The following is a 165,479-nucleotide window of genomic DNA, read 5'->3' as shown; positions in this document are numbered from 1 at the left end:
ACGCCTGCAAAATTGATGCAGGATCACTTGGCGGCTAAAGCCGCCTAAACGTTATGCACTTCAGATTTGAATCCGCGACCTTAAAATGTATAGATAAATCTAGATTAGCCTTGTATTCATGCTACTTCGGTGCGATAGCGAACAGATTGAATGAGAATATTGCTGCAAGCTTTTAAATATAAACTCTATTAACAAAACAATGATTTATTGTTTGCCATCTTTAACTTGGAGCAAATACGTCATGTTACATACTCTGAATGATTTAAAAAATTTAGCCATTGATGCATCGGATGGAGATATTGGGCTTACCAAAGATTTTTATTTTGATGATAAACACTGGGTGATCAGATATTTGGTGGTTGAAACTGGCACTTGGCTATTGAGCAAAAAAATATTACTTTCACCTATATCAATTAAAAAGTTGAATCAGAAACCACAGACGCTCACTGTTACAATTTCAAGAAAACAAGTTAAAAATTGCCCTGATATGGATAGCGAAAAGCCAGTTTCTAGGCAGTATGAGCTAGAATACATGCGATATTATGGTTACTCACATTATTGGGATAACACTGATATTTTGGGAGGTGATCCCGGCCCTAATATGATGTCACCTGGTAATTATAGTGTCGCACCAAAGCCTGATAACTTAGATGCACCAGATAATTTCGCAGATGTTGATGCTGCATTATCTCAAGATAATGATCATCATCTACGCAGTAGTAATGCAGTAACGGGTTACAAACTTGATGTCATAGACGGTGATCTAGGTCACTTACAAGGTATGTTGATAGATACCGACACCTGGGAAATTCGTTATTTGATTATTAACACCAGTAATTGGTGGTTGGGTCATCTGGTTTTGATTGCTCCCAAATGGATTAAAGAGGTGAGTTGGCCTACTTCTAAAATTTATGTTGATATGACGCAGCAGCAAGTGAAAGATGCCCCCACTTTTGACCCCTCAGTGCCTTTTAATCTAGAACATGAACAAAATTTGCAAACTCATTATGGTTGTAATGTTGAATAACAATATTACCTTTAAATGAGGTCTTTGATTGGTTTGTTTACGTCATTAAATAAGTATTCTTGTAGTAAGTCGTTTAATTCAACTATTTAATTCGAGAGTGTTGGTTCAAATCCCGACCTCTCGATCCATTAACAAAAAAGTCTAGTGCTTGTCTTTATTAAATTACCTAGCTTATATATTGTATGTTTTATCATCATAAGTTACGACCATAGTCTCTATTTCTAAGCTTTAGATCTTGGTGCATGCTTAATGCATTAAAATTTATACTCTGTATTAAGGATTATTAGATGAAACATCAACTCGCAAAAAGCGTCGCGCTTTCATTATTGTCCCCGGTAATTATTGGCAGCTTGTTAGGATTGTATTATGCACTAACGCTACAGGGTGATTTCTTATCCGTATTTTTTCAACTGTTGATGACTGCTATCTCAAATGCACATATTGTAGGCTTAACAATGGCGGCCTTTGTTGTGCCAGGGTATTTACTAATGTTTAAGTATTCTAAAGTTAATTATTCAGGTGTATTAACGCTTGGTTTGTTAGGTGGCGCTATATTTAGTTACTTATTAAGTGCCTCAACTGGCGAGATATTTTTGATTAATAGTGTTATGTCAGCATTTGCAGCCGGACTGTTTTTATTTGGTCTTCGTAAATCGGTAAAAAATAATCGCAGCATTATTGACCAAGCACGCTGATAAACGGTGCGATTTCCTTTTTTTTACCTTCAAAAGGTTCCAATTTTTCACGACAAAGAGTACCTTTAGCTACTGTATGTTTAATAAGAAGTAGTTTGGTATGCAAAAGCACGATTTTTACCAGTCATTAGTTAAGCAAACTGAATCGCTGATAGCTGGTGAATCTAATGTAATTGCCAATTTGGCAAACATAAGCGCGCTGTTATTTACCTCTTTAGAAGATGTAAATTGGGCGGGCTTTTACTTTATGGATTCTCCTACTGAATTAGTACTTGGTCCGTTTCAGGGTAATCCTGCATGCATCCGTATTCCCGTTGGGAAAGGGGTATGTGGGACAGCTGCGGCAACCGCAGAAACACAATTAATTGAAGATGTTCACGCTTTTGACGGCCATATAGCCTGCGATGCAGCGTCTAACTCTGAAGTAGTTGTACCTATCATGAAACATGGTAAAGTATTCGCAGTACTAGACATTGATAGTCCAAGTATTGGTCGATTTGATGCTGATGATAAAGCTGGTCTTGAAGCATTAGTGAAATGCTTAGAGGCGAGCCTGTAATGAAAGATTTGCTAAATGTTCAAGACTACCTATTTGCTGTGCAAGATGTTGGCGACTGGGAAGGCGAAGAAGAACATGTAGCGGAAACGCTCAATGATTTAATTCATATTGCATGGGATCGTCTACCAGATGATTCAGAATGTGAATTTATTGATGAAACAATTAATGGTATTTGGGAACACCTTCGAGGTGATATGGCTGTAATAGAAGCCGATTTCGAAGAGTTGGTCGACTGGGTAACACACTACGTCGATTCGTCCCTTGATGAAAAGATGTGAAAAATAGGTTCTAAAATGGAAACCACAAACAAGCTAAAAGATATTAATGAAGTGTTGGAATTTTTATATCAAGAATTCCCACAATGTTTTAAACAAAAAGATGGCATCAAGCCGCTTAAAGTAGGTATTTTTAAAGATATTGCTGAGCGTATTGAAGGGTCTGAAAAAGTAAGTAAGACTCAAGTTCGTCAAGCGCTTAGAAAGTACACGTCTAACTGGCGTTATTTAGAAGCTGTGACAAAGTCAGAGTTTCGTATTGATCTTGATGGTAATCAAGGTGAAAAAGTTGAGCAAGAGCATATCGACCATGCACAAAAAGCATTGGAAGAAAGCCGCGCTAAAATGGCAAAACGCAAAAAACAACAGCGTCCTCGCCAAGATTCTGATTCTAAATCTTTCAAGAAAAAACCAGCTCATGCTAGCAAAGCAGGCGATAAAAACGCACCTGCGGCTAACAAACCTGCTAAAGCAGCGCCAGTTAAACGTTCAGGAAAAATTGAACCTTTACCAGCAACTGAGGTCAAGGTTAATAATAAGGTTAAGGTTAAACTTGGCCAAGCACTTGTAAATGCAGTAATCACTGAAGTGAACAAAGATGACGTTCATGTTGAATTAGTGACAGGTATGCAAGTTAAAACCAAAGCTGACAGCTTATACATCGTTTAAGTTGTAAATAAATTAAGGAGTTGTGTATGAGTAAAAAGTTTACGCTCATTCCGTTAGTTGCTGCCCTGTTTTCAGGTTCATTATTTGCTGCTGTAGAAGCCGTTACAATTGACGATTTACCCCAGCTTAAGCAAGAGAGTCAACATGGTACTGCTAGCAAACGAGTGGCTAGCTTATTTGCTCGTTCACACTATACACCGGTTCGATTTAACGATGAGCTTTCTAGTAAAGTGTACGATCGTTATATCGAATCCCTTGATTTTAACAAAAGCGTTTTCTTAGCCAGCGATATCGCTTCTTTTGAGCAATATCGTGATGACTTTGATAACGCTATTACTACCGGTAAATTAGACTTTACGTTTGATATTTTTAACTTAAGTCTTAAACGCCGTTTTGAACGTTACGAGTATTCACTTACTTTACTTGAAAAAGAAATGACGTTTGATAAAGAAGATGAATACTTTTTTGACCGTGAGGATTCAGCATGGCCTGTGTCACAAGCTGAGCTTGATGAAATTTGGCGTGAGCGTGTAAAGTACGACGCACTGCGTTTAAAAATGACGGGTAAAGATTGGGAAGGCATTAAAGAAGTGCTGACCAAACGCTATAAAAATGCAGAAAAACGTTTAGTACAATCTAATTCAGAAGATGCTTTTCAAATTGTTATGAATTCGCTAGCACGCAGCATTGAGGCGCATACGTCTTATTTATCGCCACGTCGAGCAGAGCAATTCAAAATGGATATGGACTTAGAGCTTGAGGGCATTGGTGCCGTACTAAGCCCTGATGAAGACTACACTGTTATTCGCAGCTTAGTGCCGGGAGGCCCTGCAGATAAAACAGATCAAATTAAAGCTGATGACCGCATTATTGGTGTTGCCCAAGATGGCGAAGAATTTGTAGACGTAATTGGCTGGCGTTTAGATGACGTAGTTGATTTAATTAAAGGTCCTAAAGGGACTAAAGTACGTCTACAGTATTTAAAAGGTGTTGACGCTCACGGCGCACCTAAAGTTGTTGAAATCACTCGTGATAAAATTCGACTTGAAGATAGAGCGGCTAAATCAGAAGTATTTGAAGCCAAATACTCTGATTTAACAAGTAAAGTTGGAGTGATTGAAATTCCAGGCTTTTACAATAATCTTTCGAAAGATGTAAAAGTTGAACTGGCTAAGCTTAAAGAAGAAAAAGTTGATGGTATTATTATCGACTTACGTCAAAATGGTGGTGGTTCTTTATATGAAGCAACACAACTGTCTGGTTTGTTTTTTGACCAAGGTCCAGTGGTTCAAATTCATACCTTAAATAACCGTATTGAAGAGCAAAAAGATCGCGATGGTATAACTTATTACGATGGTCCTTTAACTGTTTTAGTTGATCGTTACAGTGCCTCTGCTTCTGAAATATTTGCAGCAGCTATGCAAGATTACGGTCGTGCGGTTATTATTGGCGAACAAACTTTTGGTAAGGGTACTGTGCAGCAGCACAAAGGCTTAGGCCGCGCTTATGATTTATACGATAATGCGCTGGGTAGTGTGCAGTATACAATTGCTAAGTTTTATCGTATTAACGGTGGTAGTACGCAACATAAAGGTGTGATCCCTGATATTTCGTTTCCATCAGCAATCGACCCTGCAGAGTGGGGCGAAAGTAAGCAAGATAATGCACTTCCTTGGGATAGCATTGTTAAAGCGAAATACAAAAAACTAGGTAATTTAACACCTATTATTACGTACCTTGAGAAACAACACGAAGTACGAATAAAATCAGAACCAGAATTTGGTTATGTATTTAATGACATTACCTTATACAACGAAGAGAAAGACCGTAAAACTATCTCTTTAGTTGAAGCTACGCGTATTAAAGAAAAAGATGAAGGTGAAGCACGTGCACTTGTACGTACTAACGAACGTCTTAAGCGTTTAGGTAAAGATCCGGTAGAAAACTTAGACGATTTACCTGAAGTAATTGAAGAGCTTGACCCATTTTTGGAAGAAGCTGCATTAATTACTCAAGATTATATTAATTATGGTCGTATAGCTAAGAAGTAGCAACTGGTTTTACCTCTATAAAAAAGGCGCTTTAGCGCCTTTTTTACTACCTAAAATTTACTAAATTGTTATAATCCTTGATTACATAAAGTTGAGCTAGATTAATGACGCTCAATTAATGCGCTTTACGTGCTAAAAATAATAATTAAACACACAGTAAGTGTGTGTAGGAGTCTCTACTTTGAAGCTATTGGATGACAAACCAATCAAGCCCGCCTCGTTTTTTGATGCATTAATTCCTATCTCTGTATTAATTTGTTTACTTGGTGCTGCAGTTTACTTATTTGGTGATAACTCTTCATCAGGCCCTAACCAAATTGCACTTTTATTTGCTACTTTTGCAGCGGCTTTAATTGGGCTTAAAAACGGTTATACATGGAAAAAGTTAGAACAAGCCATGATTGAAGGTATAACGCTTTCGCTTGGCGCTATCCTAATTTTACTTATGGTAGGTGCGTTAATTGGCACTTGGCTACTTTCTGGAACTGTACCAACTTTAATTTATTATGGCTTGCAAGTTATAAATCCAAGTTGGTTTTATGCAGCGAGTTGTTTAATTTGTGGCATTGTAGCTATGAGTATTGGTAGTTCTTGGACTACTGCCGCTACTATAGGTGTTGCTTTATTAGGCGTTGCAACGGGTCTTGGGCTTGAGCAAACAGTTACAGCAGGCGCGGTTATATCTGGCGCGTACTTTGGAGATAAGCTAAGCCCGCTGTCAGAAACTACCAACTTAGCGCCAGCAGTTGTAGGCGCTGATTTATTTGAGCATATTCAACATATGCTGTGGACGACAGTCCCTAGTTTTGTAATTGCACTGATTATATTTATATTCATGGGCTTTAACGCAACTGCTTCAAGCGAAGCGGGGCGTATTGATGAAATAACTGCTATTTTACAGCAAAACTTTAATATTGGTTTTGAAATGCTAATCCCGCTAATTGTACTTTTAGTTTTAGCGATTAAAAAAATGCCGGCCTTTCCTGCTATCTCTATCGGTGCTGTTGTAGGCGCTGTTTGGGCCATGTTGTTTCAATCTGATTTAATTGCTAGCCAAATTGATGTTTCTCAAGGACAGCTAGTTGGCTACTTTAAGCTTGTTTGGACGACGTTTTTTGATGGTTTTAGCATAAGTACAGGCGATGACAAAATGGACTCCCTACTTAGTGGTGGCGGTATGTCCGGAATGCTTACAACCACATGGCTTATTATGACTGCACTGATGTTTGGTGCCATTATGGAAAAAACAGGCCTTTTGGATATTTTTGTTAAAAGCATACTTAAAATAGCTAAAAGTACGGGATCGTTAATTGCGGCAACAATAGCAACGTGTATTGGTACTAACGTGATAGCGGCCGATCAATATATTGCAATTGTTGTACCTGGTCGTATGTTTAAAGATGAATATGAAAAACGTGGTTTGAAGCCTGTTAACTTATCTCGTACATTGGAAGATGGCGGTACAATTACCAGCCCACTAATACCATGGAACACGTGTGGCGCATATATGCAAAGCGTTTTACTAATAAATCCTTTTGATTATGCACTCTACGCTTTCTTTAATTTAATTAACCCTGTTTTAGCGGTGGTTTATGCCTACTTGGGTATTAAAATTTTACGTATTAAGCCAAAACAATCCGCCTAATTTTAAACAGCTCCTTTTAACTTAAAAGGAGCTGTTTTGGAGTATCTATGACTGAATCAAGTAAACCTCAAGCACAATATCTTAAAGACTATAAAGCTCCTGATTTTTTAATTGACCACACAGAGCTAACCTTTGACTTACAGCCATTATCAACCAAAGTAAGCTCTTTGCTAACGCTTACGCGTGTTGGTGATAAAAAAGCACCTTTAGTGCTTGATGGTATTGATTTACGCTTACTGTCTTTATCTATTGATACGGTTGATATAACTGATTATGAAATTATTGGCGAGCAGCTAATAATTAATAACCTACCGGATAGTTGCCAATTAAGTATTGTGACCGAGATATCGCCTGAGACGAATACTTCTCTAGAGGGTTTGTATTTATCTGGCGGTGCGTATTGTACACAGTGTGAAGCGCAGGGTTTTAGAAAGATCACTTATTACATGGATCGCCCTGATGTACTTGCCACGTTTGATGTAACTATTATTGCCGATAAAAAGTATTTACAACTTCTTTCTAATGGTAATCAAGTAGACAGTGGTGAAACACAAGATGGTCGTCATTTTGTGAAATGGCAAGACCCATTTAAAAAGCCGAGCTATTTATTTGCACTTGTAGCGGGCGATTTTGATGTTTTAAAAGATACGTACACGACTAAAAGCGGCAGAGATGTAGAATTAGCATTGTTTGTTGATAAAGGTAATTTATCTAAAACGCCCCATGCTATTGCCTCACTCAAAAAGGCAATGCAGTGGGATGAAGAACGCTTTAATTTAGAGTATGACCTTGATATTTATATGATTGTAGCCGTCGACTTTTTCAACATGGGCGCGATGGAAAATAAAGGGCTAAACGTTTTTAATAGTAAATGCGTATTAGCCAATCAAGAAACAGCGACAGATAAAGACTACCATACGATTGAATCCATTGTAGGGCATGAGTACTTTCATAACTGGACAGGTAACCGAGTTACTTGTAGAGATTGGTTTCAGTTATCGCTAAAAGAAGGGTTAACTGTATTTAGAGACCAAGAGTTCAGTAGTGATTTAGGCTCTCGTGCACTTAACCGAATTGATGCGGTCAAAGTTATGCGTACGCATCAGTTTAGCGAAGATGCAGGCCCTATGGCTCACCCAATTCGCCCTGAGAAAGTTATTGAAATGAATAACTTTTATACAGTAACTGTATACGATAAAGGTGCTGAAGTTATCCGTATGATGCACACATTACTGGGTGAAACTAACTTTCAAAAAGGGATGACGCTTTACTTTGAGCGCCACGATGGGCAAGCAGTTACATGTGATGACTTTGTAAGTGCAATGAGTGATGCATCAGGTGTTAATTTAGAGCAATTTAAACAATGGTACAGCCAATCAGGTACACCGCGTTTAAATGCAATTCAAGAATTTGATAGCAGCTCAAATACATATACTTTGACAATCGAGCAAGCAGCGCCGGCTAATCAGCCAGAGAATAAACCGCTTCATATACCTTTTGCTATTGAACTACTTGATGCCAATGGGCAAAGTATTGCTCTGCAATATAAAGGTAAAAAGCTAGATCATGTACTTGATGTAACAAATACGACTCAAACATTTAGCTTTGACAATATTTTAGAAAAGCCTGTTGCGGTTTTACTCGAAGACTTTTCTGCACCTTGTATTTTAAACCAGCAAACAACAGAGCCCGAACTATTGCATATTATGCGTTTTGCGCGCAGTGATTTTTCACGTTGGGATGCACAACAGCAGCTATTCATTAAGGCGATTAAATCTCAAATCACCGATGCAACGAATAGCGTATTAAGCAGCGAAATTATAAATGCGCTACGTGTACTTATAAACACCAAAGAGGGCGATTTAGCTTTAATTGCAGAGCTGTTTAAATTGCCGAGTTTTGACACGTTAGCTGCTGAATTTGATGTAATACCTGTAGATGACATTATTGAAATAACAGAAAAGTTTGAGCAACACATTGCTGATGAACTTGCTGATGAGCTTCTTAGTTGTTACGAATCTCTTGAAGATGATGGCAGTATAAGTGCAAGCGCTGTTGCGAATCGTGCTTTAAAGCAAATATGTCTGCACTACCTTGCTAAAACACAAAGCCCAGAAGCTGTAACCTTTATTAAAGAAGCTGCAAGCTCGACTAATATGACTAATGTACTTGGTGCCCTAAGCGCTGTGGTAAAAGCTTCACACCCTGTTAGAGACGAGCTTTTGAGTCATTTTGATAGTCAGTGGCGTCATGATGTTTTAGTCATGGATAAGTGGTTTGCACTGCAAGCTATGCAATCAGGCAGTACTGCTATAGATGATATTAAGGCACTTTACGAACACCCGTGTTTTGATTTTTCAAATCCTAACCGTGTACGTGCACTTGTAGGAAGTTTTAGCCACTTTAATACAGCACAATTTCATCGAGCAGATGCTCAAGGCTATGCGTTATTAGGTGATTTATTAATAAAACTTAATGCAATTAATCCACAAAATGCATCTCGTATGTTAACACCGTTTATGTCGTGGAAGCGTTACGATGATGTACGCTCACAAGCAATGAAACTGCAATTACAACGCTTAGCCAACTTAGATGGCCTAAGTGCTGACTTGTATGAAAAGGTTGAAAAAGCGCTCGCATAAATGATTGAGTATTATTTTATCTTGAGATTGAGCTATAACGAGTGCATGGATTACTACCATGGCCGTTTTAGCTCTTTACAAGTTGTAGAGGATGGCGGTAAAACAATTCGTTTTGCTGCTACGCATTTGAGGCCCTTCATTTCGAGCTTGGGTGTACGTGGCCGTTTTAGACTCTTATTAACCCCCGAAAACAAGTTCATCCGCCTAGAGCGAGTGGCCTGACACTCGGTTTTTATGTTATATATACATAAAAATATTGTATTTTTGTTAATTTCAATTTGTCCTATTGTTAAATTACGTGTATAAATTATCTGGTACGACGTCTTACCAATACGTAAGCGTTAACCAGAATAAAAAGTATATGACAGATTAAAGCGAGTATTTGTAATTTCACTGATTCGCTTCTATCGTTATGATTACACTAAAAACAATAACTTGATCACACAAAATGACCCGCGACAGGGGGGAACCAAAATGATAAGAAGATCGCTTTTTGTTAAAAATAGAATCGCTATAGGTTTAGCAGCCGCTAGCTTAGGTTTATCTGCAGCAAGTACTCAAGCTGTAACATTTGAAGCTGGAGGTTTTGATATTACCTTCGATTCAACCTTTTCATATGGGCAAAGTGTTCGCGTAGAAGATAGAGACTTTAACCTAATTGGTAAAAGTAATAATCCAGCATTTGATTGGACAGGATACAACCCAGCGCTAAACAACACTATTTACTCATCTCAAGATGTATGGGCTCAACCTGGGTCTTATTCAAATAACGGTGACGCGGGTAATTTAAATTTTGATAGTGGTGACTCATTCTCAAAACTATTGAAGGGCACACACGACCTTTCAATAAATAAAGATAACTACGGTTTATTCACTCGCTTCATGTATTTTTATGACTTTGCGTTGATGGATGGTTATCACGCTTATTCAAATCCTACATCAGGGCAGGGTGTCGATCCATGTGACGATAAAGACACCAAAGCACAAAGTTGTGCCGACATTCGTTTATTAGACGCGTTTGTATGGGCCGATTTTGATTTAAATGATGGTAATAACCCTTTATCTGTCCGTTTAGGCCAGCAAGTAGTTAACTGGGGTGAAAGTACGCTTATATCTCATGGTATTAACGTAAACCCAGTTGATATAGATCGATTAAAAGCACCTGGCGCTGAGCTAAAAGAAGCATTTATACCAATCGGTATGCTTTGGGCATCGCTCGGAATTACTGAGAATATTACGCTTGAAGGTTTCTACCAATATCAATGGCAAGAAACACGTTTACCAGCAGCAGGTACATACTTTTCTACTAATGACTTTGCAGCAGAAAATGGTTATCAGCAGAATGTTCAATTAGGCTTTACGTCTAATCCTGATATTGATGTTGCTTTTTTAACGGATAGTTTAAATAACCTAACATCTGATTTTGCATTAGCAGCATCTGCTCAAGGTATTGATCCTTCAAGTGCTGAAGGAAGCGCTTTATTAGCCCAAATGTATCTTGCTTACCCAACTAAGGTTGCGTTAAAAGGTAAAGGAGATAATGGTAAAAATGAACCTGAAGATGGCGGACAGTACGGTTTACGTTTAGGTATATTTTTACCTGAATTTAATGATACTGAAATTGCGTTATACCACGTGAACTACCATAGTCGTCGTCCACTTATATCTGGTCGTGTATCAAACTTTTCACAGGCAGCAATTGCTCAAGATTTAGCGATGATCATGACAACAGAAATTACGTCAGATAATGTTGCTGATTTAACGGCCTTCTCAAAAGCTGAAAACGACTACCCAGAAGATATTAAACTATATGGTTTAAGTTTTAACACAACTATTGGTGAAACAGCCTTTGCGGGTGAGTTTGCGTTTCGTCAAGATGAACCACTGCAAATTGATGACGTAGAGTTACTTTACACAGCTATGCCGGAGCAGTTAGCGCTTGCAGGTCTTCGTCCTGATTTTGCAGGTATTTCGCAAATGAGTTTTGGCGATGATATTAGCTCTGTTGGTGCGGGTGAAGTTGCTCAAGGCTATATAGAACGTGATACATCACAAATTCAATTCACGGCTACTCACTTATTTGGACCTTCATTAGGTGCCGATAGTTGGGCTGTTGTTGGTGAAGTGGGTGCTGTAAAAATTCATAACATGCCAGAATATGACGAAATGCGTTTAAATGTATCGGGTACTGGCCGTAGTGGCACAATTACAGGCCCTGGTACTACTGATTACTCAACATTGCAACTTGGTTTATCAAATGGCGCTGAAGAAAAATCATTTGCTACTGCGTCTTCTTGGGGTTACCGCTTAATTGCTAAAGGTGATTATTTTAACCTTTACAAAGGTATTAACTTCTCTCCACGTTTTGTATTTTCTCATGACGTAAATGGTAATACACCAGACCCTATGTTCTTATTTATTGAAGACCGTAAATCTTTAGGTGCAACCATGAACTTTAACTACCAAAATGCGTGGTCACTTGATGTGAGCTATAACTCGTTTTGGGGCGGCGGCGATATTAATACTTTCTCAGATCGCGATTACGTTTCTTTTAACTTAAAATATTCTATTTAGGGGTAACATTATTATGATTAAAAAACCTACCCTCATCGCTACAGCTTTTTGTAGCTTGTTTGCAAGCAGCGCAGCTTTAGCTAAATTAAACGCTGATGAAGTTGCTCAATTAGGTCAAAACTTAACGCCAATGGGCGCAGAAAAAGCAGCTAATGCTGATGGCTCTATTCCAGCATGGAATAACGGAATTACAACAGCCCCTGCAGGTTATGAAGCTGGTATGCATCACCTTGACCCATTTACAGCTGATAAAGTGCTTTTCACTATTGATAAAAGTAATATTGAAAAGTACAAAGCCAATTTAAGTCCGGGTCAAATTGCTTTATTTGAAGCATACCCAGACACATTTAAAATGCCAGTGTATGAAACACGTCGTTCTGCTTCTTACCCTCAGTTTGTATATGATGCGACTAAAAAGTTTGCACCGACTGCTGAATTAATAGAAGGCGGTAACGGTATTAAAAATACAGCGATTGGTATTCCTTTCCCTATACCTAAAACGGGTTTAGAGGCAATTTGGAATCACTTATTACGTTACCGTGGCCAGTCTATTGAGCGTTTTGGTGGTCAAGCTGCACCGACTGCATCTGGTTCTTATAACTATGTTGGCTTTGATGAGCAGTTATTAGTTAAATACTCAGACCCTAGTGCAACACCAGCAGAGCTGCAAGACTCAAATATTTTGTTTAAGTTTAAACAAAGCGTTACAGAACCGGCTCGTTTAGCGGGTACTGCATTATTAGTTCATGAAACAATGGATCAAATATTAACGCCGCGCCAAGCATGGACCTACAACTCGGGACAACGTCGTGTTCGTCGTGCACCTAATGTCGCATATGATGCACCAGGCACAGCTGCAGATAGCCTGCGTACTACCGATGATTTTGATATGTTTAATGGCTCGCCAAATCGTTACAACTGGACGCTAAAAGGCAAGCAAGAGTTATATATACCTTACAACAGCTATAAACTTCATAGTGATAAGCTAGAGTACGATGATATTTTAATGCCTGGCCATATTAACCCAGAACATACACGTTACGAAAAACACCGTGTTTGGGTTGTTGAAGCTAACTTAAAAGATGATACACGTCATATCTATAAAAAACGTGTGTTTTACATCGATGAAGATAGCTGGCAAGTACAGGTTACTGATATTTATGATAACCGCGACCAACTTTACCGTGTAGCAATGGCTTATGGCCTTAACTACTACGAAGTACCTACACAGTGGAGTACGCTTGAGGTTTATCATGATTTGAATTCTCGTCGTTATTTAGCAATTGGTTTAGATAACCAAGAAAAAATGTACGATTTTTCACAGTCATTTAACGATAACGAATTTACTTCAAGCGCTTTACGTCGCGCAGGTAGATAGTATTAAACTAGGCACTTAACAATTTGTTAAGTGCCTTTTCCTTTCTCATCGCGTTTGTCTTACAGCGCGCAACGCTTTCCCCAGTAAAAAGACAAACAACTCTCTCGTACAAGGCGATTAAAATTTATGAAGTATTTGGTATATGCCAGCCTGATAATAAGCGGTGCGGGTGTTGCACAAGAAGCCCCTAACAATGCAATCAGTGCAACAAATGCAGCTAAAACCTTACTCACCGACATAACCAACACAGGCAATGGTCTAATTGCAGTAGGTAAACACGGTACTGTTATTAAAAGTATCTCGGGTGATAAATGGCAACAAGCTGAGCTAGTCCCAACTCAAGTGCTATTAACTGCCGTTGATTTTAGTAATGAAAATAATGGATGGGCGTGTGGCCACGATGCAACAATAATAAATACTACTGACGGTGGTGTTAATTGGCAACTACAACAAGCACAACCAAAATTAGACAAACCATGTTTAGATATTCTATTTGAAGATGATTTAAAAGGTTTTGCAGTGGGCGCATATGGCATGTTTTATCAAACCACCGATGGTGGTAAACATTGGCAAAAACGCTTTTTAGATTCGCTATTATTTAGTGATGATCGTGATTACTTGAACGATTTAAAAGAAAATGACCCCGAAGGATACGAAGCCGAAACTGCTTCAATTTTACCGCACTTTAATCGAATCGAAAAAACAGATAATGGTTTAATGCTGGTTGGTGAGATGGGCTTGATGGCCAGAAGCATTGATGATGGTCAAACTTGGCAAAGGATAGAAGAAATTTATCCTGGCTCATTCTTTGCGGTTGCATCAGATAGCACACAAGAAATTGTGGCAGGGCTTCGAGGTAATGTTTTTGCAAAGCAAAATGGTGAACAGCAGTGGCAGCATTTCGAAAATGTTAAAACAGCGACGATCAACAACATCATTAATTATAATAACAAACAATGGCTTATGCTTGCCAACAGTGGCGTTATTTTTCATCTTCAAGATGGGTTACTCACCCATGAGCAGCTTGCTGACGGTAAAGCGATTCTTGATGGTGTAATTTTAGATAACAAACTAATCATGGCTACAGAAGATGGCATTAAAGTGAAGGAGTTAACCCCTTAATGCATAAACTACTCGATTTTATTGAAAAGGCGATTTTTAGACATCGCTTAATTATGCTTATAAGTTTTGCACTTATAACCTGTTTACTTGTATTCAAAGCGACTCAAATTCAATTAGATGCATCGTTTAATAAAAATATCCCGTTAAACCACGATTATATGAAAGTGTATACCAAGCATGAAAAGCAGTTTGGTGGTGCAAACAGTATTTTGATTTCAGTGTGTGATGACAGTGGTGATATATTTAATCCAGAGTTCTTTACTCAATTAAAAGCGGTTCACGATCAGCTTTATTTCATTCCTGGCGTAAATCGTCCATTAGTTAACTCAATATTTTCACCCAGTGCTCGTTTTGTTGAAGTAGTGGAGGATGGCTTTGCCGGTGGCCCAATTATTCCTGCTAACTTTAAAGCAGATAAGCGTGGTTTAGGTGTAGTAAAGGAAAACATTGAAAAAGCAAAAGTTGTAGGACGTATGATTGCCAGCGATTATTCGTGTGCAATGGTAACTGCTCAACTTTTAGAAACTGATCCTCAAACACAACAAAAATTAGACACATTAGCTTTTGCACAAAAGCTAGAAAGTGATTTAAGAGAGCCTTTAAGTACGGACAAAGTAAGTATTCATATTATTGGCTTTGCAAAAATGGCTGGTGATATAGCTGAAGGGGCAAAAGGGGTGGTTGTATTTTTTGTCATTGCTATCGCTTTTACCTTTATTATGGTCTGGCTATTTTGTGGCAGTTTAAAGCTGACTATTTTGCCTATCGCATGTTCCATTATTGCTGTTATTTGGCAATTAGGCCTGCTTTCAAGTTTAGGTTTTGGCCTTGATCCTATGTCTATTTTGGTACCGTTTTTAGTATTTGCTATTGGTGTAAGCCATGGTGTGCAGATGATAAATGCGATTGGTAAAAAAGTAGGTGAAGGTAAAACAACACGTATTTGTTGTCAGTCAAGTTTTAGGGCTTTATTAGTGCCAGGCGGTATTGCACTGCTTTCAGACACCGTAGGCTTCTTAACATTACTTACCATCGATATTGGTATTATCCGTGAACTTGCCATTACAGCGAGTTTAGGTGTAGCAGTAATTATATTTACTAATTTAATCTTATTGCCAGTTTGGGCTTCGTACATGAACTTTGAAAACAGTGTACATATTCAATCTGGTGATGCAGCAAAACCAAACATGCTTGATAAAATCCGCGACTTACTTGTTAAAGCGACTGATCCTAAAGTAGCTAAAATGATTATTGGTTTTACCCTTGTTCTATTTGCTTTAGGTTACTGGCAAGCAGATAAAATGCGTATAGGTGACTTACACGCAGGCGCACCATCTCTGCATCAAGATGCCCGTTACAACCAAGACACGTTTTTAATATCAGATAAGTACACTATCTCATCTGATATTTTAAAAGTAATTGTAGAGGCGTATCCTGCAGCATGTACTGAGCATGATGTGATGGAGCGTATAAGCCGTTTTCAATACAAAGTTGAGAATGTGGCCGGTGTGCAGTCTGCTGTAAGTTTGAGCTCTGTAGCTCAATCGGTTAACGCGGGCTACAACGAAGGCAATTTAAAATGGCAGAGTTTGCCAAGAAATTCAGCAAGCTTAGTACAGTCAACGTCTCGAGTTGAAACTAGTACAGGTTTACTTAACGGTGATTGTTCTGTTATGCCAGTGATTATATTCTTAGATGATCATAAAGCACAAACTATCGATACCGTAATTAAGAGTGTTAAGCAATTTGCACAAGAAGAGGGCACTGATAAATTAGCATTTAAATTAGCGTCAGGACCTGTGGGCGTAATGGCCGCGACTAATGAGTCTGTATCAGAAGCACAAATACCAATGATGCTTTACGTTTATGGTGCCGTTATTATTTTATGTTTAATGAGCTTTAGAAGCGTAAAAGCAACGATTGCTGTGGTATTGCCGCTTTATATCGTATCAACACTTGCACAAGCACTTATGGTGCAATTAGAAATAGGCTTAACCGTTTCTACTTTGCCAGTTATTGCTCTAGGAGTAGGTATTGGGGTCGATTACGGTATTTATATACTGTCGTCGATGATGGGGCAGCTTAAGCAAAATGTACCATTAAGTGTTGCTTATCGAAATGCGCTTGTTGAACGTGGAAGTGCGGTTCTATTTACCGGTATTACACTTGCGATTGGTGTGAGTACGTGGATATTCTCAGATCTTAAATTCCAAGTTGATATGGGTATACTGTTAACCTTCATGTTTTTAGTAAATATGTTAGGTGCAGTGTTGTTATTACCCGCTATTGGTAGCCTTCTCTGGACTGACCAGAAAAAATAATGTGAATAATTTTGCTCCAAAATGGCCTGTAAAGGCCATTTATATCTACAATTTGTGAATAGATGACCAAATAGCTGAAATGCTTAAAATGTTTTCATCGAAAAGGCTGTTTATTAGCTGTAAAAGGGTTAGAATTTAATTGACTCCACGCTAATGAATAGCTGTACAAATTCCTGCTCCTGAGCAGTAATAGATTAAGGAACATACAATGACACGAAATGAAGGCCAAGCCTCGGTTATCCTAGATAATGTCTGTAAGCTGATCCAGAAAAAAGTTCGCGCTGATAATGTGTTACTCGTTGAGAAATTCGCCAAAGCCTTGTACAGCAATATGTCTAAAGAGGATTTGGCAAACCGCAACGATAGTGACCTATATGGCGCAGCATTAAGCCTTTGGAACTCGCTAGAAAAAAATACTACCGACGACGCTGTTATCCGCGTTTTCAACCCTGAAGTGGCAAAAGATGGCTGGCAGTCATCACATACAATCGTAGAGATTATTACTAAAGACATGCCGTTTTTAGTTGATTCTGTTCGTATGGCCATGACTCGTGAAAATATCGCCTCTCACTTATTACTTCACTGCCCATTAAAAATTAAGCGCGATGAAAACGCTAAAATTTCTGGATTATCAAATTTAAAAGCAGAGCAAGAATCCTCATCTACTAAAACAGTATTTTTTATTGAAATTGACCGTCAAACAGATTCTTCTGTGATTGAGTCTTTCAAGAAAGAGTTAGAGTCGGTTCTTGTTGATGTGTCAGTTGCTGTTGATGATTGGCAGCCAATTCGTAAAAAATTGATTGCAGTAACCAAAGAGTTACCTAAACGTCATCACAATAAAACGACAGAAGAAGTTTCAGAAACAACTGAGTTTTTAGATTGGTTAGCGAAAGATAACTTTACCCTAATGGGTTACCGTGAATATGAGCTAAGCCCAGTTCAAGGTGATTACCAATTAAAAGGTAAAATGGAATCAAGCCTTGGCTTGATGAAAAACTCTACTGAAGAACACACACGATTATTATCAGAATTACCAGAGGTTGCTCGCCAAGAAGCACGCAGCAGCAACCTACTGATCCTAACAAAAACTAACTCTGTTTCTCGCGTTCACCGTCCAGCTTACATTGATTACGTAGGTATTAAGCGTTTTGACGATGAAGGCAATGTAATTGGTGAAGACCGCTTTATTGGTTTGTTCTCATCAAGCTTTTACAATAACAGTGCTACTGATGTGCCTGTTTTAAAAAGTAAAATTAACCGCATTATGGAAATGTGTGATTTTGCTAAAGGTACACACGCTTACAAAGCTGTTTTAAATATTTTAGAAACCTACCCACGTGATGAGCTAGTTCAAGCGCGCGAAAGTGAGCTACTTGAAGTTGCTATGGGTGTTTTACAAGTACAAGAGCGCGATATGTGTCGCTTGTTTGTACGTAAAGATGCGTATGGTCGCTTTTTATCTTGCATGGTTTATGTTCCTCGCGAACGCTATAACACGGCTCTTCGTCGTGAAACGCAAGATATATTAGCTAATGCATTTAATTCTGACGATAAAGTCGAATTTACTACTTATTTCTCTGAGTCAACACTGGCGCGTACTCATTACACCGTTCGTGTGACCGACAACAAGATCGAATATAACGTGAAAGACATCGAAAACAATTTAGTAGAAGCTGCACGTACGTGGGAAGATAAACTTCAATCTGCACTTTTAGAGTCTGCGGGTGAAGCACGCGGTAACGATTTAAATCGTAAATACTGTAATGCGTTTGCACGCTCATACAAAGACGAAGTGCTTCCAAGTGCTGCGGTTGTTGATATCGAAAAATTAGAACTACTTAGCGATGAAAACAAGCTAGAAATGCTGTTCTACCGTCCTCAAGAAGAAGCAAACAGTAATATTGTACGATTAAGCTTATTCCATAAAGATGAGCCAATTCACTTATCTGATGTTATGCCAATGCTTGAAAACTTTGGTCTGCGCGTTGTTGGTGAAACACCATATTCAGTTAAAACTAGCGATGGTCGTATTAACTGGATCATGGACTTCTCGATGCTTATTGACAGCAAAGGGATGGCAGACTTTGATAAAATTTCAGCACGTTTTCGCGCTGCATTAACAAATGTGTGGGGCAACCGCCTTGAAAATGATGGTTTTAACCGTTTAGTGTTAATGGGTGGCCTAACTGGCCGCGAAGCCTCTATTTTACGTGCTTACGCTAAGTACATGCGTCAAATTGGTGTAACGTTCTCACAAAGTTACATTGAAAGCACATTTGCAAATTATCCAAACATTGCAGCGCAAATTGTTAATTTATTTGCTAAAAAGTTCTCAGTTAAGAGCCCAGCAAGTGCTAAAACACTTGAAAAGTTAAGTACGCAAATTTACTTAGAACTTGAAAATGTAGCAAACCTTGATGATGACCGCATTATACGTTTATACGTAGATATGATTGTTGCAACGCTTCGTACTAACTATTTCCAAAAAGATGATGCAGGTCAGTTTAAGTCTTATGTCTCGTTTAAAATACAGCCTAGCTTAATTCCTGATGTACCACTTCCACTTCCTGCGTTTGAGATCTTTGTTTATTCTCCGCGCGTTGAAGGTGTGCATTTACGTTACGGTAAAGTAGCGCGTGGTGGTCTGCGTTGGTCTGATCGTCGTGAAGATTTCCGTACTGAAGTACTTGGCTTAGTTAAAGCGCAACAAGTTAAAAATACAGTAATTGTACCTGTTGGTTCTAAAGGTGGTTTTGTATGTAAACAATTACCTAGTGAGCGCGAAGCGTTTATAAAAGAAGGCCAAGAGTGTTACAAAATCTTTATCCGTGGTCTTCTAGATATTACAGATAACATAGAGCGCGGGGAAGTAGTCCCAGCTCGCGATGTTGTTCGCCACGATGAAGATGATGCTTACTTAGTGGTTGCAGCCGATAAAGGAACCGCTACTTTCTCTGATATCGCAAACGGCATAGCTAATGAATACAATTTCTGGCTAGGTGATGCATTCGCATCAGGTGGCTCGGTTGGTTACGATCATAAGAAAATGGGTATTACAGCTAAAGGCGCATGGGAGTCAGTTAAACGACATTTCCGTGAAATGGATATCGATTGTCAAACTACCGACTTTACGGTAGTTGCAATTGGCGATATGGCTGGTGATGTATTTGGTAATGGTATGTTGTTATCTAAGCATATTCGTTTACAAGTTGCCTTTAACCATATGCACATTTTTGTTGATCCTAACCCAGATGCTGCTACTTCTTACCCAGAGCGCGAACGTTTATTTAATATGCCGCGTTCATCTTGGGAAGATTACAATAAAGAGTTAATTTCTGCCGGTGGTGGTGTTTTCTCTCGTGCTGCTAAATCAATTACGCTCAGCCCAGAAATGAAAAAAATGTTGGGTACTAAAAAAGCAAGTATGACCCCAAATGAGTTAATGAAAGCTTCATTGATGATGGAGTTCGATTTACTGTGGAATGGCGGTATTGGTACATACATTAAAAACTCTAAAGAAACTGATGCAGATGTAGGGGATCGTGCAAACGATGCACTACGTATCAATGGTAGAGATTTAGGCGCTAAAATAATTGGTGAGGGCGGTAACTTAGGTGCAACTCAATTAGGTCGTGTTGAATTTGCAGCTAAGGGTGGTCGTGTTAATACTGACTTTATTGATAACGTAGGGGGCGTTGCCTGTTCAGATAACGAAGTTAACATTAAGATTTTACTTAATGGCTTGGTTGCTGAAGGTGACTTAACACGTAAACAACGTGATGAGCTACTTTATTCAATGACAGATGAAGTATCTGAATTAGTATTAAAAGACTGTTACCGTCAAACACATACTATTTCAATTACGCAGTCTAAAGGTACTTCAACGCTTAAAGAAAAGATTCGTTTTATTCATGCACTTGAAAAAGATGGCAAGTTAAACCGTGCTATCGAGTTTATTCCAAGCGATGAAGAATTGGCAGAACGTGCAGCCGCAGGTAAAGACTTAACTCGCCCTGAGCTTTCAGTGCTTGTTTCGTACGCTAAAATGGTATTAAAAGAGTCTTTAGTAAGTGATGAAATTACTGAAAACCCTTACTATCGTCAATTGCTTGTGAAGTCATTCCCACGTCCTCTACGTGAGAAGTTTAACGATGCGATGAACAACCATCCACTTCGTAAAGAAATTATTGCAACTAAACTTGCTAACAGTATTGTTAATGATATGGGTTTAAACTTCATGGTACGTATGCATGAAGAAACCGGTGCCAACGAAGCTGAAATTGCAATGTGTTACTCAATTGCTAGCGAAATATTTGAAATGCGCGATACATGGTCTTCTATCAGCGCACTGGATAATAAAATACCAGCAGCGGTACAAACTGAAATGCTTTACCAACTTCGTCGTACTGTTCGCCGTACTACGCGTTGGTTCTTACGTCATCGTAATAAGTCACAAACGATTGAACAAGGAATTGAATTCTTTGCGCCAACATTTAAAGATTTAAGCGATAATTTAAATACGTACATGATTGAAAAAGAAAATGACCGTATTGTAATTGAAGCTAATAAGTTAATTGACGCCGGCGTTCCTGCAGATATAGCTAATCGTATTGTTTCGTTATCAAGCTTATTCTCTGTGATGGATTTAGCTGAAGTTGCTAATAATTCAGGTAAGAGTATTTCGATGGTATCGAATACTTACTTTAAACTAGGCGCAAGAATGGGTCTGCATTGGTTCTTAGAGCAAATAACTAAGCAACCAGTAGCAAATCATTGGCAAGCACTTGCTCGTTCATCTTACCGTGAAGAGCTTGATTGGCAGCAACGTACGTTATCTGAAGTGGTGCTAAATAGCTTTGAAGGTGACGAGAGCGATGTTGATAGTCAAATAGATGAGTGGATGGATAGTCAAGATTTATTACTTCAGCGTTGGAAACAAATGTTGGCTGAGTTTAAAACATCACAAAGCCACGACTTTGCTAAGTTCTCAGTTGCACTTCGTGAACTTATGTTATTAAGTCATAACTGTGATACATCAGGAAAATAATTTAGCTTTAATCAGTTATTTGTTTAGTAAATAAATAACTGATTGTTAAAATTGTTATACAATACCTCAGCCTTGTCTGAGGTATTTTTTTGTCTGAAATTTAAAAAGAGGATTATATTGATGTTTTATGATTTAGCTCGCCGTTTTATGTTTACCCGTGATGCGGAGTGGGCGCATGAGTTTGCACTTAATAATCTTCGTCGTTTTGCTAATACGCCTCTAAATATAGCTTGGTCACAAAGTGTTTCAGATAAACCCGTAAACTTTTTAGGTCTTGAATTTAAAAACCCAGTAGGGCTTGCCGCTGGCCTTGATAAAAATGCAGAATGTATTGATGCTTTTAGCCAAATGGGATTTGGTTTTATTGAAGTTGGAACGGTTACACCGCGTCCTCAAGTTGGTAATGATAAGCCACGTATTTTTAGACTTCCAGAGTCAAACGCAATTATTAACCGTATGGGCTTTAATAATAAAGGTGTTGATAATTTAGTCGAAAATGTAAAAGCAGCAAAGTACAGTGGCATACTCGGTATCAATATTGGTAAAAATAAAGATACACCTAATGAACAAGGTAAAGATGACTACATTCATTGTATGCGTAAAGTATTTGAGCATGCCTCATACATTACGGTAAATATTTCATCACCAAATACCCCAGGGCTTCGTGATTTACAATATGGTGCTGCACTTGATGATTTATTGCAAAGTCTTAAAAATGAACAGTTAGATTTAATTTCAAAGCATAATAAGCAAGTGCCTATGCTTGTAAAAATTGCACCGGATCTCGATCAAATACAAATAGAGCAAGTAAGTGAATCACTTTTAAATAATAAAATTGATGGTGTAATTGCCACAAACACAACGCTTGAGCGAGCCGCAGTTATGGGGCAGCAATATGCACAAGAGGCGGGCGGTTTATCAGGTCACCCTGTTAGAATGCGCTCTACAGAGGTAGTAAGTGAACTAAAACGCTTAACACAAGGTAAGCTACCAATCATCGGAGTCGGCGGTATTGATGATGCTACATCTGCAAAAGAAAAGTTAGATGCAGGCGCAAATTTAGTTCAGGTTTATACTGGGTTCATCTACAAAGGTCCACAATTGGTAAAGTCGATCGTTAACGGCTTATAAGGATCAGTTATCTAAGCTTTTGATCGTTAGCTAAATGTTCTAAGCAAACATTTTAAAAGTGGTCAAAAGCGGTTATACTCTGAGCAATAATTATTCAACATACCCAAGGAGGAGTAAATGTTACAAGCATCAAAGCAATGGCAGTGGATTACTTGTCCTGATAAAAATCGTTTGTTACTTGATTTAAATGACGACATGCAATTATGCACGCCTTATAAATTAAGACAGCTCACCGATTCTGTTTTTAAAAATCCACGTTTTAGTCTCGAAGATGCTGCATTTTACGAACAAGTTTATAATTATCTGGATGGATTTGAATTGTGGTCTGCGGCTCAAATTTGTCAAATATCATTAAATGCGACTGCTGTTAAGTATCACTTAAAACCCGTTTTAGCAAAAAGTTGGTTTTTTGAAGAATACACCGGGACAGAGCCAAGCGTAGAGGCAATAGTAAAATTAACATCTAAAGCGCAGTCAGGTGATTTTTTAATTGTAGAGCATTGTCCTGATGCATCTATTTGTTTGAATTTAAGTGAAACCTTTAAATTAGACGAAAACTTATCTTTGGCGCAATTTGAAGTAATCCGTATTTTGAATAATCGAGTACACCCCATCCTAAATCAGCAATATCAAAGTCAAACCGCCTAACCAAATTTAAGTCTTAAGCGTGTCTTTATGGCGTGTTTGTCGCCCAACCTATGTTATAATCCTGCGCAATTAGCTATTAAGGGTTATTACTTTGCAATTTATCGCACTTACTTCTATCGGAATCGAAAATTTATTGGTTGATGAACTAACAGAACTTGGCGCAACCGTGTCTAAGCAAACTGTTGGTTCTGTTCGTTTTGAGGCTGACTCATTACTTGCGCAAAAGGTTTGTTTATCAACTCGTTTTGCAACGCGTGTGCTTATGCTTATTGAAGAAAAAGAAGGCGTAGATGACAAAAATAGCCTGTATAATTTTGCGCGCTCGCAACCTTGGCAAGAATGGTTTGGACCTACGCAAACATTCGCTGTCGACTTCAACGGTACCAATGACTCATTAAAAAACACGCAATTTTCGGGTCTTGTAATCAAAGATGCGATTGTTGACTATTTTAATGATTTATATGAGCAACGTCCTAACGTTGATAAGCAAGATGCTAACGTGCGCGTAGTTGCACGATTAAATCGTTACGGCGTATCGATGTATATTGACTATTCAGGTCCTCGTTTGTCAGAACGTGGTTACCGCCAAGGCCAAGGTAAAGCGCCAATTAAAGAGCACTTAGCTGCTGCATTAATTAAGCGAAGTGGCTGGCTTGAAAATGTAAAACAGCCTTTATTCGATCCATGTTGTGGTGCGGGCACTATTTTGATAGAAGCTGCCGGTATGGCGCGAAACGAAGCGCCAGGATTATTCCGTGAAGGTTTTGCTTTTGAGCGTTTACCCAGTTTTAGAGCCGCTAAGTTTAAAGAGCTTAAAGAAGAGTTACTCGCTAATATTACTGATCCTAAATTATGGTTAATTGGCCACGATTACGATGAGCAAGTATTAAGTAAAGCAATTGATAATGCTAAACGTGCAGAGCTTGACGACGTGATTAAGTTTAAGCAAAGTGATGCAACTAAACTTACAGCTGTTGCAAAATTACCGGGTGTTGTAATTTCAAACTTACCTTATGGTGAGCGTATTGGCTCTATGGCTGAGCTTGTTGATTTACACCGTAATTTAGGCGTTGGCTTTAAAAAGCACTTCAATCACTGGAAACTTGCCTTATTGGGTATGGACGAGAGCTTATTTAAACTTTTAAAACTTGTGCGCCTTAAGCGTTATAAATTTAAAAATGGCCCGCTTGATGTAGAACTTAACTTATACCAATTAGATGATAAGCAAGTAAGTTTGACTACAGATGACAAAAAAGCACTCAATTTTGAAGGCTCAACGTCATTTGCAAATAGATTGAAAAAAAATAAGCAAGGCTTAAAAAACTGGCTTAAACAAAATAAAATAGATGCTTATCGCGTCTATGAAGCGGATATCCCTGAATACAATGTTGCTGTAGATATTTATGGCGACTCTGCTGTAATTTTTGAATATGCAGCGCCTAAAGAAATTGATGAAAAAACATCAGAAAAACGCCTGCAAGACGTAATAAGTTTAACGGCTCAACAGCTTGAGATTTCACCTGAAAACATTGCTGTAAAAGTACGTAAAAAGCAGAAGGGCGAAGATCAGTACACCGCTATGTCTAAACAAAACCGTACTATGGTTGTTGAAGAGTTTGGTGCTAAGTTCAAAGTTAATTTATTTGACTACTTAGACACAGGCTTGTTTTTAGACCATCGCTTAATGCGCCGTTATATTCAAGAAAATGCTAAAGATAAACGTTTCTTAAACCTTTTTGCATACACAGGTACAGCTTCTGTACATGCTGCTCTTGGTGGTGCTAAAGCCATTACTACAGTCGATTTATCAAAGACCTACTTAAAATGGGGCCAAGATAACTTTGATTTAAATGGTATTAGTAATACACGATACCGTTTTGAACAAGCAGATTGTTTAAAATGGTTAGAGCACGCAACGGCGCAATATGATTTGATATTTTTAGATCCTCCAACGTTTTCAAACTCAAAACGTATGAAAGACGCGTTTGATGTACAGAGCGATCACATTAAATTATTAACGTGGGTTAAGAAGATTTTAAGCCCATCAGGTACCTTAATTTTCTCTAATAACAAACGTGGCTTTGTGATAGATGAAGTTGGTCTGATTGGTTTAGGTTTAAAAGCCATTAATATTTCAGATAAAACGTTATCACCAGACTTTAAACGTAATAAAAAAATCCATAATAGCTGGTTAATCACACATGGCTAAATGGGTTTTATACCACACTGATGGTTGCCACTTGTGCGAGCAAGCTGAGCAACTTATCACTGAGGTACTTAGTAATACGAGTGAGTTATTACTAATCGATATTATGACTGATGAGCAGCTTATAGCTGAGTATCAAATTACTATTCCTGTATTAGAAAGTGAAAAAGGCGAGCAATTATTTTGGCCTTTTACTTTACACACTGTGCGCGAATTTTTAGCACAAGCAGAATAAGAGCAAATAAGAACTATGGATTTAATTAGAATTTTAAAAGCACAACTTGCTTTTGGTACGCATGCTTTGCTTAACAAAGCAGATGCTGTTATAGAGAGTGGCGAAAGAGTGTGTGTTGTTGGTCGAAATGGCGCGGGTAAGTCAACTCTATTAAAAGTGCTTGATGGCGAAGTTGTATTAGATGATGGTGAAATAAATCAGCTAGGTGGCATTCGAATTTCTCGTTTAGAACAAGATCCACCAAAAGGCGCAAATGGCACAGTATTTGATTATGTTGCGCAAGGTATGCCTGAGATTGCAAACTTACTAATTGATTTTCATCATGTAAGTAATGAGTTGCAAACAGTGTGTACTGATAAGTTATTAAACAAGCTTGAACGTTTATCAAATCAACTAGAAGCGGCTGATGGCTGGCGCTTTGATAGCCGAATTCAATTAGTGCTAACACAATTAGAATTAACGCCAGAAGCTAAACTTGAGTCTCTTTCTGGTGGTTGGTTACGTAAAGTAGCACTTGCACGTGCACTTGTTAGTGAGCCTGATTTATTATTACTTGATGAGCCAACAAACCATTTAGACATGGCAAGCGTCATGTGGCTTGAGCAATTTTTAAAAGAGTTTAAGGGCGGAATCGTATTTATATCGCATGACCGTGCGTTTATTCGTGCTGTTGCTACGCGTATTTTAGATTTAGACCGTGGTAAGCTTATTTCGTACCCTGGTGATTACGCCACGTACTTAGAGCAAAAAGCCCATGATTTAAAAGTAGAAGAAAGCCAAAATGCATTGTTCGATAAGCGTTTAGCCGAAGAAGAAACATGGATCCGCCAAGGTGTTAAAGCGCGTAGAACGCGTAACGAAGGACGTGTTAGAGAGTTAAAACAGCTTCGTACAGAGCGTAAGCAACGTGTTGACCAAGTTGGTAAAACTGATTTCAATATTGAAACAGCAGATCGCTCTGGTAAGTTAGTATTTGAAGCTAAGAATCTTTGTCATGCATTTAAAGACAAAGTTATTGCTGATGATTTTTCGACACTGGTAATGCGTGGCGACAGAATCGGCTTAGTAGGCCCAAATGGTATTGGTAAAACAACACTATTAAAACTAATGTTTGGTAATTTAGCACCTGATAGCGGCATAACTAAGCAAGGTGTTAATTTAGAATTTGCTTACTTTGACCAATATCGTGAAAAACTTGATGAAGAAGCAACAGTTCAAGATAACGTCGCCGAAGGTAAACAAGAAGTGATGATGGGCGGACGCTCACGTCATGTTTTAGGTTATTTACAAGACTTTTTATTCCCGCCAGCACGTGCTCGAACCCCTGTTAAAGCACTCTCTGGTGGTGAAAAAAACAGATTACTATTAGCTAAATTGTTTTTAAAACCGTCTAATATCCTTGTTCTCGATGAGCCAACAAATGACTTAGACATTGAAACGTTAGAGTTACTAGAGGACATCATTAATCAATACCAAGGTACAGTGCTGATTGTAAGCCATGATCGTGAATTTATTGATAATACATGTTCAAGTGTATGGGCGTTTGAAGGTAACGGTAAAGTTACAGATATTGTAGGTGGCTATAGCGACTATGAGGCTTACGTTAACTATTTAGCTGAACAAGAAAAAAAAACGCAGCAGCAACCAGTAAAAAAAGTTGAAAAAGTAGTCGCTCCAGTTGCTAAACCTGCAGCTAAAACAAATAAACTCTCTTACAAATTAAAACTTGAATTAGAGCAACTACCGAATAAAATGGAAAAACTAGAAGCTGAAATTGAAGCTCAACAAGCTGTAGTTAGTGACTCAGACTTTTTTAAACAAGAGAGTGATGTAACAACTAAAGCATTGAACCATTTGGCACAACTTGAGTCTGACCTTGAAGCTGCGCTTGAGCGCTGGGAAGAACTTGAAGAATTACAGAATCAGTAGTAAGGACTAAAATGAAATATAAATTACTCGCTGCCAGTATTTTAGCGACATTAAGCACTTCAGCAACAAGTGCTACGTACCAGTTAAGTGAATTAGGGACTCTTGAAGACGCTAAATATTCTTATGTAACAGATGTAAGCGAAAGCGGGCATATTATTGGTTTCGCAAATGGTTTATACAATTTACCTATTGATATCAGCTATATAGATTTTACTGAAAATATTATTGAAAATAGCTACGATAATACAGAGGCTGCATTTGATTTAAGTGATAAAGAGATTACCTTTACACTTGATGACATTGAAAATAATGATGCAGTACTTACTAATTCTGATGCACATACTTTCATGGTTAGTTTTTTATCTTCAATTTCTACAAATTTTGAATATCAAAAATTAAGCTCATTAGTTGGCATAAAGTACAATGACACACAAGTAACAGAGCAACCGTTATTTGATGTTGCATCTGTTGATTATGATGGCTTAACGCGTTCAACTATTAACCTTTTTAATGCTGTAAGTGAAGACGGCGTTACTGTTGGTTGGGGCGGTGCTCCTTACGATAAAGTGTCTTTTACACCTGATGGTGAAGATGATGCAGAAACGTGGTTCACACATGAGTTTATAGAACGTGGGATTGTAATAAGTGCTGATGGCAGTATAAGTGTTGAGTTAGAGCCTGAGTTTAATGAATACGGCGGCACAAGCCGCGCTAACGATATAGTCAAAACAAATAGTGGTTACACTGTTGTAGGTAATATCTCTACAAGTATTCCTGATGACAGACAAGATAATATTGATGATAACTGTGATAATGAAGACGAACCAACGTCAGTGTGTATCAACTTATTAAATTCTAATATTTCACGAGGCTTATTTAATAAGCGTGCTGTTAAATGGGAACTTGATGAATCGTTAAATATTATTTCTGTTGAAGAGCTTGGTATGGCACTGACACCTGATGAAGGTGAAACAGAAGATGACGCATTTACGAGTACTGCTTTAGCAGTGAACAACAACGGTACAATTGTAGGTTCATCAAATACGCGTTATTACAAAAATGATGATACGATTCTTACAATGCCAGTTTATTTTAAAGACGGTGCAGTCACTGACTTTATTAATCAAGAAGACGATTGGCAGGCTGGTAAATCAATCGCTATTAATGATAATGATGTAATTACAGGTTATGCGACAAAGCGTATTGAAGGTACTCTTCGTAATAAATTCTTCTATCATGACATCGAAACAGGTAATACAGTTTTCCCAACTGATTATTTTTCAAGCTCAAGTTCTTATGGCAACGATATAAATAATCAAGGATATATTGTAGGCGAAGGGGAAGTAGGTGTTTCTGATAGCTCACGACTTAAAGAAGCTTTTATTTACAAAATTGGTGAAGACAAAATCACTAATCTAAATGATTTACTGCCTTGTTATGACACTGATGGCGAAACTGACTACGCTTACTCAATGGTCGAAGCAACAGCTATTAATGAAAATAATGAAATATTTGGTACTGCGACTAAGACAGTTGAAAAACTTGATTCTTTAGGCGGTGTTGTAACTGATATCAATGGTGAAATTGAATACGAAAGTATTGCAGTTGCAGTTAAGTTAACGCCAATTGCAAATGGTGAAGTAGAAAACTGTGCTCCAGTAGAAGCAGAAGTGTATGAGCGTAACTCTGCTAGCTTTCCTTGGTATACATTATTGCTATTACCATTAGTTGGCTTAAGACGTATATTTCGCTTTTAAAGTTTACTAATATTGATTATAAAAAAAACCAACTTAATAAAGTTGGTTTTTTTTCGTCTATAATATTTCATAAGATTAGGATTGCCATGAATCTTATAGTTATTATTTAGCTTTAACGCTACTAATTATTTCGCGATAACCATGCCTTTTTAACAGAACGGCGCCAAATAATATCAATACCAAAATAGCCGATAATTGATGCAATAGAAGCACATACTAACGAACCTAGTAAAAATGCAGGGCCAATAGTTTCTATGCTCTCTAGAAACCAAGACCAACTAGCTTCAAATACAAAGTGTTGCTCAGGCTGATTAAGTATTAATGTACCCACTAAGTATGAGCCATAAAAAATAGGTGGCATAGTTAGAGGGTTTGTAAGCCATACTAATGCAACTGAGATAGGTAAATTAACTCTAAATAATATAGCGCCGGCTGCTGCTAAAACCATTTGAAAAGGAACAGGGATGAAAGCAAAAAATAACCCGACTGCAAATGCACCTCGAGCAGAACGTCTATTTAAATGCCAAAGATTTGCATCTTGTAAAAGGCGTCCAAATATTCTTAGTGATTTATGATGTCTAATTTTATTTGGATCAGGTAAAAATCTTTGGATCGTTTTTTTAGCCATTTAAAGCAACCATTTACATCAGTGTGGATAAGTCTTGGGTTTGTAATTGGCTGTATAGCAACCGTATTTTATTATCAAACTCTCGAATTTACAGTATTCACAATTTTCATTGTTATAGTGAGCGCTTATTTTAAGCCGTTTTTAAATGTATTGTTAGGCTTTATTTGTGCAATTTGCTTCGTTGGTCTGCATTTTTACGTTTTTTATAGTTTTGAAATACCAAAACCGGATGAAAAGTATGCACTTGATTCTACATTAATTGTTGAAGAGGTTATTTCTGACAAAAAACCTCAATATATTAAAGTTAAAATAGTGGCATTAGAAGGGAGTAATTTTTCGGATTTTAGAGCACCCAAAGCAATGCTCAGTGTTAATTCTGCACAGCCTTTAATAGTAGGTGATGAATTTTCTGCTTTAATTCATTTAAAACATTTTCGTAGTAATAAAAATTTTAATGTATTTGATAATGAACGTTATGCTTTTATAAGTAGAATATTATTTAAAGGTAAAGTGCTTAATAAAAACCTTAATATTATAAATAGTGACAAACAAAGCATAATTTTAGATTATCAACACTTCCTTAAAAACACCTATACGGATACAAAACTACAGTGGCTCTATTATGCATTGCTTAGCGGTGAAAAATCTTTGATGAGCTACGCTGACAAACAATTAATGCAATCTCTTGGGCTAAGTCATTTACTTGCTATATCGGGGTTACATATTGGTTTGATTTTTAGCTTCGGTTATCTATTTACTCGATTCATTTTTGCAAAAATTAATTCTTCGATTGGGCAATCATTCAACCTGACTCTTTATTACAGTTCATGCGGATTTTTAGTAGCCTTGGTTTATGTGTACTTAAGTGACTTTTTAGTATCGGCAACGCGAGCGCTTATCATGCTGGGTTGTTATTTATTATTGTATTTTCTTGCTAAGCAGCCGCTGCGTTGGCGGAGCATTTTATTTGCCTTGGTTATTGTTCTTATTGTTAACCCATTTAATTTACTCAATCCAGGTCTCTACTTTTCATTTTTAGCTGTTGCTATCATTTTTACAGTTATTAATAAATTACCAATATTAAACACTCGCATAAAAAACAAAGTTATTTCACTGTTTGTTATTCAAATAGCGTTATTTATTGGTTTATTGCCACTTTCACTCTATTTTTTTAATGGGGTAAGTATTGCAGGTTTGATAATAAACTTAATTGCTATACCGCTGCTTTCAATCATTATCTTACCTTTTTTAATTGTTTTTACATTACTGAGTTTTTTCTTAGATATAAGTATTTTAATAAACCTGTTTGATACAGGCTTATATGCGCTATTTAAATTGCTTAATGAAATACCAGGATCGTTAAGATGGATAACGACTGGCAGAATTGACTCAATATTTGTCGTTTTTACTTATATTATTATGTTGATGGTTTATTTTCTTCCTTATAAATGGCTCGCTTTTATTCCAGCAATAACGCTTTTATTAAATTATTGGCTAACAGAAAAGTCTAAGTGGCAACTACATGTATTTGATGTTGGGCATGGACTTATGGCATTAATTGAAAAAGATAAACAAGTGCTTATTTATGATTTTGGCCCCAGTTATTTCAATCGCTTTAGCCGTACGCGAAGTATTTTATTGCCTTATATTAAAGCAAATAATTTAACAGTGAAAACGGCGATTCTAAGTCATGAAGATAATGATCACGCTGGAGGATTACAACATTTCTTAGATGCTGGCTTTGGTGAAACATTACAACAATTTCATCCTAAAAATACACATAATGTATGTGAAGTCATAAACATTGATTTTGCTGGATTAAAAGTACAAAGCTTTAGTACAAAAGGGTTTGGAAATGAAAATGATGATTCATGCGTTGTTAGGGTATCAGATAATACTCATAGCGTGTTACTTACCGGTGATATATCAAAGGCGCGTGAAGCATCGCTATTAGCGGATAATAAATCGTTGAAAAGTACAGTAATGTTAAGCCCGCATCATGGCAGCGATACATCCTCAAGTGTTAATTTTATTAATAACGTGGCTCCTAAAGTAGTTATTCATTCAAGTGCCTATAAAGGGCAATGGGAATTCCCCAAGCCTCTTGTCGTCGAACGTTATAACCAAATAAACGCTCAGCAATTTACGACAGGCGTTGAGGGGCAAATCAGTATTAAATTTTATGCAAAGAATTTGTCTATAGAAACAGCAAGAGGGCAGGAAAGTTACTGGTTTATCAAAGATTGACGTTTAGTTTTATCTCATCGGAGGATACAATACAGATTGTTACTGTATTTAGAGAGTGTTATGGATCAAAGTACTACACAAATTTATAAACGTCTTGTCTCATATGTTGGCACCTACAAAAGCGTCGCATTTGTCGCAATTATTGGGATGATAGGCTATTCAGCAATGGATGCTTTATTTATTCAATTAATGAAGCCGTTTATTGATCAAGGTTTGAACCAGCGTAATACAGAAGTTTTAAAGTACGCTCCTTTTGTTGTTATCGCGTTAGTTCTAGGGCGTGGTGTTTTTAACTTTATGTCTTCTTACTGCTTAAGTTATGTAGGCTCCCAAGTTGTACGTTCTTTACGCCAAGAGTTATTTGAGCACATATTGCACTTACCCGTTTCTTTTCATGACAAAAACTCAACGGGAGATTTAATTTCAAAAATCACATTTGATACAGAACAAGTTCAACAAGCAATAACCAAAGCGTTGCTAATCGTGGTTCGAGAAGGTGCATTTGTTGTATTTTTACTTGCGGTAATGTTCTATACCAGTTGGCAACTATCACTGATATTTTTAGTGATCATCCCACTTGTTGCTATTATTGTCGCCGTCGTCTCTAAACGTTTTCGCCACATTTCTAAAAACATTCAATCTGCCATGGGGCAAGTTACACGTAGCTCTGAACAAATGCTTAGCGGACATAAAGTTATTCATGGATTTGGCGGACAAGACCAAGAAATAAACCATTTCTCAAAGATTAATAACCACAACCGCCAACAACGCATCAAAATGGATGCAACAAAAGCATTAAGTGTATCAATTATTCAAATACTAGCTGCCAGTGCCATGGCTGTTATTTTGTGGGTGGTATCAATGCCCTCCATGATTGATACAATAAGCTCTGGTGATTTCATGGTATTAATTGCTTCAATGATGATGCTATTACGCCCACTCAAACAACTCGCCAATGTGAATAGTGATATGCAACGTGGTATCTCTGCCGCGCAAAGTATTTTTTTAGTGTTAGATGAAGAAATGGAAAAAGACACTGGCACCGTTTCAGTCGATAAAGTTAAAGGGTTAATTGAAGTTAAAAATGTAACCTTTAAGTACCCAACAAAAGATGAAGCTGTATTAAATGATTTGTCGCTAACGATTAAAGCGGGTGAAAGTATTGCCTTAGTAGGGCGCTCAGGCTCGGGTAAATCAACAATTTCTAATTTATTACCACGCTACTATGACTTAGAGCTCCCAAGTGAAATTTTGCTTGATGGTATTGCTCTGCAAGATTACAAATTAACAGATTTGCGTCGCCAATTTGCTTTAGTGTCTCAACAAGTCGTGTTATTTAACGATACGATTGCTAACAATATTTGTTATGGCATAAAGCATGATGTGTCTGAGGAAGAATTAGAGCAAGTTGCTAAACAAGCGCATGTTTGGGAGTTTGTTAAAGACCTGCCAGAGCAATTAAACACCATGGTAGGTGAAAATGGCGTAATGCTCTCTGGTGGCCAACGCCAGCGTATAGCGATAGCACGGGCAATATTAAAAGACGCACCTATTTTGATTTTAGACGAGGCTACATCAGCACTTGATACCGAATCTGAAAAGCTTATTCAGCAAGCATTAGAAACGCTAATGAAAGATAAAACCTCAATTGTTATTGCGCATCGCTTATCTACTATCGAAAACAGTGACCGAATCTATGTTATTGATAATGGTCGTGTAATAGAAAGTGGCGATCACAATAGCTTATTAGCAAATGACGGTACTTATTCAGCCCTTTGCAAAATGCAGTTTGGTGATCAGGCGTGAGTAAAATAGAACAAAGCTGGTATAAACCATTTGGTCTAATTACTTTACTGTTATTACCATTAAGTGCTTTTTTTTGGGTTGTATCGTCATTTCGAAAATACTTATATAGCGCTAAAATACTTAAACCTTTTGAGTGCAAAACGCCTGTAATTGTAGTTGGCAATATAAGTGTTGGCGGTAATGGTAAAACGCCTTTTGTTTTGTGGCTGTATGGCCATTTAACAGAGCAAGGTTTATCAGTGGGAATTATTAGTAGAGGGTATGGTGGGCAATCAGAAAATTACCCGCTGTTAGTTACTGACCTTATAGGTGCTCAGCAGGCTGGAGATGAGCCCGTACTTTTATACCATCGTTTAAAGTGCCCAATAGCGGTTGGGCCTAATAGACAACACAATATCGATTTATTAGAAAATAATTATACACTCGATGTTATTATTTCTGATGATGGAATGCAGCATTATAAAATGCCTCGTAGCATTGAGTGTTGTATTGTTGATAGTGAGCGTCGTTTTGGTAATGGTTTTGTTATGCCCGCAGGGCCACTACGCGAAACAACTAAACGCTTACAAAGTGTTGATATAGTAATTGAAAATGGCGGTGAGGCTAATAATAGCTACGTGCTGCAAGTAAGTAACCTTCGCTTAGTTAATTCAAGTGATGATGCAAAAAGTAACGTAAGCGAGGCACATGCAATAAGTGCAATTGGGAACCCTAAACGGTTTGAAAACTCATTAGAAGCACAAAATATTAAGCTATTGTCGACTCATCATTTTAGAGATCATTATGCTTATACAGCAGATGATTTTATTCAATTTGGTGATGATTGCATTATAATGACCGAAAAAGACGCGGTTAAATGTAAGTCCTTTGCAAAACCTAATTGGTATTATTTACCTGTAGATGCAGAGCCTTCCGATAGCGTAATAAACACATTAAATTCATTATTAAAAGAAAAAGGAATACTCAATGGCCTTTGATACAAAATTACTCGAGATAATTGCCTGCCCAGTTTGTAAGGGTAAATTACGCTTTGATAGAGAAAACAACGAACTAATTAGTACTGCAGCTAAGCTTGCTTACCCCGTTCAAGATGATATTCCAGTATTGCTTGAAAACGAAGCACGTGAGTTATCTTTAGAAGAGGTTGAAAAGTGGAATTCGTAGTTGTAATTCCTGCTCGTTTTGCATCAACCCGACTACCTGGTAAGCCGCTTGCTGATATTTGCGGTAAGCCAATGGTTCAACATGTTTACGAAAAAGCATGTTTATCAGGTGCAAGTAAAGTGGTTATAGCAACCGATCATCAAAAAGTGTTTGATGCAGTAAGTTTATTTACTAGTGATGTTGTAATGACTCGCGAAGATCACCAATCGGGTACTGAGCGTTTAGCCGAAGTAGTTGATTTACTTGATCTCGACAGCAATACAATTGTGGTTAATGTACAAGGCGATGAGCCCTTACTTGCGCCAGAAAATGTATCCCAAGTTGCTGCACTATTAAGTGATTCAACAGCACCAATGGCAACGTTAAGTGTTGCTATTGAAGAGCGTGATGAAGTATTTAATCCTAATGCCGTTAAAGTGGTTAGCGATATAAATAAAAATGCGCTGTATTTTTCTCGTGCAAGTATTCCGTTTGATAGAAGCACAATGATGAATGACAGCAGTGCTCTTAATTTAGCACCATTTCAGCGCCATGTAGGTATTTATGCGTACAGAGCGGGTTTTATTAAACAATATATAGAATTGAGCGTATCGCCACTTGAGCTACTTGAATCGCTTGAGCAGTTACGTGTGTTGTATCATGGTTATAAAATCAAAATAGAGCAAGCTCAAATAGCACCCCATGCTGGAGTTGATACGGCAGATGACTTAGCGAAGGTGATAGCGCATATTAAAAGTACAAACGCGTGAGTGAACAAGTAAGTAAAATACTAAAAATCATTTTTACACATAACGATTTTTATATTTTAGAAAAGCCAGCGGGTCTTAATTTTCATTCAGAAGATGGTCCCGGCTTTGTTGTGTTAGCCGAACAACAATTAACGCAAAAGCTTTATGCCGTTCATCGTTTAGATAAAGTGACATCAGGGCTGATCATTTTAGCTAGAAACAAAGCCGCTGCGGCCAGCTTTACTGTTATGTTTACCGAGCATGCTATCGCTAAATTTTATTTAGCGATTAGTGATGCTAAACCAAAAAAGAAGCAAGGTTGGATTAAAGGCGATATGGCTAAATCTCGCCGTGGCTCGTTTAAGTTACTAACGAGTAAGCTTAACCCTGCAATCACCCGATTTTATTCGCTAAGCTATAAGCCTGGGTTTAGAGGGTATATTTTAAAACCTTACTCAGGAAAGACGCATCAATTAAGAGTGGCACTAAAAAGTGTTGGCTCACCTATTTTAGGCGATGCAATGTATGCAGGTACGTCTTCAAATCGTACCTATTTACATGCATATGCGTTGAGCTTTTTATGGCAAGGTGAACAAATACAGCTAACTTTATTACCCGATAATGGTGATGAGTATTTGGCGTTAATTAAACATCAAGATTTTCAAGCATGGCAATCGCCATGGCAACTGGATTGGTAAATGAGCGAAAAAGTTACAGATATACGTTTTGGCGGAATTAAGCGTTTGTATGGTCATCAACAATTTGATTGGCTTCAAGAAGCACACTTTTGTGTAGTAGGTATTGGTGGTGTAGGAAGCTGGGCGGCTGAAGCACTTGCACGTACTGGTGTTGGTAAAATAACATTGATTGATTTGGATGATATTTGCGCGACTAACGTCAATAGACAAATTCATGCGTTAACGGGCACTATTGGTCAAGCTAAAGTAGATGCAATGAAAGCGCGCTGCGAGCTTATTAATCCACAGTGCCAAGTTAATGTAATAGATGACTTTATTACGCTTGATAATATTCAAGAGCATATTCAAGGTTTTGATTATGTGATTGATTGTATTGATGCAGTTAAAGAAAAGGCAGCATTAATAGCGCATTGCAAACGTAATAAACTTCCTATAATTACTACCGGTGGTGCTGGCGGGCAAACAGATCCTAGCCAAATAACTTTTGGTGATGTAGCTAAAACTACGCAAGACCCATTACTTGCAAAAGTACGTTATATTTTGCGTAAGCAGTATAATTTTAGTAATAATCCTAAACGTAAGTTTAATATTGATTGTGTTTACTCAACAGAGCAATTGGTTTACCCAGGAAGCGATGGCAGCGTATGTCATGCTAAGCAAAGTGCTGATGGCTCGATGAATATGGATTGTAATAATGGTTTTGGATCTGTGACTATGATCACAGGAAGCTTCGGCTTTTTTGTTGCGGCAAAAGCGGTGCGTAAATATCTAGATAAAAAACAACGCTCGCAAGCTTAGTTTTTGCTAACTAAGCTTTTGTTGTGCCATGGTTTGTATTTTATCAACCATGGCTTTAATACCATTACCACGTGATGCGCTTAAGTGGCTTATAAGGCCGAGCTTTTCAAATTCTTCATACGCATTTTTATTCACTACTTGCTCTGGTGTGAGGCCATTGTAAAGCGCTAAAATAATGGCTAATAATCCTTTTACTATACGTGTATCTGAGTCACCAATTACAACAAGTGTATTTTCTGTTAAATCAAATTCAACAAACATCCATACTTTGCTTTCACAGCCTGGTACAAGTGCATCATCAGTCTTCAAAACATCAGCTAAAACAGGTAAATTTTTTCCTAAAAGCATTATCTCACGATATTTTTGCTGCCAAGCGGGCGCATTTTTTATAGATTCTGTGACTTTGTTAAACGTATTTGTCATGAGTTATCCTAATTAATTCTATTAAAGTGACGTTTAGTCCAGTAAAGCGATACATTTTTTAAGTGAATCAATGAATATATCTACATCTTCATAGGTATTATAAAAACAAAAGCTCGCTCTTAGCGTTCCATTAAGCCCTAAATGTGTCATTAATGGCTGTGTACAATGGTGTCCACTCCTTACTGCAACCCCGTACCCGTCAAGTAAAGTTGCCAAATCATAAGGATGTTCATCATTTAAGTTGAAGCAGAGTGTACCAATATTGTCAGATAGGTTGCTATATATTGTAATACCATCAACCTTTACCAATTTTTGAGCGGCATAACTAAACAATTTTTGCTCATATTGCTGGATTTTTGCGTGATCTAATTCATTTAAATAGTCTAATGCGGCACCAAAGCCTAAAACTCCAGAGATATTTGGTGTTCCAGTTTCAAATTTTGCAGGCGCAGGACGATAAGTACTGTGAGTTAAGTACACTTTATCGATCATTTCCCCACCTGATTGGTAAATCTCAAGGGTATTTAATTGCTCATATCGACCATAAAGCACACCTAATCCTGTTGGACCGAGCATTTTATGGCTTGAGCAGACATAAAAGTCACAGTTTAATTCACGTAAATCGGGTTTTAAATGCAGTGCACCTTGTGCACCATCGACTAAAACAAGAGAATTGACGTCTTTTGCAGCTCTAATTAGTGGTTTTAAATCGGTGATATTACCCAGTGTGTTAGATGCTTGTGTAATAGCTAATAGAGCAGGTTTTGTTTCTTTTATAAATTCACAGCATTCTTTGGTGTTCAGCGTGCCATTTTTATTTAGTGGAAGCGCTATTAATTTAGCACCCGTTTGTTGACTCACTATTTGCCAAGGCACTATGTTTGCATGATGCTCAAGCGGAGATATCATTATGGTATGACTTTCATTTAAGCGCTTTTTTAATCCGTTAGCGACCAAGTTAATGGCTTCTGTAGCGCCTTTAGTCCATACAATCTCTTTACTAAATACATTGAAATACTCTGCAGTTTTATCCCGTACTTGTTCATATGAATAAGTTGCTTGCTCGCTAAGTGTATGGCGTCCACGGTGTACATTAGCGTTTTGAAACGTATAGAATTCAGTAATTGTATCTATAACTGATTGAGGCTTTTGTGAGGTTGCTGCTGAGTCTAAATAAACAAGCGGGCAGCCGTTTATTGTTTGATTTAATGTTGGGAAGTCATTTCTAATTTTATTTATATCAAACTTTAAAGCAAGCATGGCTCATCTACATAGTGTTTTTAAGGCAGGAATTGTAATCGGTTTATGATAATTCTCAAGTGTTGTTAATAAAAAAGGCCGCAAAATGCGGCCTTTTTAAACTAACCAACGTTAATTAACGCTTGTCAGTTGATACGTAGTCACGTTGAGTGTAACCAGTATAAAGTTGACGAGGACGGCTGATCTTATGACCAGGTTGAGATAGCATCTCATCCCAGTGCGTGATCCAACCAACAGTACGTGCCATTGCAAAGATTACAGTGAACATGCTTGTTGGAATACCAATCGCTTTTAAGATAATACCAGAGTAGAAATCTACATTAGGGTATAGTTTTTTCTCTACAAAGTACGGGTCTTCAAGCGCTATTTGCTCAAGCTTCATAGCAATATCAAGAAGTGGATCTTGGATATTCAGCTCAGCTAAAACTTCGTGACACGTTTGACGCATTACTGTAGCGCGTGGGTCAAAGTTTTTGTAAACACGGTGTCCAAAGCCCATAAGGCGGAACGGGTCAGCTTTATCTTTAGCTTTAGCTACGTATTCATCAATACGGTCAACAGAGCCAATCTCTTCTAACATGTTTAAACATGCTTCATTAGCGCCGCCGTGAGCAGGTCCCCATAAAGATGCAATACCAGCTGCAATACATGCATACGGGTTAGCACCAGATGAACCAGCAAGACGAACTGTTGAAGTTGATGCATTTTGTTCATGATCTGCATGAAGCATAAAGATTTTATCCATCGCTTTTGCAGTTACTGGATTAACTTTATATTCTTCAGCAGGTACAGAGAACATCATGTGTAAGAAGTTTTCTGCGTAGCTTAAATCGTTACGTGGGTATACAAACGGTTGGCCGATATTTGTTTTATAAGCCATTGCCGCGATTGTTGGTAACTTAGCAACAAGCTTAACTGCGCTTGTTTTACGTTGTTCAGCATCAGTAATATCAAGGTCTTCATGATAGAAAGATGATAATGCACCTACTACGCCACAAAGCATTGCCATTGGGTGAGCGTCAAAGCGGAAACCTTGGAAAAAGTTAGCAATCTTCTCGTCAAGCATAGTGCTTGTAGTGATTTCATTCTTAAAAACTTCATATTGTTCTTTAGAAGGTAACTCACCATTTAAAAGTAAGTAACAAAGTTCAATGTAATTTGAGTCTTCAGCTAATTGCTCAATTGGGTAACCACGGTGAAGTAGTACACCTTTACCACCATCAATATAGGTGATTGCAGATTCACAAGAACCAGTCGACATGAAACCTGGGTCATAAGTAAAGTGACCGTGTGAACCTAACGTACGTACGTCGATTACATCTTGGCCAGCAGTGCCTTGATAAATTGGAAGTTCGATTGGATCTAGTCCATCAATTTGGACTGTGGCTTTTTTATCCGCCATCGTTATGTATCTCCTATTAAGATATCTATTCTGATTTTTAGATTTTAAAGTTCTGAAATCTGTTTTAAGCACATCTTCTCATTTTAACGTGAAAGAGGGGGTTAAAGTCAATTTTTATAAACATTATGCATATATGTATAATAAATATTCGGTATTAATTAAATATAATACTATTGGCTAATTCGCAAACATCTCTAAATAAACAAGAATTGTAAAAAGCCTTGTGGGTATATATACTAACGGTGGTTTTAAACCGTATTGTATTTGGGTAAACATATTCTTAACAGCTTAAAATTTACAGGTTTGTGAACTTTAATTGTTTTGGTACGTTTATTTTGATAGTTCCATCAGTAATATTTGGTGGGTTTTTAGAAAAACAAGTAGATGAGCTCCACTGTGAGCAAAGATGGGCAAGTAACTGTGAAAAAGCAAAGACCTGTAAATCTAGATCTAACAACTATATCTATGCCGGCAACGGCTAAAGCTTCAATTTTTCACCGCGTCACCGGTGTTGCATTATTTTTTGCTTTAACGTTTGTCATTTGGGCTTGGTCTGAGTCTCTCTCTTCAGCTGAAAGTTTTGAATTCGTCAAGGGTCTGTTTAACGGATTCATTGCCAAATTTATAGCTTGGGGCACTGTTTCTGTATTAGGTTATCACCTTATTGGTGGTATCCGTCATATGATTATGGATATGGGACATTGGGAAGAACTTGAATCAGGTAACCTCAGCGCTAAAGTTTCAATGGCTCTTGGTGTTGTGTTTGCCGTATTGGCAGGGGTGTGGATATGGTTTTAAATCAAGCAACTCTAAAACGTGATGGTGTACAAGATTTCGTATCTTTACGTACCACGGCATTAATAATCAGCGCTTACGCGATTTTTATTATCGGCTATTTTTTAGCGACGCCAGAAGTCACTTTCGAAGCCTGGACAGGCCTCTTCTCTAACCTAGCAATGAAAGGGTTTACGTTAATTACCCTTGTTTGCATTATGGTTCATACCCGCATTGGCCTTTGGCAAGTTCTTACAGACTATGTTAAGTGCGCAAAGCTTCGTGCAGTTTTAGGTTTTGTATTAAACCTAATGGCCGTTGCTTACGTAGCTATTGGTCTAATCGTATTATGGGGTGTTTAAGTGAAATATTCTGTTCGTGAATTTGACGCCGTAGTAATTGGTGCAGGTGGTGCAGGTATGCGCGCTGCTTTAGCAATTACAGAATCTGGCAAAACGTGTGCATTAATATCTAAAGTATTTCCAACGCGCTCACACACTGTATCTGCTCAAGGCGGTATTACGGTTGCGCTTGGTAATTCACACGAAGATAACTGGGAATGGCATATGTACGATACCGTTAAAGGTTCCGATTTTATCGGTGACCAAGACGCTATTGAATACATGTGTCAAACTGGCCCAGAAGCTATTACTGAATTAGAAAACATGGGTTTACCATTTTCTCGTTTTGAAAATGGCCGTGTTTACCAACGTCCTTTCGGTGGTCAATCGAAAAACTTTGGTGGTGAACAAGCCGCACGTACTGCAGCAGCTGCTGACCGTACTGGTCATGCTTTATTACACCTTCTATATCAGCAAAACGTTAAAAACAAAACAAATGTATTCTCTGAATGGTATGCACTTGATTTAGTTAAAAACGATAATGGTGATGTAGTAGGGTGTACTGCAATTGAGATTGAGACAGGTGAAGTTACCTTCTTCAAATCTAAAGCTGTTGTATTAGCTACTGGTGGTGCAGGTCGTATATTCGCATCAACCACTAATGCTCACATTAACACTGGTGACGGTGTTGGTATGGCAACACGTGCTGGTATTTCTATGCAAGACATGGAAATGTGGCAGTTCCACCCAACGGGTATCGCAGGTGCTGGTACGCTAGTAACTGAAGGTTGTCGTGGTGAAGGCGGTTATCTTTTAAATAAAGATGGCGAACGCTTCATGGAACGTTACGCACCAAACGCAAAAGACTTAGCGTCTCGCGACGTTGTTGCACGTTCAATGATGACTGAAATCCGTGAAGGTCGTGGTTGTGATGGTCCTTGGGGTCCACATCTTAAGTTAAAACTTGACCATTTGGGTGAAGAAACACTTAACTTACGTCTTCCTGGCGTATGTGACCTTGCTAAAACATTTGCTCACGTTGACCCTGCAAAAGAGCCAATTCCAGTAATTCCAACTTGTCATTATATGATGGGTGGTGTTCCTACTAATGTAAATGGACAAGCGCTACAAATCGATGCTCAAGGCAACGAAACAGTAGTTCAAGGTTTATTTGCAGTAGGTGAGATTGCATGTGTATCTGTACACGGTGCAAACCGCTTAGGTGGTAACTCATTACTTGATTTAGTTGTGTTTGGTCGTGCTGCGGGTAACTTCTTAGGTAAGTACCTAAATGACGTTGAAATATCTAAAGCTGCTTCAGAATCAGACTTAGAAGCGTCTCTTGCACGTTACAATCGTTGGGAAAATTCAACGGCTGGCCAAGGTGAAGATCCAGTTCAAATCAAAAAAGACCTACAACAATGTATGCAGCTTAACTTCTCGGTATTCCGTGAAGGTGACTCAATGGCTGCAGGTCTTCAAGAACTTAAAGAAATTCGCGAACGTCTGCAACATGCTCGTCTTGATGATAAATCATCAGACTTCAATACGCAGCGTATCGAATGTCTTGAACTAGACAACTTAATGGAAACAGCTTACTCAACTGCAGTAGCTGCAAACTTCCGTACAGAAAGCCGTGGTGCACATTCTCGCTTTGACTACCCAGATCGTGATGACGAAAACTGGTTATGTCACTCAGTATTCAATCCTGTAACGGATGAAATGAGTAAGCGTGATGTAAACTATGCGCCTAAAACGCGTGAAGCTTTCCCACCTAAAGCACGTGTTTACTAGGAGATAGACGATGGCACAAGTACAATTTTCAGTTTATCGTTATAATCCAGATGTTGACAACGCTCCTCGTATGCAAGAATACACCTTGCAAACAGAGGAAGGTCACGACATGATGGTGTTGGATGCACTTATTCTTCTAAAAGAACAAGATCCTACATTATCTTTCCGTCGTTCATGCCGTGAAGGTGTGTGTGGATCTGATGGTGTTAACATGAATGGTAAAAATGGTTTAGCATGTATTACTCCTTTATCTACGCTACAAAAAAATGGCAAAGGTAAAATTGTAGTACGTCCATTACCAGGTTTACCTGTGGTTCGTGACCTTGTTATTGACATGAGTCAGTTCTACACTCAGTACGAAAAAGTTAAACCTTATTTAATTAATGATCAGCCTGCAGCAGGCGAACGTCTTCAAACTATTGAAGAACGTGATAAATTAGATGGGCTTTATGAGTGTATTTTGTGTGCATGTTGTTCAACATCGTGTCCTTCGTTCTGGTGGAATCCAGACAAGTTCATTGGTCCAGCAGGCCTTCTTCATGCTTACCGTTTCTTGGCTGATAGCCGAGATACAGCAACTGAAGAACGTTTAGCGGATTTAGACGATGCGTTCAGTGTGTTCCGTTGTCACAGTATCATGAACTGTGTTAGCGTTTGTCCTAAGGGTCTTAATCCGACCAAAGCAATTGGACAAATCAAATCTATGTTACTAAACCGAGCGGTTTGATAGCTTAGTAAAGGTAAGATGGCTAATATTAAATTATATTAGCCATCTTGTTATAATAACTATTAATTTCTGCGCTAAAAAAAAGGGCTTATAAATGCACGAAGGTGTGATGAAGGCATGGCTAGAATCTTCACATTTAAACGGCGGCAACGTTGCTTATGTAGAAGAGCTTTATGAAGCGTATTTAGACGATGCGACTTCTGTGCCAGACGAATGGCGAGAAGTGTTTGAACAATTACCTAAAGTTGATGGTGTGGATGTTGAAGTAAAACATTCAGAGGTTCGAGCACAGTTTGCACAGCTTGCAAAAAACAAGCATAGAGAAGTAGTGGTAGCAGAGGGTAGTGGCGGTGACCTTAAACAGGTTAAAGTTCTACAACTTATTAATGCTTTCCGTTTTCGTGGGCACCAAAATGCAAACCTAGATCCATTAGGTATTTGGCAACGAGAGCGTGTACGAGATTTAGAGCTAGAGTACCACGACCTATCTTCAAGTGATTTTGACCGCGAGTTTAACGTAGGATCGTTTGCCGTAGGGCGCGATACTATGCCTTTAGGTGAACTATACCAAGCACTAAAAACTACATATTGTGGTTCAATTGGCGCTGAGTATATGCACATCACATCAACAGAGGAAAAACGTTGGTTACAACAACGTCTAGAATCTGTCCAGTCTAGGCCTAAATTCTCAAAAGATGAAAAGCTACGTATCCTTAAAGGGCTTACTGCAGCAGATGGTCTAGAAAAATATTTAGGGTCTAAGTTCCCTGGTGCTAAGCGCTTTTCACTTGAAGGTGGCGATGCGTTAGTTCCAATGCTTAAAGAGCTTATTCACCGCGCTGGTGAAAGCGGCCAACAAGAAGCTGTTATTGGTATGGCTCACCGTGGTCGTTTAAACGTTTTAGTTAATGTACTTGGTAAAAACCCATCAGAATTATTTGATGAATTTGCTGGTATACATAAAGAAACGTTAGGTTCTGGTGATGTTAAATATCACATGGGTTATTCGTCTGACTTTGCTACCAAAGGTGGCAATGTACACATGGCGCTTGCGTTTAACCCATCTCACCTAGAAATCGTAAACCCTGTTGTAATGGGCTCTGTGCGTGGTCGTCTCGACCGTTTAGGTGATAAGTCAGGCATTAAAGCACTACCTATTACCATCCATGGTGATTCTGCTATTGCTGGACAAGGTGTTGTTCAAGAAACGTTTAACATGTCACAAACTAATGCGTTTAGTTGTGGTGGTAGTATTCGTATTGTTGTCAACAACCAAGTAGGTTTCACAACCTCTAAGCAAGATGACGTTCGCTCAACGCCATACTGTACTGACATTGCTAAAATGGTTCAGTCTCCAATATTCCATGTTAATTCTGATGATCCTGAAGCCGTTGCATTTGTTACTCAACTTGCTCTTGATTTTAGAAATCAGTTTAAGCGTGACGTAGTAATTGATTTAGTTTGTTACCGTCGCCATGGTCACAATGAAGCTGATGAGCCTAATGCAACTCAGCCTGTCATGTACCAAAAAATTAAAAAGCATCCAGTGCCGCGTTTAATCTATGCAGACCAACTGATTGCTGAAGGCTCTTTTTCTGAACAAGAAGTTAAAGCCTTAGCTGATGAGTACCGTGATGCACTAGATGAAGGCAGCTGTGTTGTTTCAGAAATACAGCCAGAGACGTCGCATTCTTCTGAGTGGGCCAAATATATTGGTCATGAATGGAATGTTGACTACGATGCTAGCGTATCTGTAGAGAAGCTAAAAGCTCTTGGTGAGAAAGTAGCTTCTTACCCAGAACAACATAAAGCTCAATCTCGCGTTAAAAAGATTTATGACGATCGTAAGCTAATGGCCACAGGTGAAAAACCACTTGATTGGGGTATGGCAGAGACTCTTGCCTATGCAACAATTGCGTCTGAAGGTACTGACATTCGTTTAACAGGACAAGACACAGGTCGAGGAACATTCTTTCATCGTCATGCTGTTGTTCATGGTCAATCCGATGGTACAACTTACACTCCTTTAGAGCATTTAAGTGAAGACCAAGGCACATTTGAAGTCTTTGATTCTGTTTTATCTGAGGAAGCTGTCGTTGCGTTCGAATATGGATATGCTACCGCTGAACCTAAGTCTCTCGTAATATGGGAAGCGCAATTTGGTGACTTCGCCAATGGTGCACAAGTTGTATTTGACCAGTTCTTAAGTTCTGGTGAGCAAAAGTGGGGCCGTTTATGTGGGCTTACAATTTTGTTACCTCATGGCTACGAAGGTCAAGGGCCAGAGCATAGTTCAGCGCGCTTAGAGCGTTTCTTGCAACTATGTGCTGATCACAACATGCAAGTATGTGTTCCTTCAACGCCGGCGCAAGTTTACGCTATGCTTCGTCGTCAATCAGTTCGACCACTTCGTCGTCCTCTGATTGTTATGACGCCTAAGTCGCTACTTCGTCACCCGCTTGCAACTTCATCACTTGAAGAGCTTTCACACGGTGTTTACCATAATATGATCGACGAAGTTGATGATATTAACCCTGAGAAAGTAGAGCGCGTTGTATTTTGTAGCGGTAAAGTTTACTACGAGTTACTACAAGAGCGTCGTAAGCTTGAGCAAGATAATATTGCAATTGTACGTGTTGAACAGTTATACCCGTTCCCACACGATGAAATGCAAACAATTATAGAGCGCTACCAACACGTAACTGATTTTGTATGGTGTCAAGAAGAGCCACAAAACCAAGGTGCATGGTACTGTTCACAACATCACTTTATTGATGCAATCCCACAAGGTGCTAAATTAAAATATGCAGGACGTAAAGCGTCTGCATCACCAGCGTGTGGTTACATGTCAGTACATACTAAAGAACAACAAGCGCTCGTTGCCGACGCGCTTACTATAGAAAATAAAGGATAAGCAATGAGCACAGAAATTAAAGTTCCTGTTCTTCCTGAGTCGGTTGCAGATGCTACCGTTGCTACATGGCATGTAAGTGTTGGCGACAAAGTAACTCGCGATCAAAACTTAGTAGACATTGAAACAGATAAAGTGGTTTTAGAAGTTGTTGCACAGCATGACGGTGTAATAACAGAAATATCACAAGAAGAAGGTGCAACCGTACTTGGCGACCAAGTTATGGGTTTACTTGGTGATGCTGATGCAGCGCCAGCAAGTGAAGGTTCAACTAAAGAAGAATCAGCACCAGCTAAATCAGAAGACGCGCCAGTGGCGCAATCAGCACCAGCATCAGAAGGTAAAGAAGTGGATATTAAAGTACCTGTACTTCCAGAATCAGTTGCAGACGCAACAATTGCTACATGGCATGTACAACCAGGTGACGCGGTAACACGCGACCAAAACTTGGTAGATATTGAAACAGATAAAGTTGTTCTTGAAGTAGTAGCTCAAGAAGATGGCATCATGGGTGATATCATTCATGGCGAAGGCGATACTGTATTAGGCGAGCAAGTAATTGGTTCGGTTAAAGCAGGCGGTGCACCAGCGGCTCCAGCTGCAAAAGCAGACGCAGCGCCAGCAGCAGATTCAAGCGAAAGTTCAGATGTGTTAACACCATCAGTTCGTCGTTTAATTGCTGAGAAAGGCCTAGACGCTTCTAAAATTAAAGGCACGGGTAAAAATGGTCGTGTAACTAAAGAAGACGTTGATACTTTCTTAAAAGCACCAGCGCCAGCGGCTAAAAAAGCAGAAGCTTCTGCTCCAGCTGCACCGATGGGCGATCGTACTCAAAAACGTGTACCTATGACTCGTTTACGTAAAACGATTGCGACACGCCTTCTTGAAGCTAAAAACTCAACTGCAATGTTAACAACATTCAACGAAGTGAACATGGGACCAATCATGAGCCTTCGTAAGCAGTATCAAGAAACGTTTGAAAAGCGTCACGGCATTCGTTTAGGTTTCATGTCTTTCTATGTGAAAGCGGTAACTGAAGCTCTTAAGCGTTTTCCAGATGTAAATGCTTCAATTGATGGTGACGATATTGTTTACCATAACTATTTCGATATCAGCATTGCAGTATCTACTCCACGTGGCTTAGTTACTCCAGTACTTAAAGATTGTGACAAACTATCTGTTGCTGAAATCGAAAAAGGTATTCGTGAGTTAGCACTTAAAGGTCGTGATGGTAAGCTAACGCTTGCTGATATGACGGGTGGTAATTTCACTATTACTAATGGTGGCGTATTTGGTTCATTGCTATCTACACCTATCATTAACTTGCCACAGTCTTCAATCTTGGGTATGCATAAAATTCAAGACCGTCCGATGGCTGTAAATGGTAAAGTTGAAATACTACCTATGATGTATTTAGCACTTTCTTATGACCACCGTATCATTGATGGTAAAGAATCTGTTGGTTTCTTAGTAACTATTAAAGAGTTACTTGAAGATCCAACTCGCTTATTGCTAGATGTTTAATCTAGTTGTATGAAATGTAAGCTGTGAATGAACATTCACAGCTTTTTTTTTGCGCCTTTGGTCGTACTGGGGTTTTCATGTTAAGCCTTGGGATCTATACTAGGTGCGCAATTTGGGATAGTTGTTTATTTGAAAAAATATTCAGCTCTTTTAGTATAAAAAATTGGATAAAGCATCATGAATTTGCATGAGTATCAGGCAAAACAACTTTTTGCCGAATATGGTTTACCCGTTTCTACAGGTTACGCTTGCGATACACCTGAAGAAGCTGCTGCAGCTGCTGAAAAAATTGGCGGCGATATGTGGGTTGTTAAAACTCAGGTTCACGCAGGTGGACGTGGTAAAGCTGGCGGTGTAAAGCTAGTTAAAACTATCGAAGAAGTAAAAGCGTTTGCAGCTAACTGGTTAGGTAAAAACCTAGTTACTTACCAAACAGACGAGAAAGGCCAGCCAGTAGCTAAAATTTTAGTAGAAAGCTGTACTGACATTGCTAACGAATTGTACCTAGGTGCAGTAGTTGACCGTGCATCTCGTAAAGTAGTTTTCATGGCGTCTACTGAAGGCGGCGTTGAAATTGAAACTGTTGCTGAAGAAACACCAGAGCTTATCCACAAAGCAGAGATCGACCCGTTAGTAGGTCCTCAAGCTTACCAAGCACGTGAACTAGGTTTCAAATTGGGTCTTAACCCAGTACAAATGAAACAGTTTGTTAAGATCTTTATGGGTCTTGGTAAAATGTTCACTGATTTTGATTTCGCATTACTTGAAATCAACCCGTTAGTAATTACAGACGAAGGCAACCTTCACTGTCTTGACGGCAAAATCGGTATTGATGGTAATGCACTTTACCGTCAACCTAAAATCCGTGAATTCCACGATCCATCTCAAGAAGATGCTCGTGAAGCACACGCAGCAAGCTTCGAGCTTAACTACGTTGCTCTAGACGGTAATGTTGGTTGTATGGTTAACGGTGCAGGCCTAGCAATGGGTACTATGGACATCGTAAACCTACACGGCGGCAAGCCGGCTAACTTCTTGGATGTTGGTGGCGGTGCTACTAAAGAACGTGTTTCTGAAGCATTCAAAATCATTCTTTCTGACGACAATGTTAAAGCTGTTTTAGTAAACATCTTTGGCGGCATCGTTCGTTGTGACATGATTGCTGAAGGCATCATTGGCGCAGTTAAAGAAGTTGGCGTAACCGTACCAGTAGTTGTACGTTTAGAAGGTACTAATGCTGAATTAGGTCGTGAAGTTCTTAAGAACTCTGGTCTAGATATCATTGCTGCTGAATCACTAACAGACGCTGCTGAAAAAGTTGTTGCTGCTGCGGAGGGCAAATAATGTCTGTATTAATCAATAAAGATACAAAAGTTATCTGTCAAGGTTTCACTGGTGGCCAAGGTACTTTCCACTCAGAGCAAGCGCTTGAGTATGGTACACAAATGGTTGGTGGTGTTAGCCCAGGTAAAGGCGGTCAAACGCACCTTGGTCTTCCTGTATTCAACACAGTTCGTGATGCTGTAAAAGAAACTGGCGCAACTGCTTCAGTTATCTATGTACCAGCTCCTTTCTGTAAAGATGCAATCTTAGAAGCTATCGATGCTGGCATCGAGCTAATAGTTTGTATTACTGAAGGTATCCCTACACTTGATATGGTTGATGTTAAAATCAAACTAGATCAAACAGGTACTCGTATGATCGGTCCTAACTGCCCAGGTGTTATTACTCCTGGTCAAACTAAGATTGGTATCATGCCTGGTCATATCCACAAACCTGGTAAAGTAGGTATTGTTTCTCGCTCTGGTACTTTAACGTACGAAGCAGTTAAGCAAACTACTGATGCTGGTTTTGGTCAGTCTACGTGTGTTGGTATTGGTGGTGATCCAATTCCAGGTACTAACTTTATCGACGTTCTAGAAATGTTCGAAAAAGATCCACAAACTGAAGCAATCGTAATGATTGGTGAAATTGGTGGTACTGCAGAAGAAGAAGCTGCAGAGTACATCAAAGCTCACGTAACTAAACCTGTAGTATCTTACATTGCTGGTGTTACTGCACCAGAAGGTAAGCGTATGGGTCACGCTGGCGCAATCATTGCCGGCGGTAAAGGTACTGCTGATGAGAAATTTGCTGCATTAGAAGCTGCGGGCGTAAAAACTGTACGTTCACTTGCTGATATCGGTAAAGCACTTAAAGAGAAAACAGGCTGGTAATCGCTTGTTTCCTTTAAAAAGGCCCGCATATGCGGGCCTTTTTGTTATTAGATGAAAATTTAGAACGGGTAACTAATATGCTGGAAAAAACGTACAGATAAGTCTTGGCGTTGTTTATTTATAGCCAGCTCATTACACAGAGTATAGATTGTTTTTTCTACTTGGTTCATAAATCGACCGTAGCCCATTTCATGTTTATCCTGCTGCGTTGCTACTACTACAAAATGCAGCGTTTCTACTAATTTATTTGCTTCATAAAAGTGCTTAATTTGATTTTCATTAGATTCAATATCAAAACTTAATTTTTGAAGTTCATCATTGCCTTCACTCTTATCTATTTTACTATTGCGTATAATAGGCGTTGCGCCGTTAGCAACCATAGCGCCATGGTTTAAGTTGTTATTTTGACACGCACGTATAAATGCATATGCAAAGTAGTCATAAAATTTAGCATAGTCGTTTGTGTTCATTAGTGTTTGAAACTGCGTTTTAATTGCGCGCGAAACCGGTATAGTAAAAGTGGCGTAAGTCATCTCAGCATAATCATTGGGTATGCTGCATTGTCTTGACTGGTAGCGAGGGTAGAGACTTCTTAATTTGTAACCATAGCTTTCCTTGTTGCCTTTTTCTTTAGCAAATAGGTCATACGTTAAGTGTTGATGGTCGCGTAGTTTAAACTGGGGTTGATTTATAAAGAGTTGTTCTTGTAAAGTGTCTAACACTTTTTGAACTTTATTATGAAATTCTGCAGAGTTGGCTCGTAAATCATCGCCTGTTGCTAAAAATAGAATGCGTATTTTTTTACTCGGTGTACCTTCAGTGTAATAAATCTTATGCGCTTCGTGATAACGAGGATTATAAAAAAAGAGCATTTGTTTATCTGTTTCTAATTGATAAGACTCATCATTAAATCTTACAACGGGTAGTTTATCATTCGCTAATAAGTGCACATTATAAAGCTCATACTCATCACAAGAAGCGAACAGCTGGCGTGCAATACGTTCATAGCAGCAATTTATATCACTAAAGCTTTTATAAAAATCGTGATTAGGGGTTATTTCAGCTAAAAGATAGTGGTTAGCGCGTGCATTAGTTGGAATATATACACGATGTTGATTAAGTGTCGCCATCTTCGAATCCTTATAATGTAGGTTATTCACCTACTATAAACTGTTTAGATGACTTAAATATTGCGTTAAAACAAATTTTATTCATAAACAATGGTTCAGCTGAATTAAAGTTAAGCAATATCAAAAATAAACCTTAATCTAGTGCTGTATGTTAGTGTATGTTTTTGTAATAATGCATTAGTTTTGTTATTACGTAATATTTAGAGGACTGCACTCCTATGGCGGAAATTGAGAATCGCCCAAGTAACTTTATTAGAACCCGAATTGATGAAGACTTAGCAAGTAAAAAGCATGCAACAACGCATACACGTTTTCCACCTGAACCTAATGGCTTTTTGCATATTGGTCATGCCAAATCAATTTGTTTAAATTTTGGCATCGCAAAAGATTATAACGGTTTATGTAACTTACGTTTTGACGATACAAACCCAGAAAAAGAAGACATTAACTACGTTAATTCTATAAAAGAAGACGTACAGTGGTTAGGTTTTAACTGGGATGGCGATATAAAGTATTCTTCTAACTATTTTGATACTTTATATGGTTACGCTGTTGAGCTTATAAATAAAGGCTTAGCGTACGTTTGCTTTTTAACAGCAGACGAAGCACGCCAATACCGTGGTACATTGAAAGAGCCAGGTAAAAATAGCCCGTACAGAGATACATCAGTTGAAGCAAACCTAGCGTTATTTGAAAAAATGCGTGCTGGCGAATTCAAAGAAGGTGAATGTGTCCTACGTGCTAAAATTGATATGGCTAGTTCATTTATGGTGCTTCGCGATCCAATTATTTATCGCGTACGTTTTGCTCATCATCATCAAACAGCAGACAAGTGGTGCATTTACCCAATGTATGACTTCACGCACTGTATTTCTGATGCACTCGAAGGTATTACACATTCATTATGCACACTCGAGTTTCAAGATAACCGTCGTTTGTACGACTGGGTACTTGATAACATTAGTTTAGAGTGTCACCCACAGCAAATTGAGTTTTCACGTTTAAATCTTGAATACACAATTATGTCTAAGCGTAAGCTAAGTGATTTAGTGGTAAATAACCATGTAGAAGGGTGGGATGACCCACGCATGCCTACAATTGCAGGTCTACGTCGCCGTGGTTATACACCAGGTTCAATCCGTGAGTTTTGTTTGCGTATTGGTGTAACAAAACAAGAGAATATGGTTGAAATGGGTATGCTTGAAGCATGTATCCGTGAGGATCTAAACGAAAATGCACCACGTGCAATGGCCGTACTCGATCCTGTTAAAGTTGTTATTGAAAACTACGATGCAGATAAAGTTGAAACTTTATCAGTGGCTAACCACCCAAATAAAGAAGAAATGGGTCGTCGTGATGTACCATTTACTCGTGAAATCTATATTGAACGAGAAGACTTTAAAGAAGAAGCGAATAACAAGTTTAAACGTTTAGTGCTTGATAAAGAAGTACGCTTACGTGGTGCGTATGTTATTAAAGCACAGCGTGTTGAAAAAGACGAAAATGGTGAAATCACAACTATCTTCTGTACATACGACAGCGAAACACTTGGTAAAAACCCAAGTGATGGTCGTAAAGTAAAAGGTGTTATTCACTGGGTTTCAGCACCAGAGTCTATTACGGCAGAAGTTCGTTTATACGATCGTTTGTTTAGTGTTCCAAACCCAGCAGCCGCTGATGAGTTTGAAACAACATTAAATCCTGAGTCACTGGTTGTTTTATCAAACGCTAAATTAGAGCCATCGCTTGCTAATTCACAAGCAGAGCAGGGCTTTCAGTTTGAGCGTACAGGTTATTTCTCTCGTGATTCTAAATCAGAGAACGTTGTATTTAACCAAACAGTGGGTCTTCGTGATTCATGGTCTAAAACTCAATAAGTAATATCTAAAAAACCTGAACTCTGGATAATAAATCTATCTCGAGCAGCTATTTTCAGCGCTAACTGCGTTGAATTTACTTGCAATAGGCCAGCTATTGACGCGTGAATTCGCCTTGTTTTCACTTAAAATCTCTGGCTAGAGAAAATAAATTTAAATATCACCATGATTCAATACGTTGGTAAATCTCTTAACCAGAGTTCAGGTTTAATATCCCCAGTTTTTACTGGGTATATTCATTACAAGCGTATTTTAGACACAAAAAAACCTGCACTTAGCAGGTTTTTTATTGCTTTTTAAAAGCGGTATTAGCTGTTAGCGTCGCTAAATTCTTTACACGCTGCTTTATCATTACACTCACCGTATAAATATAAAGAATGGTTTGTAAGTGTAATACCATTTTCTTCAGAAATTTCAAGTTGACGACGTTCAATCATCTCATCTTCAAACTCTACAACTTTGCCACACTTCAAACATACTAAATGATCGTGGTGTGTGCTTCCTGAAAGTTCAAATACTGATTTGCCACCTTCAAAGTGATGACGGCTTACAATACCCGCATCATCAAATTGGTTAAGTACGCGGTATACAGTTGCAAGACCAATTTCTTCACCTAGATCCAAAAGAATTTTGTAAACATCTTCAGCACTGATGTGTTGGTTATCTGGAGATTGTAAAATCTCTAATATTTTAATACGCGGTAAAGTTACTTTTAAACCGGCTTTTTTAAGTTCCAAGTTATGATCAGTCATTAAATCTGTCTCAATTTTATTTGGTTATACTAGACATCTTGCAAAGATGTACACGACACATTAGCAACAAACAGGATAACGTGCCTAAGCGTTAAGTGCAAAGAACAATTGATTTATATTGCCACTAAAGCTTAAAACGCTAACTGTTTGATAATTATTTAAACAGCTAGCGATATATGCAGTAAATTAGTCAGCTAATTCACTTAAACACATTTCTTCATATACTTGAGCAGACCATGCTTTAACACGTTGTTCTGTAAGCTCTGGTTGACGGTCTTCGTCGATGCCCAAACCTACAAAATGCTTATCATCAGCCATGCCTTTAGATGCTTCAAAGTCATAGCTTTCGCTCGGCCAATGACCAACAACAATAGCGCCACGTTCAGTAACGATATCGTTGATCATGCCCATCGCATCTAAAAAGTACTCAGCGTAATCTTCTTGGTCTCCACAACCAAAAATAGCAACAAGTTTACCTTCAAAGTCAACTTCTTCAAGTTCTGGAAAAAAGTCATCCCAGTCACATTGTGCTTCGCCGTAGTACCAAGTAGGGATACCGAATAAGATCAAATCAAATTCAGCAATCTCTTCTTTAGAGCTTTTTGCAATATCATGAACAGCCACTAGCTTTTTACCCAATTCTTTTTGGATCATTTTTGCTACGTGTTCTGTGTTACCTGTGTCACTTCCGAAAAAAATGCCTACACTTGCCATGGATTTAAAACCTTTTATGTATCAATAGCCAATCTTTCTTGTAAAATCGTTTCAATCAGCGCACTGCGGCTAATATTTTGTGCATCTGCCATATCACTCAATGCTTGATATAACTGCGATGAAACTTTAAATTCAACACGCTTTAAGCCACGTGCTTTATCTCTTTTTATTTGATTACGTTTATTTACCTTTAACTGCATATCCCGTGAAAGGGGATTGGTTTTAGGTCTGCCTGGGCGTTTTTCGTATTCAAATAAATCGAGTGTAGTTCTATCTGTTTCTGACTTCGCCATGCTTAACCTACACCTGCGCCTTGCCAAAATACTTGAATAAGACCTTTAGCAATAAAGCCTGAACAACCTAAAAAGAGCACGCCCCAGACAATGTATTGTCCGAACTTAGGCACATTGCCACTTTTTAGTACGTCTTTAATTGCCATGCCGATGAATATGAAAATACCGGCTAAGCCAAAATACAACCCTAGGGTATCAAATTCGTTAATTAACTGACTGACCATCAACGTATAACCTTTAAATTAAACGGCGCGTACTATAGCATATAATTATTCATATATTTAGTGCGCAAAATCAAAAACACGCGATTAAAATTGCTTTAAACCGCAGTTAAAAAGTCGTTTATCGCTTTATTTACAGCAAGTGGCTTTTGAGCATGAAGCCAATGGCCTGCGCCATGAATTATTTTAGCCTTAGTATTTTTAAAGCGAGCTTTAATTGCAGTACGATGCTCGGGTAAAATATAGTCAGAATCATTACCTTTAATGAAAAGAGTATCGCATAAACAAGAATTGTTTTCATTAACATTGGATGTAATTGTAGAATATTTTTCGTCAAGCACATTTAAGTTAAATCGCCATGCAAAATGACCTTCCTCATTTTTAGCGAGGCTTTTAAGTAGAAACTGTCGAACTCCCAGTTCTTCTATGTAAGGCTGCATTAGAGCATCAGCTTGTTTTCTATCGTCAATTGATTGTGCTGAAACCGCTTTTAATGCCTGTAATATTTTTGTGTGCCGAGCAGGGTAACTAACAGGTGCTATATCAAGTACAACAAGCTTATTTACAAGTTCAGGATGTGTAAGCGCTAATTCCATTGCCACTTTACCACCCATAGAGTGCCCAACTAAATGTGCTTTATCTATGTTCAAATGTGCTAATAACTCAACAATATCTTGTGCCATTGCCGGGTAGTTCATTTCATCACTATGAGGAGAAAGCCCGTGGTTACGTAAATCAACGTTAATAACAGTAAAGTGTTCACTTAATGGTTTTGCTATTACATTTAGGTTTTCTAATGATCCAAAAAGCCCATGTATCAAAATAACATTAGGACCTTGCCCTTGTTGCTTGTAATTTAACTGCATACCCGCCTCCTGAAAATTTCGCCATAGTTTGCCGAGCATTGCTCTAAAAAGCAAAAAATACAGCGACTATTTATTAAATTGGGCTTTTGTTTGTTAAATCAACAACAATGAGGTAAATATTAATATGTTTACGGGAGTGCTTGTTGTAACTCGCATTTCTGATTGGTTTGGGTATAATCACACGGGAGAAAAAAATGTGACCCGTAATGACAGGAAGAACATGAAACAAATCGACATAGACGACGAGTTATATCAATATATTGCTAGCAATACGCAAAGTATTGGTGAAAGTGCATCCACTATTTTACGTCGTTTATTAAATCTGAGCGGCGAAAAAATTCAAACCGCAAACGTAGAACTAACTCAAAATAATCAAACTGCGACTACGTCTACCGCCACATTAAAAAGCTCAGAGCCATCTGCTGCTGAGACTTCAAAAAAACAAACGCCTGTAGCTCACGCACCCGTGAAGCAAAAAAGCGATAATGTTTTTAATGTATTAAATAAAGAAGAGCTGGCAATGCAAAAAGGTGTTGTTGGACGCTTTTTGTTTATTTTAAGTGCATTTTACCGCACACATAAAACTGATTTTTCTGCGGTATTAGACATAAAAGGGCGTGACCGTGTTTACTTTGCTACTAGTAAAGAAGCTTTAGTAAATAGCGGTAGTAGTATGAATCCTAAAAACATAACCGATAGTGAATATTGGGTTATGACTAATTCTAATACAACGCGTAAAAAAATGATGCTTCATGAAGTGGCTCTTTGCCTTGGATATAGTGCAGAGCAAGCTGAAAAAATTCGCGATTACCTGTAAGGAAATATAATGGCTATTCACTCAGGCGCAGGCAAAACTGCTCCACAATCGGCACTGGTTAACGTACCTAAATTAGTATCTGCGTATTACTTAAATGAACCTGATCTTGAACAAAATCCAGAGCATTGTGTTGCCTTTGGTACCTCAGGCCACCGTGGTTGTTCTTACGATGTTAAATTTAACGAATCACACATTTTAGCGATTACTCAGGCTATTTGTGATTACAGAAAACAAAATGACATATTTGGTCCGTTATTTTTAGGCAAAGACACACACGCATTGAGTGAAGCCGCATTTAACTCGGCTATTGAAGTATTAGTTGCTAACGAAGTGCAAGTGATAACGCAAGAGGACGGTGATTTTACACCAACGCCAGTTATCAGCCATGCCATAGTGAGCCACAATAAGCTACACCCAAATGAATTAGCAGACGGGATTGTTGTTACGCCTTCGCATAACCCTCCTGAAGATGGTGGCTTTAAATACAACCCACCTAATGGCGGGCCAGCTGATACCGACGTCACTAATTGGATTGAAGACAGAGCTAATCAACTTTTATTAGAAGATTTAGTTGAAGTTGAGTTATTTCCATTCGCTAAAGCATCGCGTTCCGGCTTTATCCGCTACGAAGATTTAATGACTCCTTATATTGATGACTTAGCAAATATCGTTAATTTAAAAGCAATCAGCGATGCAGGTATTAAAATAGGTATCGATCCACTAGGTGGTTCAGGCATCAACTTTTGGCCAGTCATTGCAAAAAAATATAATTTAGATTTAACCGTAGTTAATGATGTTGTTGATCCACGTTTTGCTTTTATGCCACTTGATAAAGACGGCAAAATTCGTATGGATTGTTCATCGCCTTATTCAATGGCAAATCTTATTGCACTAAAAGATGATTTTGATGTGTCTATTGGTAACGACCCTGACTACGATCGTCACGGTATTGTAACGCCAGATGGTTTAATGAATCCAAACCACTTTTTAGCAGTGGCAATCGATTACTTACTTAAACACCGTGATTGGAATGAAACCGTAGAAATTGGTAAAACATTGGTTTCTAGCTCTATGATCGACAAAGTAGCTGCTCGTAACAACCGTAAGGTTAAAGAAGTACCAGTAGGCTTTAAATGGTTTGTTGAAGGCTTAAGCAAAGGCAAGCTTGCCTTTGGTGGTGAAGAAAGCGCAGGTGCTGCATTTTTACGTTTTGATGGCTCTGTATGGTGTACAGATAAAGACGGCTTCATTATGGGTCTACTCGCTGCAGAAATACTTGCTGTGACAGGTAAAACGCCATCAGCGCTTTATAAAGAATTAGAACAAGAGTTTGGTTCTCCAATTTATAAACGCCTAGATGCACCAGCCACAAGCGGTCAAAAATCACGTTTAAAAGCATTGAGTGCTTCTGATGTTAAAGCAGATACACTTGCAGGCGAGCCTATTTTGCAAAAATTGACTCATGCACCAGGTAACGATGCCGCCATTGGTGGTTTAAAAGTGGTTACTGAAAATGGCTGGTTTGCAGCGCGTCCATCAGGTACTGAAGATATTTATAAAATATACCTTGAATCATTTAAAGGTGAAGAGCATTTAGCGTTACTTGAAAAAGAAGCTAAAAAGCTTGTAGATTCAGTTATAAGCTAACTTAATCTAATAATTTTAAAACGGCTGATTTATTCAGCCGTTTTCGTTTCTATACCTTGTGTATTTATAAAAATATATGCATAAGAGTCTACTCTCACATTATTTTTAAAGGGCTTATTATATGTCAGCCAATCCATCTTACTTAAATGAATTAAAACAAACTGGCGATTTTTTAACGCTTAGTCGTGACAACGAATGGCATTTAGATGCAGGTGAGTTTGTTTTAGATAATGGGACTCTTGTAAATATACACGATACCGGAGTCATTGAGTTTCAACCTGCTGTTACAACGTCAAAAGATGTAGTTTATTCAAGCGCTGTACACGGTAACGAAACTGCGCCAATTGAAATTTGTGATGCACTTATTAAACAAATTATAAAAGGCGAGCTGATACTTAAGCAGCGCGCTTTGTTTATTTACGGTAATCCACAATCAATTAATATTGGCCTGCGTTTTGTAGAAGAAAACTTAAATAGATTATTTAATGGTCACCATACAGTTGAAGGTGTACCAATGAATAATGAGCGAAACCGCGCTGCAAAGCTTGAGCAATACGTAAGCGATTTTTATACACGTGGCGAGCAAGGCAGTACGCGATGTCATTACGACTTACACACTGCAATTAGAGGCTCTAAAAACGAAAAATTTGCTGTGTATCCATTTTTACATGGTAAGCCATGGAAAAAGTCGCAGTTACAATTCTTATTGAGTTGTGGTGTAAATACTGTGCTTATGATGAAATCTCCTGCAACAACATTTAGCTATTATTCGTCATTTATACACGGTGCTGATTCTTTTACGGTAGAGCTGGGTCAAGTTAAGCCATTTGGTCAAAACGATATGGCTCGCTTTGAAAAAACAAAGCAAACCTTAACTGCATTAATTAGTCAAAATGAAGTTAAATATCCTGAATTTAATGCAAACGATTTTGAATTGTTTGCTGTCCATCGCACAATAAATAGAACGCAGAACGATTTTAGCTTTCCTTTTTCTGACGATGCCGAGAACTTTACTGGCTTTGCGAAAGGTGAACTACTTGCAACCGACGGTGATACAGCGATTTATGCTGACGTTGAAGGAGAGGCTATTATTTTTCCAAATGCGAGCGTAGCATTAGGGCAAAGAGCACTCCTTACTGTTATTCCAATGGATATTGATAGCAATTTCGTCTAATTTAACTCATCAGACCACTAATAGCTTGAAGTTAACTATATGATTACTATTAATTAAAGTAACCGTATCGTTAACTTGCCACTTATTTAACCAGTATTTGCTTTTGTTTCGTCCCAGATCTGTTGAATAACACTTTACGTTAACGTAAAGTGTTGGCAGCTTTAATTAAAGATAGTGCAGATGTTGCAAAGTTTAACCAGCAACAATCACCCACAATAATAATTTAAAGGGGCACTGTTTTACCGACAACAAAAGAAGGTAGGTTATGAGTAATCCAAATAACGTATCGCTGAATATTAACCACGAGCTTGAATTTATTGATGGTCAAGCACTTAATATTCCAACCCTTAGTATTTTAACTGAGGACGGCGACATTCATCCTAGTGCAACCGCACCTGACATTTCAAAACATACCGCTATTAAGTTATATGAAACAATGCGTTTTATACGTTTGTTAGATGAACGTATGCAAGGCGCGCAGCGCCAAGGCCGTGTTAGTTTTTATATGCAATGCCTAGGCGAAGAAGCCGCAGTTACAGCCTCTGCTGCTGCACTTGATCAAGACGATATGATCATGGCTCAATATCGTGAACAGGCAGCCCTGCATTATCGTGGCTTTACGCTTGATCAATTTATGAACCAAATGTTTTCAAATGAATTGGATTTAGGCAAAGGTCGTCAAATGCCAATTCATTATGGGTCTAAAGCGCTAAACTACATGACAATTTCATCGCCATTGGGTACGCAAATACCACAGGCAACGGGTTATGCATATGGCCAAAAAATAAAGCACATCGACGCTAAAACAGGCGAGCTTGCCAGCACAATTGATAATGTGACTATTTGTTACTTTGGTGAAGGTGCTGCATCTGAAGGTGACTTTCATGCCGGTTTAAATATGGCCGCTGTTCACAGAGCGCCGGTTATATTTTTTGCACGTAATAACGGCTATGCAATATCAACCCCTGCTGATGAGCAATTTAAAGGCGATGGTATTGCCTCGCGTGGTGTGGGTTATGGCATTAAAACAATTCGTGTTGATGGCACAGATGCACTTGCTGTGTATGCGGCGACTAAAAAAGCACGCGAAATAGCCTCAACACAAGGTGAGCCTGTACTCATTGAATCGATTGCTTATCGTTTGGGTGCGCACTCTACGTCAGACGATCCAAGTGGTTATCGCTCTAAAGATGAAGAAGCTAATCATCAAACGTGCCCTATTGATAAATTTAGAAAATGGTTGGTCAAGCAAGACTGGTTAAACGAAGAAGACGATATAAAAGCAAAAGAGTCGATTCGTGAAGAAATTTTAGCAGCGCTTAAACGTGCTGAAGTTGTTGCAAAGCCCGCTTTAGAAGAACTGGTATCTGACGTTTACGATACACCAATTCCATTATTGCAACGCCAGTACGAGCAACTAAAAGAACATATAAAACAGCATCCAGATGCTTACCCAGTTACCGCAGGGAGAATTAAGTAATGGCTAAAATGAACATGCTCCACGCAATTAACTCTGCTCTCGATATTACGATGAATGAACACCCTCAAGCCTGTATTTTTGGTGAAGATGTTGGTTACTTCGGTGGTGTATTTAGAGCAACATCGGGCTTGCAAGAGAAGTACGGTAAACATCGTGTTTTTAATACGCCTTTAACCGAGCAAGGTATTTTAGGTTTTGCTAATGGTTTAGCAGCTTTTGGTGCGCCTGCATTGGCAGAAATTCAATTTGCTGATTATATTTTCCCAGCGTTTGATCAAATAGTAAATGAAGCCGCTAAATTTCGTTATCGCAGTGGTAATGAATTTAATGTGGGTAACTTAACTATTCGTACACCTTATGGTGGCGGTATTGCCGGTGGTTTATATCATTCACAATCACCCGAAGCGTATTTTGCGCACACACCGGGTTTGAAAGTAGTTGTACCGCGTAACCCTTATCAAGCTAAAGGTTTATTACGTGCATCAATTAAAGATGATAACCCGGTCATATTTTTTGAGCCTAAGCGTTTATATCGTGCATCAATTGGCGAAGTGCCAGAAGAAGATTATAGTATTGAATTAGGCACGGCTGAAGTAGTGCAAGAGGGTGCCGATATTACGCTCTTAGCGTGGGGTGCTCAAATGGAGATTATTGAAGATGCAGCAAAGCAAGCAAGTGAGCAAGGTATAAGCTGTGAAGTTATTGATCTTCGTAGTATTTTACCATGGGATGTTGAAACGATTGCTAAATCGGTTATTAAAACCGGCCGTTTAATCGTGAGTCATGAAGCGCCTATAACCAATGGCTTTGGTGCAGAGATAGCCGCAACAATACAACAAGAGTGTTTCTTGCATTTAGAGTCGCCAATTTTACGTGTATGTGGTCTAGATACGCCATACCCGCTGGCACTTGAAAAAGAATACGTACCGGATGCACTAAAAGTGTTGGCTGCAATTAAACAATCAATGGATTTTTAGGGGTTACCATGGCTAAAGATTTTATATTACCCGATATTGGTGAAGGCATTGTTGAATGCGAAGTAGTTGAATGGCTAGTACAAGAAGGCGATACCGTATCTGAGGATCAGCCAATTTGCGATGTTATGACAGACAAAGCATTAGTACAAATTCCGGCAGTGCATGATGGCGTTATTTCAAAGCTATATTATCTAAAAGGTGAGATTGCTAAAGTACATGCCCCTTTATTCGCTATGGATGTAGCAGGTGAAAACACTAACAATGAAGTAGTACAAGAGCCAGTACAAGCTGAAAATAAAACTAATGATGCAGCTGATGTGGTTGAGGACTTTATATTACCGGATATCGGTGAAGGTATTGTTGAGTGTGAGATTGTTGATTGGTTAGTTGCTGAAGGCGACGAAATAGAAGAAGACCAAGCGGTTTGTGACGTAATGACCGACAAAGCATTAGTACAAATTCCGGCAAAATATACAGGCACAGTAAAAAAACTATATTACCAGAAAGGTGAAATAGCAAAAGTACATAGCCCGTTGTTTCAAATGACAATTGCAGGCAGTGCAGCAAAACCAAGTGTTGATATAAACCAAGCGGTCGTAAAGGCTCAAGCTAATGCCGTCGCTGAAAAATTTGCCCCTGTTAAAACGCAGCAAGCTGCTAAAGTTATCAATCAAAAAGCGGTTGCATCTCCTGCGGTTCGTCGTAAAGCACGTGAGCTAGATGTTGATTTGACGTGTGTACCAGGTAGTGGTAAAAATGGACGTATTTACAAGCAAGATATTGAAGAGTTTGTAAAAGGCGAAGTGCCAAATACTATTGATACTTCACCGCTTAATAGCGATGCTTCTCAAAGTGCAGTACAAAACCAAACACAGAATCAAAGCGGTGGCGTACGAGTAGAGCAAATTAAAGGTATTAAAGCGGCCATGGCCAAGCAAATGGTAGCTTCGGTTTCAACTATTCCGCACTTTACGTTTAGTGATGAAATAGACTTAACACAGCTTATAGCTTTGCGTAGCTCTTTAAAAGAGCAGTACAAAGCACAAGGCGTTAAGCTCACCATGATGCCATTTTTTGTAAAAGCACTCTCGCTAGCAATGAAAGAGTACCCTGTACTTAATTCAAAAGTGAACGATGAATGCTCAGAGCTTACCTATTATAACGATCATAATATCGGTATAGCGGTTGATTCTAAAATTGGCTTGTTAGTGCCTAATATTAAATCGTGCCAGAGTAAGAGCATTGTTGATGTGGCAAATGATTTAACCCGTTTAACTCATTCAGCGCGAGAAGGCCGTGTTGCACCCGATGATTTAAAAGGTGGGACAATTAGCATCTCTAACATTGGAGCTATTGGCGGCACTATTGCGACCCCTATAATTAATAAACCAGAAGTGGCTATTGTTGCGCTAGGTAAACTGCAGCATCTACCGCGTTTTGATGAAAGTGGGCAGGTTGTGAGTAAAGCTATTATGCAAGTGAGCTGGTCTGGCGATCATCGCGTTATTGATGGGGGCACTATTGCTCGCTTTAATAACCTATGGAAATCGTACTTAGAAAACCCATCGGCAATGATGATGGCTATGAGTTAATAGCTAAATTGTTAATATGTAATAAAAACCAGCTTTTAGCTGGTTTTTTGTTTTAATGTCAGCTGTTTTTAATTAAGATACAAATGTTACTAAAAAGTAATTAGATTAACCCCGTTAGGGAATATAAAAAATAACACTAAGGAAATTTCATGGAACATTATATGAACGCGTTGCGTAGCTACGCAGATTTTTCAGGCCGTAATCGTCGTAAAGCATATTGGATGTTTGTATTATTTAACTTCATTTTTTCAGTAGTTTGTAATGCGATTGATGGTGTACTAGGTACAATGTTCATTGGCTCTATTTATAGCTTAGCGCTATTAATTCCTGGCTTAAGTGCTGGTGCTCGTCGTCTTCATGACACAGGCCGTTCAGGCTGGTGGCAGCTACTTTGGTTAGTGCCAATCATTGGTTGGATTGTTTTAATTGTTTTTCTTGCGCAAGATTCGCACGAAGGTGAAAACGATTTTGGTCCAAATCCTAAAGAATTAGCAGTAGAACCAGCAACTGTATAAGTAAGAATAACTTAACATGTTGAAAGCTCAGCAATTGCTGAGCTTTTTTGTGTTTTTTAAATTTCAACAAAAAAATACAACCCATAACCAACTATTAATGCGGGAATAGACGTATAAAGTGTAGCTATAACTGCAGCTTTGGGCGCCATTGCTATTGCTGGAAATAACGCATCACCATCGTTAGAAATTGCGTTTCCTGCTAAAGCACTAAAGGGAATAATGCCTTGAATATAAAGCGTTGTAACAATTATTTGCGGACCACAACCAGGTAAAAAACCAATAAGCACTGCAATTAATGGGGCCAAATAGGCGTAATGTACAAACCACGTTTTTAAATCAAGACCTGCAATGTTAACCAAAATCTCAAATAGCATAAAAGAGGCTACAACCCATGCCGTTACAAAATGGGTATCTTGTAATACTTTTATTATTTTAGAAGGGGGGTTACATGCATCGTCTTCTGACGTTACTTCTTGATAGCTTTCACCTCTTGACGAAAGTGCCCAAATACTCACAATAAATAAAGCCATTAATGCACCAAATAGCGTAATTAAAGTACTTGTGCTTGCACCAAACTGCGAAAAATCAACATTGAAGGCAATCAAAAAGGCAATTATAAGGCTTGGGATAATTGCTACCATCCAAACCGGTTTACTGATTTTAATAATGTTAGTTGAGAGTATTTTAATTTGGTGCTTTTGTTCTTGCGCTGTTGGGCGTAAAAAGTCTTTTTTGTGTATTGTATTAACCAGTAAACCACTGAATGTACCCACAACTAACCCTATTCCCATAATTAACAAGCCTTCAGTAGGGCGGGTAGCAAGTAATAAAAATGCTGCATCTCCCATTGTAGCTGTTAGCACAGCAACAATAGCACCAAAGCTTGCTTGGCCTTTTGTAAATTGAGTAACCACAATAATAGCGCCACCACAGCCAGGTAATGCACCTAAAACCGCTGCAAAGCTAATTTCTAAAATAGGGGACTTGGCACTTAAATAACTAAGCTCTAATTGAGGTAAGTGTTCTATAGCGTAGTAATAAATTAAAAGGGTAGCAGCAACAAACACACTCACTTGAAAAAATGCATCACTTAGTGCGGTCATTGTTATTTCGCGTAATTGCGGTATTGCAAGGCAAGTTAAAATAAATAAAGGCAGCAGTAAGCGTTTATTTTGGCTCAAAAATCGTTTTGAGGCAGGAGTAATAAAACCAATGTGAGGGAGTGAAATCATACAATGCGACCTAATAAATTAACTAGGTCACACTGTATATTTTAATTAAATGATAATCAATATCATTTATATCTATTTAAATCGATTACTCTGTTTGAGTTTTTCGATAGCCAAATCTAAGTTAGTTTAAATTTGAATTTAAGGCTGTGATTAAATTGGGCTACTTACGCTGAAATTCAGAGTTTGTATTCCACGTTGGCCACTGTTCTGTTTCAGAAATATCAAAACCTACTTTATAAAATAATTGTAAGTCTTGAACAGCACCCGATAAATCCCATTCATCACGGTAACGGTCACATGGTTGATGGTAACAACCGCGAAGTACTAAGCTCATACGTTTACGGTAATTAGCCGTTTCTTCATCAGCAGCCACAGTACCACCGCCTGCGTACATGGCTGGAATACCCATGTTAGCAAATGCAAAGTGATCAGAGCGGTAATAGCCACCCGATGATGGTTTAGGATCACCTGATATTGTTCTGCCTTGCTCTTTAGCCGCAGTTTCTAAAAACTCATCCATTTGTGATTTACCAATACCAACCACATTCATGTCTTTTACTTTGCCTAATAAATTTAAGCTATCCATGTTTATGTTAGCGACTGTTTTATTAGCTGCAATCACTGGATTTGCTGCATAGTATTTAGACCCTAATAAGCCTTGCTCTTCAGCAGTTACCGCTAAAAATGTCATTGAGCGGCTAGGGGGCTTTGGTAATTTTGTAAAGGCTTCGGCTACTTCAATTAGCCCAGCGGTACCCGTTGCATTGTCGTGAGCACCGTTATAAATTTGATCGCCTTTACGTGTTTTGTCTGTACCTAAGTGATCCCAATGAGCCGAGTAAATAACATGCTCATCTGGTTTTTCACTACCAGGTAAAGTGGCGATAAAGTTATACGACACCGATTTTTTAATCGTGTTTTTAATACTAACAGAAGCAGTTAAATCGCCCATATCAACATGGTAAGCACCTTTGGCAGCATTCGTTTTAACGGTATCAAAATCTAAACCTGCTTTAGTAAAAAGCTCTTTTGCTACGTCAGTTGTAACCCAGCCTTCAACGGCTACGCGGTCCATGTTATTGTTTTCTTTTTGAAAACCAAACTGCTCGCCGCTCCACGAGTTTTCAACAACCGACCACGGGTAAGATGCAGGTGCTGTTTCATGAATAATAATTGCACCTGCGGCACCACGGCGACTCGCTTCTTCGTATTTGTATGTCCAACGCCCATAATAGGTCATTGCGTCGCCAGTAAATAAAGCAGGGTCTTTTGTTGCAAAACCCGGATCGTTAACCAGCATTACAACCGTTTTGCCCTTAACGTCTAAACCTTCGTAATCATTCCAATTGTATTCAGGTGCGTTAACGCCGTAGCCCACAAATACAAGTTCAGAATTTTCTATGCCTTCTTGTGTGCTTATGCGGCTGCTACCCATAACCATGTCTTTTTTGTATTGATAGTCTTTACCACCAATACTTAATACCATGTTTGCATCAGCCTCAAGCGACACAAGTGGAACTTCTTGTAAGTAGCTGTCGCCATTACCTGGATCTAAACCTAGGGCTTTAAACTGCGCAGTTAAATAATCAAGCGTTAGCTTTTCGCCTGGTGATGAAGGAGCACGACCACCAAATTCGTCTGATGCGAGTACTTTTACATGTTTAGCCAATTCATCAGCTTGAATACTGTTATAACCATTTGTTACATCAGTAGGTGTAATACTTGTTGTTGCGCAACCTGCTAAAACAGCAGTAGCGAGGAGTGTGAGAGAGAAATAATGTTTCATGTCAGCTCTTTTTTTGTTTTAAGTTATGATTAGTATATTAACTTCTATTAAGTAGAACCAGTTTTTGCGGTAAACTTCTCGTAAATTATAGGCATAAATTGTTAAAGGTTTAAATGAAGCGTTTTACTCCCCCCGAGCAGTGGCAAATTAGTAGTTTAGAAACCGGTGCATTTTCGCACTTACGTGAGCTGTTTAAAGTTAACGAATTAACAGATTGGCCGGCGCCGCAGTGGTTTTCTCCATTTTTAACCGCTATTAATGCGAATAATATTCCTATTACTTTTGAAGATGATGCAAAGGTAGATTTTGGCGATCGTTATTACGAACAAGTTATTTTTGAAACGGGTGTTGTACCTACACGCAGTGAGAATTGGCATGACTTATTTGGTGGCTTTATTTGGTGTTTATTTCCTAATACCAAAGCACTTATAAACCAGCGTCATGTGCAAGATATAGCTGAACATGGATTACAACAGCGTACTAAGCATCGTAATGCACTAACGCTCTTTGATGAATGTGGTGTTGTATTAGCTATAAGTGAGAGTAAATGGCAGCAGTGGCTTTGCGATCATCAATGGAAAACAGCATTTGTTGAACACAAACATGAGTGGGGTAAAACAATAAAACCTTTTATGTTTGGTCATGCAAATTACGAAATGCTTACTAAACCTTATATAGGCTTAACAGGTAAAGCGTTATTTGTTTGTGTACCTAATGAAATATTTTGTAAAGATTTAGTAACTCAATACCAGTACCTTGACCAAGCCCTTTATGAGATGATTAATACAGATAACTGCTTAGCTGATAACAAACAGCTTTCACCACTGCCTTTATTAGGTGTGCCAGGCTGGCATGACGAAAACAAAGACGACTCTTTTTACAACAATACAGATTATTTTAGAGCGAAACGAAGGATACGAACATGATAGAAGTTGCTGGGCTTAAAAAGAAATTTAAGCTAACTAAAGATCACAAAAAAAATAAAATAGATGACATCGACCCTCGTGAAGATAAAGATTACTTTCACTCAGTACGAGATGTGAGTTTTAGCTGCGCAAAGGGTGAAGTACTTGGGTTGCTCGGCCCAAATGGTGCGGGTAAAACAACTACACTTAGAATGATTTCAACCGCGTTAAAGCCCGATGAAGGCTCAATAACAATTGCCGGAAACGACATTGTAAAAAAACCGCTACTGGGGCGTAAGTCTATCGGTTTTTTATCGGGCTCTACCGGTTTGTATGGCCGCTTAACTGTAAAAGAAAACATAGAGTATTTTGCAAAGCTCCACGGTATGAGCAAAAGCGATATTGCATCGCGTTGTGATGAGCTATTTACATTGCTTGATATGCATAAGTTTGTAGATAAACGCGCAGAAAACCTATCAACAGGTATGAAGCAAAAAGCAAATATTGCGCGTGCTGTTGTTCATCGCCCAGCAGTTGTTGTGCTTGATGAGCCAACAACGGGTCTGGATATAATGACCACGCAAACCGTTATTCAATTTATTAAGGGTTTAAAGGCGCAAGGTACTCCTGTTATTTTTTCGACCCATCATTTAGATGAAGTTGCACTTTTATGTGACCGAGTCGCTGTAATTAACGAAGGTATTAGCTGCTTCGACGGAACAGTAGATGAATTTAAACAAGCAGGTAATAGTGATGAGCTTAATCAAGCGTTTATGAACATATTAACGGAGAAACATGATGTTTGAGGTATTTAAAAAGGAATTAAGAGAGTTATTACGCGACAAAAAAACGCTATTATTTGTTGTTGCGCTTCCTGTCGCTATATTTCCGTTATTGTTTGCCGTAATGGCATTTATAAGCTCACAAGCAGCAATGGACGCAGAACAAAAAGTAAATACGTATGCCATTATTAATGGTGAATATGCACAAGAATTTACTGATAAAGTGTTTTATCACAAAAGTTTTGAGCTTTATAAAGGTGCTAAAACCTTTAATAACATTGAAGAGCTTAAAGCTGGCGTTATAGCTGGCGATATTGATATGGGTATTTATTTACCAAGCCATGCTGAGCAAACACTAGATAATGGTGAACAAAGTCAGTGGCAGGTTGTTTTTAACGATTCAAAATCTATTAACTTTTTATTCGAACGCGTTAAAGAGCTAGCAAAAGAATACAGTGACGTACTGCAAACTCAAAAGCTAATCAGTTTTGGTATTGAAGAGTCTGTTCAAAAATCTATTCTTAACCCAATTGAAGTAATTAAGGTGGATACAGCCGATAAACGTGAAAACCTTGGCGAAAAAATTGGCGGGTTTTTACCTTACTTACTTATACCATTAGTACTAATGGGGGCTACTTATCCCGCTATTGATTTAGGCGCTGGCGAAAAAGAACGTGGCACGCTAGAAACACTCCTACTAACACCTATTACGCGTACAGAGCTGGTGCTTGGTAAATTTATAACTTTGTTAACTACATCCATTGCCTCCACAACCATAACGGTCTTAAGTATGGGCTGCTGGATAGCACTGGCGTTAGCATTTGCCGATCTAGATTTTATTAAAGCGGCATTTAGTACATTAGCGGTAACCGATTTACTGATGATATTTGTATTGCTACTGCCTGTGGCTGCTATATTTTCGGCTTTGGCACTGGCTATATCTATTTATGCACGTACGTTTAAAGAAGCACAAAACTATATGGCCCCCTTAAGTATGGGCGTGTTTTTCCCTATTATTATTTCAATAATGCCAAATATGGAGCTTACTGCTAAAACAGCATTCATTCCTGTTACAAACGTGGCTTTAGCAATTAAAGAAATAGTAAAAGGGACTGTTGATTACACATTTGTAGGCTTAATATTTTTAGCAACTGCAATCATTGCAGCCGGACTACTGGCATTTTGCGTTAAATGGTTTAACAGAGAAGATGTGCTGTTTAGATAATTATATAGATTTAGCACTCTGAAAATATATAAAAGGTAGCATTGGCTACCTTTTATATTTTAAAGGGATGATTGGTTGAAACAACTATTTTATAATCTGTGTAAGTCGATATGGGTACTCTCATTCATTTATAATTCATATAGAGAGTGTGCTCTAAATAAAACTAATGATTTAGTCTTTTTATTATAAAAATTATAACGATAACCGATTAGTTAGATGGTCCAATTCTTTCGTTAATGCTCTATACTAATAACAATAAAAATTTATGGTGAAGGTAAATGTTGAAAAAGAATAATTTTTTGAATGTGACAAAAAATAATAGACTAATGCTCGTTGCAACAATAATATTTGTTCTTATAGCTTTACCATCTCTGTATTTGTTTGACCAAAAAGTAAGAAGTGATGTTTATAATTCAGCCCAAATAGAATTAAAACGTGAGCTTGAAACAAAAAGCCTTTCACTAAAAAACCATCTTAAAGATAGTGTTACCGCTATTCGCTTTTTAGACGCAACGCCCCCGATTAAAGGCATTACTCGCGCCACTGAAAACAAGAAAATAGATCCCTTGTTAGGCACGCACATTGACGTTTGGGAAGAGCGCTTAGCGAGTATTTTTAGTGGTTTTATGCGCACAGACGACAGCATACTTCAGGCTCGCTATATTATTCTCGCAGATGGTGGGCAAGAAGTTGTCAGGGTTGATAGAAACCAACTCGGAGAAATTAATCGACTGCAAGGCCTGCAATTACAAAAGAAAGGCCAACGCGATTACATGATAAAAGCGAGTATGCTCGATAATAAAAGTGTTTATATTTCTCCTATTAACTACAACCGTGAAAATGGGCAGATACAAGAACCTTATATAAGTACTTTTCGTGTAGCTAAGCCTGTTTTTGATGAAAAAAATAAAATTTTTGCAATATTAGTCACTAACTACTTTGCTGATAAATTAATAAAAAGTTTAACGGTTGAATCTCCACAAGGAACACAAATTTACCTAATGAATAATGAAGGTGAATTTTTATATCATCCAAACCCTCAATTACGCTTCGGTTTTGAATTTAATAAAGCACAAACATGGACTGAAGAATTTTCTACTGCAACCACAATGGCAGAGCAAGGCACTTTACCGCTAAGTAGTTACCCAATTGCTTACACGTTAAAAAAGCGTATTTCGCTTGATGGTGATATTGCCATGTTACCTTTAGAGCTTGGTGTAAGTGTTGATACTAAAACGTTGTTTGCAAAGGTGAACGAAAGGCGTCAAAACTTTATTGCAATGCTAGTAGTATTTTTTAGCGTATTTTTAGTTATTGCCTTTTTATACCAACGTTTTATAAACCGTAAGTTGTTAATTAATTCTCTAAAAGAGCAAAACAATAAAGTAATAGAAAATTCTCTGGATGCTATTTTTACAATTGAGCAAAACGGCGAAATTGTTCACTTTAATAATACAGCTAAAGAAATTTTTGGTAATTCAATCTCAGGCACTAGCCCTGACTTTGTTTCTTTATTTAACTTAAATGAAGCCGATAATAACTGTATAGAAGAGACTATTTCAAACGGAGCAAAAATGCCTTTTGAAGCTATCTACACAGATGGTTATGGCAACAAACAATACTTTTCAATTACGCTCAGTAGTATTTTTGATGTCTACAATAACCGTTATCAGGTAGCGGCTATTTTAAGAAATATTAGCTCATTAAAAAATACTCAATCAGAGCTTGAAGGCTTAAACAGTACTTTAGAGCTAAAAGTATCACAAAGGACTGTTGAGCTAGAGCGCGCAATTGATCAAGCATTAGCAGCGAGCCAAGCAAAAAGTGACTTTGTAGCAAATATATCTCACGAAATACGCACACCGATGAATGGCGTTTTGGGTATGCTTGAAATGCTCAAAGAAGATGGCTTAAGTGAACAACAATACCATTACTTAAAATTAGCTAATAGCAGTGCTAACTCTCTGATGAATTTGATTAACGATATTCTCGATTTTTCTAAAATAGAAGCGGGTAAGCTTGATATTGATAATCATACATTTGATGTTGTTACAGTATGTAGCGATATGATTAGCTCTTTAGCGTTACAGGGCCAGCGCAAAGGTCTTGAAGTGTTTTTAGATACAAAAGATGTAGTAGATAGAATGGTTATTGGCGACAGCCATCGACTTAAACAAATTTTAATTAACTTAGTTAATAATGCATTTAAATTTACTCACCGAGGTGAAGTAAGTTTAACTGTCGGCTCTAAGTACATTACCGACTCAAAGTTATTAATGAGCTTTACAATAAAAGATACCGGAATTGGTATAGCGCCAGAGAACATAGACAAACTATTTGAAGTGTTTACACAAGAAGATTCAAGTACAACCCGTCATTTTGGTGGTACAGGCTTAGGCTTATCTATATGTAAAAAACTTGCTCAGTTAATGGGTGGTAATATTACGGTTATAAGTGAAAAGGGTGCTGGTAGTACCTTTACCGCAACAGTTGAGCTACATGTAGCACAAGAGAAAAAGCTAAACACAGGTATTGAACTTGCTACAAGTATTAACGTAGCGGCATTAATAGCGCGCGATAACGTTTATAAAAACGTGTGCGATTTATTGCTACTAACCTGTAAAGTAAATGCAGAAAACATTGTAAGACTCGACTACTTTAGTGAGCATAAAGAGTTTGAAGCTGACTTATTATTGATTGACGATGAGCATCCTCAAATTGATGCGTTAATTGATTACTGTAAGCAGTTTAATAAAAAGTACGTCTTAATTTTACGCGACATGGTGACCGATAAACCGACTAAAATGATATTACCTGAGGGTAGCCACATTCTAAATAAACCGCTTACCCAAGATCAATTTAGCTATAAGTTAGCCAGCTTATTTGGTGCCAGTAATGATTGTATTATAGCGCCACCAAAAGGCTTAACAGAAGAACAAGTAGAGCCTGACTTATCTGCTTATCATATATTATTAGTAGACGATAATATGATTAATATTGAAGTTGCTAAGGCGATTTTAAAACGCACTAAAGTAAAAATCACCTGTGCATCAGACGGTGTAGAAGCATTAGAAGCATTGAGAGAAAACACAGAGCAAGCTTTTGATGTTATTTTAATGGATTGCCAAATGCCTAATTTAAATGGCTACGATACAACAAGTGAAATCAGAAATAGTAAGGCCGGGGTAGACTACACTTACATACCTATTATTGCTATGACAGCAAGCGCGATGGAAGGTGATAGAGAACGTTGTTTAACTGCAGGCATGAACGACTATATTACTAAACCAATCAAGCCAAGAACGCTGAAAGATAAGTTAATCACCTGGCTAAGTTAATCGTGATTAAATGAGAATCAGCTGCTTATGCAGCTGATTCTTTTGGTTTAGCATCCGTTGATATATTTAACTTTGTTATGTCGGCGCTATCGAGTACGGTTTGTGTGTCTGACCAATGTAGTAATTCAATTTTTCCATCTTGCTGCTCTACCAGCGCCGTACAACTCTCAATCCAGTCTCCATCGTTACAATACATAATTCCGTCATCTACTTTTATTTTGGGATGATGAATGTGTCCACAAATAATACCGTCTACGTTTTGTTTTTTAGCTTCATGAATTGCGGCATCTTCGAAGGCTTTAATCGCTTCACGTGCTTTGTGTACGCGAGCTTTTATCCATGATGCAAGCGAGTAGTAATTACCACCAAATAGCTTTCGAATACGATTGGTCCAGCGGTTTAAAAATAATAAAAAGTCGTACCCTGCATCACCCGCGATACTAATAAGTTTGTTATAGCGTGTCGCGGAATCAAAATCATCACCGTGTACGAGTAAAAAACGTTTATTAGCTTTAGTGGTGTGAATAAACTGCTGGTGGATTTCAATACCAAATAACGTTTGATTTATATAGTTTCTAAACGTTTCGTCATGATTACCGGGAATATAAATGACGCGTGTACCGCTAGCTGCTTTTTTTTGTATAGAGTTTAATACTTGATAATGCGAAGGGTGCCAATAAAACTGACGTTTCATTGACCATAAATCAATAATATCACCCACTAAATAAAGTGTATCGGATTCTACCGAGTTTAAAAAATCGAGTAAGTAATCTGCTTTACAGTCTTTGTAACCTAAATGAACATCAGATATCCAAATAGTAGGGTAGTGTTGCTTCTTAGTGTTTGCGCCATTACTCATTTTCATTCCCTAAAGTATCGAGTGTAATAGTTAAATAACCTGAACTCTGGTTAAGAGATTTACTAAGGTATTGAATCATGGTGATATTTAAATTTATTTTCTCTAGCCAGAGATTTTCAGTGAAAACAAGGCGAATTTACGCGTCAATAGCGAGCCTATTGCAAGTAAATTCAACGCAGTTAGCGCTGAAAATAGCTGCTCGAGATAGATTTATTATCCAGAGTTCAGGTTAAATACTTTAGGGAATAAAAATGACAATTATACGACAGTAATACTAAAGCCAAATAACACACATAAAATTTAGGTATAAAAAAACCGCTTTTAAAAAGCGGTTTTAAAATTACTTATAAGTATTTTTAGCTTAACCTTTAACGGCTGCTTTAATTGCATCAATTGCTGTATCGATATCAATCATTAGCTTTTCACCTGTACGGCGGTTTTTAAGCTCAACTTTGTTTTCGTCAAGGTTACGCTCACCAATTACTAGCGTAAATGGCACACCAATTAGTTCCATATCGTTAAACATAACACCAGGGCGCTCTTTACGGTCATCAAATAACACATCAAGACCAGCATCTTTTAAACCTTGGTAAAGGTTATTTGCAATATCAGGAATACGATGCGATTTGTGCATGTTCATTGGAACAATTGCTAAATCGAATGGCGCGATTGATTTTGGCCAAATGATCCCGTATTGATCGTTGTTCTGCTCAATAGCAGCAGCAACAATACGTGAAACACCAATACCGTAACAACCCATAGTCATGGTTTGGTTTTTACCACCTTCGTTTAATACACCCGCTTTCATCGCTTCTGAGTATTTAGTGCCAAGTTGGAAAATATGACCTACTTCAATACCACGTTTAATTTGTAAAACGCCTTGGCCACATGGGCTCATATCGCCTTCAACAATATTACGAATATCAGCAACTTCGTAATCAGTTACGTCACGATCCCAGTTAATACCGCTGTAATGCTCGTCGTCTTTATTTGCACCGGCAACAAAATCAGCAAGTATGTTAGCTGCTCTATCAACAATAATAGGCATAGATAAGCCGACAGGGCCTAATGAGCCAGGTTTTGCGCCAATAGCAGCAACAATATCTGCCTCTGTTGCCATTTCAAGCGGAGAGTCTACTAATGGGTGCTTTTCAGCTTTTAGTTCATTTAATTCGTGATCGCCACGCAGTACTAAGGCTACTAAACCGCGTACTTCGTTTTCATCAGGCGTACCATAAACAATTAACGTTTTAACACCGCGATGTGGCTTAACACCGTAGTGTTTTTTAAGCTCGTTAATCGTTTTAGCGTCAGGAGTTGGAAACGCTTTAAGCTCTTTTGATGCTTCAGGGCGAGGCTCGCTTGGTGCCAGTGCTTCTGCTTTTTCAATATTAGCGGCGTAATCACTGGCATCACTAAATGCAATTGCATCTTCGCCCGACTCAGCAAGTACATGAAACTCGTGCGATACGCTACCACCAATAGAGCCTGTATCGGCTATAACAGGGCGGTAATCAAGGCCTAAACGCTCAAAAATATTACAATATGCTTTGTGCATCGCTTGATAAGTCGCATCTAAACACTCTTCACTTAAGTGAAAAGAGTAGGCATCTTTCATTGTAAATTCACGAGCACGCATTACACCAAAACGAGGACGACGTTCGTCGCGTACTTTAGTTTGTACTTGGTATAAAGTAACTGGTAATTGCTTGTAGCTGCTTATTTCTTTACGTACGAAATCAGTTATTACTTCTTCGTGTGTTGGGCCAAGTGCAAATGTACGGTTATGACGGTCTGTAAAGCGCATAAGCTCAGGACCAAATTCATTCCAACGGCCAGACTCTTCCCACAAATCAGCAGGTTGAATAACAGGCATTAGCATTTCAATTGCACCCGCTTTGTCCATCTCTTCACGTACAATGTTTTCTACTTTACGTAGCACGCGTAAACCAGAGGGTAACCAAGTGTATAAACCCGAAGCGACGCGACGGATCATACCGGCTCTAAGCATTAACTGATGCGATACGATTTCAGCATCTGATGGCGTTTCTTTAAGTGTTGCGAGTATATATTGGCTTGTACGCATGTTTTTTCCGAAATAGAGTAATTATATTCTTTTAATAGAGCTTAAGTTTACCAGCGGATGCTTTTACACTAAAGCGCTAACTGAGTTATTTAGTTTTTTTCTATGCTTGTTACTACGTTATGCTCGCCATTGACTTGCCAGCGAATATTATAATTATACAGAGTCATACCATAGCTCTGCTCGCCGTCTTTTTGTTTTTTATATGCAGGGCGGGGATCTTGTTTTAAAACATTGGCAATAAAATCATGTAAATCTGGGTATTGTGTTTGCGCATTAACAAACTCAATTGCTTGAGGGCTAAATTCAACCGTCATTTGTGTTTCTGGGCGCGTGTCAGCAAAGCCAGCACTTGCATCCGGCATAGAGTCTGAATACGGCAAATACGGTTTTATGTCAATAATCGGTGTGCCATCAAGTAAATCAATGCCAGCGAGTAATAAGCTAAGTTGTCCGTTTTTATATTCAATACCTTCAAGTTTTACGGCGCTCATTCCAATTGCGTTTGGTCTGAATGTAGCACGGGTCGCAAATACACCTTTTCGCTCATTGCCACCCAAACGAGGCGGGCGCACCATAGCAGAATAACCTTTATCAGCTGTTTCATGAAAACGAAATAACAACCAAATATGAGTAAATTCATCTAAACCACGTACAAACTCTTCGCGATTAAAATCGGGGGCAAATATAAGCTTTGCTTTAGCTTGTGGCACTAAACGTGGTTGCCTAGGTATAGCAAACTTTTGTTTATAAGGAGATTGAATGTGGCCAATAGCCGAAATGGTGTAATCGCTCATAGTACTCGGGTACAAATAAAATAGAGCGCTATTCTACCCGCATTTAGCATTTATGGCATTAATGTAAGCAAGTTTATTGCGTATACCAATTTTATTAAAAATATTATTATTCTACTGCATTAAATAGCGCACTTACTTTGTTAGGAATTATTCATAGTTGACTGCATGGGTGCAGGAGGTAGAGCAATGCAGGGAGCAATTTGTGATAACAACTATATATTATAATTTTGCCTTGTTATTGCGCTATTTTCTTAGTGCTACAATAGAACAATTATTTAATGCACTTGGCATTATAGACCAAACGGTTTAAAGCTGTTTATTAGACTGATTGGTTTATATTAATATATTTAAAAAGAGCCTAAAACAAAAAAGGTAAGCCCTTGGGCTTACCTTTTATACATGCTAAAGACTAATTAAAACATGTATTGAACTGATACAGACGCTACATCCATATCTGGGTCAATATCGTCATCAAGTTTATAGCGTTCGTACTCTAAACGAAACTGTACATTTGTTGTAAGCGCGTATTCAATACCAGCGCCGTAAAATGCATCACCACCATCTGTAGACGCTGATACGCCACCTACTGGTAAATCTTGTGTGTAATCTGCATCCCATTCAAGCCAACCGCCTTTTGCATACACAGAAAAGCTTTCTGTTATAGGGTAGCCCAAACGTGCGGCAAGCGATACGCCATCAATTTCAGCTTTGCTGTCTATATCACTTACTTCATCAAAGTTTTGATAAGCAAGCTCTAAGCTTAAGTACTCGTTAAATTGTGCACCAACGTAACCCTTAAGCATTTGTGCATCGTCGTCAAAGTCAGTGTCGTTGTCACTGTCTTCAAATTCAAAAGAATATTGACCGTAACCGATACCAGTATAAATACGTGGAGAATCGAAATCAGAAATGTCAGCGTGTGCTGCAGAGTTAAAACCCAGTGTTGCTAGTGCAATAGCTGAAAGAGAAAGTGTTTTAATCATTGAATAGCTCCTTTACAAAAAATAATCAAATGCTTGATTTCATTAATCAAACTTCAATTATCTACTTGCAGCGAGCGTGCCAATATTAAAATGAATTAAAAACACGCCTTAATTAATTCTTTTGTATTGGTTTTTACGGTATTTAGCGTGTTTTATAATCAAAGTGAACTTTTGTGTAATTGAGTACTCTAAAATAAGTTGTATGTTTTACAAAGTATAATGAGTTTTTTACATAGCCTGAATTATTTAAACTAGTAATTACACTGTATGAAGCAAGTTTTCTGTTTCAATTGCTATTTCTTTCATTTTTATAGCGTAATTTTCTAATTTAATATCTTCTTCTGTTACAGCTTTAAACGAAGGCACTTCTATAGGGTAGCCCGTTTCATCCATTGCAATAAAGCTGATAACACAATGATTTGTTTCAACCATATTTTGTGTTTTTGGATCGCCACAACGCACTTGTATAAATATTTGCATGCTACTTCTACCCGTATGGGCAATTTTAGCTTCTACTTCGACTATTTGACCCACTAAAATTGGGCGTCTAAATTTAACACCCGCAACCGAAACCGTTACGCAGTAGTGACCACTCCAACCCGCAGCACATGCATAGCCTGCTTGGTCAATCCATTTCATGACGGCCCCACCATGAACTTTACCACCAAAATTAACATCGGTAGGCTCTGCTAAAAAACGAAAAACAACTTTTGACGACGGCATAGATAACACTCTTATTATTAAAACTACTATTAGCATAACGTAAAAAAGGGGCCGAAGCCCCTGCAATTTAGGATATGTTTATAATTTATATGTAAAAAAAGTGACTATATGTGTATATAACGCATAATTTAGTTACATATTTGGGTAGTTTGGCCCACCAGCACCTTCTGGAGTTACCCAGGTAATGTTTTGGCTTGGGTCTTTAATATCGCAGGTTTTACAATGCACACAGTTTTGAGCGTTAATAACAAACTCTTTATTGCCTGCTATTTCTTGTACTTCGTAAACGCCAGCAGGGCAATAACGCTGTGCAGGTTCATCAAATTTCACTAGGTTCACGTTAATAGGAATTGACGCATCTTTGAGCTTTAAATGACACGGCTGTGATTCTTCGTGGTTAGTATTTGATAAAAACACACTTGAGAGTTTATCAAAGCTAAGGTGTCCATCTGGCTTTGGGTACGCTATTTTGTCAGCGGCGTTAGCATCAACAAGGGTAGAGTGATCGGGCGTATTATCTTTAAATGTAAACGGTAAACCGCCATTGAAAATATTTTGATCAAGCGTGTTATACGCACCACCTACAAACTTACCGAGCTTGTGCATTGCAGGGCCAAAGTTACGAGATTGATATAACTCTTTATATGCCCACGATTGCTCAAACGCAGTTTGATAATGAGTTAAATCGGTATTTGCCAACTCATTTTGCAATGCTTCAAAAATAACTTCAGCGGCAACCATTCCCGATTTCATTGCAGTGTGATTACCTTTAATTTTTGCAAAATTAAGTGTGCCTGCATCGCACCCTACAAGTAAGCCACCTGCAAAATGCATTTTTGGTAATGAATGTAAACCGCCCTTAGCAATAGCACGCGCACCGTAAGCAATGCGTTCTGCGCCTTCAAGTACGTTTTTAAATACTGGATGGTGCTTCATTCGCTGAAACTCATCGAACGGGCTTAAATGTGGGTTTGAGTAATTTAAGTCAACAATTAAACCTACAACGACTTGGTTGTTTTCACTGTGATACATGAATGCACCACCATTAGTATCGCCGCTAAGTGGCCAACCTGTACCATGAACAACTTTGCCAAGCTCATGCTTACTTTCATCAATTTGCCAAATTTCTTTAAAGCCTAAACCGTAATGCTGCGGCGATGAATCTGCATCAAGTGCAAACTCATTAATTAGCTGCTTACCTAAGTGACCTCGGCAGCCTTCTGCAAATATAGTGTATTTTGCACGAAGCTCCATGCCAGGCATGTAACCGTCTTTTTCATTACCGTCTTTGTCGACACCCATATCACCAGTAATAATGCCTTTTACTGCTTTATCTTCAATTATTAAAGAGTGAGCACTAAACCCTGGAAAAATCTCTACGCCTAAGCTTTCAGCTTGCTCAGCAAGCCATCGACATACATTACCCATAGATACAATGTAGTTACCGTCATTATGAAATGTTTTTGGCGTAGCAAAGTGGGGGATTGATGTCGCTTTTTGCTCGTTATTAAACCAATAAATTTCATCGTTAGTTACTTTGGTTGTAACCGGTGCGCCAAGCTCTTGCCAATTTGGTAGTAGCTCATCCAAAGCTTTGGTTTCAAAAACAGCACCAGAGAGTACATGTGCGCCTACTTCGGAACCTTTTTCGACTACGCAAATCATGCACTCTTGTTGTTTTTCTTGTGCTAATTGCGCGAGTTTAATTGCACTTGAAAGCCCCGCAGGGCCAGCGCCAACAATTACTACATCAAATTCCATGGTTTCACGTTCGACCATAATAACCTCTTTATCTATGACGGACTTATTCGAATGTTTACTACGCATTTAAATAAGGTGTACAGCCTATTTTTAACCTTGCAAATTAAACGTTACAGACTGTGAATAGTTAAAGGTTATTTTAGGTTGACGTTTACGTCAACAGGAAGTAGTCTAATTTCATAAAATAAATAGGTTGACGTGCACGTTACCTTGTAGGTTTAAATAATTATGGAGTTCCTATGAAAGTTCTCGTACCAATAAAAAGAGTGATTGATTACAACGTAAAAGCACGCGTTAAAAGTGATAACAGCGACGTTGATTTAACCAACGTTAAAATGGCAATGAACCCGTTTTGTGAAATTGCTATAGAAGAAGCCATTCGCCTTAAAGAAGCCGGTACAGCCAATGAAGTTGTTGCTGTTACTATTGGTCCTAAAGCATCGCAAGAGCAATTACGCACAGCATTAGCACTGGGTGCCGACAAAGCCATTCACATCGAAACCGATGAAAAGCTCGAGTCACTCCATATTGCAAAGCTACTCGCTAAAATTGTAGAGCAAGAATCTCCTGAGCTTGTAATTTTAGGTAAACAGTCAATTGACTCAGATAATAACCAGACAGGTCAAATGCTAGCGGCTTTAACTAAACGTGGGCAGGGTACATTTGCATCCAAGGTTGTTATTGAAAATGGCAAAGTAAACGTGACCCGCGAAGTTGATGGCGGGCTGCAAACGGTAGCACTTAATTTACCGGCGGTTGTTACAACTGATTTACGCTTAAACGAGCCTCGTTACGCATCACTGCCAAATATTATGAAAGCCAAACGTAAGCCGCTTGAAGTAATAGCAGCTGATTCGCTTGGTGTTGATTTAACACCGCGTATTCAATTAATAAGTGTAGAAGAGCCAGCTAAACGTACCGCAGGAATTATTGTTGAAGACGTTGCACAGCTTGTAGAAAAATTAAAAACAGAGGCAAAGGTGATTTAAATGAAAACACTCGTAATTGCAGAGCACGACAACGGTGCTTTAAAACCAGAAACCTCAAAAACTATTAACGCTGCAGTAAAAATGGGTTTTCCTGTTGATGTGCTTATTGCAGGTAACAGCCTAAGCGCAATGAGCTCACAAGTGGCCAGCATTGATGGCGTAGCTAATGTTTTAGTTGCCGATAATAGCGTTTATGAACATCAGTTAGCTGAGAGCATGACCGATTTAGTTTTATCGCTTAGCGACACCTACAGCCACATTGTTGCAAGTGCTACTACAACAGGTAAAAACTTTATGCCACGTGTTGCTGCGTTATTAGATGTTGCGCAAATTTCTGAAATTATCGCAGTAGTGGACGCCGATACATTTAAACGTCCAATTTATGCAGGTAATGCAATCGCAACGGTTAAATCACTCGACAGTAAAAAAGTAATTACCGTACGTGCCAGTAGCTTTGATTTACAAGGTGAGCAATCAGCTGCTGCTATAACAAGCATTGATACAGTGTCTGATTCGCAATTAAGTAGCTTTGTAAGTGTTGAACAAACCGAATCAGAACGTCCTGAACTTACGGCCGCCACTGTCGTTATATCGGGTGGTCGCGGTATGCAAAACGGTGAAAACTTTGCACTACTTAATGGTATTGCCGATAAATTGGGAGCAGCCATTGGTGCGTCGCGCGCAGCGGTTGATGCAGGCTTTGTACCTAACGACATGCAAGTAGGGCAAACAGGTAAAATTGTAGCGCCTAATTTATACATTGCAGTAGGGATTAGCGGTGCTATTCAGCATTTAGCCGGTATGAAAGACTCAAAAGTAATCGTCGCGATTAATAAAGACCCTGACGCACCTATTTTTCAAGTTGCAGATTACGGTTTAGTGGCTGATTTGTTTGAAGTACTGCCACAGTTAGAGAGTGCTTTATAGCCTTTAAATAAACAAACTTATTCTGGTTGAAAGCCGTGGTGCTCTTTGAGTGCTGCGGCTTTTTTATTCGGTAAATTAAAGACACAAAAAAACCAGCCAATTGGGTGGTTTTTAGTATTTATAAACGGCTAACTTAGTATTAGTAAGTTGCGCTGCCTTTAGTACGAGGGAAGGCAATAACGTCACGTACGTTGCCCATACCTGTTACATAAGCAACTAAGCGTTCAAAGCCTAAACCAAAGCCTGAGTGCGGCACGCTACCGTATTTACGTAGATCGCGGTACCAGCTGTAATCTTCTTTGTTTAAGCCCATTTCTTCTAAGCGTGCATCAAGTACATCAAGGCGTTCTTCACGTTGTGAACCACCAATGATCTCACCAATACCTGGTGCTACAATGTCCATTGCGGCAACGGTCTTACCGTCTTCGTTTTGGCGCATGTAGAATGCTTTAATGTCACGTGGGTAGTTTTTAATAACTACCGGTGCTTTAAAGTGCTCTTCAGCTAAGTATCGCTCGTGCTCAGACTGTAAATCTACACCCCATTCAACAGCGTACTCAAACTTTTTACCACAGTTTTTAAGGATTTCTACTGCTTCAGTGTAATTTACCTGCGCGAAGTCTTTTTCTACAAATTCTTCCAAACGCGTAATTGCAGTTTTTTCTACACGTTGTGCAAAAAATTCCATGTCATCACGGCGCTCTTCAAGTACGGCTTTAAACACATACTTAAGCATATTTTCAGCAAGTTTTGCGATGTCTTCTAAATCAGCAAACGCAACTTCAGGCTCTACCATCCAAAATTCTGCAAGGTGACGAGATGTATTTGAATTCTCTGCACGGAATGTTGGGCCAAACGTGTAAATTTTTGACATTGCAGACGCGTAAGTTTCGCCATTTAACTGGCCAGATACAGTAAGGAATGCTTCTTTACCGAAGAAATCTTCGCTGTAATCAACTTCGCCTTTGTCTGTAAGCGGTAAGTTTTGCATATCAAGCGTAGACACACGGAACATTTCGCCAGCGCCTTCACAGTCACTTGCCGTAATAATTGGCGTGCTGATCCAGTAAAAGCCTTGCTCGTGGTAAAAACGGTGAATAGCTTGTGCTAAACAGTTACGTACACGAGTTACCGCGCCAATCATATTTGTACGAGGGCGAAGGTGAGCGTGCTCACGTAAGTACTCAATGCTGTGGCGCTTTGCCGACATTGGGTATGAATCTGGGTTCTCTACCCAACCTAATACAGTCACTGTATTAGCTTGAATTTCGTAAGATTGACCTTGACCAGCAGATTGTACTAAAACACCAGTAACCGACACAGAACAACCGGCTGTTAAGCTAGTAACTTCATCATAATTATTCAGTGAATTAGGAACTACCGCTTGAATAGGATCAAAACACGAACCGTCATGAACGGCTAAAAATGAAATTCCTGCTTTTGAATCGCGGCGAGTACGGATCCAGCCCTTAATTGTTACTTGGCTGTCTACCGCAACATTGCCTTTTAATAGCTCTGAAATCGCTAAATGGCTCATCTTCACTCCAATGATATAAGTTGCCTAACTATTTTATTTTAACTGTGCGCAGCACTCGGGCATAAATTGCACATAAACGGCGCTGCACTTGAACCCTGTATCTTACCTAGTAAAGTTGAATAAAAAAACTATTGTGGGCAACTCTTTAAAAGTTTTTATGCATGCGGTTTATTTTTAAACAGTTTTTAGAGTTTAATTGCTACTATTATGATTTGTTGCTCTTAAATTTAATGATTTTGTGGCATTATTAACAAACAAATCAAATTACTATTTATTCACACTTAAAAAATCGATGCTATGAAACAAGTTTTTATTTTACGAGGACTACCAGGAAGCGGTAAGTCTTACTACGCGCAAAGCCTTGCTGACGAATTAGGTGGAGTTGACGAAAGCCAATACCTAATCTGCTCAACTGATGATTACTTTATTAATGAGCAGGGCGAATATCATTTCGATAAATTTAAATTGTCGCAATTTCATAATTTAAATTTAGCGCGCTTTATAAATGCACTTGCTCAAGGTATGCCATTGGTAATTGTAGATAACACCAATATTAAAAAGTGGGAATTTATAGCTTACACTCAAGCTGCTGTTGCTTTAGGTTATCAAGTAAAAGAAGTGATAGTGGGTGAAGTGAAAGACAAATCAATGCAGCACTTATATGCTAAACGTAACTCGCATAATGTCCCGCTTAAAACAATAAGCAAAATGGCCTACATGTTTGAGTGGTAGTGCTTCGAATTTAGTTAGTAACATACATAGCAATACCTATTAAAAAGCCCATATATATGGGCTTTTTGGTTTATGTAAGTAAAAAAGTAGTTAAGCTTCTTGTTTATAAACCGCTAGTGGGTGCGAGGTACTTAGTGATACATGCACTTCGTCGCCAGGGTTTACCACAACTTCATGGCTTACTCGACTAGTTACAACAGTAGAGCACGCAAGTTTTACAGCGCACAAGCGGCTGCCACCTTCAAAACGTACCCAAATTACTTCGCCGTTATTGCCAACACTGCTTTGTACAAGTAACACATCGTCTGGTCGAAGTAGTACATCAACGTCGCCACTTTCACAGTCAACGCCATGAGCTGGCGCATTACCAATTGAGGTAGTGGCTTGTCCTTGGCTAAATTGGCCGCTAATAAAGCTAGCTTCACCTAAAAAACGTGCCACAAAGCGATTGTTTGGGGTACTAAAGCAGCGCTCGGGTGTATCGATTTGCTGAATTTTGCCGCCTTTAAGCACACCAACGCGGTCGCCAACTGAGAGTGCTTCTTCTTGGTCGTGTGTTACCCAAATCGCAGGCACGCCAGCGGCTTTAAGTGCGTTTCTAATATCCCAACGAAGCATGTCTTTAAGGGCGGCATCTAAGTTTGAAAGCGGTTCATCAAGCAAAACAAAGTCAGGTTGGTGGGCTAGGGTGCGCGCAAGTGCTACACGTTGCTTTTGTCCGCCAGAAAGTGTTGCTGGTTTTTTATCTCTAAAATCGCTCAGTCCAAGTAGGTTTATCCAATACTCAGCAGGGGCTGTATCTTTTAATCTAAAGCAAATGTTTTGCTGTACGGTTAAGTGCGGAAATAACGCAAAATCTTGAAACACCATACCTACACTGCGTTTTTCAGGAGGTATTGTTAATTTGGGTGTAGCGCGCCATTTACCCGTGTTTATTTCGCCTTCGCTAATAGGTATAAGGCCAGCAAGGGCTTGTAAAATTGTACTTTTACCACAACCTGTTGGCCCTACAAGCATAAGGATTTCGTTTTCACCTAGCGATAAGTTTAAATCGCTTACTACGCGGTTACTGCCATAATCTATAGACAACTGACTTACAGATAGCATTGTTTCTTAAATCCTTAATGTTCAAACTGGTTGCGTTTTTCGCCAGACATCATAATAGCTAACCCGCAGGCAGATATCACTACTAACAATAATCCAGGAATAGCAGCGCGACCAAAATAGCCTGCTTCGTATACACGCCATAAATAGGTAGAGAGGGTTTCAAACCCTGTTGGGCCAAGTAATAGCGTGGCTTCTAGTTCGCGCATTGACTCTAAAAACACCAGTGCTGCACCGGCAATAATACCGCGCATTGTTAAAGGCAGTGTTATACGAGTAAATACTTCACGTGGGCTTGCCCCTAATACGCGCGCAGACTTTACTAAGCTTGGGTCTAAGTGTTCGGTGCTTGTTCTAACAGAGCCCACAGCAAGTGGTAAAAATCGCAGCATATAAGCAATAATAAGCAATCCCAGTGTTTGATATAAAAACGGTAACTGCAAACCACCGTAAACAAGCGCTGTGCCCATTACTATACCCGGAATACCAAAACCAAAGTAAGTAACACGCTCCATTATACGACCCGCTTTTCCACTCAGTGCGGCATGTGCAACGGGGATCGCAACGATAACGGCTACAATTGCCGCAATACCCGATGCATACGTAGAGTTCCACGCAATATTAAAATCAAATGAGCTAAAACCATCACGAGCTAACCAAAGCGAAAATATAGCCAAAGGCAAGCCAATAGCGAGCAGTAAAACAGGTGCAAACGTAATAAATATTGCACTTAACTGTAGTTTGCTTGGGAATAAAATTAACGGGCGACCTTGGCGCTCAGGGGCTGTTTTTATTTGTGATTCAACTAAAAGTAAAAAGCCAACAATAACCATCAGTTGAAGCGAAAGCATGGCTGCGCGGCCTAACGCAAAAGCGTTGTATTCAACGTAAATTACGCGGGTAAACGTATCTAAGCGCATCATTGCGGGCGTGCCAAAGTCTGATAATGTATAAAGGGCGACTAACAAAGAGCCTGCTGCAATACCGTTAACTACGCGCGGTAATATAACTTTAAATATACTTTGCGTCATCGACATACCCAGCGTTCGTGCAGCATTAACCATGCTTGCATCAAGGCTTAGTAGGGATGAGCGAGTTGTCATCATTACAAACGGGAAAGTATAAAGCGTCATCACAATTGCAGCGCCTGTTAGGCTATACATTGATGGGGTTTCTATTCCTGTTAAGGTGTTTATTTCGCCACCGGGGCCAAAAGCAGCATAAAGTGTAAACGCGCCAATATAACTGGGAATTGCCAGTGGGGCTGCAAATACAACCAGCCAGAGTTTTTTAAATGGCAAATGCACATACGCGCTAATAAACGCCAGTGGCACACCAATTAAAATAGATCCGAGTACCGTTAAACCCATTAACGATAACGTGTTACCTAAAATTTGAAGATTGTGGGTGTCAAACACTGAGCTTGCATCGCTTGCAAGCACTATTAATACATAAACAGGGGTAAGCGCAACAAGCGCTGCAAGCAGCGCCATTGGATAAGAGGCAGGTATTCTCATTACAATACGCCGCTGCTACGCATCAAATCTATAGTAGGGCGTAAATCAGCAAGCTGTGTTAAATCTACTTTAGGTGGAGAAATATTAGCAAGTGATGGTAGACCCTCAGGTTGGGTAATACCATTTACTAACGGAATTTCGTACGCTTCACTGGCTAAGTAACCTTGTACTTCTTTACTTAGTAAGTAACGCATAAAGTTAGTAGCAAGCGGATCATCGTTAAGTGCTAATACACCCGATGCATTAACTAAACAGCCAGCATCATTTTGTGTAAATGCTAAATCAAGCTTAGCATCAGGCTTGCCTGATTTTAAACGCAATGTGTAATAATGATTAGCAAAACCAATATCAACTTCACCGCGTTCAACGCCCATAACAACACCTAATTCACCAGCGTATGTTTTAGCACGTTTTTGAATCTTTTTAAGCCACTTAGCGGTTTTGTCATCGCCTTCTAAAATTCGCATTGCGGTTACAAACGATTGAAAAGAAGCGTAGGCGGGTGCCCAACCAATACTTAAATCGCTGTCGGCAATTTCCATAATACTTGTTGGAATTTGATCTTTAGTTAAACGCGACGTGTTATATGGCAATGTACGAATGCGGCCAGTTACAGGTGCCCACTCTTTATATCTAAATTGTGGTTGTAACTGAGCAGATAAATCACCTGGGATAGGTTGTGCAAGGCCAGCATCGGTTACTAAACCAATCGCGCCTGAATCAACCGCCCAAAATAAATCAGCGCGGCGAACACCGGCTTTAGCTTCTGCAACAATGGTATTCGCTAAAGCAGCAGTAGGACCTCGGCGTATACCGAGTTTAAAGTCTGGATTTTTTTTCTGGATTGCTTGTAATACGTTTTCATACAAACCACCTTCGCCTCGGCCTAAATAAAGGGTTAACTCGCCTTTAAGCTTTGGTAAATCGTCAACAGAAACTGGGTTTGCTATATCAGCGGCTAGCGCACGAGAAAGAGGTAGTGGCAATGAGCCAACCACCCCTAACGCAGCTAGGCCTTGAATAAAGGTCCTACGCTTCACTTAAAATACATCCTTACGGGCTTTTTCTGCTTTTTCTATAAGCGTTTTAGCGCGGTCTAATTTTGTTTGCATATCACTGATCACATCGCGTACTTCATCTACGCTTTTGCTGTTTTTAATTGCTAGTGGCAGTGTTACGTTAAAGTCTTTTTCCAGCACTTCAACTAGGTTAGCGTCTTGCTCAATAAGTGTACCTTCAACGCCTTCAAACAGGTGTAGATAAGTATCGTGAACAATTTCAGTTGCTTCGTCTTGTAAACGCTCAGCAAATTTAGCTACTACACGGTCTAATTTGTGCTTAATTTCATCAATTGTGGCACTTTGTGTCATTTCTTTTGTAGCGGTTGCTTTTACAGCGTCTAACAAGCCTTTTTGCTGGAATTTTGCAGCAAGCTTAACAGCCCCAAGGCCTTGCCACAAGGCTATGTTCATCGCTTTTTGTTGTTTACGAACTTCCTCAGCAGGCTGCTTATTATCAATGGCCATTTTTACGCCATAAAGGCCCTGCCAAATAGAAGCGTATACTGGTACAAAGTTAGTTTCTATTGCGCTGTGAAACTTAACTGATTCCCAATATTCAATTAAATCATCAGTTTTTACGGCTTTTGCGCCTTTAGTGTCGTAGTCGCTTACCATGGTATCTACTTTGCCTACCATCCATTCTACTTCTTCGGTGTAGCTTTTAATGTTTTCTTGAAGATGATTAACATGCTCGCCAATAGGGCCGTTAGCTAATACTGGTTGAGCCATAAACGCCGAGGCTAGTAAAAGGCTTGCACCTAAAGTTTTGGCTGGTTTAAATAGTAATTTCATAGCAAAGAAGTCCAAAAAGGTAATTGTAAATGATAGACATTATCATATAGCTAATGGTTAACGAGATCAATAACTACAAACTCGCTTAATAGATAAAAACACTAAATGTAGCGGTAGGTTACAGCAAATAGCGCTATAACCTGTATTAGGATTAGTTATTGAGACCGACTATTAAGCGTAATGCTTGCCTTTAATGGCATTATAAATGGCATCACACAGTGTTTTTATACTGGTGTCGTCACTTATATACGGTGGCATAAGGTAAATTAGTTTACCGAATGGACGTATCCATACGCCTTGCTCTACAAAATAAGCCTGAATTTTAGCAACATCAACATTGCCCGCAGTGTCGCTTAGTTCAACAACACCTATTGCACCTAAGGTACGCACATTGGCAACCGCATCTAGTTCACTGCATTTATTAAGTTGTTGTAGCTGTGTGTTTATTTGCTTTATTCGATGTTGCCAGTTTTGCTCAAGTAACAAGTCAATACTTGCACAGGCCGCTGCACAGGCAAGCGGATTACCCATAAAAGTAGGGCCGTGCATTAAAACACCTGCTTCACCTTCGCTTATGCCAATGGCTATTTTATCGCTAGTGATAGTGGCCGAGAGCGTCATTGATCCGCCAGTTAATGCTTTACCAATACACATTATATCGGGCTCTATATTAGCGTGCTCTACAGCAAATAATTTACCTGTACGGCCAAAGCCTGTGGCAATTTCGTCGCAAATTAGCAGTACGTTATATTGAGTGCATAATTTACGCACGCAGGCTAAATAATCAGGGTGATAAAAGTTCATACCACCAGCGTTTTGTACTATTGGCTCAATGATAAAGGCGGCTACTTGGTTATGGTTTGCTTTAAAGTACGCTTCAAGCTCTTGTGCTTCTGCCTGGTTAAACTCGCCCCCAAACTTACTAACCGGTGCAGGCACAAATATATGCTCAGGTAAAAAGCCGCTATATAAACTATGCATTGAGTTAACGGGGTCGCATACGCTCATGGCTGCAAAAGTGTCGCCATGGTAGCCCTTGTAAGGCGTCATTAATTTTTGTTTTGTTGTAATGCCTTGGCTTAACCAATATTGCAGCGCCATTTTAATCGCTACTTCAACACTTACCGATCCGCTGTCGGCTAAAAACACTTTAGTTAAACTCGGCGGCGTTATATTTACTATTTTTTTGCAAAGCTCTACTGCGCTGTTATGCGTAATTCCGCCAAACATAATGTGGCTCATATTATTAATTTGCTCAATCATGGCGTTATTTATAACAGGGTGGTTATAGCCATGTATTGCGCTCCACCACGAGGCCATGCCATCGATTAATTGCTCGCCAGTTTCAAGGTGAATAATGTTGTGATTTGCATGTGTAACGGGATATACCGGAATTGGCTTAGTCATAGACGTATATGGATGCCAAATGTGCTCACGATCAAAATTAAGGTCAATCGCATTCTTTTTAATCATATGTAAACTTTAACTTGGTGGGCTTCGTTGACAATGGTACTTCAACTCGTAGACTAAGCCAATATCACCGCTGAGAAAAAATAAGAGAGTATTATGGAACTTGCACCTGTTCGTCACGATTGGACCCACGCTGAAGTTAAAGCATTATTTGAAATGCCATTTAACGATTTACTGTTTAAAGCCGCATCGGTTCACCGTGCTAATTTTAATCCCAATGAAGTGCAAATTTCTACGTTGTTATCAATTAAAACAGGCGCTTGCCCAGAAGACTGTAAGTACTGTCCGCAGTCGGGGCATTACCGAACAGATTTAGAACGCGAACGCTTAATAGAAGTAGAAAAAGTAGTAGAGCAAGCACGCCTTGCAAAACAAAAAGGCGCTACCCGTTTTTGTATGGGGGCTGCATGGTCAGATCCAAAAGACAGAGATATGCCATACATTTCGCAAATGGTTAAAGAAGTAAAAGAGCTAGGGTTAGAAACCTGTATGACGCTAGGTAAACTCACAAACGAAAAAGCCCATGAGCTTAGAGACGCAGGGCTTGATTACTACAATCACAACCTTGATACCTCACCTGAGTATTACGAGCAAATTATATCAACCCGTACTTTTCAAGATAGGTTAAATACCATTGACCACGTACGCGATGCCGGTATGAAAGTATGCTCAGGCGGAATAGTCGGTATGGGCGAGCAAGCAAGCGACCGCTTTGGACTACTTATGCAGCTCGCTAATTTGCCACAACAGCCAGAAAGTGTGCCTATTAATATGCTGGTTAAAGTTAAAGGCACACCGCTTGAAAACGTAGACGATTTAGATCACTTTGAATTTATACGTACCATAGCAACAGCGCGCATTATGATGCCACACAGCTATGTACGTTTATCGGCAGGGCGTAACGCCATGAACGAGCAAATGCAGTCGATGTGCTTTTTTGCAGGCGCTAACTCAATATTTTATGGTGATAAACTACTTACCACCGAAAACCCTGACGCTGATGCCGATATGAACCTAATTAAAAAACTAGGCATGAACCCAGAAAAACGTCACGACTATTCAGACGAAGCAGTTGAAGCCTCGCTTTCATCGCAAGTAGCCGACAAAGCAACCTCTGAATTGTTTTACGAAGCGTAGGCTTATATCAATGCCTTTTGATTTTATAAACACGCATCTGCAGGCTCGCCTGCAAGATGCGTTACTTCGTAAACGCCACGTAGTACATCACGCTACAGCGCGCACCATAACGGGTAATAATAAAACCTACCTTAACTTTGCCAGTAACGACTACTTAGGCTTTGGTGATGTAGCTGTTAACCTTAATGACTCCCACGCGTTAGGGAGTCACAGCTCAGCATTGGTTACCGGTTATCAGGCGCAGCAAAAAGCGCTCGAACAATACTTATGCGAGCAATTTGGTTATGGCGCAGGGATGCTATTTAACTCAGGGTTTAGCGCTAATAGCAGCGTAATTAAAGCGTTGTTTCAAGATAAAGCGGCTGCGCAAAACAGCGCAATTTTTCAAGATAAGTTAAATCATGCAAGCTTGATTGACGGTGCTCTGCATTGTAACGCGGCATTAGTGCGTTTTAATCATAACGACATGAATCATTTACGTTCACGGCTCGAAAAATCAAAAGCGCAAAACAAGCTTATTATAAGCGAAGGCGTGTTTTCGATGGATGGCGATAGCGCGCCTCTTAAAGAATTACTCGCACTTGCAAAACAGCACAACGCATGGCTGATGATTGATGACGCACACGGCTTTGGTGCATTAGGTAAAACCGGTTTGGGCAGTTGCGAAGCGTTTATTACTCAAACGCTGCCAGATATATTAGTCATTACCTTTGGTAAAGCAGTGGCTAGTAGTGGTGCGTGTGTATTAGGCAGTAAACAGTTTATTGATTACATGCTGCAATTTAATCGCGATTACACCTATTCAACTGCTATGTCGCCGCTTATGGCAAGCCACACACTTGCGCGTATTAAAAGCATAAAAACAGCTGATGATAAACGCGATAAGCTAAATGCCAATATTGCATTATTTAAGCAACTTGCTAAAACTCACAATATTGCTGTAATGCAATCAAACACAGCCATACAACCCATTGTATTAGGCTGCGCTGAGCAAACGTTGCAAGCGGCAGATAAACTTAAACAACAGGGTATTTGGCTCACTGCAATTAGACCGCCCACAGTTGCACATAACACCTCACGTTTACGCATTACTTTAACCGCCGCACATACCGAGCAAGACATAACGCACTTAGTTAAGCATTTAGTAGGTGCAGTAGCATGACTGCTCAGCCAGTATTAAAAACAGACCTAGTGCAAACACAACTTGTAAAACCGTGCCTAGTGAGTAGCGAGTTAAATAGAGAGCCAAGTCGAGAGCTAAACAAGGAGCTTAAAAAGTCCACCCAAAGTAAATTTTCAAAGGCGGCAGCGCGTTATAACACCCATGCAAATGTTCAAAAACATGCTGCGATCGATCTATTTTCACTCATAAAACTAGGTATTAATAAAAATAAGCTTTGTGTTGATTTAGGCGCAGGGCCACTTGTTAATACGCATACCTTACAAAGTATGTTTGCAAGCGTTATTGCCATGGATTTGAGCTTAAACATGCTGCAAAGTAGTGATTTAACCGCACCAAAAATATGCGCCGATATGGATAACTTACCGCTGCAAGCAAACAGTGTTGATGTTATTTACAGTAACTTTGCAGTGCAGTGGTCTGCTAATTTTTCGACTTTAATGCAATCACTTTACAGCATATTAAAACCAGGCGGGCAGGCGTATATAAGCACTGTGGTAGAGGGCTCACTTAACGAAATAAAAACAGCCTTTGCAGCACTTGATTCTAACAGCCATATAAATACCTTTAATAGTGAACTGTTTATAAACCAATCAGTCCAAAATGCAGGGTTTACTATTAACAGCGCAAAAAAGCGTATTTACACCGATGAATACACAACACCTTTAAAAGCTATTACCTCAATTAAAGCTATAGGTGCAACTACGCAAAATCATACCAATACGCGCCAAGGGTTACTTACTAAATCGGCGCTACAAAAAGTATGCAGTGCGTATCCGCTTATAAATAACAAAGCATGTGTGTCTTATCATGTGGTGCTGTTATCATTACAAAAACACTAAATAAGCCCAAAGACATTAAAGGCAACGCATGAAAGAATTTTTTATAACAGGCACCGACACCGATGCCGGAAAAACCCACGTTACCAGTTTGCTATTAAAGTTACTTGCCCAACACAAAAAACAAGCAATTGGTTTTAAGCCTCTTGCTGCTGGCTGCGAAATGGCATTCGATCAACTAGTAAACGCCGATGCCCTTATACTAATGGAAAGTGCAACAGTGAGCGCTAAATACGACGTAGTAAATCCGTTTGCGTTTGCGCCACCTATTGCGCCGCACATAGCCGCTGAGCAAGTTGGGGTTAGTATTACTATTGATAAACTAAGTGATGCTTATAAAGATGTAAAACAGCAGGGCGCTAATTACATACTTACCGAAGGCGCTGGTGGCTGGGCGTTACCAATTAATAAAAACGATTATTTATACGACTGGGTTAAAGCAGAAAAAATGCCGGTAATACTCGTTGTAGGTATGAAGCTAGGTTGCTTAAATCATGCATTACTAACCGCTGCGCATATGCAAAGTATAGGAATAAACTGCGTTGGCTGGATTGCAAACCAAGTAGATAAAAACATGGACGAGTACCAAGCAAACCTTGATTCACTTAAAGCACGTTTACCGTTTCCAATACTTGCTATAAGCCCCTACAGCGAGCAAACTCCTAAGTTACAAATATACAAAAGCTTGCTTAGTGCGTTATCTATAAACACTTAAGTGGTTTTTAAAAAAAAGTTACTTTTTTAGGTAAATCTTGAAATAGTCAGCCTTAGTACACATATAAACGTTTATAAATACATAGCTTGCTTAAAGACAATGTTACTAAGGACATAACGACTATATGACGCACCCATTTATTGAAAACTACGCCCCAGATGCGCACGTAAGCGCTGAGCCAAAAGCACTAAACTATGGCTTACCTAAAAAACGCGTAGGCATAATAGGTGGGGGCACAGCTGGCGCCACAATAGCCATTAGACTTGCTGCGTTAGGGTTAGAAACTTATGTACTTGAAAAGAAAAAGTCGTTAATTGATGGCCCTCCAATGTGCCATTTGCATGCAGGTGGCAACTTATACCGTGAAATACCCGACGAAGACTGCATAGATTTACTTAAGCAATGTATAGATATTGCTCGCCTTTATCCTCACACCATAGATGTTCGCCCCACAGTATTTGCAGTGCCTAAACGTGATGACGACTCACCGGAGGACTTATTTTCGCGTTTAAATAAATTAACACAAGCCTACAGCGAGCTTGTAGAGCAAGACAGCGCTAATAAAGTGTTAGGCGAGCCAGAGCATTATTATCAGTTATATAGTTATGAGCAAATGCTAAAGCTTGCTAAGCAAAAACAAGTAGCCAAGCCCACGTCATTAGATGAGTGGATGATACCCGTGGCTAAGCATTTAGATTTAGATAAGCTAAAGTTTCCACTAATTGTTGCACAAGAATATGGTTGGAATATATTTCGCTTATCGGCCAGTGCACAGCTCGCCCTTGCACAGTACAAACACGCTCATGTTTTAACAAGCACCAGTGTTAAAAATGTATCAGAAGTTATAAATACCAATAATGATAAGCAAACACTTAAGTGGCGCATTGAATACCAATCAGAGCCAAGCCTTGATGAACAACCTGATACTCAAACCGATACACAAGTCGATACACAAACGATTGAGGTAGATTACCTTATTAATGCGTGTGGTTTTCAAACCGGTATTATTGACGACCTGGTTGGGGTAGATGTAAAACGCATGGTCGAATTTAAAGCCTCTTACATTACTCATTGGCAAGGTGCTGGTGGGCAAATACCCGAAATAATTATTTATGGTAACCGTGGTACGCCAGAAGGTATGGCGCAGCTGACGCCTTACCCTAATGGTTACTTTCAAATACATGGAATGACTAACAACATTACATTGTTTAATGATGGGTTAGCTGATGCAACGCCAATGAGCGCACAACCTAAACTTCCCAATAAATACCTGCATTATATTAAAGATGGCTGGGATGAAGCAGCATTGCAAACACGCACCCAAACAGCAATTGATTATGTAGCCGAGTTTGTACCTGCGTTTAAAACTGCTAATACACAAAATAATGCCTTGTTTGGCGGGCAACAAATCCCAGGTGATGACGACACTTTGCGCGTAGCCGATGTAAGCTTATATTCGCATATTAATTATGCACGGGCCGAAAATGTTAAAGCATCGTCAACGTTAATAGCGGCAGATCAGATAGTGGGTGAGTTTCTAAAGTTGGGAATAATAAGCAGCGATCCTGCTGTAAATCATCACCGCAGTACCCACCAATGGTCGTACCTTAAACATAATAGCGGCGAAAAAATTGGCGAAGTTGCACGCATATTGGCACACGAGCGTGGATTTCCAATTGATATGGCAGAGCTAAATAACAGCTTGTAATAAGCTGATTTATAAAGAAACTTCAGTTTTAAAATTGCTGTAAAACTCTTCTTAAAAAAATTATCAATAAACACATAAATAACACTTGTGTTATGACATAGTTTGTCACAAAATAGCGCTAACGTTATGACATAGTGTGTCATGGCGCAGTGATTGCTTTAACCTAATTTAATTTTATGTTCGGTGATCAAACCTATTTTTGTGAGGACAATATGAAACGTGTATTTTTGTTTTTATTAACTAACCTAGCGGTTATGTTGGTATTAGGTGTAGTGCTTTCAATAATAATGAGCGTGCTGGGCTTAGGCCATCGTAGCCTTAGCGGAATTTTACTTATAGCCACCGTATTTGGTTTTGGTGGATCGTTTATTTCGTTATTTATGTCGAAATGGATCGCTAAAAAATCAACAGGCGCGCATGTAATTACGCAGCCTCGAAACGAAACCGAACATTGGCTTGTACAAACGGTATCTGCGCAAGCACAAAAAGCAGGTATTAAAATGCCAGAAGTGGCTATTTACGACAGCCCAGAAATGAACGCTTTTGCAACGGGCCCAAGTAAAAACAACTCATTAGTGGCAGTAAGCACAGGCTTAATGCACAACATGACCAAAGATCAAGCCGAAGCCGTACTTGCCCACGAAGTATCGCATATTGCTAACGGCGACATGGTAACGCTTACGCTAATACAAGGCGTGGTAAACACCTTTGTAATATTTGCCGCAAAAGTACTGGCTGGCATAGTAGATAACTTTATTAATAGCGATGAAGAAGAGGGTGGCAGTAGCTGGACATACTTCTTATTCGATATGTTATTCCAAGTATTATTTGGTGTACTAGCAAGCATAGTAGTGGCAAGTTACAGCCGTAAACGTGAGTTTGCAGCCGATAGTGGCGCTGCTAAACTAGTTGGTGCAGACAAAATGCGATCAGCCCTTGAGCGATTAAAGCAAAACCATCCTTCGCAATTAGAAGGCTCAATGATGGCCTTTGGTATTGCAAGTGGCAAAGGCATGGCTGAATTGTTTTCATCGCACCCACCGCTTGATGCGCGAATCGACGCACTACGCAAGTAACTATGTAAGTTAGTAAATATTCTAAGCCAGCTTAACCGCTGGCTTTTTTATATTTACGTTAAAATGCTAAAACCGCGCTTACTGTGTTTATATACAGTGCATTGTGTTGCATTATAAAATCGTTACTTTTTTAAGCTATATGTGTTTACGGGGTTCTTTAGCATGAGTAAACTAAAATACCTTAAAGTCAGCAATGTTGCTGGTTTTAATACTTAACATTTAATACTTAACAAGGATGCTTATTGTAGTGGAAAAGGTGCAACACACTAAAGAATGTATTATGTGCTTTAGCGCCATAGATTCACGGGCTAAAAAATGCCCACAATGCACCTCACTTCAAGCCAAATACTCTAACTTAGAAAACAATCCCATTATTATTGGTGCATTAGTACTTAGTATTGTTGGTATTTTTGGGTTTATTTTTTATCAAAATATTTATGTAGCAGGGCTTGAAGATCAAGCACAAAAAAACTTAATCGCTAATGTTAGCCAAATTCATACTAAAAATGAAAACGATGCATTGTATGTTGCATGCATAGGGCAGGTAAAAAACGAGTCGGACTTCACCTTTAAAAATATAAAGTTTAAGGTCGATTTTTTAACAGATCAAAACACGCTAGTCGATACGCTATCAATAACCGACGAAGACCTAATTATACTTCCTAATGACTCAACAAACTTTAGGGTAAAGGTATTGCGCAAAAACAAGCGGCCAGTTATAACAATTGCCAAGTAACAATAACCGATGCCTGGGCTTATAAATAAGCTATAAATCACTTACAAATTAATTATCAGCAGTTAGCCAAACCACTCGCTTTTTTGTATGTAATATTAGTTATTAACTTAAAAGCCACTAAATCCAAAATTTATATAAGCCATTTTCCTAGAGCGGTTAAGAATATGGATGATTTATTACTTAAGTAATCGTTTATACACTCCTTGTAACTTGCAAGTGAGGGATCGAAAATGAGCTTGATTGATGAAAGTACAAAGGATTTTGGAAGCATGAGCGTGTTGCTTCACAGCTTAGGAACTGATTGCTACCGCATTGAGTGGAATAGCAGAATGACCGGAGCCTCAATAAGCTTAATTCGTGTTAAAAAAAACGAATATATAGTTGTGCGCAAATGGGCAACCGCCCGCAATATAGATGACGTATCAGCAGAGTTTGATCGGGCTAACCAAGCACTAATTCATTTTTTAAATAATGTTGATGTAATTAAAAGTAAAAACGAAAGTATTGTTGCCGCTAAAGAGCATTGCATAAACTTATTTACCTCAGCTGAGGGCTTAAAACCAATTAGCCATCCGAGCCTACCTACGCCACGCTTACAAGAAGCCATAGGCAAAGAAGTCATTGTAAAATCAAGTTTAGGCAACTATCTAATATCAAAAGGCATGCTATTACAGCTATTAGGTAATCAAGCCGAGATCCAAGTTAATCCCGACCACCTTGACGAAGGCCAATTAAGGCAAAAATTTTATACCAAACAAGTTCATGTTTGCTAATTAATTGCGCCATCAAAACTCAAAGGCAGCTTTACTTTAATGGTAAAGCCATTTTGTTTAAACACCTTAAAAGTGCCGCCTAATGCCGTAGTGCGCTCCTCTATAAACGCTAAACCGTAGTGACCTGAGTTATCTGTTGGGGTTACTAAAGTCCCGTTATCGCTAATTGTTAACTCAATAAATTCGTCGCTGTTTATTATATTTATAATCAGTTTGCTGGCATTGCTGTGCTTCATACAATTGGTTACTGCTTCTTGGCAAATTCGGTAAATAGCTATTTCGTGATCTTTTGAAAGGCTATTATCTAACTTAAATTGTGGCTGATACTTGATATTTGCCTTGTGCAGTAAGCTTTTTAGTCGCCCTTGTGTTATTGCCTTTTCTAAACCGAGTTCATCTAGCTCACGCGGGCGAAGATAATGCATTAATTGATAAACAGAGTCATACATCGAATTAGCATTGTTTTTTAATGTAGTCACAAACGATTGGGTATCTTCGTTACTAAGGTGCGACAAAATAGCTAAATCTGTTTTTAATGCTGTTAGGTTTTGTCCTAATTCGTCATGCAACTCTTGCGAAAGGTGCTTTCGCTCGTTTTCTTGCACCGACACCATTTTGGCAGCCAGCGCCGTGTTTTGAGTTAGCTGCTCTTTAAGCTCTTTATTGGTTTGCTTTAACTCGTTGTTTTTACGTTTAAGCTCAGTAATTGCAGCGCCTAAAACCATACTGGTAATTGCGTTTGCTAAAATAAATAACTGGCTAATGTAGGTATTGCTAGGCTCGTGCGTAATGCTTGCTTCAACAATTATTAACGCGTTAATAAGCGCTGCACTGCTTACAGCCCCTAACGAGCCATACTTATACGAAAACCAAATTATAGGTAATAACGATGCAAGCCGTAATAGCGGGTAGGTATCTGGGCGAACCGCATAGACAAAAAATACAATTAATATAAAACACACTAAAGTGGCTAGTAGGCCAAATAACTTAGTGAGCCTGACTGTGTTAAAGCTGTATTTAGAATCGTAAATTAACATAATAAAAGGGGCAATTAACAGCGAGCCAGTAATATCGCCCAAGCACATGTTTAACTGATACTGCAGTAGCTCTTTTGCAACCAATACATTTGTAAATTCAAACGCACTGGCAAACAAAAACCACTTTATAGATGTACTCGCAACACAAAGCAGTATTAACGAAAGTATACCTAGGCTGTCGTTAATGCTTGGCGGCCAACGGCTATTTTTAAACATATAAACAAGCGCTATAAAGCAAAGTTCCTGCCAAAAGCCATGAAATAAATCAAACTCCCAAACCCCACTGTATGTTAAACCAAGCTGCGCAGCTAAAGCGCGCGATACAACCCATAAGGTGAGCCAATAGCGTGTTGGAGTGAGTAAGTAAAACGCAATTTTTACGCCTGCGGGAATAAATATCGCGCTGCTCTCGGGTACGGTTTCAAGGTTTTGGCTAACCCAAAAAGCGGCGAGTGAAGCAATAAAGTAAATTAGCCCCACCAATAACTGTTTAACTACCTCTTTGTATGCGGTAGTAAAACTAACATTAGATAAAGAAGAAGCGTTAGGTAAGTTCATCTAACTGTATTACTCCCGCATCAATTGCAATTTTTAGCAGTTCAAACGAGGTCGTAACATTAAGTTTGCTGTATATGTTTGCTTTGTGTACATGTGCTGTTTTAGGCATTATTTCGAGTATTTGCGCCACTTGTTTAGCGTTTAATCCCTTAGAAAATAACGGAAGGGCTTCAAGCTCTCTGTTAGTAAGCACCGTTAATGCTAAATTTTCGCTACTCATCGAAAAATTTACGTCTTCACTAATGTACCTTTTACCTAAAGCGACCGCTTTAACTGCATCTATTAGTTCATCAGAGGCAGAACGCTTAGACACATAACCCAAAGCGCCTAATCGCAAAGCATTGCTTACATAAGGTTCGTGGTCGTGCATGGAGGCAACAATACTTTTAATATGCGGGAAAAACTCTTCAAGGTACGATAAAAAAGAAAGGCCGGTTTCAGTGCCATTAAGCGATATATCAACAATAAATATATCAGGTTGTTCAAGCTCTACAGCCAGCTTGGCTTCTGTTACGCTGCAGGCTTCAATAATTACTTTCCAATCTGTAACTCTAAAAGCTTTTTAAAGCTGTCTCTTACTAATTGATGATCTTCTATGATGCCAATGAGCATTTAAATCTCCTTTTATGCTTAAAATACAGCGGGGCGGGTAACTAATTACCTAAAACGTTTTAAATGGGTTACCTCACTTAAAAGCAAGGTAACAAAACCAGTGGTTCTAAATTGGTAATTAATTGCTGGTGGAGATTACAACTAAGCTCTTTTTACAGCAGCTTATTATCACTGAGAAAGAATAATTTCAGTAATACCTTCGGCAGATAGTATTTCAATCCAGTAGCCGTCAGGGTCTTTAATAAATGCTAAGCCTTTCATTGAGCCATCATCTGGTTTTTTTACAAACTCTACATCGTATTTTGCAAAGCGCTCACTGGCCGCGTAAACATCCGGTACACTAATACCAATATGGCCAAAGCCTTTTGGTTCTTGGTTACCACTGTGGTAGCCCTCAAAGCTGTCGTCGCTTTCAGTGCCCCAGTTATGGGTAAGCTCAATTAGCGCAGGGCGACGAAACACCCATTCAGCTTTAGTTTTATCATCACCTTGTGGCAATTCTTGCTCGTAGCCTAAAAAGTAAAGCGTAAACTCCATACCAGGAAAATCATACTTACCTAACAGCTTCATACCTAATACATTTTGGTAAAATTCAAGCGACGGCTTTGGATCTTTAATACGTAACATAGTTTGTTGCATAACAAAGCCCTGAGTGGCCTGTTCAACTTGTTCTGGAGATTCGTTATAGTTAGACATGGTGATCCTTACTGAAAATTATAAAAAGGGTGTAAGTATTACGTGTTCCATCATAATCAACCGCCACTTAAATTAAAACCATTCTAGGTAATTCAACGCGTTATAATTGCCTTTAAATTACTAGCACAGTATTTGCAAAGCGTATAATTAAAACTAATGGGCTGTTAAACATCTCTTGTGCATATTATTAACACAAACTAGGACGTTTTTTTGAAAACACTTTTACCTTTACTAAGTCTAATATTACAGGCTTTTTTATTACTCGCACTCACGAGTTTTTTTAGTGGGTTTTATAATGCGTATACAGTATTTTCTGGTGGCGATCCTAAGTTAGTCGCGGGGCATATTTCATCAGCCATTGTTGTATCACTTATACAAATTATCCCTGCTTTAATTGGGCTTTTTATAAATACGTACGTGCTAAATAGTAGGTTAAATAAAAACATAAACAGCTCAGCCATGTTTATAAATATTTCAAAATTTTATGCCTACCTGTGGATTTTATTTATTCCACTTGGTACGTTTTTAGGTATTAAGCGATTAATTAGATTAAAAAGTGTAAGTAAATAACGAGCACTTACAAAAAAGGAGCCACTATGTTTTACGATGATATTCAGGGGTTATTACGTGTACTTACAATAGGCGTACTGGGTTATATTGCACTGGTGTTTTGGCTGCGCGTATCGGGTAAACGTACGCTTTCAAAGTGGAACGTGTTTGACTTTATAGTCACCATTGCGCTGGGCTCTATTTTAGCCTCGGTGATTATTTCAAAAAGTGTCCCGTTAGCTGAGGGCATACTTGCCTTTGTCGTATTAGTAGGGCTGCAATATGTTATTACGTGGCTTAGTGTGCGCTCGTCAAAATTTGCAGCGCTTATAAAAGCAGAACCCACGCTTTTACTGAGTGATGGTGAATACTGCACGGCTGCACTTAAATCGCAGCGGGTAACAAAGTCAGAAATTCGCGCCGCTATTCGTGGTGCGGGAATATTAGCAATAGAAGATGTAGCCGCCGTAGTGCTAGAAACCGATGGCAGTTTTAGTGTACTTAAGCAAAATAACAGCGGGTTAAAAACCGCGTTAAGCGATGTAAGCGGGCATTAAATTAATACGCTAATAGTTATATTAACTAAGGCAGGTATATTACCTGCCTTATTTTGTATTAAAATTTATTTTTATTTAGCGTGCTGCTCTAATAAACTAAAGGTAGGTAAGCGCCATTTAAAGCGTATTGATGCCATACGTATTAAGTAACCTGCAACCAAGCTCACAATAATACTGATGTTGTCGTCTATATTGTAATGGTGTAGTGCTAAGTACAAGCACGCTACAAGTAACGATACACTCGCGTATAGCTCGTTATGTAATACCAACGGTGCTTGGCGACATATTAAATCACGCAGTAAGCCACCAAAAACACCTGTTACAACGGCTGCCACTACACAAATACCGTAATGCAATCCCATATTTAGCCCCACTTGGCAGCCAATAATACTAAAGGCAGCTAAACCCAGGGCGTCTAGGCGCATAAATATACCTTTAAATTTAACCACCCATTTAGCCAGCCACGTAGTGACAATACCGGCAATACAGGTAATTAATAAATACTCTGGGTGTTGTACCCACGTAAGCGGGTAATTGCCTAGTAATATATCTCGTACGCTACCACCGCCAATTGCCGTGGCGCTGGCTACTAGCACTACGCCAAACCAATCCATTTTCATTCGTCCTGCGCTAAGTGCGCCTGTCATGGCTTCTGCTGTAATACCAATAATATAAACAATCGTTAATAGCATGAGATAATCACTTAAAATACGTGCGTAAAAATAAGGTGTGGATTGTATAGATAAATTAAGTAAATAACGAATGAAAAATCGTACTAAAAACGGCTAATTCAGATAGAAATAACTAATGACAAAACCTTGTGTAAACAAGCTGTTAAGCTGGTGGGAGAGTGCGTAATGGTTGATGTAAATTAAAGGACATTTGGCCGCAAATTATAAATAAAATAAGTTGGGGTTTAGTTGTTTTTAGCACGCTTATTTGTAGCTAAATTTAATGGTTAAGTTTAATAATTGGTTTAGTAGGTAAAGCGTAAAATTAACGCAATATGAATATTTAGTTGCATGGTTTTAATTTAGGAACGTATAATAACAAGTGTTAACTAAATGGAATTTGCGTAAAACGCAGCTTAAGCAGAGCAGGTGGATACATGAACAAAGGATTGTTAAAGTCGTGGAAAACCGACAAAGGTTTTGGTTTTATTAAATCAGACACCCTAGAACACGACACGTTTATACACATATCAGCGCTCAAACACATGAGCCGCAAGCCAAAAGTTGGCGACACCATTTACTTTGAAGTTGCAACGCAGCCCGACGGTAAAACCAAAGCAATTAACTGCCGCATAGAAGGCGTTGCAGAGCTTAAAGCACCTTACCAAAAACACAATCAACAGCCGCATCGCATTGCCAAATCTAATTTTGCTAGTAGCTTTTTGGGCAAAGTTGCCTCAATTAGCATTATCGCCGTGCTTGGCTTTATCGCAGTAAATAAATACAACCATTATAAAACTAACGAGCAATTTAATAACCATACTCCCGTTATTACCAACGCCGATTTAGCCACCTTTGATGAAAAATATCCGAAAGTAGTTATTCCAAAAATCGTTATTCCAAAAAGCACGCAAAATTTTACGTGTGATGGCAGGCAATATTGTACTGAAATGCGCTCACGAGAAGAGGCTGTATTTTTTATTAATAATTGCCCAAATACAAAAATGGATGGTGATGGCGACGGGAAACCTTGCGAGAGTGATTCACGGTTTAAAAATGAGTGGTAATTTTATAAATCGTTTAGTTAAAGGTTTGGGTGAATAAAAATAGAATTAATTAATGGCTGTATATAAGTACAGCTATGTAAGTTTTGTCCCATAATATTATTAAAAGTCGTTTTGGGGTTAAATAACAAAGGCTTCTAAGTAGCCTTTGTAATTACCTGTTTATAAATGAGTTGTTTGGTGTAATTATCGAGCAACGTAATATATGCCTCTTTGGGGTGTTATAACCCCCCAAAGTTGGGTTCGATAAGCTGTTAGGTAAATCGTCGTCATCATTACTTTAGTCAAAATAAATTAGGGAATTCATGGAAAGTTGTAGAAAAAGATTGTGCCATATTACTGTTGATTTTATTGACCGTTTATTTAAGATTTTAACATCTCCATTTCGACTAGATAAAATGTTAGCAATAGCAGGAGTATCACTTGTCGCTAGCCCAACTCTATTTGATTTTGATGGAAAATTTAAGTATGAGTCTGAAACTTTATTTGGAGTGTTTTCTTTTACAAATCAAGTGGATATTTTGTCGTATGTGACAGGTGCGATCTTAATTACTTTAGCATTGTACATTTATCGAAAGAGAGAATTGTTAATTGATGATATAGCAGCTAAAAACTCAATGATTTTAGCTATAGAAAATCAGAACCCAGCAAATCGTGCAAATGTACAGTTCTGGTTTCAGCATGTATATGGTTTTTCTATTGGTATAAAAGAAATTGAGCATTTACTTAAACGTAACGATCCAACTCAATCTATTGCTGATTACAAAAGAGCCAGAGGGCTTATTATTTTTAATAATAAATTTCTGTTAAAAGAAGGTATTAAAACTGATAAAGAAAAAAACATTGGTAGTTCGGTTTATTTTTTATTTTCAGTTTTAGGTCTAGGCATGTTCCTATTCTTTTTGAATCAGGTTTCTGCAGAAAAAAGCTTTGATACATTAGTGTACTTATTAACGACTATTGCTTTTGGTTTCATTGCTTATCTTGGGTTAGATAAGTCAGCCGCAGTATATGCTGCAGAAAGGCTTATAAAATAAGAATATTTACCTAACAAGCCTTAAACGGAACGTCAACATTTGGCTAATTTTCGTTCCTCAAAAATTTTAGCCAACCATTTTCGTTCGCTTAAGCTGGCGTTGAGGCTGTAGCATTACTCTTTTTAAATAAAAACAGTCTGTTGTATGAGTTCCAAATGCATTACCTAATGCTTTAAAAACGCTTAGAGTTAATTACAGAAACTCTTTATACAAAAAATTTATTATCGGAGATAAAGTGAAACTGGCTAAATATTTAATCACGGGTTCGTTAATAGGACTCGTTGGTTGTGATTCAGGTACGCAGTACATTTCATATAAAAATGTTGATACATCATCCATCGAAGCACCAGACTTTAGTCGCTATATTATTGAAACTTGTGTAGATATCTATCGTGAAAAACAAAATCAGAACTTTGATCCTAGATACTCAGTTATATCGATTGCACAAACAGGTAAAAATAATGTTTTGGAAATTAAAATGATGGAAGTTCGCTATGTTAAAGGGTCTAGGCAAGAACAAAACCGATTTTTATATTGTAGCCGGTTCGATAAAGAAGGTACTGACACAATATTTTCTCATCTTTATCTAGATACTTTTACTAAGTACCTAGAAGGTAAAAAATATTCAACATACCCAATCGATTTATAGTCGGAAAGGTTTTTGTATAAAAAGGCGTTCAAACGGAGACTTATAGTTGGCTCGCGCTACACGCAGTTTAGCCTAAATGTCTTTTCCGCTTAGTTTAGCGCTAAGCGTCCGTAAGTACATCACCTTCATAATAAAGAGTAGACTTTAAGTATGTATAAAATTCAAAGTGTAAAAATAGATAACTTCTGGCAAAGATTTAATGCAACTTGCCAATTTAACGAAGATGTAAATATCATTATAGGTAAAAACGGTACTGGTAAGACAACGTTTATGAACATACTGTATTCAGTTTTATCTTTAGATGTAGATGGCATTAGTGATAACGATTTTAGTTACGTTGAAATTAAATTAACTCAAAATGGTAAACAAAAGACTATAAGGGCTAGCAAAATTGAGAATGACAATGTTCCTTTCTTAACAATGGAATACCAAATATCACAATCTAAATATAATGTCAGGATCATCGCAGCAGAAGATAGGCGCTTTGCTGTGCATCATCGAAGAAAAGCTCATGAAGAGTCTGAAGAACTAAGGCGCATACTATCTGAACTAGTTTCGTTATCATCTCTATCTGTTTACAGGCTTCGAAATGGTCAAGATTATGAAATAAGAGATAAGCACGGTGCTAGGGCTGTCGCACCAGTTGATCACCGTCTTACAGAATTACTACGTGGCTTAACACATTACCAACTTGATTTATCTCAGCAAGCTAGGGAAGTAGCTACATCACTTCAAAAAGATGTTTTAGCATCAATTCTTTATTCTAAAGAAGATATTGAGACAAAGGGGTATGCATTAGACTTTGACAAAGATAAAGAAAAATCAAGTTTGATTTCTGCATATAGCCAATTGAATGCAATGGATTCAGATGTAAGAAAAAAAATCAACTTTCATGTTATGAAAATTGATGAAACTGTTGCAGAATTAAAAAAAGAGAATAAAGGGGAACCTTCTTTTAAAATAGACTTTGCTTCACTTGAAGCTTTAAGGAAGACTCAAAAAATAATTAAAATGTCTTTAATTGCAGAAGGAATTACTTCGGATATCTTTTCTCCAATAGAGCTTTTTTTGGAAATAATAAAAGACTTTATCACCGATAAAATTTTTCATTTTAATGGAGGTAATTTAGTTATTAATAATGAGCATAATGCGATCAGTTATGATGGTTTATCTTCGGGTGAAAAACAGCTACTAATATTATTCATAGAAACATTATTACAAAGAAAAAAGCCATTCATATTTTTAACAGATGAACCTGAGTTATCTTTACACATCTCATGGCAAAGAAAAATCATACCAGCGATAAAGCAATTAAATCCTAATGCACAAATTATAGCAGCAACTCACTCGCCAGAGGTTGCATCTAAGTACAGAAACTCTATTTACGATATGGAGCGAATTATAAATGGATGATTTTTACCACTCTGAAGATGCTAATAATATCGTGCATTTGTTTTATAATGCAGATGTTATGGTTTATGTGGAAGGAGAAGATGATGTTCCTTTCTGGGAAGTCGTATTTAATAGTTTGGCTGAGTACAAAGTTGAAGTTCAAGAAGTTGGTGGTTCAAAAGAGCTAGCAAAATATATAGAGGAATTAGAGTTAGGTAAATTACAAGGCATAATTGCTTGTGATAGTGATTTTGAAATTTTAAAAGGTAGTTTACCCAACCCCAATATAATAAGAACTTATGGTTACGCAATTGAAAATTCATTAATTTGTCCATCTACAATATTAAAAGTAATTCGAAGTGTAGGTAAAATTTCCGCTAAAAATATACCAAGTCAAGAGCTGGGTGTATGGCTAAGTTATTTTACTCGGATTATGAAGAATCTGGTTATTTATGATGTCCACAATGAGCTAAATGGTCTGGGTATTTCAGTTGTTGGTGATAATTGTTCTAAGTTTTTCAAATCACAAAAATCTCATGATGTATGTGAGACTAAAGTGAATGAATTTATAGCAAATATTGGCTTTTCAGTTTCTCAAAATGAAATCGATACAATAATAAATTTAATTGGTGAAATACCAAGAGATTTTAGTGATTTTATAAGAGGGCACTTTTTATTTTCTGCTGTATCAAAGTTCATCTCAGCTAGCATAAAGCAAATTAATTCAAAAGTAAGTATTTCCAATGATGCCTTGTTTGGATCACTTTTACTTGCTTTTGAAAATAATTTTGATGAAGAGCATAAACACTACAACTATTATTCAGATGCAATCAAACATCTTTCTATAGCCGCTTAGTAATTAAACTTATGATGACATCCACTGTAATTACTTTGAAAAATTAGAGTGGGTGTAAATGCCATTCACAATGTCAAATAGGGTAAATGGGGTCACCCATTAGAAAGTTCCGGTCAAGCAGGCAGCTGTGTTTTCTTGATCTTTTTATTCAAAAAGCCAAGTGTTCTTATTATTTAGAAAAGCTAAGGGGTCAAATCTTGACTTCAGACATCAAAACTTAAATTAGTCAAATTGCTTTGATTCAAGCTATTTATAGCCTCTAAAAGCGCAGCGCCTCTTATCCTCTTTGTGAATTGGTCTTGAGATAGCTATTTGGTTTTTCGATCATGGTGGTGTATTTAGTTGTGCCAAAGTTGAGATATTTTAAGTGCATATGATGAAAAACTACTACGAGACAACAATAAGCTTTAATAGCATTGAATTTTTGCCATATGTGCTTTTTATAGTTATCAGTTTAATCTTTATTGGGAAGCTCAAAAAATTATACGATTTATATATTAAACGTTTTTTTAAGTTTAATTTCTTCGTCTTATTTTTTATATTTATTATTTACAACCTTGCTTCTACAGCTTCTTTATATTCGAAAATGCAATATATAGGTAAAATAAAATCGCATGAGGAGAGCGTTGTAACAGGCGAAATTGAAAAATTAGTAGAAAAAGAAGGTGCAAGTCGAACACAGAGTTTTTCAGTGTCAGGAGTGTCTTTTAAATATAATAACTATCAAACTGCGCCATATTTTTTTGCAAATCGGAAATATAACGATAAGGTTATTATTAATGGAGGTTATGTTGAAATACATTATATCCAAGATAACGGCAATAATTATATCACCAAGTTATTTATAAAAAATGATTGATAATTTACACCCAAAGGGAGCGTCGACCCATTTAAGTTTTGATTTAAGCTATTATCCCCTCTAAAAGCGCAGCGCCTCATATCCTCTTTGTGAATTAGCCTTTAGATTACGGAGAGGGCATTAACTTCGGATGCGGCAGACGAACGCTTAAAGTTGAAAGTGGGCGTCACTTTAAACGTAAAACATCGGCGAATTAGCATCTCTAACACACGCCGATGTTTATACTTTATTTAAATGAGCACATTACTTTTAAGGTATTAAGCCTTAGTCTTCTTTACGGTTAAGGCTAATCAAACATATCGCTAAAAGTAACGTTGCAATCATGCCTGAAGCACCAGCAACACCTGATGGCATAAATCCATCACGGCCAAAGGTGATTAAAATACCATTGGCAAGGATTGTAACTCCGCCTGCTAAGGCAGTAAGCCCTCCAATCGCTTTGCCACCTTTAGCGATAAAAGACAGGCCAAAAACAAGAGCTGCTAATCCCAATAATAATTTAGCTGCGTAGTAAATCATGAATGACAAAGAAACCACGCCACTAATTAAAGGTTGTGCGCCTTCTACGGCACCCGCTACTTTTCCAAATGTAGAAAACAAAGTAAGGCCAATGCTCACCTGCACAATGTTAAGAATCGCGCTAAATGTTATAGCCGACCATCCTAACTGAGAGTTTTGTGCTTGCACCATAGCAGAACCCGCAAAGGCAACAAGTAAAGTGAAAACCACGGCTTCTAGTCCCCATGCATACTGCCTTGAAAAACTAATTTCTGCACTGTAAAGGGCAGTAAAAACAGCCTGTGTTAACGCCAATACCAACAATAAAGATGCCGTAATTAGCATGGTGCGTTTATTCGTAAATTCCATTATTTACCTCTTATAATTTTATATTTAATGCTTTAAAAAGATTCGACAGGTTTAAAGCATCAACCAGATGGGACTTTTTATATAATTAGCTCTTACACTTAGCGTATAAGACAGGTAAAACTATTTAATTATTTCACTTAAACCTATAAAAATAATAATTAATTACAAATAGGCTCAATCTTTGGCTTTTTAAATCAAAATTAAATCGGTAAAACTGTTTTGATTCAAGCCATTTATGCCCTCTAAAAGCGAAGCGCCTCATACCCTCTTAGTAAATCAACGTTTAACTATCTTAATTATCAAGAGGGCATTAATTTTGAGTATGTGGTTAAACGGCTTAATACTTACGGCGTTAAGATAAAAACGTAAAATGAGACCAGTCACTTAACGCTGTAATAGTTTGCTTTGTAGGGGGCGCAACATAGATTAAACCTGCAATGGCAATAATTGAAGCTAGCGTAATTAACTTATTATCGAAGTCAGCTATTTTTAAAGCGGTGCCGAAAGAGCGTTTAATTCTGACATTACTTAAATCTACACTGTAAATTTCATCCAGCAATAAATGAATTAATCCACCTAATAAAATAAACCCACCCGTTAACCAGGCAAAGACGGCTGCTTGTGTAGTTGATTGGTCATTCAGTTTCCATGTTAGTTGAGTTGTTAATAGCGCGCATAACAGTATAAATAGTAAAGAGTGGCAACTACCTCTATGTACTGTGATCCATTCAAAAATTGGTCTAATAATATATTTCATAAATCCGTAAACCAATAAGGGCACTACGATTAACTCGATAAAGCTAATTTCAATAATGAGCTCGGTGGTTATGTAATGCAGTACCAGTAATACAGCGCTGAGTGCGAATAAGTTAAAAATAGTATCGAGTGATGTTGAGTTATCTGAATCTATATCTGGTAATAAGCCGCCGATTGAGCCTAAAAACCATAACCAGAGTGCGCCCTTTAATTCAATATGTCCTGCAGATAATAAGGTGGCTGAGGCTAAGCCTGTGATGATTACGGCAGTATTAAGATGAGTATTGAAGTTTGCCATTGTATCTCTTGATGGGAAAAAGTAGGGCATTCTATCAATTGAAAAGTTTATTGTTCAATGTTCTTTAAAAATTGGGCTTAAATAACCTTGGGTTCTGCTTATAAATCACTCTCTAGTAGCCATTTTTAGTGCTAACTGCGTTGAAAGAGCTCAATTAACCATCTTACTTTTTAAACTCGTCATAAAATGCAATTTGCCCTCGGCCTGTTTCTTTTACGTGGTAGAGCATTTTGTCACCATTGATCATTAATTCGAGTAGCTCTTCACCATCATTAGGGCCGACTGCAATACCAATACTTGCACCCACTGCGCATGTTTTATTTTGTGAAATATAAATGTCTTGTTGTAACTCGTTTAGCAAAGCGATTGATTGCTCACGCGTTGCTGCTTTGTTGTAGGTATTAACCTGCCTTGCAACTATAAACTCGTCACCTCCTAGGCGGATGCATATGTCGGTTTCTTGGTTAAAGTGCTTTTTAAATCGGTGTGCTATTTCAATAAGTACTTTATCACCGGCTTCGTGGCCGTAGGTGTCGTTAATAGGTTTAAATTTATCTAAATCAATCATCATTAGTACTAGGTGCTGATTGTGTTTAATGCACTCGCGCAGCGCTTTTTTAAGGCGTTTTTCACCGGCTCTGCGATTAAGTAAATCGGTAAGTGGGTCGTGATCGGCTTCAAAGCGGGTTTGAAATTCGCGTTCGGCGCGCTCAGTTACATCATGTAAAATTACTTCAACTAAGTGTTCTTGATGAACGCTTCGCTTTGTTTCACGTTGCTCTGTTAATCTTACAAATAAGCAGTGCAACCAAATGGTTTTATAGCCCACTTTACACTCTATATCTAGGGTTGCTTGTGGTGGGTTTTTATCACAACGAATATCTGCAAGCAGGCTTTGTAATTCATCAACGTTATTTAACAGAGCAGGAAAGTGCAAGGTTGATAATTCTTCTTCGCCGGGTACGGTAAAGTAATGTTTAAACGCGGGATTAAAGGTGGTGATAATATTTTTGTCATCTAATAAACAAATGCCGGCGCTGGCTTGTTCAAAAATAAGTCTAAATTTAGCTTCTAGTTCTTGAGTTTTTTTACGAAGGGATTGCTCATTACTAATGGTTAGCTTTAACTCATGCATTAAGGCATTTATACCTTGTGTTAGCCTGCTTATTTCGTCTCGCTTACCTTGCTTAAACTCTAGCATTGTCATGGTTTCGGGATTGGTAGGATCAATTGTCGCAAAGCTGTCTGTTAAGTTTTGAATAGGCTGAGTGAGCCATTTGCGTACAACCAGTGACACAAAAAAAGCGATGACGATTGATTGAATCAGCATTAAAATAAATTCTTTTATAAGTGATGACTGCGCTTGTTGTTCAATAAAGTTATCGTCGGGGTATATGGCAAGTACACCTATAAAAGTGTCTTCTATAAAGGGGTGAACTAATTTAATTAAAACAGCTTCTTTTTTTTTGTTTGTAGAGCCACTTGCAATAAATAAATCCATTTCACCTTTTGAGTTTACTTCTCCTTCTAAGCTTGCACCTTGCACTAAATCATTGCTTAGCAAGCCATTAATAATTTCTTGGCTTAATTCACGATCGTTTAGGTAGGCTGCTATGGCGGCTGTTTTCCCCATTGTTTGTGCTAATTGCTGCACGAGTAGGTAATTGGTGTTTTTCTTTTCTTTAAAACCCGAGTAATAAGAAAGTGTTGACGATACTAACGTAACTACAATAGCGACAATTGCGATTGATAGAGCAACGCGTACGTAGAGTGCTTGGCTAATTTTTATCAAATGTATATACCACTTTTACTGCGTCTGTAACTTGCGATTGAGGAATATAGCCAATTGCAAATTGTGATGCAGCTATTTTGTTTAATGCATCTTCAACGGATGTTGACGGTGTTGGGGGCTTTGCGCGCCCTGAAAATAATAACCTTGCCCAATAAGCATTAATTTTTTGCTCATTTTTATTGACCAGTTGCAGGTAAAAATCATTTTTTAATGCTGATTGCGCCGGTAAATCGAGTGGCTTAGAGGTTTCACCATCAGGAAACGTTAAATAGCGACCCATATAAATATCAATAACTTCGCGTTTAGATAAAGCGTTAATTGTATTGTTTTTATTTACCACCACTACAAACGCTGTAGATTTGGCATTAACACTAACAAGAAGCAGGCAAAGCGGCAGCAACACATAAAGGAGTGAGTTACGATAGCTCATCATTGTTAAAACACCATACTAGCGTTCAAACTTAGCATATGTACTTTGTGGCCTTTGTCGACATCTGCAGGATTACTAAGACTCCATAAACCCGCACCTTCGGGCTTTATATCAAAGCGGTCTAGTTGAGCTTTTAGCGCTAATCGCTCCGACAGTTGCCATTTTACACCTATGTTAATTGAATGCTGATGAACATAAGGCACCTTAATAGCAGCTTGTGTTGCAAGTGCTAGTTGTTGTATTGGCTCTGAAATTTGATCGGGTATGCCTGGTGAAAAAACAGGTTCGTTTACTTGTATAACATCGTGACGATTTTTTGCTGCAGAAAAACTCGTGTAAAATATTGCATTATTTACCCTATAACCAGCGCTAATGTAAGTATTGAGTACTGATGGCGCTATTATCCAATCGGATTCTGAAATACCTACTTCAGATTGAATAAGCCAATTATTATGATCGTAGGTTAGTCCAAACGCCGCGTATTCTATACTGTGGCCTTTGGTATTAAATTTGTTAGATATCGTTTGTGCTTGTGGCCATATACTTTGTGGTACTGCGTCTAGTAAGGCTAAAAAGTCATCTAATGAGGTTAACTTATAGCCACCAAAATCAGATTTAGATAAAGAGAAACGTACAGTCCATGCATCTAATGTATAGGTTGCGCTAAAGGTGGTTAAATTATCAAAATCAATAAAAAAATCTTTGTTATACGCTTGTAACTTTGCTGTTGAGCTTCCGTATGCGAGCTTTAAGCGTAAAAATCCTTCATCAATGGCTTTACTGTATTCAATATCCACACCGTCGTAATTTCCTGCAATGTTTGCAAAAGAGTAGTATTCGTGAGGAGGACGTATCCATAAGTAGGCGTATCCTACATAAGGATATTCAGAGAGTAAGTAAAGGTCGCTGTTTAGCCGGCCAGCACGGATAGCCCAATGGCGCGAGGGGCGGTAACGTACAAAGGCGAGCTCTAAAAAATTATCAAGACTTTTAAAGGTATGATCTTGTAAAACGACTTGTACCACCGAGTCCCAGTTTTTTGAGAGTGATATATTAGCCTGACCACCTAAAATTGAATCTCGTGTTACTGAAAAACCGGTATCGTTTTCGTTTAAATAATTTGATGCAAAGCCGATATCTGAATCGTCAGTATAGCTGAGTGTTAAGGATGCAAAACCACTAAATTGCACGTCTACTTCATTTGCATCGCTTTTATTAGCAGCAGAAATTACCAATATGGCTATGGCAATTGTACCTCGGAACAACATGTTAGCGCTTATTTTTATAATATGGATAATAAAAAGATAGCACAGTTTATTAAATTACCAACTTAAGCATTACAGTGCTTTATGAATTAAATACAAAAATACATGACTCCAACCCTAAATTTTGTACTTTGTTAAGCGAAGTACTGGGCCATAGGAAAAGCAAGATGGAAAATTTGTGTTATCTATTGTTATAAGTGACGACAATATAGATTATGAATAGGGCGGTTTTTTGATATTACCAAACTTAAAACGTGTTGGTTACTGGATAAGCTTTACTTTTATAAGGCTGCTTAAATTAGGCTGCCTTTTGACTTAAAACTCTAAAAGCGCTTATTTAAAATGGTGCATAGCCATCATTTGGTTTATTTGGGTTAGTCCAGCGCTGTTTAGCATCAATAGGAATGCGTGGTGCACCTTGTGCTGGTAATCGACCGCGCTCCCCATACAACCACAATACAAAGTTAGTTCGCTCGCCACTGGTAATAGGCTTGGCTGCGTGTGCAATATTGCCACGATGTAACATGGCAGTGCCGGGCTTAAAGGTAAGTGATTTAATGTCACCTGTGTACGGGTGATAAAAGTCAACTTCTGACCCTGTAAACTCTTCCCCTGGTAAGTTTAAGTTAATATTAAGCGTTACGGCCGATGCATCTGTATGTGGGCGAATTGACGAATCTGTGTTTGGCTCATAATAAATAGAAAAACCAAATGTTTGTGTATCAAACCCCATAACTTCCGGGAACAGCATACGTGAAATAGGGCGCATATAAGTGTTTAGTATTTCGTTATAAAATGCTTGAAAGCTTGGCGCGGCTAAATAACCTTCTGATCGACTATCAAGCATTGCACCACGGCGATTTAACACTATGCCGTATGGTGGACGCATGGGAATTTGCGAATTCCATACTTGTTCTAAATATCCGCGTAAAACCGCTAGGCGCTCTGGATCAAAAAATTGAAATACATCAGGAGCAACTTCGTTTAATAACGCTTTTACGGCCAGCTCTTTTGATGGATCTTCCCATGCTTGCTTTACTGCTTGGCGTAGGTTTTTATCAAGTAGTGAGTCGCCTAACGTAAACGTTGAGCCATCTATTGATGTTGTTTCCCATTCGCTCCACGCGTTTATAATTAGGTCGGTGTTGCTATTCCAAAAGTGTTGTACTGCTGGTTCACGGTAAAGCATGGCTTGTCGTGTAGGTAACTCTAGAGCACGCGTTAGCTGTAATTGATTGGCAAACATTTTGTGTAACTCCAGTTGTTGAATTTGGTTTATATCAATCTAGGAGTGCAATTTATTGCATTTGATTTAGTAGATAAACAGCCTGCTTTAGGAAACAGAATATACTATTTATTGATAATGAAGGTTTGTATACTTATTTGAAGCAGAGAAAGCTAGCTTTGTAGATAAGTAAAAGGCTGCACAATATGCAGCCTTTTGTTTGTGTAATTTAAGTTGCTTTATAAATACTAGTGAGTTGCTCTTTCGCCCCAAATATCTTCTAGGCGGCTGTCGCGACCACAACGCCAACGATAAGTGTTGTATCGGATTGGGTTGTTTTTGTAATAATCTTGGTGAAAGCTTTCCCTACCTTTAATAGGGTAAAAGGTACTTGCGTTTAGTATAGGTGTAACCACAGTTTGATTAGGAAACTCGGCAACTACTGCCGCTTTTGTTTTTTCGGCTAATTTACGTTGTTCGTCGTTTTCTACAAAAATAGCGCTTAAGTAACTAGAGCCTTTATCACAAAATTGGCCTTTGGCATCAAAGGGATCAATATTTACCCAGTAATGATCAAGTATACCCTGATAGCTTACTATGGCTGGGTCGTAAGTAATTTCTACTGCCTCGTAATGGCCTTTATGATTACCATTATAGGTAGGGTTTTTAAGTTTGCCGCCAGTAAAGCCCGATATTACATCGGTTACGCCTTCTAGCTTTTCAAAGTCACTTTCCATACACCAAAAACAACCTCCAGCTAAAACGGCTTTTTCGGTTTTATCTGCATGAGCAAGTGACGCATAAAACAAAACAGATGAAGTTAAAACTAGAACTAATAATTTTTTCATAAAATCTCGCATCAATATGATGAATGTATAAACAGTTATGTACAGCTAGTAGACCTTTAATTAATAAAAGGTATTTCAATTTTTAGTGGGATAAATATGTTTTAGATCATTAAATAGCAATATTATTTCTACAAGCTGGGCGTACTCGTGTAAAAATACACATATAAACTGCTTTGTATGCAGCTAATAAGTTGAGGCATTATGAATTTAAAAAACACGACTGATCATTACAACAAACTTTCGATTGCGCTGCATTGGCTCATGTTACTACTAATGATAGCCGTATATGCTTGTATAGAGTTACGAGTATTTTTTGATAAAGGCACCGATACACGTGAAGCATTTAAAATGTGGCATTTTATGCTTGGGCTGTCGGTATTATTTATTGTGTGTATTCGTTTAGTCGTACGTTTTAAAAGTGGTCCAAAACCACATATAACACCAACGCCACCAAATTGGCAAGAAACGGTAGCTAAAATAATGCATTTGGGTTTATATGTTTTAATGCTTGCAATGCCAATAGCTGGTTGGCTAATTTTAAGTTTTGCGGGCAAGCCTATCCCATTTTTTGGCTTAGAGTTACCTGCATTGGTGGCAAAAAATAGTGATTTAGCAAAACAAATAAAAGAAATACATGAAACCGCTGGCGTTGTTGGTTATTACTTAATTGGCTTACATGCTGCAGCCGCTTTGTTTCATCATTATGTAGTGGGCGATAACACGTTTAAGCGTATGCTATTTGAAAAAAGTAAATAGCCTAGCGCTAGGTAAACTCAAAAAGGGCTTTATATTATGTATAAAGCCCTTTTTGTAATTTAGATTTGGCGGTTAACAAAGTTTATTGTTGGTTTTGTGCTTCACGGGCTAACTGATTTGGTAAAAGTTCTTCTACTATTTCGCGTGCTGGAAGTGTATAGCGTGTGCCGTCAAACATTACAGAGGTAAACTCGTTAATATTAGTAATGCCTGTTAAGGTCCAGCCTTCGCCGCGCTTTGGGCAATATACTGTGGTAGTGGGTTGTATTACTTGAAAATCGTCACTCATTACGTTCTCTTACTCTTTTTGCTTTAAAGATAATGCTTGTTAATGGGGTATGGTAAGTTAATAATGCCTGCCCATAAAGAGCTAATTTAACTAACCACTTAAATAAAATGTTTAATGCCACAAAGCTTGAACGCGTTACGCTGCGTTTAATTACCCACAAACACGCTGCGTGTTTATTTAATATTTTAAACCACCCGCATGTGTCAGAATTTAACGACTACGAAACACCGCTCAGCAAAACACAAATCAAACAATTAATACAAGATGATATTAGTGCCTATTACGAAGGCGAAGTGATTAGAGTTGCAATTGAACATAATACATCTGGAAAGTTAATGGGTACTTGTGGGCTTTATAATTTAACGCCGTGTAAAAGTAGTGCGTTTATAGGATTTGAGCTGCACCCCGACTTTTGGGATAAAGGCGTAATGTTTGAAGTAGTCACTGGTTTTATTGAAGCGCTACTTAAGGATATTCCGCTTAAACATGTATCGGCTGAGGTGAGTGCACACAATGCACGTTCCCATAATTTACTTATTAAGTTAGGTTTTAGCTTAAGAGAAAATTCTATTTGGCATAAATCACTTTAACGAAAGACGGCAATTATAAGTGCTTATCTTTTTTCAATCCTGAAAGGTCAAGCCTCCAAGTGTAAATAAAATACAAAAAATAACGGCTTTCTATTATAGTTAAGCGTAAGCAAATGAATTTGTTACCCGTGTTTTATTAAATATTTACGCTTAACAAGGATTTTATATGCTAGAAAAACTATCTCAAGATGCGCTTGTTATTTGGGCAACCATTGACCCAATAGGCACTATGGCGCTGTTTGCTGCGCTTACTTCTCATTTAACAGATCAACAACGTCGTAAAACAGCCTTTAAAACGGTGCTTTACGCTGGTTGCGTACTATTGGGTTCTATTTTAATAGGGCAGCTAATACTTAATGCGATGGGAATTAGGTTGGTGTCGTTTCAATTAGGGGGCGGAATTATATTGTTTTTGTTTGGCCTGCAAATGATATTTGGAAACGATTCTAACAAAGCTAAACAAGACCCCGAACACGATATTGCGGTCTTTCCGCTAGCTATACCAGCAACTGCGACCCCTGGCGCTATTTTGGCGGTGATACTACTTACCGACAACCACATACACCCAATTACCACTCAAATAGGCACAGCGCTTGTTACACTTGCTGTGTTGGGTATTACACTAATACTGTTGCTGCTTTCGGGTAAAATAATTAAGCTTATTGGTACTGGCGGCGCGTCTATTTTAACGCGTGTAATGGGGATGATTTTAGCCGCGTTTTCGGTTGAGCTTATTATGACCGCGCTTGAAATAAAACAATGGGTTAAGCTCGATTAAATAACTCCTAAACATTTAAAGGAATGCCGCATGGCAATAAAAATAACAAAACACTATTTTATTAATTTAAGTTTAGCCGTAGTAATTTTTGCTATCGGTATTTTAGCCATACGCTATTACAACCATTATGTATCGGCCTATACAGATGTAACAATTAACTCAAGCGTGCTTAATGAGTCGCGCAAGGTGTTTATAAGATTACCCGCTAATTACAATCCTAAAAAAGTGTATCCGTTAATTATTAAAACCGATGGTAACTTTAATTTAGATACATGGGATAAAGCACTTACAAAACAAGCTAAGAGCGAAAAAGGGGATAAGGCTATATTGGTGTCTATTCCTAATTTGTTTTTTACAGATACACGTAATCGCGATTTAGTGCCTCCTTATGCTCGCCAAGATGTAAATACACAAGCGCGCCCAGAGGGCGAAACACTTATAGAGCCTAATGGTGAAGCCGACAAGTTTTTAGCGTTTATTGAAACTGAGTTATTCCCGTATTTATCGGCAAAATATAAGCTTAGTAATAATCGTGTATTAAGTGGTTTTTCGGCAGGTGGTAGCTTTGTACTTTATACACTGCATACAAGGCCTGAACTGTTTAATGGCTACTTTGCATTTAGCCCAGCGGCTTGGTATGACGACATGACAGTGGTTAATAATGTAGAAGCGTTTTTAACTACTCAAGCTAACAAAGTTAAGGCGCCTACTTATTTATATCTTTCGGTGGGTGGGGCAGAGCATCCGTTAATGTTAAAAGCGTTTGATAATTTAGAGTCTGCTTTAACAGCAAACCCTAATAATAACCTTGTGTGGCAAAGCGCTATAAACGAAGGTGCTGAGCATTCAGATAATCCACCACTTAGTGTATCAAAGGCATTAGCTGGTTATAGTGCGTTTATTAAAAAGTAGGTTAGATAGGTTTTAGCGGTAACTGTATGCATATACAGTTACCGCTGTTTTATCTATTTATGATAACGAATCAGCTTCATAGCACTTTACTTAGTTCAATATTATTAACGACTTACAAAGGGAAGTTGGTTTAAATTATTTTTGACAGCAAATACACGCACTGTGTTTATATACAGTTTGTAGCTATTGAGTTAGAATGCAGTAAGTACCTATGAGCATATATCACACCTATTTGTTACTGCTTTTAATCAGCCTTACGCCTTTGTGATCAGCAATAAACAGTGTAAGTACTTTTTAATTTCAATATAATTTCACCATCTTTTTACACTCTTAATGCAGTTAATATAAATTAGCTGGTGGCTTTACAGTAAAAGAACACATCATACTAAATGTTATTATAATGCTAAACCTAGCAATAGAGTTAAATTAGTAAAAAGTAATCAGTAAGGTAGTGCAAATAATAAAGCGGGAGGTTTAGGTAAAAAGAGCATTTATAAAAATGCTCTTTTGTAAATTACGACTACTTTGTTTTGGTCGGTTTAAAAAACAATACCAGTGCAATTATAAATGCTGAAACGCTACAAATTATAAATACGTTTTTTTCACCACCAGGTATGTACTGCATAAATGAGGTAAAAAACTGACCCGAAAATACAGCCATCGTAAAGTACGATAAGTTACGGCCACGTACTTTCACATAGCTGAGCTCTACCGTCATATGGTTTAAAGGCGCACTTAAGCTCGGCATGTTTAACCTTTATGGCAGCACTGGTTCGAGAATATAAACAGCAATACCCAAGCGTGCACGTTACATTGTTTGAAATGACTGCAACTGAGCAAATACATGCGTTTAAAAACGATTTAATTTATGTGGGTTTTTCACGGCCTTGACCTGATTCAATTAATGATGAATTTGTAAGTCATACTATTTATGTAGATTCATTGGAGGCCATCGTTGATCAAAATCATGCGCTGGCAAATTATAAAAATATTGATTTAGCTAAACTAAAAAATGAGTCATTTATTATTTTTAATAGAGAGGAAGCACTTGGTCTTTTTGATGAAACCATTTTGCAATGCAAACATTAGTGACCGAAGTGGCTGCTGGCTTTGGTGTGGCAATTGCGCCTTATTGCGTACGTAAATTATATAGTGAAGGGTGCCATTTTATAAAACTGAGCGACGTACTCACGCAAATCCCGGTGCTATTACAAATTAAAAAAGCAGATACCAATGCGGCTGTTAATGCATTTGTTGAAATAGCCTTAAATGCAGAATTGAGTATTGAAAAAAGTATGGCGGAATAAAAAAAGCCCAGTTAAAAAAGTTAAAAGGGCTAAAAGGGTTGTGCTTAGGGAAGTTGTAGTCGTTTTTAAACTTATATTTAGAGCTTATATTTAGAACTTATATCTAAAACCAAATGCTATACCGTCATCTTCCGACTGCTCCATTTGTGCTTGTTGATCGTCGTTATCACTTTCAAAGTCGCTAAAGTCTTTACGCGCTTCTACGTAGGCAATAGTGTCTTCGTCAATTAAGTAGTGAAGGCCAATAACAGCAAACTGACGCTTAAATACATCGTCTGGATCGGCGTTAAAGTTTGGCTGAATTACGTAGTCATCACCGGCATCAAACACGTTGTAGGCAATAAAAGGGCGAAAATCGTTATCAAAGCGGTAAGATGCAAATGTTTCTATACCTATTGCGTCTTTAATTAAGCGACCAATATTATCTGTGTCGTGGTTTTTGTTTTTATTTATGTTGGCAGCAACGTAAAGGCCTGGCTTATCAATGTTGCCCCACATAATGCCTGCACCGTAAATTAAATCTTCAACATTGCGAGTAGAACCATCGCCAAACGTTAAATCAAACTCGCCACGGTTAATGCCCGCTGTAAGCGTGAGCATATCTGTAGGGGTATATGTTACAGATGCACCAAATGTGTAGTTAAATTCAACTTCTTGGGCTGCACTATCGCCAGAGTTCCATAGCGTTTCGCATTCTTCTTCTGAAATATCGCTTACGTCACAGGTATAAAATTCGCTGTTTTTAAGCTGCGCTTGTACTGCAAAACTAAAATCGTTATAGCTATTGCGGTACTGCACTAACTTATCACCACGGCCAGTGCCATTTACAGCGCCATCGTCTTTGTTATAGGTGTAAACGCCAGCTGCATTACCATCCCATACAAAGCTATTATTTGTGCCATAAACTACGTCGTACCATGCACCCCATTGTTTACCAATGGTAAGTTGACCATACTTTTCGTGTGAAAGGCCTGCGTAACCTAAACGGTTATACAAAAACTCGTCCTGAATTGACTCAAAACGATTGTTATAAATTATATCGCTACTGCCTACAGGGTTTACACCCCATTCTACGAGTGCAAGGGCAGTCCAGTCTTTCTTGAGCTTTCGGGTAAAGCCAAAATTAATGCGCGAAGTACCGTTAACAACTTCGGTTTCGTTTTGTGTGTTAATTACACGCACATCAAGATATCCACCTACTTTTAGAGTGTTTTTATCATCTTTGTATAACTCTACCGCTGAAACAGCGGGTGCTAATACAATACTTGCGCTAATCAGTGTCGCTAATTTTTTGCTCATCTTGTGTGTTGCCCTGTGTAAATTTCAGTGTTTTTACGTAGGTAAAAATTCAGGTTCGAAGATTAACAAAGCAATAAACGGCTAAAAAGTGAAAAAAAATCAACAAAATTGAACGGCAAACTTAATTGACATTCACTTGAGGTTAATTTTGTTTTTCAGGTGTTGCTGAGGTTTGTTTTTTTAGTTGTTTTGTAGGTAAAAAGGATTGGTAATAGGTGGTGTGTAAAAATTCTAATTTGAATTAATTTCATCTTGGTTAAAAAATAGCGACTAGTGCAAAAGCTCTAAAAGTACTTTATTTTCATAAATATAACTTTTTATTGTTACTGCGTGTACAAAAATGAGTTAAGTAAACACACAAACACGTTAAAAGTGTTTTTACTCTAATTCAGTATACGTAATTCTAAACTCCCTAGACGTATTAAAGTGAATATATTGATGAATTTTTACTTGTGTAAGCTGAATAAAAATTTACAAAACCATTTAATTTAATCTGTTATTTGAGTTACCCACTATACAGTGCTAATAAATGGCTAAAACGCGTTAGTTTGCCTTTAAACTTTCATAGAAAAACAGGCCATTTTGGTTTAAACTGCGCGCAATTTAAATACATCATTACTCCTTTGGAGGGTAGCGCTATTATTAGTACAGCTAATGTCACCATGCAATTTGGTGCTAAACCATTATTTGAAAATATCTCAGCAAAATTTGGCGACGGAAACCGTTACGGTTTAATCGGTGCAAATGGTTGTGGTAAATCAACATTTATGAAGATTCTAAGTGGTGAGCTCGAAGCGTCTTCAGGTAATGTAAGTACTGATCCAAATGAACGTGTTGCTAAACTAAACCAAGACCAGTTTGCCTACGAAGAATACTCAGTAATTGATACTGTGATCATGGGTCACAAAGAGCTGTGGAAAATAAAACAAGAACGCGACCGTATTTACTCTTTACCAGAAATGAGTGAAGACGACGGTATGAAAGTAGCCGATCTTGAAACTGAGTTTGCTGAAATGGATGGTTACTCTGCTGAATCTAAAGCAGGCGAGCTTCTATTAGGCGTAGGTATTGGCACAGACCAACACTTTGGCCCAATGTCAGAAATTGCACCTGGTTTTAAACTACGAGTGCTACTTGCACAGGTGTTGTTTTCAGACCCAGATATAATGCTACTTGATGAGCCTACCAATAACTTGGATATTTACACCATCAAGTGGTTAGAAGACGTGTTAAACCAACGCGACTGTACCATGATAATCATCTCGCATGACCGTCACTTTTTAAACTCTGTGTGTACTCACATGGCCGATATTGACTACGGTGAGCTACGTATTTACTCAGGTAACTACGACGAATACATGTTTGCAGCAACGCAAGCACGTGAGCAGCTACTTAGCGAAAACGCGAAGAAGAAAAACCAAATTGCTGAACTTCAACAGTTTGTATCACGTTTCTCTGCTAACGCATCTAAAGCTAAGCAAGCAACATCGCGCGCTAAACGTATCGACAAAATTCAGTTAGACGAAGTTAAAGCGTCTTCACGTCAAACACCGTTTATTCGTTTCGACCAAGAAAAGCAGTTATTCAGAAACGCGCTTGAAATGAATAACTTAACGCAAGGTTTTGACGACAACACGTTGTTTTCTGGACTTGAAGGTTTAGTAGAAGTTGGCGAACGTATTGCTATTATTGGTGAAAACGGTGTTGGTAAAACAACATTACTTAATACATTGGCAGGGCGCTTAGCACCTAAAGCCGGTGAGTTTAAGTTCTCAGAAAATGCGAATATTGGTTACTACGCGCAAGATCACGCAGATGAATTTGCAACCGACATGAACTTGTTTCAGTGGATGGAACAATGGCAACAAGAAGGCGACGACGAGCAAGTGGTTCGCAGCTTCTTAGGTCGTATGCTGTTCTCTCAAAACGATATTAAGAAGTCAGTTAAAGTAATTTCAGGTGGTGAGCAAGGCCGCATGCTGTTTGGTAAAATTATGATGCATAAACCAAACATATTGCTAATGGATGAGCCAACCAACCACATGGATATGGAATCTATTGAAGCGCTTAACTTAGCACTTGAAGCCTACGAAGGTACATTAATGTTTGTATCGCACGATCGTCAATTTGTATCATCGGTAGCTACCCGTATTTGGGAAGTTAAAGATGGTAAAATCATTGACTTTAGAGGCAACTACGCAGAATACCTAGCGAGTAAAGAAGCTTAATTAGCTATTTACCCGTTAACCCTAAAAAGCCATGTTTAAACATGGCTTTTTTGTTTTTGTAGCTTTGTATTAGTCGCAATTAATATGGCTTTGGGTATAATACCCGGCTTAAACAGGACATAAGTCCGCTATTTTAAAAATATATTACTGAGGAGTATTTATGACTGTTGGCATTATTATGGGTTCTAAATCAGATTGGCCAACCATGGAACATGCAGCACTTATGCTAGAGCATTTTGGCATTAAGTACGAAACTAAAGTCGTGTCTGCACACCGCACTCCTCAATTACTTGCTGATTACGCAAGTTCAGCCGCAGAACGTGGTATTAAAGTTATTATTGCTGGCGCTGGCGGCGCTGCGCATTTACCTGGCATGGCAGCTGCTTTTACGTCACTACCTGTACTTGGCGTACCTGTAAAATCAAAAGCATTAAATGGTGTTGATTCACTTTTATCTATTTGCCAAATGCCTAAAGGCGTTGCAGTGGGCACACTTGCAATTGGTGAGCCGGGCGCAGCAAACGCAGGTTTACTAGCCGCACAAATTTTAGGGTGTCAAAATCCAGAAATTTTTGCAAAAATTGAAGCGTTTCGTAAAGCTCAAACCGACACTATATTAGCTAATCCAAACCCTGCAGAGTAATAATGAATATTTTAATATTAGGTGCAGGGCAACTTGCACGTATGATGAGTCTTGCAGGCGCGCCGCTTAATTTAAACGTTGTTGCGTACGATGTAGGCAGCAAGCAAATTAAGCATCCGCTAACTGGTGAGGTTTATAGCACGTCACTCGAGCAAGCAATATTAAACGCTGATGCAATTACTGCAGAGTTTGAGCACATTCCTGATGACGTACTAACACTTTGCTGTAACAGCAATAAGTTTTACCCAGGTAAAGCTGCTATTAAAACCGGTGGCGATCGCTCGCTTGAAAAAGCATTGCTTGGTAAAACAAACGTAACTTGTGCGCCGTATCAATTAATTACTGAAAAAGCGCATCTAGAACACGCAGTTAAAACCCTAGGTAAGCCACTTGTTATTAAAACATGCCAAGCAGGTTACGATGGAAAAGGCCAATGGCGTTTAAAATCGGATAGTCAAATAGACGAAATTTGGTCACAAATGGCTGATTTTATTGCATCGGGTACGCAGCTTACCCCACATACGATTATTGCTGAAAAAATGATCCCGTTTGATCGTGAAGTATCTATTATTGGTGCGCGCGATAAACACGGTAATGTTGCTATTTATCCGCTAACAGAAAACGAGCACACAAATGGTGTGTTAACGCTTTCTATTGCCGGTAAAAATAATCACAGCGTTGAAGCGCAAGCAAACGATGCATTTACAAAAATAGCAAACGAGCTTAACTACGTTGGCGTATTAGCAATAGAGTTTTTTGATGTACAAGGCACGTTACTCGTTAACGAAATTGCACCGCGTGTACATAACTCAGGCCACTGGACGCAACAAGGCTGCCATTGCTCACAGTTTGAAAACCACATGCGTGCTGTTGCAGGTTTGCCGCTTGGTAATACAGAGCTTAAACACATTACCGCGATGATAAACGTACTAGGGCAACCTAATATTCCAGCTGACGTACTAAAATACGCAGATGTGACTAGCCACTGGTACGGTAAAACGGCAAAACCAGGTCGTAAAATGGGCCATATAAATGTATCAGCCACTAGCATGAACGATCTAGCAGATAAATTAGGTGAGCTTACTGAATATCTACCTGAGCAAGACTACCCAGGTATTTTAAAAGCGGCGGCTAACATAATTCTTCATTAAATGGCTAACCGTTTTATTAAATGCCGAGCTTGCTCGGCATTTTTTTGTATTTAAAAAAGGCGCAAGGTTACCTAGATTGTGAAATAATGATTGCGTCTAAAATTTTACAGTGAAATTATTTAATGAAACTTAAAGCAATTTATAGCGCACTACTTGTTGCCGCTTCTTTTAGTCCTTTTTTTAGTAACAGTGCATTTGCATCAGACTCTCTTCGTGTTGCTACTTTTAATGTAAGTATGGATGCAACTAATCACACACCTAAAGGTGAGCAAGTTAAAAGTGATGCTTTAGTTAATGCACTTAAAGCAAACCACCAGCAAATTAAGAACATAGCGGAAATTATTCAACGTGTTCGCCCTGATATTATTTTACTTAACGAATTTGATTACATCCCAAAAGAGCAGGGAATTGAATACTTTAATCAACATTATTTAAATGTAGGTCAGCAAAAACAAGCCGCTATTAATTACCCTTACTCTTATATAGCCCCGGTAAATACAGGCCTAGCTACCGAGTTTGATTTAGATAACGATGGCAAGAAAAATGGCGTGATGGGCGATGCACAAGGCTTTGGCTTTTTTGAAGGGCATTACGGTATGGCTATTTTGTCAAAATACCCAATCGATTTTGATAAAGTAAGAACCCTTCAAACCTTTAAATATAAAGACATGCCAAATGCACAAATGCCCGTAATGCCTAAAACAGGCGAAAACTGGTATAACGCACAAGAATGGCAAGCACTTAGACTTAGCTCTAAATCGTTTTGGGATTTACCTATTAACGTAAATGATAAAACCATTCATGTTATTGCATCTCACCCAACACCGCCTGTATTTGATGGCGAAGAGGATAGAAACGGCAAACGTAATCACGATGAAGTAAGGTTAATTGCCGATTACGTTTCAAACGCTAAGTATATTTACGATGATAAAGGCGAAAAGGGCGGTTTAAAAACTGACTCTCGTTTTGTTATTTTAGGTGATTTAAATGCAGCCCCTGAAGGGGATAAAGCCCGCACAAATACCACCGACCAACTGCTTAAAAACCCATTGATAAATGCAAGCTTTATTCAAAAAAGTGAGGGCGCTAAAGAGCAGTATGATGTGCCTTATGCACAAAATTACAGTGCTAATTGGCAAGCGCGTGTTGATTACGTTTTACCGTCAAACTACGGCTTAAAAATTAAGGATGGTGGTGTGTTTTGGCCTACTAAAACGAGTAATGAATATCGTTTAATTAAAGACAGAAACGCATCGAGCGATCATCGACTGGTGTGGCTTGATTTAATCGTTGAATAACGCCTATTAACAGGGGATGCGCTAGTAAACTGAGCTTTACCCTGTTTAATGGCTATTTATCTTAAAAAATTGCAATAACTTGAGTGCTTCTGCTTAAATACGGCTTAATTATAATAACCGTATAGAAGCACTATGATTTTTAATTTTTCTTCATCTAAAACGTTAGTGGCCTTAGCTGTTGCCTCAAGTGTCATGCTTGCAGGTTGTAGCGCGACCGCTAACACCTCATCAACACAGCAAAGTGCTTTACCAGCAACATCGGTTGCTGCGGTTGTAAACACGCCAGCAGATATCGGCTCACAAAAAATAACGCTAGAACAAGCAATGGCCGATCCGGATTGGATGGGCAATCAGCCAGAGAGCGCTTATTGGGCAAGCGATTCGGCTACTATTATTTATGCTCAAAAAGAGCAAGGTAATACACTACGCGATTTATTTAGCCAATCTGTTACTAGCCAAACAGCAGAGCAAATTGCACTTAATAAACTTCATACTGTAGGTTCAAATAAAGCCGTTTATTCAAAAAATAAAACAATGGCGGCCTACACCTTTAAAGGCAATGTATTTGTTAAAAACCTAAAAACGGGTGAACTTAAGCAAATTACAGCGACATCAGCGAGCGAGTCTAAACCACAATTTTTAAATAACGGCGATTTAGTTTACCGCCAAGGCAATGTGTTTTTTAAAGTTGATTTAAAAACAGGCTTAACCACTGAGCTTGCTAACTTAAAACTTGCTGATGAGCCAAAAGGTATTGAAGAGCCAAGCACGTATATTGCTAAAGAGCAGCATAAATTGATTAAGTTTGTGGCGCTTCAACAAAAAAATAAAAAAGATAAGCAAGCACGTAATGAGCAAATTAATGAACAAAACGATTCAATTGCTAACACGGCTTACTACTTAGGTGACGGTAATAAAGTTGCAGAAGCACAGCTTTCGCCAAATGGTGATGCGCTGTTAGTCGTTGTACAAAAGCAAACAGATTGGCGCGGTGATGGCGATATTATGCCTAACTACATTACAAATGATGCAACCATTGAGCCTAAAAAAGCACGCCGCCGTGTAGCCGACGCTAAAGAAGAAACCTCAAAGCTTGTGTACATCAATTTAACTAACAAAGAGCAAACATCACTTAGCTTTAATACCTTACCAGGCTTTGATGAAGATGTTTTAGCCGCAGTTAAAAAAGAAAATTATGCACGTGATGGTAAAACATATAAGTCTACAAAGGCGCCTCGTGGCATTAACCTTATTATGGACTGGGGTTTTGAGCAAAGCCCAATAGTATGGAACGATGACGGCTCGCAAGTAGCTATCATGCTTGAAGCGTGGGACAACAAAGACCGCTGGCTTGCAACTGTAGATTTTAAAAACAACAAACTTGTGTCGCAACATCGCCTGCATGACGACGCATGGATTGCTTACGCGTTTAACGACTTTGGTTGGTTACATAACTCAAACACGCTTTATTACCTATCGGAAGAGTCAGGTTACAGCCAGCTTTATAAAAAACCAATTAACGGCAAAGCAACTGCGCTAACACAAGGCCAATTTGAGGTTTCTAACTTAACGCTTACCAGCGACGACAGCGCAATTTATTATAAAGCGAATGTTGAGCACCCAGGTCTGTACGAAATTTACCGTGTTAACCCACAAACAGGTAATAGCGAGCAAGTTACTGACTTAAATGGCATGACTGATTACACGTTAAGCCCAGATGAAAGCAAGTTACTCCTTAAGCACTCTACAATTACCATGCCTAATGAGCTTTATGTAGCTGATGCTCAAGCCAATACGAAAGCAACGCGATTAACGCATACTGTGTCGGATGAGTTTTTAGCTAAAAAGCTAACTGCACCTAAAATTGTTGCTGTGCCATCGAGCCATACTGATCAACCAATATACGCAAAAGTGTACTACCCAGCTGATTACGTAGAAGGTGAAGTAGGTAAAAACCGCAAAGCGGTTATTTTTAATCACGGCGCGGGTTACTTACAAAACTCACATATGGGGTTTTCGGTTTATTTTCGTGAATTTATGTTCCATTCATTGCTCGCTGATGAAGGTTACATAGTAATGGATATGGATTACCGCGCATCTAAAGGTTACGGCCGTGATTGGCGCACCGCGATTTATCGTCAAATGGGCACACCTGAAACACAAGATTTAGCCGATGGCGTTAAATGGATGGCGCAAAATGCCAACGTTGATACCAAAGCAGTTGGTACTTATGGTGGCTCATACGGCGGCTTTATGACCTTTATGGCATTGTTTACCGCGCCTGAGTTATTTCAATCGGGTGCAGCACTACGACCTGTTACCGACTGGGCACATTACAACACAGGTTATACGGCTAATATATTAAACCATCCTGATGTTGACCCGATTGCATATGAGCGCAGCTCGCCAATTTATTACGCTGAGGGTTTAAACAAACGTTTATTAATTAACGCACCCATGGTTGACGATAACGTGTTTTTTCAAGACTCAGTGCGTTTAGTACAGCGCTTAATAGAGCTAGAAAAGCAAAACTTTGAAACAGCTATATTCCCTGTTGAACCACATGGTTTTGTACAGCCTTCAAGTTGGTTAGACGAATACCGACGTATTCATAAGTTATTTAAAGAAACGCTTTAATCTTTAATTCTTAAAGTATAAAAACAAAAACGCCGCATTGGTTTAGTTAACCAATGCGGCGTTTTTATTGGGTTGAACAAAATCTAACTTTATTTTTTCTTTTTAAAGTTCTTTTTAAGGAGCTCTATAGCCAGTGGTATGGCAAGCAGAGTCCCGCCAATGACACCAATTAAATGTGCGTCAATAGCCACAGTGGAGTTAATAAGCTTTCCAATATCAGCATTAGGGCCGCTAAATTGCTCAAACGCTATTTTAATCCATACGCCTACAAATAATAAATAACCCGACTTAAGCCCTACAGTTATGTCTTTAACTGCCCCCCAAATAATTACACCATGCAGTAGAGCACTTAATCCGGTGTAAATATGTATGCTTGGGCAAAACCAATACACGCCGAGTCCACACCACAGTGCTAGCGCAGTTGTATTAAAAGCGTAGCGAGTAGGTGATGTGTATTCGCCATGTAAAAGCCATATTAGTAAAACACCACTGGCATTTAGTCCCAAATGAGCCCAATTAGCATGAACAAATTGGCTAGAAAAAATTCGCCACAGTTCGCCTTCATCAATTAGGCTTCGGTTAAATTCAAGTAAATTATTTAAATCAAATGCAGCAAAAATGGTACTAAATAGCAGCAGAATAATAGGCGGTAATATATAACGAGGTTGAATAGGTAAATTAAGCATTTTATTATATTTTTTTAGTCAAAATTTTTGCATATTGTGCCCGTTTAACTTTAAGATGCCAAATACAACTACGTAATTAAGTGTTTTTAGTATTTTTATGCATTTTAAACTTAACTCATTATTTGCCATTGGGCTGTGCGCAGTATCACTGCCTTCATTTGCACAGCAAGCAACTCAAATTGAAACTCGCGAACCTGAAGCCGCTACTGGATTAATCCATAAAAAAGTAGTGCAAGGTGATAAATACATGGTTGCTGCGGCAAATCCATATGCCTCCAGAGCCGGTCAACAAATTTTAGCCCAAGGCGGCAGTGCCGTAGATGCTGCCATTGCAACTCAACTAGTGCTTACTTTAGTTGAACCGCAATCGTCAGGTATTGGCGGCGGTACATTTATGATGTACTACAACAAAGCAAACAATAAGCTGACTAGTTTTGATGGCCGCGAAACAGCACCTGCAAATGCAGACGAAACACTGTTTTTAGATAAGCACGGTAAAGCCGTTAAATGGATTGAAGCTGTAGTAGGCGGACGCTCTGTTGGTGTGCCTGGTATTTTACATACCTTTGCAAGCGCGCATAAACAATACGGTACATTGCCGTGGGAAGCGCTTTTTAAACCGGCTATTGAACTTGCAGAGCAAGGCTTTGTAATTTCGCCGCGTTTACATGGCTTATTAGCACGCCAGTTAAACCCAGGCGTATTGAGTATGCCGATTATTAACGAATACTTTTACCCAAATGGAAAATTAATCGAAGCGGGTAGCGTTAAAAAGAATCAACCACTTGCTGATTTATACAAAGACATCGCAAAGCAGGGCATTGATGCATTTTACAAAGGCGAAAACGCTAAACAAATGGTTAATGCTGTACAGCACTCTAAAGTTGCCCCTGGTAAATTAAGTGTGCAAGATTTAGCAGATTACAAAAGTAAAGAACGCGATGCGGTATGTATACAATACCGTGCTTATAACGTGTGCTCTATGGCGCCACCAAGTAGTGGCGGTGTAGCAGTACTACAAATGCTTGGCTTACTTGAGCATAAAGATATGAGCGCACTTAAACCAAATGGCGAAAAGGCGATTCATTACTTTAGCCAAGCTTCGCGTATTGCATTTGCCGATCGCGATATGTACATGGGCGATCCCGATTTCACTCAAGTACCTACACAAGAACTCTTAAACAAAGATTACATTGCCTCACGCGCTAAATTAATTACCGAAACAGACCAAAAAGCCGTAGCCGGTAATCCAGTAGGGTACTTAAGTTATGCAATGGATGATTCATACGAGTTACCTTCTACTTCGCATGTCTCTATTGTAGATAGTAAAGGTAATGCAGTTTCGATGACCAGTTCAATTGAAATGGCGTTTGGCTCTACGGTTATGGTTAATGGCTTTATTTTAAATAACCAACTAACTGACTTTTCGTTATCGCCACGTAAAAACGGCAAGCTTGTAGCAAACCGTGTAGAGGCTGGTAAACGCCCGCGTAGCTCTATGTCACCGGTAATGGTATTTAATAAAGATGGCAGCTTACGTTTAATTGTAGGCTCACCTGGCGGTAGTCGTATCATTGATTACGTTGCACAAGTTGTTGTGGGTGTTATTGATTGGAATTTATCAGCGCAAGACGCTATTAACTTACCGCGTACAACAAATCGTAACGATTACACCAGCCTTGAAAAAGGCACAACCATTGAAGCCATTGCGCCTGCGCTTACTAAACGCGGCCACAATGTACGTATTATTGATTTAAACTCAGGCTTACACGCAGTTGAAGTTAAAAATAATACCTTATATGGTGGTGCAGACCCTCGCCGTGAAGGTGTTGCGTTATCTGATTTAACTGATAATAACGCCACTATCAAATTTTAAATTATGTATAATATGCATGCGGGCAGTGAAGCCCGCATGTATTTTCTCTCAATGGTCTGACTAGCTTAATTGTCGTTGCAATTAAACCTCTAACACTGATAATGACAGATCATAACTTAAGACTCCGTTAAAGCCTGGAAATATGACAACTAATACTGATCCTAACTACTTATATATTCATCATTCTGGCCCTGGCCTAATTGAAACACCGCTATTAAATAAAGGCAGCGCCTTTAGTAAAAAAGAACGCGAAAATTTCAATCTTGCTGGTTTACTTCCTCCTCGCTTTGAAACAATAGAAGAGCAAGTTGAGCGTTGTTATCAGCAGTATTCTAGCTTTACCGACAACCTTAATAAGCATATTTACTTACGTGCGATTCAAGATAACAACGAAACACTTTACTACCGTTTAGTGCGTGACCACCTTGAAGAAATGATGCCAATCATTTACACGCCTACAGTTGGTGACGCTTGTGAAAAATTCTCAGACATTTATCGCAGCGCACGTGGCTTATTTATTTCGTATGAAGATCGTTACCAAATTGACGACATTTTACGCAACGCTACCAAAGGTAAAGTAAAAGTTATTGTTGTAACCGATGGCGAGCGTATTTTAGGCCTAGGCGATCAGGGTATTGGTGGCATGGGTATCCCAATTGGTAAATTGTCACTTTACACTGCGTGTGGTGGTATAAGCCCAGCATACACATTGCCTGTAATGCTTGATGTGGGTACTAATAACGAAAAGCTTTTAAACGACCCTATGTACATGGGTGCACGCCATAAGCGTATTGCTCAAGACGAATACGATGAGTTTTTAGATTTATTCATTAAAGCGGTTAAACGTCGCTGGCCAAATGTATTACTTCAGTTTGAAGATTTTGCACAGCCAAATGCAATGCCGTTACTTAAGCGCTACCGCAATGAAATTTGTAGCTTTAACGATGACATTCAAGGTACTGCGGCTGTAACGGTCGGTTCTTTACTTGCTGCGTGTCGCGTTAAAAATTCAACCCTAAGCCAACAAAAAGTAGTTTTTGTGGGTGCAGGCTCTGCTGGTTGTGGTATTGCTGAGCAAATTATTAGCCAAATGGTTTTTGAAGGTATTACAGAAGCTCAAGCGCGTAGCCAAGTATTTATGGTTGACCGTTTTGGCCTGCTTTCAGAGGGTATGGAAGGCTTACGCGATTTCCAACAAGCACTTGCACAACCGCAAGGCTCGTTAAGTGATTGGACTTACAGCGGTGAATACGCATCACTTCTTGATGTTATGAACTGTGCACAACCAGACATTTTAATTGGTGTTTCAGGCCAACCTGGTTTATTTACTGAGCAAGCTATTCGTGCAATGCACGCAGGTTGTGAGCAGCCAATTATTTTCCCATTGAGTAATCCATCTAAGCAGGTAGAAGCGCATCCTGCTGATGTTATTAAATGGACAGATGGCAAGGCACTTGTTGCAACAGGTAGCCCGTTTGATCCGGTTGAACACAACGGTGAAATTTTCCCAATCCCACAATGTAACAATAGCTATATTTTTCCTGGTATTGGTTTAGGGGTTATTGCCGCTAAAGCGACACGCATTACAGATGCTATGTTAAGTGTGTCTAGCGAAATGCTTGCAGAGTCGTCGCCGCGTGCAAACACAGGTAAAGGTAGTTTATTACCAGCCCTAACTGAAATTGAAACGCTAAGTAAGCGTATTGCATTTGCCATTGCTAAAAAAGCAATCGAAGAGGGCGTTGCTCTTGAGATTACTGATGATGCGTTATGGGCAGCAATCGACAAAAATTACTGGTTACCAAAATACCGTAACTATAAACGTTGTAGTGTTTAATAACGTTTATACGTAATTAAAAGTAAATGGTGTAATAGCATTAATTACAACGCTTAACAAAAAACAGGCAATGGCCTGTTTTTTTGTGCTTGTTCATATTTAATTAACCACGTACGGTGTTTACTTGTTTTTACATAATTAAAGGATCGACTTAATGAAAACACTGACTTTTGTTTTAGGTGGTGCACTGGCTTTAAACGTACTTAGTTTTGATGCACTCGCGGCAGCGACTCCCGATGCTCCTCATATTTATGTTAAGGGCGAAGCGACTCTTACTACAATGCCAGATTACGTACAGCTTAGCGTAGGTATTACTGAAGTTGATAAAGACTTAATTGCTGCTAAAAATAAAACCGACTTAACCATCGCCAAGGCAATTAAGCTCGTAAAAGAAATTGGTGTTAAAGAGGGAGATATAAACGCCGGACAAATTTCAATAAACCGTGATAGCCAATACAACCGCACTACCGGTAATCAAGAATTTAAAGGCTTTAAGGTTTCTCGTACATTAACTGTAAAACTTAGCGATATAAATAAATACCCTGAGTTACTACAAAGCTTAGTTAACAACGGTATTAACGAAATTAATCAAACGCAATTTTTAGCAAGTAACTACAACGAGCTGCATAAAAAAGCGCAAAAGTTAGCAATTAAAGACGCACGGGATGCAGCAAAAGAGTTTAGTGAAGATTATGGCGTTGATTTAAAAGGGTTGTACAGCGCGTCACTAAGTCCACTCAATGTGCAGTCGCAACCTTATATGCGCACAGAAAAAGTAATGATGGCTGATAGCGCACCAAGTAACTATGTACCTGATGCCTACCATGCTGGAGAGATTAAAGTAACAGCCTCAAGCTACGCTGTGTACTACATAGATTAAACTTTATTTTTGGTGGTGCTCAAAACGTGCCACCAACTTCTCACCTTGCTCTTGGCTAATACGCGCTATTGAGTTGAGCATATTAGTCACTTCGCGTCTGTCGTATTCATTAGTTACATGTTCATTTATGTCATCAACAATCGCATTTAAATAGTTAAATAAACTGTTGCGTGCATCGGTATCTTTATGGGCAACAAACAAAATATTTTTAAATGCCTCAAGCACGTTTGTCATTACGTATGCATCGCCTTTGGCGTAATTACGCAGCGGTGTAAAGTTGTCGTGTAATAACTCATCAAAGCTTGTTTCATGAAGGTACAACAATGGGGCATTATCACTGTGCTTAAACGAGTAGTTAATATCGTTAATTGACAGCCGTTGAATAAGTAAAATACTCAGCATATCAATTGATTTAACCGCAGTACCTGGATCGTTTATGCCCGGGCTCATTGCCTTAACTGCAATTTCTGATATTTGCGTTAACCCATAACGGTAATGATCGCTAATGTACTCTTCTATATAAAAAATAAAGCAGTCGAGAATTTTATTTATCAGCTCTTCATCGTTCGCTATATCTTTATTACATTTTAAAAACGGATAGCCTTTAACTGTAAAATAGCCCTGGTTTACAGATATATACACCTTTATATCTTGCTCTGCCAAAATGGCACACAGCTTATCGGTATGTACGCCTTTATAATACCCTTCTGTTTTACTGCTAACCGAATGCCATTTGCTAAAGTCTGGAAAGTCTTCTACTGGGTTCTCTTGTTGTCTTTGTATTATTGTTTTAATTTCGTTTTTAGTTTGGCTAAACAAGCCATTTAATACGTTATCAACCTGAATGGCGCGAGAGATTGAATGTATAAAAAATACAAACAAACCTAATGAAATCAGGCCAAAAATAAGTGCAAACAACACACCAATTGAAGGAATTGCCGTACTGCCACCATCAAGCTTATTAATATTTATAAGCATAATAATAGAGTAAATTATGCTGCCTAAATAAAACCCCAAAACCATTTGGTGTGATTTACGCGTAATAAGCCCAGGCACTACGCGGGGCGATAAACTCGCACTGGCCGAATTTAAAACAACCATAACCATAGAAAAACTAAAAACAGTTAGCGAAATAATACTCCCTGCTAAGGTGCTTAAAATAGTACGCGCGTTTTCGGCGCTATCAACAAGTACAACCGATATAAACGATTTTAGCTGCTCAATAGGGGCTAAATATTCAACCGACATAGTTATAATGGCAAATACTAAAAAGCCCACTGAAAGCATAGAAGGGTAAAAGCCAATACTGTTAATCATTTCACGGTAACTGTCGGCTACTTTGCGAGGTACAAACATAAAATCCTTATGTATTTTTCTACTTACTTAATACCCTTAGCTTAGCATAGGCATTTATTAAACTTCTGATAATGCTGCTCAAATTTATATGTTATTATCACGCCCACAATAATAAAGCGCATGCTTATGCGATAAAAATAACAGGAAAACGCCGTGATCATTTCAACTTATGCTGCATTACTTGCATTCTTTTACATTTATTTGAGCTTTAACGTAATAAAAGTGCGCCGCGCGGAGCAGATATCACTTGGTGATAATGGTAACGCAACGCTGCAACGTGCTGTGCGTGCCCACGCTAACTTTATGGAGTACGTGCCAATTGCTTTAATTTTACTTTTTTTGGCAGAATACCAAGGGATTGCTAGCCATTACTGTCATATATTAGGTGGTGCGTTATTAATAGGGCGTGTGTTTCAAAATATAGGCATAGTAGAAAAAAGCCTGAAATATCGCCAAATTGGTACTATTACTACATTTTTAGTGATTATTGTTAGCGCCTTTGTATTGCTAGTGACACGTGGCTAATTAAAGAAAAGTTAATGAGCAAAATATTTATAATAGGTTTACCGCGTACCGGCACAACGAGTGTGTGCCACGCATTTTTAGAGCTTGGTATTACAACGGCGCATACCGCGTATACTAATGCTTGTTTTGAAAATGCTAACGCGATTGCCGACACTCCCATATTTAATGACTTTAAAGCGCTTGATATTCATTACCCACACTCTAAGTTTATTTATTTAGAGCGCGAACTTGGTGCATGGCTTGTATCAATAAAACAGCTTTTAACGCGTATGCACACTAATTTAACCCGTGCAGACGGGGGCTTTAATATTCATATAAAACGCTGTTATTTAAATACGTTTAGTGAGCTTTCGCTTAATAATATTAGCGACGATAGTTACTTAGCTCACTGCTATAAAAAACATTTTAATGATGCTCAAACGTACTTTAATAACCGCGACAACGATTTTTTATCCATTGATATAGCAAAGCCTGATAGCTATAAAAAGTTATGCGATTTTTTAGCATTAAAAAGTGATAAAACTGATTTTGAAAAAATGAATATGGGCGGCAAAGTCACCGCGTGGAACGATATTAAACACCCGTTAAAAGTTGAATCTACGGCTAAAGGACGGATAGATAAATTACTGCCTTACAAGATTTTTTAAAACAAATACGTTAAAATCCCCGCATTATTATTTAAGTTGTACAGAACATGTTTGAATTAAAATACCACACCCCATTTGAATGGACCGAAGTTGTCCTTGCTGACTTTAATACTTTTTTACAAGATCATGCCGCTGCTGAAAAAAAAGCATCGGGTATGGCTATGTCTATGCTTTCGCATTACCCAGACAAACGTAAATTAGTAAAAGCCATGACCGATTTAGCACTAGAAGAATTAATACACTTTAAACAAGTGCTTAAGTTACTTTTAGAGCGCGATGTAAACTTAGGTGACGACAAAAAAGATCCGTACATAAAACAAATACGTGCACTATTTAGACACGGTCGTGATGGTTTTTTAATGGACCGATTACTAGTAGGTGGTGTCATTGAAGCACGTGGCCACGAGCGTTTTTCTTTAGTTGCACAAGCACTTCCTGAGGGTAAAGAAAAAGACTTTTATGTTGCTATTGCTAAGTCAGAAGAAAAACATAAAAACCTATTTGTAGAACTCGCTTACGAATACTTTGAAAAAGAAGAAGTTGATGTTCGTCTAGAAGAGCTGCTTATAGCTGAAGCTAAAATTTGTGAAAGCATTCCGTTTACAGCCGCTTTGCATTAATTAATACCAGTGCAGAGCGTATTTACATGCTCTGTGCTTACCCCTTTTAAGCTTATTCCTTTATTAATCCCTGTGTGAATCATTGATTTGCAATTTGCGAATCAAAATAATAAAAAACACGTTCATACATCTTAATCCATTGATTATAAAAACAAAAACCTTTGGCCTCATACTTGCTACCTATATAGTAAGCAAATTGAGGGAAAGGCTTATGTTAAAATTTATTTTTATACTATTACTAATATCTTTTACCGCTATGGGCAGTGAAAGTCATTTAGATTATATAGAAAATGCAAATGGTGAGCGGGTACAAAAAGTATCGCACTTGGTTAAATGGACGCATACTCGCTTTGTGTTTACCCGTGATATTTCGCGTATAGCACTAGGCCACGAAACAACGCTTGATGTGAACGTGGTTAATGGTCGCGAGCTACTAATTTTAGCTAAAAAGTTAGGCCGTACATCTATGATGGTGTGGTACGACGATAAAAGCTCTGAAACATTTTTACTTGGCGTAACCGAAGACTACAGCGTACTAGAAAATGCCTTAAACGATATTCACCCTGACGTGCAGTTAACCATAGCACCTGATCGCCATGCTGTTGTATTACGTGGTGAAGTACCTACTATAAATTATCGTCATGCCGCTTATGAAGCTGCAAAAAACTACCTTTATGCCAGTAGCTCACAAGCATCACAACCCGTTATCACCTCAAATCCTAACCAAGGTATGTTTAATTCACTTGCTCAACGCTTGCAAGGCTTGGGTAACGCAAACGGCGGCAGCTCTCAAAACTCGAGTAAAGTCGCTATTATTAATTTAATAAAAGTAACTCAAGCACCCAAGCCAAAAGAAGAGCGTATTAGCGAAGTGATTAAATCAATGGGCGCAGATAAAGTGACCATTAAACGCATCTCGGTTGATGAGTTATCAAATGACGACAACGATGTGTTTTTACTTTCCGGCTCTGTAAAAAACCAGATAGAGCTAGTGCGCTTATTAAATACAATTAATAAATTATTCGAACCAGAGCAAGCATTACAAACTCAGGGCTCTCCTCTTGATCCTAATAATTTAATGGGCGGCGCAACGCAGGATAAAAGTTCAGGTATTGAAGTACTTGCCAACGAGTCAGGCGGTTTAATAAATGATGCTACCTCAGGATTAAATTTAAGTAATGTGAGTTCTAATATTGCAAGAGCAACGTTGCTGTCAGTGGCTGGCGGTAAAGTTTTGTCGAGTATTGAAGTTGAAGATTTACCGCAAGTGCGTGTATCGGTGCAGCTATACGAAGTAAATCAACGTAGGTTAAAGCAATGGCGCCCAGATATTAGCGTGCTCTCTAATGGATATGAAAAAGAAGCGGGTTTATTTGGCCGTGACGGTATGACTGAACGCGAATCAGGCTCTGCAACAATAGAAAATGCGCTGCAATTAATTGGCGGTCAATTAACTAATAACTTACAGCTTTCTACCTCACAGTTTGCCATTGATATGTTATTTTCATTACTTGAACAAGAAGGTATTTCTCGAACGCTTTCTCGCCCTACAATCACGGTTTTAGCCGGTGAAAGTGCCGTGTTTAAAGTCGGTGGTGAAGTACCTGTACCTACAAGTTATAGCCCATCTGGCATTACAAGCGGTCAGCAAGGTAGTAGTGGGTCGGTGTTTAGCGGTACAGAATTTAAATCATTCGGAGTTGAATTAAATGTACGCGCCATGGTTGACGACAAAGATAGAATAACACTTGATCTAAACCCAGTAATTTCATTACCCGATACCACGTTAACTGCCGAAATTGCACAAAGCACAGGCAGCAGTTTAAACAGTAGTGCATTTAATACACGCAGCATGCAAACGTCAACGCGTTTAAAAGATGGTCAGCCTCTTATTATTGGTGGCTTAATTAGCACCGATAACAATGCAAGCCACGACTTTGTACCTGATGGCAACGGCAATAGCATGCTAGGCAAGTTAAGTGAAACAACCAGCAAAAGTGAAAACAACCGCGAGCTTATAATTGTTGTAACTCCAAATCTGGTGCGTGAACCAATTAACACATTACGTTCGTGGGAACAGGCAAATATAGACACACAGGTACTTAGCTATATACAGGAGCAAGGGCTATGAAAATATTTTATATTATTTTACTGCTTACTTTATCGGGTTGCGCTCATATTGATTACAAGCCAACAGTAAATCCTTACAACGCGTTGGGTGACATAGTAAAAAAATACCAATTAAATGCCCAACCATTAAAGTGTGAAGGTATAAATGCAAGTAACTGTTTAAACCTAGTGCATGAGGTGAATCAGTTAATGCTTGAACACCCCGATAACACGGCAATACTGTCGATATCGGCCTACGTACTTTATAAAAGTGGCCGTGCTAATCAATCTCAACAAGTTATAAACACATTACTGAATAAAGCTAATCCACCATTAAATGCAATTACTTTAGGGGTTACGTTAGCAATAGAGCAAGGTAATTTAGCTAAAGCAAAAAGTATTGCTCAATACGGCGTTGATGTTTTTGGTACACATGCTTCACCATACCTGCAAATGGCCTCTATACATTATGCCCAGGGCAACTACGTTATAGCTTCAAACTACTTAGAGCTTTCGGTTAAGTTTGGTTTAAATAGTACCGCCTATTTTTACCATAAAGGGTTAATTGAAGAAGCTAATACCAATAATTTATTGGCCTGTGGCTACTATGAGCAAGTTTTACGTGTAGAACCCACGCATAAAAAAGCACTTGCTAGGCGCGGTAAACTCTCTGTTTTAGGTAATTGTTATTCTTAAGGCCTTCGGGCCTTTTTTTATACCTAAAATTTGGCATTATTAAGGAGCCAAAACCACTTTATTATTTATCAAAAATAGTAGTAGAGCTTACGCTAATCATACGTTTTATAAGTTACCCCACAAGACTGCTTCTAATATTTAACCCTTTTTGAATACCTATTAGTTTTAATAATTTAACAGAGCGTTTCTAACATTAAGTATCTAAAAATTATTTTTTAATATTGATTTGCATTTTGCAAATCAAAAGTAAAAACAGCTAAAGAATAAATAATCTAAACACACTAACCATATGTATTTAAAGGATTTAATTAGTTGGCATGGTCCTCGCTATATATAAAGTGAGCATAAGCTCTTCTAATTTAAAGGCTACGATTATGAAAACTATTAAACATAACTTAAATAGCAAAAAGCAAAAAGGTTTTGTACTAACGTCAGAGCTAATCATTCTTTCTACTTCAATGGTAGCGGCACTTGTAATTGGTTTATCTACATTACGTGACTCGGTAACCAGCGAACTTGAAGATGTAGCTGAAGCAATTGGCTCACTTGACCAAAGCTATGTATTTGACGGCATGATTAACGCCGAAGGCACAGCTGAAGTGTCTGGTTCTGGGTTTGTAGATTCAGTTGATGTGTACGCAGGCGATGGTAGTTCATTCACTTTTGTTGCATCAGACTTTAGTGAAAGTGCCGCACTTGTTAGTGCAACACCAAGTGGTGATGCTGCAACGCGTACAACGGCAGGCGGCTCACAAGGTAACTAACGCAAGGTACCCAATATAAGGCAAGCAGGTTTGAATACCAAGCTTAAGGCTCACTGCCACAAAAAGTGTGGCAGTGAAAGTTACTCTGGAGGAATATTATGAAAAGTAAAAGTAACAAAGGCGCAACCACTGCGGCTCTCATATTACTCATCACCTCTGGCATGTTAGCTTCGGCTTTGGGTATTAGACAGGTAAACGATGAAAATAGCGTAACAGCTTGGGTAGTAAACAAAAATATGTCTGCCGGCCAAACTGTAACCGTTCACGATGTAGAGCAAAAGAGTATAGATCCAAGTAACTATTCAAATATTGCACTGAGCGTTCAAAATCCGCGTGCATTAATAGGTCAAAAATTAGCAACTAATAAAATGGTTGAACAACCCTTATTCGACACCGATTTTATTAGAGAAAAAAGCCAAAATTTATCAGAAGCCATTCCGGCAGGGCGTGTTTTATATACTTTAAAACTAAACACCTTAGATATTCCGCTTTCGCGCATACACAAAGGTGACCGACTCGACATAGTCGCTAAAACTAATCGCTTAGTAAGAACAGTTGCCCGTGATGTACAGTTGATTGGTGTTTCAAAAGGTCCTAAATCGCAAGCCGCTAAAAGTGGCGTAATGGATAATTTAGCTAAAGAGTCTAACTCCGCTGCGGGCGGTGTTTCATTAGTCCTTGCGGTACTTCCAAAAGATGTTTATTCGTTGGCGGGTATAGATAACGCCGACAAAGTTTCAATTATTGTGCATAGCGCTTATGACATTGAACAAGGTCGTTTGCAAAACTTTTCACGCTTACAAACCAGTCGCACAATCGAAGTGGTTAAAGGCGTTAAAAATGAAGCTGTATATGTAGCTAAGTGAGTTTTTATGTTTAATTTATCAAGCAAACATGAAGAAGTTCAAACCAGTTTAAGTACCTTTGAAGAGCTTAAAAAGCTATTGCACGATGCCGTTATCGAAGAGTACGAACAAGAACCAACCGCGCTTTTATCAAGTAATGTTCTCGAAAAAATCTCTGCATTGTGCAGTGAAATTCCACAATTTAATCAATCTTCATTTAATCAATACCAACAAGAGCAGGTTGTTCAGGCTGTATTTGATGAAATTCAGGGTCTGGGTCCTATTGCACAGTTTATGCTGGACGATCAGGTTAGTGATATTTTAATAAACGACACGCAAGATATATGGATTGATAAACAAGGCAAACTACTTTGCACTGCCAGTAAGTTTGATGACGAACGCCATTTACGCCGATTTGTTGATCGCTTACTTGATGGCTGTGGTCGACAAGTCAATGCGCTTATGCCAATTGTTGATGGCAAACTAAAAGATGGTAGCCGTGTTCATATTATTGTACCGCCTGCGTGTACCAGCGCCGCGATTGTATCGATTCGTAAGTTTAATCATAAAAAAATAAACGATGACTTTTTAGTTAATAATCATTTTTTAGATAAAAACATCTTATCGTTTTTAAAAAGTGCAGTTAAAACAGGCGTTAATATTTTAGTGTGTGGCAATGCGGGGGCTGGTAAAACGTCATTATTAAACGTACTTGCCAACTCAATTAATCCAAATGAACGTGTTGTAACCATTGAAGAAAGCGCTGAGCTTAATTTGCATCACAACCATGTTGTGCAATTGGAAGCCCACGACACAAACAGCGATGGTAAAGGTGCAGTAAGCCTAAGAGATTTAGTAAAAGCAGCCCTTAGAATGCGCGCAGATAGAATACTTGTTGGAGAGGTACGCTCTGGCGAAGTAATCGATATGCTCCAAGCAATGAACTGTGGTCACCAAGGTTCGATGACGACCATACATGCTAACAGCGCAAATGATGCCGTTATTCGTTTATCTACCTTAGTGCAATTACACAATGCACAACTGAGCGATACCCATACAAGTTCGCTAATCGCGTCGAGTATTCAACTTATAGTGCATGTTTCTCGCTCAACTAATGGCACCCGAACTCTAAAAAGTATTGGTGAAATTAAGCGTGTTAATGGCGGCGCACATTTTAGCCCGCTATATAGTATTAACGAAGCAGAGCCTGTACAAAATGAGTTAATAAATACCTCGAGTGTTATTGAGTTTATGAAAGGCCAAGGGGCAAATGCACAAGAATTAAAAGCATTACTGCACAATAACCCGGAGGCTAACAATGACTAAACTTGATTATTTATTAGCTATAGCGGCGGTTATAACCTTTGTACTTGCAACTAGTGTGTTGGTTTCTTTGTATGCTAAAAATAAAAGCAGCCAAGGCACTAAAAAAGTAGATATTTTAGAAGAAAAAGACGTCCTTACTTTGTCACTACGAGTGCTAGGCTTAAACATAAGTAACGCCTGGTTTATAAGCATGGCGTGCTCGCTCTCTAGTAGCTCATGGTTTTTAGCTAAATTATATTACCCAGAGGCATCAACCAGCGCGTTTATTATTTCAATCGTGGTTTTTGTAACCTGTTTTATAACTGTGATTGACTTGGCTCATTATAAATTAGCAAAATTTGAGCATCATTTTTTAGAATTTATTGAAACCGTACAATCGTGTTTAAGCACAGGGTTATCGCTACAGCAATCAATGCAGTTTGCTGATGAACATGCAGACCCATATATAAAAAAACAAAGCACCTTACTAATACAACGCATGAGCATGGGTAGTGATGCCGAAACGTCGTTTGCCCCTTTAATTGAAAGATACAACTGCGAAACCGTAAGATTGTTTGCTCATAGCATCATTACACATACACAAAGCCAGTGTGATTTAACCGATATGCTAAAAAGCGTATGCAACATGATGTCGCTTCGGACCCTCGACCGCCAACAGCTAAAAGCTAAGCTTTCGGGTACTAAGTACGCTGCTGTATTTAGTGGTTTTTTACCTTACGCACTAATTCCTTTATTTAGCTATACCGATCCAACCTGGTTTGAACCATTATTAAACGATCCTAATGGGATTGCATTTATAACGGTTGCGCTTCTTTGTCAGCTATTTGGTTTTTTATGGCTACGCCTTAGCTTAAGGGTAACATTATGATTGATATACTTTTACTTATCGGACTTTTAGTAAGTATGGGCTCATTTATCCATATTCATAGGCAATCTCTTAAAGTCGAATTAGATAAACCCGATACTAAAAACATTAATTGGTATCCGCTAATCATCATCTCTAAACGTCAACTAAGACAAGCAGGGATTCAAATTAATAAAATATTAATAAGCCTGTACTGCTTCAAAGTGGCTGCTACTTTTAGTGCATTTACGGTTATAGAACTAACAGGTTATGAGCTGAGCCAATCGATTAAATTATTACTGTGTTTTATGTGTTTTTTTGCACCCGAATGCTGGTTTTTATTACGTAAAAATCAACGTAAAACCGTTATAAATAATAGCTTAGAGTTTTTTTTACGGGTGTTACTGGTTTACATGCGCGCTGGATTTTCACTAGAGCGCTCATTTGCACTGGCGGTTGATCATGGATTAAGTCAAAAACACCCATTATACAAAGAGCTAAAGTTATTTTTATTCGAACTAAGCGCAGGTAAAGATCGTGAATTTGCATTTAATTCACTTTTTGAACGAACTGGCGTATTAGGAATTAAAAAACTCGCCAACTTAATGTTAATAGGGTCAAAACTTGGTACGCCACTTATCCAAGCAGTAGAGGCTCAACTTGAAGGCCTAGCTCTAAAAAAGAACATTTTACTCGCTAAAAAAGTAAACAAAAAAGCGATGCACACAACCTTTCCCATTATCTTAATTTGTTTTCCGATGTTTTTGGTATTGGTGTTTTTTCCCGCAGCATTACAAGTAATGAACGTACTTAAAATGCTTGTAGAAGTGTTATAGGAGCCTGATATGAAAAAGCATTATCAACAAGGGTACATACTTACTATTGAGCTTATATTAATTATAACTATTTTAATTATTGGCTCAATTGGTGGGGTGATTTTAGTAAGGGATGCCCTTATTAAGCGCCACCAAACTAAGGTAGATAATCAAATTACTGTAGTTGATGCTAATAATAGACCACTCGGTATTGCAGTAAGTTTTGATGAGCATCAAGCACCACTCATTTTTTATACAGACCGTGGAGCAAACAACACGTACAGGGCATTAATAGGCATAAGAGATGATAGGTTTACCTCGCGAGAAGCTGTTTATTACGATGCTCCAAATTGCCAAGGTAACCCGTGTTTAAAGGGCTTAAGCGATGAAGCAACCGACAGCCAAGGTGTCAGCAAGTTAAATAATACCGGTAATGTAAGTTATATAAATGCGCTGCAGCAAGGTCCAAATTATGCAATAGGGCAGTTAGGTAACACCGTTATTGGTCAGTTATTAAAAAGTACGCCACAACAATGCCCTGCTAATAGTGAACAAATTCTATCTCGTTATGTATCGCAAAAAGTAGTAACAGGCTCACCTTGTGAAAGCTTTGAAATAGATAAACAACCGGCCGACAGCAGTTGTTTAGTTGGAGTAACAGCTTTAGGAAATCCACTTTTAGGTACAAGCGATCAAGGTTTATCGCAATCGTGTGATACATGCCAAACAGGGTACGAATCGCAAGGTGACATACTTGATTTATATTTACCTCAGGTAGAACCGCTTTTAAATACAGCCCTTAATGCACTTTCATTAGTAGGAATAGGCACAAACGTTGATATAGAGCTTGGTACAATATGCTGCCCAGAAGGTACACGCTTAGAAGAAGATGAAAACATTGTAGAGACACTCGTCTTCACTATTTTACAAACTACATTTGAGCTGGTCGGGATCGATTTAGTAAATAACCTTATCATTAGTGAAACACTGAGCTTAATAGGAATTGAGCCAGGCATTACATATTGCAAAACATCACTTAATTTAGTTAATGCAGAACAAGTAATTAATATCACCACAGGCGAACCTGCACTTAGTAGCTTAACACCACCATTTAAAGTTTTACTGCCCGTACATAGCGGCCAAAACAGTACAACGTGGATACATACTCCCCCAAAAGGGGAAGGAGAACGTCAATGAACGCCTCAAATATATTTACCTCACATTCTAATTTAGCAGATACACCAACTGATGAAATATCAACAGAAATTAAAGAAACGCTAACGCTACTAAAACAGTTTTATGACGTTGCAATTGTTAAATTTATCGATTTTAGAGAAGTTTATTCAGAGCAGTTAATAACCTGCAGCGATAAAGAAAGCGTCGAAAATGAGTTATTAAGCTATCAAAAACGCTGCACACAAGAAAAACTATATTTATTTGAAGATACTTTTTTTGATGATGTATCAAACAACACTCACAAATTAATTCGTTTTTATGCACAATATCCAATTTATAGTGTCACTAATAAATTGATAGGCGTAGTGCTGATGGCCGATTTAGCACCTAAAACATTAATAGGTTCACAAAAAGATCAGTTTATTTCATTTGCTCAATTATTGCAGACACAGTTAAATAAAAATTCAGATTCAGTAAGTAATCAAAGTACTAATCCTGAGAAAAAGAATTATGGGGAAAAGTATATTCATGTATTTAGTTTAGCACCCGTCGCATTCTTAATTGCATTAGTATTATGCTCATTCACTGCATTACTTCTTTATACTATAGAAAAAAAGGAGCTGCAAAGTAATTACAATGAACAAACTCAGCAATTACGTAAAACGTTATTTAATGCTTTAGAGCGATTTGATAATCAAGGATTATATATATCGCAAAAAGATTTAGTTATCGCAGGTTTTTTACAAAGCCAAAATAGCTATACAAAAGAACAACTTAATAATTTAGTGCAGAGTCAGGTTTCACAAAGCTTAACTTATAAAGGGTATGTTGTGTTTGATTCTGAGTATAACCAGCTTGCACTTTGGTCAAAAAATAATTTTGATTTAGCCGCGTATGGGTTTACAAACTGGTTAAAAAAATTCAATAAAAGAGCGAACAAACAAGCAGTAGAAGTATTTACGGTTGCTGATACGGCTTTCTTAATTTCTGAAATAAAAATAAAACAAGGCTCTATTTATACACTTACAGCATTTGATTTAAGTAAGTTTTTAAAAGCCGTTATTGGCAAATTAAACACTGAAAATTATAACGTTTTTATAGCAACACCACAGTTTACTTTAGGAAAACAAGGAGAAGTAAACCCGAGTATAATTAAAAATAGTATTAGCGCTTTAAGCAGTCGTTTTCCACCTACTTGGCGCTTGCATGTGCAACCAATGAATAAAATAGTACGACCACAAATAACTAAATACAGTTTAATCAGATTAGGGTTAATCTCTTTTTGTGTATTCGCGTTTGTGTATTATTTTTTACGTTTGCCAAGGCGTTTACACAGTGAAATAAAACAAAAAAATCAGTTAATACTCAATAGAGAGGAGCTTTTTTCAAGTTCTCTGGATGCACTGCCGCATGGGTTTGCTATTTTTAATAGCCACGAATTTCCTGTGATTACCAACAATGCTTTTAATCTTTTATTTGCACAGGTGAATAAACAAAACAGTCAGCTATCGTATAGCCAGCTGATAAGTATTGCGCAGCAGCATAATATTATAAATCATTACCATGAACATCATAAGCTTGATGATGATCGTAACCAATTAATAGATATAGGTTTTACAGACGGGAAGTGGATAACTGTATTACAAAGACATACAGATTTTAATGGTTTCGTTTGCTACTTTAGAGATGATACAGAGGCACATCAAAAAGAATGTTTACTCGCTGATGTTCTCGAAAAATCAAAACAGACAAATCAATTAAAAGAAAAATTTGTTACAAGGCTTAGCCGTCAGTTGAAAACGCCTTTATCATCTTTAAAGTCATTAATTGAAATATCTAAAGATCCAATAAGCTTTAACGAATTTAAAAACAATGTGGGGAATATTTCTGATGTGTGCGACCAGCTTGAAAGTGTGATTCAACAGCTCGTAAATATAAATAAATCAGAGATAGGTAAGTTAAAGCTTCAGGCCAAAAACGTAAACCTAAATCAAATGATCAATAATAATATATCGATTTTAGCTAAAGAGGCTGAAAATAAAAGAATCGTTCTTAAAAATAATATTACGCCTGAATTAACGGTCGCAAGCGATGAAAAGTTAATTTCTCAATTGGTTATTCAGTTAGTGACTGAGGTTTTGGATTCATCAAATAATACAACGCTTTCAATTAACGCTCAGATTAAAAATGAAAGTAAACGTAATTACTTACACCTCGATTTTTCATTAAGTAATTTGATCGACAGTAGTAACTTTATAACTGAGCTTAAAAGTATATCGGGTGATGATATAACGCGCTTTATAGATGATAAAGACGTGTCATTAGAGTTAAAGTTTTTTATTTCAATATTTAAAATGTTAGGTGGTAAAGCGATAACTGTAAGTAGTAACGCGAATAAATCAACGATATCACTTTCTATGTTGGTAAACATAGCAACCAAACAAGGTAAGGGTAAAGACAACGAGCAAGAAGCACCAAGTAGCTCGTTAACAAATACTGATTTAGTAACTAACAAACACCAAAACACGCTATTACTGGTTGATGACGATCCTCTTGTTGAGATTGTAATTAGAGCAATGCTAAAAAATGAGAATATTAAAATAGATTACGCGCGCAGTGCAATAGAAGCAATGTTGATGGTATCGCAAAACAGTTACGACATTATTTTAATGGACATAGTAATGCCAGAATTGTCGGGAACTGACGCTATGTTAAAAATTAAAAAACACAGTGACAATTTGAAAACTAAAATAATTGCGCATACATCGACACCCGATACAGATTCAAAATACGTTAACCAGGGCTTTGATGACATGCTATTAAAACCAGTAAAACAAGGTGTATTAATAAACCAAATAACACGCATTTTAAAAGATAAGTCGTTATAAGTTAGCGTATATTACTGGAACAGTAATGAGGTAAAAAATGAAAAACACTATTGAAAATATGACTGAAGTTATCGAGTTTAAAGTAACGCCAATAAATAAAACTAAACGACTGCTTTTAGTAGATGATGACTTGCTAATAGAAATAGTAATTAGGAAAATGCTTAACGAAGAAAATATTTTAATAGATTTTGCATCAAGTGCTATAGAGGCACTACTTATGGTTTCTCAAAATATTTACGATATTATTTTAATGGATATAGTAATGCCGCAATTTACAGGTACCGACGCAATGCTAAAAATAAGAAAGCATGCTGACGCATCAGCAACAAAAATTATCGCTCATACATTTAGTGAAAACGAAAATAGTGATAACAAGTATGTGAAGCTTGGGTTTAACGGTCTGTTATTGAAGCCAGTTAAGCAAAGTGTATTAATAGAAAATATTAGATCTTTCTTGGAATGATAAATAGAAACAGTAGGGCGGTTAACTATTTTTTATTTATAGCTTACTAAAAAATTAAATTATAACTTTTGAAAGCACTAATATTTATTAGTGCTTTTGTGTATATGAACCTTTAATTTATTTAAATTTGTAAAAGTCCTTTAATAAGAATAATTACTTCAAATTATTCCTTCAAAGTATTACAAACTTCGCTTTTGTAATTGTTGCATGTATACGAGTCATCGTTTCACACTTCTTAAAGCGGTTTGATAAACACAATTGTTAAACGCTGTAATATTATAAAGTCAGTAAATTTATTTAGCCTAGAGCCCACGTATCGCAAGGGTTTAACTTTTAAAACATTAAGATTTTTTAATAACTAATAAATACTCATCTTGGGACGGAATTTGCTTTATAAGGTTATATTCCAATTTTATAGTTCACGAAATATTATAATTTTTAAAGTTAAAGAGGCAAAATTATGAACAAGACACAGTACGTTACAGTAGAAGGTCATCAAATTGCTTATCAAGAAATGGGACAAGGAACACCTTTATTATTGATACACGGAATACCAACCAATAAATTTTTATGGCGAAATGTGATGCCAAAACTTGCATCAAAATATCGAGTAATAGCGCCTGATTTACTAAACTTTGGTGAATCTGATATGCCAATTAACACCGATGTATCTATAAATGCGCAATGTAGAATAATGTGTAAGTTTATGGAAGAACTCGGTATTTCTAAAGTTAATATTGCTGCACATGATATTGGTGGTGGTGTTGCTCAATTAATGGCTGTAAATCATCCGGATAAAGTAAACGGGTTGGTTTTAATTGATAGTGTATGTTTTGATTCTTGGCCAATACCAGAATTTGAACCTTTGCTAGAACCAGGTGTAGAAGAAAAAACAACTGTAGCCGAATTTGCTGATACATTAAGAGATTTCATGCCCAAAGGCGTTTACGACTCGAGCGTAATGACTGAAGAGTTGATGAAAATATACTTAGCACCATGGAGTAATGAAAAAGGAAAAGCCGCTTTATTTAGTAACATGCGCAGGCTTAATAAAGAATATACCGAAGCTATTACAGGCGATCTTAAAAGCTTACCTCATGAAACACTCATAATATGGGGTAAAGAAGACAAATTTCAAAAGCCAAAGTATGCGCCAATGTTAGAAGAAGCAATTCCAAATTCATCATTGATTTGGATAGATAAAGCCGCTCATTGGGTTATTGATGAACATCCAGATAAAGTGTCTGAGCTTATTAGTGAATTTATGAATGATAAAACATTCTAGTGAATTACTAGGTTTATTAAAAAGCTATTTGTTTCAATACGTTAAGTTTGATTGGGTAAAGTAGCGAATAGGCAATCATTGTAATACCGCTTGATTATATTAATAACCAAGCGGTATTTTTATATGTTCAAGAAGCTAATACCGTAAATGGGTAAGGCACTAACTATTAAGATAAGTAGGTTAATGCTTATTAAATAGTCAAAATATCGCGTTTATACGTTAATTAATGAAGGTGAGTAACTTGGTTATGTATTTATTTATGCTATTTAACATAATATAAATCGTAAGCCTACCGAACGCCTGAAAGCCCCGTAAATAAAGAAAATACCCGAAATAGAAACGACAAAATGACGGGGGTAAAAATTACTATGCTGCGCTCTTTCGCCATAATTTAGCTATTTCGGGTTTACCCTTCTTTTCAGCCTTCCCAGCTTCAATTAAAGCCAGTGTTTTCAAGGGTTCAGGGTGTTCTCCCACTAAAAGTAACTGTAAAGATAAATGTTCTGAAAATTCACGCTCACCAGTTCTAATGCTGCTAAGTGTTTGTTTTGATATGCCAGTTAGTTTGCTAACCATGTAGTCGGAGTCAATATCGGCGGTGCTTTTAAACCAATCTAATAGTTCTTTTGAGTTGCTTATTTTCATATGTTTTCTATCCGTCTTGGCGTGTCGGTAATTTGATTATAGTCGTAGTTCACGGTTTGTGCACTAGGCCACGAGGTGTGGACTAGTACACAACTTGTGTCTATTATCTATTTCGAAGCGGTCGCCCGACCGTTTTATTCGCTTGGCGGCGGGTGGCGGTTACTTGTGTTGCAATGTAACCGCCGCACACAAAACCAAGCATGAACAAAACGTAAGAAATTGTAAGGCCTTCGCCAAGAGGAATAATTATCATGTGTCAATTCAAAAGCGGTGAGTTGTTTAAGCTTAAGCGCAAAAAAGCAAAAGAATTAAAACCAGTGCTAGACGTTATCAGTCGATTTTCAAAAACATCAGAAAGTATAAAAGCCAGTATGTTGTCGCCTGTTCGAGTCTTAATTGGTATGGAGTTTTGTAGACTGATAGCTCTAGGTGATAGTGCATCTATTAAGTTGATTTGCAAGCGAGCAGACAAGGCGGGGCTTTAATTATGAGCCAATACACGCAAGAAATCACAGAATTAAAAACCAATGAATCTCACTGGTGTTATGCGCGAGGAAAAGCGGCACAGTTAAAGCTCGCATTTAAAAATAAAAAAGCAGAGTTAGAACGCGAAAAGCAAATTCAAATACAGGAAGAACGCGAACGCAATTACCAAAGTTCGGATCAGTTGGTGCGTTATGAAGCACTTGAAGCAGCCGCGCACTTTTCAAATATGGGGTGGTTATGAGCATATTGATTCCCGAACGCATTATTGATGATGCAATACAAAGCGCCCAAAGTGGCGCTTTTTCTGCATTTGCAGTTCAGCCAGCAACAGAAAAAGAAATCGAAGAGTCTTTGACTTGGTTGGATTATATCGAGTCACACTCAAAAGGTTATCGCGAAGCGACCGCGAAAGCGGAAAAAGATAGGCTTGTCAAAAGGCGCAAAAGTCCGACACGATTAAAAAGTGATGATAATCCACGTTCTAAACGTTCGCTGTTGGACGCTCAGGCTTTTAGTTTTAATAAATTGATGTCAGCGGCTTTAGATAAGTTTACACCGCAGGAGCGCGCTCAGCACTTATGCATAAACGCAGACGAAACACTAGATATTCAAACAGGCGAAGTTCGCGGAAAAAGAGTTCAGGAAGTTGAACGCGGACACTTTGCAAGCAAACCGCTTGAGGCAGATAAAACAGCAAAAGTTCATTTTCAAAACCGCAATTGGTCAAGCGATTACCGAATTGTGTGCACTCAAAACACCCGCGCCAGTGATGCGCCAGATGCAAACACCGGTGACAGGGTAACGCAAACGGTTACTAGTCGTGCAAGAGGGAAAATTGTTGACAGTGGTTTGTACATGCAAGCGGTTAAAGGCGGTTTTAATTCATTTACAACAGTGACACTAAACGCGGCGGCTAGATGGCGAATTGATAACAATCATTATCAAAAAGTAGCAAAGCGCGCGGCGGGTTCTGTTATTGATGCAGTGTACAGCGCAAACGGTGAATTAATTCATTGTGAAGAAATTGCGGCGGGTGACTTTACCGCTGTTAAGTTTGAGCGCGCCACAGTTGGGCAAGAGCTAAGCCGCTTTTTTGATTCGCTTGGAAAAATGCACAAGCGCGGATTTGTTGCTACTGGGAAAATATCAGATACACCAAGCGCTAAAAAATACAAATGGGGCAAAGTGGAGTGTATAGGCCGTGCCGATAGGCTTTGTCCGTGGGGCAAAGTGTCAAGCATTGGCGCAAGTGGCCGCGTTGAATCGGATTTACTAAACAGTAATGAGCGCGTTTATTCTTGGGGTGTTGTTGAATGTGTTGGTGTTGAGTCAAAACCTGTATTTGATTATTTGTGGTGTGCTGAAGCGCCAAGCAAAAAACACGGCTCAAAAGTGTATGAATGGGCGGGTGAAAACCACGAAATAGAATGCGTAGGTGAGCAAAATTATCACGCGCATGTTTTGATGCGTTGGAATGTTGACCCTGTATTTTTCCATGAATGGGCGGCACGTATTGAAAAGCTTTGGAGTCAAGGCTTTGTAACAATCGAGCGAATTAAAAACGCTAAAGCGGCGGCGGCTTATTTGTTGAAGGCACTTGGTTATATGGTGAAAGGTGGCGAAGGTTCACAGGGTGAAATACGCGGTAATCGTTACAATATTTCAAAGTATGCGCGCGCCGAAGGGTGGGAAAATTGCGCGACCCATGAAGCGCAACACATGTACGGATTAATACAAGAATATGCACAAGGGATTGAAGCGAAAAAACAGCGAAAAATAATTAAACAATCAGAGCTTAAAAAAACACTTGGAACAATTGAAAAGCTAACCAACGTAAATAAAAAAACATTTAGCGAAAAGCGCCAGCAATTTATTGAAAACCTTGAAAATAAATTAGAGCAAGTTAGCGAAAAGGTGAGCGAATTAGCCAGCGAATTAAACGGCAATTTCGCGCTTGGTGGCGTTGCCAAGTTTGCCAGTGAAACGGCTTTTGTTGGTTTTATTGATTGGGCTGTTGGTGTTCGTGGCTGGCAGTTAAAAACGTCTTTTTTAAATTCAACTAGCGCAGACGTTGAAAACGAAAAAGCAGAAGAAACAGCGGTTAATAAACTGCTTAAACAAACGCGTAAATTTTACGATGATTCAATGACGGCCCTATGTGACTTTTACAGTCGTTTCGAGCCTGTCAATAACTACGGGGTTTTAGATTTTGAATAATAAATTAATAGATATAAAAGTAAAAATAGTCGCAGCAAAAAAACTGAGTGCAATACAGGCGGGTAAAAAAATACAGGCCGCTGAAAGCATACTTGATGATGCTGTTGAGTTTATTGATGAACTTGATGAAAGAGTTTCGAAAATTGAAAGAACAAATGATTTTTTAGATTTGCACGGAATGCAAGACCAAGTGAAGTGGTTAACGGGTGAGGTTGATAAATTAAATAAGATTTTAAAATTGTGCAACTTAGACGGACTAATTAACGGGGTGGCAGATGTCGACTAAAGGTAAATCTAATAATCCACCACTAGGCAATGTTGAGTGTGATGGGTGTGATGGCTTTGCAACGGTTCGCCGCAGAAGTAACGGGCGGCGACTGCTTTATACACATTGCGTAAATTGCGGTATGAATCAAATGAGTGGCGAGAAACTGCAATCGAAATGGGAAAAAGCAATAAACGGATCATTAGGCGGATCATTAGAAGAAATTCCCGCTTTAAATAGCGAACCAGTTAAGCAAGACATGGCCAGCGGTAACGAGTGGATGCCGCAGGAAGTAAGAAACGAAATTGAGCGAATTAAAAATGAAACTAAAACCAGTGGAGCAAACGAAAATGCAAGAGCAAGCGAATCAACACAGCGAATTGAAAACGAAACCGACCGTACTAGCGGATGCGCTGGCAAATCTTCAAATGGGTTCGGGTTCTTCATCTTTGGAGCATTTGCAGGACTCGCAGCAATTGCAGGAATCAGAAGGTAATAAACTTGCATTTGAGCAAAATCTAATTGATGAATATTCAGAGTTGGACGCATTCACAAAGCAAACGAATAGCGAAAATGACAGCGAAACAGGCGAAGTTGAAAGCGAAGAATTAAGCCCCGAAGATGCAGCAGATGCAGCAGCCTTTTTTGTTGATACGGGCGCGGGCTTTGTTGAATCTCTTTTTGATTACCCCGTAACAATCGACAACGACACCAAGCAAGCTATTGCACAAAAAGCCGTGCCAGTTGTAATTAAAAACGCAAGCGGGTTGAAGTTACCGCCTTGGTTAATTGCATACCGTGAAGAATTGGAGCTTTTAGCTGTTATTTCTATGGCGGGTTTTTCGATATATAAGCAAATTAAATTAGCGAAAGCCGAAGATTTAAAAGCGGAAAAGGCCGCGAAAAAAAGCGAATATAAATTTAACGAAACGGGCGAGGTGATAGCGAGTGGCAATTAATCCAAACAATGAACTAGATGCTTTGCATGTTTGTTATTTGGCGGGTACTGGCGGCGGCAAAACAGCAGCTGTAAAACTGCTAAAGGGCTTGATGGGTTCGCAGGTTGCTATTTTTGATTTGTACGGCGATTACAAATATGACGCGCGAAAAAACACACCGTTTAACGGTTTGGGCGGTCGCGTTGTTTATCATTTTGATACGCGTCAAAAATTCGCGGCGGCGTTCGCTGATGCATGGCGAAGTGGGCAAAAATTCGTGGTGGCATATTCGCCTTTGTTTAGCGAATCATTAAGCCAATCGCAGCTAAAAGAGGCGAAGAAAAAAGAGTTACATTGGTTCGGTCGCTTAATGTGGACAGCCGCAGACGGTAAACGCCGACTTGATGTGATTATTGAAGAGCTAGCAAAGCTTACAAGCACTGCGGGTAAAGATGATTCTATTGTTGGTGAAATGGCAACAGGTGGTCGTAAATTTGGCTTAGTGCTTCACACTGTTTTTCAGCGTTCGCAAGAAGTGCCAAAAACGATTTGGAATAACTCACCGCGAAAAGTGTTAGGTGCTCAGGAATCACGGCACGATGCAAAATTAATTGCGGTCGAATTAGATGCAGATTTAAACGATGTAATTCAGCTAAGCAAGATGAACGGACAGCACTCTAAAAAGCGTTTGCACTACCTTGTAAAGTCAGCGGGCGGCATTGGTAATATCGACCCGTACAAAATTAATATTGATAAGTCATGCGTACAATTCGGTAATTGCGAAAAGCTAACACTTGAGAAATTGAGAGGTATTTAATTAAAAAAAGAGCGAATTTCGCTCTTTTTCGCTATGTGGGGAGCGAAACCCGCTAGGCGAAAGAGCGAAACACTTGGTTTATTAGCAATCGAATTTTAACAAATCTTTTAATAAACCGAGGTTTTACCATGTTTAACAAGAATACTTTATTTACTGTTGGCGCAACGCTAGCAGTATTAGCCGTACTTAGTAATGTACGTGCTGCGCGTCCTCTTCAACGCATTATTTTAGGTTAAGGGGCGAATAATGAAAAATATCGCACCTCTAAATAAAATTACTGGCGTTCAAGCGGGCGGCACTGTTTCGCTATCTTTACCAGTAAATTTGACGTATGACAAAATACACTTTGAATATTCAGGTGTTACCGCTAACCAGATAAAAAACATTCGTGTTGAGCTTAATGGCCGAATGCTTACCGAGTACACATCACTTCAAGATTTGCTTGATGAAAACCGCTATTTCAATCGTGTAAATGTTGCAGGTATTGCCACAATGCATTTTGCACGCGAAGAAGTTAAAAGCCCTATTAACCCAGATTTAGCGGTACAACGCTTTTTTGGTTTGGGTACTGCGGGTTTAACTCAGGCACAAATCAAGTTTGATATTTCAGAAGATGCAGCAGCGCCAGTTATTAAAGCATACGCCGAAAAATCAGCGGCTAAGTTACCGGGCTGGTTATTCAAGCGCCGTTCAATGCGTTTAAATTTTGCTGTTGGTATTAATGAAATTGATAACATCAACAAGCCGCCTAACTCTTACATTGGCCTAATTGAAATTCGTAAAGCGGGTGTTAAATCGGCTGAATTTTTAGTTAACAATGAAAAATGGCGTGAGCACATTCCAAAGTCTTTACATGATGTGATTTTGACACAAGCCGACCGCACCCCGATTGCTGATGTTCATTCAATTGATTTGATGCTTGATAATGATGTGTTTGGTGCGCTAATGCTTGACCCTGCTATTACTGATATGCGTATTCGTGTTGATTGTGAAGTAGAAGGCCAAGCCGAAATTGTTGTTTACTACTTTGATGATTACGCAAAAAGCACGTTTTAAGGGGGTTGTATGTTTGGTTTACCAAGTACAGCTAGCGGCGCTGTTAATGCCGCTGTTTTGCCACAACAAGCTAGACCAGAAGGCCAGCCAACCCAAACAATTTGGGGCGGTTGGGGTCAGGGCGTTAACTCTGCTTTAGGTGGTGCGCTAAATCTTTATGGTCAGTTTGAACAAATACAGGCTATGAAAAACAGCGCGGGCGTTGCTCGTGAAGAGCAAAGCAAAGTAAACGAATTAGAAAACGGCGCGGCTGTTGTCGTTAACGTACCAAAAACACAGGCTACAAACGCGAATGAAGCAGTGGCCATGGTTTTTGGGTTCCCGCAAAAGCAAGTATTAATGGCCTTTGGTGGTTTGCTTGCTGTTGGCATACTTTTAAAGGTGGCTAAATCATGAGTAGCAAAGGCTTAAAGGCATTCGCTAAAGGCGTAGGCGTTGCAATTATTGCAGCGGTTGCGGCTGAATATATCCGAGACTTTATCAAGTCAAAAAAGGCCGCTAAGTAATGGGTGGGCTTGCGGGTGGCGGCGGGATGAGTAATCAGCAGTCCGCTAGTTCGGGAACTGGTGACCAAGCCGCGAACGTTGGCTTTACTGGTGGTGGTATTAATTTTGGTTCTAGTAATAACAACCAAATATTAATCATCGGCGGTATTGCTCTAATTGCCTTATTTTTACTTAAAAAATAATGCAATTCTTAGAATCAAGCGAGCTTAAAATAATCAGCGAGGTGACAGGTTCACCCGCTGATTTTTGTTTAATTCAGTCACAAATAAAAGCGGGTAGAGCGAGGTTTGTTTGTATTTATGGTACTTACTACGTTTTACGTGTTGATAGTGATGGCTTAGTTGTTGTTTGTGCTCAGGGTAAGAATATTAAAAAATCTAGCCTTGTAATTATCGAACTAGCAAAAAAATTAAATATAAAACACATCTTTTTTCATACCCGCCGCCCAGCTTTAGCAAGGCTTTTAAAACACTGTAATTTTAAATTTATAGAAACCGACCCTAACGGGCTTTCGGTTTTTGGGATGGTGGTACATGAGTACAAGTTCAAAATCAAGAAGTTCACAAGCAACAAGTAATACCAGTACAAGCCTTGGTGTTCAGGGTGACAATACTGGTTTTATGACTGTTGGCAATGGCAATAATTACAATATTACACAAACTGACGGCGGCTTAGTTGATGCGCTTGGTGCTGTTTGGGGTGATATGGCTGGCAATCAAACAGATATGATTGATGCAGTTAGTAATATGTCAAAAGATAACGCCGATATGACAGAAAGCATTACACGCAGCGCATTTGATTATGGTCGTGATGTAAACAGTGACTCGTTGAATTTCGCAGGTGATACGGTTAGAGATTCGTTAGGCTTTGGCTCTGACTCGCTAGCGTTTGCAAGTGATGCACAAGATAACGCGTTTAAACTAGTTGGTGATACGACAGCGGACGCATTTAACTTTGGTCGAAATGCTATAGACGCAAACAGCGCGTTATCAGCAGATAGTATTAAGGCGCAAAATTACCTTGCTGAAACCTCAATAAAGGAAAACAGCGACCTAGCAAGAAGTATTGGCGAAATGGCCGCAGATATGCACGGCAACAATACTGCGTTTGCTAATAACTCAATGATGACGGTTGTTGATGCGGTTGGTGATGCTAACAAAGGTATGACTGATTTAGCGTATTACTCTATTGAAAATAATAGTAATTTGGCGGCTGATTTGGCTGCGGGTGCTGTTGATAAAGTAAGTCAAGCGTTTAACGATGCAGGCGACCAAACGATATTAGCGCATAAACAGGCAATGCAATTTGCAGAAAATGCCAGTCGTTCAGATGGTCAGCAGTTGGCAATAAGTACAAATAAATCGATGACATATATCGTTATTGGTCTAGGCGGTATCGCAATTTTAGCAATGTTTATGGGGCGTAAATAATGTTTATTAGAAAGTTTTTAGAGCCTAGTAAAGTGGATTCTGTTGATTCAGAAGGCAAATTTATAAAAGTAATGAATTGTGAGAGCGTTGTAAGAATTAGGGCTACATATAACGGGGTTTTTGTTTTTGAGTCAGATGCTAAAGCGGGTTTTGATATAGAGACAAAAACACCATTTGATTATATTGAAATTACATCAAAAGCATCACAAAAGTTAGAATTGTGGGTGTCAAAACATAAATTAAGCTATGACGCATTAAGTACAAAGCCTAATAGCTCAAATTCATATTTGGTTGAGCACTTTGGTTCAAGTCAAATACTAATGCCTTATGACCCATCACAATCAGGGTTGTTAATTGTTGGTAATGACAGCGATTACTTTGTAGGTGGCGAAGGTGTAACAAAGCAAAATGGTATACCCGTAAAAGCGGGCGATAGATACGAGCACAAAAGCGCCGCGCCGCTTCATGTTTATATTGATGCTGAGCCAACCTATAAAATACAAGCACAAACGCGCCATGAATTGCCCGTGGGTACAAGTTCAGGCGATAGGCCTTATTGGGAGGCTGGTGAATGGGGGGTTATTGGCGATTCGACTTATGTAGCGAACCCGCGCGGGTGTTATTTTATAAACATGGTAACGGGGCAGAGCGAATTAATAGATGATTCACAAGGCGAGTTTATAACAGCACCGATTGATTGTGATGGGGTTTATTGCGGGTTGGTTGCCGTGGGAACATCTAAAGCAAGAATAAGAAGCTTTGACCCGCAAACGCTTAGATATGGGGGTTATGACGTAACATATACACTTGAAGCCAGCTTTAGGGCTGACCAATTGGCCTATGTAGATGGTGTTTTTTATCTTTTTGGTCAGACAAATAATGATGCAAAAATATACAAAATAAATAAAAGCGGTGACATCGCAAAGGTAGAAATGCCAGATTTGAACGGTGTTTATTGGTCACATGTTGTTTATGATGAAAGTGAAAGTTCTTTTTATGTTTTGGGTAAAGATGACTTAGTAAAGTTATCAAAAGATTTAACGCAGGTAGATATTGTTGTTACTGGGCTTGGTGTGACAAAGAGAATACAGCTTTTTGAAAATCACATAGCAATCAATGAGAAAGGCGGGTGGAAATTATTTAATCGAAATACGTTTGAAAAAATACCACTACCAGATACGGCGCACGGTATACACGCAAGCGGCAAAGTGATTACTGTTTTAGGTGATACAGGTTTATTTCAAAGCGAGGACAATGGTGTTGTTTATGCTAATGAAGATACGAGCTTTAATTCACCAACGGCGCACATAAGCCAGTTTGCTCAAATAGGTGGGTTATTTTATTTCCATAGCCATACAAAAGTTTATAGCTTTGAAGCTGATGTTGATAAAAGCGAAGCAAAAGCGACGTTTCGTGTATTTAAGGAGTCGTTCTAATGAAAACCTCAACAATTTCTATGTTAGTTATTGGCGCGCTTGGGGCAATGTTCGCATTACCTTCAAGCGCGCCGCTAAAGCCTAAAGGCATTCGCAATAATAACCCGCTGAATATTGAAGCGCGTGAAAGTTGGGTTGGTCAAATTGGTGATGACGGGCGCTTTATTATTTTTGAAACTGCAAAGCATGGCTTTAGAGCGGCGGGGCGCATAATGCGAACTAAAGCGAGTCGGGGAGTTCGCACTATTGAAAGTATCATTAACGAATGGGCACCGCCAAAAAATGACGATGGTGAATATGAAAACCACACCACAAATTACATTAACTTTGTCAGTGATAAAACAAATATTGCAGCAGATAAAACACTGTCAGATTTAGAATACCCTGCGGTAATTTCTGCAATGGTGCAAATGGAAAATGGGCAAAACCCGTATACATTTGATGAAATTAAATCGGGGTTCGAGTGGGGTTACTATGGGTAATTTTTTAACTAAAAACTTTGTGTGGTTACTGGCTGCGGGTGTTGGTGTTTATTTTTATAAACAGGTTGATGAGAAATCAAAGGCAATCACTAAGCCAATCGGTAACTTTTTAGCACAAGTCCAATTTGCCATAAATAACAGTGGTGATATTAAATATCCAAACGCGGGGTTTTTTCTCAACTCTGAAAAGCTGGATTACACACTAAAGGTGAATAACTTGGTTTGGTTTGATGCAATAGAAAAATTGCACCCAGCGCATAAGGTTTTTTTAGATGAAATCTTTGATTCTGATAAGCGATTAAAAAACCAGTACCGACCTTTATTGAATGGCCTTGTTGATGCTGATTCAATACAGACTGTTAAAAAGGGGTAATGCTATGCAATGGTTATCCTTGTTATTTAAACCCGTTGATACATGGCTAAAAAACCGCGCTGCAAAAGCAAGCGCGGAGCATAACCGAGATATGGCCGTAATAAATAACCAAGCGAGGTTGGCGCAGTCAGAAAAAGACTATAACCACAATTGGGAAATGGCATCACTTCAAGATAAAGATAAAGGACTTCGGTTTTTTAGTTATTGCATGTTTACCGCACCGATTTTAATTACTGTCGTGTCTCCTGAACATGGCGCGCAAATATTTAAAAATCTTGAAGGTGTGCCGCCGTGGTTGGTTCAAACATGGATAGCAATTAACGGCGGTGTATGGGGCATTGCGAGTTTAAAAAACATTGTCCCTCAGTTTATCGGGCAATTTAGGCGGGTAAAAAATGGATGATGTAATAATAAAAATTGCACTAACCGCCATACTAACAGGCGCAACAAGTGCCGTTGCTGTAGTTGCTGCGCTAAAGGTTCATATAACGTATTTAAAGTACGGGCTAGAAATGCAAGTTAAAAGCCATAACGAGCTAGTAGCAAAAGTGGGTGTAATAGAAAACGAAGTAATAAAACTAAATATGCTGAATATAAGTAATTAAAAAAGGCTCCTGCAGGAGCCTTTTTTTTTATATAGCATTGCTCCTGGTTAAATCAAAAATTCGTTACGCGCTTTTTTTATCACCATATTTCAAAACAATGTCTTTGATAGTTAGTTGGTCCGAAAGTTTGATTAAATCATTACCGATAGTTTTTAGGGTGGCGCTGGCTTCAACTAATTCATGTAAGTAATCAATTTTGTTTTGCAAGGCTTGAACGTGGCTTTCATTGTAACGTACAGATTTCTGCAGAAAGTCTATCTTGTTTAGATACGCCGCGTCATAACGATGGCCGCGCGGTGTCCACAAATAACCTTCACGGCAAATATAATAACCATCCCAATCTTTATGCAGTGACATACCGCCATTAATGCGTTGCTCAAGCATGACCACAGCGCGCGGGCATGGGTTATTGTCTTTTATCCAGCGCTCTAAAGTGCGTTCAGATTTGATGTATAAAAAATCCATAGTGGCGCGGCGGTCTAGTTTGCCGAAGTTCATAAAG

153 protein-coding genes (1 of these 153 only partly in view) are annotated in these 165,479 nt (G+C 38.5%); 110 read left to right on the top strand and 43 right to left on the bottom strand.

Annotated features, from left to right (window positions below; translation table 11 throughout):
* Positions 1-241: 241 nt before the first annotated feature.
* The 20 genes from AAEY62_RS02120 (at position 242) to AAEY62_RS02025 (ending at position 29,914) form a co-directional block, all read left to right on the top strand.
* Positions 242-1,027, top strand: coding sequence for a PRC-barrel domain containing protein (locus tag AAEY62_RS02120; protein ID WP_024589179.1), 786 nt, complete (start codon positions 242-244; stop codon positions 1,025-1,027).
* 287 nt (positions 1,028-1,314) lie between these two features.
* The gene (locus AAEY62_RS02115; RefSeq protein ID WP_024589180.1) at positions 1,315-1,722 is read left to right on the top strand and encodes a hypothetical protein; all 408 of its coding nucleotides are present in this window, start codon (positions 1,315-1,317) and stop codon (positions 1,720-1,722) included.
* Between the two features lie 100 nt (positions 1,723-1,822).
* Positions 1,823-2,281 (top strand): free L-methionine (R)-S-oxide reductase MsrC, encoded by a 459-nt coding sequence (msrC, locus tag AAEY62_RS02110; RefSeq protein ID WP_007586917.1) that lies wholly within the window; start codon positions 1,823-1,825, stop codon positions 2,279-2,281.
* The gene (locus AAEY62_RS02105; protein ID WP_002961910.1) at positions 2,281-2,559 is read left to right on the top strand and encodes a hypothetical protein; all 279 of its coding nucleotides are present in this window, start codon (positions 2,281-2,283) and stop codon (positions 2,557-2,559) included. The genes msrC and AAEY62_RS02105 overlap by 1 nt, the downstream gene beginning before the upstream one ends.
* A gap of 15 nt (positions 2,560-2,574) precedes the next feature.
* A complete protein-coding gene (gene proQ / locus AAEY62_RS02100; protein ID WP_007586916.1) occupies positions 2,575-3,225 on the top strand; it encodes an RNA chaperone ProQ in 651 nt (216 codons plus the stop codon).
* 26 nt (positions 3,226-3,251) lie between these two features.
* Positions 3,252-5,276 (top strand): carboxy terminal-processing peptidase, encoded by a 2,025-nt coding sequence (gene prc / locus AAEY62_RS02095; RefSeq protein ID WP_007586913.1) that lies wholly within the window; start codon positions 3,252-3,254, stop codon positions 5,274-5,276.
* A gap of 181 nt (positions 5,277-5,457) precedes the next feature.
* Positions 5,458-6,921 carry a Na+/H+ antiporter NhaC gene (nhaC, locus tag AAEY62_RS02090; RefSeq protein ID WP_007586912.1) on the top strand — a complete coding sequence of 488 codons (1,464 nt, stop codon included), beginning with the start codon at positions 5,458-5,460 and terminating at the stop codon, positions 6,919-6,921.
* Between the two features lie 47 nt (positions 6,922-6,968).
* Positions 6,969-9,563: an aminopeptidase N gene (gene pepN, locus AAEY62_RS02085; RefSeq protein ID WP_350634524.1), complete on the top strand. Its 2,595-nt coding sequence runs from the start codon at positions 6,969-6,971 to the stop codon at positions 9,561-9,563.
* Positions 9,564-9,785, top strand: a complete 222-nt coding sequence (locus AAEY62_RS02080) for a DUF2835 family protein (protein ID WP_101163783.1) — start codon at positions 9,564-9,566, stop codon at positions 9,783-9,785.
* A gap of 252 nt (positions 9,786-10,037) precedes the next feature.
* Positions 10,038-12,137 (top strand): DUF1302 domain-containing protein, encoded by a 2,100-nt coding sequence (locus AAEY62_RS02075; RefSeq protein WP_024589185.1) that lies wholly within the window; start codon positions 10,038-10,040, stop codon positions 12,135-12,137.
* A gap of 13 nt (positions 12,138-12,150) precedes the next feature.
* Positions 12,151-13,515, top strand: a complete 1,365-nt coding sequence (locus AAEY62_RS02070) for a DUF1329 domain-containing protein (protein WP_165721954.1) — start codon at positions 12,151-12,153, stop codon at positions 13,513-13,515.
* A 126-nt stretch (positions 13,516-13,641) separates the two neighbouring features.
* Entirely contained in the window at positions 13,642-14,637 is a 996-nt protein-coding gene (locus tag AAEY62_RS02065) for a WD40/YVTN/BNR-like repeat-containing protein (protein WP_350634522.1), read from the top strand.
* On the top strand, positions 14,637-16,958 hold the full coding sequence (locus AAEY62_RS02060; protein ID WP_350634520.1) for an efflux RND transporter permease subunit: 2,322 nt from the start codon (positions 14,637-14,639) through the stop codon (positions 16,956-16,958). The genes AAEY62_RS02065 and AAEY62_RS02060 overlap by 1 nt, the downstream gene beginning before the upstream one ends.
* Before the next feature lie 208 nt (positions 16,959-17,166).
* Positions 17,167-22,008 (top strand): NAD-glutamate dehydrogenase, encoded by a 4,842-nt coding sequence (locus AAEY62_RS02055; RefSeq protein ID WP_024589189.1) that lies wholly within the window; start codon positions 17,167-17,169, stop codon positions 22,006-22,008.
* A 120-nt stretch (positions 22,009-22,128) separates the two neighbouring features.
* The gene (pyrD, locus tag AAEY62_RS02050) at positions 22,129-23,139 is read left to right on the top strand and encodes a quinone-dependent dihydroorotate dehydrogenase (protein ID WP_024589190.1); all 1,011 of its coding nucleotides are present in this window, start codon (positions 22,129-22,131) and stop codon (positions 23,137-23,139) included.
* A gap of 117 nt (positions 23,140-23,256) precedes the next feature.
* Positions 23,257-23,787, top strand: coding sequence for a cell division protein ZapC (locus AAEY62_RS02045; RefSeq protein ID WP_007586900.1), 531 nt, complete (start codon positions 23,257-23,259; stop codon positions 23,785-23,787).
* A gap of 91 nt (positions 23,788-23,878) precedes the next feature.
* Positions 23,879-25,996 (top strand): bifunctional 23S rRNA (guanine(2069)-N(7))-methyltransferase RlmK/23S rRNA (guanine(2445)-N(2))-methyltransferase RlmL, encoded by a 2,118-nt coding sequence (rlmKL, locus tag AAEY62_RS02040; RefSeq protein ID WP_007586899.1) that lies wholly within the window; start codon positions 23,879-23,881, stop codon positions 25,994-25,996.
* On the top strand, positions 25,989-26,228 hold the full coding sequence (locus tag AAEY62_RS02035; protein WP_024589191.1) for a glutaredoxin family protein: 240 nt from the start codon (positions 25,989-25,991) through the stop codon (positions 26,226-26,228). Before rlmKL ends, AAEY62_RS02035 begins: the two co-directional genes overlap by 8 nt.
* A 15-nt stretch (positions 26,229-26,243) precedes the next feature.
* Positions 26,244-28,157: an ATP-binding cassette ATPase Uup gene (gene uup, locus AAEY62_RS02030; protein WP_024589192.1), complete on the top strand. Its 1,914-nt coding sequence runs from the start codon at positions 26,244-26,246 to the stop codon at positions 28,155-28,157.
* 11 nt (positions 28,158-28,168) lie between these two features.
* Positions 28,169-29,914 carry a DUF3466 family protein gene (locus AAEY62_RS02025; protein WP_024589193.1) on the top strand — a complete coding sequence of 582 codons (1,746 nt, stop codon included), beginning with the start codon at positions 28,169-28,171 and terminating at the stop codon, positions 29,912-29,914.
* Positions 29,915-30,035: 121 nt separating this feature from the next.
* On the opposite strand, the gene AAEY62_RS02020 is transcribed toward AAEY62_RS02025, so the two are convergent.
* The gene (locus AAEY62_RS02020) at positions 30,036-30,542 is read right to left on the bottom strand and encodes a DUF2062 domain-containing protein (protein ID WP_007586895.1); all 507 of its coding nucleotides are present in this window, start codon (positions 30,540-30,542) and stop codon (positions 30,036-30,038) included.
* Here AAEY62_RS02020 and AAEY62_RS02015 point away from each other — a divergent pair.
* From AAEY62_RS02015 to tcdA, 7 genes are read left to right on the top strand one after another with little or no spacing between them, the layout of a single operon-like run.
* On the top strand, positions 30,522-32,789 hold the full coding sequence (locus tag AAEY62_RS02015; RefSeq protein WP_350634519.1) for a DNA internalization-related competence protein ComEC/Rec2: 2,268 nt from the start codon (positions 30,522-30,524) through the stop codon (positions 32,787-32,789). The two genes, AAEY62_RS02020 and AAEY62_RS02015, sit on opposite strands and share 21 nt — an antisense overlap.
* 60 nt (positions 32,790-32,849) lie before the next feature.
* Complete coding sequence (msbA, locus tag AAEY62_RS02010) at positions 32,850-34,595, top strand: lipid A export permease/ATP-binding protein MsbA (RefSeq protein WP_350634518.1); 1,746 nt, start codon at positions 32,850-32,852, stop codon at positions 34,593-34,595.
* On the top strand, positions 34,592-35,572 hold the full coding sequence (gene lpxK / locus AAEY62_RS02005; RefSeq protein WP_350634517.1) for a tetraacyldisaccharide 4'-kinase: 981 nt from the start codon (positions 34,592-34,594) through the stop codon (positions 35,570-35,572). The genes msbA and lpxK overlap by 4 nt, the downstream gene beginning before the upstream one ends.
* Positions 35,562-35,759, top strand: a complete 198-nt coding sequence (locus tag AAEY62_RS02000) for a Trm112 family protein (RefSeq protein WP_002961789.1) — start codon at positions 35,562-35,564, stop codon at positions 35,757-35,759. Before lpxK ends, AAEY62_RS02000 begins: the two co-directional genes overlap by 11 nt.
* Positions 35,747-36,508 (top strand): 3-deoxy-manno-octulosonate cytidylyltransferase, encoded by a 762-nt coding sequence (gene kdsB, locus AAEY62_RS01995; protein WP_350634516.1) that lies wholly within the window; start codon positions 35,747-35,749, stop codon positions 36,506-36,508. Before AAEY62_RS02000 ends, kdsB begins: the two co-directional genes overlap by 13 nt.
* Positions 36,505-37,185: a TIGR01621 family pseudouridine synthase gene (locus tag AAEY62_RS01990; RefSeq protein WP_024589198.1), complete on the top strand. Its 681-nt coding sequence runs from the start codon at positions 36,505-36,507 to the stop codon at positions 37,183-37,185. Before kdsB ends, AAEY62_RS01990 begins: the two co-directional genes overlap by 4 nt.
* The gene (tcdA, locus tag AAEY62_RS01985; RefSeq protein ID WP_024589199.1) at positions 37,186-37,983 is read left to right on the top strand and encodes a tRNA cyclic N6-threonylcarbamoyladenosine(37) synthase TcdA; all 798 of its coding nucleotides are present in this window, start codon (positions 37,186-37,188) and stop codon (positions 37,981-37,983) included.
* 6 nt (positions 37,984-37,989) lie between these two features.
* On the opposite strand, the gene AAEY62_RS01980 is transcribed toward tcdA, so the two are convergent.
* The 3 genes from AAEY62_RS01980 to AAEY62_RS01970 form a co-directional block, all read right to left on the bottom strand.
* Positions 37,990-38,406, bottom strand: a complete 417-nt coding sequence (locus tag AAEY62_RS01980) for a SufE family protein (protein WP_024589200.1) — start codon at positions 38,404-38,406, stop codon at positions 37,990-37,992.
* Positions 38,407-38,439: 33 nt separating this feature from the next.
* Positions 38,440-39,666, bottom strand: coding sequence for a SufS family cysteine desulfurase (locus tag AAEY62_RS01975; RefSeq protein WP_166376845.1), 1,227 nt, complete (start codon positions 39,664-39,666; stop codon positions 38,440-38,442).
* A gap of 115 nt (positions 39,667-39,781) precedes the next feature.
* Complete coding sequence (locus AAEY62_RS01970; RefSeq protein WP_007586875.1) at positions 39,782-41,068, bottom strand: citrate synthase; 1,287 nt, start codon at positions 41,066-41,068, stop codon at positions 39,782-39,784.
* Positions 41,069-41,488: 420 nt separating this feature from the next.
* Between AAEY62_RS01970 and sdhC the strand changes: the two genes are divergently transcribed.
* The 8 genes from sdhC to sucD all read left to right on the top strand — a co-directional run bounded on the left by sdhC (position 41,489) and on the right by sucD (position 51,355).
* Positions 41,489-41,866 (top strand): succinate dehydrogenase, cytochrome b556 subunit, encoded by a 378-nt coding sequence (sdhC, locus tag AAEY62_RS01965; protein WP_076914908.1) that lies wholly within the window; start codon positions 41,489-41,491, stop codon positions 41,864-41,866.
* The gene (gene sdhD / locus AAEY62_RS01960) at positions 41,857-42,204 is read left to right on the top strand and encodes a succinate dehydrogenase, hydrophobic membrane anchor protein (protein ID WP_007586873.1); all 348 of its coding nucleotides are present in this window, start codon (positions 41,857-41,859) and stop codon (positions 42,202-42,204) included. The genes sdhC and sdhD overlap by 10 nt, the downstream gene beginning before the upstream one ends.
* Positions 42,205-43,977 carry a succinate dehydrogenase flavoprotein subunit gene (gene sdhA / locus AAEY62_RS01955; RefSeq protein WP_007375750.1) on the top strand — a complete coding sequence of 591 codons (1,773 nt, stop codon included), beginning with the start codon at positions 42,205-42,207 and terminating at the stop codon, positions 43,975-43,977.
* A 10-nt stretch (positions 43,978-43,987) separates the two neighbouring features.
* A complete protein-coding gene (locus tag AAEY62_RS01950) occupies positions 43,988-44,704 on the top strand; it encodes a succinate dehydrogenase iron-sulfur subunit (RefSeq protein WP_007375751.1) in 717 nt (238 codons plus the stop codon).
* A 94-nt stretch (positions 44,705-44,798) separates the two neighbouring features.
* Entirely contained in the window at positions 44,799-47,618 is a 2,820-nt protein-coding gene (gene sucA, locus AAEY62_RS01945) for a 2-oxoglutarate dehydrogenase E1 component (protein ID WP_010552673.1), read from the top strand.
* A 3-nt stretch (positions 47,619-47,621) separates the two neighbouring features.
* The gene (gene odhB, locus AAEY62_RS01940) at positions 47,622-49,139 is read left to right on the top strand and encodes a 2-oxoglutarate dehydrogenase complex dihydrolipoyllysine-residue succinyltransferase (RefSeq protein ID WP_007586871.1); all 1,518 of its coding nucleotides are present in this window, start codon (positions 47,622-47,624) and stop codon (positions 49,137-49,139) included.
* 177 nt (positions 49,140-49,316) lie between these two features.
* On the top strand, positions 49,317-50,483 hold the full coding sequence (gene sucC, locus AAEY62_RS01935; RefSeq protein ID WP_007586870.1) for an ADP-forming succinate--CoA ligase subunit beta: 1,167 nt from the start codon (positions 49,317-49,319) through the stop codon (positions 50,481-50,483).
* Complete coding sequence (gene sucD / locus AAEY62_RS01930) at positions 50,483-51,355, top strand: succinate--CoA ligase subunit alpha (protein WP_010552674.1); 873 nt, start codon at positions 50,483-50,485, stop codon at positions 51,353-51,355. Before sucC ends, sucD begins: the two co-directional genes overlap by 1 nt.
* Before the next feature lie 59 nt (positions 51,356-51,414).
* Here the strand turns inward: sucD and AAEY62_RS01925 are convergent, their stop codons facing one another.
* Entirely contained in the window at positions 51,415-52,485 is a 1,071-nt protein-coding gene (locus tag AAEY62_RS01925) for a DUF3083 family protein (protein WP_350634515.1), read from the bottom strand.
* Positions 52,486-52,703: 218 nt separating this feature from the next.
* On the opposite strand from AAEY62_RS01925, the gene glnS reads away from it, so the two are divergent.
* The gene (gene glnS / locus AAEY62_RS01920) at positions 52,704-54,362 is read left to right on the top strand and encodes a glutamine--tRNA ligase (RefSeq protein WP_024589203.1); all 1,659 of its coding nucleotides are present in this window, start codon (positions 52,704-52,706) and stop codon (positions 54,360-54,362) included.
* Positions 54,363-54,670: 308 nt separating this feature from the next.
* Here the strand turns inward: glnS and fur are convergent, their stop codons facing one another.
* The 5 genes from fur to AAEY62_RS01895 form a co-directional block, all read right to left on the bottom strand.
* A complete protein-coding gene (gene fur / locus AAEY62_RS01915; RefSeq protein WP_007586857.1) occupies positions 54,671-55,114 on the bottom strand; it encodes a ferric iron uptake transcriptional regulator in 444 nt (147 codons plus the stop codon).
* Between the two features lie 186 nt (positions 55,115-55,300).
* Positions 55,301-55,828: a flavodoxin FldA gene (gene fldA, locus AAEY62_RS01910; RefSeq protein ID WP_007586856.1), complete on the bottom strand. Its 528-nt coding sequence runs from the start codon at positions 55,826-55,828 to the stop codon at positions 55,301-55,303.
* A gap of 14 nt (positions 55,829-55,842) precedes the next feature.
* Complete coding sequence (gene ybfE / locus AAEY62_RS01905; protein ID WP_002962928.1) at positions 55,843-56,121, bottom strand: LexA regulated protein; 279 nt, start codon at positions 56,119-56,121, stop codon at positions 55,843-55,845.
* A 2-nt stretch (positions 56,122-56,123) separates the two neighbouring features.
* Positions 56,124-56,345 carry a DUF2788 domain-containing protein gene (locus tag AAEY62_RS01900; RefSeq protein WP_002962930.1) on the bottom strand — a complete coding sequence of 74 codons (222 nt, stop codon included), beginning with the start codon at positions 56,343-56,345 and terminating at the stop codon, positions 56,124-56,126.
* A gap of 95 nt (positions 56,346-56,440) precedes the next feature.
* Positions 56,441-57,208, bottom strand: coding sequence for an alpha/beta fold hydrolase (locus AAEY62_RS01895; RefSeq protein WP_007586854.1), 768 nt, complete (start codon positions 57,206-57,208; stop codon positions 56,441-56,443).
* 220 nt (positions 57,209-57,428) lie between these two features.
* On the opposite strand from AAEY62_RS01895, the gene seqA reads away from it, so the two are divergent.
* The 7 genes from seqA to AAEY62_RS01860 all read left to right on the top strand — a co-directional run bounded on the left by seqA (position 57,429) and on the right by AAEY62_RS01860 (position 65,410).
* Positions 57,429-58,025, top strand: a complete 597-nt coding sequence (seqA, locus tag AAEY62_RS01890; RefSeq protein ID WP_024589204.1) for a replication initiation negative regulator SeqA — start codon at positions 57,429-57,431, stop codon at positions 58,023-58,025.
* Between the two features lie 9 nt (positions 58,026-58,034).
* Positions 58,035-59,672 carry a phosphoglucomutase (alpha-D-glucose-1,6-bisphosphate-dependent) gene (gene pgm / locus AAEY62_RS01885; RefSeq protein WP_101163771.1) on the top strand — a complete coding sequence of 546 codons (1,638 nt, stop codon included), beginning with the start codon at positions 58,035-58,037 and terminating at the stop codon, positions 59,670-59,672.
* 121 nt (positions 59,673-59,793) lie between these two features.
* Positions 59,794-60,846: a succinylglutamate desuccinylase gene (astE, locus tag AAEY62_RS01880; protein ID WP_024589206.1), complete on the top strand. Its 1,053-nt coding sequence runs from the start codon at positions 59,794-59,796 to the stop codon at positions 60,844-60,846.
* Between the two features lie 265 nt (positions 60,847-61,111).
* A complete protein-coding gene (locus AAEY62_RS01875) occupies positions 61,112-62,326 on the top strand; it encodes a thiamine pyrophosphate-dependent dehydrogenase E1 component subunit alpha (protein WP_010552681.1) in 1,215 nt (404 codons plus the stop codon).
* Complete coding sequence (locus AAEY62_RS01870) at positions 62,326-63,303, top strand: alpha-ketoacid dehydrogenase subunit beta (RefSeq protein WP_008171214.1); 978 nt, start codon at positions 62,326-62,328, stop codon at positions 63,301-63,303. Before AAEY62_RS01875 ends, AAEY62_RS01870 begins: the two co-directional genes overlap by 1 nt.
* An 8-nt stretch (positions 63,304-63,311) precedes the next feature.
* Entirely contained in the window at positions 63,312-64,895 is a 1,584-nt protein-coding gene (locus AAEY62_RS01865) for a dihydrolipoyllysine-residue acetyltransferase (RefSeq protein ID WP_024589207.1), read from the top strand.
* Between the two features lie 149 nt (positions 64,896-65,044).
* Positions 65,045-65,410: a DUF805 domain-containing protein gene (locus tag AAEY62_RS01860; RefSeq protein WP_024589208.1), complete on the top strand. Its 366-nt coding sequence runs from the start codon at positions 65,045-65,047 to the stop codon at positions 65,408-65,410.
* Positions 65,411-65,466: 56 nt separating this feature from the next.
* Here the strand turns inward: AAEY62_RS01860 and AAEY62_RS01855 are convergent, their stop codons facing one another.
* Together AAEY62_RS01855 and AAEY62_RS01850 are read right to left on the bottom strand one after the other, a co-directional pair.
* Complete coding sequence (locus tag AAEY62_RS01855) at positions 65,467-66,642, bottom strand: putative manganese transporter (protein ID WP_024589209.1); 1,176 nt, start codon at positions 66,640-66,642, stop codon at positions 65,467-65,469.
* A gap of 160 nt (positions 66,643-66,802) precedes the next feature.
* The gene (locus tag AAEY62_RS01850) at positions 66,803-68,428 is read right to left on the bottom strand and encodes a M28 family metallopeptidase (protein WP_350634514.1); all 1,626 of its coding nucleotides are present in this window, start codon (positions 68,426-68,428) and stop codon (positions 66,803-66,805) included.
* Between the two features lie 113 nt (positions 68,429-68,541).
* Here AAEY62_RS01850 and AAEY62_RS01845 point away from each other — a divergent pair, with 113 nt between their 5' ends.
* From AAEY62_RS01845 to AAEY62_RS01830, 4 genes are all read left to right on the top strand, one after another.
* Positions 68,542-69,354 carry a DUF3025 domain-containing protein gene (locus AAEY62_RS01845; protein ID WP_350634513.1) on the top strand — a complete coding sequence of 271 codons (813 nt, stop codon included), beginning with the start codon at positions 68,542-68,544 and terminating at the stop codon, positions 69,352-69,354.
* A complete protein-coding gene (locus AAEY62_RS01840; protein WP_007586825.1) occupies positions 69,351-70,139 on the top strand; it encodes an ABC transporter ATP-binding protein in 789 nt (262 codons plus the stop codon). The genes AAEY62_RS01845 and AAEY62_RS01840 overlap by 4 nt, the downstream gene beginning before the upstream one ends.
* Positions 70,132-71,340: an ABC transporter permease gene (locus AAEY62_RS01835; RefSeq protein WP_008171197.1), complete on the top strand. Its 1,209-nt coding sequence runs from the start codon at positions 70,132-70,134 to the stop codon at positions 71,338-71,340. The genes AAEY62_RS01840 and AAEY62_RS01835 overlap by 8 nt, the downstream gene beginning before the upstream one ends.
* Positions 71,341-71,666: 326 nt before the next feature.
* Positions 71,667-74,678 (top strand): ATP-binding protein, encoded by a 3,012-nt coding sequence (locus tag AAEY62_RS01830; protein WP_033027746.1) that lies wholly within the window; start codon positions 71,667-71,669, stop codon positions 74,676-74,678.
* Positions 74,679-74,703: 25 nt separating this feature from the next.
* Here AAEY62_RS01830 and AAEY62_RS01825 read toward each other — a convergent pair whose 3' ends face one another.
* The 6 genes from AAEY62_RS01825 to AAEY62_RS01800 form a co-directional block, all read right to left on the bottom strand.
* The gene (locus AAEY62_RS01825; protein ID WP_350634512.1) at positions 74,704-75,537 is read right to left on the bottom strand and encodes a UDP-2,3-diacylglucosamine diphosphatase; all 834 of its coding nucleotides are present in this window, start codon (positions 75,535-75,537) and stop codon (positions 74,704-74,706) included.
* A 361-nt stretch (positions 75,538-75,898) separates the two neighbouring features.
* Entirely contained in the window at positions 75,899-77,623 is a 1,725-nt protein-coding gene (locus AAEY62_RS01820; protein WP_350634511.1) for a proline--tRNA ligase, read from the bottom strand.
* Between the two features lie 89 nt (positions 77,624-77,712).
* Positions 77,713-78,417 (bottom strand): tRNA (N6-threonylcarbamoyladenosine(37)-N6)-methyltransferase TrmO, encoded by a 705-nt coding sequence (gene tsaA / locus AAEY62_RS01815; RefSeq protein ID WP_007586811.1) that lies wholly within the window; start codon positions 78,415-78,417, stop codon positions 77,713-77,715.
* Positions 78,418-78,830: 413 nt separating this feature from the next.
* On the bottom strand, positions 78,831-79,400 hold the full coding sequence (locus AAEY62_RS01810) for an outer membrane beta-barrel protein (RefSeq protein ID WP_007586810.1): 570 nt from the start codon (positions 79,398-79,400) through the stop codon (positions 78,831-78,833).
* Positions 79,401-79,658: 258 nt separating this feature from the next.
* Positions 79,659-80,123, bottom strand: coding sequence for an acyl-CoA thioesterase (locus AAEY62_RS01805; RefSeq protein ID WP_007586808.1), 465 nt, complete (start codon positions 80,121-80,123; stop codon positions 79,659-79,661).
* A 132-nt stretch (positions 80,124-80,255) separates the two neighbouring features.
* Entirely contained in the window at positions 80,256-81,902 is a 1,647-nt protein-coding gene (locus tag AAEY62_RS01800; RefSeq protein ID WP_024607108.1) for an electron transfer flavoprotein-ubiquinone oxidoreductase, read from the bottom strand.
* 221 nt (positions 81,903-82,123) lie between these two features.
* On the opposite strand from AAEY62_RS01800, the gene AAEY62_RS01795 reads away from it, so the two are divergent.
* Both AAEY62_RS01795 and AAEY62_RS01790 read left to right on the top strand, forming a co-directional pair.
* Positions 82,124-82,873: an electron transfer flavoprotein subunit beta/FixA family protein gene (locus AAEY62_RS01795; RefSeq protein ID WP_024607107.1), complete on the top strand. Its 750-nt coding sequence runs from the start codon at positions 82,124-82,126 to the stop codon at positions 82,871-82,873.
* The gene (locus tag AAEY62_RS01790; RefSeq protein ID WP_197117701.1) at positions 82,874-83,800 is read left to right on the top strand and encodes an electron transfer flavoprotein subunit alpha/FixB family protein; all 927 of its coding nucleotides are present in this window, start codon (positions 82,874-82,876) and stop codon (positions 83,798-83,800) included.
* A 139-nt stretch (positions 83,801-83,939) separates the two neighbouring features.
* On the opposite strand, the gene asnS is transcribed toward AAEY62_RS01790, so the two are convergent.
* Complete coding sequence (asnS, locus tag AAEY62_RS01785; protein WP_010552735.1) at positions 83,940-85,337, bottom strand: asparagine--tRNA ligase; 1,398 nt, start codon at positions 85,335-85,337, stop codon at positions 83,940-83,942.
* Between the two features lie 297 nt (positions 85,338-85,634).
* Here asnS and AAEY62_RS01780 point away from each other — a divergent pair, with 297 nt between their 5' ends.
* The gene (locus tag AAEY62_RS01780; protein ID WP_007586798.1) at positions 85,635-86,069 is read left to right on the top strand and encodes an ATP-binding protein; all 435 of its coding nucleotides are present in this window, start codon (positions 85,635-85,637) and stop codon (positions 86,067-86,069) included.
* Between the two features lie 90 nt (positions 86,070-86,159).
* Here the strand turns inward: AAEY62_RS01780 and AAEY62_RS01775 are convergent, their stop codons facing one another.
* The 5 genes from AAEY62_RS01775 to bioA all read right to left on the bottom strand — a co-directional run bounded on the left by AAEY62_RS01775 (position 86,160) and on the right by bioA (position 92,016).
* Complete coding sequence (locus tag AAEY62_RS01775) at positions 86,160-87,176, bottom strand: ABC transporter ATP-binding protein (protein ID WP_101216640.1); 1,017 nt, start codon at positions 87,174-87,176, stop codon at positions 86,160-86,162.
* Positions 87,177-87,190: 14 nt separating this feature from the next.
* Positions 87,191-88,690: an ABC transporter permease gene (locus tag AAEY62_RS01770; protein WP_350634510.1), complete on the bottom strand. Its 1,500-nt coding sequence runs from the start codon at positions 88,688-88,690 to the stop codon at positions 87,191-87,193.
* Positions 88,690-89,730 carry an extracellular solute-binding protein gene (locus tag AAEY62_RS01765; RefSeq protein ID WP_096793161.1) on the bottom strand — a complete coding sequence of 347 codons (1,041 nt, stop codon included), beginning with the start codon at positions 89,728-89,730 and terminating at the stop codon, positions 88,690-88,692. The genes AAEY62_RS01770 and AAEY62_RS01765 overlap by 1 nt, the downstream gene beginning before the upstream one ends.
* Complete coding sequence (locus AAEY62_RS01760; RefSeq protein WP_350634509.1) at positions 89,731-90,543, bottom strand: hypothetical protein; 813 nt, start codon at positions 90,541-90,543, stop codon at positions 89,731-89,733.
* Between the two features lie 171 nt (positions 90,544-90,714).
* Positions 90,715-92,016 carry an adenosylmethionine--8-amino-7-oxononanoate transaminase gene (gene bioA, locus AAEY62_RS01755; protein WP_350634508.1) on the bottom strand — a complete coding sequence of 434 codons (1,302 nt, stop codon included), beginning with the start codon at positions 92,014-92,016 and terminating at the stop codon, positions 90,715-90,717.
* Between the two features lie 93 nt (positions 92,017-92,109).
* Here bioA and bioB point away from each other — a divergent pair, with 93 nt between their 5' ends.
* From bioB to AAEY62_RS01715, 8 genes are all read left to right on the top strand, one after another.
* Positions 92,110-93,150 carry a biotin synthase BioB gene (gene bioB / locus AAEY62_RS01750; RefSeq protein WP_002961242.1) on the top strand — a complete coding sequence of 347 codons (1,041 nt, stop codon included), beginning with the start codon at positions 92,110-92,112 and terminating at the stop codon, positions 93,148-93,150.
* A 10-nt stretch (positions 93,151-93,160) separates the two neighbouring features.
* Positions 93,161-94,312, top strand: a complete 1,152-nt coding sequence (locus tag AAEY62_RS01745) for an aminotransferase class I/II-fold pyridoxal phosphate-dependent enzyme (RefSeq protein ID WP_350634507.1) — start codon at positions 93,161-93,163, stop codon at positions 94,310-94,312.
* Entirely contained in the window at positions 94,309-95,172 is an 864-nt protein-coding gene (locus AAEY62_RS01740; RefSeq protein ID WP_350634506.1) for a methyltransferase domain-containing protein, read from the top strand. The genes AAEY62_RS01745 and AAEY62_RS01740 overlap by 4 nt, the downstream gene beginning before the upstream one ends.
* 28 nt (positions 95,173-95,200) lie before the next feature.
* Positions 95,201-95,884 carry a dethiobiotin synthase gene (gene bioD / locus AAEY62_RS01735; protein WP_350634505.1) on the top strand — a complete coding sequence of 228 codons (684 nt, stop codon included), beginning with the start codon at positions 95,201-95,203 and terminating at the stop codon, positions 95,882-95,884.
* Positions 95,885-96,008: 124 nt separating this feature from the next.
* Complete coding sequence (locus AAEY62_RS01730) at positions 96,009-97,592, top strand: FAD-dependent oxidoreductase (protein WP_350634504.1); 1,584 nt, start codon at positions 96,009-96,011, stop codon at positions 97,590-97,592.
* Between the two features lie 212 nt (positions 97,593-97,804).
* A complete protein-coding gene (htpX, locus tag AAEY62_RS01725) occupies positions 97,805-98,668 on the top strand; it encodes a protease HtpX (protein WP_350634503.1) in 864 nt (287 codons plus the stop codon).
* A 247-nt stretch (positions 98,669-98,915) separates the two neighbouring features.
* Entirely contained in the window at positions 98,916-99,404 is a 489-nt protein-coding gene (locus AAEY62_RS01720; protein WP_350634502.1) for a hypothetical protein, read from the top strand.
* A 230-nt stretch (positions 99,405-99,634) separates the two neighbouring features.
* On the top strand, positions 99,635-100,177 hold the full coding sequence (locus AAEY62_RS01715) for a hypothetical protein (protein ID WP_024593597.1): 543 nt from the start codon (positions 99,635-99,637) through the stop codon (positions 100,175-100,177).
* Here the strand turns inward: AAEY62_RS01715 and AAEY62_RS01710 are convergent.
* The 3 genes from AAEY62_RS01710 to gloA form a co-directional block, all read right to left on the bottom strand.
* Positions 100,174-101,772, bottom strand: coding sequence for an MASE1 domain-containing protein (locus tag AAEY62_RS01710; protein WP_350634501.1), 1,599 nt, complete (start codon positions 101,770-101,772; stop codon positions 100,174-100,176). The two genes, AAEY62_RS01715 and AAEY62_RS01710, sit on opposite strands and share 4 nt — an antisense overlap.
* Positions 101,759-102,271 (bottom strand): LuxR C-terminal-related transcriptional regulator, encoded by a 513-nt coding sequence (locus AAEY62_RS01705; RefSeq protein ID WP_350634525.1) that lies wholly within the window; start codon positions 102,269-102,271, stop codon positions 101,759-101,761. The genes AAEY62_RS01710 and AAEY62_RS01705 overlap by 14 nt, the downstream gene beginning before the upstream one ends.
* Before the next feature lie 281 nt (positions 102,272-102,552).
* On the bottom strand, positions 102,553-103,080 hold the full coding sequence (gene gloA / locus AAEY62_RS01700; protein ID WP_350634500.1) for a lactoylglutathione lyase: 528 nt from the start codon (positions 103,078-103,080) through the stop codon (positions 102,553-102,555).
* Between the two features lie 210 nt (positions 103,081-103,290).
* On the opposite strand from gloA, the gene AAEY62_RS01695 reads away from it, so the two are divergent.
* Both AAEY62_RS01695 and AAEY62_RS01690 read left to right on the top strand, forming a co-directional pair.
* Entirely contained in the window at positions 103,291-103,650 is a 360-nt protein-coding gene (locus AAEY62_RS01695) for a hypothetical protein (protein WP_350634499.1), read from the top strand.
* A gap of 26 nt (positions 103,651-103,676) precedes the next feature.
* Entirely contained in the window at positions 103,677-104,186 is a 510-nt protein-coding gene (locus AAEY62_RS01690; protein WP_350634498.1) for a DUF421 domain-containing protein, read from the top strand.
* Positions 104,187-104,257: 71 nt separating this feature from the next.
* Here the strand turns inward: AAEY62_RS01690 and AAEY62_RS01685 are convergent, their stop codons facing one another.
* Complete coding sequence (locus AAEY62_RS01685) at positions 104,258-104,878, bottom strand: trimeric intracellular cation channel family protein (RefSeq protein WP_002961255.1); 621 nt, start codon at positions 104,876-104,878, stop codon at positions 104,258-104,260.
* Between the two features lie 416 nt (positions 104,879-105,294).
* On the opposite strand from AAEY62_RS01685, the gene AAEY62_RS01680 reads away from it, so the two are divergent.
* From AAEY62_RS01680 to AAEY62_RS01655, 6 genes are all read left to right on the top strand, one after another.
* Positions 105,295-105,924 (top strand): excalibur calcium-binding domain-containing protein, encoded by a 630-nt coding sequence (locus AAEY62_RS01680; protein ID WP_350634497.1) that lies wholly within the window; start codon positions 105,295-105,297, stop codon positions 105,922-105,924.
* Positions 105,925-106,226: 302 nt separating this feature from the next.
* A complete protein-coding gene (locus AAEY62_RS01675) occupies positions 106,227-106,958 on the top strand; it encodes a hypothetical protein (protein WP_350634496.1) in 732 nt (243 codons plus the stop codon).
* A gap of 235 nt (positions 106,959-107,193) precedes the next feature.
* On the top strand, positions 107,194-107,607 hold the full coding sequence (locus AAEY62_RS01670) for a hypothetical protein (protein WP_350634495.1): 414 nt from the start codon (positions 107,194-107,196) through the stop codon (positions 107,605-107,607).
* A gap of 150 nt (positions 107,608-107,757) precedes the next feature.
* Entirely contained in the window at positions 107,758-109,020 is a 1,263-nt protein-coding gene (locus tag AAEY62_RS01665; protein ID WP_350634494.1) for an AAA family ATPase, read from the top strand.
* Positions 109,013-109,855 (top strand): DUF4435 domain-containing protein, encoded by an 843-nt coding sequence (locus tag AAEY62_RS01660; protein WP_350634493.1) that lies wholly within the window; start codon positions 109,013-109,015, stop codon positions 109,853-109,855. Before AAEY62_RS01665 ends, AAEY62_RS01660 begins: the two co-directional genes overlap by 8 nt.
* A 373-nt stretch (positions 109,856-110,228) precedes the next feature.
* The gene (locus AAEY62_RS01655) at positions 110,229-110,714 is read left to right on the top strand and encodes a hypothetical protein (protein ID WP_350634492.1); all 486 of its coding nucleotides are present in this window, start codon (positions 110,229-110,231) and stop codon (positions 110,712-110,714) included.
* A gap of 264 nt (positions 110,715-110,978) precedes the next feature.
* Here the strand turns inward: AAEY62_RS01655 and AAEY62_RS01650 are convergent, their stop codons facing one another.
* From AAEY62_RS01650 to msrA, 7 genes are all read right to left on the bottom strand, one after another.
* Complete coding sequence (locus tag AAEY62_RS01650) at positions 110,979-111,581, bottom strand: thiamine biosynthesis protein ThiC (RefSeq protein WP_350634491.1); 603 nt, start codon at positions 111,579-111,581, stop codon at positions 110,979-110,981.
* A gap of 352 nt (positions 111,582-111,933) precedes the next feature.
* A complete protein-coding gene (locus tag AAEY62_RS01645; protein WP_350634490.1) occupies positions 111,934-112,635 on the bottom strand; it encodes a metal-dependent hydrolase in 702 nt (233 codons plus the stop codon).
* A 163-nt stretch (positions 112,636-112,798) separates the two neighbouring features.
* Positions 112,799-114,427, bottom strand: coding sequence for a sensor domain-containing diguanylate cyclase (locus tag AAEY62_RS01640; protein WP_350634489.1), 1,629 nt, complete (start codon positions 114,425-114,427; stop codon positions 112,799-112,801).
* On the bottom strand, positions 114,414-114,860 hold the full coding sequence (locus AAEY62_RS01635; RefSeq protein WP_350634488.1) for a hypothetical protein: 447 nt from the start codon (positions 114,858-114,860) through the stop codon (positions 114,414-114,416). The genes AAEY62_RS01640 and AAEY62_RS01635 overlap by 14 nt, the downstream gene beginning before the upstream one ends.
* Before the next feature lie 2 nt (positions 114,861-114,862).
* Positions 114,863-116,125 (bottom strand): hypothetical protein, encoded by a 1,263-nt coding sequence (locus AAEY62_RS01630; protein ID WP_350634487.1) that lies wholly within the window; start codon positions 116,123-116,125, stop codon positions 114,863-114,865.
* Positions 116,126-116,459: 334 nt separating this feature from the next.
* A complete protein-coding gene (locus AAEY62_RS01625) occupies positions 116,460-117,368 on the bottom strand; it encodes a 2OG-Fe(II) oxygenase family protein (protein ID WP_350634486.1) in 909 nt (302 codons plus the stop codon).
* A 227-nt stretch (positions 117,369-117,595) separates the two neighbouring features.
* Entirely contained in the window at positions 117,596-118,195 is a 600-nt protein-coding gene (gene msrA, locus AAEY62_RS01620) for a peptide-methionine (S)-S-oxide reductase MsrA (RefSeq protein WP_024607129.1), read from the bottom strand.
* A 201-nt stretch (positions 118,196-118,396) separates the two neighbouring features.
* Between msrA and AAEY62_RS01615 the strand changes: the two genes are divergently transcribed.
* Complete coding sequence (locus AAEY62_RS01615; protein ID WP_024607130.1) at positions 118,397-118,951, top strand: cytochrome b; 555 nt, start codon at positions 118,397-118,399, stop codon at positions 118,949-118,951.
* An 82-nt stretch (positions 118,952-119,033) separates the two neighbouring features.
* Here the strand turns inward: AAEY62_RS01615 and AAEY62_RS01610 are convergent, their stop codons facing one another.
* The gene (locus AAEY62_RS01610) at positions 119,034-119,240 is read right to left on the bottom strand and encodes a hypothetical protein (RefSeq protein WP_024589393.1); all 207 of its coding nucleotides are present in this window, start codon (positions 119,238-119,240) and stop codon (positions 119,034-119,036) included.
* Positions 119,241-119,347: 107 nt separating this feature from the next.
* On the opposite strand from AAEY62_RS01610, the gene AAEY62_RS01605 reads away from it, so the two are divergent.
* The 3 genes from AAEY62_RS01605 to AAEY62_RS01595 all read left to right on the top strand — a co-directional run bounded on the left by AAEY62_RS01605 (position 119,348) and on the right by AAEY62_RS01595 (position 121,520).
* On the top strand, positions 119,348-119,830 hold the full coding sequence (locus AAEY62_RS01605; RefSeq protein WP_024589392.1) for a GNAT family N-acetyltransferase: 483 nt from the start codon (positions 119,348-119,350) through the stop codon (positions 119,828-119,830).
* 166 nt (positions 119,831-119,996) lie between these two features.
* A complete protein-coding gene (locus tag AAEY62_RS01600) occupies positions 119,997-120,608 on the top strand; it encodes a MarC family protein (RefSeq protein ID WP_197237216.1) in 612 nt (203 codons plus the stop codon).
* Between the two features lie 30 nt (positions 120,609-120,638).
* Entirely contained in the window at positions 120,639-121,520 is an 882-nt protein-coding gene (locus tag AAEY62_RS01595) for an alpha/beta hydrolase (protein WP_350634485.1), read from the top strand.
* Between the two features lie 520 nt (positions 121,521-122,040).
* On the opposite strand, the gene AAEY62_RS01590 is transcribed toward AAEY62_RS01595, so the two are convergent.
* Positions 122,041-122,268 carry a hypothetical protein gene (locus AAEY62_RS01590; protein WP_232785128.1) on the bottom strand — a complete coding sequence of 76 codons (228 nt, stop codon included), beginning with the start codon at positions 122,266-122,268 and terminating at the stop codon, positions 122,041-122,043.
* Positions 122,269-122,279: 11 nt separating this feature from the next.
* On the opposite strand from AAEY62_RS01590, the gene AAEY62_RS01585 reads away from it, so the two are divergent.
* Both AAEY62_RS01585 and AAEY62_RS01580 read left to right on the top strand, forming a co-directional pair.
* Entirely contained in the window at positions 122,280-122,411 is a 132-nt protein-coding gene (locus AAEY62_RS01585; RefSeq protein WP_263640614.1) for a type 2 periplasmic-binding domain-containing protein, read from the top strand.
* A 185-nt stretch (positions 122,412-122,596) separates the two neighbouring features.
* Entirely contained in the window at positions 122,597-122,827 is a 231-nt protein-coding gene (locus AAEY62_RS01580) for a type 2 periplasmic-binding domain-containing protein (RefSeq protein ID WP_350634484.1), read from the top strand.
* Positions 122,828-122,917: 90 nt separating this feature from the next.
* On the opposite strand, the gene AAEY62_RS01575 is transcribed toward AAEY62_RS01580, so the two are convergent.
* Positions 122,918-124,126 (bottom strand): porin, encoded by a 1,209-nt coding sequence (locus tag AAEY62_RS01575; RefSeq protein WP_024589388.1) that lies wholly within the window; start codon positions 124,124-124,126, stop codon positions 122,918-122,920.
* Between the two features lie 638 nt (positions 124,127-124,764).
* Here AAEY62_RS01575 and AAEY62_RS01570 point away from each other — a divergent pair.
* The 5 genes from AAEY62_RS01570 to AAEY62_RS01550 all read left to right on the top strand — a co-directional run bounded on the left by AAEY62_RS01570 (position 124,765) and on the right by AAEY62_RS01550 (position 132,083).
* Positions 124,765-126,354, top strand: coding sequence for an ABC-F family ATPase (locus tag AAEY62_RS01570; protein ID WP_076915491.1), 1,590 nt, complete (start codon positions 124,765-124,767; stop codon positions 126,352-126,354).
* A 160-nt stretch (positions 126,355-126,514) separates the two neighbouring features.
* Complete coding sequence (purE, locus tag AAEY62_RS01565) at positions 126,515-126,997, top strand: 5-(carboxyamino)imidazole ribonucleotide mutase (protein ID WP_002962540.1); 483 nt, start codon at positions 126,515-126,517, stop codon at positions 126,995-126,997.
* 2 nt (positions 126,998-126,999) lie between these two features.
* The gene (locus tag AAEY62_RS01560) at positions 127,000-128,148 is read left to right on the top strand and encodes a 5-(carboxyamino)imidazole ribonucleotide synthase (RefSeq protein ID WP_350634483.1); all 1,149 of its coding nucleotides are present in this window, start codon (positions 127,000-127,002) and stop codon (positions 128,146-128,148) included.
* Positions 128,149-128,270: 122 nt separating this feature from the next.
* Positions 128,271-129,446 carry an endonuclease/exonuclease/phosphatase family protein gene (locus AAEY62_RS01555; RefSeq protein ID WP_350634482.1) on the top strand — a complete coding sequence of 392 codons (1,176 nt, stop codon included), beginning with the start codon at positions 128,271-128,273 and terminating at the stop codon, positions 129,444-129,446.
* 132 nt (positions 129,447-129,578) lie between these two features.
* Positions 129,579-132,083 (top strand): S9 family peptidase, encoded by a 2,505-nt coding sequence (locus AAEY62_RS01550; protein ID WP_350634481.1) that lies wholly within the window; start codon positions 129,579-129,581, stop codon positions 132,081-132,083.
* Positions 132,084-132,172: 89 nt separating this feature from the next.
* Here AAEY62_RS01550 and rrtA read toward each other — a convergent pair whose 3' ends face one another.
* Positions 132,173-132,769: a rhombosortase gene (gene rrtA, locus AAEY62_RS01545; protein WP_350634480.1), complete on the bottom strand. Its 597-nt coding sequence runs from the start codon at positions 132,767-132,769 to the stop codon at positions 132,173-132,175.
* A gap of 97 nt (positions 132,770-132,866) precedes the next feature.
* Here rrtA and ggt point away from each other — a divergent pair, with 97 nt between their 5' ends.
* The 3 genes from ggt (at position 132,867) to AAEY62_RS01530 (ending at position 137,362) form a co-directional block, all read left to right on the top strand.
* Positions 132,867-134,645: a gamma-glutamyltransferase gene (gene ggt, locus AAEY62_RS01540; RefSeq protein WP_350634479.1), complete on the top strand. Its 1,779-nt coding sequence runs from the start codon at positions 132,867-132,869 to the stop codon at positions 134,643-134,645.
* A gap of 142 nt (positions 134,646-134,787) precedes the next feature.
* Positions 134,788-136,482 (top strand): NAD-dependent malic enzyme, encoded by a 1,695-nt coding sequence (locus tag AAEY62_RS01535; protein ID WP_024589383.1) that lies wholly within the window; start codon positions 134,788-134,790, stop codon positions 136,480-136,482.
* Positions 136,483-136,636: 154 nt separating this feature from the next.
* Entirely contained in the window at positions 136,637-137,362 is a 726-nt protein-coding gene (locus AAEY62_RS01530) for an SIMPL domain-containing protein (RefSeq protein WP_024589382.1), read from the top strand.
* Between the two features lie 3 nt (positions 137,363-137,365).
* On the opposite strand, the gene AAEY62_RS01525 is transcribed toward AAEY62_RS01530, so the two are convergent.
* A complete protein-coding gene (locus AAEY62_RS01525) occupies positions 137,366-138,718 on the bottom strand; it encodes a DUF2254 domain-containing protein (protein ID WP_024589381.1) in 1,353 nt (450 codons plus the stop codon).
* Positions 138,719-138,871: 153 nt separating this feature from the next.
* Between AAEY62_RS01525 and AAEY62_RS01520 the strand changes: the two genes are divergently transcribed.
* The 14 genes from AAEY62_RS01520 (at position 138,872) to AAEY62_RS01455 (ending at position 153,721) form a co-directional block, all read left to right on the top strand.
* Positions 138,872-139,243 carry an MAPEG family protein gene (locus tag AAEY62_RS01520; RefSeq protein WP_024589380.1) on the top strand — a complete coding sequence of 124 codons (372 nt, stop codon included), beginning with the start codon at positions 138,872-138,874 and terminating at the stop codon, positions 139,241-139,243.
* A gap of 14 nt (positions 139,244-139,257) precedes the next feature.
* Positions 139,258-139,890 (top strand): sulfotransferase, encoded by a 633-nt coding sequence (locus AAEY62_RS01515; protein WP_101163108.1) that lies wholly within the window; start codon positions 139,258-139,260, stop codon positions 139,888-139,890.
* A gap of 47 nt (positions 139,891-139,937) precedes the next feature.
* On the top strand, positions 139,938-140,510 hold the full coding sequence (locus tag AAEY62_RS01510) for a MiaE family protein (RefSeq protein ID WP_007586685.1): 573 nt from the start codon (positions 139,938-139,940) through the stop codon (positions 140,508-140,510).
* A gap of 211 nt (positions 140,511-140,721) precedes the next feature.
* Entirely contained in the window at positions 140,722-142,641 is a 1,920-nt protein-coding gene (locus tag AAEY62_RS01505) for a pilus assembly protein N-terminal domain-containing protein (protein ID WP_024589378.1), read from the top strand.
* A complete protein-coding gene (locus tag AAEY62_RS01500) occupies positions 142,638-143,315 on the top strand; it encodes a tetratricopeptide repeat protein (RefSeq protein WP_024589377.1) in 678 nt (225 codons plus the stop codon). Before AAEY62_RS01505 ends, AAEY62_RS01500 begins: the two co-directional genes overlap by 4 nt.
* A 374-nt stretch (positions 143,316-143,689) precedes the next feature.
* Positions 143,690-144,079, top strand: coding sequence for a hypothetical protein (locus AAEY62_RS01495; RefSeq protein WP_024589376.1), 390 nt, complete (start codon positions 143,690-143,692; stop codon positions 144,077-144,079).
* Positions 144,080-144,177: 98 nt separating this feature from the next.
* Complete coding sequence (locus tag AAEY62_RS01490) at positions 144,178-144,945, top strand: hypothetical protein (protein ID WP_024589375.1); 768 nt, start codon at positions 144,178-144,180, stop codon at positions 144,943-144,945.
* Positions 144,946-144,951: 6 nt separating this feature from the next.
* On the top strand, positions 144,952-146,250 hold the full coding sequence (locus tag AAEY62_RS01485; RefSeq protein ID WP_350634478.1) for a TadA family conjugal transfer-associated ATPase: 1,299 nt from the start codon (positions 144,952-144,954) through the stop codon (positions 146,248-146,250).
* Entirely contained in the window at positions 146,243-147,118 is an 876-nt protein-coding gene (locus tag AAEY62_RS01480; protein WP_024589373.1) for a type II secretion system F family protein, read from the top strand. The genes AAEY62_RS01485 and AAEY62_RS01480 overlap by 8 nt, the downstream gene beginning before the upstream one ends.
* Positions 147,115-147,930 (top strand): type II secretion system F family protein, encoded by an 816-nt coding sequence (locus AAEY62_RS01475; RefSeq protein WP_024589372.1) that lies wholly within the window; start codon positions 147,115-147,117, stop codon positions 147,928-147,930. Before AAEY62_RS01480 ends, AAEY62_RS01475 begins: the two co-directional genes overlap by 4 nt.
* 9 nt (positions 147,931-147,939) lie before the next feature.
* The gene (locus AAEY62_RS01470; protein ID WP_024589371.1) at positions 147,940-149,106 is read left to right on the top strand and encodes a hypothetical protein; all 1,167 of its coding nucleotides are present in this window, start codon (positions 147,940-147,942) and stop codon (positions 149,104-149,106) included.
* The gene (locus tag AAEY62_RS01465; protein WP_350634477.1) at positions 149,103-151,973 is read left to right on the top strand and encodes an ATP-binding response regulator; all 2,871 of its coding nucleotides are present in this window, start codon (positions 149,103-149,105) and stop codon (positions 151,971-151,973) included. Before AAEY62_RS01470 ends, AAEY62_RS01465 begins: the two co-directional genes overlap by 4 nt.
* A gap of 37 nt (positions 151,974-152,010) precedes the next feature.
* Positions 152,011-152,436: a response regulator gene (locus tag AAEY62_RS01460; protein WP_024589369.1), complete on the top strand. Its 426-nt coding sequence runs from the start codon at positions 152,011-152,013 to the stop codon at positions 152,434-152,436.
* Between the two features lie 460 nt (positions 152,437-152,896).
* Entirely contained in the window at positions 152,897-153,721 is an 825-nt protein-coding gene (locus AAEY62_RS01455; protein WP_101217364.1) for an alpha/beta fold hydrolase, read from the top strand.
* Positions 153,722-154,087: 366 nt separating this feature from the next.
* On the opposite strand, the gene AAEY62_RS01450 is transcribed toward AAEY62_RS01455, so the two are convergent.
* Positions 154,088-154,366, bottom strand: a complete 279-nt coding sequence (locus AAEY62_RS01450; protein ID WP_197184418.1) for a hypothetical protein — start codon at positions 154,364-154,366, stop codon at positions 154,088-154,090.
* Positions 154,367-154,469: 103 nt separating this feature from the next.
* On the bottom strand, positions 154,470-154,619 hold the full coding sequence (locus AAEY62_RS01445) for a hypothetical protein (protein ID WP_350634476.1): 150 nt from the start codon (positions 154,617-154,619) through the stop codon (positions 154,470-154,472).
* Here AAEY62_RS01445 and AAEY62_RS01440 point away from each other — a divergent pair.
* From AAEY62_RS01440 to AAEY62_RS01365, 16 genes are all read left to right on the top strand, one after another.
* Positions 154,618-154,851 (top strand): hypothetical protein, encoded by a 234-nt coding sequence (locus AAEY62_RS01440; RefSeq protein ID WP_350634475.1) that lies wholly within the window; start codon positions 154,618-154,620, stop codon positions 154,849-154,851. The two genes, AAEY62_RS01445 and AAEY62_RS01440, sit on opposite strands and share 2 nt — an antisense overlap.
* Positions 154,852-154,853: 2 nt before the next feature.
* The gene (locus AAEY62_RS01435; RefSeq protein ID WP_350634474.1) at positions 154,854-155,093 is read left to right on the top strand and encodes a hypothetical protein; all 240 of its coding nucleotides are present in this window, start codon (positions 154,854-154,856) and stop codon (positions 155,091-155,093) included.
* Positions 155,090-157,069 (top strand): hypothetical protein, encoded by a 1,980-nt coding sequence (locus tag AAEY62_RS01430; protein ID WP_350634473.1) that lies wholly within the window; start codon positions 155,090-155,092, stop codon positions 157,067-157,069. Before AAEY62_RS01435 ends, AAEY62_RS01430 begins: the two co-directional genes overlap by 4 nt.
* A complete protein-coding gene (locus tag AAEY62_RS01425; protein WP_350634472.1) occupies positions 157,062-157,355 on the top strand; it encodes a hypothetical protein in 294 nt (97 codons plus the stop codon). Before AAEY62_RS01430 ends, AAEY62_RS01425 begins: the two co-directional genes overlap by 8 nt.
* Complete coding sequence (locus AAEY62_RS01420) at positions 157,345-157,830, top strand: hypothetical protein (protein WP_350634471.1); 486 nt, start codon at positions 157,345-157,347, stop codon at positions 157,828-157,830. The genes AAEY62_RS01425 and AAEY62_RS01420 overlap by 11 nt, the downstream gene beginning before the upstream one ends.
* Positions 157,811-158,293, top strand: a complete 483-nt coding sequence (locus tag AAEY62_RS01415; protein ID WP_350634470.1) for a hypothetical protein — start codon at positions 157,811-157,813, stop codon at positions 158,291-158,293. The genes AAEY62_RS01420 and AAEY62_RS01415 overlap by 20 nt, the downstream gene beginning before the upstream one ends.
* A complete protein-coding gene (locus AAEY62_RS01410) occupies positions 158,283-159,089 on the top strand; it encodes a P-loop NTPase family protein (protein WP_350634469.1) in 807 nt (268 codons plus the stop codon). The genes AAEY62_RS01415 and AAEY62_RS01410 overlap by 11 nt, the downstream gene beginning before the upstream one ends.
* A 246-nt stretch (positions 159,090-159,335) precedes the next feature.
* Positions 159,336-160,145 carry a major capsid protein P2 gene (locus tag AAEY62_RS01405; protein WP_350634468.1) on the top strand — a complete coding sequence of 270 codons (810 nt, stop codon included), beginning with the start codon at positions 159,336-159,338 and terminating at the stop codon, positions 160,143-160,145.
* Positions 160,146-160,154: 9 nt separating this feature from the next.
* Positions 160,155-160,541, top strand: coding sequence for a hypothetical protein (locus AAEY62_RS01400; protein WP_197184430.1), 387 nt, complete (start codon positions 160,155-160,157; stop codon positions 160,539-160,541).
* A 109-nt stretch (positions 160,542-160,650) separates the two neighbouring features.
* Complete coding sequence (locus AAEY62_RS01395; RefSeq protein ID WP_350634467.1) at positions 160,651-160,833, top strand: hypothetical protein; 183 nt, start codon at positions 160,651-160,653, stop codon at positions 160,831-160,833.
* A gap of 351 nt (positions 160,834-161,184) precedes the next feature.
* Positions 161,185-162,081, top strand: a complete 897-nt coding sequence (locus AAEY62_RS01390) for a hypothetical protein (RefSeq protein WP_350634466.1) — start codon at positions 161,185-161,187, stop codon at positions 162,079-162,081.
* The gene (locus tag AAEY62_RS01385; RefSeq protein WP_350634465.1) at positions 162,081-163,517 is read left to right on the top strand and encodes a hypothetical protein; all 1,437 of its coding nucleotides are present in this window, start codon (positions 162,081-162,083) and stop codon (positions 163,515-163,517) included. Before AAEY62_RS01390 ends, AAEY62_RS01385 begins: the two co-directional genes overlap by 1 nt.
* The gene (locus AAEY62_RS01380; RefSeq protein WP_350634464.1) at positions 163,517-163,999 is read left to right on the top strand and encodes a virion protein; all 483 of its coding nucleotides are present in this window, start codon (positions 163,517-163,519) and stop codon (positions 163,997-163,999) included. Before AAEY62_RS01385 ends, AAEY62_RS01380 begins: the two co-directional genes overlap by 1 nt.
* Positions 163,992-164,372 carry a hypothetical protein gene (locus tag AAEY62_RS01375; protein WP_350634463.1) on the top strand — a complete coding sequence of 127 codons (381 nt, stop codon included), beginning with the start codon at positions 163,992-163,994 and terminating at the stop codon, positions 164,370-164,372. Before AAEY62_RS01380 ends, AAEY62_RS01375 begins: the two co-directional genes overlap by 8 nt.
* Positions 164,373-164,376: 4 nt before the next feature.
* Complete coding sequence (locus tag AAEY62_RS01370) at positions 164,377-164,775, top strand: hypothetical protein (protein WP_197184420.1); 399 nt, start codon at positions 164,377-164,379, stop codon at positions 164,773-164,775.
* The gene (locus AAEY62_RS01365; RefSeq protein WP_197184419.1) at positions 164,768-164,977 is read left to right on the top strand and encodes a hypothetical protein; all 210 of its coding nucleotides are present in this window, start codon (positions 164,768-164,770) and stop codon (positions 164,975-164,977) included. The genes AAEY62_RS01370 and AAEY62_RS01365 overlap by 8 nt, the downstream gene beginning before the upstream one ends.
* Positions 164,978-165,040: 63 nt before the next feature.
* Here the strand turns inward: AAEY62_RS01365 and AAEY62_RS01360 are convergent, their stop codons facing one another.
* Positions 165,041-165,479, bottom strand: the 3' portion of a protein-coding gene (locus AAEY62_RS01360; RefSeq protein WP_350634462.1) for a DUF3653 domain-containing protein. Its footprint extends 35 nt past the window's final position; the window shows 439 of its 474 coding nt (coding positions 36-474); the start codon falls outside the window, past its right edge — the gene reads right to left on this strand; its stop codon occupies positions 165,041-165,043.

This window comes from Pseudoalteromonas sp. GW168-MNA-CIBAN-0100, assembly GCF_040309225.1.
Classification (GTDB): Bacteria; Pseudomonadota; Gammaproteobacteria; order Enterobacterales; family Alteromonadaceae; genus Pseudoalteromonas; species Pseudoalteromonas arctica.
The sequence above is the reverse complement of the archived record's forward strand: the minus strand, read 5'-3'. Positions and strand labels throughout refer to the sequence as shown.

Excerpts from the sequence above, each read along its gene's own strand:
- AAEY62_RS02120 (WP_024589179.1), top strand. The coding sequence starts at position 242 with ATGTTACATACTCTGAATGATTTAAAAAATTTAGCCATTGATGCATCG.
- AAEY62_RS02115 (WP_024589180.1), top strand. The coding sequence starts at position 1,315 with ATGAAACATCAACTCGCAAAAAGCGTCGCGCTTTCATTATTGTCCCCG.
- msrC (WP_007586917.1), top strand. The coding sequence starts at position 1,823 with ATGCAAAAGCACGATTTTTACCAGTCATTAGTTAAGCAAACTGAATCG.
- AAEY62_RS02105 (WP_002961910.1), top strand. The coding sequence starts at position 2,281 with ATGAAAGATTTGCTAAATGTTCAAGACTACCTATTTGCTGTGCAAGAT.
- proQ (WP_007586916.1), top strand. The coding sequence starts at position 2,575 with ATGGAAACCACAAACAAGCTAAAAGATATTAATGAAGTGTTGGAATTT.
- prc (WP_007586913.1), top strand. The coding sequence starts at position 3,252 with ATGAGTAAAAAGTTTACGCTCATTCCGTTAGTTGCTGCCCTGTTTTCA.
- pepN (WP_350634524.1), top strand. The coding sequence starts at position 6,969 with ATGACTGAATCAAGTAAACCTCAAGCACAATATCTTAAAGACTATAAA.
- AAEY62_RS02080 (WP_101163783.1), top strand. The coding sequence starts at position 9,564 with ATGATTGAGTATTATTTTATCTTGAGATTGAGCTATAACGAGTGCATG.
- AAEY62_RS02075 (WP_024589185.1), top strand. The coding sequence starts at position 10,038 with ATGATAAGAAGATCGCTTTTTGTTAAAAATAGAATCGCTATAGGTTTA.
- AAEY62_RS02070 (WP_165721954.1), top strand. The coding sequence starts at position 12,151 with ATGATTAAAAAACCTACCCTCATCGCTACAGCTTTTTGTAGCTTGTTT.
- AAEY62_RS02065 (WP_350634522.1), top strand. The coding sequence starts at position 13,642 with ATGAAGTATTTGGTATATGCCAGCCTGATAATAAGCGGTGCGGGTGTT.
- AAEY62_RS02060 (WP_350634520.1), top strand. The coding sequence starts at position 14,637 with ATGCATAAACTACTCGATTTTATTGAAAAGGCGATTTTTAGACATCGC.
- AAEY62_RS02055 (WP_024589189.1), top strand. The coding sequence starts at position 17,167 with ATGACACGAAATGAAGGCCAAGCCTCGGTTATCCTAGATAATGTCTGT.
- pyrD (WP_024589190.1), top strand. The coding sequence starts at position 22,129 with ATGTTTTATGATTTAGCTCGCCGTTTTATGTTTACCCGTGATGCGGAG.
- AAEY62_RS02045 (WP_007586900.1), top strand. The coding sequence starts at position 23,257 with ATGTTACAAGCATCAAAGCAATGGCAGTGGATTACTTGTCCTGATAAA.
- AAEY62_RS02035 (WP_024589191.1), top strand. The coding sequence starts at position 25,989 with ATGGCTAAATGGGTTTTATACCACACTGATGGTTGCCACTTGTGCGAG.
- uup (WP_024589192.1), top strand. The coding sequence starts at position 26,244 with ATGGATTTAATTAGAATTTTAAAAGCACAACTTGCTTTTGGTACGCAT.
- AAEY62_RS02025 (WP_024589193.1), top strand. The coding sequence starts at position 28,169 with ATGAAATATAAATTACTCGCTGCCAGTATTTTAGCGACATTAAGCACT.
- AAEY62_RS02020 (WP_007586895.1), bottom strand. The coding sequence starts at position 30,542 with ATGGCTAAAAAAACGATCCAAAGATTTTTACCTGATCCAAATAAAATT.
- msbA (WP_350634518.1), top strand. The coding sequence starts at position 32,850 with ATGGATCAAAGTACTACACAAATTTATAAACGTCTTGTCTCATATGTT.
- AAEY62_RS02000 (WP_002961789.1), top strand. The coding sequence starts at position 35,562 with ATGGCCTTTGATACAAAATTACTCGAGATAATTGCCTGCCCAGTTTGT.
- tcdA (WP_024589199.1), top strand. The coding sequence starts at position 37,186 with ATGAGCGAAAAAGTTACAGATATACGTTTTGGCGGAATTAAGCGTTTG.
- AAEY62_RS01980 (WP_024589200.1), bottom strand. The coding sequence starts at position 38,406 with ATGACAAATACGTTTAACAAAGTCACAGAATCTATAAAAAATGCGCCC.
- AAEY62_RS01975 (WP_166376845.1), bottom strand. The coding sequence starts at position 39,666 with ATGCTTGCTTTAAAGTTTGATATAAATAAAATTAGAAATGACTTCCCA.
- AAEY62_RS01970 (WP_007586875.1), bottom strand. The coding sequence starts at position 41,068 with ATGGCGGATAAAAAAGCCACAGTCCAAATTGATGGACTAGATCCAATC.
- sdhD (WP_007586873.1), top strand. The coding sequence starts at position 41,857 with ATGGTTTTAAATCAAGCAACTCTAAAACGTGATGGTGTACAAGATTTC.
- AAEY62_RS01950 (WP_007375751.1), top strand. The coding sequence starts at position 43,988 with ATGGCACAAGTACAATTTTCAGTTTATCGTTATAATCCAGATGTTGAC.
- sucA (WP_010552673.1), top strand. The coding sequence starts at position 44,799 with ATGCACGAAGGTGTGATGAAGGCATGGCTAGAATCTTCACATTTAAAC.
- odhB (WP_007586871.1), top strand. The coding sequence starts at position 47,622 with ATGAGCACAGAAATTAAAGTTCCTGTTCTTCCTGAGTCGGTTGCAGAT.
- sucC (WP_007586870.1), top strand. The coding sequence starts at position 49,317 with ATGAATTTGCATGAGTATCAGGCAAAACAACTTTTTGCCGAATATGGT.
- sucD (WP_010552674.1), top strand. The coding sequence starts at position 50,483 with ATGTCTGTATTAATCAATAAAGATACAAAAGTTATCTGTCAAGGTTTC.
- AAEY62_RS01925 (WP_350634515.1), bottom strand. The coding sequence starts at position 52,485 with ATGGCGACACTTAATCAACATCGTGTATATATTCCAACTAATGCACGC.
- glnS (WP_024589203.1), top strand. The coding sequence starts at position 52,704 with ATGGCGGAAATTGAGAATCGCCCAAGTAACTTTATTAGAACCCGAATT.
- fur (WP_007586857.1), bottom strand. The coding sequence starts at position 55,114 with ATGACTGATCATAACTTGGAACTTAAAAAAGCCGGTTTAAAAGTAACT.
- fldA (WP_007586856.1), bottom strand. The coding sequence starts at position 55,828 with ATGGCAAGTGTAGGCATTTTTTTCGGAAGTGACACAGGTAACACAGAA.
- ybfE (WP_002962928.1), bottom strand. The coding sequence starts at position 56,121 with ATGGCGAAGTCAGAAACAGATAGAACTACACTCGATTTATTTGAATAC.
- AAEY62_RS01900 (WP_002962930.1), bottom strand. The coding sequence starts at position 56,345 with ATGGTCAGTCAGTTAATTAACGAATTTGATACCCTAGGGTTGTATTTT.
- AAEY62_RS01895 (WP_007586854.1), bottom strand. The coding sequence starts at position 57,208 with ATGCAGTTAAATTACAAGCAACAAGGGCAAGGTCCTAATGTTATTTTG.
- seqA (WP_024589204.1), top strand. The coding sequence starts at position 57,429 with ATGAAACAAATCGACATAGACGACGAGTTATATCAATATATTGCTAGC.
- pgm (WP_101163771.1), top strand. The coding sequence starts at position 58,035 with ATGGCTATTCACTCAGGCGCAGGCAAAACTGCTCCACAATCGGCACTG.
- astE (WP_024589206.1), top strand. The coding sequence starts at position 59,794 with ATGTCAGCCAATCCATCTTACTTAAATGAATTAAAACAAACTGGCGAT.
- AAEY62_RS01875 (WP_010552681.1), top strand. The coding sequence starts at position 61,112 with ATGAGTAATCCAAATAACGTATCGCTGAATATTAACCACGAGCTTGAA.
- AAEY62_RS01870 (WP_008171214.1), top strand. The coding sequence starts at position 62,326 with ATGGCTAAAATGAACATGCTCCACGCAATTAACTCTGCTCTCGATATT.
- AAEY62_RS01865 (WP_024589207.1), top strand. The coding sequence starts at position 63,312 with ATGGCTAAAGATTTTATATTACCCGATATTGGTGAAGGCATTGTTGAA.
- AAEY62_RS01860 (WP_024589208.1), top strand. The coding sequence starts at position 65,045 with ATGGAACATTATATGAACGCGTTGCGTAGCTACGCAGATTTTTCAGGC.
- AAEY62_RS01855 (WP_024589209.1), bottom strand. The coding sequence starts at position 66,642 with ATGATTTCACTCCCTCACATTGGTTTTATTACTCCTGCCTCAAAACGA.
- AAEY62_RS01850 (WP_350634514.1), bottom strand. The coding sequence starts at position 68,428 with ATGAAACATTATTTCTCTCTCACACTCCTCGCTACTGCTGTTTTAGCA.
- AAEY62_RS01845 (WP_350634513.1), top strand. The coding sequence starts at position 68,542 with ATGAAGCGTTTTACTCCCCCCGAGCAGTGGCAAATTAGTAGTTTAGAA.
- AAEY62_RS01840 (WP_007586825.1), top strand. The coding sequence starts at position 69,351 with ATGATAGAAGTTGCTGGGCTTAAAAAGAAATTTAAGCTAACTAAAGAT.
- AAEY62_RS01835 (WP_008171197.1), top strand. The coding sequence starts at position 70,132 with ATGTTTGAGGTATTTAAAAAGGAATTAAGAGAGTTATTACGCGACAAA.
- AAEY62_RS01830 (WP_033027746.1), top strand. The coding sequence starts at position 71,667 with ATGCTCGTTGCAACAATAATATTTGTTCTTATAGCTTTACCATCTCTG.
- AAEY62_RS01825 (WP_350634512.1), bottom strand. The coding sequence starts at position 75,537 with ATGAGTAATGGCGCAAACACTAAGAAGCAACACTACCCTACTATTTGG.
- AAEY62_RS01820 (WP_350634511.1), bottom strand. The coding sequence starts at position 77,623 with ATGCGTACAAGCCAATATATACTCGCAACACTTAAAGAAACGCCATCA.
- tsaA (WP_007586811.1), bottom strand. The coding sequence starts at position 78,417 with ATGAGCGATTACACCATTTCGGCTATTGGCCACATTCAATCTCCTTAT.
- AAEY62_RS01810 (WP_007586810.1), bottom strand. The coding sequence starts at position 79,400 with ATGATTAAAACACTTTCTCTTTCAGCTATTGCACTAGCAACACTGGGT.
- AAEY62_RS01805 (WP_007586808.1), bottom strand. The coding sequence starts at position 80,123 with ATGCCGTCGTCAAAAGTTGTTTTTCGTTTTTTAGCAGAGCCTACCGAT.
- AAEY62_RS01800 (WP_024607108.1), bottom strand. The coding sequence starts at position 81,902 with ATGGTCGAACGTGAAACCATGGAATTTGATGTAGTAATTGTTGGCGCT.
- AAEY62_RS01795 (WP_024607107.1), top strand. The coding sequence starts at position 82,124 with ATGAAAGTTCTCGTACCAATAAAAAGAGTGATTGATTACAACGTAAAA.
- AAEY62_RS01790 (WP_197117701.1), top strand. The coding sequence starts at position 82,874 with ATGAAAACACTCGTAATTGCAGAGCACGACAACGGTGCTTTAAAACCA.
- asnS (WP_010552735.1), bottom strand. The coding sequence starts at position 85,337 with ATGAGCCATTTAGCGATTTCAGAGCTATTAAAAGGCAATGTTGCGGTA.
- AAEY62_RS01780 (WP_007586798.1), top strand. The coding sequence starts at position 85,635 with ATGAAACAAGTTTTTATTTTACGAGGACTACCAGGAAGCGGTAAGTCT.
- AAEY62_RS01775 (WP_101216640.1), bottom strand. The coding sequence starts at position 87,176 with ATGCTATCTGTAAGTCAGTTGTCTATAGATTATGGCAGTAACCGCGTA.
- AAEY62_RS01770 (WP_350634510.1), bottom strand. The coding sequence starts at position 88,690 with ATGAGAATACCTGCCTCTTATCCAATGGCGCTGCTTGCAGCGCTTGTT.
- AAEY62_RS01760 (WP_350634509.1), bottom strand. The coding sequence starts at position 90,543 with ATGAAATTACTATTTAAACCAGCCAAAACTTTAGGTGCAAGCCTTTTA.
- bioA (WP_350634508.1), bottom strand. The coding sequence starts at position 92,016 with ATGATTAAAAAGAATGCGATTGACCTTAATTTTGATCGTGAGCACATT.
- bioB (WP_002961242.1), top strand. The coding sequence starts at position 92,110 with ATGGAACTTGCACCTGTTCGTCACGATTGGACCCACGCTGAAGTTAAA.
- AAEY62_RS01745 (WP_350634507.1), top strand. The coding sequence starts at position 93,161 with ATGCCTTTTGATTTTATAAACACGCATCTGCAGGCTCGCCTGCAAGAT.
- AAEY62_RS01740 (WP_350634506.1), top strand. The coding sequence starts at position 94,309 with ATGACTGCTCAGCCAGTATTAAAAACAGACCTAGTGCAAACACAACTT.
- bioD (WP_350634505.1), top strand. The coding sequence starts at position 95,201 with ATGAAAGAATTTTTTATAACAGGCACCGACACCGATGCCGGAAAAACC.
- AAEY62_RS01730 (WP_350634504.1), top strand. The coding sequence starts at position 96,009 with ATGACGCACCCATTTATTGAAAACTACGCCCCAGATGCGCACGTAAGC.
- htpX (WP_350634503.1), top strand. The coding sequence starts at position 97,805 with ATGAAACGTGTATTTTTGTTTTTATTAACTAACCTAGCGGTTATGTTG.
- AAEY62_RS01715 (WP_024593597.1), top strand. The coding sequence starts at position 99,635 with ATGAGCTTGATTGATGAAAGTACAAAGGATTTTGGAAGCATGAGCGTG.
- AAEY62_RS01710 (WP_350634501.1), bottom strand. The coding sequence starts at position 101,772 with ATGAACTTACCTAACGCTTCTTCTTTATCTAATGTTAGTTTTACTACC.
- gloA (WP_350634500.1), bottom strand. The coding sequence starts at position 103,080 with ATGTCTAACTATAACGAATCTCCAGAACAAGTTGAACAGGCCACTCAG.
- AAEY62_RS01690 (WP_350634498.1), top strand. The coding sequence starts at position 103,677 with ATGTTTTACGATGATATTCAGGGGTTATTACGTGTACTTACAATAGGC.
- AAEY62_RS01685 (WP_002961255.1), bottom strand. The coding sequence starts at position 104,878 with ATGCTATTAACGATTGTTTATATTATTGGTATTACAGCAGAAGCCATG.
- AAEY62_RS01680 (WP_350634497.1), top strand. The coding sequence starts at position 105,295 with ATGAACAAAGGATTGTTAAAGTCGTGGAAAACCGACAAAGGTTTTGGT.
- AAEY62_RS01675 (WP_350634496.1), top strand. The coding sequence starts at position 106,227 with ATGGAAAGTTGTAGAAAAAGATTGTGCCATATTACTGTTGATTTTATT.
- AAEY62_RS01665 (WP_350634494.1), top strand. The coding sequence starts at position 107,758 with ATGTATAAAATTCAAAGTGTAAAAATAGATAACTTCTGGCAAAGATTT.
- AAEY62_RS01660 (WP_350634493.1), top strand. The coding sequence starts at position 109,013 with ATGGATGATTTTTACCACTCTGAAGATGCTAATAATATCGTGCATTTG.
- AAEY62_RS01655 (WP_350634492.1), top strand. The coding sequence starts at position 110,229 with ATGATGAAAAACTACTACGAGACAACAATAAGCTTTAATAGCATTGAA.
- AAEY62_RS01650 (WP_350634491.1), bottom strand. The coding sequence starts at position 111,581 with ATGGAATTTACGAATAAACGCACCATGCTAATTACGGCATCTTTATTG.
- AAEY62_RS01645 (WP_350634490.1), bottom strand. The coding sequence starts at position 112,635 with ATGGCAAACTTCAATACTCATCTTAATACTGCCGTAATCATCACAGGC.
- AAEY62_RS01635 (WP_350634488.1), bottom strand. The coding sequence starts at position 114,860 with ATGATGAGCTATCGTAACTCACTCCTTTATGTGTTGCTGCCGCTTTGC.
- AAEY62_RS01630 (WP_350634487.1), bottom strand. The coding sequence starts at position 116,125 with ATGTTGTTCCGAGGTACAATTGCCATAGCCATATTGGTAATTTCTGCT.
- AAEY62_RS01625 (WP_350634486.1), bottom strand. The coding sequence starts at position 117,368 with ATGTTTGCCAATCAATTACAGCTAACGCGTGCTCTAGAGTTACCTACA.
- msrA (WP_024607129.1), bottom strand. The coding sequence starts at position 118,195 with ATGAAAAAATTATTAGTTCTAGTTTTAACTTCATCTGTTTTGTTTTAT.
- AAEY62_RS01615 (WP_024607130.1), top strand. The coding sequence starts at position 118,397 with ATGAATTTAAAAAACACGACTGATCATTACAACAAACTTTCGATTGCG.
- AAEY62_RS01610 (WP_024589393.1), bottom strand. The coding sequence starts at position 119,240 with ATGAGTGACGATTTTCAAGTAATACAACCCACTACCACAGTATATTGC.
- AAEY62_RS01605 (WP_024589392.1), top strand. The coding sequence starts at position 119,348 with ATGTTTAATGCCACAAAGCTTGAACGCGTTACGCTGCGTTTAATTACC.
- AAEY62_RS01600 (WP_197237216.1), top strand. The coding sequence starts at position 119,997 with ATGCTAGAAAAACTATCTCAAGATGCGCTTGTTATTTGGGCAACCATT.
- AAEY62_RS01595 (WP_350634485.1), top strand. The coding sequence starts at position 120,639 with ATGGCAATAAAAATAACAAAACACTATTTTATTAATTTAAGTTTAGCC.
- AAEY62_RS01590 (WP_232785128.1), bottom strand. The coding sequence starts at position 122,268 with ATGCCGAGCTTAAGTGCGCCTTTAAACCATATGACGGTAGAGCTCAGC.
- AAEY62_RS01585 (WP_263640614.1), top strand. The coding sequence starts at position 122,280 with ATGGCAGCACTGGTTCGAGAATATAAACAGCAATACCCAAGCGTGCAC.
- AAEY62_RS01580 (WP_350634484.1), top strand. The coding sequence starts at position 122,597 with ATGCAAACATTAGTGACCGAAGTGGCTGCTGGCTTTGGTGTGGCAATT.
- AAEY62_RS01575 (WP_024589388.1), bottom strand. The coding sequence starts at position 124,126 with ATGAGCAAAAAATTAGCGACACTGATTAGCGCAAGTATTGTATTAGCA.
- purE (WP_002962540.1), top strand. The coding sequence starts at position 126,515 with ATGACTGTTGGCATTATTATGGGTTCTAAATCAGATTGGCCAACCATG.
- AAEY62_RS01560 (WP_350634483.1), top strand. The coding sequence starts at position 127,000 with ATGAATATTTTAATATTAGGTGCAGGGCAACTTGCACGTATGATGAGT.
- AAEY62_RS01555 (WP_350634482.1), top strand. The coding sequence starts at position 128,271 with ATGAAACTTAAAGCAATTTATAGCGCACTACTTGTTGCCGCTTCTTTT.
- AAEY62_RS01550 (WP_350634481.1), top strand. The coding sequence starts at position 129,579 with ATGATTTTTAATTTTTCTTCATCTAAAACGTTAGTGGCCTTAGCTGTT.
- rrtA (WP_350634480.1), bottom strand. The coding sequence starts at position 132,769 with ATGCTTAATTTACCTATTCAACCTCGTTATATATTACCGCCTATTATT.
- ggt (WP_350634479.1), top strand. The coding sequence starts at position 132,867 with ATGCATTTTAAACTTAACTCATTATTTGCCATTGGGCTGTGCGCAGTA.
- AAEY62_RS01535 (WP_024589383.1), top strand. The coding sequence starts at position 134,788 with ATGACAACTAATACTGATCCTAACTACTTATATATTCATCATTCTGGC.
- AAEY62_RS01530 (WP_024589382.1), top strand. The coding sequence starts at position 136,637 with ATGAAAACACTGACTTTTGTTTTAGGTGGTGCACTGGCTTTAAACGTA.
- AAEY62_RS01525 (WP_024589381.1), bottom strand. The coding sequence starts at position 138,718 with ATGTTTGTACCTCGCAAAGTAGCCGACAGTTACCGTGAAATGATTAAC.
- AAEY62_RS01515 (WP_101163108.1), top strand. The coding sequence starts at position 139,258 with ATGAGCAAAATATTTATAATAGGTTTACCGCGTACCGGCACAACGAGT.
- AAEY62_RS01510 (WP_007586685.1), top strand. The coding sequence starts at position 139,938 with ATGTTTGAATTAAAATACCACACCCCATTTGAATGGACCGAAGTTGTC.
- AAEY62_RS01505 (WP_024589378.1), top strand. The coding sequence starts at position 140,722 with ATGTTAAAATTTATTTTTATACTATTACTAATATCTTTTACCGCTATG.
- AAEY62_RS01500 (WP_024589377.1), top strand. The coding sequence starts at position 142,638 with ATGAAAATATTTTATATTATTTTACTGCTTACTTTATCGGGTTGCGCT.
- AAEY62_RS01495 (WP_024589376.1), top strand. The coding sequence starts at position 143,690 with ATGAAAACTATTAAACATAACTTAAATAGCAAAAAGCAAAAAGGTTTT.
- AAEY62_RS01490 (WP_024589375.1), top strand. The coding sequence starts at position 144,178 with ATGAAAAGTAAAAGTAACAAAGGCGCAACCACTGCGGCTCTCATATTA.
- AAEY62_RS01485 (WP_350634478.1), top strand. The coding sequence starts at position 144,952 with ATGTTTAATTTATCAAGCAAACATGAAGAAGTTCAAACCAGTTTAAGT.
- AAEY62_RS01480 (WP_024589373.1), top strand. The coding sequence starts at position 146,243 with ATGACTAAACTTGATTATTTATTAGCTATAGCGGCGGTTATAACCTTT.
- AAEY62_RS01475 (WP_024589372.1), top strand. The coding sequence starts at position 147,115 with ATGATTGATATACTTTTACTTATCGGACTTTTAGTAAGTATGGGCTCA.
- AAEY62_RS01470 (WP_024589371.1), top strand. The coding sequence starts at position 147,940 with ATGAAAAAGCATTATCAACAAGGGTACATACTTACTATTGAGCTTATA.
- AAEY62_RS01465 (WP_350634477.1), top strand. The coding sequence starts at position 149,103 with ATGAACGCCTCAAATATATTTACCTCACATTCTAATTTAGCAGATACA.
- AAEY62_RS01460 (WP_024589369.1), top strand. The coding sequence starts at position 152,011 with ATGAAAAACACTATTGAAAATATGACTGAAGTTATCGAGTTTAAAGTA.
- AAEY62_RS01455 (WP_101217364.1), top strand. The coding sequence starts at position 152,897 with ATGAACAAGACACAGTACGTTACAGTAGAAGGTCATCAAATTGCTTAT.
- AAEY62_RS01450 (WP_197184418.1), bottom strand. The coding sequence starts at position 154,366 with ATGAAAATAAGCAACTCAAAAGAACTATTAGATTGGTTTAAAAGCACC.
- AAEY62_RS01440 (WP_350634475.1), top strand. The coding sequence starts at position 154,618 with ATGTGTCAATTCAAAAGCGGTGAGTTGTTTAAGCTTAAGCGCAAAAAA.
- AAEY62_RS01445 (WP_350634476.1), bottom strand. The coding sequence starts at position 154,619 with ATGATAATTATTCCTCTTGGCGAAGGCCTTACAATTTCTTACGTTTTG.
- AAEY62_RS01435 (WP_350634474.1), top strand. The coding sequence starts at position 154,854 with ATGAGCCAATACACGCAAGAAATCACAGAATTAAAAACCAATGAATCT.
- AAEY62_RS01430 (WP_350634473.1), top strand. The coding sequence starts at position 155,090 with ATGAGCATATTGATTCCCGAACGCATTATTGATGATGCAATACAAAGC.
- AAEY62_RS01420 (WP_350634471.1), top strand. The coding sequence starts at position 157,345 with ATGTCGACTAAAGGTAAATCTAATAATCCACCACTAGGCAATGTTGAG.
- AAEY62_RS01405 (WP_350634468.1), top strand. The coding sequence starts at position 159,336 with ATGAAAAATATCGCACCTCTAAATAAAATTACTGGCGTTCAAGCGGGC.
- AAEY62_RS01400 (WP_197184430.1), top strand. The coding sequence starts at position 160,155 with ATGTTTGGTTTACCAAGTACAGCTAGCGGCGCTGTTAATGCCGCTGTT.
- AAEY62_RS01395 (WP_350634467.1), top strand. The coding sequence starts at position 160,651 with ATGGGTGGGCTTGCGGGTGGCGGCGGGATGAGTAATCAGCAGTCCGCT.
- AAEY62_RS01390 (WP_350634466.1), top strand. The coding sequence starts at position 161,185 with ATGAGTACAAGTTCAAAATCAAGAAGTTCACAAGCAACAAGTAATACC.
- AAEY62_RS01385 (WP_350634465.1), top strand. The coding sequence starts at position 162,081 with ATGTTTATTAGAAAGTTTTTAGAGCCTAGTAAAGTGGATTCTGTTGAT.
- AAEY62_RS01380 (WP_350634464.1), top strand. The coding sequence starts at position 163,517 with ATGAAAACCTCAACAATTTCTATGTTAGTTATTGGCGCGCTTGGGGCA.
- AAEY62_RS01375 (WP_350634463.1), top strand. The coding sequence starts at position 163,992 with ATGGGTAATTTTTTAACTAAAAACTTTGTGTGGTTACTGGCTGCGGGT.
- AAEY62_RS01370 (WP_197184420.1), top strand. The coding sequence starts at position 164,377 with ATGCAATGGTTATCCTTGTTATTTAAACCCGTTGATACATGGCTAAAA.
- AAEY62_RS01365 (WP_197184419.1), top strand. The coding sequence starts at position 164,768 with ATGGATGATGTAATAATAAAAATTGCACTAACCGCCATACTAACAGGC.